Consider the following 230,686-nt stretch of genomic DNA (forward strand, 5'->3'; position numbering starts at 1 on the left):
TCCACGGCCTAACCCAGGCCTTCCTCAAACGGGGTCTGCCCCGGGCTCTGTTGACCGACAATGGAGCTGCCATGCTCGCCGAGGAGACCCGCCAGGGGCTGGCCAGGCTGGCCATTGAGCACAAGACCACTCTACCGTATTCGCCCTACCAGAACGGCAAGCAGGAGGTGCTTTGGGCGCAACTCGAAGGCCGATTCCTGGAGATGGTGCGCTCAGTCGAACCCCTCACACTGGCCTTTCTCAATCAGGCCGCACAAGCGTTCGTCGAGCAGGATTATCATCGCCGGATCCACCGTGAAACCAACCAGTCTCCTCTGGAGCGCCTGCTTGACGGTCCTGGGGTCGGTCGCCAGGCTCCCGATCCCGACGTCTTGCGCCAGGCGTTCTGCCGGCAGGTCAGGCGCAGCCAGCGCCGCAGCGATGCGACGGTCACCGTCGATGCGATCCGTTACGAAGTTCCTGCCCGTTTCCGTCATTTGCCGCACCTGTTGCTGCGCTATCCCGGCTGGGACAAGAGTCGCCTGTGGCTTGTTGATGAACACAGCGGTGTCTTGCTGACCACCCTGCTGCCCCAGGACAAGCAGGCCAACAGTTCCGGTCGCCGTCGAACCCTGACCCCACCATCCGCCGCAACACCCTGTCCCGCTCCGGAACCCGGCATGCCGGCACTACTGAGTCAGTGGCTTGCCGATTATGCCGCCACTGGCTTGCCCCCGGCCTATCTGCCCAAGGAGGAAATCGATGAATGACGCCACCCTCAGAGCGGTCTACGGGCTGAAATACAATCCCTTCCTGCCGACCCTTCCACCTCAGGCATTGTGGAGCCTGCCCGGCGCTGAGGCCTTCGCCCTGCGCCTGGAGACGCTGACCATCCACGGCGGGTTCGCCCTGATCACCGGCGAACCCGGTCAGGGTAAAAGTAAAACCTTACACTGGCTGTCCGAGAAGCTCAGGCAGGTGCCGGATCTGTCCATCGGCGTGATGGAGAGACCACAAAGCTCCATGGCAGACTTCTATCGGGAACTCGGCGACATCTTCGGCGTTCCCTTGAGTCTGGCCAACCGCTATGGGGGCTTCAAGTCGCTGCGCGCCCGTTGGCAGGCTCATTGCGATTCCACTCTGCACCGGGCGGTGTTGCTCATCGACGAGGCACAGGAAGTCTCCAGCCAATGCCTCACCGAACTGCGCTTGCTGCAGAGTTCCCGTTTCGACTCCGAGAGCTTACTGTTTACTGTGCTCTGTGGCGATTCGCGCCTGGGTGACCGCTTTCGCTTACCGGAACTGCTCCCGCTGGGCAGTCGCATCCGCGCACGTTTGCCCCTTGGCCCCCTCGCGCCGGAAACCCTCAAGGAGTATCTTGACTTTGCCCTGACTCAGGCCGGCCATCCGCAACTGATGACACCGGAGTTGATGGAGACTCTGGCCGCCCATGCTGCCGGTAATCTGCGGGTGCTCACCCACATGGCGGCAGAACTGCTGACAACAGCCGCATCTCGTAATCTGCCGCGGCTGGATGAACGTCTCTATCTGGAACTGTTCACGCCGACTCCGAAGGCACGGCGAACGGAAAAGAGGTAATGATGATGAAGAACCTCTGTCTACTGATTATGCTGCTGGTCACTCGCTTGAGGATCAGAAAAGGTGAGCCAACCACCAAAAAAACGTCAACAACACCGCTGCCGGGACAGCTTCTGTTACCGTTTGACGAGACGTCACGACCCGACAACGAACATCACACCTAAACAACGAACAGCCAATCAGCAGCACACAACGCTGCTGATTGGCTGTTCCATCATTTATCTTGGTCAAGCTCCGTCAATTAGCGTGGTCAGTCATCCCTCAATTACCGTGTTTACTCTCACTTAGCGACTCCCTCCTGCCAAAATAACGGACCATGGGGGATTCGAAATTTTGCGCCAATTCATTTCTCAGCAGCGAAATGAAATCGGCAAAGTTTTTATAGCCCAATCGCAACACAAATCTGCCGACGGTCGCATTGCCCACTCCAGCGCCGCTACTGATCGTGGTAATCGTTTCGTAAGCGAGTTGAGGATATTTCTGCTCCAGATACTCCGCGATTTTTGCTTCACTCGGCGTCAGTTTTTCAACGTCTCTTATTCTTTCCAGCAGCGATTTGGATTCCATATTTCACCTTGAGAGTCATTGAACAGAAATGGATCAGTCTTAAATCCTTCAGGGCCTGTATTGCTGACCGAGGCAATCACCTCCCCTGTTGGTTGGTTCATTTTTTCGGTCTCTTTGCTCGCACGATTCTTCCAGAAGACGAGGACTATAAGAGGCTTGTGCAACAAAGAACATCAATGCAGGACGAGCAGATATCTGTTTAATTTTGGAGGGTTAACATTTAGAGAGAACAACTGATTTTCCGCACCTATGATATACAAATCCCTCTCCCATGGGAAGAGATTCCCAGACAAGATTCCCAGAGAAAGACTCGTCCCGCATTTGCATTTCACGCTCAGCAGGTTCTCCCGGAAGGCCGGCTCGCCGGACAACTCATGCCATAGCCGTAACCCGTAGGCAGATTGTGTATACAAAAATATTGACAAAGACGCTAGTTGGTAATATTTTACCAAAAAAACATGGATCTTGGTAGTTTGTTATCATTTATCTGGTTACCGTTCATTCAGAGAGCAACAGCGCGGCGGTCGCAAATTGGCATTGTCGCTCTAACTGTCCGGTGATTTCAAAAATGGACTAACTCGTGCTTCGGTCGAGATCGGTGCTCACATGCACCCCTAATCAAAGGAGAATAACAATGGTAGGGTTCCTGATTGGTTTGCTGGTAACGATCTGCGTCGGTTGGTTGATTATCAAGAAATATCAACCTCATACGGTCCTTCTTCTGGGCGGTTTAACGCTGCTTGGTCTCACGGTTTTAATCGCCCCTGAAACAAGCATTTTATTCAAAGATGCGAAGTCTACCGGCTGGATCGGCTTCGACCTGTTTGACTATGTCAAAAACACCATGTCCTATCGCGCCGCGGGTCTGGGGCTTATCATCATGGCGGCCGGCGGTTTTGCCAAGTACATGGATGAGATCGGGGCAACCAATGCCATGGTTTCCGTCTGTATCAAGCCCCTGCAGTTATTTCACGCTCCCTATGTCGTGCTTGCTCTGGGGTATGTTGTCGGCCAGATTATGAATATATTCATCCCCAGTGCTGCCGGGCTGGCGATGCTGCTTCTGGTCACCTTCTACCCGACGCTGGTGAGATTGGGAGTCAGCAGAAAAGCCGCAGCAGCGATGATCGGCACGACGGCGGTACTGGATCTCGGCCCGGCAAGTGGCGCGTCGAACATGGCAGCCAAAACAGCAGGACTTGATGTTGCGGTCTACTTCGCCTCGTATCAGGTGCCGGTTGCTGTATTTTCCATCATTACCATTTCCGTTCTTACCTATTTTACTGCCCGCTATTTTGATAATAAGGAAGGGCATGTCGCCACCGTAACCGCGTCATCGGCCCCCGAGGGTCAGCAGCTCGAAGCCCCCTCGAAACTTTACGCAATCCTCCCGCTGCTGCCGCTTACGCTGATTCTCATCTTCAGCAAGCTGCTGGTCAGCTCGATTAAATTAGATGTGGTTACCGCGATGATTATCGGCGTGTTTGTCGGCATGCTGTTTGAGGTGATCCGGACCAGAGATTTCAAATCCATCTTCAAGGGAGTTATGGCCTTTTTCGATGGCATGGGGCATATGTTTGCACGTATCGTCTCCCTGATTATCTGTGCGGAAACCTTTGCTGCCGGTCTTAAAACCATAGGGGCTGTCGGTTTCCTGACCACTTCGGCGCAAAATGCAGGGCTGGGCTTCACGATTATGACGTTGCTGTTGTGCGCAATTGTGGCTGCGGTTGCGATTCTGACCGGCTCCGGTAACGCGGCGTTCTTTTCCTTCGGCAATCTCGCTCCCGACATGTCCGCCAAGTTCGGTGCCGAAGCGGTCAGCATGTTGCTGCCGATGCAACTTACCGCCGGTCTGGCGCGCTCCATATCGCCGGTTGCGGGAGTAATCATTGCGGTCAGCGACGCCGGCCAATGTTCACCGATCGACATCGTCAAGAGAACGGCAATCCCGGTATTGGGTGGGATTGTCATTACTCTCCTGGTTAGTGTCTTTTTTGTCTGAAGCGGCGAGGGCAACTAGCGATACCGATGGCGGAAGCGTAGCCGGTCACTCTGGTCACGGGCTACATTCAGTTCCAACAGCCAAATTCCAGGAACGGAGACCGACAACAATGATCAGCCTCAACTCTTGCAAAAATGGTGGATAGCATGACAAATAAAGCATCAAAGAAAAATGAATATCAGGTTTCAAAGGCCGTTCGCGATACCTTTGCTGATCTGGGCGCTAATCCAGAGGTCAATGCCGCGCTTGAGTTCATAAAAGCCGACCATGTCCATACCTTGAACGAGCAGAAGGAAATCTGCGCTATTTCAGCCCCCACATTTGAAGAAAAGTCGCGGGCCGAAGATTACCTGCGACGCTTTAAGGAGTTGGGCCTGGACGAGACTCGGCTCGATGCCATCGGCAATGTCCTAGGCATGCTCAAAGGCTGCGCTGAAGCCCCCAAGCTTGTTGTTGCCGCTCACCTGGATACCGTCTTCCCTGCGGGAACCGATACCAAAGTCGTTGAAAAAGAAGGGATCTTTCATGCGCCCGGCATTGCCGACGACACTCGCGGACTGGCCGAAATTCTCGGTATCATCAGAACCTTGAAACAGAGTCAGATCCAACTTCTGGGCGACATTCTCTTTGTCGGCAATGTCGGTGAAGAAGGCCTGGGTGATCTTAGGGGAACCAAGCAGTTGTTCAATGATTTCAAGGATATCGATGGATTCATTACGATCGATGGTACGGGGGTTGGGTCGATCACCTATCGGGCCACAGGAAGCCACCGTTACCGAGTCACATTCAAGGGCCCCGGAGGTCACAGCTACCTCAATTTCGGGTTACCAAGCGCCATCCATGCCGCCGGCAGAGCGATCGCTCTTTTAGCAGACCTAAGCCCTCCCAAGGATCCGCTCACAACCTTCACCGTTGGGACCATCAACGGAGGCACATCGGTAAATACCATTGCGGCTCAAGCTGAAATGCTTATCGACATCCGTTCCAACGGCAGAGAAGAGTTGCTACAGCTGGGTTCTGATATTTTGTCCATTATCAAAGCTGCTGCCGCTCAGGAAAACACACACTGTAACAGCGATCAATTAACAGTTGACATTGAACTCCTCGGTGATCGACCCGCAGGTTTTCAATCGCCGGACGAACCGATTGTTCAGGCCGCTTATGCGGCAGGAAAACTGCTCGGCATCAATTCACAACTCGGAAACCCAGGCAGCACGGACGCCAACATACCGATCAGTCTCGGCATCCCCGCCATCTCCATTGGCAGGGGAGGAACCTCAGGGAACATTCATACCACAAACGAATGGTTTGATCCGACAGGCGCTTATCTAGGTCCACAGAAAACATTATTAACGATTCTCGCTCTCGTCGGCGTCAAAGGAACCTGTCCTCCTCTACTGAAAAAATCTGCTGCAAACGTTTAAACGCAGCAATCACCCCCTTTGTTCGACTATAATTGCCACCTATAATTGAACATTTATAAAAGAAGAAGCCATGTTTACATTAGATAGATTTAGGGATGATATTCAGTTCCTTGTCAATATCGACAGCGGGACCCATTGCCGAGAAGGTGTCAATAAGCTTGGCCGGTGGTTTGCCGACCGGTTTTCTCGTATAGGATGGGACATTGACTGGTTCGAGCCGGCACCCGAATATGGCAAAAGTTTTTTGGCGTATTCCGGGGACAAGAACGCATTTGATTTATTGATTTTATGCCACCTGGATACCGTGTTCCCGGAAGGCGAAGCGAAAGCGCGGCCGTTTTCAGAAGATCAGGCGCGGATGTACGGTCCCGGCGTGGCGGATATGAAATCCGGATGCCTGTTTACCTGGTACGCTATCAAGGAGCTTCTGGATAAAGGGCAACTGAGCGGCAATGTAGCTGTGTTCTATAACGGCGAACACGAAATCAGCTGCCCGCATATTCGGCCTGTCATCGAAGAGCTTTCGCAGAAGGCAAAAGCGGTCATCTCTGCGGAATCAGCAAGGGTCAACGGGGCATACGTAAAGCAGCGAAAAGGGATCGGCAGATACCGAATCGAGTTCCATGGCAAAGGGGCCCATGCCGGGAACAATCCCTTTGAAGGGGAGTGTGCCATTACCGAGGCGGCCCACTGGACGCTTTTTCTGCGCGAATTCTGCGATCAGGACAAAGGAATCTACGTCAACCCGGGGATTATTTCCGGCGGGATGTCGCAGAACTCGATTCCGCATTTTGCCGAACTGGCGATCGACACCAGATTTGATGCGTTGGAAGAAGGCGAACGCATAGAGCGCCTTATCAGGGAAAAGGCGGAACGGCCGTTCAACCCGCAGATCAAGGTTCAGGTGAAGGGTAAAATCATGCGTCCGCCTATGGTTCCCAACGCCAGAACTGAAGAACTCTGCTCCTCGATTGAAAAGATCGGCGAACGCCACGGAGTAGATGTTCATTGGGCCTTTGCTGGCGGAGGCTCCGATGCCTCTTTTGCCTCGCCTTTCGGCATACCAACCCTTTGTGGACTGGCCGCTGTCGGTGGCAAACTACACAGCAAGGATGAATACCTAGAAAAGAGCGACCTGGAAGAAAGGTACAAGGTGTTTCGGGATATTGTGTTAGAAATTTCTACCAACAATCCTGCTGATATTTGACCTGTTCGTTTCTGGATCTCGAAGTCTAACATGCCCCCTCGGAAAACCGGGATGCTGATATCCTCAATCAGAGGCTGTATTCTTGTCTTCTCTCCGTCATTTAATTTGATGGCGTCTCCATGAGGTGGTCAACAAAACCTTCCTATAACTCCTGCATCATAAGAAACGCCCACGATTTGGTATCCGTAGGCGTTTCGTGTTCTATGGTTGGTGGTAATAAAATCAAGCCTCGCCCAAGAAAATTTGGAACCTTTCCGCTTCGGCACCTTGGGGCCAACATTCCCAAGAAGATCAATTTCTGTCAATTCACCAGCAGGCTAAGCTCTTTGCAGATGCTGATAATCCTGAATCGACTCAAGCTCTTCCTCTTCTACTTGACGGGCTCGGTAGAGATCCCAACGCATTTGCAAATTGAGCCAAAAATCAGCACTCATGCCGAAGAACTTAGCCAGTCGCAAGGCCGTGCTGGGTGTAACTCCACGCTTCTGGTTTACTAATTCATTGACACGCTGGAATGGCACATGGATGGCTGCAGCCAAATCTTTCTGGCTGATCGACATCGGCAACAAGAACTCCTCGCGGAGCATTTCGCCAGGATGAGTTGGTGGCCTGTTGGTTGGAATACGTACCATAATAAACTCCTTAGTGATAATCGGTTATTTCCACCTGTTTCGGCCCGGCATCTGACCAGACAAAGCAGATCCGATATTGATCATTGATTCGGATGCTGTGCTGTCCTTTGCGATCACGGCCTAAAGCTTCAAGTCGGTTGCCTGGTGGAACTCTCAACTCATCCAACATGGTTACCGAATCGACTTGGTCGAGTTTGCGTGTGGCAACCTTCCAAAGCATTCTGGGACAGGATTTTCGGGCCTCCTTGGAGGAAACACCGTTGAAGATGTCTTCAGTCGCTTTATCTTTGAACGAGACAATCATGAAAAAACGGTATCACGGTTGTCATGCTATCGCAAGTTATTTTTGGATTGATGTGGCGCGGTATCAAATGTCGTAAGTTTGGATTGGCAGCCCTGTCCATTACTGCCCGAAAAGTTGTTTCACTAAATCTGGGTGGATTCCATACATTGGAAATAACCTTTTCTCGTATTTACTGGGTTAAAAGAAAACCCCGCCTGGATCGCCGAGCGGGGTTTTTCTGTTCCTTATGGTCGTGATTTAATCTCATAGCCCGCCACTCCACGAATCTATTCCCAGCGACCGTCACGCCGGCGACGCAGTTCGATATCGATCGACTCAACCCGTCCTCGATCACTGATAAATGAACTAAGTAGCAGGCTGACGAGGCTGATAATAAGCGATCCGAGCAGGGCAGAGCCGAATCCGTCTACTAAGAGGCCCCCTGCAACACCCGAAGTCATCAGCAACAATAGAGCATTGATCACAAAAGTAAATAAGCCGAGGGTTAACACATTTATCGGCAGGGTCAGGATTAACAGGATGGGTCGGAAAAATGCGTTGAGAATACCCAGCACCATGGCGGCAATGAGAGCAGAGCCGTAACCATCAACATGAATACCCTCAAAGAGGTGGGCGGCCACCATAATAGCAATAGATAGAATAAGCCACCGAAGTAAAAGTCCCTTCATATGTAAACCACTCCTTCACCACTCTGAAAAATGCATTTAAAGGCGGACTTCCAGATCCATTCTTTCATGCAAAACGCGGATAACGTTGATGCCACCGGCAACCTGTTCGCGGTAAAAAACCACATGCTGACCGGAAGGGAATTTGCGGTACCCAGAACGGATTTCGTCACACCGCTGTCCTTGATTCGGATTTTCAGCCAAAGCATGAAAACATCGGTCCAGCTGAGCAAGGTAGTGACGGCGCTGATCTCGTCCCCAGCGTTCTTGAGTATATCGCCCAATCTCGCGAAGATCCTCAAGCGCCTGCTTTGTTAGCGAAAACATCGGCATTAGCCGGCGATCTCATCGAGTTCACGATTCAGATCTTCCAAAGAGTAATTTGCTGGGCCGCTTTGTTCGCCCTGTATCAAGGCTTTACGTAGAATTTTAAACTTTGTTTCACGCTCTTCAAGCAACCGCAACCCGGCACGAATCGCTTCGCTGGCAGAACCATAGCGGCCGTCCTCAATGGCATGAAAAATAAACTTTTCGTAGTGCTCGCCTAAAGTCACACTGGTATTTTTTCCCATGATGTCCTCCTCTGATGAACTGACGCCATTCTATAATATTTATTGGTATTTTTCCAGATCGCTCATCAGTTCGGGATGGCGATGTCTTCGTTGTCACTAAACTGGATCGCCTCGCTCGATCCGTCGTGGACCTCGCCAATATCGTGCAAAAGTTTGAGGTCAAAAATGTCGATCTGGTGGTGCTGGACCAGGGGATTGACACGACATCGATTTATGGCCGACTCCAATTCAATATTCTTGCCACCATCGGAGAGTTTGAAAGGGAAATTATCCGGGAGCGCTCATACGAGGGCAGAATGCGCGCCCTGGCCAGGGGTGTCAAATTTGGTGCCAGGCCAAAACTTACTGTGAACGAGATATCCCAATGGATCAACGACTATGAAGCTACAGGATGCAGTAAGACAGAGATCGCTGACCACTACGGGATAAGCCGATCATCCGTCTATCGCATCTATTCTGAAAACTGCCAACACATGTCCTGAAATAGTAGCAATGCAGGAATGCCCCGTCCAGCACTCCGGGCGGGGTATTCGTGTTCAAAAAGTGGTCAGTTGTGAGACGGGGGGCTTAGATCTTTTACAATAACCATGTAAAAACCTTGTATGTGTCACGGTTTATCCCTGATGGCTAGTTACACAATCTTTTTTACCCTGGGTTATCAGAAAATCCACACCTGGATGACCAATCGGGGGAACAATATTTAAGATGCCGTGACTTTTATAAAAACCTCAGCAACTACTCTATTCATAATGCGTCCACATGCGCAGCACTTTCACCACTCTTGTCTCTTCCAGAACCTGATAGACAAGTCGATGCTGTATGTTGATTCGACGGGAATATGCTCCAGCCAAATCGCCAACGAGCTTTTCATACGGAGGCGGGGTCTGATATGGATTCTCCGCTAAAACACTAAGTAGTTTTTCGGCTTTCGGCTTCAGTCCTGAAGCCGATAATTTCTTCCCATCCTTTTGGGCCTGCTTGGTAAAAACGATCCGCCAACTCACCAGTCAAGTTCCTCGTCGCACTCATCGACAGGGGTTTTCAGCCCCTCAACGATTGATTCCTTCATTCCCGGCACGGAATGGAGATAGAGTGTTTCCTGAACAGCCCGCCAATCATCTTCAGCGATCAGGACTGCATTGCCGCGCTTACCGGTAATTTGTACAGGTTCATGCGATTCGGAAACTTCATCGAGAAGTTTATAGAGGCTTTTCCTTGCTTCAGTAGCGGTTATAGTAGGCATTTTAGTTCTCCTCTCTGGGGGTACGTAAAAGCGTACGCCAGCTGGAGTTGATAGTCAACTAAAACAGAACTCAACAACCCATTAGTGTTCAGCGCCAACAAAAGAACCACGTTTCTCATAAATCATTTTGGATTGAATGGATGGTGTAAATTTTGTCTAGGTGCGGTCTTCCGACAAACCCTGCTTTGTCAGAAATCCCGTCGGTCGATCCGAGCGGGATTTTGGTGTGTTTATGTCGGCAAGTTATCGATTTGATATTTCCCTTGGCAGTTAGTAATAGTCCTCTTCGAGTTGGTGCCGGACAGCTAAAATAGTGGCCGTCTTACTATCCTCAATTTCAAAAAGAACGACATACCCCTTTGCACCAAAAGAAATGATCATTTCGCGCAATAGAGGATCTTCGGGGGTTGCCTTTCGGCAGGTGAAGGGGAATTCTTGTAGAAATTTGATGCCCTTCTGGATAGAACTTAGGGCCTTTCGTGCAGCATCAATGTCCCGTTCAACAAGAAAACCATAGAGCCGAACAAGATCATCCTTAGCTGTTCGGGTATAGCGAACCCGATAATTCACTTATCCCTCTTTGTCTCTGCCTGGGCAAGCATCCCGCTCAGTTCATTTAAAACATCTTCAGCGGAGCAGTATTCCCCAGTCCGTCGAGACTCGTCTCTTGCAGCAATCCCTCTGGAAATAAATTCCCGGTGAATTTTCCTGTGCTGAATACCGGCCCGTAATGACTTTTCCATAAAGCCGGATAAGGTTTCACCTTCACGTAAGACACTTTCAGCCGCTTGGCGTAATTCGGGCTCAACTCGTAGAGAAGGAATTGTTGCTGATTTCATGACGGACCTCCTTGCGTCGCATTTGCAACTCATTCTAACGGAAATTGATTCTGTGGGCAATGGGATTTAGTGACCGAAAGGTAGAGCTTCAGAAGAAAACGTAAAGCCAAGGGAATCATGAGCGTACCATATCGTGGGTGTTTCTTGCATTGCGCTAGATGTAGCAAGTCTGAAAATAATGGGAATAATGGCTTACGTCAGTCTCTCTCGCGCCATTGAATTCCAAAATTTCTCCTGGAATCTGGAATCGAGTTTTTTAACATGGGTATCTGGTCACCACGCTACAGACTTGCCATTCTCCCGATAAAGTATATACTATGAATATATATTTATGGGAGGTGTTTATGAAAACCGCAAAATTGTTTAAAAATGGCAAAAGCCAAGCAGTCAGACTGCCCAAAGAGTTTCGTTTGGACGGCGAAGAAGTTTACATTAAGCAGACCGGCAACGTCGTTCAGTTGATCCCCATGTCCGGCTCATGGGACTCTTTGTTTTCTAGCCTGGATAAGTTTTCTCCTGACTTTATGGCTGATCGTCAACAACCCCAGCTGGAAAATCGGGAGGATTTTTGATGATCCTGCTCGACACAAACATCTGTATCTACATCATCAAACGCAAACCAGAGGAGGTCCTGCACCATTTCCAGCAATATCATCCGGGCGATATAGGAATTTCATCAATCACCCTGGCTGAGCTTCAATATGGAGTTGCCAAAAGTCAGGCACAGAAGCGCAACGCTGAGGCGTTGTCTGAGTTTCTGATCCCCTTTGAGATTCTTCCCTTCGGTGAATCAGCTACGCAGGCCTACGGGGCGATCCGGACAGTGCTGGAGCAACAGGGAAAAATCATCGGGGCGATGGATTTACTAATCGCTGCACATGCTGTCTCGTTGGATGCTGTTCTAGTGACGAACAACGTGAAGGAATTCAAAAGGGTACCGGATCTCAAAATCGAGAACTGGGTAAACACCAAGACCACCGAATCCTGATTCCAGAATCCCTTACCTCCGCCAAATTCTTACCCTCCACTCAATCAAAGATGATTTATAAGAGACCCTCCTTCCCGTTCATTCGAGTGGCCACGCTCACCCAACTCAGGGAAAAGTCTTTGTTGTGTTGCTCATGACCAAAACCTTTTCTACCTTGAATAATGCAATGGGTGACTGGCGTTAGGCTCTACAGAGAAAGATGTCGCAGACAGCTAATCACCTCATCCAGTTCTTTCCAGGTCGTGGCTCGGCCCAGGCTGAATCGGATCGCCCCCATCCCCTCCCTCACAGGAACACCCATGGCGGCAAGAACGGGGGAAAGGGTCACTGAGCCGGCATGGCAGGCAGAGCCGGTAGAAGCAGCGACCTGCGGCATACGGCCGAGAATCTCGGCCCCTGTACGGCCGGTGAAATTGATGTTGAGGGTGTTGGAGAGCCGCTGCGTCGGGTGTCCGTTGAGGGAGACCTTCGGCCCGAAGGTCTCCTGCAGCTGATCCCAGAAACGATCGCGCAGATCCTTTATCTGTGGCGCATCGATCCAACCGGCGGCTACTTCGCAGGCCGCTCCCAGTGCCACGGCCAGGAGGACGTTTTCCGTTCCGGCCCGCCGCCCTGATTCATGCCCGGCGCCATGGATGAAAGGCTCAATGCATGTCCCTTTGCGAATGTACAAGGCACCGATTCCTTTGGGGGCATAGAGCTTGTGTCCGGCCAGCGACAGAAGATCGACCCCGAGGGTGTCGACCCTGGTGGGAATCTTGCCGACACTCTGAGCCGCATCGGTGTGGCAAAGAACCCCTGCTTCGTGAGCGATGGCGGCGATCTCTGCAATGGGTTGGATCGTGCCGACCTCGTTGTTGGCATGCATTACTGAGATCAGAATCGTACGGGAGGAGATCGCCCGGCGCACATCGTCCGGATCGACACGACCAAATCGATCAACGGGAAGGATGGTAACCTTGGCTCCAAGTCGCTCCAGGAAGCGGCCGGGTGCGAGGGTCGCCGGATGCTCTACCGCTGTAGTGATGATGTGGTCGCCGTGTTCCCGATGGGCAAAAAAGACTCCCTTGAGAGCATGATTATTCGACTCACTACCACCGCTGGTGAAGACGACTTCGGTGGGATCGCAGTCCAGAAGGGCCGCAACCTGCGTCCGCGCGCGTTCCACTGCGTCCTTGGCTGGGATCCCGGCCCAGTGCGGACTGGAGGGGTTGCCGTAGTGCTGGGTCAGAAAGGGGCGCATCGCCTCCAGTGCCTCATGGGCGATGGGGGTGCTGGCGTTGTAGTCGAGATAGATTTGCTTCGTCATGAAATACCTTTCAATTCGACTCAGGCCGAGGGCTCTTCATGGGAGCGGATTGGGTGGTGCAGTTCAGCCACCGCAAGAACCGCCGCAGCCGGAACGTGAACCGCTGTTGGCAGCCTTGAGTTCCGGATCAAAGATCACCAGCGGCGTGGTTCTGACCAGCTGTTGATACCAGAATTGCAACTGCTGTTGTTGCTGGGCCGCTGACAGACCTGGAGCGCTGACATTCAGGGCCAGGTGCTTGCTGATGATCATATCATTTTTGAGTTGCACGGAAAAAGCCGCCAAACTGCCGAATCTCTTGGCCAGCAGTTGGTCAAAGTCGGCATGGTCGGCTTTGATCCTCTCGATTTCGGCAAAGACCTCGTCCTCGTAAACGACGACCTGGCTTTGCTCGGCCGCATTGAGCAGCAGCTCGCGCTGGAGCAGCTCGTTCCACACCTGCTGGCGCAGTTGATTCAGCATTGCGGGGGGCGGCGACTGAGGTATAGATTCCATGCGTTTTTCGAGAACCGCCTGGAATTCTTCGCGGGGCAGTAACCGTTCCCCCACCCGGGCCACGTAACGGTTGGCCAGGCGCTCGTCCTCGGCTTTTAGAGCGCGGTATTCATCGGTACTTAAGGATTCCTGAAGAGTTGCCGGGTAGCCGGCGGCAGTAATCGCGGCGGCGATGGTCGCGGGATCGACCCGTGCGGCATCATACTCGACGTTACTGCGTCCGGTAGTGACGCTGACCTCGACCTTACCAACGCCGTTGACGCCCGCTAGGGCATTTTGAACCCTTCGCACACAGGCTCCGCAGGTCATTTTTTCGACATTGTAGACCGCCAGAGAGACGTCGGCGGCATCAATGGTACGTGGCGTCCAGCCCATTGCGACTACTGCCAACACGGTAAACACTGCTAACGCGGCAAGATAGGTTGTTTTTTGTTTCATGTTGTCTCCTGTTGGCTCGTTTTACCAATTTCCTTACAACGTTAAGCTAACCCTTTAGCTCAGGCACAGATCTGTCTTATTCAGATTGCATAATCCATCGCTTCTTCGTGAACCAGCTGAAATTCACGGAACAGCTCGCGTCGGTAGGCGGCAAAGACGCTGTCGGTGCGATCGCAAGGGCGGGGAAGTTGAATATCAACAATTTTACGGAGACGGCCGGGATATGGGGCCATCAGGATGACTTTGCTGCCAAGATAGATGGCTTCGTCCAGATCATGGGTCACAAAAACGACTGTTGGTTGCTGCTCCTGCCAGATCCGCAGCAGCTCATCCTGCAAGCGCAAACGGGTGAAAGCGTCCAGCGCCGCGAATGGTTCATCCATAAACAGCACTTGTGGCGATGCCGCCAGGGCTCTGGCAATGGCAACACGCTGTTTCATGCCGCCTGAAAGCTGGTGCGGATAGCGTTCGGCACTGTCCTTTAGCCCGACGATTTCAAGGTGATGCAAAGCGGTAGCTTTGGCCTCGGATTTGGCCACCCCTTTGGCTTCAAGGGCGAACATGACATTACCCAGGGCGCTTTTCCAGGGGTAGAGGCCGTAATCCTGAAAAATCATGATCCGTTCAGAATCGGGCTTGGTCACTGGTTTGCCGTCGATGGTGATGGAGCCGCAACTGGGCTGGTCAAATCCGGCCAAAAGATTTATTAATGTCGTCTTGCCGCAGCCGCTCGGTCCGACCAGACAAACAAACTCACTAGCCGCGATATCAAGATCAAGGGGAGATAACGCCGCCATGCGTTCACCATTGGGATTGCGATAATATTTGGCCACCCCGCGCAGCGACATTGTTCCCGATGTCATCTGTTGACCCATATCACACTCCTCCCCAACGCCGTTTAAGTAAATCTTCAAGCTGGCGCATGGCGCGATAGATTGCCAGCCCAAGCAGACCGACCACCAGCATCCCCGCTAGAATCCAGTCGGTACGCAAGAAGTTGCGGGCATCGACAATCAAATAACCAAGCCCCGACTGGGCGCCGAGCATTTCTCCCGCGACCAGGTGAATCCAGGCGGTACCAACAGCAATATGCAAGCCGACCATGATGCCGGGAAAGGCTGCCGGAATGACAACTCGCAGAAATACCATCATTTTGCCGGCGCCGAAATTGGCGGCGACCTTTAGATAGATCGCAGGAATTTGACGCACCGCGTCGATGGTTGCCAGCAGCATGGGGAAAAAAGCCGACAGGAAAATGATAAAAATGGCCGGTGCGTTACCGATACCGAACCAGAGCACCGCCAGCGGGAACCAGGCAATGGGAGAGATTGGACGCAGAACCTGGAGTAACGGATCCATGGCTCGGCGGGCGGTTATATAGCTGCCCAGAAACAGACCAAGAGGGATGGCGATGCTAACGGCCAGCAGATAGGCACTGAAAAATCGATAGAGACTGATGCTGATGTGACTGAATAATACGCCGTCGGTCATCAGCTCACGTAGAGCCCGCAGGACATCCAGCGGTCCAGGCAGCTGTACCGGGGGATAAAACCCTGCGGCAAATTGCCACAAGGAGATGAAACCCAGCAGACCGACCGTCGGCACCAGATGGCTGAAAATCTTTTGAAACCCGATATTCATCTATATTTCTTTGTTTCAAGATATCTGTTCAGCACAGGATCAGGCATTCAGAGCAAAATGCGCATCCAAATACTGATCTAGATCGACCTGCTCCCTGGCGACATTAAATTGCAGCATATAGTTCTGGGTCGCTGCAAAATCAGCTACGGTCGGGGCAAGACTGTCGAAGGTAATGCGCCCTTTCGGGGTCGTGAGCACTGTCTTGATGATCTCCGGACGCTGGCCCAGTAGCCGCACCGACAGTTGTGCCGCTTCATCCGGTTCACTCTGAATAAAGTGAGCCGTCCGGGTCAGTCCGGTGACCAGATCCTGCGCGATCTCCGGCTGATTGATGATGTTTTCTCGCAGATTCAGGACGCAGCAGATATGATCGTTCCAGATATCCTTGGAAAGGGTCAGCACCTTTCCGACCTGCTGTGCTTCGGCCTGAGCACCAAACGGCTCGGCGACGATGAATCCGTCAATACGGCGAGTCGCCAGCGCCATCACCATTTCCGGGGGCGCCATGTCGAGCAATCGGACATCAGAATCGGGGATCAGCCCATTTTCCGTCAGCACCTTGCGCAACAGCAGATTGTGGGTCGAAAAGGGGCTGGGGATGGCAATTGTTTTCCCCTTAAGATCACTAATGCTGTTGATATCATTGCCATTTCTTACGGTGATGACACTGCCGTTGCGATGTCCCAGCAACACCGCCTTGATCGGCGCTCCGTTACGCCGCAGGGTCAAGCCGATGGGGGTCAGCAGAAAAGCTCCATCGACAGCGCCAGCGCGAAGAGCCTCTGCCGCTTCCGGCCAGGAGGAAAATTTGATCGGCTCCAGCTTGATATGCTCGAATCTGTGTTGCTGGGCGGCGATCATCAGCAGATGATCGGTAATGGGTAGATAGCCGATTTTCAGCGTCTGTTTGCCGGTGGCAAACGCTCTGGAAACCCCTCCGGGAAAAGCGCCAAACACCGGAGCTGCGGCCAGCGTTGTCAATCCGACCTTGATAAAGTCGCGTCTTTTCATCAGTTTTCTCCTTTAGCAAAGGTTGTGGCAACAGCTTTCCAGCCGAGTTCACTGCGGCGTTGGTCAAAATCGAGAATAATTCGTTTGGCCAGGGTTGCTGGATCGGGTTCGATGACCATCACCGAACCCAGACTTTCACGGGTCTGTTCGTAGAAGAAACGAGCGACTTTGTCCGAACCACTGACCGGTGGAGAGATACAGTGGTAGGAGTTGATTCCCAGCAGGCGGAAACTTAAGGCGGCACCGACCCCTTTTTCGTTTGACCATTCCGGGCTCGAAAAGGCGAAAGGGGTTTGTTTTAGAGGCTTGCCGCAGGCGTCTGACAAGACCCGAAACAACGCTGATGCCCGGGCATTGTCGAGACACTCTCCCATGTGCCAGACGGGTGGCAATTGATGCTGTTCCAGGACTCCCTGCAAACCTGAACCTGCCTGGCTTAAGCCGTCGGGATGACAGAAGCCGAGCTTGAGCAAGGCATAGGCGGCGCAGCCGTTGGTCAGAACCAGCACGTCGTTGGCGATCAGCTCGCGGGCCACGATGGTAATCGCCTCTTCGTAAACCAGCTTGGGATTGTTACACCCCACCAGATTGACGACCCCTCGAATGTTGCCGTGCTTTAAATGATCAATGAGAACCGGTGCACCGCCAAAGGTTTCAAGAATATTTTCAACAGCGAACCCGACCTCTGCGGCAACCCGCGCCGGCGGAATGAAAACCTTCCCGGACAGCCGTCCAGAAAAACTGTGAATGGCTTTTTCAATGATTTTTGTCGCTATTACGTCAGCCTGATCCAGATTGCTGTGATGATGATCAAACGCCAGGTGCTCGGCACCCGGCAAGCGGGCAGAATCGCTGGTTGTTATCACACGGGTATGAAAGCAGGCGGCAACATCCATAATGCCGGGGAAAACATCTTGCACATCAGCAACCCACAGATCCAGAGCCCCGGTCGCCAAAGCCAGTTCAGCCCCCATAGCGCTGGCTAAAGGCTGAATATCACCAAATTTTGCCAGCGCCGAATGGCCGGAACAGCAGATGCCGTAAAGACGAATACCGGACGCTCCCTGTTGCCGCGCTGCGGCGATCAGATCTTCGTTCCGTGCTGCTTTAACGATAGCGGCTACCAACACCGGTGAATGCCCGTGAACGGCAATATTGACGGAATCTTCTGTGATCGAACCCAGATTGACTTCTACCGTACTGCGCTTGGGCAGGCCATAAAGGCTGTCCATTGCGATACTGGAACCGACCACGCTGCTCCAGGCGAACGCCAGACCGCAACGCAGCATTTGCTGCAGAATATTTTGCCAATCGCCATCAGTTCCAGTGGTGGTGCGGTGAAGGGCCTCGAACACTTCGTGATAGGCACCGATCGGCAGGATATCCAGTTCTTTCCAGACCGCCAGTCGCTCCGGCGGTGCCATCGCTTCCAGGGTACGATGCGGTCCGGGAAGCGTACGACACAGATCCTCCAGCAGAATCATGGCGATTTCGCCAGCCAGTTCCTTAATCTCGCGCCCTTCTACATCCAAACCAAAACTGCGGGCGGCAGCCTGTACCTTTTCCGGCCCTAGGATCGGCAGATCAAGAGAACCGTCAGCAGCTCCTTTAAGAGCAAGCATCACCTCGCGACCCCGTGCGCCATGAGCGGATACCCCGGCAGCGACCCAGCGCAGGATGTTGCGCGCCGCAATCAGATGGGCATCGGCGCCGCAGACTCCGCGCGGACTTTTGGGGGTAATCCGGCACGGCCCCATATGACAGTTCTTGCAGCAGGTTCCATTCAGTCCAAAACCACAATGGGGTTTCTGTGCATCAAAACGATCAAAAGCCGTTTCAAGACCAAGCTTATCCATGCGCTGAATCATCTCCCTGACAGAGGGATCCGGCGTTCGTTTCAACACGGTTTGTTTGTCGGGAAAATTGCGGATGTCATTTTTTCTTGTAGCCATAGGGAATCCTCAGTCGACAGGGACCGTTATTTTCAATAAAGGGAAATGTAATATCATAGACAGGCCGATAGCCTATCTGATCAGTGTTGATCTGTTTAATTTTAGCTTAGCTAATTGGTGGGCTTTATATTGTGTTTTTATATATTTGTCAATCTTAAATGTGGTGTTTATAAATTAATATACACAGTTAAGGATGTGGATATGACCTTTTGGATTTGTTAATTTTTTAAAAAGACAGACAGCCAAATAGACACACATCTTGTCGAGGATGCTATGAGCGTCAATATGCTGAGATTCAAAAACTTTAGGGAATGATTGCTATTTAGGGCGTTTTTCTAGATTGACAAAAACATTGGGTCTCTCGGATAGCAATCAGCCTCTAGGATGAGATGGATATTCCAGGGGATATTAAGTGCGAAGAATAAGCTGGTAGAGAATCCCGCCCGCCGCACTGACGGCCAGTGTAGGAATCAAACCCACCTTGGTACGAAACAGGACGAAAAAAGCAGCCGCTGCAATAATCAGCGCCGGCAGATCTAGGGTATTCAAGGTCGGGATGAGGATACGGATGCCAGGGAAGGTCTGCACCGTCAGATGGCCAAAGAGCGTATTGAAGGAAAACCAGACCGCCAGATTGAGGATGACGCCAACTACCGCCGCCGTTACTGCTGTCAAGGCGGTTTTAAGGGAAAGGTTGCGATTAAACCTTTCTATGTAGGGGGCACCAAGGAAGATCCAGAGAAAGCAGGGCACAAAGGTGACCCAGGTCACGACGACAGAGGCCAATAGCCCCGCCGCCAAAGGAGAAAGCTCGTCGACCAGACGAAAAGCGCCCATAAAGCCGACAAACTGTACGACCTGGATCAAAGGCCCCGGTGTCGTCTCAGCCATGCCCAACCCATCAAGCATCTCCCCTGGTGCCAGCCAGCCGTAATCCTCCACCGCCCGCTGGGCCACATAGACAAGGACGGCGTATGCGCCTCCAAAGGTTACCACCGCCATCTTGCTGAAGAACACGCCTTGCGTCACAAAGAGATGTTCGGTGCCAAACACATAAACCAATAACGCAAGGGGGGCAAACCACAGGGGCAACCAGATGGCCAGCTGCCACAAACAGTGCCATATAATCAAATCCAAGACGCATATCTCGGTCAAAACTTGCTACTTTTGAAAACAGGATCATCAATCCGATTTCCGTTTCCCATAGTAAGATCCTGACTTTTTACAAACCTATTCGGTGCGATTTGTCTCTAGATGAAGGAAGGAATCATTCCTGCGCAACATAAAAAACTGACCCAACCATTTGGACTCTGGTTGGGTCAGTTTGATTACGAATGATGATGGCTAAGAAAAAACGCACCAACTGCCGCGTTGCTGCGTTTATTTCGCTGCTTCGACGTACCTAAGTACGCTTCATTGCTCAACAAACGCGCGCCTTGCATTTGGCGCTTTTTGCTTAGCCAGCTAACCGGATACTTTTTGCGAAAGCATCAATGATGATTTAAAAAAATTCCCGCAAGCTTTCATCTATCCCCATCAGAGTTTCGTACCAAAACTCCTTGGCCGCATCAGCCTTGTCGCGATCAAACTTTTCAAGCCATTCCCCAAGGCGCGGGTCAGGGTCTTTGTCGACTTCTTTTTTGCGCTGCAGAAAACTCAGCAAATAGTCGATATTGGATTCCGATTCCCAGAAAATTGGGCTGTTACGGCTGTTAATCCGACTTGCAAGAACATCAATGGATTGCAGGAACTTATCCTTGCAATTATAGAGCGAGCCCATGATTTCCGGCATCATTTCCTCGGCCCATCCACGGTGAAAGCGGCAGAGGCCCATGTTGTCTATAATCAACTCTTTTTTCATCCGCTCTGCACACATCCGCCCTAAGGCCCGGGGTGGGATGAAGTCGTAGCTGTAGATCATGTAATATTTGCCCATCATCGCCATCGGAGCGAGAACACCGGAGACCCAATACTGATTGGGAACCATCCACCCTCGGCGATTGTGAGCGGTATAGACGAATCGATTATGTAGTGCCGTTCCTTTCGCCCGTGAATGAATACGGCTCCATTTACGCACCCCTTCTCTAAAGTCAATAATACCGCGACGCTCCAGTATAGCGTCGATCAGTTCGCAGCCAAGTTCGGCATTGTGCATCGAATCTTGAACGACATCGAATTCTGTCATTTCCCACTTTGGCAATCGTGTGACGCCGAGTTCTGCGAGGGATAAAAGTTTCCCGTCGAGCAAATCCATCAGCCAAGCCAGAACACCTCCGCTTGAGATGGCGTCAAAACCCATGGCATCACAGTGATGGTTGAGCTTTTCCGCCGCCCGTTGGTCAAAAATACCGCACAACGGCCCCATGGTTTGGTAGGGCTCAAAGTCCTTCTTGTACGTTCCATTCATCTTCTTGCATACAGCGACACAGGGCTCACCACAGGTGGCTTGCTGTTTGTTTTTGATGGTCTCGTCGTTGAACTGTTTGAGGTAGTGATCAACAACCAAATTCTGATGCAGGGAAAGACGTTCATCTTCGCTCCAGGAGTTCGTACGGTAATTGAAGGCCATAATTCGCCCCCCGACTGAGGCGTAATTAACGCCAAATGTTCCGCCAGTGTTGAACTTTTCGTCGAAGCGGTACTTGCTGGTCACCTCCAGATCTTTCTTCATCAACCGCAGATCATACTTGTTCTGAAACCACTCATCGGCCACCTTGCGATCACGGAAGTCTTCGTCAACCAGAGTGCCGCCATAGATAATCGCGACAATGCCGTGATTCTGCACCATCGCGCTACCAAAACCGCCACGACCGGCCCAGGTATCGACATGGCTAATCTCCCCCTTGTTAATTGGAACCGACATAATGCCGCCCATGTCGGTTTCCTGCGCCGACGGTCCGGTCACCAGAATACGCGGATCATTTTCGTAGCGCCCCTTGAACATCTCATAAACCTGGTCAGTGAGCGAGTACACCCCGGTTCTCCCGGAGTTCCAGATATTCTCAATATCGAGCGGAACAATCTCCACCTCAATCTCTTCACCATGAGTACGGTTCAGAAAAAGTACCGAGGGAACCGGAGCCTTGCCCACCAGGCTGAGCATGTTGATCCCCAAATTGTTGAAGACCAACCCTGCCCCTCCCATGGAACTGATATAGTTCCCTTGCCAGCAAGGGGAAAAGCCGGTCAGCATCAGCCGATTCGAACCCGGCAAGATGGAGCCGGCAAAGATGCCAACCCCGAAATTGAGACTGTGATGTTTCTCGGCCAGATGAATGCCGAGGTCAATCGGTCCGAAATATCGATCAAAACTGTATTTTTTTGTCTTGTAAAAACCGGTTGATGAATCGACCAAAAGTACTCTCTGAAACATATTCATGCTTAATCCCTATCCTTTTTCGGTAGCGGCATGCTGCTTCCAGGTATTGTCACCTCAACGCTCTTCCATTCAGAATGCGTGTATGAATATGGTTCTCTATCTATAAAGGCTATCAATTCCCTGCAGCCGTAATCAGTCACGCTGTATGGCTATACCAACGATTCTCTATGATTTGAAGAGAGGTAGAAGAGGTTCTCGCGGCTCGTGGCGTGAGAGTCTGCTGGCCACACTTCAAAGGTCACTGCAATCACTGAGAAGCCTACTTAATGCTTCTATCCATTCACGGGTTACGGAATAAACAAAACGCCAACAATAACCAACCCATCAGGAAAGTCATGCCACCAATAGGTGTCACCATACCAAGAGCACGTACGCCGCTGACAACCATCACATAGAGGCTGCCGGAGAAAAGAACAATCCCGGAAAACAGTAGCCATCCTGAAGCCCGCAACAGACCTGTCTGCGGAAACAGATGTATCAGTACCCCAAGTAAAATCAAACCCAGAGCATGAAACATGTGATACTGCACGCTGGTCTGCCAGGCCGCCAGCATGTCTGGCGAAACTTTACTCTTTAGCCCATGAGCACCAAAAGCTCCGAACGCTACAGCAAGAAAAGCGTTGAGACTCCCCATTACGACAAAAAGCTTCATATCAACTCCTTTATATTGGATACTTTCTCTACAGTATAATCAATTGGGCCAAAAAAGATTAACAATCCATAGTTGCGACCATAAGTACCGCAAATCCCCGCTCGGCGATCCAGGCGGAGATTTCTGATAGTGCAGGATTTCCACAAAAGGACCGTTGACCACCAAATACGCCGTCAAGTTTAATGCAGGACAAAATGTAAACATATCCAGTGCTCAGGGCTGGACCCAGGCTTGCTTGAGCTGGAATTAACCGAAAGCATGATCATGGATGATCCCCAGGGAGCCCAAACCGCCCTGATTGCGCTGAAAAAACTGGGGGTCTCATTAAGTCTGGACGACTTTGGTGCCGGCAGATGACATGGCCCGACTGTTACAGCAAGGCACCTGTTTACATGACCAGGTAGCCGGAGGCTCCGCAGAAAAAAATCATTTTTTTAGAAGAAAATGGGAACCGAAGCCCCTCAGTCAGAAATTTTTAGGATGTCGTCTGGTATGATGGTCAAGAATACCACCACAAAGAGCAAACCCGGAGCAATCCGGGGACGCAAAGCCACGGATCCCCCAGGGACAGCCGGGTTGCCGTAGACCCATTTGCAGATAAGTTTTCAATCGTCTGCTAACGGTTCTTCGTCAAGCACATGACAAGGTGATCTATTGCCTCATTGTCTCCGGGGAATGGTTATTTAAATGAGCAACGCGGCAGCTTGAAAACCGTCCTTGCAGCGTCGTTCTTGATCGGAACACAGGGGGTAACTATGACATCGTATGGCTTCCCGGCACAACTTTCTTTCATCACGGATCTTTTTTTCAACACCCGTTTGCGCCAGGAGTTCGTTGCATCGATCGCCGACACATTGCAGGTATGGACCACTGTTGTGCTTACTGATCACATCGGTGGGAGGGCTTCATGAAGCAACGATTGACAAGACATGCGCTAATCGCAGTGATTCTGTTGGCATTGCTACCGGCAGCGCTGTGGGGCAAAGACATCCCTACTATTCGTGTTGCCGCCTTCAACTATTACCCCGCCATCTTCCTTGATACCGATAATCGGGTTCGAGGATTTTATGTCGATATGCTGGACGAGATTTCGACACGGGAGCAGCTCCGTTTCGAGTATGTGTTCGGCTCATGGAGCGAGGGGTTGGAGCGTTTGCAACAAGGCGAAGTCGATCTGGTTACCAGCGCCGCCTTTACCGAAGAGCGGGCCACCTTCATGGACTTTGGCGAGCAGGTTCTGCTCACCGTCTGGGGAGAACTCTATACCCCCAAGGACGAACAAACTGTCTCGATTACAGGCTTTCAGAATCAACCGGTTGCGGTCATGCGAGGTGATCATAATGCTCGATCCTTCAAGGAGCATCTGGAAAAGTTCGGCATCAGCAGCCGATTTATTGAGTATGCTGATTTCGATGAGGTCTTCGCGGCGGTCAAAGCAAAGAAGGTCCGTGGTGGTGTCGTCAATTCAGTTTTTGGCGATGCCGCTGCGAAACAATATGAGGTGCAATCAAGCGGTATCGCCTTTAAGCCCTTTGATATCTATTTTGCTACCGCCAAGGGACAGAATGCCGGGATACTGAGGTTGCTGGATGATTATCTTTTGCACTGGCGCAACGACAGCGCTTCAGTCTATTACCATGCCCGCCTGAAATGGGGTGCCGGGCAGGAACCGGAAGAAGTCATTCCGGTCTGGGTCCTCAAGCTGGCGGCCGTGGCAGCGCTGGTGATTTTCAGCGGACTGGTGTTTATTGTGCTGCTGCGCCATCAGGTAAATAAGGCAACCCGCGAGTTACAAAAAAGCAACAACATGATTCGCCTGTTGCTTGACTCCACTGCTGAAGGAATTTACGGCCTCGACATTCAGGGCAGCTGTACCTTCTGCAATGCAGCCTGCGTTCAGATCCTGGGTTATGACAATGAAGACCAGCTCATCGGTCGTAACATGCACGACCTGATTCACCATTCCCATGCAGACGGAACGGCAATGCCGGCCGAAGAATGTGATCTGCTAAAAGGTCTGGAACGGAAAGTTCATTGTGACAGTGAAATGTTCTGGCGTGCCGATGACAGCAGTTTCCCCGTCGAGTACTGGTCACATCCTATTCGTCAGGAGGATCAAGTAATCGGCCTGGTGGTCTCCTTTTTGAACATCACCGAACGCAAACGCATTGAGCAGGGTCTCATTGAGCAGAAAAATGCTTATCAAAGTATTTTGTCCGCTTCACATGACGGATTTTTAGCCCTCGACACACAGGGACACATATTGGATGTCAATCCAGCTTACCTGACTTTTTCCGGTTACGATCGGGAGGAATTGTTGAGCCGGCATATTTCTGAAATGGATGTCAACGAAAATGCTGAAGACGCCGCTCTGCACGTTACCAAAGTGATGACGCAGGGGAGCAATTTATTTGAAAGCGTACATCAACGTAAAGACGGTTCGGTCTGGCCGGCAGAAGTCAGTACGACCTACAGTCCGGTGAATGGGGGTCGCTTTTTCACGTTTCTTCGCGACATCACTGAACGCAAGAAGGCACAATGGGCGCTGGAACTGAAAAACCAGGAACTTGAGCAATTTGTTTACAGTGTTTCCCATGATTTAAAAAGTCCCCTGGTTACCGTCAGGACCTATGCAGACATGTTACGACAGGATCTGCAGAGCAAAGATCAGCAACAGATCACCGAAGACCTCAAATATATCGACAAAGCCGCCAATAAGATGCAGCAACTTCTCGACGCCTTGTTGCACTATTCACGCATTGGCAGAGCAGAGACACATGCCCAAACCTTATCGGCCCACCAGTTGGTTGACGACTGCTTAAGCGCCCTGGCAGGCATCCTGGAAAAGCAGCAGATCAAGGTGTCAACCAGTGAACTGCCCCAGCAGTTACATGGCGATTCCCTGCATTTTGAACGAGTCTGGCAGAACCTGATTGAAAACGCTGTCAAATACAGGGGGAATCAGGATCAGCTCCACATCGAAATTGGAACAAAACAACAGGGGCAAGATGTTATTTTTTATGTCCGCGACAACGGGATGGGGATTGCGCCTGAGCACAGCGAGCGCATCTTCAATCTGTTTTCCCAGCTCAATCCGGGGAGCGACGGCAGTGGGCTGGGGCTGGCCCTGGTGAAAAAAATCGTCTCTATCTATCAGGGTCGCATCTGGGTAGAATCGGCAGGAGAGGGGCAAGGCAGCTGCTTTATGTTTACCTTACCCGGGGCGACGGTCAAAACAGCTAGCGCCACATGACAAGCAAAAAACAACCTGATTACTCAGCGGTCAAAGGATGTTGAGCTTTTAATAACAGGTTAACAACCTCGGACGAAATGGAGGGCAATCAGACGATGCCGATATTTGACATGTTTCGTCACTCCTGGCTGGTAGCCGGGCGGATTGCCCTGTTTTACCTGGTTTTTTCACTTATCTGGATATACCTGGGCGATCTGATGCTGTTCCATTTAATTGAGGATACTAACCGCTTGACCCGTTGGCAGACATACAAAGGAGCTTTTTTTGTTGTTTTAAGCTCGACTCTCATCTACGCACTGATACTCCATGCAGTCAAAACACTGAAGCGAGAACAAGCTAAAGCTGAGAAAATTCTTTCTAGTCGCAATACCGCACTTAAGCAACGCAATAGTGCCCTTAAACAGTTTAACTACGCCGTTTCTCATGAGCTGAAGACACCGCTGGTCAGCATTGAGTCCTCTCTGGGGCTGATTCACAGCTCCCTGCCGCAAAATATGGACCCTGAGCTAACCACAGCCATCGGGTATGCCCGTTCCGCCACTCGACAGATGAATAACTTGCTTGAAAGTCTGCTGCTGATGTTCCAACTGGATGCAGCAGACAGGGTCACAGGGGCAACCGCCCTTCGTGCTCTGGTGCAGGATGCCATCGATCAATTAACCAGAGGGGGCAAGCTGAATGGAATCAAGCTGACCATTGCCGATGAAGGCCTGGACTTCTGCGGCGACCGAAACAAGCTGGTGCAGATCTGGCTGCACCTGATCGGTAACGCCGCCAAATACATGGGAGACCAGAAACACCCGGCTATTGCTATCGGGGCTGAGCCAGTTGGTCAGGACATCCGTTTTTTTGTTCGTGACAATGGCAAGGGTATTGAGATGTCTTATCAGGACAAGATTTTTGGTTTATTCGATCGACTTGACAAAACCGCCGACGGCACGGGGTTGGGACTGACCCTGGTAAAACGGATAGTTGAGTATTATGGTGGAACCATCCGGGTTGAATCAGCGGGAGCGGGTCAGGGAAGTTGCTTCTACTTTACCCTGCCGGATGCTCTGATTAATAAGGATAGGACAACATGACAAAGGAGAATAGCAGAGTCATATTACATGCGGAGGACGAACCGGCTCATGCGGCCATCGTTCGGTTGGCACTTCGGCACAATGCTGGTGATGTGCAACTTAGGCAGGTTGAGGATGGCAGGTCGGCACTTGACTATCTCTATCGCCGTGGGCCCTATGAGAATTCGGCCATCTCCCCCAGGCCCGACCTAGTTCTGCTTGATTTGCGGATGCCACATGTCAGTGGGCTTGAAGTTCTCGCCATCGTCAAGAAGGATCCGGAACTGCAGACGATCCCCGTGGTGGTACTGACAACCTCTGATATCGAAGAAGACCGTTCAGAGGCACGCGCCTGTGGGGTGGATGGTTATTTAACCAAGCCGGTCGATTTTGACAAGTTTGTGAGCATGATCAGTGAACTATGTAATACGTGGCTTTAGCGATCAGTTGACAAACACTGAGTCAATCATCGACATATAATGAAAGTATTTTTCTGTCCCATAAACCACCATCAACAGAACACGAAACGCCCACAGATACCAGCTCGTGGGCGTTTGTTATGATGCAGGCCTTGTAAGAATCACTTGCTTCCGCCAAATTCTTAACCTCCACTCAATCAAAGATGATTTATAAGACGCCACCTCCTTCCCGTTCATTCGAGTGGCGCTCATTCAAACCCAACTCAGGGAAAAGTCTGTGTTGTGTTGCTCATGAGTAAAAAACCCCGTCCTCTGAGCGGGGTTTTTTACTCATTTGATTTGGGATTGGTATAGTTCATGCGCTGATACCCTGCTGACCTATGAACATATCAGGCCGGGTTGGGGCCGTTAGAGCCAACAGAGCTGTGACATCAGGAGCAGCCTGCAGACAAAGAGCCTGACGAGAGCTGAAAGTGTAGAAGATTCAACGGTGTCACAAAAAAACAAACCGCCGCGCTTTTTCTCTTGACTCTGGTCTATGGTCAAGGGTTTAGGCTTGAACCAACAAAGAAGACAAATACCACAGACTCACAACTTCGGGAGCAACCACATGCCTCACTCTCTGACCATAGGCAAGCTTTCAAAGCAAGCAGGCATCAGCATTGACAGCATAAGATTTTACGAACGGCAGGGCTTACTCGCCAAACCGGCGCGAACCGAATCCAATTATCGACTCTACCCCCTGGAGGCAGCGAGTCGACTCAGGTTTATAAAAAAAGCGCAGAAACTTGGGTTTTCATTGGGTGAAATCCAGGATCTTCTGGATCTGAGTCATGATCCGTCGGCTTCCAAGGCCGACGTCAAGAAAAAAGCGCAGGGCAAAATCGCAGACATTAAGAGCAAAATTCAGGATCTAAGTCGAATGCTCAAAGCTCTAGAGCAATTGGACGAGAGCTGTGATGGGCATGGTTCGGTAGTCGGATGCCCGATCCTGATCGCATTGGCTGAAGATGACGGCCAGGAGTGTCATCACTAACAACAATTGAGGTAATTTTATGGACGCAACATGGACAAACATTCTCTGGTTCCTGGTCATTGGTGCCCTCTTTTTCATGATGATGCGCAAAGGTGGATGCTGCGGTAGTCATCGCCAAAAAGAACAAAAACAGGAAGTCAAATCAAGCAAAGCCGATCATAAGAAGTACAATTAACGTTGCTTTCTTTTTTGGAAAGCACAGATAAGCCTCATCACTTTTTACACGCAAAAGGAGATCACCATGAAAAGAGTATTGGGTACCACCGTTCTCATCGGTCTATTTCTGGGGGCAACAGTCCTCACCGGCTTTGCCGCCAGCGACCATGAAGCACATCACCCCGGCGGCGAACAAACTGCCGCACCGACGTCCTCCGAGAAAATGATGATGACGCAAGCGGCGAAGAGAGGCCAGATGCCCTGCATGGCTGATTCAGCTTCCGGCTCCACGTCCCAGATGATGGGCATGATGGGTGGCAAGGGGACGGGTGGCATGATGAGCGCCGGCATGTCCGGAATGATGGGTGGAGACGGCAGGCACAGCATGATGCACGGAGGACAAATGGGCATGATGGCGCAAGGCATGGGACATATGTTCTATCTCGACCGTGCTGATGAGCTTGGGCTCTCCGCAGATCAGGTAAGCAAGCTCAAAGCGATTCATGTGGAAGGCCGCAAGGACAACATCCGCAACGCTGCCGAAGCGCACATCGTCCGGCTGGAGTTGGCGGAATTGATCGCCGGCGAAACCTGGACGTTAAAGGACGCGGAGTCGCTCATTCGCAAGGTACAAAATCTTGAAGGCGACATGCAGATCCGTCACTTGCAGGCGCTGAGCGATGCCCGCAAGGTGTTGACCGCCGAACAATTGAAGCAAGCCCGGACAGACGGCGGTACTGATAATCCTGAAAGCCTGTTCCAATAACTTTCCACCGAAAGGTTAGGTGTACATCATGCGCGATCCGGTCTGCGGCATGACCGTAAGTACAGAGAAAAACGCCGGCTCCCATAGCCACGAAGGGACAGAGTATCTGTTTTGCTCCAGCAAGTGTCTGGAAAAATTCGTGGCCGACCCTGACGCCTACCTCCATCCACAGCCGAAGACAAACGACTCGGCGGCGGCGACGCGGGAATATACCTGTCCGATGCACCCCGAAATTGTGCAGCAGGGACCGGGTAGCTGCCCCAAGTGCGGTATGGACCTGGAGCCGATGACCGCGTCGGCCGATACCGATGAAGAGGAAGAAGTGGCGATTCGGAGCTTAAAGCGCAAAACCCTGGTCGCCGGGCTGCTGACCCTGCCGATTATGTTCCTCGCTTTTAACAGCATGATTCCCGGGCTCTCCTTCAATGAGATCATCGCGCCAAAAACCCAGGGATGGCTGGAACTGATCCTGGCGACACCAGTCATTCTGTGGGCGGGCGCCATGTTTTTCACCAGGGGTTGGCGTTCCATCGTCAACCGCAGCCTGAACATGTTCACCCTGATCATGCTGGGTGTCGGTGCGGCCTATGCATACAGCATCGTCGCGGTATTGTTCCCGGAACTCTTCCCGACATCCTTCCGCATCCATGGGGAAGTCGCGTTGTATTTCGAGGCGGCAGCGGTCATCACGACCCTCGTCCTGCTCGGGCAGTGGCTCGAAGCCCGCGCCCGGCGGCAGACCGGCCAAGCCATCCAGAGTCTACTCAACCTCGCAGCCAAGACCGCACATCGAATCAAGGATGACGGCGCTGAGGAGGAAGTGGCGATCGACGCCATTGTCAAGGGCGACCACCTGCGCGTGCGCCCCGGCGAAAAGATTCCCCTCGACGGCGTCATTATTGAGGGAAAAAGCACGATTGATGAATCCATGCTCACCGGCGAGCCGATCCCGGTAAAAAAGGGCAAGGACGACAAGGTCATCGGCGCCACGGTCAACCAGACCGGCAGTTTTGTCATGCGCGCGCAGGCCGTGGGCGAGGAAACCATGCTCGCACGGATCGTGAAAATGGTCGCCGAGGCCCAACGTAGCCGGGCACCCATTCAGAACCTGGTCGACCGGGTCGCGGGCTATTTTGTGCCTGCGGTAGTGCTGATCGCCCTGTTCGCTTTCGGCGTCTGGGCCTCCTTCGGTCCCGCACCGGCCATGGCCTACGCCATCGTCGTGGCCGTTTCGGTGCTGATCATCGCCTGCCCCTGCGCGCTCGGTCTGGCCACCCCCATGTCGATCATGGTCGGGGTTGGCAAGGGAGCTCAAAACGGCATCCTGATCAAAAACGCCGAAGCCTTTGAACGCGCCGAGAAAGTCACGCACCTCATCACCGACAAGACCGGCACCCTCACCGAGGGAAAGCCGTCGGTTGTCGATATTCGCGTGCCGGACGGTGTTAACACCGACGACTTGCTGCGTCTGGCGGCGGCGGTTGAATCTCAGTCCGAGCACCCTCTCGCCCGCGCCGTAGTCGATCAAGCGACGCAAGTGGGCCTTAAACTGCCGGTCATCACTGACTTTAAGAGCACCACCGGAGGTGGCGTCCAGGCCAGGGTCGATGGCAAGATGATTCGCATCGGCAAGCGGACCTTCCTCGAAGTGGACGACATCACCATCCCCGGCAACTTAAGCGAGGAAGCCGAGCGTCTGCAAGGCGAGGCCAAAACGGTGATCTGGACGGCACGCGACGATCAGCTCCTTGGCCTCATCGCCATCGCCGATCCGATCAAGAAAACCTCGAAGGAGGCCATCGCAGCGCTGCACGAAATGGGGATCACGGTCGTCATGTGCACAGGGGATAATCTGCGCACCGCCAACGCCGTAGCCACCGAACTGGGGATAGACGAAGTGCATGCCGAAGTGTCCCCCGAAGACAAACAACGCATCGTCAACGAATTAAAGGCCAAGGGGTATCGCGTTGCCATGGCGGGCGACGGGATCAACGACGCGCCTGCACTGGCCGCTGCCGATGTCGGCATCGCCATGGGCACAGGCACGGACGTTGCCATCGAGAGCGCCGGCCTAACCTTGGTGAAGGGCGACCTGCGCGGTATTGTGGGTGGTTTGCGTCTCAGCCAAGCCGTTATGCGCAATATCCGCCAGAACCTGTTCTTCGCTTTTATCTACAATGCCACCGGCGTTCCCATCGCAGCGGGAGTGCTCTATCCTTTCTTCGGCATCCTGCTCAGCCCGATGATCGCCGGTGCCGCCATGGCCTTCAGTTCCGTTTCAGTGATCACCAACGCCTTACGTCTGCGCAAGTTCACGATATAACGAGACCCTGGACGTTAGAGCGACGACATACAGGAGTTGAGTCATGAATGAGTCGATCAGTCATACTGGGGCATGGGGTATCGCGATGATCGTCATCGTTTTGATATCCTGGTTTTTCTATCGCTATGTTGCGCCGTAGAACTGGCGTGAGTGGGCGAGCGCCGGGGCGGTACAGGCCTTTATCATCGCCCTGTATACGGAGAGGTTCGGCTTCCCGCTCACCAGTTATCTGTGGGTGCGCTTTTTCGGCCTCGACAGTGCATTCGTCAGCACCAGCCTCTGGTCAGTTGCCAAGGGAGCTGTTGATGTTAGACAGCTTGTCGGAGGATGATGTGCAGCTGATCTGTCAAAAAAAAATTCAGCTGTGATGGTGGAGGAGTGAATATGAACGTGCGAGTTCAAGTCGATGATTCAGAGCCGGGTGAAATTCTTCAATGCCGAGAAAGGCCCGGTCTGAATCGGCTCAGCGGACAAGGGGAAAATACCAGTTGAACCGGGCATGTCGCTTCAAAAATGCCATGTAACAACAACGCTTTCGTGACCGCCGTTCACAAAAAATCAGTTGTGTCCGGTTAGAAAATTGCATTTAACCGGACACTACTGAGTCTGTGTTGTACTTGTGTCTGCGCCAGGCGAAAGGCAAGTCGATAATGGTGCCCGGAGTTTCAATCTCGTAGAGCAGGCGCAGGCTCTCGGTGACAACAGTGCGTTGCTGAGCCTTGTTATGCGGTTCACCAACGGGATGGCCGAAGGGCCATTTCAGAAACACCGTGCGAGGAGGTCTGACCTGCTCGGCGTATTCCCGTACGATGGAAATACCGATGGTGGCGATCCCGACTTCTTCAATGACCCGCTGAATCAGTCCCACGGACTGATTGCAGATCCCTCAGCCAGGAGTTAGCAGGACAACATCGACCTTGTCTTCGAGCAGTTTTCGGGCAACCTCCACAGCGGTTTGATGGATCAGGGTATCAATGTGCGGCCCGTCGATATGTCCCATAAAAGAATAGTGGATAGTGGCCAGGCTGCCGAGTTTCTTTTCCTCAACCATTTCCCGCATACGATCCAGCGGCAGGATGATGTTGGGATCCTTATCGGCATCGCTGTGGTCGTAATAGTCATGGGTAATGGTAAAATCGGCGAATAACCGGTTGCCATCAACCGCCCGGTAACTCGGGTCACCATTGGGGTCGTTCATGTCAAAGGGTTGCTGCTCCGGGTGATGAATGCCTGCCGTCGTTACCAACGCCAGCTTAGCCTGGTGCAAGGGAACCTCGGGGCGAACCCAGGGGATATCCCCTGAGTTCGCGCGCGGAATGTAGCTGTCCGTAAATTTTTTTGCCAGGGCCGGAAAGCGGGTTGCCAAACGGGCCAGCAGCTGATTTTTTTGACGGGAAAATAGCATTTATGCTTACCTGTTCCAAAGGCCGGTAGCGGCCGGACTGCGATGTTGAAGGTCCCCATCAAGCGTGCCATCTGCGCTGATGATGGGCAGTGTTGGATTGTTTGCCCATTCAATCCAGGAACCATCATAGTTCTTTATCCGCTCATAGCCAAGGCCCATTAGTACCAGCGTTGCATAAGCAGAGCGGATACCGGTCTGGCAATGGGCGACGATCTCCCGGTCGGGGGTCAGGCCACGTTCATTGAGTAGAGTGATGATCTCGTCGCGACTTTTTAGAACGCTTACCCCATCAACATTCTGCTGTAATTCCGTCCAATCCAGATGAATAGCACCTGGGATATGTCCACCCCGGTTCGCCCTTACCTCAGAGCCCAGAAATTCAGCTGTTCTGCGGGTATCCCAGATAACCGTATAGGGGTGATCTATACGGGTTCTGATGTAGTCCGCTTCTGCCCGCACATCGGGATAGCTTGGCAGTTCAACCACTCTGTACTCCACTGGTTCAGGCTTTGTGCTGGATAAAAGACTGGTCGGATGTCCTTCTTTAGACCATTTCTGATAACCGCCATCCAGAACGTAGGCATTGCGATGACCGTGGTAATGCAGGGTCCAGACCAACCGTGCCGCATAGGGGTTGTTGTCCTCAGCATAAACGATAACCGGAGTGTCCTGAGTGGCCCCCAGACTGCCAAGCAGGATAGCGATGTCGGCAAAGTCCGGCACCAGACTTTTAACCTCATTGCGGGTCGAGAGGAACTGGTCTCGGCTGACATGCTGTGCTCCATCAATATGGCCAAGCCAGTAGAGGGGCGCATGGCGCACATCCAGAACAAGAGCCTGCTCGCGGTTGTCAACCAACCATTCGGTACTGACAAAGTAACGGTCGAGGGAAGCGTGACTGGTGCCGACACTGATGGCCAGTAGTGCAATTACAACAGTAAAAAACCTTTTCATGGGATTGCTCCTTGTTGAGTGTGTATATGGGGTTATACTTTCAGCAAAGTACTGTGTCAACATAAATAATAAAATAATGTTAAACACACCTATCATTGCGGTTAATCTTCAAGCGCGGGGATATTGAACGGAGGGGAAAGGTTGAAGGCAGGCTACTCATATCATCAGACATTCTCAGCCAGTTGAGCCAACATGCATGATTGACGCTGCAAGCGCAGCAAAACCACCTGAATGAACAAGTTGCATCGGCAAACTTTGAGAACAGCCGCTGTGATGTGGTAGCTTTTTTACATATTGGTATTGCTAGAAGGGAGGTGTTTCTATGGCTGAAATTATTCATACATCACAAATCACGAGTACCAGAGACCGAGGGCCACGCTCATTTACATTGAACAGTGCCCAGCAGCCATGAGTGTTACTGGCTGCATCCGGATTGAACATTCCCTTGAACTTGATTTGGAGCAACGAGACAGTGGTGATTGCTTGCGTCAGAAGCTTTTTTAAACTGCCGATGTTCAGGTTTGTGATAGGTGACGTACAGGTCAAATCCAAGTTGCTAAATCAGAAAAAGTGAAAGCCAGTTGCGGGGATTTCTGACAATACCGAAACCTGGCATCGCTCCCTGGATGCTTCTCTTTATTCAAGGACTGATGTTAAAGTCTAATAACTATGGTTTGATGCGAGCCTACAAGCCTAAAAACGGAGCCATCCATGTGCCAATTGCTTGGTATGAACTGTAATGTCCCCACCGATATCTGTTTCTCTTTCAGCGGCTTTCGCAAAAGGGGCGGAGAAACGGATGTCCATCGTGACGGCTGGGGAATTGGATTTTTTGAAGGCAAGGGATCACGGGTTTTCCTTGATCCGGAGCCTTCAGCGCATTCCGTTTTGGCTGAACTGGTACGCAGCTATCCGATTCGATCACTGAACGTGATTGCTCATATCCGCAAAGCAACAGAAGGGGACGTAAGGTTGGAGAACACCCACCCTTTTCTCCGAGAATTGTGGGGGCGTCACTGGCTGTTCGCTCACAACGGTCATCTGCCCGATTTCAGGCCTCCACTAAAAGGGATCATGACTCCGGTGGGAAACACCGACAGCGAGTGGCTGTTCTGCTGGATATTGGAAAAGCTTCGGTGTCAATTCGGCACCAGGACTCCCTCCCGTAATGACCTTTTTTCCGCTCTGCGTAAACTAACTCTCACCTTTGCTGAACACGGCATCAGCAATTTTTTATTATCCAACGGTGACGTCCTGGTTGCCCACTGTTCGACCCATCTCAGCTATATCGTCCGACAGGCGCCGTTTGGGGAAGCACACTTGGCTGATGAAGATATGTCAGTCGATTTTCGCGAACTGACTAAGCCTGCAGATCGTGTTGCAGTCATTACCTCGCTGCCACTGACCGACAACGAAGCCTGGGTTGATATGCGGCCCGGAAGTCTGTGGATGTTCTGCGATGGAAACATCTATGACCAATGCGACACCATTCCCAGCCCGTACAAAACAATGGCGGACCTGGCGACGGCAACAGCAGAGGGTTCCCGATTTTGAATTTGTTAAGTGGCTTGATGCAGATCTGATTTTTGGTGAGCTGTTCAGGAACCCCTGTGAGGTACCAGTAGGTATCACTTATTTTGGCATGTCCAACATAGATCGATAGCGCCAAAATCGCCTGATTATCGGCTATACCCTGCTCGCAAAAGCGCCGTAAGAAGCAAAAAAAGCAGAGAAGGCTGTTTTTTGCGATTTTTCTGCTAGCATTTGATCTGGGTCAATTTTTTATAGCAGGTTTTGCGGCAGTGTTACTCGCAAGCACTATGAATCATCTAGAGCAACTAAGCGCAACAACCTATAACCCGAAAAAAAAGGAGTCCGTCTTATGAGTATGTTCTGTTATCAGTGTCAGGAGACAGCCAAAGGAAGCGGTTGCACCATCGCCGGCGTTTGCGGCAAAAAAGAGGATACCGCCGGTCTGCAGGATCTGCTGGTCTTTACCCTTAAGGGACTGGCGGTTGTCGCCGAGGAAGCCAAAAAGCAGAACAAGCTTGATCCGGCCATCGGACTGTTCATCTGCCAGAGCTTTTTTGCCACTATAACAAATGCCAACTTTGATAATGCCCGCTTCGTTGCCCTGATTAAGGCATCGATCTCCAAGCGCGATGCGTTGAAACTGGCCATCGGCTACAGCAGTGACCTTGATGCGGTCAACTGGAACGGTCCTGAGGGCGATTATGCCGCTAAAGCGGCCGAGGTCAGCGTCTTGTCACAGCCCAACGAAGATGTCCGCTCCCTGCGTGAGCTGCTGATCTATGGCCTCAAAGGGATGGCGGCTTATGCCGATCACGCTGCCGTACTCGGTTTTGAGAAGCCGGAAATCTACGACTTCATGATTTCCGCCCTGGCTACCACCACCCGCGACTTGAGCGTTGACGAGATGGTCGCTCAAGTCCTCAAATGTGGTGAGGTCGCAGTCACCACTATGGCCCTGCTGGATGAGGCCAATACCACCACCTACGGCAATCCGGAAATCACCACGGTGAATCTGGGCGTGCGCAACAACCCCGGTATTCTGATCTCTGGTCATGACCTCAAGGACATGGAAGAGCTGCTCAAGCAGACCGAAGGCAGCGGCGTCGATGTCTACACCCACAGCGAAATGCTGCCGGCCAACTATTATCCCGCCTTCAAGAAATATGATCATTTCGTCGGCAACTACGGTAATGCCTGGTGGTTGCAGGACAAGGAATTCACCTCCTTTAACGGTCCGATCCTGATGACCACCAACTGTATCACCCCGGTCAAAGAGGCCTACAAGGATCGCATCTACACCACCGGTATGGCCGGCTGGCCGGGCGCAACCCATATTGCTGATCGCCCCGAAGGTGGCGTCAAGGATTTTTCGGAGATCATCGCCAAGGCCAAAACCTGTGCCGCTCCGACCGAGATCGAGACCGGCACCATCGTTGGTGGCTTTGCCCATGCCCAGGTCATGGCCCTGGCTGACAAGGTGGTTGACGCCGTCAAGTCCGGCGCCCTCAAACGTTTTGTCGTCATGGCCGGTTGTGACGGTCGTCAGCCTGGTCGTAATTACTTCACGGAAGTCGCAGAAGCGTTGCCGAATGATACCGTCATATTGACCGCCGGTTGTGCCAAGTACCGTTACAACAAGCTCAACCTGGGTGACATCGGTGGCATCCCACGGGTTCTGGATGCCGGTCAGTGCAATGATTCTTACTCCCTGGCTTATATCGCACTGCAACTCAAGGAAGTGTTCGGACTTGAGGATATCAACGATCTGCCAATCTCTTACGATATCGCCTGGTACGAGCAGAAAGCCGTCGTTGTGCTTCTCGCATTGCTCGCGTTGGGAGTAAAGCACATCCGCCTGGGACCGACATTGCCGGCTTTCCTGTCGCCGAACGTCGCCAAGGTGCTGGTGGAAAATTTCGATATCAAACCGACAGGTGATGTCGCCGGCGATGTCGCTGCGATTATGGCCGGCAACTGATCGATACAAAAGCAAGGCTATGCTGGATCCTGAGCTAAGTGCCGGGGCTGACCAGCAGTCAGCAAAAAAAAGGGGGGGGCCGGTGTGTTATACCGGCCCCCCTTTTTTAATAATAACAACCGGGATACGGCGGTCGCTCTGGTTTTTCGGCTCCCTTAAGGGATTGGTGCTGCTCGCTACAGATCGATAATCCTGATCAGATGCGGACTGACCACTGCTCAGCTTCACCAGCCGGAGAAAAACCAGTGGGTCGTAACAACAAGAAACATCTCAGCGGCAAACAATGGATAGTCATCTTGCTTGCCATGACCTTACTGTTGGTGTGGGTCGGTCACCATGTCAGCGATTATTCTGGCCATCGGCCTGCTGGTCGATGACAGCATTGTGGTCCTGGAAAATATCCACCGTTACCTGGAGCAGGGGTTATGTGCAAAGACGGCGGCGATCAAGGGAACCGCAGAGATTCTGGTCCCAAGCAGCGGCGGGACGATCACCACCCTGGCGGTACGGGTCCCGCTGACGCTGTTGGGAGGATTCATCGGCGCCCTGTTCCGCCCCCTGGCCCTGACCCTGATCTTTGCTCTTTCTGCTTCGCTGATTATTTCCCTGACCCTGGTTCCTCCGATTGCCGCCGCCTGGTTACGACCTGACACCGGGCAATCCTGCTATTACTGGTCGCCGCCATTTTCCTGTTGTGGATGGGCGGTAGTGAAATGATGCCCCGTTTTGACTCCGGCAGCTTAACCGGCAGGTTGAAGTTGGTAAGGGCCCCCTCCTGCCGGGCCCCATCTTGAAAATATCCCGTCCGGCAGTCCAGATCAAAAAAAACAACAAAAAATGTCATAATTGATCCCGGTCATGTTTTTGAGCGGTTTTTTCCCTTAGTCTGGCCTCAACAAACAATAAGGAGGTCAGCATGAAGTTGCATCAGGATATTGGGAATCAGGCGATTCAGGACGTCTTAACAGTCCATCCGCAGATTGGCACTATTCTCGAAAAGTTCGATATCGGTTGTGTCACCTGTCGTGTCGGCATCTGCCTGCTCAAGGATGTCGTGACGATTCACGCCCTTGGTGAAGAGGTTGAAGCACAAATCGAACAGGAAATTAATGATTACCTAACACCGGCATAAAAACCCACTTTAAACATCAGGAGAAAAATCATGAAAAATCTTGCATGCGGTTGTCCCGGCAGCCAGGTACGCAGCGTTGAAAAAGCCAGTTCGGCCAATCAGAATAGCGGACGGATCGAGACAGAACTGCGCCAGTGGCCGACCCAGTTACATCTGGTGCCGCCCCATGCCCCCTGGTTGCAGGGCGCTCATCTGCTCATCGCTGCTGATTGTACTCCCTTTGCCTACGCGGAATTCCACCGTGATTTCATCAAGGGGCGGGTACTGGTCAATGCCTGTCCCAAGCTGGATGACACCAGCAACTATGTGAACAAACTGACGGAGATCCTGCAGCAGAACGATATCAAGTCAGTGACCGTTACCATCATGGAGGTTCCCTGCTGTCGCGGTATGGCAATCATGGCGGAACAGGCAGTCAAGGCATCGGGCAAGGATATCCCCCTGGAAATTGCCATTATCGGCGTTGCCGGAGAAAGGGTAGCATAATGAGAACGGACATTACCCAAGTGATGGTTAAAGAGCATCAACTGATTCTGCGGATGATTGCACTACTGGAAAAAAACGTCGCGCTGATGGAGCAAGGACGTTTTCGCAACTGGCAGTTTTTCCTCGATGCGGTCGATTTTATCCGTAACTACGCCGACCGTTTTCATCACGCCAAAGAGGAAGATGTGCTGTTTGTCGCGTTGATCAATAATGGTATGCCGGAAAAACAGTCACCGATTGAGGCCATGCATATTGAGCACGACCAAGGGCGCGCCTTTGTCCGTAACATGGCTGATGCGGCGGAAAAAGCTCTGGCCGGTGAAGCCGGGCAGATAGGAATCATCGCCGAAAATGCTAACGGTTATATTGACCTGCTGCGCGAACATATCGACAAGGAGGACACCGTCCTCTACCCGTTAGCAGAGCGGATTCTGCCGGATGATGTACGGGCACAGATGGTTGACGCGTATCACCGGGCGGAGGAGCAGACGCTGGGACTAGAGGAAAAATATCAGCGTCTGTTGGCGGAGTATGAGCGTCAGGCGGCTGCTTAGCTTTAGAGAAAAATATCCGACTTTTCCTGGGGCGCAACCATTTGACGCTATTGCACTATCGAAGAGGATCTCTCAACAGCTTGGTTTATTGAGCTTTTAAGTCGGAATATTCAAGACATAATAATGCTACCGGCCGGTTGTTTTTATCGGCAGAGCTTTGAGTAACACCGGAATAATCACCAGGGTCAGCAGGGTCGAGGCGAGGATGCCGCCGATAATCACCGTGGCAATGGGGGAAAAACGTTCAGAGCCCACGGCCAATTCAAGGGCTAATGGCAGCATGCCGGCCACGGTAGACAGGGCAGTCATCATGACGGGTCGGAAGCGGGTCGCCACCGCATTCAGGTCAACGCTGATTTCGGCCTGATGGGTGTCCATGGCACCACGGCCGCCGAGATAGCGTGCCCCTTGTTCGTAACCAATGCGGGTGCTGATATTGGTGACGGCCTCTTCGCGTAACAGGGCCTGTTCGATGTCGGCGATGATCGTCTGGGTCTGATCCAGTCTGGTGCCGGGGATCACATCCACCAGTACGCGAAAGCTCAACACCAACGTAAAGACCCAAAAGGGCCTGCGCCAACGGTAACGTCCAAGTTAGCTGCTATTTTTTTCTTTTTCCAACTCGGCAATGCGCTCCTTCAGGGCTTTTTCTCGCGTCCAGGCGTCGGTGACATCACGCATGATCGAAGCAACTCCGGTTGGCTTTCCGCTATCGTCCTTGAGCATGACAATGGAAAAAGCACAGGACAGCTGATGCCCGTCTTTATGCAGGGCCGGCACCGCTAACAGTTTGGTTCCATAAGCACTGACGCCGGTTTTCATCACCTGATGATAGCCTTGCCAATGCCGCACCCGCAGTTTTTCCGGAATGATCAGATCGAGAGACTGCCCCAACGCTTCGGCTTCACTGTAACCAAATACGAGCTCACAACCGCGGTTCCAGAGACGGATGATCCCCTCGTGGTCGGAAAACAGAATCGCGTCGGGTGCCTGTTCTATAATCTTGCGACAAAAGTCAGCAGAAAGTGTCTCTTTCATCCTCTCATCCTTTCTTATGGGTTTTTGATAGAAGCGTAACACGTCACAGCGCGGTTAAAACCACCATCCAGCAACAGGCAAATGACATTGAACCATACCAGGCGCATTCCGGGGTGATGGCCTTGATCTGCTGGCCGCAAGATGAAGGTTCCATACACCGCGCCAGCCAAGGCCCAGCCGCTACCATGAGACCCTGATTCACTGCCACGGGGACGAAAAAGACGGATCCATCATCATCTGAAATGTGCAGGCAATTGTGGGGAGCAAGCATAAACAAAGAGCGGGATCCTTGCTATCGGAAGCCCGCTCTGTTATTCACCCCTTCGCTTAACGAAGGGGTGATTTTATTTCAGATCAAAACGATCCAGATTCATCACCTTGGTCCATGCGGCAACGAAATCCTTGACGAATTTTTCTTTGGCGTCGGCCTGGGCGTAAACTTCTGCCAGGGCACGCAGTTGTGAGTTGGAGCCAAAGACCAGATCGACGCGGGTTCCGGTCCATTTGAGGTCACCGGTTTTACGGTCGCGCCCTTCAAATACATCACCAGCTTCTGCTACCGGCGTCCATACGGTGCTCATATCGATCAGGTTCGTAAAGAAGTCATTACTCAAGGCTCCCGCCTGTTTGGTGAAAACACCATGCTGGGATTGATCGGCATTGGCCCCAAGCAGGCGCAGGCCACCAACCAGGACCGTCATTTCCGGCGCACTCAAGGTTAGTAACTGAGCTTTGTCTACCAGCATCTGCTCGGCAGGCACGGTATAGACGTTTTTCTGGTAGTTGCGGAAACCATCGGCTTCGGGCTCGAGAAAGTGGAAGGATTCGACATCCGTCTGTTCCTGGGTGGCATCAGTACGCCCAGAAGTAAAAGGCACCTCAATATGGTAGCCACCAGCCTTTGCCGCGACCTCAACGCCAACACCTCCGGCCAGTACGATCAGATCTGCAAGGGAAACTTTTTTACCATTTGACTGGGCGCTGTTGAACTCCTGTTGAATCTTTTCCAGGGCGCCCAGCACCTTGGACAACTGCGACGGCTGATTGACCGCCCAGTCCTTTTGCGGTGCCAGACGAACGCGTGCACCATTGGCACCGCCACGTTTGTCAGAGCCACGGAAGGTCGATGCGGAAGCCCAGGCAGCCGAAACCATTTCGGCCACGGAAAGACCGCTAGCGAGGATTTTTGCTTTCAGTGCAGCAATGTCGGCTTCATCGACCAGAGGATGGTCGACGGCGGGAATCGGGTCCTGCCAGATCAGATCCTCCTGTGGCACTTCCGGTCCAAGATAACGTGCCTTGGGGCCCATATCACGGTGGGTCAACTTGAACCAGGCCCGCGCAAAGGCATCAGCAAAGGCTTCCGGGTCCTTGTGAAAACGGCGGGAAATCGGCTCATAAATCGGATCAAAACGCAGGGACAAATCCGCTGTGGTCATCATTGGTCGACGTTTTTTAGACGGGTCGTGGGCGTCCTGAACCATGTTCTCTTCTTTAACGTCCTTGGCCAGCCACTGATAGGCACCCGCAGGACTCTTGACCAGTTCCCATTCATGACCGAAAAGGGTATCAAAATAGCCATTATCCCAGCTGGTGGGGTTGGGCTTCCAGGCGCCCTCAATACCACTGGTGATGGTGTCACCACCCTTACCGGTACCGAACGTACTCTTCCAGCCCAGACCCTGTTCCTCAAGGGGAGCAGCCTCAGGCTCCGGACCAACATGTTTGGGGTCACCGGCACCATGACACTTACCAAAGGTATGCCCACCTGCCGTCAAAGCAACGGTTTCCTCATCGTTCATGCCCATCCGGGCGAAGGTTTCACGCACATCCTTACCCGAAGCCACCGGATCAGGATTGCCGTTTGGACCTTCGGGGTTGACGTAAATCAGGCCCATCTGTACCGCTGCCAGGGGATTTTCCAGCTCACGGTCTCCACTGTAACGCTTGTCACCCAGCCACTCAGCCTCGGAACCCCAATAGATATCCTCTTCCGGTTGCCAGATATCCTCACGACCACCGCCAAAGCCGAAGGTTTTGAAGCCCATTGATTCGAGTGCGCAGTTACCGGCCAGGATTATCAGGTCAGCCCAGGATATCTTGTAACCGTATTTCTGCTTAACCGGCCACAACAGGCGCCGCGCCTTGTCGAGATTGCCGTTATCGGGCCAGCTGTTAATCGGGGCGAAACGCAGGTTACCGGTACCACCGCCGCCACGGCCATCGCCACTGCGGTAACTGCCGGCACTGTGCCAGGCCATGCGAATCATCAGCCCACCGTAGTGCCCCCAGTCAGCCGGCCACCATTCCTGCGAGTCGGTCATCACTGCCACCAGATCTTTTTTTACTGCGGCCAGATCCAGCTTCTTGAATTCTTCGGCATAATTGAAGTCGGTTCCCATGGGATTGGAAGCCGGTGCATGCTGGTGCAGAATCCCCAGATTCAACTGATTAGGCCACCAATCACGATTACTTGGCCCCTGACCTGCTACGGTGCTTCCAACTTTACCGGTAACCGGACACTTTAATTCGGTCATTCGCCTCTCCTTTGTTAGATGGTTTGCTATTGAATATAATGAGTGCTCCCTGTTAAAACCGTTTGCACTGCGAATAACAGCACACACAGATTAAAAGATTGTATCATCTTCCCGATCGATTACACGATCATCGCGAAAAAAACGAATTCATTGACAATCTCAATCCACTTATCAAGAATAATTACGAACTAGGAACATAACTTGAGCCTGACCGCCTGTCAAGGTGGCGGAGAAAAAAAAAGCGGAAAACCCTCTGTGGGGCTCTCCGCTTTCTATCTTGCTAAAGGAGTGTTTTAACGCCTTGACCGATCAGGCAAACCGCTTGATGGCGCGCATTTTCTTGCGCAGTCGGCGCTGGGCTTCCTTCTCTTTGCGCTTCCGTTTAATGCTTGGTTTTTCGTAAAACTTGCGCTGCTTCATTTCACGGAAAAGCCCTTCCTGCTGCAACTTACGCTTCAGGACTTTAATCGCTTTTTCGACGTTGCCGTCGATAACAGTGATTTCCACGAACAATCACCCCACTTTCTTCTCAATCTTTGCAAAAGCTTTGTGCTGGTGCAAGAGGTGGGACTTATACACTCTTAAGCCCGGACAAGTCAAGGAGATTTGCCCGGCTCCTTGACATAGAGAGAAACCCGGATGCCTCCGTGGGAGAAATTCAGCAGCGGGTGAATTTTAAGCTTTTTTATGTGTCCGGCAACCACGGCAGGACACAACAGGGCACATTTCCAGCTCGCGAACACCTCACCACACAAATATTCAATATCACGATAAAATGGCCGTAAATCAGCACTGCCTCCCAGCCTGGCACCATAGGGCGGATTGCCGATCAACAAACCGGTCGTCCCTGACGGCACAAGATCCTGTAGTTTAGCGTGACAGACCTCGATACCGGCACCAAGACCTGCGCGGGCAAGATTGGCATGCGCAGCGGCTATTGCTTTGGGATTATTGTCGACACCTTTAATCGGAGCATAACCACCACGTTCTCCTTTTTTTGCCTCGAGTAGCATCTGATGCCACAGCCGTTCACGGTATTTGGGCCAGAGCATAAAAGCAAAATCGCGACCCGTGCCGGGGGCCTTGTTCGCGGCGATCAGGCCCGCTTCAATCACAAAGGTACCGGAACCGGTCATCATATCGACCAGGGGTGATGAGCCGTCGTAACCACAGGTCAATAAGGCCGCCGCTGCAAGATTCTCACGCAGGGGGGCGGCGCTACGTGCCTGGCGATAACCACGGCGGTGCAGATGCTCACCGGAACTGTCGATAGAAACCTCGACCTGGTCATCATTGACCCGCAACAGGACCATTTGCGTCGGGCCGGAGCCCGCCACCGATGACCCTAGTGCTTTCCTGACGGCCTCCCGGCAGACTTCGACAATGCGCCCGGTGTGTGATAAGCGTGAACGCTGACTGACCGCCCGAATATCGCAGGCCGTCCCCGGTTTGATGTAGCGCCCCCAGGGCAGACGTACCAGCCGCTGATACAGGGTCGGAAAATCGCGGGCCGTCAAGGTCTCCAGACGCACCAGAATACGATTTGCGCTACGCAACCAGAGGTTGGCCAGGTAGATATCACGGACCCCGCCACTAAAACCGACACCACCGGTTACCGGCTCCCGCGGAAGCAAACCCAACCTGACAAGCTCCTGAAAACAGATGGCCTCAAGTCCAGGAGGCGTAACCGCGAAGCAATCTCTTGGTGAATCTTTCATGATCAAACCTTTTGCCTGTTCAGCAACAGAAACTGCTGCACCAATGAATACTGACTGTAACAATCTGCAGCTACTGAAAAAAGAGAAATACGTACTCCCCATGACCTTTTTTATGTAATATGGAGGGACTATCAGCCGTCAGAACCTGGATGAGCAAACGGACATACCGATGAATTTCAAACGTTACTTCAAAACCGATCAACAACTCGTCCTGCAACGTCAGAACGATCCATCATCGGCTACCGGGCGTACTGAGCTGCTGATTGTTTCAGTGGTAGGGGTGGAGGGCAATCAGCTGATCGTCAACTCCCCCTATGGCAGTGAGGTAGTTGAGCATTACGCTATCTCCCCCGAAACGGTTGTAGAAGTCACCACTGACGTCATGGGAATGGGTGCCCGCGTCAGCGGTCGTCTTGAAAAAAAACTCAGCAACAAGCAATTTTCCATTATCCTCAACTATGACATGTCGCTGTTCCAGCGCCGCGTCAAAGAACGCCTCGACTGTGATTTAGGCATTCGTTTCAGTCGCGGCGCCAGGACGTTGCCGGCGATGCGCGCCATCTGGGAAAAAAACCTCACGGTTCTCTATGGCCCGGAAGCGCCGCTGATTTTTCAGGGATTTCGCTCCTGTCGCGTCAATATCAGTGCCGGCGGGATCCGCTTTGCCATGAAACCGGCAGCCAATCAGGGGGATCTGTGCCTGATTCTGGTTCATCTTGATGACAACAAGCCACCGGTCTGCAGCATAGCTGAAGTTGTCTGGAGTTGCATGATCGGCGAAGATGCCGCAACAACCGGCATGCGCTTTATCAATATTCTCAAGGAAGATCAGGATCGCATTGACGCTTTCATTGGAAGAAACAAACAATAGGCTTTTTTAAACCGGACTGATGCAAGGGCTCTTGTTTTGGCAGAACGCCTAAGCTATAAAAGTTTCAACGCCTGATCGATTATTTGAACTGCCTGAATTACCGGACCAACGTGATGTCACATCTCTGTGAAAACGAAGTTTATCGTGCCTGTCGCACCCTCTTCGGACCTGAGCTTCAGGTCAACCGCAGTTTTTTGAGCTATCTCCAACCTTCCGGGGTGCGATCGGCCTATCGTCGCCAGGCCAAAGAACTTCATCCTGACCGTTTTGCTGTTGCCGCCGCAGACATTAGAAAAAAACAACACCACCTGTTTCAGGATCTCAATCAGGCCCACCAAACGATCCAGCATTTTCTCAAGTTGCGGCAAACCAACAAGTCAATCGGGACACCACCGGCTGCCCAGCAGCGGCCAAAGGCCTCACGCGCCAAACCCCAGGGGCGCAACAGCAACCAGCCACATCAGGGACTCCCCCCTTACCCGCTGCAGTTCGGCCTGTTCCTCTATTATCTGGGCATTGTCCCCTTCAAGGAGCTGATTTCAGCCATCACCAGCCAACGCCGCCAACGTCCCCAGATGGGTGACATAGCCAAACGCTGGGGCTGGCTGAACGATTTCCACATCCGTCAGATCATTGCTCACCGTGGCAAACCTTTGCGCTTTGGTGAGAAGGCCGAGCAGCTGGGCCTGCTCACTGCCCAGCAGGTTCGCACCCTGCTCTATTACCAGCGCACGCGCCAGCAGCAATTGGGGGAATATTTTGTTGAACAGGGATTGCTTGACCGCGATACACTTCACGATCTGCTTGGCCAACTAGCCGCACATAATCGCAAATTCCGCAAAGACTACAGTGGGCAATACTATTACTATCACGCCTGATGACGGCCTTGTCCCGGTTTTATTGACACGCATTCGTTGTCGATGAAATAGTCAGTTTTTTTAATCTCCTCACTAAAGGATTTTTTTCATGGGCTTTCTATCTGCCTCTACCAGTATTTGCTATTTCCAGGTCAAAGGCGCCGAAGAACTTCAGGGCAATGATGATCTGATCCGCAGTAAACTTGTCACTGAAGGCTTCCGTTCCATCGAACAATCGGCTGAAGAGCTGGCAACCGGCTGGGTCGCCTTTGATGACGATGACGACAGCGAATTCACCTCCCCCCAGAGCTACCGCCGTGATCAGTACTTCTGTTTCAGCCTGCGTCAGGATCGCCGGCGCGTGCCGGGAGCGCTGCTCAAACGCCACTTTGGCCACCTGTGCGGGCAGTTTCTGGCGGCTCATCCGACCTATCACCGGGTCCCCAAATCCCAGCGTGAACAGTTGCGCGAGCAGGCGCGCGACGTTCTTCTCGCCCGCACTCTGCCGACCCCTTCAGTGACCAATCTGATCTGGGACACCAATCTGCAGCTGATCCGTTTCTGTTCGTTGGGAAAAAACACCCTCGACAGTTTCCAGAGCCTGTTTCACCAAACCTTTCCCGGCCTGCGTCTGCAGCTCCTGCCACCACTGGAGCGAGCCGCACGGGTATTGCCGGAAGAACTGCAGGAATCCCTCGACCAAGCGAACCAGGCCCAAACCGACAGCACCCTTGAACAGATCGAGGCCAATCGTTGGCTGGGCAGCGATTTTTTCTTTTGGCTTTTTTACCGCACCCTTAACTCTGACTCCACCTATGGCATCAACCTGCCCGGTCCGTTACTTGAGCAGCAACCCTTCCATGCTTTTCTCGATAACCGCCTGGTGCTGGTGGGTGGCGGTCAGGAGGGGGTGCAGAAGATTGTGGTGGCCGGACCACAGGATCACTTCCTCGAGGTCAAGGCCGCGCTGAATCAAGGAAAGCAGATTGAAGAGGCAACTATCCATCTACGCCAGGACGAAGAACGCGCCTGGAAACTGACCCTTAAAGGTGAACGTTTTTCTTTCGGGAATTTTCTCACGCCGATGCTGCGCCCGGAAAAAGATCCCGACAGTGATCCGGCAGCAGAGGCAGAAGCCGCCTTTCTGACCAAAATGGCAGCCGTACTGGAAGGTGAGCAAATGTTCGACAGTCTGTTAAAATCATTTCTAAGGACCCGGCTTTCGCCTGACTGGATAGCGGAAGAGACCAGAATTTCCAACTGGCTCAAAGAATAAACCTGTATACTGTATCTGTTGGCAGGGAAAAACCCCAAAAAAACTTGTCGACAAAGGTGTCCAGACCATGAATTTTCGTACCAAACTGCTGCTTTTGCTCCTGACGTTCACCCTGCTCCCCCTGGGACTGAGCTTTCTCGCACAACGCAGCCTGGTGAGTTACTATGGCAACAAGCTGGCTGAGGACACCCATACCCTGATCAACGATAATGCTGTCAATCTGCTGCACGTACTGGTCGATGATTATGGTCGCATCCTCAGTCGTGATCATGCCATGGCGCGCTTTGCCCTGCAGGCCCAGGCTCAGGCGGTGAGACAGGCCTTTGTTGCGCCACAACCCAAATTTCAAACCCCGGTGTACCTGGCCGGAGATTTTGATCATCCGTTCAGACAACCGGCCGATTTAAGTCTGTCACCTCTTCATTTGCGTCGCGATCAGGACGGTTCATTACAGCCAATGGCGGTTTCCTGGAACCATCAGGTCTTCTATCTGTCGGCGGATACCAACCCTGCTGAGGTCGCCGATCAACTCCAGCGGCTGGCCGACATGACCCGAATTTATCGCTCTTTGCAGCAGATCGAGCCGGATCTGTTCCTGTGGCAATACACGGCACTGACCACTGGAGTTCATTCGAGCTATCCCGGCAAGGGGGGATACCCGGAAGACTACGATCCACGCCGGCGCCAATGGTATCAGCAGGCCGTTATCAATGGCGGGACCGTGCAGCAGGTGCTGACCGATGTTACCACCGGTTCGCTGATCCTGACCCTGGCGCAGCCGGTCTATGATGATGAGGGTGAATTGCTCGGAGTCACCGCTCTGGACATCGATTACCGCAAACTTTTCACCGACTGGAACATCCCCGCCCAATGGCATGGGGTCACCAGAAGCATGATCATGCGCCTCAACAGCGACCAGAGCGATCCGACCAGGCAACTTGAGATTCTCCTGACCAATCAGGACAACGCCGTTGCCCGCGACTGGGCGATGCCCTTGACCCCGGAATTCATTGATCTGTCAGACCCGCAGCTTGAACCGGTCGCCCACGATTTACTACAGGGACGCTCTGCCGTCAGAAAGATCGAATATGCCGGCGAAGAGGTACTGTTTGCCTATGGCGTCAGCACCGACGCCTCTCCTTTCCCGCTGGTCATGGTTCCTTATGAACAGGTCATCGCTCCGGCGGCACGAGCCCGCCAGGCGGTTAACCGCCAGATTACCCTCGGGCTCTCGTTCAGCGCCCTGCTGACCCTGGTTGCGGTGCTCGCCGCGTCACTGCTGGCCCTGCGACACGCCCGCCGCGTCACTGATCCGATTACCCAGCTGGCAACCGCAGCGCAGCAACTTACCCAGGGAAATTTTGATGCACGGGTCGATATCCGTACCAACGACGAACTGCAGAATCTCGGAGAAATCTTCAATGGCCTCGGCTGCCGTCTCGAGGAGCGGGAGCAACTCAAACAGTCCCTGGCTCTGGCTAAAGAGATTCAACAACAGTTACTGCCCCACAACACCCCACACTGCAACAACTTTGAACTGATCGGCGTCAGTCGCTACTGTGATGAAACGGGAGGGGACTATTACGATTTCATCTCCCTGAAGGAAGCCGACAATACCACCCTGGGCGTTGTGGTCGGTGATGTTTCAGGGCATGGAATCGGTGCCGCCCTGGTGATGGCCAGCGCCCGCGGCATGCTGCATGCTCTGATTAATCATCACAGCTCCGACCTGCCCGGCCTGGCAGCAGAGGTTAACCGACAGCTGTGTCGTTCTACTGATGATTCAAGCTTTATGACCCTGTTCTTCGGAACCCTTGATCCTGAACAGCGCACCCTCAATTGGGTTTCTGCCGGTCAGGCACCGGTATTTCTCTATCGCGCACAGCCCCCCGGGGGTCAGATTGTAGAACTGCAGAGTTCCGGTATCCCTTTAGGTATCATTGCCGCCGGCGACTACGAGATGGAGCCGGCTATCCATTTTAATCCCGGCGACATTCTGCTGATTGGTACCGACGGCATCTGGGAGACCCATAACTTCGCCGGTGAAATATTCGGCACCAGCCGCTTGTGCGATATTCTGCGGCAATCAGCCGAGCTACCGGTGGACAATATTGCCGAGCGGATTTTTGCTGAACTTGACCAGTTTCGCGGCGATCGCACGGTTGATGATGACCGGACCCTGGTACTGATTAAAGCAACAAGCGCCTTAAACACCAACCAAACCCTCTAATCGGCCAAAGATCTGATGATGAAAAACTCTCACCCTCGGCACCGTACGTCCCTGATCCACCACATGGTGTTGATCACCCTGACCTGCCTGTTGTTCTCTGCACCTGCTGCTGCGCAAGAAACACCAATACCACTACTGCGTTTTCCAACCCAATCGCTGACCGCCGGCCAGAGCGCAAGCCTGTTCGCTTACTACCACAATGAAACCATCGAGATCTTACCCCTTTCCCCTCCACCCTCTCTCATGCTGGAGTTGATCAACCACAGCGGCACGACGCGCCTGCTTGACGCCCATGCCACGACAGAAACACCAATGGTTGAACTGCTGCCCGGCCAATTTTACCGCCTTGAGTACCAGCTGGCTCTGCCGCAGGACCTATCCGCAATCCTCGACGTCCGACTGGCCGAGTACCCCGATGCCATCACCCGTATCAACGTCGAGCCCGCATTGCATCTGGCTGAGGCTGCCAATGCCGGCGATGGTAACGGTTCTGCAACTGTGACCTATCGGTCCCTCAAGGATATGGAATCCCTTTATCAGTCCTACACCGCTGACCTGTTCACTTATGAACCAATCTACTTTCTGGTCGGCAGTGATCCATCCAAGAGCACCTTTCAACTGAGTTTCAAGTACCGTCTGCTCAATCGCAGTGGCACTTTAAGTCAAAAGTATCCGTGGCTCAGTGGCCTATTCTTTGCCTATACCCAGACATCTTTCTGGGACCTGGACTCCGACTCCATCCCTTTTAACGACACCAGCTACAAACCGCAGCTGATGTTTCAGACGGAAAACTTAAGCCGATTGGATGCTATGGCCGGCTTTTTTGTGCGCTCCGGCCTGTCCCATGAATCGAACGGCCGCGATGGCAGCAGTTCGCGCAGCACTAATTACTTTTATCTCAAACCGATGGCGGTTTTTTACCATCAGGCATCACGTCTGGGCATCATGATCAGCCCCAAATTTCTGGTTTATGTCAATAACGAGGATGACACCAACCCCGACCTGCCCGATTACCGCGGCCACGTTGAACTGGAAACCCGCATCGGCCGGGCCCACAGCCTGATGCTGACCACCAACCTGCGCTTTGCCCGCAAGGGCACCTCGGTTCAGACCGACCTGACCTATCCTATCGACCGCCTGATCGGCAACAACCTGAACGTCTATCTGCACCTGCAATACAGCAACAGCTTGGCTGAAAGCCTGGTCGATTATAAAGAACGAAGCGAAGTTTTCCGTTTGGGGCTGTCATTTTTCCGTTGAGCTGCTCCATCCTTTAAGCAAACAGTAAAGGGCTTCGCCATTAGTGGTTGAAGCCCTTTAAGTTAACCTGTCAGCTTTCCTTTGCAACATCAGATATTCAAATACTTGCGGTGCTCCATGTCGGTAATGGTGGTGCGGTGATCTTCCCACTCGGTCATTTTGATGCGCATGTAATTATCGAACAGATCGGCGCCTAACACCTCAGGCATGAAGGTGCTGTTTTCTGCCTCCATCAACGCCGGGAAAAAATCACGCGGAATAAAGCGACGATCCAGCACCTTGGGGCGCTCACCGGTTGGTTTTTTATAGGCACTACCGACATCAGCCGGACCGGCGTCGGCTTTATTTTTAATCCCATCAAGACCGGCAAAAATCAGCACGGCAAACTGCAGATAGACATTGCCGGTGGCATCAGGACAACGTAATTCCATGCGTGTTGCCTTGGGGCTGGTGGCATGGGGCATGCGGATCATCGAACTACGGTTACGCAGCCCCCAACCCCGTACGATGGGGGCCTCCTTGTCGAGGACGTAGGCTTTATAGGAGTTAAAAGTCGCTGCGAAAACAATCGACGCCTCCCGCGCATGGCCAATAACCCCACCGACAAAATTCATCAACAGGGGACTTAAATGATGCTCGCAGTTTTCATCGTAACAAAGACTCTTGCCCTCCAGATCCGTGAAAGAGAGATGGATATGAAAGGCGTTACGGTTAAAGCCGGTAAAGGGCTTGGACATAAAGGTAGCGTGCAGACCATAGTGGGCAGCCACCTCTTTGGTGACGAAATCAAAGAGGATGGTGCGATCGGCTATCGTTAACGGATCACCCGGTTCGAGATTGATCTCATGTTGCGATGAGGTGACTTCGTGATGGGTCTTTTCGTACTTGACGCCGCACGTTCCCAGCACATTGACGATTTCCTGCCTGACGATCTCACCAATATCACCAGGAGAGGAGCCGAAATAACCAAGTTTATCGGTATGGATATCGCTGTGGATTTCATCGCCGTTGAGCAGGAAAAATTCATGCTCGGGCCCCAGCATGAACTGCATCTGATATTCGTTGACCCCCTTTTCTACTGCCCGCTCAAGGGCGTAGCGCGGATCGACACTGGAGCGTGAGCCATCCTGATTAAAAATCTGTCCAACAAAAAAACCGATCTTGCGATCACCAAAGTCAACCAGGCGAAAACTTTCCGGCACCGGCTTTAACATACGGTCACTGTTGTCAACCGTAGCGATCCCGGCAATCGAACTACCGTCGATACCAACACCTTGAGCAATAATGGTGTCAATATCCTGCGGATTGATAGCAAGGTTTTTCGACCGCCCATTGAGGTCGGTGAAAAATATTTTCGTGGTATAAGCCTGCGTTAACTGATCCTTGATCGCACTGATATCTGCGCCGCTCATCGTTTCTTCTCCCATGAAGAATATTACAACCTGATCATCATTGATCCTGTTGGTTGTTCTATCGAGCAAAAAAAACCGGTTGGCGGCAAACATGCCGACAACCGGGCTCAACGGATACGATCTACGCTGGCATATTGGGGATTTTTGTCGTTTCCCCTTTATAGTTGCGCAACGTATACTCTTTGTCGTTTTTGTCGACAATGTAGTAATCAGGCATCAGCGGAATCTTGCCGATATTGGTGGCCAGCACGTACATGGGCTGAGCCAGACCGGTGGTATGACCCCGCAGAGCATCCCGAATCAATTCCGCACCCTTTTCCACCGGGGTGCGGAAATGATCGATTCCCGGTGCCGGCTCGCAGTAGAAAACGTAGTAGGGGCGGATGCGGGTGCGCAGCAGCTTCTGGTGCAGCTCCCGAAACGTCGGCACATCATCGTTGATCCCTTTGAGCAGCACCGCCTGATTGCCGACGTTGATCCCGCAGCTGAGCAGCTCAAAAACAGCGCGCTCGGTTTCTGCGGTAATCTCCTTGGGGTGGTTACACTGGGTATTGATCCAAACCGGCACCTTGTGAAAACCGCCGATGGCTTTTTTTAGACCCTCGGTAATCCGCTGCGGCAAAACGATCGGCAAACGTGAGCCGATACGAATCATCTCGACGTGAGGGATCTCACGCAGAGCGCCAATCAGATAGCTCAGTTTTTCATCGGACAGCAGCAACGGATCGCCACCAGTCACCAGGACATCACGAATTTCCGGGTGCTCACGAATCCACTCCAGACCCTCCTCAACGTCAAACCGCAGTTTCAGGTCCTGATCGACCACCAGTTCTTTACGGAAACAGTGCCGGCAATAGATCCCGCACACTTCCGTCACGGTAAAGGCGATACGATCCTTGTATTGACGGGCGATACTGTCGGGACGCACCTCATCAGTGGCACGATTTTCTTTCCACATCAGGTAATCCTTCATACCGAATTCGTTGACCTGTTCCTTCATGGAAGGGATCACCTGCATACGAATCGGACATGTGGGATCATCTTTATCCATCAAGGACGCGAAATAAGGAGTCGTACCCCAGCGCGTTTTAAGAGTCGTAATGGCGTGGCGTTCATCATCGCTCACATCGATATACTGTTCCAGTTGTTCCAGGGTTCTTACTTCGTTACGAACTTGCTCCATCCATGTTTCTGCCATGTGTTCATCCTCCAGGTCACCTCATTGTGACCACTGTTAGGGGTTAATAAACAACCTTACGCAGTTCCCTACTGTTGTTACTCAAATGACTGTGACCGAATTGAGCGCCTGTACCGCAACAATTTTAGAACCGGTCTCGACATAATGAGCGCGGACAACCTGCTCAATCCGTGTCTTGTCCTGCGCTTTGATGCTGGTAACGATAGCACGGTGACGTTGTTCAATTTCATCGGGCCGATAAAGCATTCCCCAGTGTTTGTAAAACAGAACGTGAAGTTTCATACTCAGGCGGCTGGAATATTCCAGCAGCTGCTGATTATCACTGCGGGCAACCAGAAAATCATGGAACTCACCACCGATATCAACAACCTGTTTATGCTCACCATCTCTGGCTGCCTGCCCCATATCATCAACTAAACGATCAAGGCGTTCCAGCTCCTGGCGGGTAAAGTGTTCGCTGGCCGACATCACAGCATACCCCTCAAGAACCCCCCTGGTGGTATAGCTGTCGATAATCTGCTTGGGGGTCATCACCGGAAGAAAATTACCGATCTGGGGCTTGTAGTCGATCAGTCCGAGGGTCATTAGTTCTTTCAATGCCTCACGGATAGGGGCACGACTGATACCCATCTCCAGCGCCAGCAAACTCTCCTTGAGACGATCACCCGGCTTGAGTTGATCAGCAAGGAGCATCTGATAAATATGATCGATCACCTGATCCTTGTAGGTTTTTTTAACAATCACCATAACACCTCCGTCGTCGAATGTCGACATTAGACACATGCCCAGTTAATGTCAAGTCTTGTATTATGTTAGTTTTGAGATCACTCAGGAGAAAATAAACTGACCAACGGGCCGTAAGGGGGTACGGACGCCTGGTGCAGGTGGCTGGCGAACTGTTTGCGGGAAATCTCGCAGGCGCCAAAACTCAGGAGATGATCGGTGGTCTGCTGGCAATCAATCAATTCAAATTGACGCCGGCGCAGGTGTTCCACCAGATGACAGAGAACAATCTTTGAGGTGTTATCTTTGCGACTGAACATCGATTCACCAAAAAAACAACGACCGATGCAGATCCCGTAGAGTCCGCCAACCAGGTTCTCCCCTTCCCAGCATTCCACCGAATGGGCAAAACCGAGCTGATGTAAACGCTGATAGGCGTTTTTCATCTCGTTGGTAATCCAGGTGCCATGGCCGCCCGGCCCGGCCCGCAGACGCCGACACCAATAGATCACCGCAGCAAAATTTTCGTTAAAACTCAAGCGATAGGGATGCTTGCGCAGCACACGCCGCAGGGAGCGAGAGATGTGAAATTGGTCGGGAAAAAGGACACAGCGCGGATCAGGAGACCACCAGAGGATCGGCTCTCCCGGGTTGTACCAGGGGAAAACCCCCAGACTGTAAGCCAGCAGCAAGCGCTCGGCAGAAAGGTCGCCGCCAATAGCCAGCAACCCTGACTCATGGGCACGATCCACAGGCGGAAACCAGAGCTCGCGATCAAGCAGTACCGGCATGAAAACGGTCAGTGAAAACTGAAGGTAAAGGTACCTCCACGGATACCAACCCGCGCTTCACCACCCTGTTTCAACTCACCAAACAGAATTTTTCCGGCTAACGGGTCGCTCAGCTCTGATTGAATCAGGCGTGCCAGAGGGCGAGCACCAAAGAAGGGATCATAGCCTTGCTTGGCCAGTGCCTTTCGGGCTGCCGGGGAGACCTTCAAGTGCACTTCTCTTTCCGCCAGTTGCGCAGACAACTCGACCAGGAATTTATCAACAACCTGGAGCATCACAGTCTGATCGAGTGGTGAAAAATGGATAACAGCATCCAGACGGTTACGGAACTCCGGGGTAAAGGCTTTTTCCAGAGCAGCTTTGGGAGCCGCGGTAGAGCGATCACCAAAGCCAATGGGGACAACATTCATCTGGCGACTGCCAACATTGCTGGTCATAATCAGAATTACGTTACGAAAATCGGTTTCTTTGCCGTTGTTGTCGGTCAGGGTGCCGTGATCCATGACCTGCAGCAAGATATTGAATAGATCCGGATGGGCCTTTTCGATTTCATCGAGAAGCAGTACCGACCAGGGATTTTTGCCAACAGACTCGGTCAGCAGACCACCTTGATCGAAGCCGACATAACCGGGAGGAGCACCGATGAGTCGAGCGACCGAATGCTTCTCCATATATTCACTCATGTCAAAGCGTAAGAACTTAACCCCTAGTTGACTCGCCAACTGCTTGGCAACTTCGGTTTTACCCACGCCGGTGGGGCCGGTAAAGAGCAGGGATCCAACCGGCTTTTCCGGATGACCGAGGCCGGCACGGGACCGATGAATCGCTCGCACCAACGAATCAATCGCAGGATCCTGACCGAATACTACCCGCTTGAGATCGCGCTCCAGATGACGCAGACGCTGACGGTCGCTGCCACTGATCGATTTGATCGGCACCCGCGCCATCCGCGCCACCACCCGCTCAATCTCGTCAACGCCGACAGGACGATCGGGAGAACCGTCGAGACGGTGTTGGGCCCCAGCCTCGTCAATAACATCGATGGCCTTATCGGGCAGATGACGTTGAGGAAGATGCTTGACCGCCAGTTTGACCGCCGATTCAAGGGCCTCATCGGAATAACTGACCTTATGATACCCTTCGTAGTGGGAACGCAGACCACGCAGAATAGCAATAGTTTCTTCACTGCTTGGTTCATGCAAGTCAATTTTCTGAAAACGCCGTGACAGGGCACGATCCTTGCTGAACAGATTACGGTATTCCTCGTAGGTGGTTGAACCGATGCAGCGCAGTTCGCCGTTGCCCAGCGCAGGTTTCAGAATATTGGACGCATCAAGGGAACCGCCACTGGTCGCGCCGGCACCGACAATCGTATGAATTTCATCAATAAACAGAATCGCCCGCTCGCGCTTCTGCAAGGCACCAACAACCGCCTTGAGACGTTCCTCAAAATCACCCCGGAATTTGGTGCCGGCCAACAAGGCACCCATATCGAGGGTGAAGATCTCACTGTCTTTCAGGAGTTCCGGCACCTCGCCCTGTGAGACCCGCAAGGCCAGACCTTCTACCATGGCGGTTTTACCGACCCCCGGCTCGCCAACAAACAGGGGGTTGTTCTTACGCCTCCGACACAGCACCAGTATCGCCCGCTCGAGCTCTTCGCCACGACCGATGAGCGGGTCAATCTTCCCCTGGCGGGCACGTTGAATCAGGTTGATGGTAAAGGCCTCAAGGGGATCGACCGGCTTTTGTTTCGGCTTTGCCCGTTCCGAAGGAGGCCCTTCTACCGGACGCTCACCCGGTTTGGGATTACTGGTCGCACTGGCCCGTCCATGGGAGATATGATCGAGCAGATCAACCCGCTCAATCCCCTGATTCTGGAGGAAAAAACAGGCGTGGGAATTCTCCTCTTCAAGGATCGCCGCCAGCAGGTCACCCACGCCAACTTCGGTCTGACGGGCGGATTGCATGTGCATCACGGTACGCTGCAGCATCCGTTGCAGCGCCAGGGTCTGGCGCGGCACATCTTCATCTTCAACCCCCTCGGCCAAGTGCTCAAGGTGGGCATCAAAAAAATGCTCCAGCTGGTGTTTGAGCTCATCTGTATCGCCACCGCAGGCAAGCAATATCTGCTGCCCCGCTTCTTCAAACAGCAGGGCATAGAGTACGTGTTCGGTGGTAAGATACTCATGGCGACGGCGCTGAGCTTCACGCACCGCAAGAGTAAAAGCGATCTGGACATCCTGACTGAACATAATACCTGCCGTTTCTAAGCTCGCTGCTTTAGCAAAAAGTAAAACATCTTAAGGGTACATCTTTAAGCGTATCTGTTCAGCACCGGATCGGGAATCCTGTGGCAAGGATAGAGCTGAATCGTCACCTTTAAGCTTCTTCGAGGGAACAGCGTAGTGGAAATCCGGCTTTACGCGCTTTTAACCGCGCCCGGTCAACCTTGCTTTCCGCAATCGAATAAGGAAAGGTTCCACAGTAGCCCACCCCTTGAAAATGAATAGTCAGCATAATCTTTTCCGCCTCGGTAGCTGACTTGTTAAACACCTCCTGCAACACGTCGATGACAAATTCCATCGTGGTGTAGTCATCATTGTGCATCAGCACTTTAAACAACGACGGAGTCTGTGTTTTTTTCTCGGTGGCTACCCGACTCCCGATTTTGTTGCTGGTGTTGGTATCTGCGTTTTCCATGGTCTTTGATTCATTCCTGCGCTGAATATTTTGGTCTATCCTAACATAAAACCATTGCCCCAAACAATCGGGCACAGGTTGAAGAAATCAGCCGATATACAAGTTTCTTGTGGATTGGGTTACCCATTTGCTATTTTACCATCTTCACCGTTGCCATTGTTGTTACCAAGGAGTTTTTTGTGTCAATAATCCAAAGTCCGGAAGCACTGATTGTCCTGATTTTTCTTGCCGGTCTTTTGTGCGGGGGGCTGCTGGGAGTGACACTGACTCTGAGGCGTAGTCAACAACGTCTGACCGATGAGCGTCAGGCCCGGGGAGAAGCACTGCAACGCCTGGCGCGGCTTGAAGCACAACTGGAAGCGGAGAAGAACAGTACGCTGGAGAAGCTGGATCTGCTGGAAGAGATCCGTCAACGCTCAGAGAAAAACTTCCAACATCTATCGAGCCAGGCCCTCGCCGCTAACAACCGTAACTTCCTGGATCTGGCTAAAGCAACCCTGGAGCAACACCAGGGTCAGGCCCGCCAGGAACTGGAACAGCGTCAGAGCGCGATCGACCAACTGGTGCAACCGTTAAAGGAAGCATTGACCCAGGTTAATGGCAAAATCGCCCAACTGGAGCAAGCCCGCAGCGGTGCCTATGCCCGCCTGGATGAACAGGTCAAATCCCTGCTCGGCAGTCAGCTCAAACTCGAAGAGGAAACCGGCAACCTGGTAAAAGCCCTGCGCACCCCCACCGTACGCGGCCGCTGGGGGGAAATTCAGCTGCGCAAGGTCGTCGAAATGGCAGGAATGCTGGATTATTGTGACTTTGTGGAGCAGGAATCTTCCGCTGACGGGCGGGCACGCCCGGACATGATTGTCCGACTCCCCAATAGCCGAAATATCGTTATCGATGCTAAAGCACCACTGATGGCCTATCTTGAGGCGATTGAAGCTAACGATGAAAAAACGCAAGCCCAGGCCATGAACCACCATGCCCGGCATATCCGTAACCACATTATTAAGCTCTCGGGCAAACAATACTGGGATCAGTTTCAGCCGACTCCCGAGTTCGTTGTCCTGTTCCTGCCCGGCGAATCCTTTTTTTCAGCGGCCTTGAGCGTCGATCCCGCCCTGATTGAAGCAGGCGTTGAGCGCAAAGTGCTACTGGCCACCCCGACCACCCTAATTGCCCTGCTGCGCTCGGTTGCGTACGGCTGGCGCGAAGACAAACTGACCGCCAATGCCCTGGCTATCAGCCGTCTGGGACAGGAAATCCACGAGCGGCTGGCGACCATGCACCAGCATTTTGAGCAAATGGGCAAAAGTCTGGATAAAGCCGTCGACAGCTACAATAAAGGGATGGCCTCGCTGGACAGCAGAGTACTGGTTACCGCGAGAAAATTTACCGAATTAGGTGCGGCAAGCAGCAAAGAAATAAACGGAGCGATAGCAGTTGAAAAACGCACCAGAACCCCACTGATGGCGGAAGAGGATGAGGAATATCAACCTGAAAGTCCCGGCACCTCACCAGAAAACGGCGATTAAAATCACCCCGAGGACAACACGATAGATGACAAAGGGCTGCATGCCGATACGGCGGATAAACGCCATAAAGTAGTGAATACACGCAAAGGCGCTGACAGCCGACAACAGCACCCCGAGGAGAAGAGCGTTCCAATCGGGAGTTGCGGCAGAACGGAACAGATCCACAAGTTGCAACCCGCCGGCGAGAAAGATCACCGGAATTGACAGCAGAAACGAGAAACGCGCGGCCGCCTCACGATTCAAGCCGAGCAACAAAGCGGCGGTGATGGTAATTCCCGAGCGCGATGTTCCGGGAAATAAAGCCAGGGCCTGGGCGCAGCCAATCAACAGCATCCCCAGCCAGGTTAAACGGTAGACATCGAACTCGCCGCGACGGCGCCAGTCGGCCCACCCCAACAACAAACCGAACGCAATCAAGCCGACAGCAATCAGCAGCGGCGAACGCAGGTGGACCCCGATAAACCCCTTTAAGGTGATCCCCGCCAGCCCCACCGGGATCGTCGCCAGCAACACCCCCCAGGCCAGCCGTGCTGCGGGGGTCACCGTTCCGGTCACCAGGGAGCGGCTCCACTCTGTCGCCATCTGCATCAGATCATGGCGGAAGTAGATCACCACGGCCAGCAGAGTGCCGGCATGGACAGCAATATCAAAGCCCAACCCCTGATCTTGCCAGGGAGTCAACACCGGCACCAGAATCAGGTGGGCTGAACTGGAAACAGGGAGAAATTCGGTGACCCCCTGCAATACAGCAAGAACAATAATCTGAAGAATATCCACCGTTAGCCCTTCATGTCGCCGGTGTTAAAAATTGACACCGCTCTTCTATCCCTTGATCATCCCACTGTCAACAAAGTAACGCCGGCCAGACCTCATTGCAGCACTCAACATATTGCACAATCATCAAATATCCTCTATGGTTTCAACTATGAGTATCTATCTTGATTGTGCCTCGACCACCCCCGTTGAACCCGCTGTAGCACAGATCGTTCGACGGTTCACAGAAGAAGACTACGGCAACGCCGCCAGTCCCATCCACGACTACGGCTGCTTTGCGCGCATGGCAGTCGACCATGCCCGGGGCCAGATAGCTAAACTGGTCAAAACAAGACGCGATGATGTCATCCTCACCAGCGGCGCCACCGAAGCAAACAATCTGGCCCTTCTCGGTTTGCGTGAGTACGGCCTGAAAACTGGTCGGCGCCACCTGATCTGCAGTGCCATCGAACACAAAGCCGTGCTGGAACCGCTTGAAGCCCTGACCAAAACCGGTTTCGAGCTGACCGTGATCCCGGTCGGCAGCGACGGCCGCATTCTCATCGCCGCACTGCGCAAAGCCCTGCGCCCCGACACCCTGCTGGTGTCAACCATGCAGGTCAACAACGAAACCGGGATGATTCAGCCCTTGGCAGAGATTGCCGAGGTCTTGGCTGACCACTCGGCCTTCTGGCATGTCGATGCCGCCCAGGGGTTCGGTAAGGAACTTGACAGTATCACCCATCCGCGCATTGATCTGATCAGTATCAGCGGCCACAAGATTTACGGTCCGAAAGGGATTGGCGCCCTGATTACCCGCAAGCGCCATAGCGAACCGCCGCCGTTAAAACCCTTGATGTTTGGCGGCGACCAGGAACAGGGGTTGCGACCCGGCACCCTGCCGGTCGCTCTAATTGCCGGCCTGGGTGAAGCGGCCCGCTGTGCCCTGCGGGATCATAGCGAGCGGCTGGAAAAAGTCCGCCATATCCGCGCCCGGGCACTGAGCGCGCTGGCACCGCTGCTGCCGGTAATAAATGGGGATCCGGCATACTGCTTGCCCCACGTTATCAACATCTCCCTGCCGGGCATCCCCTCCGTCACCGCCATTCGCGCCCTGGCAAAAGTCATCGCCATTTCCAGCACCTCCGCCTGCACCAGCCATCATACCGCCCCCAGTCACGTTCTCAATGCCATGGGGTGCAGTGAAGCAGAGTCCTCCTCGGCGCTGCGACTAAGCTGGTGTCACCTGACCGACGATGTAGATTGGGATACGGTAGTTACGACATTGAAGCAGTTACAATATCAAAATCCATTCTAAACCACTCATCAATCGAGAAGAACCCATGGTGACTATTGATTGGGATAAGGCTCAATCGGCAACCCACGCTTGAGCCAACCGGGTCCGGCGGAGCTGCCAACCATCCCTTCGCTGATGTTGTAAACCTGACCGAAGCCACGCGCTACCAGCAAACGCTGAACCTGGGTTGTGCGATTGCCGGTGCGACAGATCAGCGCGATCGGCGCATCTGCGTCGCCATCAACCTGATCAAGGATCTCACTGACAAAACCGTCCACGCCACCCGGATGCACCATATTGACCAGCTTCGCATTTCGGGGGACCCCGGTCTGACGCCACTCCTCCGGGGTACGAATATCAATCAGGGTCACATCTCCGGCCGCTACAAGACGCTGCGCTTCGGGGGCCGTCAGTTCAAGATAATCAGCAGAACGGCTAGTCATCAGCACATAAACACCTGCCCCGGTTAGTACGACCACCACCAGTATCCATAATTTCACCGTCATTTCTCCTTCTTTTTGCGGTTATTTCATATTTTCTGAAAATCATATTTTCCCACTCCCTGGATCAACAGATAGCTGACCGGCTCAGTGCCTGCTGCGCTGACCCGATGCGGGCGCCCAACGCTGATTTCACAACGTTCACCCACGCTGAGGACTGTTGTTTCCTGTGGATCTGCAAGTTCGACTTTCATCTCCCCCTGAAGGCAATACATGGTATCAACCACCTGGGTATGAACGTGCCAGGGAACCTCTGCTCCGACCTCAAGAAACATCTGACGGACGCTGACATCGTCAGTCCGGATAATGGTTTTGTCTTTATAAGCCATTTGCCTCTTCCATTCTTAGGGAAGCCATTTTTACCATGCTACTATTCAACGACATAGGCACAGAGGCCACCCTTGGTACGATTTTGTGAACAAAACCCCGTGAACTATTTCTTCAGCAACAGAATAGCACCGCAGCCATACACCGATCTATTCCCACTTGTCGGGCAGTGGCAAGGGCCTGCTCACATGACATGCCAATGCCCTGATGTCGGTTTTTCGTCAAATATTGTAGCTGTTCAGCAGTCGATAAACTGACTCGCGCGATCAATCAGATAGCGGGCGATACTGCGTGATGGTGGCAGGATCGGCAGTTGATCCAACCGGTACCAATCAGCTGCGCACAGTTCCTTATCCCTCAGTTCGATCTCGCCGCCGGCATAGTCTGCGACAAAACCACACATCAACTGACTCGGAAAAGGCCAGGACTGACTGCCCAGGTAACGGATATTGGTAATACTGATACCGGTTTCCTCAAGAGCCTCGCGCGCCATCGCCTCTTCCAGCGATTCGCCAAACTCGACAAACCCTGCCACCAACCCGTAACGCCCGGTAGCCCAGTCTCCCTTGCGGACCAGCAGCAATTGATCGTCGCGCACAAGCAGACCAATGACACACGGGTGAATACGGGGAAAATGATGGGCACCACACTGCACACAGAATTTACCCCACTCACCGGCCAATCGTTCCATTTTGCCGTCGCAGTTGCCGCAGTAGCGACTGGTCATCTCCCAGTGCAGGATCATCAGACCAAGCCCGCCCAGAGAGGACAGGGACGCCGGCAGGGTTGATTCACTTGCCCGCAGATGATGGGACGTAAGCGTTGCCGGCAGGTCGGCATCTTGCGGGACCGCCACCAGACGACAGGGCTGTTCTTGCCACTGCCCCAGATACAGGCTACTACCCGCCAATGATGAAATCGGACAGTCGCCACCGGGAAGCTGTTCCGGCATCCCCTCCAGAGTGAACAGCCGCATCCCCTGCAGCAGGACCCAGACCCCGTCACCTCCGGGATCTCGATCAGGGGTTGACAGTTCAAAATAACCATCAAGACAGGTACGATTAAATGGCAGGGTTGAAATATCCATGGCGCATAGAGATTGATTCAGCATCAGACCCTCTTGTTCAAGGCATAACGCAGCAGGGCGACCTGCGTTTTGGCATCGGTGATCGCTCCTGCAGTAATCATCGCCAAAGCAGTTTCCAGATCAACCACCAGCGGTTCAATAAACTCATCCGGCTCGAGGGCGGTTTCAGTCTGCTCAAGGTCGGTCGCGACAAAGAGATAAATCTTCTCATCACAAAAGCCGATGCTGCTGTAGATAAAGCCCAGGCTCTCCAGCCCGGCGGCGTGATATCCCACCTCTTCCACCAGTTCACGACGCACACAGCCTGCCGGATCTTCGCCCGGTTCGAGGCGTCCGGCGGGGATTTCACAAATGGTATCACCGATGGAGGGGCGAAACTGGCGGATCAGCAGCAAGCGCCCATCAGCCATCACCGGCAGCACGGCGCAGCCGCCCGGATGACGGAGAAATTCAAAGGTCGATTCGCGCCCGTCGGGCATCCGATGCTGTTCGCGGGTAATATCAAAAATGCGTCCCTGGTAAAGCATCTCCTGTGTCAATCTGGTCATTGATATGTCCTTGGCAAATGGGTTTTGATGAAATCAGATACTTGTTACTGGAGATGATAACCTACAGCTGTTCGAGAAATATCTGCAAGGCACGATGATCACCACGGTAATGACAGGGCCATTTTTTCTCGTTGCGCTCTACCAGCCAGGTATCGACCAGAAAAGTCTGCATGCCAACTGCCGTTGCCGCCAGGTCATGACTGCTGTCGTTGCCGACCATCAGGCAACGCTCGGGCGGCACATTGATCAACGCGGCAATTTCTGCAAAGTACCCGGCCTGAGGCTTGCAGTAACGGCTGTTCTCATAGCTGGTCAGATGACGAAACAAACCCTTATCGAGTTCAGCCCAGGCCATCCGCGCCTCGATCATAAAGCGCGGGAACACCGGATTGGTGGCCAGCACCATGGGGATAGCGCGACGGTGGCAATCGTTGACGATTTGTTGGGCCAGAGGAATCGGGTGAACCAGAGGTTGTAATTCATCAAGATGATGCTCGGCGTAATGCGCAAGGCTCTCCAGCACCAGGGACTCGGCAATGCCCAACTGCTGGTTAAGCAGAGTAAACAAGCGCTGTTCATTACTGACCTGACCATCCCCCTCTTCAGTGATCAACCGGCGAATGGCATCCAGCATCGCGCGGGCAAAACGTCGGGGCTTGATATGGGGAGAACAATAAGCAGCGAGGCGCTCCACATAACGGGGGATAAAGTGCTCCATCTGCACCCGCAACAAGGTGCCATCGAGATCAAACAGAATGGCCTCGATCGGCTCAAGACCCTCTCTTCTTTGCATGATATGCTCCATCAAACCGGTTTTTTTCGCCAACTGGAAAAAACCTTAAGCTGACAAGTTTTTTAACACACTCCAGTCGTTATTCGCTATGCTTTCGGTATCTTTATGGGCATTACAACACTTGACGACAGCCCGCTTGGCAGGCTAAAAGTTAGCTTCCATCAACAAACACACCGGTTTAAACAACAGAACGTACCAACAGATTGGCGCTTTGCCACGCTCAACCACCGGGATATACTGGGGATCAATGGACGCCTTCAGAGCTGAAGTAAAAGAACTTAAAATCGGACAGACCATCCGCGACCTGCGCCAGGTTCGAAGGATGACTCTCCAGGATCTGGCCGTAGCCACGGAGCTTTCCAAACCGCTGTTATCGCAGATCGAAAACGACCAGGTGATCCCGCCGTTGGCAACCCTGCTGCGGATTGCCAAAGCGCTGAATGTCCCATTGCAGAAATTTTTTGAAGAGGAAGACGATACCCGCAAATGCCTGGTGGTTAAAGCTGGAGAAGCCGATCGCATGAGCCGTCGCCCGAGTCACGGCGGCAAGCCACAACCCTATTTCTATCACTCCCTGGCCTACGGTAAACAACACAAGCACATGGAGCCCTTCCTGGTGGAATTTGACCCGAGCCGTACGGAGCAATCACAACCGGTGCGCCATCCCGGAGAAGAATTTTTTTATATCCTGGAAGGTCAGGTGGAATTACAACACGGCAACGACACCTACCTTCTCGAAGCCGGCGATTCGGTCTACTGGGACTCCAACGAACCTCACAGTCTGAAAGCTTTAGGTAACGAAATCGCCCGTGGAATTGCAGTACTCTACACCAAAACCTGATCTGCCAGTGTCCAGGCAAGAGCGCCCTTGAATCGATCGATAAAATTGCAACCGGGATTGTAATAATTTGCCGAACCTGTTATTTGTTGCGACGGTTTTTCACTCCACCCTTTAGCCATTGACTGAGCAACAAGGAGAACTATCATGCAGAATTACCGCTGTGTTGTGTGCAACTACATCTATGATCCGGAAGTTGGCGATCCTGACGGTGGTATTGAGCCGGGGACCGCATTTGAAGATATCCCTGAAGACTGGGTCTGTCCTTTATGCGGAGTCGACAAATCGAACTTTGAGCCGGTCTGATCTGTTTAGATCAGTGACTTGAATTGCTAAAAAGGTTCGGCGTAAGTAGCACCGCCGGGCCTTTTCAGTTTAGGATGGGAAAAGTATACAACTGCTATAGATGAGGTTGCTTTGAAACAGAACGGCATCGCCAAACCGGACTGGTTGAAAGTTACATTCCCGGCCGGTGAAAATTATCGCCGCATCGACCAATACCACCGCCTGCAGGGATTAAATTCCGTTTGCCGCAGCGCTGCCTGTCCCAATCAGGGGGAATGCTGGAACAAGGGCACGGCAACCTTCATGATTTTGGGCAACCGCTGCACCCGCACCTGCTCATTCTGCAACATAGGCGACCATCCAACCGAAGCGCCCGACCCCCGGGAGCCGCAAAAGGTCGCCCAGGCGATCGCAGAACTTCGGCTCAACCATGCCGTTATTACGTCGGTGACCCGTGACGACCTGCCCGACGGTGGTGCCGGCCAGTTTGCCGCCCTGGTACGCGAGATCAAAAAGCGCAGCCCACACTGCACCATTGAGCTACTGATCCCTGATCTGCAAGGGGATAAGGAGGCGCTTGCAACGATTTTGCAGGAAGCTCCGCATATCTTGGGACATAATCTGGAAACCGTACCACGCCTCTATCCCCAGGTACGCCCGGAAGCCGACTACCACCGGTCACTCAATGTTCTGACGCACGTACGCACTCTGGCTCCAACGGTCATCACCAAGTCGGGTCTGATGCTGGGAATGGGAGAAGAATACGCCGAAGTAATCACTGCGCTGCACGATCTGCGTGACCATGGCTGCCGGATTGTCACCCTTGGTCAATATCTGGCACCAACCAGGCAGCATTACCAACTCAAACGTTATGTGACCCCCGCCGAGTTCGATGATCTGGCCGCCTACGGCAGACGCCTGGGTTTTGATCATGTCGAAGCCGGCCCTTTGGTGCGATCGTCCTATCATGCTGAAGAACAGTTTAGCGCCGGAAAGGCACAAACGCATGGATAACTTCACCATCGTTCGGCCGGAACACCTGAATCATCACGGCTACCTGTTTGGCGGGGTCATGCTCAAATGGGTTGATGAAAATGCCTGGTTGGCAGCTTCACGCGACTACCCCGGCTGCAATCTGGTAACCATCGGGATGGCCGCATGTCGATTCAAACATCGGGTTAAAAATGGCTCGATTCTACGCTTCAACATGCATAAGAACAATCAGGGAAGAACCTCGGTAACCTATGATGTCAAGGTATATGCCGACGCCCCTGGAGCCCTGAGCGAAGAAGAAGTCTTCAGTACCGCCATTACTTTTGTGCGCCTCGGTGCAGACGGCGAACCTTGCAAACTGCCGCAGCCGGCATAAATAATCGACAAAAAAAAACCGCGAACCCCATTACAGGGTAAAACGCGGCTTGATTGAACGTTGTGCGACATCGACGACTACGCGGGTCAGGCGGTTACATCCAGATTTAAACCTTTGCCGGTCTGCTCGGCGATTTCTAAACGCTGTTGTTCATTGATTTGCATTTGCTCAGTTTTTTCAGTGGTCTTTGTCAATACGTCAAAACCTGCTTGCGTCTTGTTGTTTGTCATATCCTGATTAACCAAACTTGCTGCGGTACCAATTTCTAACGCCATGGGCTGCTCCTTTCATTCATAAAGCCGGAGTTTACCCTAGCAGAATGGCCCACAGCGAGTCAATGAAATATTTAGGCCCTTTAATCTGACTCAACCTTTTATCCCTTTTGATTCGGTCGTTATTGCGGCAAATGATTGACTGCTTTATACTTGTCCGGATTTGAGCAGATATCAACCGTAATAGTTCACTTTTTTTCCTGCTAATGGTGATTAAACAGATGAGCATCACACACAATGTCAGCCCGGAGTGGCTTGAAACCCAGTATCAGCGCTATCAGGAAGACCCGGCACAGGTACCTGCAGAATGGCGCTCCTTCTTCATGGGATACGAATTCGCCGCCACTCGCGATGCGGCAACCGGCGACAATCGACCGGCGGCAGTGCAGGCTCTGATTCGCCGCTATCGGGAGCTTGGTCATATGTACGCCTGTGTCGATCCGCTGACCCCCTGCTCGCTGGATCACCCTTTTTTACGCCTCTCAGCTTTAGGCCTTACGGATGCGGACCTGAAACGCACTTTTTCTGTTATCGACTTTATTCTCGAGCAGGCGTCCCTAAAGGATATTGTTGATATTCTCCAGCAAACCTACTGCCGCACCCTGGGCATTGAGTTTATGCACATTCCGATTCCGGAAGAGCGCAGCTGGTTGCAAAAGCGGGTCGAAACCAACAGTAACAAACCAGAGGTTCCGCTGGAGAAAAAACTTGCCATTTATCATGCCCTACTCAAGGCCACCAGGTTCGAGAGCTTTCTTCACCGTAAATTTGTTGGCCAGAAACGCTTCTCCCTGGAAGGAGGGGAATCGGTTATTCCCTTGCTTGATCATATTGTTGAGCGTGCGGCGCAAAATTCCATTGAACAGATTGTCATCGGCATGGCCCACCGCGGGCGCCTCAATGTTCTCGCCAACATTTTTGAAAAACCGCTGGAGAACATGTTTGCTGAGTTTGGTGACAACGCCTGCTACCAGATCGTTGGTGAAGGGGATGTCAAATACCACAAGGGTTACACCGCTTACCGCAAAGTAGCCGGCCGTGAAATCCGCATCTCCCTGGCCTCCAACCCCAGCCACCTCGAGGCGGTCAATCCGGTGGTTGAAGGCAAGGCCCGGGCCCGCCAGGATCGCCACCCCAAAGACGGTCGCCGCCATATCATGCCCCTATTGATCCATGGCGATGCCGCCTTTGCCGGTCAGGGAATGGTCACCGAAACCCTCAATCTGTCGCAACTCGATGGGTACAAGACCGGCGGCACTCTCCATCTGGTCATCAACAACCAAATCGGCTTTACCACGGCCCCAACCGATTCTCGCTCAACCATCTATGCCACCGACGTTGCAAAAATGCTCAATGTGCCGATTTTCCACGTCCATGGTGATGATCCCGAAGCGCTGATTCAAGCTGCCAACATCGCCCTTGATTATCGTCAGCGCTACCGCAGGGATGTCGTTATTGAGATGATCTGCTACCGCCGCCACGGTCACAATGAAGGCGACGAGCCCTTTTTCACCCAGCCGCTGATGTACGAAAAAATCCGCAATCATCCACCGACGGCCGAGATATATAAAAACCAGCTGCTCATGGAAGGGGTCAGCGAGGACAAGCTTGACCAGATCAGCACGGCGGTTGACAATCGCCTTGAGGAAGCCTTGGAGCGTCAGGTGTGCGGCCTCCACGAAATCTTCCTTAAGCAGTGGTCACACATCTCCCGCAATTTCAGCTTTGACCGGGTAGCGACCGGGGTAGCCCGGCAGACACTGATTGATCTGAGCAGTCGCCTGACAACCATTCCTGCTGATTTTTCAGCCCACCGTAAAATCAGTGCGCTGCTAAAAAAACGCCATGCCTTAATCACTGAAGACAAAGGGATGGACTGGGGTACGGTCGAAGCCCTGGCCTTTGCCAGTCTGGTTCACGAAAGCACCTCAATCCGGTTGTCGGGTCAGGACTCACGCCGTGGCACCTTTAACCATCGTCATGCGACCCTCTACGATACTAAGGCAGCGGTTAAGTATACGCCTCTGGCCGAAATCGCCAAAAACGCCGGGGCCCGTTTTGACGCGTACAATAGTCTGCTGTCGGAAGCTGCCGTGCTCGGCTTCGATTACGGTTATTCGGTTGAAACCCCCGACGACCTGACTATCTGGGAGGCCCAGTTCGGTGATTTTGCCAACGGTGCCCAGGTGATTATCGACCAGTTTATCGCCAGCAGCCTGGCCAAATGGGATCGCCCCACCGGCATCACCCTGTTTTTACCTCACGGGTACGAAGGGCAAGGTCCGGAACACTCGAGCGCGCGCATCGAGCGCTTTTTACAACTCTGTGCCGACAACAACATGATCATTGCCAACCCCAGTACACCGGCACAACTGTTCCACCTGCTCCGTCGCCAGGCACGTCACCGCTACCGCCGTCCCCTGATCATTTTTACCCCCAAGGCATTGTTGCGGCACCCGGCCTGTGTATCTTATCTGGCTGATCTGGAAACGGGTCATTTTGCCGAAGTACTGCCGGATCCGCAACCGGTCAAAAAATGCCGCCGGGTCCTGTTATGTTCAGGAAAAATCTATTACGAACTGGCTGAGCGCCGGGACGAAGGCAAGCACAAGGATGTTGCCATCGTCCGCATTGAACAGCTCTTCCCCTTACATACTGAGCTGTTGCAGGAGATTCTCAGCACCTATCCGAACAAGGCTGAATATTACTGGGTTCAGGAAGAAATCGCCAACGCCGGTGGCTGGGATCATCTGCGGCCACGTCTGCGGGAGCTTATTGGCAAGGAACCGGTCTATGTCGGGCGCAAACCCTCTGCCAGCACTGCCGTCGGTTCGCATCGAATCCATAAGGAAGAACAGGACCAGATTCTTTTCAATGCCTTTGCAGCCCCAAAATAGAGGTTAAATTATGGAAATCAAGGTACCCCAGGTTGGCGAGTCAATCGTCGAAGCGGAAATTGCTGAATGGCTCAAAAAGGATGGTGACTACGTAGAAAAAGATGACCTGCTGTTAGAACTCGAAACCGAGAAGGTCAATGTTGAACTGAACGCCGAAGCCTCCGGAACGTTGACCATCCTTGCTCAGGATGGCGAGACGGTGAAAATTGGTGCGGTCATTGGACGGATCGATACTTCCGCACAAAAAACGGACAGGGCACAGGATGCGGATAGCGATAAAGAGCCCCAGCAAGAGGAAAAGACCACTGACAAAGAGACCCCTGTGGGTAAGGAAGAGAAAAAAGAGGCTAAAAGCAGCGAAAAGCCGATGAATCCGGCGGTGCCGAAAATTGCTGCTGAACGCGGCATCGATCCCCAGCAAATCAAAGGCAGTGGCCGCGACGGACGGGTTCTGGTTGATGACATTCCGGCCGAGGCCGAGCAGAAAGATCAATCGGAAGAACCGCAAAAACCAGCAGATACAAAGACCCAACCGGCAACCAAACCAGGCGCTGACCGCACCGAGCGAACTGAGCGCGTGGCGATGTCCCGCATTCGCCGCAAGATTGCTGAACACCTGCTCAAAGCTACGCAGGAAACGGCCATGCTCACCACCTTCAACGATGCCGACATGAGCCGGGTGATCGCCCTGCGCACCAGCTACAAAGAGGCTTTCCTGAAAAAGTATGATGTTCCTTTGGGCTTCATGTCATTTTTTGTCAAAGCCTGCGCCGAAGCCCTGAAAAATTATCCAGAAGTTAACGCCAGCATCGATGGCAGCGATATTCTTTACCATCACTATCGCGACATCGGTGTGGCCGTCGGCAGCAAGCGCGGCCTGGTGGTGCCGGTGATTCGCGACGCCGATCACCTCAGGTTTGATGAAATCGAAACCACCATCCGCGATCTAGCCGCCCGTGCTGACAGCGGCAAGCTGAGCCTGGACGAGCTGGAAGGAGGGACCTTCACCATCTCCAACGGCGGTATTTACGGCTCGGTGCTCTCCACGCCCCTGCTTAACCCGCCACAGAGTGCCATCCTCGGCATGCACGCGATCCAGGAGCGTGCGGTGGTACGTGACGGCGAGATCGTCATCCGTCCAATCATGAACCTGGCGCTCAGTTATGATCATCGCATCATTGACGGACAACAGGCGGTGAGCTTTTTAAAACAGGTTAAAACCTACATCGAAGCACCGGAAACATTACTGCTGAAGCTATAATGCGCCACGTCCCCTTAAAACTTACGGGTTAAGGAGTTTAATTATCCATGTCTGATACACATTATGATCTGATCGTTATCGGCGCCGGCCCAGGCGGTTACGTCGCCGCCATCCGTGCCGCACAGTTGGGATTCAACGTCGCTCTGGTGGAAAAGCGCGACACTCTGGGTGGGGTTTGCCTTAATGAAGGATGTATTCCGAGCAAGGCGTTGCTTGAATCAAGTGAACATTTTGCCCGCACCCGTCACGAACTGGCAGAACACGGTGTCGATGTCGGTGAGGTCAAACTGAACCTGAAACAGATGATGACCCGCAAAGAGGAGATCGTCAGCAAGCTGACCGGCGGCATTGCCGGGCTGATGAAAAAAAACAAAATCAAGGTTTATCAGGGGGCGGCCAAACTGTTGCCTAAAGATGGCGATACCTGCCGGGTGACCATCCGGGCGGACAAGGAGCAGGAACTTAGCGCCAAAAGGATCCTGCTCGCCACCGGCAGTGAAGCCATCGAACTGAAGCACCTCCCTTTTGATGGCGATAAAATCATCAACGCCCGTGATGCCCTGAGCCTGACGGACGTACCAAAGCGCCTGCTGGTAGTCGGAGGTGGCGTGATCGGCCTGGAGATGGGCTCGGTCTGGAGTCGCCTCGGCGCCCAGGTCACGGTGGTGGAAATGCTGCCCCAGATTCTGCCGCAAACCGACCCCCAAATCGCTCAAACCCTGCAGCGCAGTTTAAAAAAACAGGGGCTTGACATCCGTCTGAAGACCCGTCTGGATAAAATTGCTGTGGCTGACAAAGAGATTACCGCTACCTTGAATGCTGATGACAAACTGGAAGAGGTCATCTGCGACAAAATCCTGGTCGCCGCTGGGCGCCGCGCTCGTACCGATGACTTGAATCTGGAAGTGGTCGATTTACAACCCAACAAGGCCGGGCAGCTTGATATTGATGAAAATTTCCAAACGACAACACCAGGCATTTATGCCATTGGAGATCTGGTCGCAGGCCCGATGCTGGCCCATAAAGCCAGTGATGAAGGGGTCGTCTTTGCCGAACGTCTGGCGGGTCAGGCGGCAACCATCAACTATCCGGGCATCCCTGCCGTCACCTACACCTGGCCGGAGGTGGCTTCGGTCGGCCATACCGAGGAGCAACTCAAGAACAAGGGGATCACGTTCAACGCCGGCAAATTCTTCTTTAACGCCAATGGCCGTGCCCTGTGCAGCGGCATGAGCGATGGGTTCATCAAGGTCCTGGCCACTCCTGACAGCGGACGGATTCTTGGCGTCCACATTGTCGGACCCCACGCCTCGGAACTGATTGCCCCGGCGGCAACCGTCTATTCCTTTGGCGGCAGCATCCATGATCTGGCCGTTACCTCATTTGCTCATCCAACCCTGTCGGAAACGTTTAAAGAGGCTGCACTGGCCGTTAACAAAGAAGCTATTCATGCCTGATAGAAATCCATGGTAAGACTGCTCTGTTAACCACCAAATGAAAACACCAACTGCACCTGATAAAGGATCAAGCATTGAAATCGTTTAAAAAACTGCTACTTGTCGTCGTACTGATCGCCCTGATCATCGCCGCTATCGCCTATTTTCGTGACACCGCTCCACCCCAGGTTGCTTTGACTCCGGCCAGCGGACCGGTCTCGCCGGCGACCCCCTTAAACCTGTTGGTCGGTGATGAAGGCACAGGACTTAAAGAGGTCGATGTTTATCTGGTCCAGGGAGAGCTGCGTGTTTTGTTAAGTCGCCAGGAGTTTCCAGCGCCACGGGAACAGGAGACCATCGAGCTGAGCCTGGAAGGTCTGCGCCTGCGCGAAGGAGCTTTCACCATCGAAGTCACGGCCACCGATCAAGCCATCTACCGCTTAGGTAAAGGCAACACAGCTCAAGAAGTAGTTGAACTGATCTATGACTCCCGCCCACCGGCAATCTCGGTGATCAGTCGTGCCCACAATTTTACCCGTGGTGGTGCCGGGCTGGTCACCTATTCCCTGGATGAGCCCGTCAAACGCACCGGGATTGTCTTCGGCGAGCACTTCTTCCCGGCGTTTCAACAATCGTCAGGCAGGTATGTCAGTGCTGTGACCTTCCCCTACTATCTGGATCCCAAGGAATTTGTTCCACGGATAGTCGCTGTCGACCTCGCTGACAATGAACGCCAGGCCGGCATTTATTACCGTGCCAACAACCAGCAGTTTCGCCAGCGTCAGATTAACATCAGCGACAGTTTTCTCGACATGACCCTGCCTGAATTTACCCATCAGGTACCAAAGTTCGATACCCCACTGGAGACATTTCTCTACATCAACCAACAGATCCGCAAAGAAAATCGTGCCGCAGTAGCTGCCCTGGCGGCAGAAACTGCCGGCGAGCCGCTATGGGAAGGGGTCTTCCTGCGCCAACCAAGAGCGGCGCCATTGGCGCTTTTTGCCGATCACCGCACCTATTTATATAAAGACAAAGAGATCGACCGCACCGTTCACCTCGGCTATGACCTGGCGTCGATTGCTCAGGATGACATTGTTGCCGCTAACACCGGGAAGGTTGTCTTCAGTGATTTTCTCGGCATCTACGGACTCTGTATCGTCATTGATCACGGCATCGGCATCCAGACCCTCTACGCCCACTTGAGTCAGAGTCAGGTTGAGGTTGGTCAGCAGGTGCGTCGTGGCGACGTCATTGGCCGCAGTGGCGTCACCGGCCTGGCCGGGGGGGATCATCTACATTTTGAAGTTCTGGTTAACGGCATTCCGGTGCAGCCGATCGAGTGGTGGGATGCCAACTGGCAGCACAACAACATCGACAGTAAACTGCAAGTGGAATAATTGTTTTGCCGGCTCTTGCGGCCAGTTTGACTTGCAACAGCGGCTGCTGTGGTAATTTTTCCCCTTTTCTCTGATGCGTTAGAAGGATGATCCGATGAAAAAAACAATGGTAATGGCACTGGTTATACTCCTGTGCGGATTTGCTGGACCGGTTCTGGCACAGGACAAGCAGATCAAGGCAGGCTTCGTCTATGTTGGTCCCGTTGGTGATGCCGGCTGGACCTATGCCCACGACCTCGGCCGACTTGAGATGGAGAAACTCCCCTTTGTCGAGCCCTCTACCTATATCGAGTCGGTTCCCGAAGGGGCTGAATCGGCCCGGGTCATTAACGGCCTCGTCCGACGCGGCCATAATCTGATATTGACGACAAGTTTCGGCTACATGGATGCCACTATCGATGTTGCCAAGCGCAACAAAGATGTGATCTTCATGCATTGTTCGGGCTACAAAACTGCCGAGAATGTCGGCACCTACTTCGGACGCATGTACGAGCCACGTTACCTCTCCGGCATCATCGCCGGTAAGATGACAACCAAAAACATCATCGGCTATGTCGCCGCCTTCCCGATTCCGGAAGTTATCCGCGGCATCAATGCCTTCACCCTCGGTGTTCGCAGCGTTAATCCCGAAGCTCAGGTCCGGGTTGTCTGGACCCAGACCTGGTTTGATCCGGGGGTCGAGCGGGATGCCGCCGACAGCCTGCTGGATGTCGGTGCCGATGTTCTTGCCATGCATCAGGATGCTCCGGCAACCCTGCAGGCCGCTGAAGCTCGTGGCGCCTACGTCATCGGCTACAACAGCGACATGCGCCACTTTGCTCCCAACGCTTTTTTGACCGCGCCGGTCTGGAACTGGGGGGCTCTTTATACCCAATTAGCTGAAGCAGTACATAACGGCACCTGGAAATCGGAACAGATCTGGTGGGGGGTTAAGGACGGCCTTGTGGGTCTGGCCGATATCCATGCCAAGGTTCCTGACGACGTTAAAGCGCTGGTGCAAGAGCGTACCGCAGCTATTGTCGCCGGCACCCTCCATCCCTTCACCGGGCCGTTGAAAGATCGCGATGGTCACCAGGTCCTTGGCGCAGGTGAAACCATGAGCGATGGTGAGATGCTGAGCATGAACTTCTTTGTCGAAGGTGTTCAGGGGACTCTTAGCAAATAAATCGACCTCCTACGACGGCACGCCCGGTAACGGGCGTGCCGATTCTTTATGCCAGAACTGCTGCAAATCCAGAATATTCGAAAAACCTTTCCCGGCGTTGTCGCTCTTGACGATGTCTCCTTTACTGTTGCGCCTGGCGAAATCCACACCCTACTGGGCGAAAACGGCGCCGGCAAGAGCACCCTGATGAATGTCCTGACCGGGTTGTACCATCCTGACTCCGGACACATGCAGCTGGCCGGTGAGCCCGTCCATTTCACCAGTCCCCGTGATTCCCTGTCACGCGGTATCGGCATGGTCCATCAACACTTCATGCTGGTTCCGGCACATAGCGTCTTTGAAAATATTCTTCTCGCTCTGGAGAGGGTTCCCCAGTTCTATAACCGCAAGCACTATCAACAGAAAATGCAGAAACTGATCGACACCTTTGAACTCGATCTTGATCTGGATGCCGACGTGTGGAAGCTATCCATCGGCGCCCAGCAATGGATTGAGTTGATCAAGCTGCTGCTGCGCGATTGTCGTTTGCTGATCCTCGATGAACCGACAGCCGTTCTCACCCCCCAGGAAACCGACCGCCTGTTCAAGGTGCTGCGCCTGTTACAACAACAGGGGAAAAGTATCATCTTTATTTCCCACAAGATGCGTGAGGTCATGGAGATTTCCGACCGGGTGACGATACTGAAAAAAGGGAGCAGCATCGCCACTCTGAAGAGGGCAGAGTTCAATGCTGACATCCTGGCAAGGCTGATGATCGGTCAGGATCGCATCCCCGAGTGGCAAAAGAACCTGCAGATGTCGGAAAAAGTCGTCCTTGATATAAGAAACCTCTCAGTGCGCAATGATCGTGGTCTGGCAGATCTTGATGATTTCAGCCTGCAGCTAAAAGAAGGTGAAATCCTCGGCATTGCCGGGGTCGCCGGCAACGGCCAGAAAGCTCTGGCTGAGGCGCTGACCGGGCTTAAGGAAATAAACAAGGGAAAGATTTTCGCCGGTGATATGGATATGACCCACAGTACTGCCCGCGCCTCTTATATTTCCGGTATTGCCCACATTCCGGAAGACCGTAAAAGCATCGGCATCGCCCCCGATCTCGATGTTGCCGACAATCTGATCATGAAGAGTTTTAAAAATACCCTTTTCCGGCGTGGGGTTTTCCAGAATCGCCGTGCCATTCGCCGCAATGCTGAAGAAAAAGTATCACGCTTTGCGATCAAAGCCGGTCCTGAAGGATCACCGGTACGCTATCTCTCCGGTGGTAATATTCAAAAGGTCATCATTGCCCGGGAACTGTCCGAACAACCACGGGTGCTGGTAGCCCTTTACCCCACCCGCGGTCTGGATATCGGCAGTGCCGAGTATATTCACAAGGTCATTGTCGATGGTGCCGGACGGGGCATGAGCACGATTCTGATCGCCGAAGATTTGGACGAACTGCTCAAACTCAGCGACCGCATTGCCGTGATGTTTCGCGGCAGATTGATCGGCTATGCCGATCCCCGCCAGACCAGCCGCGAAGAGATCGGTCTGATGATGAGCGGCGAACAGCGGGAACAGCCCTGATGAAACTCGTCATTGAACGGCGCGACACCTCATCTGCCCTGCTCCGCTTTAGCGCCCCGATGGTCTCTATCGTGGTCGCCCTGCTGTTTGCCGGAGGGCTGATTCTGGCCGCCGGCATCAACCCCTTAGATGCCTATCGTGAAATCCTTTATGAGGCGGTCGGTTCAACCTACGGTCTCTCTGAAACCCTGGTCAAAGCAACCCCCTTGATCTTTGCCGGACTTGGTGTCAGCCTGGCTTTTCGTATGCAGATCTGGAACATTGGCGCCGAAGGACAGATCTACATGGGGGCGATGGGAGCGACCTGGGTGGCCCTCTTCTCAGGGCTGGAGAATCATTGGCTGCTGATGATCACCATGTTTTGTGCGGCCTTTATCTGTGGTGGTCTCTGGGCCGGGGTTGCCGGCGTGCTGCGCGCCCGCTGGCGGGTCAACGAAGTCATCGTCACCCTGATGATGAACTATATCGCCATTTTATTTGTCAATTATCTTATTTACGGTCCCTGGCGTGATCCACAAGGGTTTAATTTCCCCCTGACTGCCCAGTTCTCCGAGGCAGCCCGTTTCGCCAATTTTTTTGATACCCGGCTTCATAGCGGATTTTTTCTTGCCTTGTTCTGCGCGCTGTTGCTCTATCTGTTGATGGAACGCACCGTCTGGGGCTATCAGATCAAGGTCATCGGCAGCAATCCGCAGGCTGCCCGTTATGCCGGGATGCGCACCGGCGTCGCCATCTTTGCCGTGCTGTTTCTCAGCGGTGCGATTGCCGGAGTGGCCGGCTTAAGTGAAGTGGCCGGCCTTCAGTATCGTCTTCAGCACGGTATCTCATCCGGTTACGGCTATACCGCCATTATTATCGCCTGGCTCGCCCGACGCAGCGCCCTGGGCGTCATCATTGTCTCCTTATTGATGGGGATCCTGCTGGTCGGTGGTGACAGCCTGCAGATGCTGTGGCAGTTGCCTATTGCCTTTGTCTATGCGTTCCAGGGATTGATCCTGTTTTTCCTGCTCGGGTCCGATTTTTTCATCCAGTATCGAGTCAAGCTGATCAAAGGAGCACAAGGTGGTTGAAATTCTGCTTGATGCAACCGTGCGGGCGGGCACCCCGATTCTGTTCGCGACCCTGGGTGCGATCCTGAATGAACGGGCAGGTATTATCAATCTGGGCATAGAAGGATTGATGCTGATCGGTGCCCTGGCCGGTTTTGCCGGCACCTTCTATTCAGGTTCGCCATTGATCGGTATCCTGGCGGCATTTGCTGTCACCTTTGTCGCCGGCAGCATTCATGCGCTGATTACCGTACAACTGCGTGGCAATCAAATCGTCAGCGGGCTGGCTCTAACCATGTTTGGTATCGGGGTCACCGCTCTGTTCGGCCGCGGGATGGTCGGTCTAACCATCGGTGGCCTTGAACGCCTGCCGCTTCCCGGATTGTCCCAGCTACCCATTATCGGTCGTCCTTTTTTTCAGCAGGATCTGCTCATTTACACCAGCTTTGTCCTGGTGTTTCTGCTCTGGTTTTTTCTCTATCGCACCCGTACGGGTCTTGCCTTGCGGACGGTCGGTGAGAATCCGGCGGCAGCCGACACCTGTGGTATCTCGGTCAGTCTGTATCGCTTTTTTGCCGTCACCACCGGCGCCGGCCTGGTAGGTATCGGTGGTGCCTACTTAAGTCTGGCAATGACTCCTATGTGGATTGAAAACATGTCTGCCGGACGCGGCTGGGTCGCCGTCGCCCTGGTGATTTTTTCCGGCTGGTCAAGCGGTAAAGCCATGTTCGGCGCCTATCTGTTCGGTGGAATCACCGCCATGCAGCTGCGTTTTCAGGCCATAGGCACCGACATCAGTACCCATGTCCTGCAGATGCTCCCCTATGTGTTTACTATCCTTGTCCTGGTAGTATCAACCATCCGTCTGCAAAAAGGATCCAGCCAACAACCCCAGGGGCTCGGTTTGCCCTATGATCGTGAGGATCGCAAATGACAGTTGCCCAGGAGTTACTTGAACGTTTTCGCCGGGAAGGCTCAATTCAAGGGGATGTCGTCAAGGTCGACAGTTTTCTCAATCACATGGTTGATCCATTATTGATGGAGAAGATCGGCCAGGATCTGGCTGCACGCTTTGCCAACCAGCAGATTGACAAGATCATCACGGCTGAAAGCAGTGGCATCATGATCGCCCAGGCGGTTGCCACCGCCCTGAAGATTCCGTTCATCTTTGCCAAGAAAAAACGTTCCATCACGATGAAAAAGTTTTACACCGCCAGCAGTTATTCCTTTACCAAGCAGGAAGCGACAACCCTTTACGTTTCCCACGAGGTGTTGCAACCCGGCGAGAAGGTTCTGTTTATCGATGACTTTTTCGCCAAGGGAACAACCCTTAAGGCCCTCTCCGAAATCATCCGCCAGGCACGGGCCGAGCTGGTTGGCTGCGCGGTCATTGTCAACAAGTCAAAACGTGAGGATATCCTGTCGGTTCTTCATCTGGATGAATTGAAGGCGCTGTAACAATCCTGAAGGGTCAAAAGTTCTGCTAACGGTTCGCGCTAAGCGCTGGCGAAGTGAAGGCACGGCCTACTACCTCAATTTGATTTTGTTTTTTGGGGAAGCACCTGGCCCCTTTCCATCCGCTTGATTGCATTGTTAGGGCCTCTCTGCTATTGTGTACGGTACTGCCGTACCGAAATGGAGGTTTTCTATGGATACTGTGAGTGTCAACAAGTTCCGGGACAATTTAAAAAACTTTGTAGAGCAAGTTACTCACCAGCATGTGCCGCTGAAAGTCACTCGCCGAAGTGGTGAGGACTTTGTGATCATTGGCGCGGATGACTGGGAACGCGAGCAAGAAACCCTTTATGTTCTGCAAAACACCAGCCTTATGAAACAAATAGCCGAATCAACTCGGACACATAGCGAGCGTTCTGGGTACCCACCAACGACAGGGGAAACCAATGAGATCCTTGGTGTTTGAGGGTAACACTTGGGCCACCTATGAAGAACTCAGAACAAAAGATAAACCTATCCATAAGGCCCTATGCACCATTTTGAAAGAAATGCTCAGAGGTGATCCTGCTACCGGAACGGGGAAACCTGAAGCTCTTCGACACAACCTTACCGGCTTTTGGTCACGCAGGCTAAGTCAAAAAGATCGGGTTGTTTACAAATACGACGATAAATACCTTTATATTTTTGCAATCGGCGGACATTACGATCAATTGTGAGTCTTAACGGTTTGAGATAAGCGGCGGCGGGCGGGGCCGCGACCCCGCGGTCCTGGTGTTGATCTTCAACAATCACGCATCGAGCAACCGCTTCAACGTGTTACCAAGAATGACGTTATTGACCCCCATCCCCAGATACCCGGTCTGGCCGTAGGTATCATAGTGCGCGACCTGTTCAATCAGGTTTTCAATCTCCTGCTTTCTCGCCCTGAATTGGTCCTGCTGATCGATAATAAACTGCACCTGCTCAGCCAGATAATCAGGCAATTCCTGCTCATCCTGAGCGGTCTTCAGCACCATCTGGAGTTGCGCAAAAATCATTCTTGCCCCTCCTCCAGCCAGCGCAGGGTTCTGGCGATATCCTCGTGGTCATACGCCCACTTGCAGCATCCCGCTTCAGCATAGACATCATACTCGCGCACCTGATCCAGCAGAATTTCCACCAGGTACTCCTTATCTTCATAGTCCGTCGGATTGCATGCCACCTGAAGCACCGGGTCTGCCAACCATTTAGGCAGGTCACCATGGTCGTACTGCTCACGGGTTGCCAGTTCAAGTTCAGCGAAAACTTGGGACATCGTCACACTCCTTTTTTTCGTTGCATTAACAAGGATAGCGATTGTTGTGCGTTCATCATCAGACCAGGGGATATTCTAACATTATTGGCATCATCTGTGCTAACTCCTGCTGTCAAGAACGCTATGACGAAAGGGACAGCCATCGATGTTTCAGCAGAACCAGCTACTATTCCGCGCCCTGCTTGATATCGGCAAAGAACTCGCCGCCATCACTGATATTGATCCCCTCCTGCAGAGAATTCTGGAGGTATCTCAAGAGGTTTTCACCTTTGACAATGCGATCATCCGCCTGCTCAATCCAGCAACCAACACCCTGGAAACGGCCGCCAGCTATGGCTACAGCGAAGATGCGATCTCCCGCCCCATCGGCCTCGGTCAGGGGATCATGGGCAAGGCTGCCAAATTTGGACGCCCCTATCTGATTAATAATATTGCACCTGAGGATGACTACATCCCCGGCATTGACGCTGCCCGTTCGGAAATGGCCGTCCCGTTGATCGCCCGCGATAAGGTCATTGGAGTCTTTAACGTCGAAAGCCGCCAGCCGGACGCCTTTACCGCCCAGGACTGTGACACCCTGACGATCCTGGCCGGTCAGGCGGCTATCGCCATCGACAATGCTCACCTCTACCGCGACCTGTGCCAGGTGTCGCGGGAAAAGGAACAGCTCCACCACCTCAATGAACAGATCCTGACCAGCATCAGTATCGGTCTGTACACGGTTGACCAGCATCTGCGCATTACCTCATGGAATCCCAGTATGACGCGGATGAGCGGCATCAGCGCCGCTGAGGCCGGCGGCAAGTCGTTACTTGAACTGTTCCCGACCCTCGAAGAGGAAGGAATTGCCGAGCGCCTTCGTGATGTTTTAAGCAGCGGAGAGGCCCAGCAGTTGCGCATTGTTCACCGGGGTCAGAGTGGCCAGAACCGTCTGCAGAATCGGTTTTTATCACCCCTGAAAGACGATAACGAAACCGTAGGTGCCGTCATCGTCGTCGAAGATATCACCGAATTCGAGCAACTGCTGGCACAAACTATTCAGTCGGAAAAACTCGTTGAAGTCGGGCGCATGAGTGCAGGTATCGCCCATGAAATTAACAATCCATTAGCGGTCATCAGCTACGCCTGCCAGATACTCGAGGAAACCGAGACCCCTTCGGAACAGGGTCGCGAGCTGCTCGAACGGATCGGCCTGGAGGTAGAGCGTCTTTCCCATCTGACCTCGGAATTGCTGACCTATTCAGGGCGCCAGGAGGATCACCGCGCCCCGACCGATCTCAACCAGACCATCGAGGATGTGCTGATCCTGCTAACCTACGAGATTAAAAAACATCAAGTTGATATCATCAAGAGTTTCAAGGAGTTGCCGCTAGTTGATGTGGATGGCAACAAGTTCAAACAAATATTTATCAACCTTGTTCTCAATGCAATCCAGGCCATGGAACCGCACGGAACAATTCATATCAGCACCCACTCCACATCAGATCAACTGCAGGTCAATATCGCCGATACCGGTCCCGGCATTCCCGATCACCTCAAAGAGCAGATTTTTGAGCCCTTTATTACCCATCGCAAGGATGGCACAGGTACAGGCCTTGGCCTATATCTCTGCCGCAAAATTGTCACTGCCTATCAGGGCAGCTTGACGGTTGACGACAATCTGGGAGGAGGTAGCTGCTTCAAATTGCAGTTACCTCGGTGAACCTCCCTATCTGCTTGCACGTTTTTTGTCCAAGCGCCGGCTCAATGCACAAAAAAAAGGCACTCTTTTCCTAATGCCGGGTATCACAACGGGGCAAACAACAGCCTGAAGAAGTTGGCACAGACCATGCTAAACAACAGACTAGCTCTTCATCAATCAGCATCCTGATGTGGGCTGACCCATCACAACAGCATTATACAATCGGAATAAACTTGAGCAAAGGCGCTCTGCACCCACAAGGATGGGTTCATTGCGCCTTTTATATTTTAACACCGACAAAGAAGAGGTCAGCAGATGAAAAAAGTGGAATGCATTATCAAACCGTTCAAGCTTGAAGACGTCAAGAGCGCAATTTGTGAACGTGGTATCACCGGCATGACCGTTAGTGAGGTTCGTGGCTTTGGTCGCCAGAAGGGACACACCGAACTTTATCGTGGAGCCGAGTACCAGGTTGATTTTATTCCGAAAATTAAACTTGAACTGGTCACCAGCGACGACCGGGTGAGTGAACTGGTTGAAGCAATCAAAACCGCTGCGGGTACCGGACGCATCGGTGATGGCAAAATTTTCGTCAGCAATATAGAGCAATCAATCCGCATCCGTACCGGCGAATCCGGCGAAGAATCTCTTTAATCCTGGACAGACATAAAACCCACCCTATTTCGCGCAAAAAAGGAGAACGAGAATGAAAAAACACCTGATATTACTGGCCGGGCTGGTTCTGCTGCCGAGTCTGGCGCTGGCTGAAGAGGCCCCCATTACCGAGGTCGCCTACATCCTTAACAGCTTTTCCTTTCTGATCAGTGGTGTACTGGTCATGTGGATGGCCGCCGGCTTTTCCATGCTCGAAGCCGGCATGGTGCGCTCCAAAAACGTTGCGACCATCTGCCTGAAAAATATCTCTTTGTACTCTATCGCCGGCATCCTCTATTACCTGATCGGCTACAACCTGATGTACGCCAATGTCGACGGTGGCTTTATCGGTAGCCTTGGCCTTTGGGGGGCAGATGATGCCGCCGCCCTGGGTGGGGATTATTCCGGCGAATATGCCACTGGATCCGACTGGTTTTTCCAGATGGTGTTTGTCGCAACCGCTGCTTCGGTTGTTTCCGGCACCATCGCTGAACGTATTAAGCTCTGGCCTTTCCTGGGTTTTGTTGTCGTCCTGACCGCTGTCATCTACCCGATCCAGGGCGCCTGGAGTTGGGGTGGTGGCTGGCTTGATGAGATGGGCTTTGCCGATTACGCCGGGTCCACCATCGTTCACTCAGTCGGCGGCTGGGCCGCTCTCGCCGGGGCGATGATTCTTGGCGCCAGAACCGGAAAATATGGGAAGGATGGAAGGATCACCCCCCTGCCCGGTTCCAATATGCCCCTGGCAACCCTCGGGACCTTTATCCTGTGGATGGGCTGGTTTGGCTTTAATGGTGGTTCGGTTCTGGCCCTGGGCTCGGCCGACGCCGTCATCGAAATGTCAAATGTCTATCTCAACACCAATCTTGCCGCTGCCGGTGGTCTGGTTGCCGCCATCATCATGCTGCAACTGATCTACAAAAAGGTTGATTTGTCCATGGCCCTGAACGGTGCTCTGGCCGGACTGGTATCGATTACCGCTGAACCTTCAACGCCGTCACCCGGCATGGCGGTGATCATCGGTGCCATCGGTGGCATTCTGGTGATACTAGCTATTCCGCTGCTCGACAAGCTCAAAATCGATGATGTCGTCGGCGCCATCTCGGTTCACCTGGTTTGCGGCATCTGGGGAACCCTGGCGGTACCACTGACCAATTCCGATGCCAGCTTTGTGGTACAGTTTATTGGTATTATCGCTGTGGGTGCCTTTGTGCTGATCGCCAGTGCCCTGGTCTGGCTGGCACTGAAATACAGTGTGGGCATCCGCGTCAGCAAAGAAGTCGAGATGAACGGTTGTGACATGAGTGAACTCGGCATGGAAGCCTATCCGGATTTTCGTGGCGGTTCCTCTGCTGGTTCTTCCGGTGGCTCCTATTAACAACCGCCGAGTGCGTAACGGTATTACAGTAGCTGAACAGTTTCACCCGTAACCCGGACGTGCTGATACCTGCTTCAGGTGCAGCACGTCCGTCCTTGACAAGGATATCCCATGAAAAAAGCCCTGGTCGTTGATGACGAGCCCCTGATACGCCGACAAGTTGCAGAAGCCTTGAGCGACTACGGCTTTGATGAACTTTTTGAAGCGGCCGACGGATCCCAGGCGGTTGCCCTGGCATCAGCCCACCAGCCCCTGTTGATCGTCATGGATGTCACCATGCCGATCATGGATGGCATTACCGCTGCCGCCACTATCAACAGCAACCCCAGCGGCGCCATGGTGCTGTTGACCGGCACAACCGATAACGACACTGTGTCGCGGGCCATTGAGGCCGGGGTCCATCACTATCTGATGAAACCGTTCCGCGCTGACCAACTCAAAATTACCGTCGACATGGCCATCCATCAGTTTATTCAACTGTCTAATCTGCTCGATGAGGTCGCCGCCCTCAAGGAGAGTCTGGAAACCCGCAAGCTGGTCGACCGCGCCAAAGCGCTACTGATCAAAAACGGGATGACGGAACCCCAGGCTCATCGTAAGATCCAGAAACTGGCCATGGATAAGCGCAAAAGTATCGGTCAGGTTGCTGAAGCGATCCTGCTGACGGAGGGATGATCTGAGCGCCCATCGCAGCAGCCATCTCAGCGCCATAAACCTGAGCAATCTGCCCCCCTGGTTGATTGCCTCACACCATTACAACGAGAATCCGCAACGCATTCAGATCCAGGGGACACAAAGTCTCAGCAAGCTGCTGCCACGTCTCGACGGGATTTCCGACCTGCAGATGTGCGGCGCGCTGTTTCACGATTTCATGGATGTCACCTTTCAGCTTCATCAATGGCAACGGGAAGACTCGCCCAATAGCCGCAAAAGTCTCAAAAACAGCTACTTGCGATTTTTGCGCGGCTGGCTCTTTGACAGTAATTCGATTGAGGGGGCGGTCCTTAAGGGGTGGGTAGAATCGCGCCTCGGGCTGCTGCCGACATTCCACCGCACGACCGTCGACGGCATCCATTCAGAAGATTATTTCCGTTATCTGGTCGATCGGATGCGCGGCGCAGCCCGTACCAGTGCCATCCTGTCGCAACTGGATCTACTCTATGAATACGTTCAGTACCTGCTCCACCGCAATGCCCGGACAACACACCAGACCCTCTACCGGGGGATCAATGAATTGGAGGATCACATTATTCTCAAAAAAAACGGCAACTCCTGCCTGATGCGCCTGAACAATCTCAATTCCTTCACCGCCGACTTTGAACGGGCCTGGGAATTCGGTTCCCGGGTATTACAAACAAAAGTCCCCCTGACCAAGATTTTTTTTCTTTCCGGGGTTCTGCCCAGATCCTTGTTCAAAGGGGAAGATGAATATCTGGTCATCGGCGGGGATTACGACGTGAACATTTTGATCGGCGGATGAGCGACAACGAGCAACAGATGATTCTCTCACGCGGGCGCGCAGCGTTTCTCGGGCTGGCCCTGGGCGATGCCCTGGGGGCGACTACCGAGTTCATGCTACCGGCGGAGATCCGGGCTGCTTACCAGATCCACAACCGTATTATCGGTGGCGGTTGGCTTGGCGTTAAGGCCGGGCAGGTCACTGACGATACCGAAATGTCCCTGGCCCTAGGGCGCGCCGTAGTGGATTCCGGCGGTTGGAACCTCCAGCAGATTGCTGATTATTTTGTTGCCTGGATGCGCTCCAAACCGATCGACATCGGGGCTACGGTACGCAAGGGACTTCGCACCTATTTGCACCAGGGCACCCTGGAGATGCCGTTAAATGAGTGGGATGCCGGTAATGGTGCAGCGATGCGCATGTGTCCGGTTGCCCTGGCCAGCTACGGCAGTGACGATCTACTGAAGCGCTACACCCTGGAACAGGCGCACCTGACCCATCATCATCCACTGTCGGATGCCGGTTGCTTGTGTATCGGTCGTATGCTCCATACGGCCCTGGCCGGCGGTGATCGCTTTGCCCTGCACGAACTGACCCGGCAACTGGTGAAACAACATCCGAATTTTCGTTTTAACAACTATAACGGCCAGGCCTCAGGATACATCGTTGACACCTTACGTACCGTTTTCCATTTTTTGTTCACCACCGCTGACTTTGAAGAGTGCCTGGTGGGTGTGGTTAACCAGGGGGGGGACGCGGACACGACCGGAGCCATTGCCGGCATGATCGCCGGAGCCCTTTATGGAGAAGAGAGCCTGCCGCAGGCCTGGCTAAAAAAACTCAATCGTACCGTGCGCACCGATATTGAGCAATTGACACCTCAGTTGCTGGATCTGGCGCCGGCATTTAACCAGACAGACTGATCCTGCTAATCCTACCAAAGGAGAAGATGATGCCCACAAGTAAAGACATACCCTTAAGTGTCGCTGCGACAAAATCCCATTCAACCACCCTGAATCTGCTGATGCACATCAAGCGCGGCCTGCTTCCGGCGACCGAAGAACAGGGACAATGGTTTATCAACGAAACCGACCTGGAAGCCTTTATAGCCGACAACCGCAAGGCCGAGCCCGGTGAACTTGGGATTCACAGCGGCTGCGGTAAAGGATGCGGCAGTTGCGCCGAGGAATAGCGCCATGAATATCTCCATCAGTCCATCAGATTTATTCTATCGCTACCGCCACAAGAAACAGACCAGGGAGCTGCCAAAATTTCAAGGCAAGCCGGATGCGCACCCTTTTGATCGCGACGATCTCTACGAGGTTTTGCCGATGCTCGAAGCCGTCATGAATGAAATTGGCAGCGCCGAAGGACAAGTACTGGAGAAGATCGAAGAAATGATGCTGCTGCAAATGCCCGGCTTTATCCGCACCCGTGAACAGGTCTTTGATTTTCTCGTTGATTTCGCCAGGCAGCGCGGGATGCCATCATGACAACGCCGGACAAGAACACCATAGCGGCGGTTGGCAACAGAGTCACGCTTCATTATATCGGCACCCTCGATAATGGTGCCATCTTTGACAGCCGCGACAGCGATGACCCACTGACCTTTGTGGTGGGTGACGGCACCCTGTTCCCAGCTCTGGAGCAGGAAATTTGCACCATGCACTGTGGCCAGACCAGGAACATCCTGATCCCGGCGAACAAAGCGTACGGTCCGCGCAGCAATGACAATCTGCTCAAGATCGAACGATCACAATTCCCTCCGGATAAGATCCCGGAACCCGGCAAGCTACTGACCATCACCTTTAGCGACGGTGAACAGCGGATCATGCGCATCATGGGATGCGATGACAGCAGCGTGACCCTCGACGCCAATCACCCCCTGGCCGGATGTGATCTGACCTTTGCTTTAACCCTGGTCGCCATAGATCACTAACAACATTCGTCAGCAAACTGCCCAGAAAGTAGGCAGGAAATCAACAATGGCGCCTCATTTCTAAGCAAAAGCGTTCACCTAGAGCGAACATCAAAATAGTTGAAATTTGCTTTTTCGTTCAAAATATCGAAACGTTAGATACGTACCCTATTGACATCAAAAGTTGGCACAACCTGTGCTTATAAGCTGAGCATCACGATGTCAGGCCGCTACATTGCAGTAGCTCGCACCTGACCGGTAAAGAAGCCCGAAGGAATCCACATTAAGTGGTCATCCGTTCGGGCTTTGTTGTTTTTGCGTAACTATTCAGCACTACCCTGGCGCAGGGTCGGGGGTCCGGTGGCAAGGGTGTTTGTCACCATCGACGGCGACAACAAGGGGTCAGGGATGACTCAACGGGAACCAATCGCGTCCCTTGACATAGGATCACCGATCCGGTGCTGAACAGATACGTTTTTTCACACAGCAGCGTTTGTGAGCTGCTCACCTTGTAGAACCGCACGTCACCGTCGACCGCATTTCCTGGCTTCACTTTTTAAATAATCCGGCCTGCCGGCAAGACAGCCACATCAACGAAGATGCCGCCAAGCTGTTTTTTTTGTCCGGACGCCAACCACCGTAACGACGAATAATCGTCAACCCTAAGGAGAAACAATCATGGCTGAAAAAAAGATGAGACAAATTGCAATCTACGGCAAAGGCGGCATCGGCAAATCCACTACTACCCAGAACACGGTTGCCGGGCTCGCCCAATTGGGGAAAAAAGTACTGATCATCGGTTGTGATCCAAAAGCTGATTCTACCCGCCTGATCCTCCATGCTAAAGCCCAGGAAACCGTCATGGATAAAGTCCGTGAACTGGGTACCGTTGAGGATCTGGAGCTGGAGGATGTGCTCAAGATCGGCTACGGCGGCATCAAGTGTGTTGAATCCGGTGGTCCTGAACCCGGTGTCGGTTGTGCCGGACGCGGCGTTATTACTGCTATCAATTTCTGTGAAGAAGAGGGCGCGTACACCCCCGACCTGGATTTTGTCTTTTACGATGTTCTCGGTGACGTGGTCTGTGGTGGTTTCGCCATGCCGATTCGCGAGAACAAAGCCCAGGAGATCTACATTGTTGTTTCCGGTGAAATGATGGCCATGTATGCCGCCAACAATATCTGCAAAGGGATCGTCAAGTATGCCGCCAGCGGCAGCGTGCGCCTCGCCGGGTTGATCTGTAACAGCCGTAACACCGACCGTGAAGCGGACCTGATCGAAGCCCTGGCATCTCGTCTTGGTACCCAGATGATCCACTTTGTTCCGCGTGACAATCAGGTTCAGCGCGCCGAATTGCGGCGCATGACCGTTATTGAATATTCACCGGAGCATCCACAGGCGCAGGAATACCGTGAGTTGGCCCGTAAAATTGATGAAAACACCATGTTCGTAGTTCCGACACCGATTGAGATCGAAGAGCTGGAAGAATTGCTGATGGAATTCGGCATTATGGAAGCGGACGATGAGACGATTGTCGGCGTGGCGGAAAGCGCCTGATCGGCAGGAATGGTTACTGTAGGGGCAGACCTCTGTGTCTGCCCGCCGTTGAGTACCAGTGCGAACACACAGGTTCGCCCCTACGTCGGAACCATGGCAAACAAATAGAAATAGACAGGAGAAATCGTATGGCTGATAAAATAAAAACCATAGACGGCATTACCACCGAGGCCACTGAGGAATTGATCGAAGAAACCCTCGCGGCGATGCCGGAAAAAACACGAAAAAAACGCGCCTTGCACTTAGGTGCCAATGAGCCGACCTCGGCTACCTGTGCGGTAAAATCCAACAAAAAAGTGGTTCCCGGCATCATGAGTCAGCGTGGTTGTGCCTATGCCGGAGCCAAGGGAGTGGTCTGGGGACCAATCCGCGACATGGTCCATGTCTCCCACGGCCCCATCGGCTGCGGGGTCTACAGCTGGGGCACCCGGCGCAACCTGATGCAGGGGATTCCTGGAGTGACCTCCTTCCCTCTGGATTTCACTTCTGACTTCCAGGAGAAAGATATCGTTTACGGCGGTGATAAAAAACTCGAAAAACTGTTACGCGAAGCCGACGAACTGTTCCCGCTGAACAAGGGACTGTCGGTGCTTTCCGAGTGCCCGGTCGGGCTGATTGGAGATGACATCAATGCCGTCACCAAAAAGATGGAACAAGAGCTGGGCAAGTTTGTCGTTCCCTGCAACTGTGAGGGGTTTCGTGGCGTCAGCCAATCCTTGGGCCACCACATCTCCAACGACTCGATCCGCGATCATGTCATCGGCAAACGCGAATTTGCCGAACCTGCCGGGCCCTATGATATTGCTCTGATCGGTGATTACAACATCGGCGGCGATGTCTGGGCCGCCAAGCCGATCCTCGAAGAGATTGGACTCAATGTCAAGAGTGTCTGGACCGGTGATGGTGAAATCGAGAAAATTGCCGCGACCTATCAGGTCAAACTCAATCTGATCCATTGCTACCGCTCGATGAACTACATGTGCAAAGTGATGGAAGAAAAATGGGGAATCCCCTGGTTGGAATACAATTTCTTTGGACCGACCAAGATCGAAAAAAGCCTGCGCGAGATTGCCGAATTCTTTGACGATACCATCAAGGCCAATGTCGAAAAAGTCATCGCGAAGTACCGTCAGCACATGCAGGAGGTTATCGACGAGTATCGACCACGCCTCGAAGGAAAAACCGCCATGCTCTTCGTCGGTGGTTTACGACCACGCCATACCATCGGTGCCTACGAGGATCTGGGTATTCAGATTACCGGCGCCGGTTACGAGTTCGCTCATCAGGACGACTATGACCGCACCAGTCCGGAGATGGCTAAAGGAACGCTGATTTATGACGATGTCTCGGAATTTGAGTTGGAGAAGTTTGTCGAAAAGATGAAGCCCGACCTGGTCGGCAGCGGCATCAAGGAAAAATACGTGTTCCAGAAGGCCGGCATCCCCTTCCGTCAGATGCACAGTTGGGATTACTCCGGTCCCTATCACGGCTACGAAGGATTTAAGATCTTTGCCCGCGATATCGACATGGCGATCAATTCACCGACCTGGAGCCTGGTCAAAGCACCGTTTTGATCATGACGTTGTAGGGGCGTGATCAATCATGCCCTGACTCTATCTTCGGGCGCAATAAATTGCGCCCCTACAGGTCACCATGGATCAACCTCGGGCGCAATGAATTGTGCCCCTACGAAAAATAATATTCGCCGGCTCCCCTGCGAAGTCGACACACAAGGAGCAACATCATGAGCACTACGACCGCCGTCAAGCCGATGACCGAACACTCGGCAGAAGAAATAGAACGGGTTAAAAACTGGATTAACAGTGAGGAATATAAAGAGAAAAACTTTGCCCGCGAAGCCCTGGTGATCAACCCGGCGCATGCCTGTCAACCGCTGGGCGCGCAGATGGTTGCCCATGGATTTGAGGGGTCTCTGCCCTTTATTCACGGTTCGCAAGGCTGCGCTTCCTATTTCCGCAGTACCTTCAGTCGTCACTTTCGTGAACCGGCCAGCGCAACCAGCGATGCCATGACCGAAGACGGTGCGGTCTTCGGTGGCCAGAACAACCTGTTTGAAGGGTTGGAAAACGCCTACGCCCTCTATAAGCCGGCGATCATACCGGTGTTCACCACCTGCATGCCCGAGGTAATTGGTGATGACCTGAACGCCTTTATCACTAATGCCAAGAATAAAGGGCACATTCCGGCGGATCTGCCGACCCCCTACGCCAACACTCCAAGTTTTAACGGCACCCACATCAACGGTTATGACAGCATGCTCAAGGCGATGCTGGAGTATCTGACCGAAGGGAAAAAGAACGAGGCGGGCGCTAACGGCACCCTCAACCTGATTCCCGGCTTTGATGGCAACACCGGCAATCTGCGCGAGTATAAAAAGTACCTTGACGCCATGGCTATCCCTTACACCATGCTCGCCGATATTTCCGATGTCTTTGATTCGGTCTGCGACGGCACCTACCGCATGTACAGTGGCGGCACGCCCCTCGCTGCAGCAGCGGACTCCATCAACGCACAGGCCACCGTGTCGCTGATGAAGTATTCCACCTTAAACACCATGAAATCAGTCGAAGCAAATTTTATCGGTGTCACTAAAACCCTGCCGCTGCCCATGGGAATTCGCAGGACCGATGAGTTTCTGATAGCCCTGAGCGAACTATTCGATAAGCCGATCCCGGCGGAACTCAAAGCCGAACGGGGTCGCGCCGTTGATGCCATGACCGACGCCCATCAGTATATCCATGGCAAAAAATTCGCCGTCGCCGGGGATCCTGATTACCTCCTCGGCATCGTTTCCTTCCTGCTGGAGATGGGGGCCATTCCCTATCACATCCTCTGTTCCCGCTCGAATAAGAAGTTCAAAAAAGAGATGGAGGCCCTGCTCGCCACCTCTCCACTTTACGGCGCTCAGGGAACCGTTTATGTCAACAAGGATTTGTGGCATATGCGCAGCCTGTGCATGACCGATCCGGTTGATGCCATTATCGGTGACACCCATGCCAAATGGGTTGCCCGTGACGCGAAAATTCCTCTGTTCCGGGTCGGTTTCCCGATCATGGACCGGGTCAATCTGCATCGTAGTCCGGTCATTGGTTATCAAGGCGCTGTTAATCTGTTGACCATGATCGTCAATAAATTCCTCGATACGGTAGACGAGACCTGTGAGGATCAGTGGTTCGAGATGATGCGTTAAGGAAAAAAGCGATCTCACGCAAAGCCGCGAAGGCGCAAAGAAGAAATACCCCATGATGAGTTTTTGTCTTTCTTTGCGACTTTGCGCCTTGAGTGTGCACAGGAAACGAGCGTGAGATTGGTTTGCCTATGACCCGAATCAGGCGCTTCGACATTATCGACACCAGAAGAAAGCGAGGATTGCACATGAATGTTGCATTTGCCAGCACCGACAAAATTCACATCGATGAACATTTCGGGCGGGCGGAAGAATTCATGATCTGGAAGGTTGGCCCGGACACGGCAAGCTTCAACGGTATTGTCCAGGTCAGCACTTCCGGCGCTGATGAAGCCGATCGCATCGAATCCCGCTGTGCCGGTCTGGCCGACTGTGCCCTGGTCTATGTCGCGGAGATCGGTGGGCCGGCAGCGGCACGTCTGGTTGCCAAGAAGATTCATCCGATCAAAAGCAAAACCAAAGCTCCAATCAGTGACACCATCGAACAACTCCAGGAAGTGCTGCGCGGCAGCCCACCACCCTGGTTGCGAAAAGCCCTATTAAAAGATGTAGGGGTTTGATTCATCACGCCTTTGGATAAACAACCAGCAATGATCACGTCGGGGGTGTTTGAATGCAGCGGGGACTGTTTGAGGCGATAGCCGAGTTTTTCCCGCAAATGAAAATACCCCCGACGTGATCCCCAAACATCTATCATTGAAACATTTTAAAAAATCACAAGGAGAAATCTCATGGCCTTTATTACCGGAATCACCAAAGGTGGAAGCACCTGGACCCCGACCTTCGTCGAAGGCATCGATCACGACAAGTGCATCGGCTGCGGCCGCTGTTACAAAGCCTGCTCCCGCAAAGTGCTGGCACCGCTGGATATTGAAGACGAAGAAAACTACAGCACCCGCATGGTCATGGAGGTCGTGGCCGAAGACAACTGTATCGGCTGTGCCGCTTGTGGCGTCGCCTGTCCAAAGAAATGTTTCAGTTTTGCCCCAATGGCGGCATAGCAGGAGCTTAAACCCTCGGCTGTACAAGGAGAACATCTGATGCGCATTGCCGTCACATCCAAATCAGGGACCGAGGTTGACCAGCACTTTGGTCACGCCCGACGCTTTCTGATATATGACTACCGCAGCCACAATCCGGAACAAATTAGTGAAGTTGAAGTGGAAAAATACTGTTCCTTCGATCCGGATCACCCGTTTCGCCATCGCCAGTTCGATGCCATTGTCGATGCCATCAAAGGATGTAAGGCTGTCGTCACCGCCCAGATCGGTGAACTGCCCAAAATGGAGTTGGAAAAAATTGGTATTCGTCCGGTCATCGCCTCAGGACCCATCCTTGAGGCCCTGAAGCTTGCCCACGACAGTATCTGCGGCGGTCAGTGCAAAGGCAGCATGCGAACAGGGCAAGATTGTCCGCATTGATAACGTTGATAGTATGATTTGTCAGTGGATCAATCTTATGGCAGCTTTTTTAATTATGCCTAAATTTTAAGCAGTTTTATTGCAGGGCATCACAGTGCATTAATCAAATCGACTGTTTTTATCTGTCTGATGCTTGGCACATAATATGCTAAACAGATAATCATTAATCCATTAAACAAAAGTGGTTACGTTGATGTAGCACTTTTACCCAAGGCACAGTCGCCCCGAAACTCATCATGAGTTCTCGGGGCTTTTTTATCACGGGCCAGGCAACGGCGCTTTCCCTAACCAATTTTCAACCAAGGAGAGACTTATGGCGACCGGTTGCCCGATGATGACAGCTACAAAGATTTCCGACCACCCCTGCTTCGGCGGTGATCACAGCAAAGCCGGGCGTATCCACCTGCCGGTAGCCCCCGGCTGTAATATTAAATGCGGTTTCTGTGAACGCCGCTTTGACTGTGTCAACGAAAGTCGTCCCGGCGTGACCAGTCGGGTACTGACGCCGGAACAAGCGCTGGCGCGCGTGCGCCTGGTCAAAAGACACATGGAGATGAAGGGTGGTGCCGAACTGAAGGTTGTCGGCATCGCCGGCCCCGGTGACCCGTTAGACAATCCCAAAACCTTTAGCGCCTTTGATCTGGTCCGCAAGGAATTCCCGGAGATGAAGCTGTGCCTGTCAACCAACGGTCTGTTGCTGCCGCAGTCGGTGAATAAAATCATCGCTGCCGGGGTGACCAGCCTGACCATCACCATGAATGCCCTTACCCCACAAACCGGGGCAAAAGTCTATGAATGGGTGCGGCATGAGGGCAAAAAGCTTAAGGGAGAAGAAGGCGCGGCCATCCTGTTGCACAATCAGCTGGAGGGGTTACGTCTGGCAACAGCAGCAGGACTGATCGTCAAGATCAACCATGTCTATATCCCCGAGATCAATGACCACGAAACCCTGGAGCTGGCCATCAAGGTGCGCGAACTGGGAGCACAGATGATGAACATCACTCCGGTCATCCCGGTTGGCATGTTCAGGGACGTTATCCCCCCGACGGCACTGACCATGGACATGGTGCGCAACCAGGCCGAGCTCATCCTCTCCCAGGCCCGCCACTGCAAACAATGCCGCGCCGATGCCGCCGGTGTGGTTGGTCAGGATATTGATCTGGAGATGCTGGAGGGGGGGAAATAAAGCGCAGCGGGGCAATTGAGATAACGGTTCACGGTTCACGGTTCACGGTTCACGGTTCACGGTTCACGGTTCACCGTCATTAAAACACAACTCATACTCACTGCACTCACCACAAACCGGACTCTTGCACAACAGCCCCCCCTGCTGTTCACAGATCTGCTTGTAAAAAAACCGCTTCCAGCGCATCCCCTGATGATTGGCGGCAAACAGGGCCGGCAGATGCCGCTTGATCGCCGCACCGAGCTCCGCCCGCTCGAACAATCCCATGGCGACCCAGAGATGGCCGGGCCTGGCAGCACGGGCGGCGAGGATGTGGGCCAGCAGGGTTCCTGATAACCTGTTCGCAGGTTCATGCGCGGCCGGGATAAAGCCCAGCAACAGGCTGACCAGCTCAGGATCCATACTGACGGCCGATGAAACCCTTGAAGCAGAAATATCAGCAGCAACATCAAGGTCAATATCCGGAAAGTAGTTTTGCCACAGGCTGATAAACTGCTGTGAGGTCAAACCGAGAGCAATTTCCGGGGGACACCCATCCTCCTCCATGACGGCCGACAGACAGGCAAGCAGATGACGATCTGCCGCAACCATGTCTTCGGAACAGGCGCTGTCCATCAGTTGGCGGTAGCGCGGATGATCGCTACGGACCCTGGGCCCGGCGTGATCCTGATGCCGGGCTAAATTGCCGGTGACCCGTTCACCTTGACGCTCGCTGCCGGCAACCGCTGCCCGTAGCGCCTCGACGGCCAGATCGGCACAATAAAACCGATCAACCGGAAGGCCACCCAACCGTGCGTTGATAGCTTCACGGCTGATCCGGAGGACCTCGTTCATAGAGGTGTTTTCCGCAAGTTCTGCCGCGGCGGCGCAGGCAGCAATCGTGTAGCCACAACCAAACGCCTGAAATCGCACCATTTCAACCTGGCGTCCGGCAGTCTTGATAAAAAATCGGACAGCGATGCGCGCACCTCGCTCTTCTGCCCCCAGGCCGACTTCACCGATGCCATCGGCGCCGGCCAGCTCTCCGACATGGTGGGGATTGTCGGCATAACGCAGAATCTGTTCGCTATAACCACTCATCGCTGACCGCTATGATGCTGATGCCGGGTAATGACATTGGCCATCTCGCAAAGAAAATAGGCTCCCCCCTCATAAAGACAGTCATGCACCAGTTGATTGCCGAGCTGCTCCCAGTTGGGAAAACCGCGCAGCAGCATCCCCTTCCCCAGGCGATCGGCCAAAGCCTCCACATGGGTACCTCCGATGATCAGATCAAAGTCTGCTGCCGCCAGATCCTCGACATCCCCCAGGTCCCCAACTATCACCCGATCAGCCTTCAGATCATCCAGGGCCGATGAATCGGTGGCGGCGATCACCGCAGCGATTTTCCCTCCCGCCTCGCTGATGATCGCACACAGGGCGGCAAGCATATCCGGCTCTCCGGTCAGGATAAAACGGGTTTTACCCAGAGCGAAATGACAATCGAGCAGGGCATCACGCAGACGATCACGCCAGCGCCCGACCGGCAGTGGCGGTGCATGAAAACCGGTTTCATCAAGAAGGGTCTTAATCAGCTCATCGGTGGCGACCAAGCCTGCCAGATGGGGGAAATGATGGTGGCGTATCTGTGGATTTTTCTTCTGCAATTCATGGGCGCAGGGAATCATCGATGCGCCGACACTGACCACCAGTCCTGCTTGCGCCAGATCACGAATGTGTTCGACGCGGATGCCGCCACTGGAAAGTGCTGCCTGTTTCTCCCCAAGATGGCCATCGAGGGAGCTCGACAGATCCGGTAGGGTCACCACATTGAAACCGAAGGCGGTCATAAAATCAACGATCTTTTCCACCTCAAGGGGCGTCAGACTGACATGGGGGAGTAGCACCAGGCAATTATTGTCGATGCTGTCGGCAGGAGCCGTCAACTGCCTGATCATGGCACTGCAGGCCGCTGACCACCCCTGCTCCAGTCCCCCCTCGTAATCCGGGGTATTGACATAGACCAGCGGCACCTCCATCCGTTTGGCGATACCACTGACGTCATCCCCCTTGGTTTCGGTCAGACCGGTGGTATAAAGCCCGATCAGCTGCGGGGTGACCTTGTTGACGATATTTTTCACCGACTCACTGATGCTGTAATCACCGCCATCGAGGATCGCGGTGACATCGGTAACAGCGGTGGTCTGCAGAGCAATGGGTTCGGCAAAATGACGGGTATAAAACACCTTGGTAAAACTGGCGCACCCCTGGCCGCCATGCATCAGCGGCATACACTGATGCACCCCGAGAAAGGCCAGGGTCGCTCCCATCGGCGCCGACAGTTTGAAGGGGTTAATCTGTAACGACCTGGATGATTTGTGTCTGCTCCGGGTTTTTACCTGTTCCATGGGGCCCTCCTTCCAGCCAGCGAAAAAACCGGGCTTTCCAGCGCATGTCTGAGATCTTCGGCGAGGTTGAGCAGTCCGGCATAAGCACCATAGCTGATTTTTTTCTCCTGATTGACATCGATAAAAGCGATCCCCTTTTTGATTGCCGTATACAAGGAACGCCCCCCGGCCAGGAGGATATGGGCACCCTTTTCATCGATCAACTTCGCCTGTTCGGCACCGGGGTCCATCATCAGCACTCCATGTTCACCGAGATACTCGCGCGCTTTGGCGCGATCATCTTCCGTTGCCTTACGCACTGCTGTCGCCACCACCTCGATGCCAAGATCCTGCAGGGCAGCGGCGATCGACCAGGTTTTGTTGCCGCCGGTATTGAGTACCGCCTTTTTGCCGGCAAATAATTCGCGATAAGGTGCGAGTTGTTCCCCCAGTTTCGCCTCCTCCCTTGCTACCAGTGCCTGGGTGCGCTCGATCAAGGCCGGATCACCCAGGGCATCAGCAATGGCCAGCAATCCGGCCGAGGTGTCACGTTGGCCGTAGAAGGACAGGGAGATCCAGGGAATACCGTACTTATCCTGCATCTTGCGGGTGATGGAAACCAGGGATTTGGCGCAGACGATGACATTGAGTTTGGCCCGATGGGCAGTGCGGATCGCCGCAATCCGCCCATCCCCGCTCAAGGTCGACAGGATGCGGATCCCCAGTTCTTCAAGCAGAGGGGAATACTGCCACATGTCGCCGGTGACGTTATATTCACCGATCAGGTTGATATCGAAGGGGGTTGTCACCTCCGGCTCCAGGGTGCCGATCAGATGGGTCAGGATCGCTTCACCGCCTAAGCGGCTGCCGAGGTTCTTGCTGCCGACAAAGCCGGGGGCATGCACCGGCACACAGGGGATGCCATGGCGGGCGGCGGCCTCGCGACAGGCCTTGTCGATATCGTCACCAATCAGGGCGGTCACGCAGGTAGCATAGACAAACAGGGCCTGGGGATGATAGCGGGTAATGGTCTGATCGATAGCGACGGCCAGTTTTTCTTCGCCACCGAACACCACATCGTTCAGACAGGTATCGGTGGTCAGACCGACCTGGGTCAGATCTCTAGCGGGCCAACTGGTAGGTGTCGCCCGCGTTTCCCAGCTGGCACCGAGGCAGGTGATGGGGCCGTGAACCAGGTGGGCGGCGTCGGCAAAGGGAAACAGGGCAATCTGCGCGCCTTCAAAAGCACAGCCACCAGTGGTCGCACCAGGGATTGGGGCGTTACAGGCCGTTTTTTTAGGCTGATTATGCTCGCAGGCACTTTCTGCCAGCAGTTCTCTGATATGGGGTTTGGTAGCCACGACAGCTCCTTGAATGAGGGTTCAAGTCGCCCCGCCGCACCGTTGAGAGGGGGAAAATGTATTGGTATTGTTTTCGGCAGCAATGCCGAATTATTTATCAGGCACTATTAAATGCAATACTTCTGCCAAAACTGGCGGTTCACCAAGACAGATAAGAGTAGGGGCGTGATTCATCACGCCCGATTGAAATGGTGGCGTTCAAACATCCGGGCGCAATAAATTGCGCCCCTACCTAACACACCCCTTCTGCCCAAAATTTCACCACCCTGCCTCAAGAATCAGCAGAACATCCATTACTTCTTGCCATCAACCCAAGAAATTCCGCTATCCCGAGACAAGGCACACAACTTGCTTTGAAGTAAACGACGCACCATCAACCCGGCGACAAAGACGTCCCTTAACCCGATTCGGGGGTACGCCTATGTCCAGCAAAAAAATCCACATCGCCGACACCACCCTGCGCGACGGCGAACAGACCGCCGGGGTCGTCTTCAGTCCCAGCGAAAAAATCGCCATTGCCACCATGCTCGACCGCATCGGCGTCAGCGAACTGGAATGCGGCATCCCGGCCATGGGCAAGGACGAACAACGCACCATCAAAAAACTCGTCGATCTGAATCTCAATGCCCGCCTGCTGTCATGGAACCGCGCCCTGATTCCCGACATCCAGGCATCCTTGAACTGCGGCATTAGGGCCGTCGATCTCTCCATTTCCGTGTCTGACATTCACATCCGTCACAAACTGCGCTCCAGCCGTGCACAGGTCAAGGAACAATTAAAAACTGCCCTGGACTTCGCCAAACAGCATCAGCTCTATGTCTGTGTCGGCGCTGAAGACGCCGGCCGCGCTGACATGGAGTTTCTGCTGGAACTGGTGGCGATTGCCGCAAACCTTGGTGCTGATCGGTTCCGCTTCTGTGACACCCTGGGGTTGCTCGACCCTTTCACCACTTATGACAAGGTCAGCACCCTGGTCCGTCACAGTTCCATCGATCTGGAAGTTCATACCCACAACGACCTGGGGATGGCGACCGCCAATGCGATTGCCGGCGTCAGAGCAGGAGCGACCTATGTCAGCACCACCGTCAACGGTATCGGCGAACGGGCCGGCAATGCCGCTCTAGAAGAAGTGGTCATGGCACTTAAACTCGCCTGTGAGATCGATCCTGAGATTACGATCACTGATCTGGCTCAGCTCTCACGCTATGTGGCAACCGCCAGTGGCCGACCGGTGCCCCCCTGGAAGGCGGTAGTCGGCGAAAAGGTCTTTTCCCATGAATCGGGGTTGCATGCTGATGGGGTCTTGAAGCATCCGTCTACCTATGAAGGTTTTGATCCGGCAGAGGTCGGACTTAAGCGCCATATCATCGTCGGCAAACATTCAGGTCGCAGCGGCTTAAAACAGCGCCTGCAGGAATTGCAACTGGAACAACCGCAAATCGACTTGAATAAACTGCTGCAGCGCGTCCGCTCTCTCGCCGGACGACGCAAAAGGGCGTTGCTCGATCAGGAATTGATCGAGCTGTGCCGTGCCGGTTAACGTGTCGATGGTCCTTCAACCCTTATCAGCTGCCGATTGGAACCTTTTTTTACGCCTTGCCCGAGGCGAAGGCTGGCTTGTCCCGACCAAAGAGCAACTGCTGTTTCACCATCAGTGGCGCCCTTTTTTCCTGGCTTTGCGTCATTGCGGAACAACCTGCGGCTTCATTTCTGCTGTCAGCTACCACCATAGCGGCTGGATCGGCAATCTGCTCATCGCTCCTGAATTGCGTGGACAAGGTTACGGTAAATATCTGTTTAAAGAGGCGTTAAAGGTTCTGAACCAACCTCCATTGCAACGAATCTGGCTCACTGCCTCGAGGCAGGGGCGGTCCCTGTATCAAGGTTATGGATTCACGCAGGTTGATACGGTGACGCGCTGGAGTGCAACCGGCCGGGGCAAGAATCAACCCCTTACCGCCCTGGCAACGCTGGCATGTCTGATGGCAATTGAACAGGATTGCTGGGGAGAAGATCGCGGTGATCTGATCAGCGCGCTCGCCGCAGACAGCTTTCTGTTACAGCAACCGAACACTCTTGCCATGGTGCAAACCGGAATGGATTTATGGCAGCTTGGCCCCTGGTCCGCCGCAAAAAGTGATCCACGCAGCGCCCGCCTGCTGCTTGACCTGGCGGTGGCCGCAACACCTGTCAACAAGACTCTGTTCGTTGATGCTCTGGATTCTGCCGGACTTGAACTGCTGCTACGGCAGCGAGGTTTTACCCGCCATGGGCAAAACCTGCTGATGTATCAGGGAAAGATGCCCCGCTTGAGGGGAGTGATGGCTTTGGCCAGCTTGGGCAGTATTGGTTGACGATCATTGTCTTGACTAGCGCTATTTACTTTAGTATATAGCGCTAGTCAACCCCAACGTCAGGAAGAAATCCATGAGAGTCAGCGGCAATCTGTTACTGGGTAGCCATCAGCAACTGAATGAAAAACGTATCGAGTTGCTGCGCCGGATCGATCAACTAGGCTCCTTAAGTGCCGCAGCCAAAGCGGTGGGTTTGAGCTACAAGGGCGCCTGGGACGCCATCGACGCTATCAACAACCTGTCCGACCAAGAGCTGGTCTGTCGCGTCAGCGGCGGCCGTGGAGGCGGCGGCAGCACCCTGACAACGGAAGGGAAAAAAATCCTGCAGATGTACGATCTGTTCGCCGACGCCCATGAACGCTTCATGGAAGATCTTTCTCGCCACAGCGAAAACCCGCAGGACGCCTATATTTTTTTACGGAGAATGTCCATGAAAACCAGCGCGCGCAATCAATTCGGGGGGGAAATTATCAGTATCCGCCACGGTTCGGTTAACGATGAAGTGACCCTGAAACTTGGCGGTGGCGACGAAATTACCGCTATTATTACCCGTGACAGCGTGAAAAACATGGAATTGTCTGTCGGCAAAAAAGCCTATGCCCTGATTAAAGCCAGTTCCGTTATCCTGGCCGACGAAAAGCCCCATGGCATCAGCGCCCGTAATATTCTGTCAGGCACCATCGAGCGGATTGTTCTGGGCGGTGTCAATGCCGAAGTGATCCTCGCCCTGCCCGGCCAGACCCGTCTGGCAGCGGTGGTGACGCGTGAGTCGATAAGCAACCTCGAACTGCGTGAAGGCGCACATGCCTGGGCATTTTTCAAGGCATCGAGTGTTATTTTAGGTGTTTAATGTGAGCAGAGGCTAAACACCTCCTGTATTTTTTGTCTATCGGTATATAGACGACTTTATATCGAAGCCTTAATGGAGGACATTGTGAAAAAGATCCTTTTGTTATTTATTCTGCTCTCTCTAACCGTAAGCTGCGCCTGGGCGCAGTCCCTAACCGTTGTTGCCGCCGCCAGCTTGCGCTTTGCCATGGAAGACATGGCCAAAGAGTTTGAGCAGGTGCATCCCGGCAGCAAGATCGAGATTGTTTTCAGTTCCAGCGGTAAAGCCTATGCCCAAATTACCAACGGAGCCCCCTTCGACCTCTTCTTTTCCGCCGACATGCATTATCCGGAACGACTCCATGCCGAAGGGTACGCCATCGACGAAGTCAAACAATATGCCGTCGGTCGCCTGGTCATCTGGCAACGTCGCGGCGGGCCGGTGGATTTAAACAAAGGAATCGCAGGACTGGATCATCCGGTGGTTCAGCGACTTGCCATTGCCAACCCTGAGCTTGCGCCCTACGGTGCGGCGGCCAAAGAAGCCCTGATCGATCAGGACCTATGGGAAAAGCTGACCCCGCGCATGGTCATGGGAGAAAATATCTCCCAGACCGCTCATTTTGCTGCCAGCGGCGCCGCACAAGCCGGCTTGATCGCTTATGCCCTGGCCCTTTCCGATGATATGCAACGCATCGGCGAATTTGCCCTGGTCGATGAATCCATACATACACCCATGCCCCTTGGATTCGTTATTCTAAAAAGCGCGAAGAACATTCCCCTGGCACAAAAGTTCGGCGCCTTCGTTCTCAACCCCGAAGGCAAAGCAGTCCTATCCAGGTATGGGTTCTGACATGAACAGCATTCCCGGAACCATCGCTGCCATTGACACCGATGGCAACCTCTCCCTGGTGGATATTGAGGTGACCTCAGACTTCAGGATGTCGGCGCTGATCGTCGAAACCCCGGAACACTGCCCCTGGCTGAAAACCGGTCATAAGATAAAAATCCTGTTCAAGGAGACGGAGGTTTCCATCGCCCGCAACTTAAGTGGTCAGATCAGTTTACGCAACCGTTTTGCCGCGACCATCACCGACATTCGCAGTGAAGGGATGTTGGCGGAGATCACCCTCGAGAGAGCCGGACACCAGGTAGTTTCCATCATCACCAGTCGTTCAGCACAACGAATGGAGCTGAAAACCGGCGATCAGGTGGAATGGCTGGTCAAGGCCAACGAAGTGTCATTGACTGGAAATTGAAGGAATTTATATGAATCCCGACTTCACCCAAACCATGATCCTCACCTTTCAGGTCGCCGCTATCACCACCATCATTCTGCTGGTGCTGGGGATTCCCTTAAGTTATTGGCTCGCCTATACCAACAATCGCAGCAAGACCGTTGTTGAAACCCTGGTGAGCATGCCCCTGGTGCTGCCACCGACGGTGCTGGGTTTTTATCTACTGGTCTTCTTCAGCCCGGTCAATCCGGTCGGTGGTTTTCTCGACAGCTGGTTCAATCTACGGCTGGTGTTCAGCTTTGAAGGGATCATCGTCGGTTCGGTGCTGTTCAGCCTTCCCTTCATGATCCATCCCCTGCAAAGCGGCTTTGGCGCAGTTCCCGCCACCCTGCGCGAGGCGGCGGCCACCTTGGGGATCTCCCGGGTGAAGACCCTGTTCACCATCCTGCTGCCCAACATGAAACCGGGCATCCTCGCCGGGTGTGTGTTAAGCTTTGCCCACACCGTCGGCGAATTCGGAGTGGTGCTGATGGTCGGCGGCAATATCCCCGGCGTGACCCGCATGGCCTCCATTGCTATCTATGACCGGGTCGAAGCCCTCGACTATGCCACCGCTCACCAGTACGCTTTTGTCCTGTTCGCCATCACCTTTGCCATTCTGCTGCTGGTCTATATGGTCAACCGGCGCTTTGCCCGCATGGAGCTGACATGATTCAAGTCCATGTCAGCAAACGCCTGCACACCGCCGAAGGACCGATGGATCTGGTGTTCAGCGGCACCATTGAGCAGGGGGAATTCATCACCCTGTTCGGCCCCTCCGGTGCGGGCAAAACGACCCTGCTGCGCATGATAGCGGGGCTGACCACCCCCGATAGCGGAACCATCATTGTCGATGGCCAACCCTGGTTCGACTCTGGCCGCCGCATCAATCTGTCGCCGCGCCGGCGCTCCATCGGCATGGTGTTTCAGGATTATGCCCTGTTTCCCAACCTCACCGTTGCCGAAAACATCGGTCTGGCGCTGCCCAGGGAAAAACGCGGTGTCATCGTCGGAGAGTTGCTGGAGGTCGCGGGATTACAGGAGCTGGCCGGGCGCAAGCCGGACAAGCTCTCCGGCGGCCAGCGTCAACGTGTCGCCCTGGCGCGCGCCCTGGCCCTGAAACCCACCATCCTGCTGCTTGACGAACCCCTGTCGGCGCTGGACCTGCAGATGCGCCTCAAACTCCAGGATGAATTGCTGCGTCTGCATCAGCGCTATCAACCCACCACCCTGCTGGTCAGCCACGATCTGAGCGAGGTCTTCCGCCTCAGTCGCCGCGTCTTTGTCCTGGACAGAGGCGAAGTCACCCGCAGCGGCAGCCCGACGGAGGTGTTTTCACAATCAAAGATCAGCAATAAGTTCCGTTTTAATGGTGAGGTGGTACACATCAAACCCAGCGGCGTCGTCTACATCGTCCACGTGCTGGTCGGGCAGGATATTGTTCAGGTCATTGCCAGCGAGCGGGAGATCGCAACCCTGAAGGTCGGCAAACGGGTTCTGATTGCATCCAAAGCATTCAATCCGCTGATCATGCCGTTGGATGAATAGTTCAGAGGGTTATACAAATGCGTACCTTTATCGCGATTGAACTACCCACTGACATTAAACAACACCTCGGCGACATCACCCGGCAACTGCGGCGGAGTGATGTCCATGCCGGCTGGGTCAAACCTGACAACCTGCACCTGACGCTGAAATTTCTCAGAGACATTGATGACTCCCTGTTGCCGCAACTTGCCGAACAGATTGACCAATGTGCAAAGCAGCAGACAGCTTTTCATGCTGACCTGAATGGCCTCGGCTTTTTCCCCTCCCAGAAACGACCACGCATCCTCTACGCCGCCATCCAAGAGCCGCTGCCCTTGATGCGACTGGCGCAGCAACTCGACCAACTCTTAGCCCCTTTGGGCTTCGCTCCGGAACAACGCTTCCACCCCCACATCACCCTCGCCCGCATCAAGAACAGGAAAAATCTTGAAAAACTCCAACAGATGGCTAATGACATTGCACTTCGGCAAACCTTTGCCGTCACTGCTATCAGCCTTTTCAACAGCACTTTATATTCCGACGGAGCGCGCTACCGGGCGCTTCAGCGCTCATTACTGCGAGAACCGGGCCTGTAACCGACGACACATCCCAAAAAACGTCAATAGCACCTTACCTGCCCGGCAATTTTCAGCTACAATTCGGCGCCGATAACATCACATCTGCATCATACCCGGAAAGGTGGTTACAGCAGACATGCCTCTGTTTCAACATCGCAGACTTATTCATACAACAGGTCTGGTCGTTGCTATTGCTCTGTTATTTGGAATCGTCGCCCAGGCAAATGCCTTCATCGATTGTGCTCCCGGGCAGAAGCTCAACCCCCTAACCATGCGCTGTGAAGCAGCGCCCGATTGCCCTGACGATGTTGACGCGAGCACCGATGCTGCCTGCCAGGGAGTCACTGCCAGTCCACTGATTCCTGCCCTGACAACCGAAAGCTTCGGCTGGGGCAATGACCAAAATCCGGCCCTGACAAGCAGTTCAAAAGCAGCCTATGAAATTCTCTATTTCTGGGGCATCGGCTGCCCTTTCTGCGAACGTCTGAGACCACAACTCGAACAGCTTGCCGCAGACTATCCACAGGTTCAACTGCGCGATTTTGAAGTCTATTACGACCGCGCCAATCAGCAGCGCTTTCTCGAAGCCACCAGTAAATACGGCATTGATTCTCACAGTGTTCCCTTAACCCTTATCGGTGAGCGTTACTGGATCGGCTACCGTGAGCATTTTCCCGATGAGATGCGCGGCGAGCTGGAAAAACTTCTTGGCCTGCAGAGCGGTGCCGAAGCAGCCCCAACAACCGCAGCCGACACCATCAGCGTCCCACTGTTCGGCGATATCAACGTCGGCACCATGCCGCTCTTGTTGACAACGGTACTGATCGCCTTTGTCGACGGCTTTAACCCCTGCTCCCTGTGGCTGCTTACCATCCTTTTAGGCATCCTTCTGCATACCCGCTCGCGCCGTAAAATCATCGTTGTCGGACTGGCCTTTTTGCTGACCACCGCCGCCGGCTATGGAGCCTTCATGCTGGGGCTGCTCAATGTCTTTTTGTATGTGGGCTATGTCGTTTGGATCAAGATTGTCGTCGGGCTGTTGGCTCTGACCTTTGCCGTGGTCAACATCAAGGACTATTTCTGGTTTCAACAGGGAGTGAGCTTCACCATCTCCGACAAGCACAAGCCGGGAATTTTCAAACGCATGCGCAACATCATCCATCAGGATATGTCAACTGCCGGCATGGTCGGCGCCACCATCATCATGGCCCTGGGGGTGACCCTGGTGGAACTGCCCTGTACCGCCGGCTTTCCGGTTATCTGGTCCAACATCGCCGCCCAGCAGGGAGTCACCGGCATTGAATTCGCGCTATTGTTTGTGATTTATCTGACCATCTACTTAGGAGTCGAAATTGCCATTCTGGCAACGGCGGTCATCACCCTGAAAAAAAGTGTTTTTGAAGAAAAACACGGGCGCATTCTCAAACTGATCAGCGGTGTCATCATGCTGGTATTGGCCTACGGCATTGTGTTTGCCTACGATACCCTCGGCAGCCTCGGCGGCGTCCTCGGTCTGTTTGGTGCGGCTGCCGTGATCATCGCTATCGTCCTGATCCTCCACCGCATCATTTTGCCACGCTGCGGCATCAGCATTGGCTCAGAAAAGCAGAAGCCACCTTCTCACAAGTAGCTTTACCCATAAAAGAGAGGAGCCAAACATGACTCCATCCGAGCATCTCACCTTCTGCACTGCGCTGATCATCTCCCTGGTTAATGAAGCGCCGCAGAACCACCTCCATGGGTTTGATGAACAAGCCTGGGGCAGTCCGTTAATCGGCGTGGCGGCAGGCAATGATCCCCTGTTTACCCAGTACAAACAGATCATCGGTTCAGTGCACTGGACACCGGCAGAAGCATTTGCCCTGGCCTATCCTGAACAGCCAGTAACAGCGGAAGATTTACGGGTAGTGAGCTGGATTTTACCGCAAACAGAAAGCACCCTGGCAGATCAGCGACGGGAAACGCAACTGCCGGCTCCGCGCTGGATCTACTCGCGTCATTATGGTGAGCTGTTTAATGAATGGTTGCGACGTAAGGTTCGTGATGAATTTATCGACATAGGGCGCAAGGCGACGGCGCCGACCCTGCTACCGGGCTGGGGCTATCGCCAGACACCCCAGGCGGGGCTGTGCTCGAACTGGTCGGAACGCCACGCCGCCTATGCCGCCGGACTTGGAACCTTTGGACTGTCAGATGGCTTTATCAGTGAAGCCGGAAAAGCCATCCGCATCGGTTCGGTGATTGTCGCTGCAGACATTGAGGTCACTCCACGCACCGCTACCTCCCATACCGCCAACTGCCTCTTTTATGCCCGCGGCACCTGTGGTGCCTGCAGCAAACGCTGCCCCGTGGCCGCCATTTCCAAAGCCGGACACGACAAAATCGCCTGTCATAACTACATCCGCCAGGTCACCGCCCCTTACGCCAAACAGCTCAGCGGTCAGGAGGTGACACCCTGTGGGCTGTGTCAGGTGGGTATCCCCTGTGAGCGGCGCAATCCTCTGCGGTAAAATCGGGGACACAAAAAAATTATGAAATAATTGGAATTGTGTCCCCGATTTTACCCCCCCTGCGCAGCGATTCAAAATAGTCACGTTGACGCTGACCGACAAAGTTTTTTTGTAGCAAGGAGTAGATCCTACTGGCCCGTACCTGCAGATCAAGCTGGTTTTGGGCGCGCTGCAACACCTCAGGTTCAGCATCATAGCGGCGCTTGAGGATGGCCTGAATTCTGGAAAAGTTCTGAATCAAAGGGATTGTTCGCAAGGTTCGGCGCTCAGCCAGAAATCTCTCCCCCTGGTCACTGACAGCGAGAAGGTGCAGATAGGCAGGGGAAGCGGCCAGCAGCTGCCGTGCTACTTCAGCTTCAATGCCAAGCAGAACCGCCACTAAAGCACGCTGCACCCGGGTCCGGGTGAGGTGTCGAGCCTTGATATTGCTGATCAACTCTTCCAGCTGAGCTGACTGGTCGGCGGCAGCAATCAGGCGATGTTCGAGTCCCGCTTCAATCCACCAGTAACGGGTCAGATCATTTGCCTGCCGCACTATCTGTGCAGACAGCATCCGAAAATAAACGTCTTCGTCCAACCCCATGCCCTCAGCAAATGTCTCTCTCAAAAGATGAGCGACCGGGTCAGGAACCAGGCGGTCAATGTCGAGACCCTCAAGCAAACACTGACGGATGCCGGTAGCACTGGCAATCCCCTCTTTTGCGTCGAGATCGTGGTAACCGGCACCTATGCGCGTCAGGGTCAGTGGCACGACAGGACTGCCAACTTCACGCAAGGCCCGTAGATAAGCGAGGCCGAGGATATTATTCGGGTGGACAAACATCTCTTGGGTGTCAGCCTCCGGGCAAAGATCCGCCAGCGCTTGCGCCCGGGCCTGGGGAAATGTGACACCGCGACGTAAAGCAGCTGAGGTGCGCTGCTCAATAATGTCATGGGCGTCAGCCAGAAGATCAGCACAGCCCTGTAAGACATTGAGGTTGCCACTTTCGCTGCCGAAACAGCAGGCATCGACTCCCAGGGCGGTGAGCGCCTGAATTCCGCCCCGGGCAAAATCCGGAGCGCTGCTGCAAGCCCAGGGCAGCGGCAATTCAACCACGACATCAACCCCGGCGGCCAGGGCCATCTCCGCGCGCGCCCACTTGTCGATCAGCGCCGGTTCCCCACGCTGGAGAAAAGGACCACTCATCACCGCCACCGCCACTTCAGCATCTGCCAGTTCAAGACTGCGGCGCAGGTGGTACAGGTGGCCGTTGTGGAACGGGTTATATTCGGTGATCAGACCAACAGCACGCATAAATCTTGCTCTCACAGGCACGGAGTGCACCAAAAAATCTTTATCTAAGTATCTGCTTCACTCCAGCTTTGCCAAGCAGAGCGATCGAGATCGTGCAACCAATCTGGATCCTGCAACTTCGCGCAGGATGACACAGACGCAAGTCTCAGGAAAAGTACTAAACTGTCATTCTGCGCGGAGCGAAGCGCAGTCGCAGAATCCATTTCCTGTTTATCTTGGAGAACTTGGTGCCTTGGTGGCTAGAAGGGTTCTGTTTTTGGTCGGCGTTGACAGTTCAATATCAACAAGCCACCAAGACTCCAAGAGCACCAAGAGAGGCGAGAAGCCCCTCCGTCTCTGTGGTTAAAGTTTTACCATAATTTTCTCAGCCACCCGGTTTTCTTCCAGGGTGGTGAGGGTTTTGTAGGCCAGTATTTCAACCCCCGCCGCTGCCGCCTGACGCAACAGGCGTCCGTATTCGGGGTCAACCTTGTCTGCCGGGGAAAAATATCGGGCCTCGCTGCGCTGCACGAGAAAGAAAATGACACTGCGATACCCCTGGCGCAACGCACCCTCCAGTTCGAGCAGATGCTTCTGCCCACGTACCGTTACTGCATCGGGAAAGCAGGCAGTTTCGGCTTCGCAACAGAGGGTGACGTTTTTCACCTCCAACAGCACCTTCTCATCTCCCTTGGTCAACAGAAAATCGATGCGGCTACCACCATAGGGAAATTCGGCGCGCACCTGATAATCACGAAACTCGGGAATCCACCCCTGCTCCAGGGCTTCGGCCACCAGCTGGTTGCTGCGCAGGGTATGGGTATCGACCCAGTCGTGACCGACCTGGATCAGTTCCAGCGTCCAGGGGATGTTACGTTTGGGATTGTTCGCGGCGGAGAACAGTACCGGATAACCGGGGACTGCGCACTGCTGCATACTACCGGTGTTGGGGGTATGGGCGGTAATGATCGTCCCGTCGGGGCGTTCGATGTCGGTCAGAAAACGCTTGTAGCGGCGTAGCAGGGTGCCGGCAAACAGAGGTGCTGGTAGTTTCATGGGACTCTCCGGAGTTGGATTTCCCGTCATCTTAACGGGCTATCTCCTCATTTCACACGTTTCCCAAGGGACAGCTGTTGCGAAGGGGGATAGATCATCGTATATTAGCGCCTTCGATCTGCTGAGCCTGTGCCCTTTACCTGAATCACTACCATTTATCAAACCGCGAGGCCTCCATGACAGACAACCTGATAACACGTACCCCATCCGCCTACGACTATCCGCTGCTGATTAAAAATCTGTTTACTGCCCCGGCGGTCAGCAACCCGCACCAGACCATCGTTTACCGCGACCTGCAGCGTTTCACCTACGCTGATTTCACACAGCGGGTTTGCCGTCTGGCCAATGCCCTGACCGCCATCGGCGTGAAGGCCGGTGACACGGTGGCAGTCATGGACTGGGACTCCCATCGTTATCTTGAATGCTTTTACGCTGTGCCCATGCTTGGTGCGGTGCTGCATACGGTCAACATTCGTCTGTCGGCGGAACAGATCATCTATACCATCGACCATGCTGAAGATGATTACATTCTCGTCAACGAAGAGTTTCTCCCCCTGCTGGAACAGATCAAGGGACGAATTGACACGGTCAAATCTTACATTCTATTGCAGGATGAGCAAAAACAAGTGGAAACCAGCCTGCCCCTGGCCGGAGAATACGAAGTCCTGTTAAATCAAGCAACTGACGGCTTTGATTTTCCCGATTTTGATGAAAACACCAGGGCCACAACATTTTATACCACCGGCACCACCGGTATGCCCAAAGGGGTGTATTTCAGCCACCGCCAGCTGGTATTACACACCCTCGCCGGCATGGCGGCGCTGGGCAGTGTCGCGAGCCAGGGGCGCCTGCATCAGAAAGATGTCTACATGCCGATCACCCCCATGTTTCATGTTCATGCCTGGGGACTACCCTACATCGCCACGGCACTGGGAATCAAACAGGTTTACCCCGGCAAATATCTGCCGGAAATGCTGCTTAAACTGATTGACAGCGAAAAAGTCACCTTCTCCCATTGCGTACCGACCATCCTTCACCTGCTCATGAGCCATCCCCTGTTCAAACAGATTGATCTGAGTGGCTGGAAAGTACTGATCGGCGGTGCGGCTCTACCCAAAGCCATGTGTCAGGCCGCAAGGGCACGGGGAATCGACATCTACTCCGGTTACGGCATGTCGGAAACCTGCCCGGTGCTGACCCTGGCCCATGTTACTACGGAGGAGTTAAGCAGTGAAGAGGACCTGGAGGTCCGCTGCAAAACCGGCCGCCCGCTTCCCCTGGTCGATCTGCGGATTGTTGATGAGCAGATGCAGGATATTCCCGCCGATGGTCAGAGCGTCGGTGAGATTGTCGTCCGCAGTCCATGGCTGACTCAAGGATACTTGAAGGATCAGCGCAATTCGGAAACCCTGTGGCGCGGGAGTTACCTGCATACCGGGGACGTCGCCAACCGCGACCAGCATAACTACATCAAGATTACCGACCGGATCAAGGACGTTATCAAGATTGGCGGAGAGTGGATTTCGTCACTGGAGGTGGAAGATTTTCTCGCTGCTCATCCGGACGTTGTCGAGACAGCGGTCATTGGATTGCCGGACCCGAAATGGGGTGAAAAGCCGGTCGCCCTGGTGGTCAAAAAAGAGGGCACCGGGATCACTGAAAAGGAATTGCTGAACTATATCCGCGGATTTGTCGACAAGGGGCTGATTTCTAAACAGATCGTGTTGCTGAAGATCGAGTTTGTTGCCAGCATCGCCAGGACCAGCGTCGGCAAAACCGACAAAAAACTGCTGCGCGAACAATATCAACAATAGTGACGAAGTTCCCCGCGGGCCACCCAACCCGCGGGGGAAAACCATTAAATCTTCGATACTTCATCCACCGGCACATAATCGAAGCCAAAGGCCTCTGCCACCCCCTTGCAGCAGACCAACCCATTAACCACATTGAAGCCTTCAGCAATGCCCGGATCCTGGCGTGCTACCGATTTCCACCCCTGGTTGGCAATCTTGAGGGCATAGGGCAGCGTGGCGTTGGTCAGGGCCATGGTCGAGGTCAAAGGCACAGCGCCGGGCATATTGGCGACACAGTAGTGGAGAATACCGTCAACCTCGTAGGTGGGATTGCCGTGGGTCGTCGGGCGCGAGGTTTCAAAGCAGCCCCCCTGATCGATGGCAACATCCACCAGCACCGCACCCGGCTTCATCGTCGCAAACATCTCACGCGTCACCAGGCGGGGCGCCTTGGCACCATGGACCAGTACTGCGCCGATAACCGCATCAGCGTTAATCACCAGTTCCCGGATAGTCGCCGGCGAGGACATCATGACGAAGCAGTTGGCCGGCATGGTTTCATCCAGATAACGCAAACGGGTCAGGTCCTTGTCGAGAAGATAAACCTTGGCGCCAAGACCACAAGCCATGCGGGCGGCCTGGCTACCGACCACGCCGGCACCAATCACGACAACGGTTGCCGGCTCAACCCCGGGCACACCACCCATAAGGAGCCCGCGCCCTCCCTGAGCGCGTTCCAGATATTTTGCCACCTGTTGGGCCGCCATGCGCCCGGCGACCTCACTCATGGGGGTCAACAGGGGCAAACCACCCGCAACATCAGTGATGGTCTCGTAGGCGATGCACACGGCTTTGCGCCCCAGCATGGCCCGGGTCAGTTCTTCACTGGCGGCAAAATGAAAATAGGTAAAGACGATCTGACCCTCTCGAATGTGCTGATATTCCTGCGCTTGTGGCTCCTTGACGTGCATCACCATGGCAGCGTGGGCATAAACGTGCGCGGCCTCAGGCACGATTTGCGCACCAGCGCGCTGATAATCCTTATCGGCAAAACCGCTACCGACTCCGGCAGATTGTTCCACCAGAACCTGATGCCCAGCTGCAACCATGACCTCGACGCCCCCCGGTGTCATGCTCACCCGGTTTTCTTCCGCCTTGATTTCTTTGAGTATTCCGATAATCATCGTCACCTCGCTGGTTAAGTTCTGGCGTTACCAGCCGTTCGCTGTGCTCACTTGAGGCACAGAAACCCTGAGAAACCTGGGAACGCATGGCTTTTTATGATTTTCTCAGCGCCTTAAGTGGCTTAAGGGTAAATATCTTTTTTGATCTTGAATCGACAGTTTGAGTGAAGTGAATATCCAGGTAAAGAAAAAAATTTCCGAGGGATTCTGTTGCCACTAAATGAGACAAACTGTGCGTAACACTGATTACTTCCAATGGCGTTTCTGCTAGATTTGTCAAATAGCATACCGCTTTAGTTTTCAATTTCCTTGTTACAGGACAACCCATGAAACGCATCATCCGTTTTCTCTTGCCCCTGCTGATACTCTCAGGTGGCATCGCCATCAGTGCTGCGCTGATTGCCAGTGGTCCGGAGGCAACCCGTCAGCGCCCGCAGATCCCTCCGCCAACGGTTGAAGTCATCACCCTTAAGCCCCAATCTTACCAGGTCCAGGTTGCCAGCCGTGGCACTGTCTCACCCCGCACGGAAAGCACTCTGGTGGCGGAAACAGCCGGGCGGGTGGTTAAGGTAGCGGACAACTTCTACACCGGCGGCTTCTTTGAACAAGGCGATCTGTTGCTGCAAGTGGATGACCGCGATTATCAGAATGCCGTCATTATTGCCCGTGCCGAGGTAGCACAGCGCCAACTGGCGCTGGCCGAAGAGCAGGCGCGCAGCGATCAGGCCCGCCGTGACTGGCAACAGTTTCAGCAACAGAATCCACCGCCACCCCTGGTGGTGCGCACGCCGCAGCTTGAAAACGCCGCCGCAGCCCTGGCTGCGGCCCAAGCACGAATGCGCCAGGCCGAGCTGAACCTTGAGCGCACCCGCATTCTCGCCCCCTACGCCGGACGGATTCTGACCAAGGACGTTGACATCGGGCAATATATCACTACCGGTACACGCCTGGCACGGATCTATGCCAGCGACGCGTTGGAAGTGCGATTACCTCTCTCGGATGAGCAACTGAGCCACCTTACCCTGCCGGAAGAATTTCGTAACCGTCCGGTGGTTCCCGCAACCCGACAGGCAGGCGTCACCTTCAGTGTCCGCATCGGTAGCGACATCTTTACCTGGTCCGGGCGGCTGGTCCGCACCGAAGGCAGTATCGATATCAACAGTCGGCAACTCTTTGTCATTGCCCGGATTGACAACCCTTATCAGCAGACAGCAGACCGGCCCCAATTGAAAATCGGTCAGTTTGTTGAAGCACGCATCTCAGGCAGTCAGCTGGAGGCAGTTTATCGGATTCCCCGGCAAGCCATTCATGGCGAACGTACCGTCCATATCATCACCCCGGAAAACCGGCTGGAACGGCGCGAACTGGATATTGTCTGGCGCGACACCAACTATCTGGTCGCCAGCGGTCCCCTGCGTCCCGGTGAGCAGATTGCCCTGACGCGCCTGCCCTTTGCCGCTGATGGCATCAGCGTCCGCATCACCAATAACAACCAGGATGGACGCAAGGGACAGAACCAATGAACGGGATTATTGCCTGGTTTGCCCGCAATCATGTAGCAGCCAACCTGCTGATGGCATTGATTATCGGCCTGGGCCTGTGGGCGGTCACAGATCGAATTCCGATGGAGGTCTTTCCCGAATTTGAGCGGGACACAGTCATCATTAGTGCCGTCTACCGTGGCGCCACCCCGGCCGAAGTAGAAGAAGCAGTCATTATCCGCATTGAGGAAGCCATCGCCGCCATCAGCGGGATCGACACGATTATTTCCACCGCCAATGAAGGCAGTGGGCAGGTTCGGGTTGATGTCTTAAAAGGGTACAAACCGCGCGAAATCATGGATGATATCCGCAACAAGGTCGATGCCATCAGCACCTTTCCGGAAGAAGTCGAACGACCCACCTACAGTATCCTGGAGTTCCGCCGGGAAGTCATTTCGGTTGTTATCGGCGCCAATCTGCCCGAAGCCGATCTGCGCAAAATCGGTGAAATGGTTCGCGACGACCTGACCGCGCTGCCGGCTATCAGTCTGGCAGACCTGGTCGCGGTCAGACCTTACGAACTCTCGGTTGAGGTCAATCAGCCGACCCTCGAACAATACCAGTTGAGCCTGGAAGATCTGTCCCAGGCAATTCGTCGCCACTCCCTTGACCTGCCGGCCGGAGCCATCAAAACCCGTGGCGGCGAGATCCTGTTGCGCACTATGGGTCAGGCAGCCTCAGCCACAGACTATGCCCGCATCCCCGTGCGCACCACGCCCGCCGGCAGTCAACTACTGCTGGGTGATATTGCGACCATTCACGATGGTTTTGATGAAGATCCACTGGAGGCCGTGCTCAATGGAAAATCTGCGGTCATGATCGAGGTATACCGTACCGGTGAGCAGAATGCCCTGGACGTCGGCCGTGCGGTTCGTGAGTATGTAGCGGAAAAGCGTGAAATTCTGCCGCCGGGAGTTTCCATCGACTACTGGCGTGATCGCTCACGCATTGTCCAGTTGCGGTTAAACACCTTGACCAGCAGTGCGCTGCAGGGGGGCATTCTGATCTTTCTGGCCCTGGCTCTGTTCCTGCGATTTTCAGTCGCTATCTGGGTCTGCATCGGTATTCCGATCAGTTTCTTAGGCGCCCTGGCGCTGATGCCGACCCTTGGCGTGACCCTGAACTCCATGAGCCTTTTTGCTTTTATTCTGGTGCTGGGAATTGTCGTTGATGATGCCATCATTACCGGTGAGAACGTCTACCGGCGACTCAAGGAGGATGGTGAATCGATCGAAGGGATCATCGCCGGAACCCAGGAGGTCGCGGTCCCGGTCACCTTCGGGCTGCTGACAACGATTGTCGCCTTTACTCCGTTACTCTTTATGGAAGGGGTGCGGGGGCCGATCTTCGCCCAGATTCCACTCATTGTTATTCCGGCCCTGGCCTTTTCCTGGGTTGAATCGAAGCTGATTCTGCCGGCCCACCTGAGCAGTGTCCACATCACCAAGCCACCACGGGGAGCCTTGCTGATCTTGCAGAAACTGCAGCAGAAAATTGCCCGGGGGCTGGAGTTGTTCGCCCTGCGGATCTATCAGCCGGTACTCGAGCTCGCAGTCAGACGACGACATCTGACCCTGTCGATCTTCACTGCCGCGATCATCATTATTGTCAGCTTTGTGGTCAGTGGCCGTTACGGTTATACTTTTTTCCCCCGGATTCAAAGTGAGATTGCCCGCGCAACCCTGATCATGCCGGCCGGCACCTCGATCGACCAGACCCGAACCCACATAGAACGCATGGCGCAACATGCCTACGCCCTGCAGGCTAAACATCTGGAGCCGGACGGCAAGAGTTCGGTCATCCGTAACATCCTGGTGAGTACCGGCTGGACCGGTACCGGAAGTCCCGGCATGGGTGGCAAATCGGAACTGGGGCAGGTCACCATGGAAATGGTGCCGCCGGAAGAGCGCCTTAATCAGATCAGCACCAGCGAAGTAGTACAGGAATGGCGTCAACTGATCGGCACCGTTCCCGGGGCCAGGGAACTGACCTACCGGGCGGAAATCGGGCGGGGCGGCAACCCGGTTGATGTCCAGTTGACTGGGGCTGATTTTAACCAGTTGTCTGAAGTTACCGAGCTTCTGAAGCAGCGCTACAGCGAATATCCCGGACTGTTCGACATCCAGGACAGCTTTGACCAGGGCAAGCAGGAGATCCAGCTGCGGCTGCTGCCGGAGGCCAAACTCCTCGGATTAACCACCACTGACCTCGGCCGTCAGGTCAGAGCCGCTTTTTTCGGCAGCGAAGCCCAGCGCATTCAACGGGGGCGCGATGATGTCCGGGTGATGGTTCGTTATCCAAAAGAACAACGTCAGAATCTGGCCAGTTTGGAAACCATGAAAATCCGCACCCAGAGTGGCGTTGAAGTGCCCTTTAATCAGGTCGCGGCCATCGATATGCAGGCCGGTTATTCAAGCATCCGCCGGGTTGACCGTAACCGTGCGGTGAATGTCTCAGCCGATGCCGAAAAGGGGGAGGTTGATACCAACGCCATCGCCGCTGATTTGAGGATCTATCTCGACGAACTACTGCTTGAATATCCCGGTATCCGCTATACCTTCAAGGGGGAACTGGAGGAACAGCGCGAATCAATGGGGAGCCTGATCTACGGGGTTATTTTTGTCCTGTTTGCCATCTATGCCCTGCTCGCCATCCCGTTTCGCTCCTACCTGCAACCGCTACCGGTGATGCTGGTCATCCCTTTTAGTATCGGCGGTGCCATTGTCGGCCACATGATCATGGGGTTTAACTTAAGCTTCATGAGTCTGCTCGGTATTCTGGCGTTGTGCGGGGTGGTAGTAAATAACAGCCTGGTACTGGTCGATTTCATCAATCGCCGCCGCCGTGAAGGGATGCCGATGTTCGAGGCGGTGATGCTCTCCGGCGTCAACCGCTTCCGACCGATCCTGCTGACCTCCCTGACCACCTTTCTCGGGCTGACCCCGCTATTATTTGACACCAGCACCCAGGCGCAGTTTCTGATTCCCATGGCGGTATCCTTAGGCTTCGGCATTCTCTTCAGCACCTTTCTCAGCCTGCTGCTGGTACCGGCAACCTATTTGATTCTTGAAGATATCATCGGATTTTTCAGGGCAGAAAAACGCGTGTAAAAGCTAGAGCCGGGCCCATCCATCAGGAGCTGACGGATGGGCTGGTAGGGAAAATCTGATCACCCCGCCAGGAGGGTCAAGACCTTTTCTTCAACCTGACCCAAAAATTGCTCCAGGCTGCCGTCGTTGCGCAACACCATGGTCCAGCCGGTAAAGTCATCGAGGGAGTTTTCACTGCTATGGGCATTGGCGCCATTGAATCCCGGCCGTTCCACCCGGATCAAGACCCCGCCGTTACGCTGAACCGCCTCAACCTCATTGTGAAAACGTACATCATCAACCAGAATATGCGCCTTCGGATCCGTCAGTTCTAGCAACGCCGCTTCCCACGCCTTGGTCCAGTAATCAGGGTCCTGGGCGCGGCGATATTCGGTTCCCCACCATTGCAAAATGCGCCTGACACTCAGGGTCGTCATCCCCGGATGCTGCTGAATATCGTGATGTTCCGCAACAAAGCCGTCCCACGCCGGACACTGTAGCCTGGCGCTGTGCTCATCGATCTCGAAATGGGTCAGTTTGTCCTGCTGATCGCCGTAGAGTAAAGCCACCTTATCGGCTGCGCCGACCTGGCGCAGAAAGGCTTCCACCTCACACCGCAACATAGTCGCCATCGGCAACACCTGAATTTTATCGCCCAGCTTGGCCTGCAAATGTTTCGCCGCAGTGGTTTTTCCCGAGGCCGCCTTGCCGGCAAATCCAATAATCATGAGCAGAGTCCTTGAAAAAAAGTGATGAATGCAGACTCGTGGAGTCTAGCCATTTCGGGCAAAAAATCAACGGCGTTTATTGCCAATGATTCGAGTTCAAAAAACATTCACCACTGAGGCACAGAGGCACTGGGAAATTTATTAAAATACTTGGTTGCTCTGTGTCTCTGGACCTCAAGTGAGCGCAGTGAACGGGTGGTGAAAAGATTTATTGCCTGGCAGGCAACCGCCAGAGATGAAAAGACTCTGATCGGGACCGGGACTGATGAGCATTTTACTATTAATGTGGAGACGTTTGCGGGGATCTTTTGGAAGAAGTCGGGGAAGGGGTAGCTCCCGAGCTCCTGTTCTCAATCCAAATCGAAATTGCTATCGGGATCGATTCGATAGCAATTTCGCTTATTCTAAGGGATGCGCACCACGGCATAACCCTGCATCTGATAACCGATCACCGACACAAATCCGTTAGCCACGGAGTCGACCTCCGGGAGAATCGAGGCCGGATCGACTCCTGCCATCTTGACCGCATAGAGACAGACCTCAAACTTCACCCCGTCCTGCTTCATCTGCCGGATAGTGGTCTGAAACTGTTCAACCTCAGTACGCACTTCATCGGGAAACCGGGCCAGATTCGTTGAAATCAGATGCACCACTGGGCCATGAAAAACGACGACAATCCTGGGCACAAGTCCAAGATCCCGGACAGTTTGGTCCTCGTATGAATTTTTCACCGCCCAGAATACCCGGTTGGCGACCCCGGGATCACCGGACGTGAACTGGTAGACGGCATTAAAGGCTTTAATCCCTTTAAGGGCTTCGGCGTAACCTGAAGCCCAGGCAGGCACAAGACCCAAAACAAGAAGGATGACGACCCAGAGAACAGCAACACGGTTATGTAGGGATTGGTTTTGGGGTCGACGCATGGCACACACCTTGCCGGCATAACAGGCCGGCGTTAAAAGATTGTTTTCTCATTTTACGCCAGCGACCGGCGTGAAACATGGAGAGACACAAGGCTTTACCACTATTGCACAAAAATTTGCTAAGATAGTCAAAACAACCCCTCACATGATAGCTGATGGAAGGAGAGAGATGATGACCGAATGGAGCTGTGAAAATCCGGAAGAGCATTGTGATCTGCACGCCTGTCAATTGACAGCCAGCACCCGTCACCCTGAAATTGACAAAATGTTTGAAAACCCCCGCTATGCCTGCATCAACTGTGGAGCCAAGGTCCATGATGCAGCCAATGTCTGCAACCCCAAAGAACTCTGACCCACCAGCGGCGGGCAAACTTGCTGATACCAACGAAGTTTGCCCGCTGCGCTGATATCAGTTGCGCCATACCGCGATGCGCTGAACCACCGGATACACCGCCGGGCCGAACTGGTTATAAATGGCGACATCGGCGGCATCGCGGCCATAACCAATCGTCACATAGCCTCCCCGATGAGCGGTCTGGGTTGCATCAAAGGTGTACCAGCGACCACCGACGTACGCTTCAAACCAGGCATGCAGATCCATCGGTTCCAATTCACGCAGATACCCCACCACAAAGCGCGCCGGTATACTGATGCTGCGGCATAGTGCCACCCCGAGATGCGCCAGATCACGGCAAACCCCTGACTGGCGCTGATTAACCTCAACCGCAGAGATCGGCATATCACTGCTACCGGGGAGGTAGCGAATAAAGCGGCGCACCCAGTCCTCGATCGCTGCGACCTGATCATAGCCGGGCTGGGCATTGGTGGTGATTTCCGTTGCCATCTGGCCAAAGCGATCCGACTCGCAGTAACGACTAGGCAACAGGTATTCCAGCACGCCATTGGGAAGATTCTGAATCTCGATAAAGGGCGCACCCACTGCCTGATCGGTAGAATCTGCGGTCTTCACCCGGGCCAGGGTATGGATGGCAAAGTGTCCGGGCGGTGCGATCAAGCGCTGACAGAGGTTCCCATAACCATCGGTGAACTCGAACACGGGCACCTCGGGGTCAAGGCGGTATTCTTCCTTGGCTATCCACTGCTGGGCACCACTGCGTGGCCGCAACATCAGGACAAACGGCGTTGCTACCGCAATGTCAAACTCAAGATCACAACTGACCGTTAACCACATAATCACCCTTTGGTACGCACTTGCCACTGGTGACAAACCGCGTCTGAAAACCACATAAACCCGAGGATCAGCTTTCCAGCTTGGTCCGGAAAAACACCTCGTAGATCGACTCACCAACCTGGTTGATCCGGGTCTGGGTGACATCGAGGTATTCATGCAGGCCGTAATCAAAAATCTCTTCCAACGAGGCAAACTGAAACTCCGCCAGCAATCGCCCCAAGGTCTGCTGTGCCTTGTTGGAATAGGAGTCACTCTGACCGCCGCTGATCTCGTTGAGGGACTTCATTGCTGCTGCGAGTGAGTAATGGACGGCACGCGGGAAGTTGCGGTCAAGCAGCAAAAAGTTGGCGATATTGCGCGGAGCGATGCGGCCATATTGCTTGCGGTACATCTCAAAGGCACTGGCGGAACGCAGCAATGCTCCCCAGAGAATATTGTCATAGGGGCTGCCGACATAATCAACCGACGGCAACAGAATAAAATACTTCACGTCAAGCAACCGGGTGGTTTTGTCAGCACGCTCCAGCATCCGTCCCATGCGGCCAAAATGCCAGCCTTCACCATGGTTCATGGTCGCATCGGTAATGCCGATAAAGGCGTGGCTGGCGTTCATGATCTCAGCAGAAAACTGATGGGGCAGATCCATCACCGTCTCTTCAGATGCAGCGTTGACCATCAGATAAAAGGTGTTGAGCTGCTCCCACATCTCGGAACTGATATATTCACGGATTGAGCGGGCATTTTCCCGCGCTGCGCGCACACAGGAGTAAATAGAGTTGGTATTACGCCGGTCAAAAATCAGAAAGCGGATGGCGTTATCACGGGTTGCCTCCCCGTAGAGCTTTTTGAACAGCTCGTGATCACCGGTGGTATTGATCAACGGCTGCCACTGATCGCTGGCATCCTCGGGGAGATCGAGGGTCATATTGTAGTTGGCGGAAATAAAACGGGCAACATTTTCGGCCCGCTCAATATAGCGGTTAAGCCAATAAATAGAATTCGCAACCCGACTCAGCATGGCGCATCCTCCTGCATCTGATTCTGATCCTGTTCCTTTTTCTGCTCCTGCAACGGGGATTCGGGCGATGGTCCTTCCAGCGAATTGATCACCCAGGTATCTTTACTCCCCCCCCCTTGCGATGAATTGACCACCAGTGAACCTTTCTTCAGCGCTACCCGGGTCAAACCACCAGGCATAACGTAGATATTATCATCGCCGCACAAAATATAGGGGCGCAGATCAACGTGCCGTCCCTCAAAATGATCGCCCATTAACACCGGCACCCGCGACAGCGACAGGGTCGGCTGAGCGATATAGATGCGGGGTTTAGCGATAATCCGCCGGCGGAACTCTTCACGCTCGGCAGCGCTGGCGTGGGGCCCGATCAACATGCCGTACCCACCCGATTCGTTCACCGCCTTGACCACCAGCTTATCGAGATTTTCCAGCACATATTTGCGCTCATCTTCACGCCAGCAGGCGTAGGTCGGCACGTTGTTAATAATCGGGTCTTCCTGCAGATAATATTTGATAATCTCAGGCACATAGGCGTATACCGCCTTGTCATCGGCGACCCCGGATCCGGGAGCATTGGCGAGCGCCACTCGACCCTTACTGTAAGCTGCCATCAAGCCCGGCACACCAAGCATGGAATCGGCACGGAACACCTTGGGGTCGATAAAGTCATCGTCAATGCGCCGGTAAATCACATCGACTCGCTCCAGCCCCTTGGTGGTGCGCATCATCACTTCGCCGCGATGGACAACCAGGTCGCTTCCTTCCACCAGCTGTACGCCCATCTGCTGAGCCAGATAGCTGTGCTCAAAATAGGCAGAGTTATAGATCCCGGGAGTCCAGACCACGCACACCGGCGAGCGCACCCCGGACGGCGCCATCTCCTGCAACATATCGAGCAGACGAATCGGATAATCGGTCACCGGCTGGACACTGCAGGCGTCAAATACCAACGGAAAAGTGCGTTTCATGATCTGACGATTTTCCAGCACGTATGACACCCCGGAAGGACAGCGCAGGTTATCCTCCAGAACATAATATTCACCATCGCCGCCGCGGACCAGATCAGTTCCCGTGACATGACACCAAACCCCGCAGGGGGGATTCAGACCGATACAGGGCTTACGGAAGCCCTCAGCCGAAAGCACCAGATCGGCCGGAACGATGCCATCCTTGAGGACCTTCTGGTCATGATAAACATCATCAATAAACAGATTAAGAGCACGAATCCGTTGCTTCAGACCGATCTCAATATTCTGCCATTCCCGTGCTTGAATGATGCGCGGGACAATATCAAAGGGGAAAATCTTTTCCGTCTGGGCATCGTCACTGTAGACGTTAAAGGTGATCCCCAGGTTCAGTAACGCCTTTTCTGCTGCCTGCTGACGCCGCTGCAATTCTGAATCGGGTAACGCATTGATCCGCTTGACCAACAGATCGGCACCAGGACGTGGTTGCCCGTCGGCATCAAACAACTCATCGTAGAAACCTTCGGTATCATAACCAGTGAAATTCATTGAATCCTCCTTTATTTAAGGGGTCAAAAAAACACCTTCATTGTTACTGGCATCAGGTTCATGGACCCTGCCTCTGTTGTTGCTGATGCATCAACAAGGGTTGATCGGGCTGTCTTGCCACATCAACCGAAACGACCACCTGATGTTTGCCGCCTCCCAGGGCAATACCCTTCAAGGGGGAGACATCAGAAAAATCCCGTCCCCAGGCAACGGTAATATGCTGCTCCAGAGGCTGGTGGTTATTGGTCGGATCAAAGTCAAGCCAGCCATGGCCCGGCAGATAGACGGCAAACCAGGCATGGGAAGCATCGGCACCGATGAGGCGCTCCTGGCCGGGCGGTGGCAGGGTTTCGATATAACCACTGACATAGCGAGCCGCGAGCCCCAGGGAGCGCAGGCAGCCAATGGCTACATGAGCAAAATCCTGACATACGCCACGCCGCTTCTCAATAACTTCCGCCAGTGGCGTGGCGATCGTCGTTGATGTCGGGTCATAAGAAAAATCACGATAAACTCGCTGCATCAGATCCATCGTGGCGGCCAGCAAGGGACGACCCGGAGTCATCGAAACCCGCGCATAATCAGCCAGTGACGGCAATAAAGGGATCAGCGGTGAAGGGTAGCGGTAGGGCATCACCGCGACAATATCGGGAGTGCGCTGGGTACGCAACATCTCGACCACCATCTCCCAGGGGTGTGACTGCTCCGGCTTCTGCAGGTACACCCGCGGGAACACTTCCACATCGCTGACGGCGGTCACGGTCAACATTTCATGGGGCTGTTGAATCGCAAAATGGGTTCTGCGGTTGCCGAAAAAATCGTTGCGCTCATGGATATCTGTCGCTTCAGGGCTGATCTGCAGCACACTGTTGTGACAGCGCTGGTGCTCGGTCTGGCGCACCAGCAGGCAGGTCTCATTACGGCACAGGTTCACCGCTTCGCTGTAATGATAACGGGTGACATGACGAATACGGTATTTCATAGGGCCAATTCCCGCAACGGTGAACCGAATTGCTGCAAGGCAAGGGTCGGGCTGAAGTAAAGCTGGGTCAGACTGTCTGAAAGCTGCTGCAGACGCTTTTTCTGATCTGCCAGAAGGGCTTCCAGCAGCGGATAGGTCCCACTGTCGGAAATCTGTCGGGTCAGGGCTTTATGATCCGTCGCCAGTAATTGCTCCATGGCAGCGGAGATAATCGCTTCATCCTGACCTACCGCCGGTATATTGGCCTCATGGGGCAGTTCACTGATATGCTTTTTCAACTGACGCATCTGACAGGCCAGAGCCCGAGGATAGTTTTCATCCAGCAACAACAGCTCAAGGATCGGCGATAGCTGCATAAACGAGCGGTAACGCCGACGAAAGACCACCAGGCTGTTGCAGCTTGCCAGCACCGTTTCCATGATCCGCGCTTCGGTCGCACTGTCGTAGCAGGGCACCAGGGTCTCATTGAGCAGATCGATCAAATTGAGGGCACGCTCGAGGCGCCGGCCGATATTCAGCAGCTGCCAGGCCGTTTCCCGCGCCATGTTTTCATATGCCAGGCCGCTGAAGGCAGACAACTGGAGCACCAGCTGCTGAACGCTATCATACATCCGACCGCTGCCAATCAATGCCCTGCCGACGCGTGGATTCCATGATTGCATCTGGTCGACCATGCGCCAGGCATCTTCGGGAAGCAGATCGCGCACAGCCACGGCCGAACGTCCCAGGCTGCGTAACGATGAACGCAGACTCCCGGGGCGATCAATATCACGGATCAGCGACAACAACTCCGAGCGCGGATCGTCCAGTTTCGGCTGCGCATCTTTGCCGGTAAAGCCGGGATAGGTCAGGGTGACATGAGTCAACGCCTGGAGCAAATGATTCAGGCTGATTCGATCATCCGGATCACCAAATTCCCTGACTTCACGCAGCTTGACCAGAACAGAGCGCAGCAGGCGCGCGGTCTGCTCGGTGCGCTCGGCATAACGCCCGGCCCAGAACAAATTCTCTGCTGCGCGGCTGGGCAAGGGTGCAAAATGGGGTGAAAGGGCTACATCAGTGGCTGAGCGCAACCACAGGTTGACCTGCTGGTGGGGTTCCAGCGTCAGGACCCAGGTGTCCTTGATACTGCCCGCCCGTTGTCCGGCAACCAGTAGATTGTCACCGGCCGAGGCGACCCGGCTCAAGCCCCCCTGCATCACCAGGTAACTGTCGTTGTAGGCAGTGACATAGAGGCTGACCAGACTCTGGCGGGTGACCAGTTTTTTTCCTTCGAAGGAAGGAAAAGCAACATAATCAACCTGTTCCTGGCCGACAAAGAGGCGCGGGTTGGCACTGATCAGCTCCGACCAGCGCTTGCGCTCAATATCCGTCATCCGTCCCGGTGTTGCCTTCGGCAGATGGGCCAAGGGCTGAATCGGTTTGATAATCAGACGATCAAGATTTTCCAGCACATACTTACATTCACGCGGTTGTCCGCACCACCAGGTCGCAATCGACGGCATTTTCAGATCGGTTCCGAGAAAATAGCGACAGATCCCCGGCAAAAAAGCCTTCAGCGCCGGATTAGCCAGGACACTGCTGCCGATCGGATTGACCATGGCCACATTGCCCCGGCGCACCGCCTGCAGCAGACCGGGCACCCCACCATGACCAAGCAGTTCCAGCGGGTCGCTGGCGTCGTCCGCCAGGCGCGAAAAAATCACATCAACCTGACGCAGGCCATCGACCGATTTTAACCAGACACAACTGTCGCGCACCACCAGATCCCCTCCCTGCACAAGGGGATAACCCAGATAGGAGGCCAGGTAGGCATGTTCGAAGTAATCGGGGTGGGTCGGGCCGGCAGTCAGCACGACAATCCGTGGGTCATCCTGATTGTGCCGAACCAATTGACCAAAACGCTGGCGCACAGCACGAAAAAACTGGGCCAGCCGGTGGACCCTTAAACCTTCAAACAACTGGGGAAAGCTGCGCGTCATGATCACCCTGGTTTCGAGGGAATAGCCGGCCCCGAAAGGCTGGTTAACATGATCATCAACAACCCAGAAATTTCCGTCAGTACCTTTGGCAACGGTGGCAGAATACAGATTCAGTTGCTGTGGTTCGGGAAAATTGCCATCAGCACACGGGTAGAGGAAGCCACTGTGGGGAAATACCAGCTCCGGCGGCAACAAACGATTCTCAATCAGCTTGCGCGGACCATAGATATCCCGCAGAATCAAGTTAAACAACTGGGCGCGCTGGACCAGAGCCTGATCAAGATGGCCCCACTCAGCGACACTGAAAATCAGCGGCAGCGGGTCAAACTGCCAGGCACGGGTATTGTTACTCTGATCAAAGACATTGTGGATGGCTCCATTTTCCCGCAGTAGCCGTTGCGCCTCGCGAAAGCGGGTATGTACGCGTAGCCCCATTTTCTCGAGATTCTGCTGCAGCCGCTGCCAGTGCTCGGAAAAATCCCCGGCCCCCGCTGCATTGACGATTGCCCGGTAACTGTCAGCAACGCCTGGGGTTGAAATAGCTGTTTCAGGTTCACTTATCAAAGTTAAACTCTCATCACATGTGGGTTGTTTAGGGTGTTCATCAGCAACTCTGACTGTGACGGCGCAGATCCAGGGTCAAGGGAAATTCATCATCAATGTCAATCGGTGGTGGCGCCATGGGTCCGGGCACCGATCCGTTCGGGAAGAAACGTCCGAGGGTGCCGAAATCGGCGTGGGGAGCCAGTCGTCCCGGGGTATGTTCGGTCACAGTAAACATGGAGCGACGGCGTGATTCCGCGATCAACGGGTTCAAAGGGAAAACATCATAGCTGCGGCCGCCGGGGTGGGACACATGATAGGAGCAGCCGCCAATGGAGCAACCGTTCCAGGTGTCGATCACATCGAACACCAGCGGGGCATGGGGCTTGATCGTTGGATGCAGCGCCGATGGCGGCTGCCAGGCACGATAGCGAATGCCGGCAACAAATTCATCGCGCCGTCCGGTGCTGCGCAACGGCAGACGCATGCCGTTACAGACAATAACGTAGCGCTCTTCTGTCAGCCCGGTCACGTGCAGCTGCAAGCGCTCCACCGAAGAGTCAACGTAGCGTGAAGTCCCCTGGCTGGTGACTTCTTCACCGAGCACATGCCAGGGTTCGATGGCAAAACGCAATTCCAGCTCGATATTGTCGATCTGCACCGTCCCGTAACGGGGGAACCTGAATTCAAAGAAGGGATCAAACCAGTCAAACTGGAATGGATAGCCGGCACGTTTCAGATCGGCCATCACCTCTTTGACGTCCTGGGCTACAAACCAGGGGAGCAGGAAGCGATCATGCAGTGAGGTGCCCCAACGCACCAGTTTATGAGCATAGGGCTCGCGCCAGAACCAGGCAACCAGAGTGCGCAACAACAGATTCTGGACCAGACTCATGCGGGCATGGGGTGGCATCTCAAAGGCGCGCAACTCAAGGATACCGAGGCGACCAGCCGGCCCATCGGGTGAATAGAGTTTATCAATACAGAATTCAGCGCGATGGGTATTACCGGTCACATCGATCAGCAGATTACGCAGCAACCGATCCACCAGCCAGGGCGCAGCGACCTCCCCTTCCGGCATCTGGGCAAAAGCAATTTCGAGCTCATAAAGGGAATCATCCCGGGCCTCATCGATACGCGGTGCCTGGCTGGTCGGCCCCATGAACATACCGGAAAACAGGTAGGAAAGCCCGGGGTGATGCTGCCAGTAGGTGATCAGGCTGCGCAGCAGATCAGGTCGACGCAACATCGGGCTATCCGCCGGGGTAGCTCCACCCAGGGTGATATGATTGCCGCCACCGGTGCCGGTATGACGACCATCGAGCATGAATTTTTCCGTTCCCAGTCGACACTGGCGGGCCTCTTCGTACAGGCGCGTGGTATTTTCAACAATTTCCTGCCAGCTGTTGGCTGGATGGATATTGACCTCAATGACGCCGGGGTCGGGGGTCACGCTCAAGCGCTCAATGCGCCAGTCGCGCGGGGGTTCATAACCTTCGATCACCACCGGCAATTCCAGCTCTGCCGCCGTCGCCTCAATCACGGCAATCAGATCAAGATACTGCTCAAGAGCCGGCAGGGGAGGCATAAACAGATAGAGACGCCTGTCACGTACTTCAAAACAGATGGCGGTATGAGGAATCTCTTCCAGCTTGAGCTGTTCTTCGCTTTCCACAACCTGTCCGGGTACTTCCGGCGGCCAGGACGACTGGGGAAAATCTCCCAATGGCGGCAATGGCGCAAACTGGCTCTGCTCCATGAACGGCTCCCGTTTCTCCGGAGCAACCCAGGGCAGTGAATCCAGGGGCAGACGCATACCCATAGCGGAGTCACCGGGAATCAGATACATCTGCTCGCGCCGGAAATCCCAGTCAGCACTGATCCAGCGCCCCTCGAGGGGCTCCCAGCGTAGCGGCAATGCGTAGCCGACTGGTTGATCAAGCCCGTGGGTCAACACTTTTGCCAAGGCGCGACGCTCCATGCTGTCTTTCAGGTTGGCCGCTTCAGGATCAAGATTAACCGGGGTGGCGCCTTCTTTCCAGAGCCAGTAGAGCGGGTCTTCGTATCCGGCAACAAGATAATGGTCCTTAACCCCGATACGCTCAGCAACTCGCACGGCAAAGCGCTGTGCCAGGTCCTGGCTCACTGTCCCCGGCTTGCGGATATCGGCGAGCAAATCAGGATTCTTCCAGATCGGTTGCTTGTCCTTGCGCCAGAAGCAGTTATAGGCCCAGCGCGGCAACGGCTCACCGGGGTACCATTTACCCTGGCCATAATGCAACAAACCACCGCTGGTGAAAGCTTCTCGCAGGCGCAGCACCAGATCATGGGCGAGTTTGCGCTTGTGCTCACCATCAGCGTGAGTATTCCACTGGTCGCTCTCCATATCATCGATCGAGACAAAGGTCGGCTCACCACCCATGGTCAAGCGGACATCACCGGCAACCAGATCTTCTTCCACTGTTTGCCCCAAAGCATTGATCAGTTGCCACTGATCATCACTATAGGGCTTGGTCACCCGCGGATCCTCATGGAGGCGATGGACGGTATTACTATATTCAAAGGTGACGTCACAGGGACCGGTTGCTCCGGTCAAAGGTGCGGCGCTGGCCGGATGGGGGGTGCAGGCCAGAGGGATATGCCCTTCGCCGGCCAGCAGACCGGAGGTTGGGTCAAGACCGACCCAGCCGGCACCAGGGATATAAACCTCGGCCCAGGCATGGAGATCGGTAAAATCAGCGTCCGGCCCGGAAGGCCCATCAAGGGATTTTTCATCGGCGCTCAACTGCACCAGGTAGCCACTGACAAAACGTGCAGCCAACCCCAGATGACGTAAAATCTGCACCAGCAACCAGGCGGTATCACGGCAGGAACCAAGAGCCAGGCACAAGGTGGTTTCACAGGTCTGAACACCGGGTTCCATGCGGACCGAATAGGCGATGTCCTGATTTAAGCGACGATTAACCTCCACCAGAAAATCGACGGTGATCATTGGCTCGCGGTCGATTTTTTCCAGCCAGCGTGATAATCGCGGCCCAGCATGAATCTTCTGCAGATAGGGGATCAGCTCGGTGCGTTCCTGGTGGGTATAGGCGAACGGATATTTTTCAGCATATTCCTCAATAAAGAAATCGAAGGGGTTATAGGCGACCATATCGGCGACCACCTCGACCTCAATCGACAGTTCCTTGCTCGGCTCAGGAAACACCAGCCGAGCGAGATAATTGCCAAAGGCATCCTGTTGCCAGTTAATAAAATGCCCTTCCGGCAGGATCTTCAGGGAATAAGCCTGGATCGGGGTACGGCAGTGAGGAGCCGGGCGCAAGCGCAACACGTGGGGATAAATCTGGGTCGGCTGATCAAAGAGATAACGGGTCACATGGTGGCAGGCGATTCGAATCGGCATAAATATGTCCTTACATCTGCAAGTCGCTAAGGGACCAGCATGATCAATAAAAGAAAAAACCGGAAGCGCGGTCTATATTAGTTGAACAGAGCGTCAAAAGCGATTGAAAACCTCAAGGGTCAAGTATTCCTGCATGGCAGGCCGCACCGACAATCCCGGCCTGATTCAGCAAGCTTGCCGGCAGCAGCCGGGCACGGGTCTGCAGGTAGGGAAAAAACTGATCACTGCGCTGACTGACGCCGCCACCGATGATGATCAGATCCGGTGACAACAAACGTTCAACCGCAGCAAAAAATTGATTCAGGCGTCCGCCCCACTCCTGCCAGCTGAGATGCTCCTGGATCCGTATCGATGCCGCTGCGTATTCCTCGGCAATCCCACTTTTTAACGGAAAAGATCCCAACTCGAGGTTGGGAAACAGCTGCTGACGGCAAAAAAGCGCCGAACCGATACCCGTACCCAGAGTCAACACCAGCACCGTTTCATCATGACCCGCTCCGGCACCAAAACGCATTTCAGCGAGACCGGCAGCATCCGCATCATTAAGCACCACGCATTCCCCCGGGATGGCATTGCCAAACAGATCAACGGCATCGATGCCGATCCAGCTGGCATCGATATTGGCTGCTGTACCCACCACCCCCTCGCGCATCACCGCCGGGAAACCAATGCCGACCCGCCCTTGCCAGTCGAGGGCTGACACCAATTGTCCCACCTGGTCAGCGATTGCCCCTGGAGTCGCCGGGCGTGGCGTAGGAAGTTCAAACGGCACCCCCAGCAATGTGCCTTCGTTCACATCAACCAGAGCCGCCTTGATCCAACTACCGCCGATATCAATCCCCAATACCTGCATCAATCTTTCCCCTTGGGACGATCCGTCTTCTCATGTTTGAGAGCACATATGTCTGTTTCGCAATCCTGTCGCCGTCGGGGTAAAAGGTGCCGATAACGGGCGAAAAGCCGATAGCCCCCACGGCTGAGGGAATGGACCCCGGGCAAACCGCAAAACGCCGCCGCCAGGCGCCAGACTGAACCACTGGGAAACGCCTGCCAGATTGCAATAAAAGCATCGATACCGGTAGTAAAGTTGCCGTGACCATCGCGCACATGGAGCTCTGACATGAAGTCACCAAGGGATTTGCCATAGGCATCCGGACGGAAATGATCATCACTGATATCAATAAACGCCAGACGTCCATCCGGATTGTTACGCCGATAGGTTTCCATTTCAGCGCTACAAATCCGACACGAGCCATCAAAAAAAATTTGCAGCGGAAAGGTAATTGCCATATCTTGCCCCGTCGTCAAGGAAAGGTTAGGATAGAAACTCAAGGTCAGGACACCCTCAATGAACACCGATTGAAATTGTCATCATAGCACAAACTCCGCTTTTTACGCAGCTTCAGATTGATGATTAGGCGTGCAGGGCATTCTCGTTTAGGTTTTTAGATGCAGATTAAAGAGGAACAAAATCGGTCGATGTTCAGCAGTGTCGTGGTCATCGCCCTGATCATTTTATTCCATGTTGCCTTAATCGTCGGCTTAATCAGTTCCGTCATCCTGTTTAAGGGAATCTACGACCTGCGCTGGTGGATTCTGGCGATCGGATTATTACTGGTCATTGCCTCCGGCTATTTTTTCTACCGTCGAGCCAAGGCCGGCAAGCGTCGTCTGCGCGACATCATGAATGATCCTGCGTTCCAAAACCGCAGCGTCGAAATCAGCCTGATGGGAGGAATGGCGACCCTGCGCGTCGGTCACCAGGACCACCACCAGCAACCACGTATGATCGATATTGGGCATGACGGTGAGATCAAGCAACTGCCGGCCCCGTCATCCCATCAAATCGCCGAACTGACCGAATTGAACCGTATGCTGGAACAGGGGCTGATCACCAAAGAAGAATTTATGCGGTTAAAACAGGACATCCTCTAGATATCTCGCCGTCTTTTCCTCGATGTTTTTTGGAAGCCTCTCATTTTTCCAGCTTGACAACCTGCCCTTAAGCCTATAATTTTTACACACTATAGTATTCATTCCTTATTAACATTGAGTGTTTATGGAGAAGCCTGGTTTTATGAGTTGTTCGCCGGTTCGCTATCTGACAGGCTCAGCCGCCCTGATCCTGTTGGCAACGCTACTGAGTTCCTGCGCGCCGGCACCTGCCGGGGCGCCCTCTGTCGCTTTAAGCGAACAGCTCCAGCAGATTCGCCGACAACAACAGCAGCAATCGGAGCAACTGCAGCTTTTGAGCCGCCAGATGGTTCTGCTGCAAGAGGTGATGGGCATTGAGGAGATGAAGCTGGACGAGCAGGATCCCGTCGAAGCGCTAATTTTTTCGGCAACACCGCCCACTGATCTTTCCGGCCTGCCGCCGCAGACAGTCCCACAGATTGAACTCAACCCGGCAGTTGCTGCCTACCTTGATGCTTTTTCACATCTTGCCAGTGGTCGCCCCGACAGCGCTGAGCGCGGTTTTGAATTGTTCCTGCGGGAATTTCCTGACCACCAGCATTCCACCAATGCCCGCTATTGGCTGGCACAAGCGCAATCAGGCCAGGGCAAAAACGATCTGGCGACAACAACCCTGCGCCAGATTATTACCGACCCCAGAGCACAGTTCAAAGCTCCGGCAGCACTGATGCAACTGGCAGCCATTTACCGCCGGCAGGGGCTCAACAACCAGGCCGATACTATTGTCGAACAGTTGCGGGCCAGCTATCCCAATAGCCCTGAAGCGCAACTACTGATCCGGAAGGAAGCGTCGCAGACTGACAGTGACCTGAATTCCCGGCAGCGAGGGAACTGATGACACGGACAATCACCCGCAGATTACTCATTCTGATCCTGTTACTGGCTTTTTCTGTGGTCGCCACCTCAGCTTTTGCCCAGCGCGGTGCAATCTATACCGTGAAGAAGGGGGACACTCTCTGGGATCTGTCCCAGCGTTTCATTGAGGATCCTTTCTACTGGCCGAATATCTGGGCAGACAATCCGGAACTTATCACCAACCCCCATCTGATCTTTCCGGGGCAGCAGATCCGCATCCTTGATGGACGACTAGAAATTCTTCCCGCTTACACCCAGCAAGACACAACGCCTACGGTGGAAGAACCGGCCGGCGCGGCGGTCGATGAAATCTTTTCAATAACCGTTGCCACCCGCGGCAATGGCTTTATCCTGGTCGATGAACAGTCCCAGGGGCGGCTGGTTGACGCAACCGACAATCGCGTTCTGCTGACCGAAAACGACATGGTTTTTGTTGCCATGGATGCCGGCACAGTAGCCCGCACCGGCGATTCGTTCGGGCTCTACCAGCGCGGTGACACCGTGGTGCACCCCACCAACCGCAAACAACGGATTGGTACCCTGATGTACAACCTTGGTTCGGTGAAGGTTTCTGAAGTCAGAGGCAAAACCGTTGTCGGCCAGATTGACCGGGCGTTTCGCGAAATCACCCGTGGAGCAGAGCTGTTTTACTATGATCCACCGCGGCGCGACATCGCTCTGCAGCGTGGCACCACCCAGGATACCGGCGTTATTGTGGCTACCCAGGAAGAAAAGGGAACCATCTCCACCGGTGATATCATCTTTGTCGATCTCGGGCGCAACAATGAACTGGCAGTCGGCAACCTGCTCTATATTTCACGCCCTCGCCAGATCACTGATGAAGCGCTCAAAGGGGCGGAACACCTTGACCTGCCGGAAGAAGTTGTTGGTGCCGCCATCGTCACCGAGACCCGAGATACCACAGCAACCGCCCTGATCATCAAGAGTATCGACTCTGCTGCTATCGGCAACAGCATCACAGTAGTGACCGACTAACCGGCTGCGATCAACTACAGAATCATAAAAGAGGATTGAACTTTTTCAATCCTCTTTTGTATCTGTCCAGCACCGGGTCGGGAATCCGACGTCAAGGGACGCTTTTCGTCTTCCATGACCGCTTTTTGTCGCCGTCCATGGCGACAAAAACCCTTACCACAGGTTCCCCAACCCTGCGCGAGGGACTGCAGCTGAATAATGACCCTCTTTTTTTCTTACAACCAGCGCCACCGATCAATCATCTCATCAACGCCAGGGGGGGACAGATGAGACAATCGCAACTCGATTTATTACGACTGCACATGAATCCGGGTATTGGCCGTGCTACCCTGTTTAAGCTTTATCGCCACTTTGGTTGCTTCAGCGCCGCAGTGAAGGCTAGCAGTAGCGCCTGGCAGCAAGCAGGAATCCGGGCGGATTTGCATGCTACCCTGCTCAGTCCCTCGGCCCCGGCCTTGCGCGCGATGCAGGGTAAAATCGCTGCCCAGGACATCAGCATCATCAGCTATTGGGATGATACCTACCCGGCCCTGCTCAAAACCATCTATGATCCTCCGGCAGTACTCTATATTCGCGGCAACCTGCCCGACAGGGATTGCTTTGCCATTGTTGGCTCACGTAAAGCCACACCGGCAGGCCTTGAAGTAGCAAGGGAGCTGGCCGGCAAGCTGGCGGCACAAGGTATCTGTATTGTCAGCGGCATGGCGCGAGGCGTCGACAGTGCGGCCCACCAGGGGGCGGTGGATGTTCAGGGCAACACCATTGCAGTTCTTGGTTGTGGGGTTGACCATATTTACCCGCGCGAAAACACCCGGCTCTATCATCAGATTATCGATCGAGGCGCGGTTATCAGTGAACATCCCCCCGGCACCGGTCCGGTTGCCAGACATTTTCCCGCCCGCAATCGGATGATCAGCGGCCTGGCACGTGGCGTGCTGATTGTTGAGGCTACCGCCGGCAGCGGTTCGCTGATCACCGCTGACTTTGCCCTGGATCAGGGACGTGAAATCTTTGCCACCCCCGGTGCAATCCGTCACCCCAACAGTCAAGGTCCCCATCAGCTGCTCAAGGACGGTGCTCAACTGGTGACCGACAGCAGCGATATTCTTCAGGCGCTCTGGCCGGAACTGCTCACGGCCCGTAAACCGATCCGAGCTTCAATACCGCCAGCTCCTGCTCCTCGACCTCCGGTCAATCTGAATCAGGAGAGCCTGACAGTCTATCAGTTGCTCGGTGAAATCCCCTTGCATCACGACGAAATTGCGCGGAAATGCGCCTTGACTCCCATGAACCTTTCCGCTATTTTACTCGACTTGGAGCTCCGGGGAGAGGCGAAACAGCTGCCCGGAGGTCACTATATCCGTGGTTCCCTGTCAGCCTTTTAGCGGTTTCAGGCATGATTCAGAAAAACCATCCGGAGGTCTTTTGAACGAGCACGTTCTCGAGGTTTCAGACCTGATCATCCACGATGTTTTGAGTCCGGAAGACGCTCCCCTCTGCGCACCAGCACCAGCCGGTCACGCGAAACCGGTGCCCTTATTAAGAGCGACCGGAAGTTCATTGTTCGCCAGGTTTCCAAGGGTTGTGCCACGGCTGCAACCCTTTTTTCTTTCCATCACTGTCGCTACTGCTGGCGGCAACCTATAGAGGATATAAATGGCTCAATCACTGGTCATTGTCGAATCACCGGCTAAAGCTAAAACCATCGAAAAATTTCTCGGCAAGGGATATAAGGTTCTTGCTTCCTACGGCCATGTCCGCGCCCTGCCCAGCAAACAGGGGTCAGTTGACACTGAAAACGATTTCAAACCCAATTACCAGATCCTCCCCGAGAGCAGTAAACACATCGCCGCCCTAAAAAAAGAAGTCGCCAAAAGTTCCGAACTGATCCTCGCGACCGACCTTGACCGCGAGGGAGAAGCCATTGCCTGGCACCTGCTGGAGGCCCTGGGTCTCGATGAAAACGCCAGCAACCCGGTAGTCAAACGGGTTACCTTTAATGAAATCACCCAATCCGCCATCACCGAAGCGATGGCCGCACCCCGCACCATTTCACGTACCATGGTCGACGCCCAGCAGGCGCGCTCGATTCTCGATTATCTGGTCGGCTTTAATCTGTCTCCCTTTCTCTGGAAAAAAATCCGCTACGGCCTCTCTGCCGGCCGCGTTCAGTCTGTTGCCCTGCGCCTGATCTGCGAGCGTGAAGATGACATTGAAGCCTTTGAAGCCCGCGAATACTGGAGTATTGAGGCGATCCTTGCCAATGCTCAAAAAACCACCTTCAGTGCCAAACTCCATGCCCACAACGGCAAGAAACTCGACAAATTCGCCCTCCCTGACCAACAGCAGACCGACACGATCCTCAGCGAACTGGAGCAGGCCCTCTTTGTGGTGGATAAACTCGAGCAGAAGGAGCGCAAACGCAACCCTGCACCGCCTTTCACCACCAGTACCCTGCAGCAAGAGGCCAGTCGCAAGCTCGGTTTCTCTGCCCGCAAAACCATGAGTGTTGCCCAGAAACTATATGAGGGGATCACCGTTGGTGACGGCACCCACGGTCTGATCACTTACATGCGGACCGACTCAGTCGCCCTGTCAGAGACCGCCACCAGCGAAGCACGCTTGTTAATTCAGCAACAGTATGGCGCCGAATACGCATTGGCAAAGCCTCGCTTGTTCCGCAATAAAAGTAAAAACGCGCAGGAAGCTCACGAAGCGGTCCGCCCAACCAGCCTGATGCGGACACCGGCAACCCTCAAGCCCTTCCTTAATTCGGATCAGTTCCGTCTTTATGATCTGATCTGGAAACGTACCCTCGCGTCACAGATGGCGCAGGCGATTTTTGATGCTACTACGGTTGATATCGGTGCCGGCACAGACTACAGCTTCCGCGCCACCGGTCAGATAATTCGCTTCCCCGGCTTTATGACCCTCTATATTGAGGGCACCGATCAGCCGGAGGAAGATCAACAGGAAGGGCTGCTGCCACCCTTGAGCGTGGGGGAACAATTGCATCGGGAACAACTGCTTCCCCAGCAACACTTCACCCAGCCACCGCCGCGCTTTACCGAAGCCAGCCTGGTCAAAAGTCTTGAGGAATACGGCATCGGTCGCCCCTCCACCTACGCCAGTATCATGAATACCCTGGTCACCCGCAAATACGTCCGCCTGGAAAAGCGCACCTTTTTCCCCGAAGACACCGGACGGGTGGTAACCCGACTGCTGACCGAGCACTTCAGTCAGTATGTCGACTATGACTTTACCGCTGCCCTGGAAGAGGAGCTGGACGCCATTTCACGTGGTGAAAAAACCTGGATTCCAGCCATTCGCCAGTTTTGGGAGCCCTTCATCGAACTGCTTAAAATCAAGGAAAAAGAGGTCAGCAAAGCCGATGTGACCACCGAAAAAACCGACAAGATCTGTCCCGAATGTGGCAAGGAGCTGGTCATCAAGCTGGGTCGCGCAGGACGTTTTCTGGCTTGTTCGGGTTTCCCCGACTGTCGCCACACCGAGCCTCTTAGCGGGCAAGCTGAAGAGTCGGAAGAACCGGTTTTTTCCGACGAAAAATGTGACAAGTGTGGTAGTCAGATGCTCATCAAGTCTGGGCGTTTTGGCAAGTTTCTGGCGTGCAGCGCCTACCCGGAATGCAAGAATATTCAGCCCCTGGAAAAGCCCAAATCATTAGGAATCGCCTGTCCGACTTGCGGTGACGGCGAAATGATGGAGAAAAAAAGCCGCTACGGGAAGATATTCTATTCCTGTAATCGCTACCCCAAATGCAAATACGCCCTGTGGAATCCCCCCACCAGCGAGCCCTGCCCCAAATGTGCCTGGCCCCTTACCGAGATCAAAACCACTAAACGTTTTGGGACTGTCCAACGCTGCCCACAACCTGAATGTGGTTGGGAGAAGGTGATTACACCACCCGAGAAGAAGGCGGCAGCACCAAAGGCCACAGCGAAAAAGACAACGGCAAAAAAAGCGCCGGCCAAAAAAAAGACAACGACAAAAGCACCGGCCAAGAAGCCGGTCAGCACCAAAAAAACGGAAGAATAACGGCTATCTGGATAAATGATGAAGATGACTATCATCGGCGCCGGCTTAGCCGGTTGTGAGGCGGCCTGGCAGGCGGTTGCACACGGCATTCATGTTCAGTTGCTGGAAATGAAACCGCTGCATTTTTCTGCGGCCCACGAAAGTGCTGATCTGGCCGAGCTGGTCTGTTCCAACAGCCTGCGCGGCAGCGGCATGAATAATGCCGTCGGCTGCCTCAAAGAAGAAATGCGCCGCTGCGGCTCTCTGATCATTGAAGCTGCCGACGCAACCGCGGTACCGGCTGGGGGTGCCCTGGCCGTCGACCGCGATGCCTTTTCCCGCTATATCACCGATAAAATCACCGCCCATCCGTTGATTGAACTGCAACGAGCCGAGGTCACTGCACTGCCTGACCAGGGAACGACCATCCTGGCCAGCGGCCCCTTGACCTCAGAACGCTTGTCAGCGGCCCTGACTGAGCTGACCGGAAACGCGCATCTGTATTTTTACGATGCGATCGCGCCGATCATTGAAGCTGATTCCATTGATACCAGTGTTGCCTGGCGCGCTTCCCGTTACGGGCGTGGTGGCGACGATTACCTCAACTGTCCTTTGAGCAAAGAGGACTACGACCGTTTTGTTGCGGCGCTCCTTGGCGCTGACAAGGTGGCCGGACGGGAGTTTGAACAACTGACTCACTTCGAGGGATGCATGCCGATCGAAGAGATGGCCGCACGTGGCCATCAAACCCTCTCTTTTGGACCGATGAAGCCGGTCGGTCTACCTGACCCACGGACCGGACGACCGCCGTATGCGGTTATTCAGCTGCGCCAGGACAACCGTCACGCCACCCTCTACAACATGGTGGGCTTTCAGACGCGCCTGACCTATCCGGAACAAAAACGCCTTTTCACCATGATTCCAGGTCTGGGCCAGGCACGCTTTGCGCGGCTCGGCAGTATGCATCGCAATACCTTTATCAATGCCCCGCGCTGCCTGAACCAGACCCTCCAGTTTCAGCATGCTCCGCACATCTATGCCGCCGGCCAGATCACCGGGGTTGAGGGGTATGTTGAATCCGCGGCCTGCGGTTTTCTTGCCGGCCTGTTTGCCGCCTGCCACCTAACCGGCAACAGCGCCCCCATCCCCCCGGAAGAAACTGCCTTCGGAGCCTTGCTGGGTCATCTGGCGAACGCCGACCCCGATAACTTTCAACCGATGAATGTCAACTACGGTCTTTTTCCACCCCTGCAGGGAGGGCGCAGAAAACGCACTGAGCGCCGCCTGGCGATGGCGGAACGCGCCCTCGCAGCACTCCCGGACTGGTGGCAACAGATGCTGATGTTACGATCAACCGCGAAGGCAAGTGACAATGGATGATACCCTGGTCCTCGCATCCGCCTCCCCGCGCCGCAAGGAGCTATTGGCACAGATCGGCCTTGAATTCAGCGTCCGACCCAGCAGCGTTGCAGAAACCATCAAGCCTGCCGAGACACCTGGCGACCTGGTGATCCGCTTGAGCCTGGACAAGGCTCGCGACATTGCCGGGCGGTCCGACATCAGTGCCCGCTGGGTTATTGGCAGCGATACCGTCGTCGTCTGCGACGGGCAAATTCTCGGCAAACCTGCTGACCACCAGGAGGCAGCGGCAATGCTGCGCCAACTCTCCGGCATAAGTCATCAGGTGGTCAGCGGCTATGCGGTCATCGACCGCCGGCAGCAAATCGAACGCACCGAAGCAGTCAGTACCAAGGTTCATTTTCGTCAATTAACAGAAGCGGAAATCGCGCGCTACGTTGCGACTGGGGAGCCAATCGACAAGGCTGGAGCCTACGCTATTCAAGGTATCGCTGCCTGTTTTGTCAGCGGCATTGAAGGCAGCTACACCAATGTCGTCGGCCTGCCGCTCTGCCGCCTGACTCTGGCCCTGAAGGAACTGGGCGTCCCCTTGGTGATCTAAGGCAGCCAGCAAAAAAATCTTTTCACCACCCGCTCGCTTTGCCCGCTCATGCCACAGAGAACCTAGAGAAAACCTGGTTTTTAGTGAATTTCTCGGTGATTCAGTGATATAGTTGTACCTTACGAATCAATAGTTTGAGCTAAGTGATTAGCCAGACTTGTATTTTCTGGAGACCAGCCAATGACTCCTATCCGTGACAACCTCGATCGGATTCACTCCCGCATCGCTGATGCTTGCGCCAAGAGTGGGCGCAACCCTGCCGATGTCCGACTGGTGGCCGTTTCCAAGGTGAAACCGGCGCCAATGATTGACGAAGCCTTTGCGGCCGGCCAGCAGCTCTTTGGTGAAAGCTATGTGCAGGAGCTCCGGGACAAGGAAACCAGCGTTCACGGTCCGGTGGAATGGCACTTTGTCGGCGCGCTGCAGAGCAACAAAGTCAAGTATCTGAGCGGTAAGGTGGCGTTGATTCACTCGGTCGACCGTTTCTCCCTGGCCAAAGAGATCAACCGGCAATGGCAAAAGATTGATGCCGTTGCGCCGATCCTGCTCCAGGTCAACGTTGGCGATGAAAACAGCAAGGCCGGCTGTACCATTGCTGAACTGCCAACGCTCACCAGAAAAATTGCCGCCTTGCCGCATCTTTCGATCCACGGCCTGATGTGCCTTCCCCCCTATTGTGATGACCCGGAACAGGTGCGCCCGTTTTTCCGGCTGCTACGGGAACTTGCCACCAGGATCGAGGACGAGCAGATTCCGGGGGTGAGCATGAAAGAGTTGTCCATGGGAATGAGTGGTGATTTCGAGGTGGCGATCGAAGAGGGGGCAACCCTGGTGCGCATCGGCACCGCTATTTTCGGAGAACGTGACTGATTTGTTGGCAGATCCGCAACCCCAAATTCTGATCTTTGATCTCGACGGGACCCTGATCAATTCTATCCCCGACCTGTTGACCGCCATCAACCTGTTGCGTCAGGAGCTGGAACTCACTGCCTTGACCGCTTCCCAGGTTGCCCGCATGGTTGGAGATGGGGCGACCATGCTGGTCCAGCGAGCCCTGGGCGATGATCTATACGATAAACGCCATCTGGAGCGTTTCCTTGAGATCTATAGCCGGCACCTGCTTGATCAAACCCACTGCTACCCCGGCATCGAAGAACTCTTAATGCGTCACGACCCTCGGCGCATGGCGCTGGTCACCAACAAACCGATCCTCTATACCCGCAGGATTCTCGCAGGACTTGACCTTGCACGATTTTTTGGCGCGGTCATCGGTGGCGATTCTTTTCCCCACAAAAAACCTCACCCCTATCCGCTGCAACAGGCACTGCTCCAGCTTGATGGCCGCCCGCACCAGGCAATGATGATTGGCGATCATCATACCGATCTTTATGCGGCCCGCGATGCCGGTATCGCTACCTGTTTCTGTGCTTACGGTTTTGGGCACTGCGGCGATTACGTCCCCGACTATCAGGTTGCCGATGCCCGGGACCTGCTGACCTTGTTGCCCGGGAAAAGTCATTGACCGATCCCCGCCTGAGCTATCGCGAAATTGCCTGGTTTTTCTTTCCGCTACTGCTCAATGTGCAGCTGATGAGTATCTCCCATACCATTATCAATGGGGCCCTGGCGCGGATGGAAAACTACGTAACCGCTCTGGCCGGCATCTCCGTCGCCATGATTGTCCATCTGTTTATCTCTTCTCCTTCCTATCAGAACCACACCGTCACCATTGCCATGGTGCGCGGACGCAACTCGTTAAAGGGCGTCCTGACATTCATCATTCTGGTAGCGCTCTATGTCACCCTGATGCTCGGATTGATCGCCTTCACCCCGTTCGGTGATCTGGTACTCATCACCCTGCTCGGAACCCCGGTCGATGTGGCTGTTGAGGCGCAAAAAGCCCTGATGATCATGACCCTGCTCCCCTTTTTCACCGGTATGCGGGGCTTCAGTCAGGGCATGTTAATCCGGGCACGACGCACCGGTCTGGTCTCGTTGGCAACCGGCATCCGGGTTGGCGGATTGTTTCTTTTTCTCCTGGTCGGTCGCTACTGGTTTGATGGCGCCCAACTCGGCGCCTTTGCCCTGGTCAGTTGTGTGGTTACCGAAACCCTGGTGATCTCATGGATTGCCTGGCGAGTACACCCGCCCCTGTTGCGCCACGGTGGAGAGAAAAGTACCGCCGATATCCTGCGTTATGCCTTTCCTCTGGCCTACTCGTCTTGCCTGCAACAAACGATTCCCCTGTTGATCAGCGCCATTATCGGTCGTCTGCACGATGGTGCCCTGGCCCTGGCGGCCTTTGGTGTCATCCGCGGATTTCTGTTTCTGCTGGCCGGCCCGATGCGTAATCTACAGCAGACCTACATGACCCTGGTTAAATCAACAAAGGATTACCGCACCCTGGTCTATTTCAGCGGCAGCCTGTCTGCTGTCATGGGGGTGATTATTCTCCTCACCGCAGGCCCTTTCCATCAACTGGTTCTTGGCCGCTTTCTTGGCATTGAGAACGATTTACGCAACTATCTTCGCCTGGCCTTTGCCGCCTGTGCCCTGTTCCCTTTCATGTATGCTGCCAGCAACCTGTTGCGCGGCTGGTTTTCCGGAGCCGAACAAACCCACCAGCTGGGACGCTCAACCCTGATCAAAAGCTGTTTTCTGCTGTTACTCTGGTGGCCTCTGGTCACCTGGCAGCCCCCGATCTCCGGCATAGCGCTTGCGATTGCACTACTGCTTGCTGCTGAAATGCTCGAAGCCGGCTATCTCTACCGACAGCGAAAAAATCAACCCGCAGCCCTTCGTGCTCTTGCCCCTTATTAACCGTCGGCCGTAAAATGGTCGACATGACCATATCTTCAAAAAAACACCCCTGTCCCGACTGCCGCCAGTGTCAATGGTGTAGTGACGAACGGTGTCGGTTGTGCCTGAAATCAGCGGGCCCGCCGCGCTTGTCAATACGTGAACAGATCGCACTGTTCGAGCGTCTGAACCGTCACTGTAATGGCCCGCAGAATGAAGAGGATGAGCCCACATCAACGGGGTGAGATCCTGCCGTCTTCCCTGCATTTTTTTTCATGACAACAACTGTTTGACTGTGCTTAAATGCGCCCTTCCAAAAAATCGTGAAGGAGACCACCTATGTATAACTGTTCCGACCTGAAAAAAGGGTTGAAAATAATGCTCGATGGCGAGCCGCATGTCGTGGCCCAGTATGACTTTACCAAGCCGGGCAAAGGTCAGGCCTTGTACAAGTGTAAATTGCGTAATATGATTACCGGCAGCCTGTTCGACCGCACCTATCGCAGCGGCGAATCCTTCGAACCTGCACACCTGGAAGAACGGGAAATGCAGTATCTGTATCAGGATGATAACGGCTACGTTTTCATGGATAAAAAATCCTACGAACAGATCACTCTGACCGAAGAAACCCTGGCCGATGATAAATATTTTCTCGTCGACAATATGGACGTGGAAATTCTCATGCATGGGGATCGGGGCATCGGCATCAGCCTGCCGAACTTTGTCAACCTGCGCGTTACCCAAACGGATCCATGGGTCAAGGGGGATACCGCTGCCGGCAACAACAAACCGGCCACGGTGGAGACGGGCTATAGCCTCCAGGTCCCCTCTTTTGTCGAAGAAGGCACCCTGATCCAGATTGACACCCGCACCGGAGAATATGCCACCCGCGTCAAGCAGTGATGCTTTTGCAAAAAAATATCCGGTGAGCGAGCTAAGCAAAAAGCGCCACCCGCAAGACGCGTGCTTATTGGGCAATGAGGCGTACTTGCGTACGTCAAAGCAGTGAAATAATCGCGACTGGGCATAATCGGACGCAGCAGTTGGTGCGTTTTTGCGACGCCATCAAGGAACAAAAGTGGAACCTAACTGGCAACTGGCCCGCAAACGTAGCACGATTGAACACCGCGCCCGAATCCTCCACCAGATTCGGGCGTTCTTTATCGATCGTGGCTTTATCGAAGTAGAAACCCCGGCAAGGATTCCCGTCAACGCCCCGGAACTCCATATTGATGCGATCTTAAGCGATGGCTGGTATCTGCAAACTTCGCCGGAACTGTGCATGAAACGATTGCTGGCTGCCGGCTACGATAACATCTTTCAGATCTGTCATTGCTGGCGAGCAGAAGAACGTGGCCCACGCCATCTGCCTGAATACACTATGCTTGAATGGTACCGGCGCAACTGTGACTATCACCAACTGATGCATGATTGCGAGGGCCTCATCCATCACCTGGTAGGCCACAAGACGTTCATCTGGCAAGAACAAGAAATTGATATTTCAACGCCGTGGCCGCGAATAACCGTTGAACAAGCATTTTCGCAACACAGTTCTACTTTGCTATCGCAAATCACCGGCGAAAAAAAATTTTCGGAACTGATCAGCAATGAAATAGAACCTGCTCTCCCCAGAAATAAACCACTGTTTCTTACAGACTACCCCGCCATCCAAGGCTCACTTGCCCGCCCAAAAAGCGATGACTCCGGGTGCGTTGAGCGGGTTGAACTCTATATTGCCGGGCTTGAACTAGCCAACGGCTTTACTGAACTAACCGACGCCACAGAACAACGCCGACGCTTTGAAAAAGAGGAAAAACAACGTCAGTCAACCGGTAAAACGCCATGCCCACTACCGGAGAAATACCTTGAAGAACTGGGAGCTCTTACCAATGCTGCCGGAATTGCCCTCGGTGTTGATCGCCTGATCATGCTGCTCTGTAATAAGCCAACCATCGATGAGGTCGTTTGCTTTACCCCAGAACAACTATAATGCTCGATGAAACTCCCCAGCCGATACACTTGCGACCCGATCAATGCCCACGATTGCCCGTCAGCAACTAAACAAACCAGCCCCTCGGCGCCTGCCCCGCAAGAACGTTTCAATCACTCCAATCCATCTCCATGATCAAGCAATAAACGATTAGAATAGAACGCTATTTTGACAAGATAAACGCTGGTTTTGCACATTTTTTCTGTTGACACGTATATATAACAACGTATTATGACGCGGAATCTCAAAGCCATTATTTCGCATTTTTTAACCTCACTAAAACATAATCGGAAAAGTTCATTCAAATAGAGTTTCTGCTTGCCCCCCTGGGACATTTGAACAACCACTGAATATGTGATCAACCCCGATCACAACTTATAATGAACGAGAGGAGATTTTCTATGGGACACGGACCTGCCGTAAAGCTGGGCAAAGATGACGCTGCCAGCTTTAAAACCAGCCTTGGCGTTAAAATGTTTTTTGGCTACACCTTCTTTTACGTCCTGTTTGTGCTGCTCAATGTCTATTTTCCAAAGAGCATGGAGATCATCATATTTGGACAAACTGCTGCGGTTGTCTGGGGCTTTTCCCTGATTATTCTCGCTTTCATTATGGCCGTTATCTATAACCACTTCTGCACCCAGGCAGAAAAGCGCTACAACAGCTAGGGGAGAGCCAAACCATGATTTATACCCAATCACCACTGGCCATTGGCCTCTTTATCTTCTTTGTCCTCTTCGTCCTGGGTCTGTCCTTTTATCTGGCCCGGCGTACTAGTTCAGCTGAAGGCTATTACGCCGCCGGCGGCAACATCCACTGGATGACTAACGGCATCGCCTTCGCCGGGGACTACCTCTCAGCCGCTTCGTTCCTGGGCATCTGCGGCATGATCGCAACCTCCGGCTACGACGGTTGGATGTACTCTATCGGCTACCTTGGTGGCTGGGTTGTCGCTCTGTTCCTGGTGGCCGAACCGATGAAACGTCTGGGCAAATACACCTTCACGGATGCCCTCGACTCAAAATTCAACTCCAAGTCGATCCAGCTCATGGCAGCCATTTCAACCCTGCTGGTGTCAATCTTTTACCTGATTCCGCAGATGGTTGGTGCCGGTGTTCTGGTTCAGCCCCTGATGGGTCTGCCCCACTGGGTCGGTGTTTGCATCGTCGGTGTTGTCGTTACGTTGATTGTTGCGACTGCCGGCATGGCCTCGACCACCTATGTCCAGTTCTTCAAAGGCGCCATGCTGCTCCTTGTTTCTACCACCCTGGTAGTCATGGTGCTGTTCCGCGGCCTGTCAACCACCCCGGAAAACGATGGCAAGCCCTACCACGATTTCACCACCCTGTATGCTGACAATGCTCTGGTTCTGGAGGACAGCAGCTACCGGGTTATTGCCGGTCTTGACTCAATCTTCGGCAAAGAAGGCTTTGTTAAGCTGGAAAAAAATGGCCGTGAGTCGATCTGGAAACTCCATGCTACCGACAACGGCTACACCCTTGAAGAGACCCTCTTTGCTACGCGACTGAATGATGGGACGCGGCTCTACAACGGTTCACCTGCCGATGATGGCCACTTCTTCCCGGTTGGCCATATCAAGGAACTGATTGTCAATGGTGAAGAGGTTGCAGCGACCGGTCCCGTCGGACCGTTCAGTTTTCTATCAGCCTTAACCGAATCGACCATCGTCCTGTGGGGAACGGCTTATGTTCCCGATGCCGACGGCATCACCACTATCTACTACCAGAAGCCGACCCCAGGATCCCAGATTCTGCGGCCAGGTTTACGTTTTAAAGTCGACAATTCCACCCCGATGGAAAAGTTCAACTTTATCTCTTTAATGCTCGCGCTGTTCTGCGGTACCGCAGCATTACCCCACATTCTGATCCGTTATTACACGGTTCCAAGCCAGGCGGCCGCACGTAAGTCAACCATTGTCGCCATTGCCGGCATCGGCTTCTTCTACCTGCTGACCCTGTTTATGGGGATGGGTGCCATGACCAACGGCGTGATCAATCTGCTCGACAACAATATGTCGGCACCCCTGCTGGCCCTGTCTTTCGGCGTATTTCTCTTTGCCATCATTTCATCGCTGGCCTTTGCTACGGTGCTGGGTACGGTCTCCGGTCTAATTGTCGCATCTTCAGGCGCCATCGCTCACGATCTGCTCGATAATTTTCTCGGGTTAAAAATGAACGATCGGACAAAAGTCCGCGCAGGAAAAATATCGGCGGTCTGTATCGGTGCCATTGCTATCTATCTGGGGATTGTCTTCGAAGGAATGAACGTCTCCTTCCTGGTCGGCTGGGCCTTTGCTGTTGCCGCCTCGGCCAACCTGCCGGCCATTCTGATGCTGCTGTTCTGGAGTAAAACGACAGCTCGTGGGGTTGCCGCGTCAATTACCGTTGGTCTGTTCAGCTCCCTCGGCCTCATTCTGATCTCACCGGACATGTGGTTGCGCTATGGCAAGCTGCCGGCTGATGCTCCGATTCAATTCAACAGCCCGGCACTGATCTCCATTCCCCTGGCGTTTGCTGCTCTGGTTGTGATATCACTTATGACACAAAAAGATGTCAACGTAGGTCATGCAACGGAACTATCCAATAACTGATTGGATCAAACCAAAACAATGTCCTGTGAACGGGCCGCCACTGACAGGGCGGCCCGTTCTTTATGGTGAGCAATATGAATCGATTCCGTGTAACCCTGATTGCAGTCTGCCTGGTTCTTGCCTGGCTGGCCCATAAGGACATCAGTCTGTATCTGCGTAATCCGCAACCGCTGACAATATCAATCGGGGAACTCGAGACGCTGGAAAAAGCCCCGAGAGAATGGCTGGCTGTTTCGGGAGGTTATCCGGATTTTCTTCAAGGTATCAATATGACAGGGAGCATGGAATTTGAGGCATTTCTCGTTCCCCTAACCAGCTCAGCGGATGGTACCAATTACAAAGTGTGGTTTGAAACCAGAGACCCTCAAATCCTTGAGGCCTTATCAACCTATTATTTTCTTCTCGACACAAGAGCCCAGCAGCAACAATTCATCGAAGACAATGCCCACCTTTTTTCCGGCCAGCGGCATGTGACCGGGATGACGGCGGCAGAACTGGTCGCCAATTCTAACCAAAAGAAGCTCATCACCATGCTTGAACAGATGGGTGCCAATGTCACCGGCACCCCGATCTTTATCAGCGAAGACAAAGAGCCTGCTGTTTGGCGCGGCGCTTTATTTGCCCTGGTCGCATTTGCCGGCATGCTGAAATTGACCTGGGACGTTCGAACCAGACCCCAAACGCCGCGGATCTGACTTATTCCTCGCCCTCGTGCGTTCGGCAAACCATGAACCGTCATTCCTGAGAGTAAATCAATCCCGGCACACCACCAAATAATTTGCACACAGACATCAACAAAATAGCCGAACCCTTACAAGTCCGGCTATTCAACCTCTATTCAGATTTATGAAAACGTTCACGATTGACCAGGATTGTCTGATCGACTATCTCTCCACAGGTTGTACATCTCCAAGCATCATAGGATCTTACAAAATTGTAGTAGGTTTCTGCATGCATTCTCCCCTTACATTTGGGACATTTCATCAGTAGGCCCTCCCATGCTCAAATCAAGAATTCGAATTACAAAAAAAACAGCTACATTGTATTCAGCAGAAGTCATGCCAACCTTTCCAGAACCTGCTCTGGCGACCGAAGAATTCTATTTATTTCCAAATTTTTCAATATGTTACAGACTGATATAGATTTTTTCATATTATCTTTACCAAAGCCAGCCCTTAGATGTTCACGCCCAATCCGTCACTTTATTGACGGCAGAGGAGGGATTGACTTCAAGAGATCCGCTATTCTAATGAAAACATCAACTATCTAGAGCCCCATTCTTCTTTTATCTATGGCAATATATGAGGCAGAGTCGCCATTTATTTGACGGGTGTGGCAGAAAGCGTTCACATATTGACGCTTTTAGCTGGAAAGGAACCACATTGTGGCTGATCGGGACAGAAAAATACCCCCGCTATGGGAACGAGGGCACGCTGATGATTATTGCTGATCCTTGTATAGTTTGTAGGTGAACGCATCAGCCAGAGCCTGATAGGACGCCTCAACGACATTGCCGCTCACCCCAACGGTACCCCAGCGACTATCCTTATCACCAGTCTCAACCAACACACGGATCATCGCATCGGTTCCCTGGCTTGATGGGAGCACCCTGACCTTGTAATCAAGCAGCTTGATCTCTGCGAGCTGCGGATAAAAACTGATCAAAGCCTTACGCATCGCCTGGTCAAGGGCATTGACGGGACCATTGCCATCTGCAGCCATGTGTTCTACGCGGCCACCGACCTTAACCTTGATCGTCGCCTCTGATACCGGACACTGATCGCTCTCCCGCAAGGTATCGATCACCCTGAAGGCGGTAATATGGAAATACTGCTTGAGCTTTCCCATCGCCCGCAACATCAGCAGCTCAAACGAGGCTTCCGCACCCTCAAACTGGTACCCCTTATTTTCAAGTTCTTTGATCTGCTCAAGAATTTCAAGGGTTACCGGATCCTTATCATCAATCTTGATACCGCACTCCTGCGCTTTGGCAAGGATATTTGAACGGCCGGACAAATCTGACACCAACACCCGGGTTTTATTACCAACCCGTTCCGGTCGGATATGTTCATAGGTTTCCGGATGACGTTGAATCGCCGACACATGGACTCCGCCCTTGTGGGCAAAGGCCGAGTTACCGACAAAGGCCTGGTGCTTCTGGGGAGTCAGATTGGCCAGTTCGTAAATCGCCCGCGACGTACGCCTCAGATTTTCCAGTTTGCCCTGGTGCAGACATTCCTTATTCATCTTGAGGATCAATGAAGGGATAATTGAACAGAGGTTAGCGTTGCCGCAACGCTCGCCGAAGCCGTTCATTGTCCCCTGGACGTGGATCGCTCCCCCCACAACCGCCATGAGGGAATTGGCAACCGCACATTCGCTGTCGTTGTGGGCATGGATCCCCAGAGGGACATCGATCTCGCGACGGACATGCTCCATGATCATCGGTATTTCATAGGGCAAGGTACCGCCATTGGTATCACACAACACCAGGCAATCAGCGCCGGCCTGAGCCGCAGCCTGGAGGGTTTTCAACGCATATTCGGGGTTGGCCTTGTAACCATCGAAAAAGTGTTCGGCATCATAAATCACCTCGCCCAACCGCTCTTTCAGGTAGGCAAGGGAATCGTTGATCATATCCAGATTTTCTTCAAGGGAAACGCGCAATGCCTCGCGCACATGAAAATCCCAGGTCTTGCCAAAAATCGTCACCACGTCGGGGCGCGCCTCGATCAGCATCTTGATGTTATTGTCCTGATCCGGGGTCATCCGGGCCCGTCGGGTCGAACCAAAGGCGGCAATCTTGCTATGAGACAGGGTTTCTCTCTGGATGGCCTCGAAAAAACCGATATCCTTGGGGTTGGAGCCAGGCCAGCCACCCTCAATATAATCGATCCCCAACGTATCCAGATGTTTGGCGATACGTACCTTATCCTGAACCTGGAACGAGATATCCTCAGCCTGGGTGCCATCCCTTAAGGTGGTATCGTACAGATAAACCCTGTTACTCATGAACAATGACCCTTTCATCCAAAAAACGTAATCAGGCCTCTTGTGCCTGGCGATCGAGACCAAAAGCTTCGTGCAGGATACGTACTGCCAGCTCGGTGTATTTATCGGAAATAACGCAGGACACCTTGATTTCGCTGGTGGAAATCATTTCAATATTGATCCCCTCACGCGCCAGGGTATCAAACATGGTCGTAGCGACGCCCGTGTGAGAACGCATTCCAACGCCGACAATAGATACCTTGGCGATATTGGTGTTATGGCTGACTCCGCGGGCGTTGATGTCCTTTGCCACCCCTTCGATAATCTGCAGCGCTTTTTTACAATCGGTCTTGGGAACGGTAAACGTAATGTCGGTAGCCCCCTGGTGGGAAATATTCTGGATGATCATATCCACGGTAATATTGTTCAGACCTAACGGGCTGAAAATCTGGGAAGCAACCCCGGGTTGATCAGGAACACCAAAAATACTGATTTTTGCTTCGTCTTTATTGAATGTGACACCTGAAACCAATACGGTTTCCATTTCTTGATCCTCCTTCATGACAAGTGTTCCCTGCGAATCATCAAAGCTGGAACGCACATGGACGACGACGTTATATTTCTTGGCAAACTCAACACTGCGAATCTGCAGAATTTTAGCTCCCAGGGATGCCATCTCCAGCATCTCTTCATAGGAGATCTTATCGATCTTGCGGGCTTCGGGCACAATCCGAGGATCAGTGGTATAGACCCCGTCAACATCGGTGTAAATTTCACAGACGTCAGCTTTCAGGGCGGCAGCAACAGCAACCGCGGAGGTATCTGAACCACCACGCCCAAGGGTCGTGATATTGCCATCACTATCGATACCCTGAAAACCTGCGACAACAACAATGGTACCCGCTTGCAAATCTGCGCGGATATTCTTATCACCGATTTCCTCGATACGAGCCCGGGAATACGCCTTATCGGTCAACATCGGAATCTGTGAACCAAGGTAACTTTTGGCCTTGTAACCCATCGACTTCAGACACATGGATAACAACGCGATCGTCACCTGTTCACCGGTTGACACCAGCACATCGTATTCGCGCTCGTCAGGCATGTCAGAGATTTCGTTCGCCAGGGCGACCAGGCGATTGGTCTCCCCGGCCATCGCCGAGACGATAACAATGACCTCATTGCCTTCATCGAAGGTTTTGGCAACCCGGCGAGCGACATTCTGGATACGCTCGACGGTGCCCACTGAAGTTCCACCGTACTTCTGAACGATCAGAGCCATAACAGTTGTTTTCCTCCTTATCAGGAAAAACCGACAATGATTGTCGGTAGATAAATTTTTTCACAAGCATCCTTCATAACAAGAAACCCATGCCCGGTCAAAGCTATTTTTCCATCTCGCACAGTTCAAGCCCCGCTGATCTAAAGTGCGTCAGCATCCGCTGGAGGTGGCCCTGGGAGGTTGCGTCCTGAGCCGAAAAGGTCAAACGACGCTGCCCTGCCGGCATTGTACTAATTTGGATCCAGAGCCCGGCGATAGCCGGATTTTCCAGTTTTTCCGGCCACTCGACCAGAGCAACACCGTCACCAAAGGCGTACTCATCAAAACCGATATCCATCAGGTCTTCAGGACCGGACAATCGGTAGAGATCAAAATGATAGAGATCGATCCGGGCCGGGTAATGATTCATCAGGGTAAAGGTCGGGCTGGTAATCGGGATTCGGGTTGCAACCCCCAATCCCCGCGCGATTCCCCGCGCCAGCACGGTTTTACCGGCACCGAGGTCACCCTGCAACAGCATCAACAGGGGGGCATCAAGACAGCGACCAATCAGCCTGCCGATCTTCAGGGTCTGTTTTTCACTGGCTGAAATCAACGCCCAACCGGGCATCAGTCTTCCATCACCCGGATCAGATCAAGGCGCGCAACAACACCGACCATCTGTTCACCATCCATCACCGGCAGCAGATGGACCTTATGTTTACTCATCAGTCCGGCCAGTTCATTGACAGGTGTATCCGGAGTACAGGTCACGGGATCTTTCTGATAGAGATCACCGACTTTGGTAGCAGTTACGCGATCGACCTCTTCCTTGAATTTTTTTTCGCTGCCCAGAGCAAAGACCCCGTCAAACAAGGTCATCACCGTTGGGATATGGAGGGGTCGCTGGTATTCGATCAGATCGGTCTCGCTGATAATCCCAACCAGTTTCCCCTTGGCATCGAGCACCGGCATATTGCTGTAGCGGGTTTCAATAAATTTTTTCGCCAGATCTTTCAAACTGGTATCAACATTGACCGCCTCAACGGCTGAGGTCATGATGTCCCGGGCTGTTAACATATGGGTACTCCTTGGTTAGGGTTGTGCAAGTTCCTGCCGCACCAGTGGTAGCTTAAGGATTAATTCGCCGGCAGTCATTCCGACGGTTCCCCGATTTTCCGCAACCTGCTCGGCCGCCCGGCCATGCATCCAGGCGGCCAGGCTGGCGGCGGCAAAAGGATCGCACCCTTGCGCCAGTAAGCCACCGATCAAGCCGGTCAGGACATCGCCGCTGCCACCACTGGACAGTCCATTGTTACCGCTGGTATTAATATGGACCCGGCCATCGGGTGCTGCGATAATCGTCCGTGCCCCTTTAAGCAACAAAATAACCCGATGGCGGCGGGCAAAATCACGTGCCAGGTCAAAACGATCGGCTTCGATTGCAGCGACACTCATTCCGACAAGTCGCGCCATTTCACCGGGGTGAGGGGTCAGGATCAGGGGACCGTCCTGCCGCTCAAGCAAGCAGTCAAGCTGGCCGACCAACAGGTTCAAGCCATCGGCATCAATCACCAGGGGCAGATTCAGGGTCGTCACTAGCCGACGCAGCAACTGCCGCAACCCGTCACTCTGACTTAAGCCCGGCCCTAACGCCAGCGCCTGACTGGAAGCCGCCAGTTCAACGATCCGGTCAGCAGCCGCCATCGTTAACAAACCATCCCGATCCGCGAGCGGTACGGTCATGGCTTCTGTCAGCTTGACCTCCAGAATATCATGCACGGATGCCGGCACTGCGACCGTCACCAGGCCACAACCACTGCGTAGTGCGGCGTCACCAGCCAGGGCGGCCGCTCCAGTCTTGCCAGGGGATCCAGCCACCACCAGCAGATGGCCAAAGGTCCCTTTGTGGGCAAAGGCCGGACGTTCCGGCACCAGGGAGCGGGCCACGGCAGCATCGATCATCCGGGCATGGGGCAACAGGTCAGTGGGGCGTTTGGTTGCAGGGATGCCGATGTCAACAACCTCCAGCTCACCAACATACAAGGCCCCGGGGGTGCTGATATGACCGATTTTGGGGTGATCAAAGCTGACGGTGACATCAGCGCGCACAACACAGCCACAGATACGACCGTTGGAAGCATCAACTCCGGAAGGAAGATCAACGGCAATCACACGGGCCGTTGCCTTATTCATCAGGGCGATGGCAACAGCCGGCAAACCCCGGACCTCGGACGCCAGGCCGGTACCAAACAAGGCGTCAACTATCAGGTGCGGCTGCAGCTCGTCAAAGCGTTGAACTAATATTTCCTCATCGCTGATAAAAACAACCCGGCCGCCGCACTGACGCAGGATCTGCAACATAACAGCCGCATCACCGGCGATTTTTTCGGGATCCGCCAGCACCAGGGTGGTTACCTGCCAGCCGTGATCAGCAAGGATTCGCGCGATGACGTAGCCATCACCGCCATTGTTGCCCTTACCGGCAACCACCACAACCGGCCCTGGGAAACATTCCGCGTAACGTTCTTCGATGGACTGGGCACAGGCGCGGCCGGCATTCTCCATCAACACGGCACCGGGTAGCCCCAGGGTGTCGATCGCATAGCGGTCCGCCGCTACCATTTCCGCTGCACTGTAGAGCTGCATCAGGCCTCCAGAATAACCGTTGCTATGGCATAATCGCCATCGTGGGAGTAACTCAACAGGGCCTTGTGTGCGCCACGCTGTGCGAGCATTTCGGCAGCACGTCCGCTAAGAACCAGAGAAGGACAGCCCAGCTCATTGCGCTGGACACACACCTGGTGCCAGGAGAGTCCCTCGCGCATACCGGTTCCTAGGGCCTTAAAAAAAGCCTCCTTGGCGGCAAAGCGTGCGGCCAGAGCCTGAGCCGGATCACGCCGGGCCAGCGCATATTCCCGTTCGCCCGCGCAGAACACGCGCTCTAGTAACGGTGAATTATTATCAACGAACTGACGAAATCGCGCTATCCGAGCCAGATCAACACCAAGACCGACAATCGCCATGGCTAGGGGCGCTTCAGCAAAGCAAGCATCTCCCGGACTGCCCGCTCCATCCCGACCAGGGCGGCACGAGCCACGATACTGTGACCGATATTAAATTCTTCAAAACCGGGCAAAGCGGCGACGGCAGACACGTTACGATAATTGAGGCCATGTCCGGCGCTGGTACGCAGGCCCAGCTTGCGGGCTGCCGCACCGGCCAGTTCGATACGTCGCAACTGCTCCTGGCGCTCTTTTTCCGTGCGCATCTCACAATAGGTGCCGGTATGAATCTCGACCATATCAGCACCAACCCGGTGGCTGGCCTTGATCTGTTCCAGATCCGGTACGACAAACAGACTGACAGCGATACCGGTCTGTTGCAGCAGAGCAATCTTCTGTTTGAGCCCGGCTTTCAGCAGGTTGACGTCAAGGCCACCTTCGGTCGTCAACTCGTGGCGTCCCTCCGGCACCAGGGTGACAATGTCCGGCTGGGTCTTCAGAGCGATAGCCACCATCTCCTCGGTTGCCGCCATCTCCAGATTAAGCCGCACCTTTACCGTTTTGCGCAGGACCTCAACATCGCGATCCTGAATGTGGCGACGATCTTCGCGCAGATGAACGGTAATTCCATGAGCACCCGCCAACTCCGCCAGGACCGCAGCCGCTACCGGATCCGGCTCATCAATTCCCCGCGCCTGACGAATTGTCGCAATATGGTCAACATTGACACTTAACTTCGGCAACTCCTGCCTCCTTGTTTCTGCAATAACAAAAAAAGCCGATCAGACCCCGAGATGTTCACGCACAACCGCGGCCAGTTCCTCGGCGAGTTGATTAATCCGCTCCTGATTTTCCCCTTCTACCATGATCCGGAGTAATGGTTCGGTACCGGAATAACGTACCAGCAGACGCCCTTTACCGTTGACTTCCTGCTCAATCGCATCCATTGCCGCCTTGATCGGTGCGATCTTCCCCAGGACCGCCTTTTTTCTGACTTTGACGTTCACCAGAACCTGCGGCAGAGAGGTCATCACACTTGCCAGTTCCGAAAGGGGTTTGCCGCTGCGTTGCATGATCGCCAGAACCTGCAGGGCCGAAAGAACACCATCACCAGTGGTATTATGATCAAGGAAGATCATGTGCCCTGATTGCTCGCCACCAAGATTGTAGCCGCCTCGAATCATCTCTTCGACAACATAGCGATCACCAACCGCCGTACGCACCACCTTGCCGCCGGCCTGCTTGATCGCGATCTCAAGCCCCATATTGCTCATCACCGTTGCCACCACCGTTTTTTTCTTCAGACTGCCGGTCTTCATCAGCTCGGTGGCGCACAGGGCAAGAATATGATCGCCATCCACCTCCTGGCCCTGTTCGTCAACAAAAATCACCCGATCGGCATCACCATCCAGGGCGATCCCCAGATCAGCCCGATACTCCTTGACTTTAGCTGCCATGACCTCCGGATGCATGGAACCACAACCGTCGTTGATATTCAGTCCATTGGGATCAACCCCGATGGCAATAACCTCTGCACCCAACTCGGTCAATACCGCCGGGGCAACCCGATAGCCGGCGCCATGAGCACAATCAAGAACAATCCGCAAGCCTTGCAAGTCCAGGTCGCGGGGGAAAGAGTTCTTGAGGAAAACCACATAACGACCGATGGCATCGTCAATCCGAAAAGCCTTGCCGACATCCTCGGCAATGGGACGCAAGGCATCGATGCGATGGTTAATGATCAGGTCCTCAATCTGGATCTCCATGTCGTCCGGCAATTTAAAACCGTTACCTGAAAAAAACTTGATGCCGTTATCCTGATATAGATTATGGGAAGCACTGATGACGACCCCGGCATCGGCACGCATGGAGGAGGTAATAAAGGCAATTCCCGGCGTCGGCAGCGGCCCGACCACCAGGACATCAACCCCCATCGAGCAGATCCCGGCAACCATGGCATTTTCCAACATATAGCCGGAAAGCCTGGTGTCCTTACCGATAATAATCCGGTGGCGCCGCCCGGCATCCTGCTTGAACACATAGGCCACAGCACGTCCTAACTGCATCGCCATTTCGGCGGTCATCGGATCAATATTAGCGACACCGCGCACCCCATCGGTGCCAAAAAGTTTTTTTTCCATCGTTATGTGGTCTCCCCTGTCCATCGACTTTTTTCTATTCTATTGGTCCCTGACCATCTTCCGCTGCACTCTCAACAGCGATAATTTCTACCTGGATTTCCGTCGTACTCTCATCCTTGAACCAGCTGAAACGTCCCTGATGTTGCAGCGGGACAATTAATGAGAAGCTGCTGTTGACACCACTCAAATCAACCTCATTCGTAGTAACATTGGTGACGTTCTTGAGCTCACTTTCTGCTCCTTCAATGGCAACCTGATCGGGTATGGCGCGAACCGTTCCGACTCCGAAACCGCCCATAGGGTCTCCGGTAAGAAGGATGTTAATCGGGACCGTTTTCTGCTGAACCCGCTCCAGACGAACATCGACGAACGATGGCGAGAGTCGGGTCACGCGTAAGCCACTGGGCAGGTTGAGACGTTCTTCAAGACGCCGAAAGGAGGTCAGGCCCGGATTAAGACCGGTCAAGTCAACGGTAATACTGATATCATTGGGGCTGACTTTCATCAACAGGGTCCGGGGACCACTGATGCGGACATCCACCATGCTGGGGATCTCGTTAGCGACCATTAATTCCCGGGGCAGATTCTGCAATTCCAGCGGAACCCGGTAATTCACTTCAAGGCGTCGTTCACCCATGATGAAGAACCACAGCATCAGGGCAAAAACCAGTGACAACAGCTTGAGTGTCCAGTTTTCGGTGATCAGCTTGAACATCGTCCTAGCCCTTTTTCTTCAATTTTGATTTGCGCGGTTCAAGCAGGCGGCCAAGAACTTTTTTTAAACTGGTTGCATCAAGATTGCGGGTCATGCCGCCATTGACCGCGACCGAAATCTTACCGGTTTCTTCCGACACCACAATAGCGATGGCATCTGCCAGTTCAGTCAGCCCGATGGCAGCCCGGTGGCGGGTACCTAATTCCGTCGACAGGTTGCTCCCTTGGGTTAAGGGCAGAAAACAGCCCGCCAGACTCACTCGCCCCTGCTGTACCACCAGGGCACCATCATGTAACGGGGAGGTCGGCATAAAAATCGCGCGGATCAGATCACAAGAGATCTGGGCATCCAGAACGGTTCCCGCTTCGAGAATGTCCTTGATCCCGGTTTCGCGTTCGACAACGATCAGCGCTCCAATTTTACGGTTGGCCAGAGCAACACAGGCCTTTACCAGTTCTTCAATCAGCTGGGATTCTTCGTGGTAGGTCGCTCCCCCTAAGAAGGGGTTGCGGCCAACGTGCATCAAGGCGCGCCGGATATCATTCTGGAAAATAACGACGATGACAAGAATAATGGATGACAGGAAGTTGCTTAAAAACCAGTTAAGGGTATGCAGCTCACCAACGCGCGAGCCCATATAGACCGTGAGAACCACCGCCAGCCCGAGAAGCATCTGGACGGCGCGGGTACCCTTGATCAACAGAATGATCCGGTAGATGATGAAAGCCACAATGCAGATGTCGAGAATATCTAGTAATCGGATATTGTGGATGACATCAAACATTTAAACCCCCGCTAGCGGAATCAACAATGATCAGGAAAATGGATTGGTTCAGCACCGGATCTTCGGATGCTATGTCAAGGGACACTTTTCGTCATCCATGACCACTTGTTGTCACATGATCCAAAGGCCCTGCGCAAAGCCATCATTAGGGTAACAATGGGAATTGCTGCTCCCGGATCGCCCAGGCAACCAGAGCTGCCTCACACGCCGGCCGCACGTCATGGACCCGAAACAGCTGGACCCCTTGTGCCACACCAAGGGCAATGGTCGCCAGAGTTCCATAGAGACGCCGGCGCGGATCATCCTGGTGGAGAATCTTGCCGATAAAACTTTTACGCGATGTACCGAGCAGAATCGGACATCCCAACTGATGCAAAGCCGTCAGATGCTTCAACAGTAACAGGTTACCCGCAACATTTTTGGCAAAACCGATGCCGGGATCAACGGCCAACCGTTCGGTAGAGATACCGGCTGACCGAGCCCTGGAAATGCTGCCCTGTAAATACTGAAGAACCTCAATGAGCAGATCCTGATAGTCGGTATCCTTCTGCATCTGCTGCGGAGTCCCGCGAGTATGCATAAGAAAAAGACCGGCGCCGGCGGCGGCGGCCACCGCTGCCATACGGCTATCAAAACTCAGGCCACTGATGTCATTGACAAAGTTTGCACCAGCAGCGAGAGCAGCACCTGCAACCGTGGCTTTGTGGGTGTCAATTGACAAGGGGATAGAGGTGTGGCGTCGCAATCCCTCAATGACCGGAATCACCCGCTCAAGCTCAACTTCTGCGGACACGACCGGTGCCCCTGGCCGGGTACTTTCACCACCGACATCGAGGATGGCAGCCCCCTGCTCAGCCATTTCCAGGCCGCGTTCAATGGCCGCTGAAATCTCAATATAATCACCGCCATCGGAGAACGAATCGGGGGTCACATTGAGAATCGCCATCATGCGAGGTCGGGTCAGATCAAGAACACAGTCTCGTCCAACCAGAACAGTGGCGCGAGGTGACTCATTCACTCTTTTGTCGGTGTGTCCTTATCACTGTCCTGCTTGGCATCATGCTGTTCCGGTGATTGCTGTGGTCGCTCTTCTCCTGCAGGCTGCCGGGGAGGTTCTGACCCTGACGCAACGTCATCCTGCGAGGGCTTCCCTTGTCCTTCGACATCATGATCGTCAGGTTGCGGCGATGGTGTCTGCTCGTCGGTTTTTTCAAAAACAAAACTGTCGGCAGCCTGCTCACTCACCTGTTTTTGCAGGTAATCCGGAAGACCATCCGGGAATACGACAGCATGAATCTCATGGGTGTCAAGAGTTTCCTTTTCAAGCAGGAGTTCGGCCAGAGCCACCAGTCGATGCTGATTTTCCTTCAAAAGCCTGGTCGCTTCAACATAGTTCTCCTTGATAATGCGACGTATCTCATTATCGATATCAAGCGCGGTCGCCTCACTGTAGTTCTTGCCCGTGCTCATGTCGCGGCCAAGGAAGACTTCCCCGTCTTTTTCTCCGAACACAACAGGTCCGATCTTTTCACTCATACCCCATTCACACACCATCTTGCGTGCGATCATGGTGATCCGCTCGAGATCGTTACTGGCGCCGCTGGTCACCGAGTCAAAGGTGATTTCTTCGGCAATCCGGCCACCCAACATAGAACGGATACGGATATTAAGCCCCTTGTTGGTCTCGTTATATTTCTCTTCGGCCGGAAGATACATAGTCACCCCCATGGCGCGTCCGCGGGGGATAATCGACACCTTGTGAACCGGGTCGGAGCCGGGGGTCAGTAATGAGATCAGCGCGTGACCGGCTTCATGGTAAGAGGTAACCTTTTTTTCCTCTTCGGTGATCACCATCGAGCGCCGTTCTGCACCCATCATCACCTTATCTTTGGCTGCCTCAAAATCGACCATGTCGACCTCTGACTTGCCCCCTCGAGCAGCGAGCAACGCAGCCTCATTGACCAGGTTAGCCAGATCGGCACCGGAAAATCCGGGGGTACCCTTGGCCACCAGTCCGAGGTTGACATCTTCCGACATGGGAACTTTGCGTGAGTGGACATGCAGGATCTTCTGCCGTCCCTTGACATCGGGGCGGGGCACCACCACCTGACGATCAAAACGACCGGGACGCAGCAATGCCGGGTCGAGGACATCCGGACGGTTGGTCGCTGCGACCAGGATAACCCCTTCATTAGACTCGAATCCGTCCATTTCGACGAGCAACTGATTCAGGGTCTGTTCACGTTCGTCGTGACCACCACCCAAACCGGCGCCGCGATGCCGTCCTACGGCATCGATTTCATCGATAAAGATAATGCAGGGCGCATTCTTTTTTCCCTGGACAAACAGATCACGAACGCGGCTGGCGCCAACCCCGACAAACATCTCGACAAAATCAGAACCGGAAATAGTAAAGAAGGGAACTCCAGCCTCGCCGGCCACCGAACGCGCCAACAGGGTTTTGCCGGTTCCTGGAGAACCGACCAGCAACACTCCTTTGGGGATCTTGCCGCCAAGCTTGGTGAATTTTTTCGGATCGCGCAGAAACTCGACAATCTCTTCGAGCTCCTGTTTCGCTTCGTCAACCCCGGCGACATCCTTAAAGGTCACCTTACCGGCAGTATCGGTCAGGAGTTTGGCCTTGCTTTTGCCGAAGCTCATGGCCTTGCCACCACCCGATTGCATCTGCCGCATGAAAAAGATCCACACCGCGATCAACAGCAGGATCGGCCCCCATGAGATCAGCAGGGTAAACCAGAAGCCCTGGTCATCAACCGGTTTGGCTTCAATAATAACGCCGCGCCCTTTTAGTTGCGGCAACAGCTCTTCGTCGCGGGGGATGTGGGTCAAAAATTTGCTTCCGTCCTCCAGGGTTCCGGTCAGTTGACCCCCCTGAAAAAGCACGCTGACCACTCGGTTATCTTCAACCGCACTCAGAAACTCGGTATAGTTCATCGGTCTCTGGGTTTCCTGCTTTTGCGTCATCATATTGAAGAGCATGATCATCAACAATGAAATGACCAGCCACAAAGCTAAGTTTTTCTGAAATTGGCTCACGTATCGACCCCCTGTCGGGTAATTAAAAAACAACTTGGACGCTCGACTGCAGCTTCGAGAAAACAGCTGAAACTAGCAGGAAAACCTACCATAAAGAGAATGTACCCACAAGGCTTAATGTCTGCTTTTTCGCCTTATCACAACAACTCAAGCCGCACCGGCCTAACCGAGAGGGGAGTAACAACGCCAAAACCTGATCGCTGCAACCCGGCGACCCACAGCAGGGTTTCCCCCGCAACCACCAGGGGCGTTCGCAGACGCTCTTCTTTCTCGATTTTTAAATCAGAAAACAGCTGCTTTAGCCGCTTGTGACCGGTCATTCCCAGCGGCACAAAACAGTCCCCAGGGCGCCAGGTTCGTACCGTCAGGGGCCGATCAAGCACAGCCTGATCGACATACACCCGGTGGCGGGTTTCTATCTCAACTTGCTCGACCACTGTTGCCACCAGTTTGCGCCCATCAGGCAGAAGAATCTCGCCGGGAATCTGCAGCGCCACATCATAGCGCGGCGGCATCGCTGGGGCAGCAGTGCGCACCCACAAGTGTTCATAGCGACGCGCCACCCAGCAGCCCGGCAAATCAAGCTGGGCCTGACTGCGGGCACCGGTCAGCAGATCATCAATGGCCTGCAGATGAACCGCCTCGATGCCATGCAAATGACCACGAACCTCGAACAATGCCGCGCGCAACAAACGCAAACGCAGGGCGGGATGAAAACCGAGCAACGGCGACCGCTGCAGACGCAAGCCATCGTCGCAGGCGACCCGGATTGACGGGAAATGTGTTTCGATCTGATAACGCCAGAAATCTTCTTCGACCGCAACCTGGCGGCTCAGAACGACCATCCGCTCGGCAAACTGTGGGTTGATATCCTTAAGCCGCGGCACAATCTGGTGACGGATCCGGTTGCGAACAAACAGTGGATCCAGATTGCTGGCATCTTCGCGCCAGGATAAGGATTGCCGACGGGCGTAATCGAGCAATTGCCGGCGACTGCAAAAAAGCAGGGGCCGCCACCAGGGGAGATCAAGTTCTGCCATCCCACTCAGGCCGCTGATACCGGTGCCACGGGTCAGTCGCAACAAAAGGGTTTCGAGTTGATCATCACGATGGTGGCCTAGAGCGATTAACTGGGCACCCGTTTCTGCCGCCACCTGCTCCAGAAGTCGTCGCCGCGCGAGACGGCCGGCCATTTCCAGACTGATTTTTCCCTGCTGTGCCAACTTCGCTACATTACAGGATTCACTGTGGCAGGGAATATTGAGTTGCTGACACAAGGCCTCAACAAAGCGAGCATCGTCATCCGCTTCAGGGCGCATACAATGATTGAGGTGAACAGCGCGAAGGATCAGGCCGCAACGGGCGGCAACCCGCTGCAGCAGATGCAGCAGGACCACTGAATCTACGCCTCCTGACACCGCGACCACAATCGAATCCACCGTATCCGGCAAAGATTTCAGTATTGCTTGTTCGAGACAGGGACCGGTCATCAACAACCCCAGGTGAGCGCTAATAAAAAAAGCCCTTCCAGACGGGAAGGGCTTTTTTTATTGTGGTGGCGGTGCAGAGATTCGAACTCCGGACACTGCGGATATGAGCCGCATGCTCTAACCAACTGAGCTACACCGCCAAATCTATATCATCTCCAACCGTAACCGAAGATTAGTGATTTGGTTGCGGGAGAGGGATTTGAACCCCCGACCTTCGGGTTATGAGCCCGACGAGCTACCAGACTGCTCCATCCCGCGACATGAGCACTGGAAAATAATCTTCGGACCAGCAAATGTCAAGAGAAAAAAGCAGCTCAACACCGACAAGATCAACGGGTGTGACGGGTCACCAACCCCTCAATCTGCTCTTTATCAAGGATAACCTGGCGTGCATCTCCGGCGGTGGCTGAATCGGCAAAAGGTCCGATACGGACCCGATACCAGATCCCGCGTTCACCGAGATCCGCTTCAGCAAGAAACACCGGGTAGCCCTTGTCGAGCAAGCGCTGACGCAAGGAGGCTGCATCCGCAGCTGAGCCAAAAGAGCCGACCTGCACCACATGGCTGCCCTGCGCTGCAACCGGCGGCAAGATCGGATCGGCAGACGCTGGTGCAGCGGCTTTGGATACCTGCTGCTGTGCTGATTGCACCGGCACTGCCTGAGCCAAAGCTTGCGTCACGCTACCCCGCGCAACAATCGGTTGGTCTGCCAGCTCCAGCGGCGGCGTAATGGCTGGCGACCGGGCTTCTTCAGGCGGGGGCTGATTGATACCACTGCCCAAAGGGGAGGAATCACGAACCAGATCATCATAAAAACTCAGCCGGGCATTTTCCACAACCGTGTCAACGAGTGCCCCCTTTTCACCCCCTGGTGGGTCAACCCGGGGCGCAGTGGCAGCCGGCACCGGTGGAGCTGCCGGGACCTGAACGATTCTCACCTCTTCCTGCTGGTCCTTGACTTGCTGCGCAAAGCCACGTTCAGCACCACGTCGCCCAGTGGTTACCCCAAGCACGAAGCTGAGCAACGCAACCAGCAACAACAGCGCCAGAATAATAATGGTCTGACGCTTCTCCAAGCGTCTCTGGGTACGGGTTTTTGTTTCAGTCTGCATCATTTACCCCCTTGTTACGAGTCCCCTTTTTTACATTTTTTCCGGGGCCGACACCCCAAGCAAGCTTAAGGCATTCGCCAGAACAATCCGTACCGCATTAACCAGATACATGCGGGCACTGGTAACCCGCACATCCTCATCCAGCACCCGGTGGCGATTATAGTAGCTATGCAACAATGCCGCCAGATCCTGCAGATAGAAGACCAGACGATGGGGCTCATAATGCAGAGCCGCCCCTTCTACTGCCTCCGGAAAACGTGACAGCTGCCTGATCAGGGCAATCTCATCATCCAAGGTCAAGCGGGAAAAGTCAAACTCTTCCCGACTGGGCGGCGCCATCCCAACCTCGGCAGCATTACGATTGATACTGCAGATCCGCGCGTGGGCGTATTGCACATAATAAACCGGATTATCACTGCTGTTCTGCTTGGCTAACTCGAGATCGAAATCAAGCTGACTGTCGCAGCGCCGCATCAAAAAGAAGAACCGGCAGGCATCTCGTCCAACCTCATCAATAACCTCACGTAAGGTAACAAAATTACCGGAACGTTTTCCCATCACGAAGGGCTGACCGTCGCGCAACAGATTGACCATCTGGATCAAGAGGACCTCAAGGGCCTCGGCCGGCAGGCCAAAACCCTTCAGCATCGCTTTCATGCGCGGGATATAGCCGTGATGATCGGCACCCCAGACATCAATGACCCGGTCAAAACCACGGTCAAATTTTTCCAGGTGGTAAGCGACATCAGAAGCAAAATAGGTGTAGCTACCATCGGACTTGATCAGTACCCGGTTTTTATCATCCCCGAAATCGGTAGTACGCAGCCACAGGGCCTGATCTTCTTCATAGGTCAGCCCCTTTTGCTTGAGGCGCCCAAGCTCCTGCTCAACCATATTACGGTCGTAAAGACTCTGCTCGCTGTACCAGTTATCAAACTCGATACCAAAGGCCCTAAGATCACTGTCAATCCAGGCTAAAATCTGCTCTACGCCGAAACGGGTACAACAGCTGATCGCCTCTTCTTCACTGAGATCAGCAAGTTCACCTTGTTCCTGACGCAGGCGCGCCGCCAGTTCGGTGATATAAGCAGCCTGGTAACCGTCCTCTGGAAAATCAACGACTTCACCCTGTAATTCGCGCAAACGCAGCAGGATCGATCGCCCCAGGGTCTGCACCTGATTGCCGGCATCGTTGATGTAATATTCACGCTGCACCTCAAAGCCGGCCGCCGCCAGGATTGATGCCAACGCATCGCCTACCACCGCCCCGCGGCCATGACCGATATGCAGTGGCCCGGTCGGATTAGCACTGACAAACTCGACCTGAACCTTGATCCCGGAACCTACTTGTGACCGGCCGAAGGCGCCCTGCTCGGCATCGATGCGATGGAGAACAGTCGACCAATAAGCCGCCGCAAGGCGGAAATTAATAAACCCCGGCCCGGCAATGTCGACGGTGTCAAACAGGGCATTCGCACGCAGAGCAGCAACCAGTACCTCAGCAATCTGCCGGGGAGGCGTACCCTCATGGCGAGCCAGCATCAGCGCCAGATTACTCGCGTAATCACCATGTTCCGGATTTTTTGGCACCTCGAGCTGGATTTCAGCAGGATACTCCCCAGAGCTCAGGGTCCCTTGCTGATAACAGTTTTCCAGCGCCTGCTTGAGCGCTGATCGAATATCATTCTTAATCACTTACTGCCTCTTTCTTTAAGTGTTTCGGTCGGGACAAAATAGATCAGTTCCCCCTCGCGCACCATCCCCAGACGGGTGCGGGCAAGCTGCTCCCAGTAGTCCCGGTCATTATTAAGCCGTTCGATCTCCAGGCGCAGTTCCTGCTGTTGGGTCTGCATCTCTCCTAACCGTTGCTGCAGTTCCTGCTGTTGGCGCTGCGCCTGCACGATCCGCAGGACGCCGCGATTACCAAACACGGCATAGGCAGCCAGCAACAGAATAAGCACCAGCAGGGCAAGGGTCAGCAGATTATTCCTGCCGGACAACCCCGATTCACGTCCCGATCCCAAGCATCTCCCCGTTCATTTGAGTCATTATTGTCGCCTGTCACCCAGGGTCTCAAACCAACCGACCAGGGTCAATAACAACAACCATCGATTAACCACCGCCCAGACCACCACTGAAACCACCAACTGAACCGAGTCCAAGCATACTGAAGGTCAACATGAAGGATTGCTCACCATCGGTGCGGTCACGCAAGGTCAGCAACAGGCTCCAGCATTGCCGGCGGTATTCGATGCCGATCCGTTCCTCGAGGCGATCGTTGGTGAAAAAATCGTAGCGTTGCTGATAGGTCAGATAAATCGGCTGCAGAAACCCCAGTCCGAGATTGACCTCACCATAGTCAAGGTCAGTGCGGCGGTCAATATTGTAACTGACCCGCAGATAGTTTTCGGAACGATCGGCAACCTGCCCTTCAACCAGCAACTCTTTAAGTTCGTTGGTGCGTGAATCAACGATCACATCCGTCGCCAGACGCACTTGCGGCACCGGCAAGAGGGTTAGCTGGGCGCGAGCCTCACCGAAACCTTTCGCCGTCTGATCCTTACTCAGATGTTGCAGCAGGGACAAGCGCAGATAAAGCCAGTCGCGGTATTGCCGCTGACCGGTCTCATCGTCCAGGCGCGCCCGCAGGCGCTGCACCAGAGCATACTCAATTCGGTTTTTAGGGGCAATCCGGTCAAAGGAATCAAATCGCGGGATATGCTGTTGATCTTTTTCCGGAATATAATCATAGATGACTTCCGGATTGATGGCATGACGCACCCGTCCGACAGCACCAAAGGGCAGATCGTAGGTGCGTTGCAATGGCGGCGTTGATACCCGGGTAGTGACCTCGAAGAGTCCCGTTTGTTGCGTCGACGATTCCTGGTCAAGATCCCAGTAATAGCGCTGCCGATAGGCCACTGAAGGGTTCACGCTGAGCAGATTAAACAGCCGTGGATTAACGCTCACAACCGGCCGCACCATCAACCGTTGCCCGGACATCCCTTCACGCCGCCAGAAATGGGTATACTCGGAGCCCCACTCATAGGCCAGCGCAGTGTTGCCGATGGCAGTGCGGGCAATATTAAAATTGATCCGTGGCAACAGCTGCAGGGTCGTACGCTGATCGGTCTCAAGATTTTTGGTGTATTGCAATATACTCACCAGGTTCGCACGTCGCCAGTTACGGCTCAAGGAAAAGGTTGACTGCACCTGATCCCGATTATAGTCACCGGCAACCTCACCAAAATCCTTGAAATACTCGTCATCATTGACATATAGGGCGTCAGCCACCATCCGTATCCGACCCGGCAGGGTTCCGCTATGGATCCATTCAAGGGCATAACGCTCTTCGTCGACTCGCACATCATCGACCTCTTGCACGTCGATATGATAGACACGCGCCTCGCCGGCATTGTCACGACCAAAGATATAGCGGTATTCCAGCCCCTTGCCGATCCCCATTTTAGACAGGTAATCGAGATAGAAGGTGGCATCCTGATTGACCCCAAGCACCTGATAATAGGCAGCGCCGTAACTGAATCCACGTTTTTTGGAGTAGCCCGCAGAAGGTATCAACCAGCCTGATTCGCGTTCGGTTTTGGCCGGATAAACCATATAAGGAAAGTACAGCGTGGGGATATCCTTGAGATAAAAAACCATATGGCGGGCACGCGCATACCCCCCCAGGCTCACATCGATTTTACCGGCACCAAACTTCCAGTCCGGCACCGTACCATCACAGGTAGTAAAGGTACCCGATGTTATCCGGTAATCGTCTTCCCCCAGTTGCTCGATGGTGCTGCCGCGAACATGGAGATTTTCCTCCAGCAGATAAAAATAACCCTGGTCAACGCGACCGGTTCCGGCGTCAAGGTTGTAGCAGGCGGTAGATCCGGTCAGGGTTTCCGTCGGTGAAAGAAACTGAACATTACCGCTGGCTTCGACTTCGCCGGTGGCGCGACTCCAGCTCATCTGCTCACTGAGCACCTGAAGTTCACCCTGGTTCAACCTGACATCGCCGCGGGCCTGATAAAGCTCGGCCTCATGATCGTAACTCAGCTCATCGGCTTCGAGATAGACGGGTTCTCCCATGACCACCACGCGACTGCGTGCCTCGACGCCCGGGGCAGAAGAAAGACCAATCAGCAGCAGCAGTATCAGATGGCGAATCAGCATAAAAATTATGTCCAAAAGGTAATACGGATCAACGCATGATCGGAGTGACATCCGTTCGGACCACCAGCTGTTCACGAATGGCGGCAACCAGAAACAAGGATCCGGCAACCACAATCAGCTCATCCGCAGCCCGTGACTGTCTGGCCGCCGCTAAAGCTGCGATCGGTTCAGCAAAAGCCTGCGCCGCAACAGCATGATCAGCGGCGTGCCCACATAAAAGTTCGGTATCCGCAGCATCCTCAACCGGTGGCCGGGTAGCATAGAGCGCTTGACAAAAAGGCAGCAGCAGATGGAGCATCGGCAGCACCTGCTTGTCAGCTTTACAGCCAAAGATCAGATGCACCCTAGCCAGATGTTGCTGCCGCAGATAGTCAGCGAGAATCGCTGCGCCGGCCTGGTTGTGGGCACCATCGAGCAGCAACTGCGGCGACAGCCACTCCAGCCGCCCCGGCCAGCACACCCGTTCGAGTCCGGAACGAACAGCTGAGGGCTCGAGTTCGACTCCGATGTCACGCAAATATCCGGCAGCGGCCGCAGCCAAAGCAAGATTCTGGTGTTGATGCAAACCGGGCAGAATCGGTCGAACAGCCTTCAGTTCAAAGGAGCCGACCTGCACATCAAACTCCTGCGGCCGCGATTGCCAACTGTAATCGCGTCCAGGGAGCAGCAGCCTGCTGCCCAACAACTGCGCACGCTGTGCTAATACCTCCGCCGCTTCCGCGTCCTGACAGGCACTAATCACGGGCACCCCCGACTTGACAATTCCGGCCTTTTCCCTCGCCACCTGGGCCAGGGTTTCACCGAGATGACGGGTATGATCTAGAGCAACCGGGGTGATCAGGCATAGTTCCGGAACAACCGCATTGGTGGCATCCAGGCGTCCCCCCATGCCACATTCCATAATCGCCCAGCTGACACCATGACGTTGAAAAGCGAGCAGCGCCATGGCAGTCGTCACTTCAAAGAAGGTTGCCTGCAGCTGTTCAGCGTGGGGGCGCAACTCCTTGATCAGTGCTACGATCTCATCAAGCTCAAGCTGTCGGGTATCAACCCGGATACGCTCGGTAAATTGATGCAGATGGGGTGAGGTATAGAGACCTGCAGAGATTCCCGCAGCGTGAAAAACAGCGGCCAGGGCGGCGGCGGTTGAACCTTTACCGTTGGTTCCGGCGATGTGCAGGATCCGCAGATGGTGCTGCGGGTTACCAACACGATCCAGCAGCTCGGTGATTGTTTCGAGACCCAGTTTGATGCCGAAAAACCGCAGGGCATACAAGTAGTCAAGGCTGTCGCGATGGTCTGGAAGCATCGCCTGCGATCAACTTCTGGTGAAGATACGCAAAATCTGTGACAAGCTCTTTTTCATTTCCTGGCGTTTAACGATCATATCAACCATACCATGTTCGAGCAGATACTCGGAACGCTGAAACCCCTCCGGCAAGGTCTGGCGGATCGTCTGCTCGATGACCCGGGGTCCGGCAAATCCGATCAGTGCGCGCGGTTCGGCGATATTTAAATCGCCAAGCATGGCAAAACTGGCGGTCACTCCGCCGGTAGTCGGATCGGTCAGCACCGAAATAAACGGAATGCCGGCGGCTTTAAGACGCGCCAGGGCCGCACTGGTTTTTGCCATCTGCATCAACGACAGAATACTCTCCTGCATCCGTGCGCCCCCCGACGAGGAGAAGATCAGCACCGGAGCCTGGGTTTCCAACCCTTTTTCAATGGCCCGGGTAATTTTCTCACCAACCACGGAACCCATACTCCCCCCCATGAAGGAGAAATCGAACACGGCCACCACCACCGGCAGACCATCGAGTTGACCCTCGCCGCAGATGACCGCATCACCGTCACCGGCTTTTTTGACCGCAGCCTTGATCCGCTCCTTGTATTTTTTGGAATCCTTGAAATCGAGAAAATCGACTGAACGCATTTTGGCGTCCATCTCCACAAAAGTTCCGGCATCGATAATCAAATCGATACGTTCCCTGGCCCCGATGCGAAAATGGTAGTCACACTTCGGGCAAACGTTGAAGTTACGTTCAATCTCTTTGCAGTAGATAATTTCCTGGCAGTTTTTACACTTGGTCCAGACCCCTTCAGGGACCTGAACATTTTTTTTCTCCACTGAAGCCGTCAACGACTTTTTCTTACGAAACCAGACCATGCTCAACCTCTTTAGTGGTTCGTGAACCAGCAGATGTCATGCTTTTTAAGCAGCTCCAACACTTAAAATGAATCGTCAAGCGGGAATCACAACCTCTTAATTTGAATTGTTTTTTTTGCAACCCTGCTTCAACGACTCGGTAAAGGCTGCAACCTTGTCCAGCAAAGCCTCATCCGACCCATGCTCGCCGATGATCCTGACCAGGGCACTGCCGACCACGACCGCATCGGCAAATTCAGCCACCGCCTGAACATCGGCAACGGTACTGATCCCGAAACCGACGGCTACCGGCACCGGGGACAGGGTTCTAAGCTCTACCACCACATCGCGAATAGCTGCCGGCGCTACTGCCTGGGTTCCGGTGACCCCGGTCATCGACACATAATAGATATATCCTTCGGCAGCCGCCGCCAGGCGCTTCGTTCGTTCCGGCGGGGTGGTCGGCGCCAGCAGGGTAATCAACGGCAAACCGGCGGCGGCGGTCGCCGGTTTGACTTCATTGGTTTCTTCCGGTGGCAGGTCAACCAGCAACAAACCGTCGACACCGGCTGCCACGGCATCTCGGGCAAAGCGCTCCACCCCATATCGAAAAACCGGGTTGTAATAACCCATCAACACGAGTGGAATCTGCAGTTCACGGCGGGCCTGGGCGACCATGTCCAACACCGTCGTCAGGGTCGTACCGGCTGCGAGGGCGCGTTCCGAAGCCGCCTGAATCGTCGGTCCATCCGCCATCGGATCAGAAAAGGGCACACCCAGTTCGATGATGTCAGCACCGGCGGCCGCGAGGGTTCGAATCAACTCAAGGGTCCGCTGCGGGGAGGGATCTCCGGCCGTGATAAAGGGAATCAGCGCCGCTTCGCCCCGTTTTTTTAATTCCTCAAAGGTATGTTGCAGACGTGACATAACATCCTGGTTCATGAGCAACGTTGGCTAGACCATTAACATTTTTGACAACGACAGATCACCATAGACGATTCTGCGCGCGCGTTTCAATCATTTTTTGTAACTACGGGTTATTACTGCGCGGCGTTCCCGCCGCTACCACCCGGGCCCGAGCCCCCCGGCTTTTTGCTACGCCGTGGTCGACGGCGCTTGCGCGGGTCGACGGGCTTTTCCAGCACCGGTCGCTTTTTTTTCGGCCGCGCGCGTTTATAGGTAAAGCAGAAATCTTCATCCACCGGAACGTCACTGGGGATCTTAAAGCCCAGATAATCTTCAATTTCCGGCAGCACATAGACGGTTTCTTCATCAGCAAAGCTGATCGCCCGCCCGGCTGCGCCCGCCCGCGCGGTACGCCCGATCCGGTGAACGTAATCTTCACGATCCTGAGGCAGGTCATAATTAATAACATGGGTTACCTGATCAACATGAATCCCGCGCGAAGCCACATCGGTAGCAACCAGGTGGGTGATACTGCCAAGCTTGAACTGATCCAGGATCCGCATCCGCTTTTTCTGCGGAATATCCCCGGACAGCACAGCACTGGACAGATCGTTAACCTGCAGCAGGGCATCGAGCTTTTCCGCCTCGATCTTGGTATTGACGAAAATCATCACCCGCTCGGCGTTCTTTTCCTTTTTCAACAACCCGAGCAACAGAGCGAATTTTTCCCGCCGGGTGACATGGTACAGCACCTGCACAATCCCATCCGCGGAAACCTGTTCGGGCGCAATTTCAACCCGCTCGGCCATGTTCATAAACTCATAGGCCAACTCCATCACCTGGGGCGACAGGGTTGCTGAAAAGAGCATGGTCTGGCGTTTTTCAAAGGGGGGCAACTTGCGTAACAGGTAGCGCAGATCCTTGATAAAGCCCATGTCAAACATGCGGTCAGCTTCATCAATCACCAGCGCCTCAACCTGATCAAACGAAAACACTCGCTGCTTGAAGTAATCAATCAGCCGGCCGGGAGTGGCAACGATAATATCGACACCATCGCGCAGGGCCTGGCGCTGCTTTTCGTAATCAACCCCGCCAAAGATCGGCTGGATCTTGATCCCGGTATGGCGCCCGAGCAGCTCGGCATCCTGACAAATCTGCACCACCAGTTCACGGGTAGGTGCCATCACCAGGGCCCGCGGGCTGGAACCGGACGGGCGTGGATTTGCCAGCAACCGGCAAAAAATTGCGATCAGAAAAGCGGCGGTTTTACCGGTACCGGTCTGGGCCTGGGCGGCGATATCTTTGCCCTGCAGAGCTAAGGGTATCGATTGTTGCTGAACCGGGGTTAAATGTTCGAATTCGGCATCCGCAATCCCCTGCAGTAGTGTTGCAGGCAAATCTAATTCGGTAAATCTCATTACAACTCGACTTTCATCGCTTGCGCGACCGTATTGATATCCTTGTCTCCCCGACCCGAGAGACATACAAGGATGATCTGATCTGGGCTCATGGCAGGGGCCATCTTGATCACCTGGGCAATCGCATGGGCACTTTCAAGAGCGGGAATAATCCCTTCGATCTCTGTTAACTTACGAAATGCGGCCAACGCTTCGTCATCCGTCACGGCAACATAGCAGGCGCGCTCAATATCATGGAGATGGGCATGTTCCGGGCCGACACCGGGATAATCGAGGCCGGCAGAAATGGAGTGGGCATGCTGAATCTGACCGTCAGCATCCTGCAGCAGGCTGGTTTTGTTACCATGGAGAACCCCTGGCGAACCGGCGCCGAGGGAAGCCGCATGTTTGCCGGTTTCGATGCCCAGCCCTGCCGCCTCAACCCCCAGCAAGCCGACCTCGGAATCGCCGATAAAGGGATAAAACAGACCGATAGCATTGGAGCCACCGCCGATACAGGCGACCGCAGCATCCGGCAACCGACCCTCGGTAGCCAGGATCTGCTCTTTGGCCTCAGTACCGATAACCGCCTGGAAATCACGTACCATCATCGGGTAGGGATGGGGACCGGCCACCGTCCCGATGACATAAAAGGTATCACGCACATGAGTCACCCAGTGGCGCAATGCATCATTCATGGCGTCCTTCAAGGTTGCTGTGCCGCTGGTGACTCCGGTCACCTTGGCCCCGAGCAGCTTCATGCGAAAGACGTTCAGCGACTGCCGCCGGATATCTTCCGTGCCCATGAAAACTTCGCACTCCATGCCGAACAGGGCCGCTACCGTCGCAGTAGCCACGCCATGCTGGCCGGCCCCGGTTTCAGCAATGACCTTTTTCTTGCCCATGCGCCGCGCCAGCAGAATCTGGCCAACGGTGTTATTGACCTTATGGGCACCGGTATGGTTGAGATCTTCACGCTTGAGGTAGACCTTTGCCCCTCCCAACTCGGCGGTCAGACGCTCGGCAAAGAACAGTGGACTGGGACGACCGACATAGTTTTTCAGATAATAATCGATTTCCTTCTGGAACGCGGGATCGTTGCGCGCCTCGGCGTAGGCGGCCTCCAGTTCAAGGAGAGCCGGCATCAGGGTCTCAGCAACATAACGACCGCCATATTGCCCAAAATGTCCACGTTCGTCAGGATATTCGTAGCTCATGCCATCCTCACCTGTTCAATAAATTGGGCCACCAGGGTCAGGTCTTTGTGCCCCGGTTCCCGCTCAACACCGCTGGAAACGTCAACGGCATAGGGTTTGACCAACTGAATCGCCGTAGCCACATTAGCCGGATTAAGACCACCGGCCAGAATCAGCGGCTTGTTCAGTGTAGCACGACGCACCAGTTGCCAATCAAACTGACGCCCGGATCCACCGTAATGTTCATCACTCCAGGCATCAAGCAATAACGCCGCTACCGGATAGTCATCCAGACGGTTGAGAGAATGCTCATCCCGCACCCGCAGCGCCTTGATGACCGAATAAGGGGGATGAAGATGACAGTCGGCGGCCGTTTCATCACCGTGCAACTGGATCAGCTGCAAGCCGGTCTGCACCATAATCTGATGAATTTTTACCGCCGGCATATTTACAAACAGCCCGACAGTTGCAACAAAAGGCGGCAGAGCAGCGACCATGTCAGCAACCGCTTCCGGTTCTACATAGCGCGGGCTGGCCGGGTGAAACACGAAACCCAGGGCATCGGCGCCGGCCGCCACAGCTCCTTGAGCGTCATCCATATTGGTGATACCGCAAATTTTAACACGGGTAACAGCCATCGCCTAATCCGATCCCAGCAATTCGCGCAATTTCCCGGCAATATCGGCTTCACGCATCAAGGTTTCTCCAATCAGAAAAGCCCGGGCGCCGGCCGCCTGCAGCCGTTCAATGTCTGCGCGCGAGGTGATGCCACTTTCTGCAACCGCCAGCTGGGCTTCCGGCACCAGCGCCGCCAGAGACTCAGTGATCCCCAGATCGGTGCTAAAGGTGCGCAGGTCACGATTATTGATCCCGATCAGATCCACCGGCAGCTTGAGAGCCCGCTGCATTTCAACGACATCGTGGACCTCGAGCAGGGTATCAAGGCGCAAGGCCGTTGCCTGCTGGGCCAGTTCCAGCAGCTGCTCATCGTCAAGAGCCGCAGCGATCAGTAATACCGCGTCGGCACCAGCGAGCCGCGCCTGATACAACTGATAAGGGTCGATAATAAAATCCTTACACAACAGCGGCAGGGACACCTGTTCACGAATCAACCCCAGATAGCGCAGGTGACCATAAAAGTACTGCTGATCGGTCAGCACCGACAAACAGGTGGCGCCAGCGTCCTGATAACCCGCGGCGATAGCCACCGGATCAAAATCAGCGCGGATGATTCCTTTGGATGGCGACCCCTTTTTCACTTCAGCGATGATCGCTGTGCCTCCCGATGCCACCATGGTCCGCAACGCCCGAGCGAAACCACGCGGTATATCCTCCAGGTCACCGATGCGCGCAGCCAAATCCGTAAGGGAACGCTGTGCTTTAGCGGCGGCGACTTCCTTTTGTTTGGTCAATAGAATCCGCTCCAGAATCATGCGTTTGTCATCCTTACCAGGTCAGCCAACACCGCTGCCGCGCGACCGTTGTCGATGGCCTGAGCAGCCATGGTGATGCCGTCGGGAACTATCTCCACCAGTCCGGCCGCCAGCAACGCATAAGCGCTGTTCAATAAGACAATATCCCGTTGCGCGCCAGGCGTTCCGGCCAAAATGGCGCGGACAATCTCGGCATTGCGGGCTGCGTCACCCCCCTGCAGATCAGCAAGGGCACACGAAGCAAAACCGAACTGTTCCGGCGTTATGGAGGACAGCGTCACCCCGCGGCGGTCAATCGCGGCGATCGTCGTCGCACCGGTCAGGGTAATCTCGTCCATGCCGTCACTGCCATGGACCACAAAGCCTTTACGACAACCAAGAGAGAACAGCACCGTGGCCAACTTTTCCACCAGGTCAGCGCGATAAACCCCCAACACCTGACGGTTGGCGCGGGCCGGATTGGTCAGGGGTCCCAGGATATTAAAAATGGTGCGGATACCGATCTCGCGGCGCGGACCGATGGCGTGTTTCATTGCACCATGCAGGGCAGGCGCGAAGAGAAAGCCGACACCGATCTGATCAATACACTGGGCTACCAGCGTCGGGGGCACATCCAGGTTGACTCCGAGATGCTCCAGCACATCAGCGCTGCCACAGGCTGATGATACACTGCGATTACCGTGCTTGGCCACCTTGACCCCGCAGGCGGCAACCACCAGAGCGACGGTTGTCGAAATATTAAAGCTGCGGGTGCCGCTGCCGCCGGTACCGCAGGTATCAAGGATGGTTTCCCGATCCAGGTTGATATCATCCCGGTCAAGATCAAGGGTCGTCTTCACCTCAATCGGCGTCGCATGAGCGCGCATCACCCGCGCGGCACCGACGATTTCCGGAATGGTCTCGCCTTTCATCCGCAGCGCCGTGATAAAAGCCCCGATCTGGGCGGCGGTCGCTTCACCCCCCATGATCATGGTCATCACTTCGATCATCATGTCTTCGGACAGATCCTGTCCTTCGACCAGCATGCCAATCGCCTGTCTGATCATGCGGCTTTCTCCTTGCTGCTGAGGTCGAGGAAGTTGCCCAGCAGGCGTTTCCCTTCGACCGTGAGGATCGATTCAGGATGGAACTGCACCCCCCAAACCGGCAGTTCGGCATGTTCCAGAGCCATGATTTCCCCTTCTGCTGTCCATGCCGTGACCTTGAGAGTTGCCGGAAAATTTTCCCGCCGCGCCAGCAGCGAGTGGTAACGGGTGGCAATAAACGGATTGGACAAACCGCAAAACAAGCCGCTGCCGTCGTGCTCGATGGGACTGGTTTTACCATGCATCAGGCGTCCGGCGCGCACCACCTCGCCACCAAAGGCTTCGGTAATGGCCTGATGGCCAAGGCAGATGCCAAGCATCGGGATCTGTCCGGCAAAACGCGCAATGGCCGCAATAGAGATACCGGCCTGGGCCGGGGTACAGGGGCCGGGGGAAATCACCAGGCGGGCCGGTGCCAAAGCGGCGATCCGGTCCAGACCGATCTTGTCGTTGCGGTAGACCTCAACCTCTTCCCCCAGCTCCATAAAATACTGGACCAGGTTGTAGGTAAAAGAATCATAGTTATCAATCATCAACAGCATGGCATCCGTCCCATTTCACCGACATATTACAACAAACCGCGATTGGCCATTTCTATCGCACGCTTGACCCCGCGTGCCTTATTGAGGGTTTCCTGATATTCCAGCTCCGGATCACTGTCGGCGACCACCCCGGCACCGGCCTGCAGATGCACCTGCCCCTTTTCAATCTGCAGAGTACGGATAGCAATGGCCAGGTCCATATTGCCACTGAACGAAAAGTAGCCGACCGCACCTCCGTAGACCTCCCGGCGAACTGGCTCGAGCTCGTCAATAATCTCCATCGCGCGGATCTTCGGTGACCCGCTCAGGGTGCCGGCGGGAAAAGCAGCACGGAATACGGCAAAGCTGTCGAGCTCCGGCCGCAGTCGCCCGCGCACATTGGAAACAATATGCATGACATGGGAGTAACGTTCGATCACCATCAGCTCGCTGACCTCAACACTGCCGGCCACCGCCACCCGGCCAACGTCATTGCGCCCGAGATCGACCAGCATAATATGCTCCGCCAGCTCTTTCGGGTCCGCCAGCAACTCTCTTTCCAATTCCTGATCCTCTGCCACCGTCCGGCCCCGCGGGCGGGTACCGGCAATCGGGCGCACCTCGACCTGATCACCCTCCTTACGCACCAACACTTCCGGTGAAGCGCCGACCACCAGGGATTCACCAAAACGCAGGAAATACATGTAGGGAGAAGGGTTGATGGTCCGCAAGGCCCGGTAGATATCAAAAGGATCAGACTGCAAGGGGCCACTGAAACGTTGGGACAGAACCACCTGAAAGATGTCGCCGGCGCGGATATACTCCTTGCACTGCTCGACCGCCGCCTTGAAGTCGGCGCGGGTGAAATTCGGCACCAGCTCCGCAACGGCTGACGTGTGGGCGGTCGGCTGGGGATAAACCAGCGGGCGCCGCAGCTGCTCAATCAACTGATCAATCTGTTGTTGCGCAGCGCTGTAGGCCTGCTGTGGGTCATCGCCGTCACGCAGGTGAACATTGAAGACCACCTTCACCTTCTGGCGCATGGTATCGAAGATAATCACCCGGTCGGTGATCATGAAGCAGGCATCCCAGCCACCGATGCTGCGCGGGTTCGAATCAGGCAGATCCTCGATAAAGCGCACCATATCGTAACCAAGATAGCCCACCGCGCCCCCACAGAACAGGGGCAGGCCCTCGACTTCAACCGGGCGGTAGACCGCCATCAGGCTGCGCAGGTAAGCCAGAGGATCGTCGACCGTGCCGGATTCTTCGCGTTTGTTATCAAACAGAATTTCGTAATAATCAGCGCGGCAGCGAAAAACCCGCGCCGGGCCACTCCCCAGAAAAGAATAGCGGGCCCATTTTTCGCCCCCCTCAATCGATTCCAGCAGAAACGCGTTCCGTCCATCGTCTATTTTGCGAAAGGCCGACACCGGGGTTTCCATATCAGCAAGAATCTCACGATATACGGGGATCAGATTGCCCTGCTGAGCCAGGCGGCAAAAGTGGTCTTGGCTGGGGAAGTACATAAAAAATCGATGTCCGAAATGCGCAGGCAGTAATCTCAAAGGATGTGGCTTGAAAGTTTGGGTTTTTACCACCCATGGGCAAAACAAGTCAAGACCGGCGACCTTTTGCTGCGGCCTTAACCCGGCGAGAAAAACCGACACATTCAAGTCAACCACACAAGGCTGTTCCGGACAGAACGCTATTTACCTGGCGACTGGTCCCCTATATGAAAAAAAATACCATTTCATTTTCATCGGTTTTTCGTCACACAAATCCGAAACAGGGTTATATTATAGTGTAAAAAATCACCAATCAGAGCAAAAGAAGAAGGCAAATAGTAAACATTGTTATCAAAAAAATACATACCGAATTAAAAATGATTTTCTTTTATTGTTCAGGACCTTAAATGCTGAAAACTGGGCCAGATCCGGCAAGAAAAAAAGGGGCGTTTTAAAAAAATAAAAAACCATATTGACAAAAATATAACAGCGTATTACTGTTCCCGCCATCAGCCTCCCCAGGTGAGGCAAGAGTTGCCAATGAGAATAATTGACCTATTATTTTATAACCAATCGGTTTCTCTCCGAGGGTGTTTATGTCAGGCAGGGATAAAGATTCTTATAATATCCGCTCCGTAGAAAACGCGTTGCACCTGCTCGAGGCCCTGGCAAGCGACGGAGACCGGTACAGTCTGGCACAACTTAGCGACAGGCTCGATATGACCAAAGCCAGCCTCTTTCGCCTGATGGCGACCTTCGAAAATATGGGCTATGTCGAGCGCGGCGAGCACACCGGCGAGTATCAGCTGGGGATGGGCGCCTTCGAAACCAGCCAGAAGCTCCTGGCGCGCATGCCCTTGCTGCGCCACGCCCGCCCGGTCATGTCCCATCTGGCGCGTCAGTGCGACGAGTCGGTTTATCTGGTTGTACGCCGCGGCCAGGATGCTCTGTTCCTGGAAATGGCCGATAATGATCAGAAGGTCAATGTCGCTCCGTTAACCAGTCATCGCTTTGCCCTTGAACGTTGTGCCCCCGGCAAACTGATGCTGGCCTTCTCCGAGGGCCCACTAGCAGCACCTGAAAATACCACTTCTGACCAATCACAGTACCGTTCACAGCGCTATTGTGTGGACCATAATGGACTCGGTGAAGGCAGCAGCGCCCTGGCCGTTCCCCTGTTTCAGCAAGGGCAAAAACTAGCCGGTTGTCTGACCATCGTTGCTCCAACCTTCAGAATGAACGATCAGCGCATCAACAGCGAGCTCCTGCCGGCCCTCAAGGCTGCCGGCGATATGATTTCGGCACGGCTGGGCTACAATCTTTACAGCCCCAAAGGGCTGACATGAACGCAAAAGAACAAGCACTCAGCCACACCAGGCTGTCAACTCTGTAGTTACCGGATTTCAGATCTGGCATTCACAAAGAAAGGAGGCCGCGAATTCGAGAGTAAATTTTGGGCGAACATCATGATTTTGCTCACGCTTTAACGGTTTCAGGCTGTCACCATCACCATGAATAAAGAGGAGGAAAACAATGGAAGATCAAGGTAAAGCTTACTGGTTCGCAACGTTAAAATTGATTGCGTCTATTCTCGCTGTCTGGGCACTCGTCTCCTACGGTTTCGGGATTCTTTTTGCCTCGGCATTGGACAACATTTCCCTTGGGGGGTACCCCATGGGTTTCTGGTGGTCTCATCAAGGCGCCATGTATGTCTTTATTGCGTTGATTTTCATCTACGCGAAATTACAGGACAACGTCGACAGAAAATTCAACGTTCACGAAGAATAAAGAGGAGGAAACCTAATGAGTCTGCAATTTTTAACCTATCTAGTTGTTGGCGCGACCTTTGCGCTTTATATCGGCATCGCCGTCTGGGCACGTGCCGGCAGCACCGGTGAGTTTTATGTTGCCGGGGGTGGCGTTCACCCGGTTGTTAACGGTATGGCGACAGCAGCCGACTGGATGTCGGCGGCCTCCTTTATCTCTATGGCCGGTCTGATTGCCTACATGGGCTACGGCGGCGGTCTGTTCCTGATGGGCTGGACCGGCGGCTACGTGTTGATGGCAACCGTTCTTGCCCCTTACCTGCGCAAATTCGGACGCTTTACCGTGCCGGCCTTTTTTGCTGATCGCTACTATTCCAAAGCGGCAGCGGCGACAGCCGTTATCTGTCTGCTGGTGGCATCGATCACCTATATTATCGGCCAGATGACCGGTGTTGGTGTTACCTTTGCCCGTTTCCTCGGCGTCACCAATGAAATGGGGATCTACCTCGGTATGGGTATTGTTTTCTGTTACGCGGTGTTCGGTGGCATGAAGGGGATTACCTACACCCAGGTCGCTCAGTACTGCGTGCTGATCTCGGCCTACACCATTCCGGCAATCTTTATCTCCTTCCAGCTCACCGGCGTACCGATTCCCCAGTTAGGTCTTGGTGCTTCTCTGGTGGGTGAAGACATCACCCTGCTGGCCAAGCTGAACCAGGTGGTTACCGAACTCGGTTTCGGTGAATACACTACCGCGCTTCCCGGCAGCAAACTGAACATGTTTGTTTACACCTTCTCGCTGATGATCGGTACGGCCGGTCTGCCCCACGTTATCATCCGCTTCTTCACCGTTCCTACGGTTAAGGATGCACGTCTTTCCGCCGGCTGGGCCCTGGTTTTCATCGGCATTCTTTACACCACCGCCCCGGCTGTTGCCGCCATGGCACGCTACAATCTGCACGCAACCGTCAGCCCTGAAATTTTGTCCGGCGCCCCTCTCGTTGCAGAAGGTGCCGGCCTGCTTCATGCAGATCGACCCGACTGGATGAAACGTTGGGAGGTTACCGGCCTGCTCTCGTGGGAAGACAAAAATAACGATGGTCGTATTCAGTACTACAATGACAATTCGAAGGATCCCAAGTTCGCTGCCGCCGGCTGGCAGGGCAACGAGCTGACGGTTAACCGCGATATTATCGTTCTGGCCAACCCGGAAATCGCCTTGCTGCCCAACTGGGTTATCGCTCTGGTAGCTGCCGGTGGTGTTGCTGCGGCATTGTCGACAGCAGCCGGTCTGCTCCTGGCAATCTCTTCAGCCATTTCCCACGATCTGCTGAAGAAGATCTTTGTTCCTGACATGAGTGAAAAGAACGAGCTTCTGGCCGGTAAACTCTCCATGGCAGCGGCCATCGTTCTGGCCGGCTACCTGGGTCTGAACCCGCCGGGCTTTGCTGCCGGTACCGTTGCGCTGGCCTTTGGTATTGCCGCCTGTTCGATCTTCCCGGCCTTGATGATGGGTATTTTCAACAAGAACATGTGTAAATACGGCGCTATCTCAGGGATGGCAGTCGGTCTGTTTATCACCCTGTTCTACGTATTTGCCCACAAGGGAATTTTCTTCTTCAAGGGAACCGAATACCTCGGTCTGATCGGTGGTGCCAACTCCTTCTTCGGTATCACTCCGGAAGCCTTCGGTGGTATTGGCGCCTGCTTGAACTTCTTGACGGCCTACGTCGTCAGCAAGTTCACTCCGCCGCCGCCTGATCATATCCAGGCAATGGTTGAGAACGTCCGTACCCCGCGCGGCTCCAGTGCTGTCACCGGCGGTGGCGGTCACTAACCCTGAAATCCTGATATTGCCCCTGAGGCAAATCTGATTCCTTGCCCCGTCGGCTTGACAGTCGACGGGGCCTTTTTTTGACCCACCAGACGCTACGGGGTTGTTTATTCTTTTCCCCTCAGGTAAAAACATTTTCCTGATACTGCAACTAATAAATTTTTCTTTTATCGCGGAGCGGATTCATGCAATTAATGTTCGACGCCACTACTGTTATCACCTGGCTGCTGTTTCTGGCAATGTTTCCCCTGTCATTTTTCTGGTTGCGACGCGCCAAGCGCATTCTGGTTGACAAGAATTATTCCGAAGTCGCCCTCAAAGGTGGATTGCCGCCGGAAAATCCGGCGAAATACGCCTTGATTGCCGGCCTGATTAACCTGATCGCCGGCGGCACCGCAGCCTGGGTCATCATCGGCGTCCCCCTCTACATCGCGACCGGTATTACCATCGGGCCCTTCATCGCCTATCAGGACTGGAGTGCTGTCGGTGGTGTAACAATCTGGTCCAAGCTGATGGCCGATTTTATCTTAAGCCGCTATGCTCACCCTTTCCAATTCGGCAAGAAAAAAGACAACTGATCCGGAAACAACACCTCTTTCGCTGTCGGCATCATCTGTGATATTGTCCCAAATCGATACGGGCAAGTTTCTACTCTAGTGGCTTGCCTCTGCGTCTTTATTTCTTGACCGACGAGCTGAACTTCATGGGACTTATCCAATCCTTGCGCGACACCCAGCCTTTTGATCAATTACCCGATGCGGTTTTTCAGCGCATCAGTGAATCAGCAAAGGTGCAGAAATTTCCGGCGCAGATCCACATCTTTAATCAGCACGACGAGCCGACCGGGTACCTCTACGTGATTAAATCCGGCCTGGTGGAGATTGTTGTACTGGCACCGGGCGGGGTTGAAATGACCGTCGACCTTCGCAAGGAGGGCGCTTTTTTTGGCGGCACACCGATCTTCACTGATGGCGGCTATACTGCCGGTGCACGACCGGCGACGGAGACGGAATGCTATCTGATTCCGGGCGATCTGCTTGCTGAAATTGCCGCCAGCTATCCCCACATCACTGACTATTTTAATAAAACTGTCTACTCCCGGGTGCGCAATCTGTATTCGGATATGGTTAACGAGCATGCAAGCAACACCCTGACCCAGGTTGAAGCCTATCCCTTTAAAAAACGTTTATCAGAAATCATGTCCGCTCCGGCAATAACCTGCACCCTGGACACACCAATCCCTGAAATTGCCCGGCAGATGACGGTTCGCGGGATTGGAGCGGTACTGGTATGCGATGCCAACAAACGATTGACCGGCATCGTTACCGAGCGGGACCTGGTGTCCAAGGTGCTGGCCCGGCAGATGGCTAATTGTAAAACCGCCACCGCCGCTGAGGTGATGACCTCCAACCCCCACACCATGAGCCCAGAGACCTTCATGTACGAAGCGACCACCTTCATGATGGCTCATAAAAATAAACATATTCCGATCCTTGATCGCGATACCATTGTCGGTATTGTTACCCTGCAGGATCTGATGAAATATCGCAGTCAGAAATCAATGCTGCTGGTTGGCAATATCAACAAGGCACGCACCATTGAGGATCTGATCATCGCGCGTTCGGAAATCGTTAAGGTGGCACGGGCGCTGATGGGTGAATCCCGTTCCCACGTCGAGACCATAGAGATTATCTCCTATATCCACCACCGCATCATTCGCCGTTGTTATGAAATTGTGCTGGATGATGCAAAACGCCATGGCCTGACCCCCCCGGATATTCGTTTCTGCTTTTTTATCATGGGCAGCGGTGGCCGCAAGGAGATGCTGCTAGGTCCGGATCAGGACAACGGCTTGATTTATGAGGATTTCCCTGACAGCAAAAGCGAGGAAGTAGAGGCCTTCTTTGCGCCCTTCGCTGAAAAGCTGGTCGGTGCCCTGGCACGCATTGGCTATCCGCGCTGTAAGGGCAAGGTCATGGCCAACAACCCGATCTGGCGTGGACGACTTAAAGAATGGAAAAAGCGGATCGCTGACTGGATCAGAGTGCCGGAACCCCAGAAGGTACGTTACTCATCCATTTTTTTCGACTTCATGCCGATTGCCGGAGAAGCGACCCTGTGCCAGGATCTGCGCGATATTGTTCATCGTCATATCAAAGAGCATCCGATTTTCCTCTACCACATGATGGAACTTGATTTTAAGCACAAGGTTCCCTTAAGTCTGATTGGTCGCTTTACCACCAGTCGCGAAAAAGAGCATAAGGGGACCCTCTCGGTCAAAGAAGCCGGCAGTATCTTCATCGTCGACTGTGTTCGTATGTTCCTGCTTGAACAGCAGATCGATGCCACAACCACCAGTGAGCGCATCGACGAACTGGTCAAACTGAAAATCTTCACTTCGGAAACCGCTGAACACATCAAGGCCGCGTTCGAAGCCTTTACCTTTTTGCGTTTACGCAACGAAATTGCCATGATCGATCAAGGCAAGTTTCCCTCACATTTTCTCAACCCCCATGAACTGTCAAAAAATGAGCAGGACCTTCTCAAGGAGGCTTTCCGTGTTGCAGGCAAGTTGCAGGATTCAACCAAACGCCATTTTTCCAGACAGATCAGCTGATAAGGCCGTTTTTTGCACCGCTTGATGCATCACTGCTGCAACTTGATATCCAGTGTCCAGGCCCGGATTCGTTGCTTAAACAGGAAATGATTCTTTACAACGAGGTCCTGTCAAGCTACCATTAGCTCATCTTTATTGAGTGAAACCCCACTCCCTGTTGCCGCCAATGCGATGAGGCCCTATGGACAGAGAGCAGCAACTGCATTCTTACTGGAAAGAGACTCTGAAATACGTCTTTATCCTTTTATCTGTCTGGTTCACCGCCTCCTGCCTGTTTGGCGTGTTACTGGTTGAACAACTCGACCACTTCAATCTCTTCGGTTTTCCCCTGGGCTTCTGGTTCGCCAATCAAGGGTCCCTGCTGATCTTCTGCATCCTGATACTCGTTTACGTTCGCCTGATGAATCATCTCGATCAGAAATACGATGTCTATGAAGACTGATGGCGTCGCAAAAACTCGCCATCTGCGGCGTTGCTGTGATCGTCTCCCCGCTTCGACGTACGCAAGTACGCCTCATTGCTCGACAATGACGCGCCTTGCATTTGCCGCTTTTTGCTTATCCATCTTATTTAGTACTTTCTCCGAAAGTATCAAGACTAAACCCGGCACCGGGCGAAAGGACCTTTCGTCATGAGCATACTGGCCTGGACCTGGGCTCTGGTTTCCGTCACCCTGCTTTTGTACATTGCCATCGCCCTTTATGCCCGCAGCACATCCACCAGCGATTTCTATACCGCTGATCGATCGCTGCACCCGATCATGAATGGCATGGCAACCGGTGCGGACTGGATGTCGGCCGCCTCCTTTCTCTCCATGGCCGGACTCATCTCCTTTATGGGGCGCGACGGCTCCATGTATCTGATGGGCTGGACCGGCGGCTATGTGCTGCTGGCGATGCTGATCGCGCCCTATTTGCGTAAGTATGGGCGCTATACGGTTCCTGAATTTATCGGTGATCGCTACTATTCCCTGTTTGCAAAAATCCTTGCAGTACTCTGTGCCATCCTCATCTCCTTTACCTATATCGCCGGACAGATGCGTGGGGTGGGTATCGTCTTTTCACGCTTTTTAGAAGTACCGATCAATACCGGTGTGGTCATCGGCATGTTCGTGGTTTTTTTCTATGCCGTCATCGGCGGGATGAAAGGCATCACCTACACCCAGGTTGCCCAGTATTGCATCCTGATCATTGCTTACATGATTCCCGCCATCTTTATCTCGATCATGATGACCGGCAATCCGGTCCCTTTCTTCGGGATCGGCAGCACCATCAGTGCCGATGGGGCGGCAATTCTAGGTGATGCCGGCGCCCAGGGCCGCCACCTGCTGGCGGTATTGAATGATCTGCATACTGATCTCGGGTTTGCCGAGTACACCTCCGGCATCCGACCCAAAATTGATGTCCTGTGCGTGGTGATTGCCCTGATGCTTGGCACGGCAGGGTTGCCCCACGTTATCATCCGCTTCTTTACCGTTCCGCGAATCCGCGACGCCCGCTCTTCAGCGGGGTGGGCACTGATTTTTATCGTTCTGTTGTATGCCAGTGCACCAGCGGTGGCAATTTTTGCCCGCACCAACTTCATCGGCAGTATCCACAATGTCCACTACAGCGACGCGCCTGCCTGGTTTAAAAGCGCTGAGTTAAACGGACTGGTTGCCTGGGTCGACAAGAACGGCGATGGTCGCATGCAATATGGGCCCGGCGATGCGATCGTCGGCAAGCCCAAGCAGATCGGCCATCTGGGGGCCTTTGGTCAGCAGACCGTCAAAAATTCAAGAACCGCTAACAGCAACGAAGTGTATATTGATCGCGACATTATCGTTCTGGCTAACCCGGAGATAGCTCAGCTACCTAACTGGGTGGTTGCATTGGTCGCTGCCGGTGCCCTCGCGGCTGCCATGTCGACAGCGGCCGGACTGCTGCTGGTCATTGCCTCAGCCATTTCCCACGACCTGATCAAGGGGGTCCTGATGCCAAGCATCTCTGAAAAGGGGGAGTTGTTGTGGGCTCGCTGTGGTGCTGCCGGAGCGGTTGTTGTCGCCGGACTGTTCGGCATTTTCCCCTTAGGTTTTGTCGCTCAGGTCGTCGCCTTCGCCTTTGGCCTTTCTGCCTCGACCTTTTTTCCGGTTATTCTGATGGGGATTTTCAGCAAGCGGGTCAATGTTTACGGAGCAGTAAGCGGCATGCTGGGAGGAGTATTGTTTACCGCCGCCTATATCGGCTTTTTTACCCTATTCTATCCAGAGTTGAACTCAGCGGATTATTGGTTATTCGGCATCTCGCCCGAAGGGATTGGTGCGATCGGCATGCTGATCAACTTTACCCTGCTGGTTATTGTCTCACGTTTCACCGCGCCGCCGCCGCTGGAGGTCCAGCATCAGGTTGAGAATCTGCGCTATCCGGTTGACCGCGATCGCGGTGAAACGAAAATCGCCAGCAAGACCCGACGCGCCTACTAATAATTTAATGGATAGAGATACAGGAACCCTGGGATACCCGGTTTGTATGAATTTCTGAAGGCCTCTGCGATATAAAATACCCCTGAGAACCATTGTTCATCAGGGGTATTTTACCAACAACAATGCATTTAGACAAAACTACAGTAGGTTCTTCACCGCATTCAGAGCAGCATTATAATCAGGCTCGGCGGTCACTTCAGGCACCAACTCAACGTAAGCAACCTGGTCATCGGCATCGATAACGAAAACGGCGCGTGCCAGCAACTTGAGATCTTTGAGCAGAACGCCGTAATTCAACCCGAATGAACGCTCCTGATAATCGGAAAGGGTCTTGACCTTGTCGATACCGGCATTGCCACACCAGCGCTTCTGCGCGAAGGGCAGATCAACGCTGATGGTATAAACAACGACAGCATCAGGCAATGCCTCAGTATCCTGATTGAACTTGCGGGTCATGGCGTCACACACCGGGGTATCAAGGGATGGCACCACGGTGATCAGGCGGATCTTCCCCGCATCGGTAGCCAATGTTACCGGCTGCAGGCCGTTATCAACAACATGAAAGTCAGGAGCAGCATCACCCACCTTGATTTTCGGTCCCAGCAGGGTGGCAGGATTTCCCTTGAACTCTACGGCCCCGTCACGTTCCAGATCTATACTCATCATTTTTCTCCTTCATTTCTTTTTTGTTGGTTTGAGGGCGTTTGGCGGCACAATCATCACCGGTCGGTGAGACTTGCGCAGAATTTTTTCTGCGACACTGCCAAGAAAAGCGTACTCCAGACGTCCTTTACTGTGGCTTCCGATAACAATCAAATCAGCATCAATACTGTCAGCCATGGTCAGAATCATCGGCACCGGCTCGCCGTGATGGACTTCGACCTTGGGTGGATGGGCAACTTCTTCCTCCAAATATTCGGCTTCTTCAAGAATCAGTTCATGAAGCTGCTTGCGGGTCTGCGCAGCCAGTTCCGCCTCGTTTTCCTTGTTGAATTTTGCCAGTTTGTCAGCCCCCATTGCCAGGGACACCATGTTCATCACCGAGGCGTCAACGGTGGGCATAACGTGTAGGACATATATCTGGGCGTGGAACTTACAACCGAGCTCGAGGGCATAACGGATGACCCGGGCCGAATCTTTGCCCAGATCACGGGCTACCAGGATGTTCTTCATTCTGACTTCCATCGATATATCCTCCTGAGGGCTTTCGGGTAAACTGCTCATATCAACCATCTCAATTATAGCGCAAAAAAAGCTGCCTCAACCAGAAGCCAACTGTTGTTTTTTCCGCCTCCGGAATTGAAGGATTACCACCCCGGCCAAAGCTCCAAGAATGGGAATATACAGTAACTCCTTGGGAGGGCGATCAGTCGGCACCTGAAAATTGAGGATTTCCTGGTCAAAATCGATTCCTGCGCGCGCAGCCGGACTGGCAAAAGCCACCATATCAACAAAAATCCGCCCGTCAATTTCGATGGTTTCTATTCCCAGAGCAGCCAGACGTTCGGCGCCGGTCGTCTCATTGCCGACAGTCAGCATAATTGCTTTGGTATATTCGCGTCCACTCAGGCGTTCACCCTTAAGGGTCAGGCGCAAGGCCTCACCCGACTCCATGTCACCGATCCAGACGGCTAATTCCGACGGCGGTTCTTCCATTAACGGTGGATATAACCGGTCCCAAATAATCCCGGGACGAAACAAGCCGATAGCAATCAGCAGCAGCAACGCCGATTCCCATTTGCGATTACGAGTCAGCATGTACCCCTGGGTGCCCGCCGCAAAACATAGCATAGCTATCAATGCCGTTATAATGACAATGATCAGATGAAACCAGCCGGTCAGCCCGATCAGCAGTAACTGGTTGTTGAAAATAAACATGAAGGGGAGAATGGCCGTCCGCATGTCATAGGTAAACCCCTGAATACCGGTACGGATCGGATCGCCGCCAGAGATCCCGGCAGCAGCGAAGGCCGCCAGACCCACAGGCGGTGTATCATCGGCAAGGATTCCAAAATAAAAAACAAACAGATGCACAGCGATCAGCGGAACAATCAACCCGTTTTGGGCCCCCAGCTCAACAACAACCGGAGCCATCAGGGTCGAGACAACAATATAGTTAGCAGTGGTCGGCAGTCCCATTCCCAGCAGCAGGCTGATAATCGCAGTAAACAACAGCACCAGCATGAGACTGCCACCAGAGATAAACTCAACAAACTCGGTCATGACCAGACCGATCCCGGTCAAGGTCACAGTACCAACAACAATCCCCGCTGCTGCCGTCGCCACACCGATACCGATCATATTGCGGGCACCGGCCACCAAGCCGTTGATCAAATCAGTTGCACCGGTAAAGACTGAATAATTCTCACCTTTGGCTTTGCGGAAATAGCCCTTTAGAGGACGCTGGGTCAATAAAATAAAAATCATCAACATCGTGGCCCAATAGGCCGACAATGCCGGCGACAGACGTTCCACAACCAGGCACCACATAAGAACGACAATCGGCAATAAAAAGTAATAACCAGCTTGCGCGGTTTCTTTTAGAGGTGGCAGCTCCTTGATTTCTGTCGTCAATTCCAGATCCGGCACTTTGCAGGCAAACCACAGCAACAGCAGATACGCAACGAGCAGAATCGCAATGACGATATAAAAAGCACCATCTCCGGCAACGATCTTTATCCAGCCAAGGCCATAATAGGTGACAACAGTAATGACCAGCAGCAGCACAATCGCCGTAGCAAAGGTAAAAATCTTACGCATGAACGAGGTTACTATCGGACGTTTCATCCCCTCGAGCCCCATCTTGCAGGCTTCAATATGAACAATGTAGAACAGCGCGATATACGAAATTACCGCCGGTAAAAACGCATGCTTGATAACCTCGATGTAGCTGATACCGACATACTCCACCATCAGGAAGGCTGCCGCACCCATAACCGGTGGCATCAACTGACCGTTGGTAGAACAAGCCACCTCAATCGCACCAGCCTTTTCTGCCCTGAAACCGACCTTTTTCATTAAGGGAATGGTAAAGGTGCCGGTGGTAACGACATTCGCAATGGAAGAACCGGAACACATGCCGGTCAAACCGGAAGCGACAACCGCTGCCTTGGCCGGCCCTCCGCGAAAATGGCCAAGGGCGGCAAAGGAGGTACGGATAAAATAATTGCCCGCACCGGCTTTTTCGAGCAGGGCACCAAAGAGCACGAACATGAACACCATCCCGGCGGACACACCAAGGGCAACCCCGAACACCCCTTCGGTTCCTAACCAGTAATGAGACATCCCTTTGGCAAAGCTGGCACCTTTATGGGCAATGATGTCGGGCATATATTGCCCACCAAAGGTATAAATAACAAAAATAGTGCCAACAACCATCAAGGGCGGTCCCAAGGCCCGCCGCGTCGCTTCGAGCATCAGCACCATGCCGATGATTGCCACCACCAGATCCATCGTTGTCGGACTACCCGGCCGAATGGACAGTTCCGCATTGAACAGATACAGATAGCCGGCACAAAAAGCTGCAATCAGGGCGATGATCCAGTCCTGCACAGGAATATACTTTGATGGTGAACTTTTTAGAGTGGGGAACGCGGTATAGGCCAGAAACATGGCAAATGCCAGGTGAATAGAGCGCGCCTGGGTATCATTGAGAACAAAAACATTAAAAAGGTAGGGCAGTGGTGAGGCGTACCAAAGCTGAAACAGAGACCAGAACAGCGGAACAAAAAAAAGAATTTTTTTAGGCACTGCCCCGGTCGGGTTACGCGCCCCCCCTTCCGTTTCGGCCATTACCTTTTTGAGTTTATCGTTGAGAGTACTGGTCGCTAACGTGTCACTCATGATCATGCCCCTTCATTCGAACAAGCACCGGATACGTATCCATCAACGCATTCAAATTGATTAACCTAGAGCAACTGTTCAGCACGATCCTTGCACCGGGTCGAGCAGCCTGTGGCAAGGGTTTTTGGTCACCATGGACGGCGACAAAAAGCGGTCATGGATGACGAAAAGCGCCCCTTGATCCTGGCCTGGTGCTGAACAGATACAAATTAGATAGATGGTCCCGGGCTTTCTGCCGGTTTTGAGCAGGCCGCAACGGAAAAAATGCACCGCCGAAGCGGTGCATTTTGTGGGTGTTTATTAAAGTAGACCAGCCTCTTTGTAGTATTTAATAGCGCCAGGATGCAATGGGGCAGAGAGACCATCCTTGACCATCTCTTCTTTTTTCAGATTTTCAAAAGCTGGGTGCAGACGCTTGAAATCGTCAAAATTATCGAACACGGCCTTAACAACATGATAAATCACATCTTCAGGAACCTTGGTGGAAGAAACAAAGTTCGCACCGACACCAAAGGTTGTCGTAGTCTCGCTATTGCCGCGATACATTCCACCCGGGATCGATGCGGCACGATAATAATCGCGCTCGGCAACCAGCTTGTCGATTTCAGGGCCGGTTACGTTAACCAGTACCGAGTCACAAGCAGTCGTTGCTTCCTGAATCGAACCGTTCGGGTGGCCAACGACGTAAACAATGGCGTCAATACGATTATCACACATGGCAGCAGACTGCTCGGCAGGACGCAACTCAGAAGCCAGACGGAAGTCACTAACGGTCCAACCAAGAGCGTCAAGAACAACCTCGGTGGTGCTACGTTGACCGGAACCGGGGTTACCAATATTCACGCGCTTGCCCTTAAGATCCTTGAAGTTGCGCACACCGGAATCAGCACGGGCAACAACAGTGTAAGGCTCGGGATGAATGGCAAATAAAGAACGCAGGTCTTTATTGGGGCCGGCAGCTTCAAAGGTGCTGGTACCGTGATAGGCATGATATTCCCAGTCAGACTGGACAACGCCGAGGTCCAGATCACCGGCGGCAATGGTGTTCAGGTTATAAATTGATCCACCGGTACTTTCAACCGTGCAACGGATACCGTGATCTTTACGATCCTTGTTGACCAGCCGGCAGATCGCACCGCCAGTGGGATAGTAGACACCCGTGACGCCACCGGTACCAATGGTGACAAACTGGTTGGCGACCGCTTCGGGGACAGGAGTCATCCCGATAGCTACGGTCAGGGCGAGGGCATACATAAACAGCTTTTTCATGGTTTTCAGCCTCCTAGATCTATGATTGATGAAAAAAGCCCACCCGATGTGGGCGAAAATATAGATCGAAAGCGCCACTATAACACAATGACCGGCACTGACAGGACATTTGTTGCTTAAAACAGTCTGGTGAGGTGGGGACCGGGCGCATCAGGCAGACACAAAAGTCCTCAAGCAGCAAGCAGTGCCGGAATTATAACCATTAGAAGGACAATAATCAAGGCGTTCAGACAAGTGCACAACGCTTGCACAATAGCCGGAAGTCGGCCCGGCACCCGCCTGACTGAGAGCTAAAAACGCGCATGACCTGGAGTGCGTGGGAAGGGAATAACGTCACGAATGTTTTCCATGCCGGTCAGATACATGAGCAAACGCTCAAAGCCGAGACCGAAACCGGCATGGGGACAACTTCCCCAGCGCCGGATATCCAGATACCAATCCAGGCTGGCGGGTTCAATTCCGTGCGCGATCATGCGCTGTTCCAGCACCTCCAGGCGCTCTTCACGCTGACTGCCGCCGATGATTTCACCGACCCGCGGCACCAGCAGATCCATGGCGGCAACGGTTTTGTTGTCATCATTGCGGCGCATGTAAAAGGCCTTGATCTGCTGCGGGTAGTCGGTAACAAAAATCGGCCCGGCAAACACCTCTTCGGTCAGATAACGCTCATGTTCCGACTGCAGGTCCTGTCCCCAGGCCACCGGAAACTCAAAGGCTCGACCCGACTGCTCCAGCAGTCTGATCGCCTCACTATAGCTCACTCGGTGAAACTGCCCCCCGACAAGCTGTTCGAGGCGATCAATCAGCCCCGGCGCAATACGCTCGTTAAAAAAAGCCAGGTCATCACGGCAATGCTCCAGAGCGTAGGTAACCAGATAGCGGAAGAACGCTTCGGCCACCTCACAGTTCCGCTCCAGGTCGGCAAAGGCCATCTCCGGTTCAATCATCCAGAATTCACTGGCATGACGACTGGTATTGGAATTCTCAGCCCGGAAGGTTGGGCCAAAGGTATAGATATCGGCGAAAGCCATGGCGAACAACTCACCCTGCAGCTGACCACTGACCGTCAACCCGGCCCTGTTGCCGAAAAAGTCCTGTGCCCAATCGATCCGGCCATCAATCATGGGAGGGGTAGCAGGGTTCAGGGTGGTTACCCGGAACATCTCACCGGCGCCTTCGCAATCATTGGTAGTAATAATCGGGGTATGGACATACAAAAAACCCCGCTCCTGAAAAAACTGGTGCACAGCAAACGCCAGGGCACTACGCATGCGAAAGACCGCACCAAAGGTATTGGCCCGCGGACGAAGATGGGCGATGCTGCGCAGATATTCAAAGCTGTGGCGTTTTTTCTGTAACGGATAAGCGGCATCGACCCCACCGAGCAACTCCAACTGGTCGGCCTGCAGCTCCCATGATTGCTCGGCGGCCGGTGATGGCACCAGATTTCCCTGCACAGCAATGCAGGCCCCGGTGCCCAGTGCGGTCAGCGCCGGCGCCTCCAGCAGGGAGGCAGCAACAACGATCTGCAGTGAACCCTGGCAGCTGCCATCATTCAGGGCAATAAAAGCAATATCCTTTCCCCGGCGCACCGACCTGACCCAGCCGCAGACGCGGATCTGCGGTTGTTGCTTTGAACTGTTGAGTAACTCCTTAACTGTGGATCGAGATGTCGACATCTGCATACCAGTCCTTTGGTTCAGTACCACCAGCGAACGACGTGAACGACCAGCGGTCGTTAATCAACAAAGCGTCCGCCACGCGACTCGATAAAAGATCCATATCTTTTATCCACCTTCACTATATGCTCAAGCAGCCAGGTACGCAAAAAATTCAGCAATTCTCGGGCGGCGCTCTCATCCATGGCAGCATGGTCGGTTTTTCGTTTTTCTACTGCAGCAACAAGACGTTGATGCTCCTGCTGATGTTCCTCGAAGCCGGAGAACTGATATTCCTGCATCAGCCTTTCTTCGTGAGCAAAATGCTCCAGCACATAGACATCCAACATCGCAACGACATCGGCATACACTTCATTCCCCCGTTTGTCGCGCACCGCCTCAAACAGGACATTGATCTGCTTAACCAGCTCTTGATGTTCTTTGTCCAGCACCACGATACCGGTTTCATATACCTGTTTCCACTTGATTATCGCCATCTTCACCCTCTGCTAATGCCTGCTAGTTTTCATTAAGCGTCGGCAGGCAAACCTCGAAACTGCTGCCGCTACCTGACTCCGACGATACCGACATAAAACCCCGATGATTCTGGGTAATAATATGATACGCAATCGATAAACCCAGGCCCACCCCCCGACCTACTTCCTGCGTGCTATAAAAAGGATCAAACACCCGGCGACACACCTCAGGGGACATCCCTGTGCCGTTATCTCTGACTTCGAGGCAAACATAACTGCCTTTAGCTTCAAGTCGCAGGGTAATCTGCGGATCAGCATCAACATTCACCAGCGCTTGCGCGGCATTTTTCAACAAAATCAGGATCACCTGTTGAATCTGCCCGGCATCACAGACCACCTCCGGGATAGAATGATAATTACGAACAATGGCGATGCGTTGAAATTTCAGCTGGCGGCGCATGTCATAGTCGCTGACCGCCAGATCCAGGGTTCGTTCGACCAGATCATCCAGAGCATGGCGCGAGAAATCACTGCCCGATGAGCGGCTGAAGGTCTGAATATTTTCAACGATTTTTGCTGCCCGGGTACCGGCTTCGGCAATCGAACCAAACATGATGTCACACTTCTTCTCGTGTAGATAGGCAGCAATGGCCTTCATCGAGGTGCCTAGCTGTTCAGCTGTTTCACAGTTTTTACTGAATTCCGGGGACAAACGTCGCTGAAGAACCTGCACTGTCTGTAAAATCACCGCCAGTGGATTATTCAGCTCGTGGGCAAAGCCGGCCGCTAGTCCGGCAACGGATTCTATCTTTTCTTTCTGAATCAGGATCTGTTCCAACGCTACCTGTTCCGTCACATCATCCATATGAATGACCGCGCCACCGTCCTGGGAACTGGGCAGAGGATAAATCAGGATATTATAGTGCCGCTTCGCTTTGCTCCGGTCCTGCCCATACCCTTCAACCTGTTGCAGGCGAACCGGTTTCTGGCTGGCCAATGCAGTCTGTAACGCGGTCAGGATGGTTTTGTATTTAATCAGCTGGAGGGCATCCTTCAGGGCGATTCCTCTAGCGTGGGAAGAGCTCAATCGGCATTCCTGCTCCGCCCGCCGATTCCAGAGCGTTATCTTCAGCTCCGCATCCACCGCGATCAGAATGGACGGCATGGAATCAATGATGCGCTGAAGAAAGTTTTTCAACTGGTTCAAACTTTCTTCAGTGGTCTTACGCAGGGAAATATCCTGCATGGTTCCTTCGATAAACAGGGGTTCCTTGTTATCACTGTAGACCAGATGATTATTGAGCGCCATCCAGAAGAACTGGCCATCTTTACGCTTTGCCGGCACTTCAAAATCTTTGCTGGCGCCATGGTCATATAGCAGGCGGAGCAACCGCCGACGATCTTGCGGATTGACGTACAACTGGTTTTCAAGATCATCATAATAAGCAAGAGCTTCCGCCTCTGTGGTGTGTCCCAGCATCGCCACCGCAGCCGGATTCAGGGCCAGGAACCGACCATCAAGACTGGCGCGGTAGATCCCTTCGGTAGCGTTGGTGAAAATTTCGCGGTAGCGGCTCTCTGAGTCCCGCACGGAAACGAAGCTCTTTTCAAGGCTGCCCAACATATCGTTGAACACCGACTCGATCTGATCCCATTCGTCGGAACGTTCCAACCGCATAGGGGTCGAGCGATCGCCCTCCTGAAAGGCCCGCAAGCGCTCCCCTACCTGCCCCATCGGCTGTTGCACGTGACGGATAAACAACCAGCGATGACTGCCCAGAACAGCTCCTATCAGGACAAAACAGACGGCCAGCGCACCGGCAAAAACCTGACGCAAGGTAGTGCTGATCTCCTGTCTGGCTGTTCTGACGGCGCCACTGGCTTGCAGATCGAGATCCTGCATCGCAGCCGTGATCCGCTCGGTCAGGAGGTTAAGACGCTGCCCCTGTTCGCTCAGCAGGGCAATGTCACGCTGATGTTGATGGAGCAGATAAGCCATATGGTCAATCCGCCCAAGCAACTCACGTCCGAACAGATTGGCGGGAAAGTCTCTGGCGGAAAACTTACCGGCAATGGCCTTAATCGGTTCAAGTTGGGCAAGGATGGCGCGCTGATCCAAGGGCAGGAAAATCTGCTCGTAGGTGCGATCAACCGACAAAAACATCGTCAAAACTTGCTGAAAACCAACCCGTAACTGGCGCAGCTCGACGAAGGTCTTCATCACCGTATCATCAACAGATCCTGCCATGATCTGCCGCATAAGCCCTTCGCTGTTGAATATCAGCAGGTCATCCAGCCCTTCTTCCTGCCACCGCCGTTGTAAAAAGGTATAGTTTATCCAGTAAGCGCGATGAAGAAAATGTTGATATTCTTCCTGCAGCTGATAGAGCAGATGGCGCTGCTCATGATCCCTGACCTGTCCGGCCAGCTGTTCAATGAACGCTTCCAACGCTCGACCTTCAGTCGCAACCAGGTCCCGATTCCCGTAAAAAGTAGCACGGAACACCCCCAGACGCGCTACCAGCACACCAAAATCAGAACGATTCTGTGAATTATCGAGGGCCTGCTCAAAACGATTCCCGATCAGTTGGTCAACATTGTCCTGCAGGCGTGCCAACAGCAGGAAGACAACGACCGTTGTCAGCAGAAAAATCAGCAGAGAGAAAATCGAAAGGATCCTAAGACGTGAATTAATAGAGGTGAATTTGCTGTGAACAACCACCATAAGAAACCTGTCGTCTTAATACCTAAAAAAGATAAAAGAAGAAAAAAGCACGTAACTGTTCCGCACCGGATCTTCGGATCCTATGTCGAGGGACGCTGTTCGTCATCCATGTCCGCTTTTTGTCGCCGTCCCTGGCGACAAACACCCTTGCCACAGGAGCCCTGACCTTGCACAAGGATCGTGCTGAATAGTTAAGGCACATCGCCAAGCGGAGAAGAGATAATTAGCATGCTCAAACGTTATTTACAAGGATCAAGGCATAAAAATAAGCAGCCCGGGACAAATCGCCACACCTGCATCTTCCGCATGCCGGAACTACCGGAATCTCAAGGTGAAAATTACTTATATTCGCGCGATTTGAGAAACTCGATCCCTTCCCACTGTTCGAGGGTATGCTGTAAACGCCACTCACTGGCGGCCAGATAGGTCAGCTCCCCTTCGGCATCGATAGCCAGATTGTTCTGGTTTTTCTTCTGGAACTCTTCCAGGCGCTTGCGGTCTTTGGCACGAATCCAGCGAGCGGTGGTAAAATCGACACCTTCGTAGACCGCGTTAACATTGTATTCGGCTTTCAAACGCTCCATGGTCACGTCAAACTGGAGAACGCCCACAGCACCCAGGATAAACTCAGCACCATTGACCGGCTTGAACACCTGGACGGCACCTTCTTCGGCCAATTGGATCAAGCCCTTTTGCAACTGTTTGGACTTGAGGGGGTCCTTCAGCCGGACGCGACGAAAGTGCTCCGGCGCGAAGCTGGGTATGCCCGTGAATTTAAGGGGTTCCTTATCGCTGAAGGTGTCACCGATCTTAATCGTGCCATGATTGTGCAGACCGATGATATCCCCGGGAAAAGCCTCTTCCACATGGGCGCGATCCTGGGCCATAAAAATGGTCGCATTGGCCAGGGAAATATCCTTGCCGATCCGGTGGTGGCGCACCTTCATGCCACGGCTGAATTTCCCCGAACAGATCCGCAAAAAAGCAATACGGTCGCGGTGAGCCGGATCCATATTCGCCTGGATTTTAAACACAAACCCGGAAAACTGCTCTTCATCCGGCGCCACCATCCGTTCGGCCGCCGCCCTGATCCCCGGCGGTGGTGCCAGTTCAACAAAGGCATCCAGCATCTCCTGCACACCGAAGTTATTGATGGCGCTACCAAAAAACACCGGCGTCTGGTTAGCACGCAGATACTCATCGCGATCAAAGGGGTTGGCCGCGCCCTGAAGCAATTCAATGTCATCCCGCAATTCCTGCGCCTGGGTACCGAGCAATTGATCAAGTTCGGGACTGTTGATGTCATCAATGCTGATGATGTTGGTCTTGCGGCGGTCTTCGCCGGGGCGAAACAGGTGCAACTCGTTGCGGTAGAGGTTATAGACCCCTTTAAAGCGCTTCCCCATGCCGATCGGCCATGACAATGGCGCACATTCGATCTGCAGCTTTTCCTCGATATCAGCGAGGAGATCAAGGGGGAATTGCCCCTCGCGGTCGAGCTTGTTGATGAAGGTCAGCACCGGGGTATTACGCATCCGGCACACTTCCATCAGTTTTTCGGTCTGGGGCTCGACCCCTTTGGCACTGTCGATGACCATCAGGGCACTGTCCACCGCGGTGAGAACCCGATAGGTATCCTCGGAAAAATCCTGGTGACCGGGGGTATCAAGAAGGTTGATCTCAAAATCACGATAGTCAAACTTCATCACCGAAGAAGAAACAGAAATCCCCCGCTCCTTTTCAATATTCATCCAGTCACTGGTGGCGTGACGATCCGACTTGCGCGCCTTGACGGTTCCGGCCATCTGGATGGCGCCACCAAACAATAACAGCTTTTCGGTCAGGGTGGTTTTACCGGCATCCGGGTGACTGATAATACCGAAGGTGCGGCGTTTGGCTATTTCCTGCTGCAAAGTCATCTGTAATTTCTCCGTTTAAGCAATTAATTACCTTGGTTGCTCACTTCACTCAAGTTATTGATTCGGAATGATAAAGCATTCACCACTGAGGCGCTGAGAAATTCATAAAAATCTGATGTTCTCTGTGACTCTGGCGAGCGCAGCGAACGGGTGGTGAATAGCTTTTGCCCTCACTGGGGACAAGGGCATAAGCTGGTTTTTACGTCCTGTTACTTCGTGATGTTAATTTTGCGCCAGCGCTTGTGCAGCCAGAACCATTGGCCGGGATCGCGGCGGATGGCCTGTTCGATGATGTTCGTCAGATACTGGGTATTTTCAGCCAGTGCGGCCTCACCGTCACCCTCAAGCAGTAGCGGGGGATCGATCCAGACGTCATAGCGATTATCCGGCCGGCGCAGACAAAAGGTCGGCACAATCGGGATCCTGTATTTCATCGCCATATTGGTGATGGCGGTCGTTACGTACGCTTTACGACCAAAAAAATCGACCGGCACCGAACCCGGTGGCGATATATGCTGATCGAGCAACAAACCTATAGCGCGTCCCGATTGCAACGACTTGAGGATCTGCCGGGCACCCTTGCGACTGCTGATAATATCGGCACCGAAGTGGGTGCGAATCCGTTGAAAGTAAGCGTCCGTCAGACGATTTTTTAACGGTTTGGCGATAGTATCAAGCGGCACGCCCAGGGCCGGGAACACGTAGTTTCCCGCCTCCCAAAAACCAAGGTGACCGGTCAGCAGAATAACGCCGCGTCCCAGGTCCTGAGCTTCGCGCAGATGCTCAACGCCACGGATCTCGAAATATTCCTCGGGCGTATCGACAGCAAACAGATCAAGGCGTAGCGAATCGACCGCGGACATCCCCAGCTGTTCAAAGTTGCGCTTTACCAGCGCCGTAATTTGCTGCGGGGACCAGTCTGGAAAAGCCTGGTGCACATTATCTTCCGCCAACTTGCGGCGCGCCGCCAAAAACCAGCGACTTAAACTGCCGAGCCGGCGGCCAAAACGCAATGCCGCCTGGCGCGGCAACGCACGGATCAGCGGCGCAACAGCCAGCAGAGCCGCGTATTCAAGCCGATGTCTGAACAGAACAGGTTTCAGGTTCTTTGCAGGTTTTGCCATTTTTATAGCCATTTCGATAACATGCCGACCGGTGACTATAGCCTATCTTTACTCGCAGAAGAAAGCCTCTTGTCAGCAAAAAGCACCTCTGTTTCTCAGCCCATCGACCAACTGACTCGACAGACACTGAAATTCTTGACCGATCAGGTCGATCCTTTTATGCTGTGCGGCGGTAATTCCCGCCCTCTTTCAAGGAGCAATGACATGGCCGTCCATGAAGTCAACCATCCTCTGGTTAAACACAAACTCGGACTGATGCGCCAGCACGACATCAGCACCAAGGATTTTCGCGAACTCGCCTCCGAGGTTGCCCGACTGCTGACCTACGAGGCGACCAAAGATCTGGAAACCGAAGATGAAACCATTGCCGGCTGGAATGGCCCGGTGACGGTACAGCGGATCAAAGGGAAAAAAATCACCGTGGTGCCGATTCTACGCGCCGGCCTGGGGATGATGGACGGAGTGCTGGATCTGATTCCCAGTGCCAGGGTCAGCGTTGTCGGACTTTATCGCGACGAAGAAACCCTGCAGCCGGTGACCTATTTTGAAAAGTTGACCAGTTCGATGGAGGATCGTACCGCACTGATTCTCGACCCGATGCTGGCCACCGGCGGTTCTCTGGTCGCCTGCGTTGACATGCTCAAAAAAGCCGGTTGCACCAGTATTCGTGGCCTTTTTCTGGTAGCGGTTCCGGAAGGAATCGAGCGCGTCAGCAAGGCGCATCCCGATGTCGACATCTATATCGCCTCCGTCGATGAACGCCTTAACGAAAACGGCTACATTATCCCCGGCCTGGGTGATGCCGGGGATAAAATTTTCGGCACCAAGTAACCACTTTCATCCGCTTCAGGAGACCCAATGAAAAAAGTCCACGCCCCTACTGACTACCACTTTCGCCTGCAGGATGGTCTGCTGGGTGCCCAGATGCTGTTTGTTGCTTTCGGCGCCCTGGTACTGGTTCCGCTGCTGACCGGGCTCGATGCCAATGTCGCCCTGTTTACCGCCGGAGTCGGCACCCTGGTGTTCCAGATCATCACTCGGGGCAAGGTTCCGGTATTCCTGGCTTCCAGCTTTGCCTTTATTGCTCCGATTATTTACGGGGTTGGCCAATGGGGAATTGCCGGAACCATGTGCGGTCTGCTGGCCGCCGGTGGGCTCTATATCGTTTTGAGCATCCTCGTGCGCATTTTCGGTAGCGGCATTCTCCACCGGTTCCTGCCGCCGATTGTGGTCGGGCCGGTCATTATGGTCATCGGCCTGGTCCTTGCTCCGGTAGCCATTCATATGGCCTCGGGGCGGACCGGCGACGGGTCCGCCTGGCTGGTTCCTGAAACCACGGCTTACATCATTGCCGGCATTGCCCTGACGGTGACGGTGCTGGTGTCACTACTGGGGCACGGCATGTTCCGCCTGATCCCCATTCTCTGCGGTATTATCGCCGGCTATGGTGCTTCCCTGCTGTTTGATCTAAGCGGCCTGACTGCGACACTGCATGCCTCTTTTGATCCCGGTGATCTCCCCAACTGGACGGGCCCAGCGCTGATCTCCATGCAGAAGGCGATCGAAGCGCCCTGGCTGGCCATCCCCAATTTCACCATGCCGGTGTGGAATCTGGAAGCCATCCTCTTCATCGTCCCCATCGCCCTGGCGCCGGCCATTGAGCATTTCGGTGATGTCATGGCAATCGGCGGTATCACCGGCAAAGATTATGTCCGGGACCCCGGTATCCAGAACACCCTGCTCGGTGACGGCGTTGCCACCAGCGTTGCCGCACTGCTCGGTGGCCCACCCAACACCACCTACTCCGAAGTTTCCGGCGCCGTTGCCCTGACCCGTTCCTTTAATCCGGCCATCATGACCTGGGCAGCTATTGCGGCTATCATTCTGGCTTTTGTCGGCAAGCTCGGTGGCCTGTTAAGCACCATCCCGGTTCCCGTCATGGGCGGTATCATGGTTCTATTGTTCGGTGCCATCGCCGTTATCGGCATCGGCACGCTGGTCCGAGCCGGCACCGATCTGATGCAACCCCGCAACATGGCCATTGTTGCGATTATCCTGGTCTTCGGCATCGGTGGCATGACCTTCGACCTGGCCATCGTCAAACTCGGCGGCATCGGTTTGGCCGGTATTATTGGCGTCGTGCTCAACCTGATTCTGCCTTACAGCGTCCACGATTAACCCCCATCACGACAAAGCGGCTCCTTACCCACAGGAACCGCTTTGTTCTAGGACAGGGAACGACGGCCATTTTTCTGCCCATCGCTACCAATGAAAATCTCCGATCCGCTCCGGCTGATAAAAAATCTCTTCAATACGCTGGTAACAATATTCTTTGAGCACTGTCAACCATCTTTTCGTTTCAATCCACGCCCCCGCGCGGGGGGCGACGCCGACCGATACCATGTCCTTTATCATCTGTTTTTGTTTCAATCCACGCCCCCGCGCGGGGGGCGACCTCTTGCTGGGCAAAAAAAGGGACCTCACTGAGGTGTTTCAATCCACGCCCCCGCGCGGGGGGCGACCGCATGCTGCTAAGAGCATGATTCTACTTTGTTTTTTTCTTCTTTTTCGCGCACCTGTTTTCTTTGTCGCAAATGCACGTCAATTTTTTCCATTGGTCAGACTTTCTATTTGTTTTTCAAAGACCTGCGTCCGCGCGAACCTGCCGGGAAATCACCCACAGCTTGGGGTTCGCTACAGAATCAATGGCCCTTCCTGATCGACCCCTTCCTTGGCACCAACATGCTCAACCCGCTTTCTCCAGTTTGCCCCGAGAAAATAGAACCTCAGGCTATCCTGATGATGATCGATGACGTCAATCAGTTGTTGGCGCATCTTCGTCCACTGTCCCGGATCGACAATGCATTCAAAAACCGAGTATTGAACCCGCTGACCATGATTCTGACAAATTCTTGCCACCCGGCGCAGTCTCCTCGCTCCCGATTTTTCCATGGTCGACACGTCGTAACTTACCAGCACCATCATGATTCATCTCCACAGAAACGGGGGATACTCATCGAGATCGCCACGTAAAAAACGACTGAGCAATTGGGCTTGGGCAATAACCAGCATTCCGACCGGAACTTTCTCTTGTAAAAAGGGGTGCTCAATCTCTTCCTGTTTACGTTTCTGGTAGGCGACCAACACCTCCTTTCGAGTTTCGTCCGACATTTTCACTGCGCCGGATTCGGTTAGGGTAAAACCCTTCTTTTTCACTTGTCCGAGATTGATCAGTGACAACACCAAACGATCCGCCAGCATGGGACGAAACTCTTCCATTAGGTCCAGAGCCAGGCTTAAGCGCCCCGGTCGATCCCGATGCAAAAAGCCGACTGCGGGGTCAAGCCCGACACTTTCCAGAGCAGATCGTGCATCGTGATAGAGCAGTGAATAAACAAACGACAGCAAGCAATTGACAGGGTCGAGAGGGGGCCTGCGATTGCGCCCGGAAAAAACGAAATCATTCTTATTCGTAACGATCAGGTGATTAAACTGATCAAAATAATCCCTTGCAGTTCGGCCTTCGAGACCACGAACACTATCCAGATCACCCTCCTGCAATAAGCGCTCGGCGTAGCGGGAAAAACTTTTTACTGTCTGTTCAATCCCGGAATTCCCAATTTTATCGCCATGATCACGCAAGGCTCGATGAATACTGGTTCGGGAATTGATCACTTTGCCGAAAACAAACATCCGGGCAAGTTGCGCGGAGTGTTTGTCGCAGTCCGCCCGACGATACTGTTCCCGCCGCAGCAACACATTGCCCGAAACCGACCCCTGAACCCGTGCCAGAAAGCGACCGTATTCGGTCATGAAGCTGACGGAAACATGATTCTCGGCACAATGCCCGAGCAGAAAAGGACTGCACAGCACATTACCGAAACACACAATCGAACCCAGAGTGTGGATCGGCAGGCGCAGTCGGGTTTCACGCTCAACATTAACGACGACGGTTTCCCCTTCTTTATTGAGATAAGCACCCTGGGTGGTGACGTAAAGGGTATTGAGCATTTTTCTCATGGCAGCCCCTCCAGAGCGCGGGCAAGATAGTCCGTAACGGATTGATGTCCCTGACAACTTTTCGGCATGCAGAGTTGCAACAGTGAACATTGCTCACATTTCTGTGAATAGATCGCCTTTGGCGTTATCCCACCGGCAATTAGCTGGTGTGTGTTCTGAATTGTTGCGCTGGTCAGGCCTCTGAGGTTCTTGTCGAGCGCGATCTCCTTGCGCCGGCGTTTCTGCCCGTAGTAGAGGGCACCCTGGGGGATTTCAACCTTCAGCATTTCCTCCAGACAGAGGGCCTGGGCACAGAGTTGCACTTCGTCGCACGAGTCGGCTTTGGGGCGACCGCGTTTATACTCCACTGGCAGCACACTGCCGTTATCATGAAACTCAACCACATCTGCTTGCCCGCTCAAACCGTAATGGGCAGAGCAGATCGACAGGGTACGTACAACCCGCAGTGATCCTGTTCGTTCGCTTTTTCCGCTATCGGCACGTTCATGCAGAACCCTGCCCTCGGCAGTGTAGCGATTTTCCGCCCACAGCTGCTCAATGTGGATCAGGGCGCACTGGCGCGGACAGAACAGGTAGTGCTGAAGGGCGGAAATCATGATGTAGTCGGATTCTGCGTACATATCAGTCTTTACGTAATTGTTTTTGATAATCTCTGTTCAACTGTTCCATCAGCTCCTGTGCCTCCGCCTGCCGACGGTAAGTGTTTTTCGATTTTTCCGTTAGATGACGAGTGCCTTTGATGTCCGTTTCCTGTAACGAAAAGGCCCAACCACCGAGCTGACGCGAAATGCTCCGCGCCAGCGATTTCAGATCTGAAATTTGAGATCTCAGATGATTAAACGCCGCCATGCGTTCAATCACATGGCAGATTGATCGCACTTCACCAGCGGAACCTTTGGCGTAATACAAAAACTGGATCAGCTCCGGGGTTGTGCCGCGTTCGAATCCTTCCGCTATGTTGTTCGACACCGACAGAGAGGCCCGCTGAATCTGGTTGGCAATGTCACCCCGTCCGCGAAAAGCGGAATTTTCCGTCACCTCAAAAACCTTTACGGTCAAGTCCACTCCGGACTTCCAAACCGGTACATCCTCAAAATTTTCGTATTTCATCTTTCCCCTCTCGCCGTTGTGCATAGCGCTGCACAACGGCTATTTCAAATTTGAAATTTCAGATCTCAGAACATTGACAGCAGCCTCTGTGAAATATGCAATCTGAGATCTGAAATCGCCTGTCGCATGTGCGACAGGCGTTACAGTTTCTCGATTATCTCAACCCCCGCCGGGGCCGTGCCGACCGTCACGTCATAATCCTTGAACGACCGCGCTGGACCTTCGGTGCGGTTGTTGCGTTTGATGTCGATCAGGTCGAAGAGTTTGTGCGCGGGGGCGTTGCCGCAGCGTGATCCAAAGCAAAAATCAAAGAAGAAAGAGTTTTGCCGCCACCGGTTGGAACCGTCAGGGAAAAAATCTGCGGTGGTAAATCTGCCTTGATGCGGCATTGTGTCAGGATTTCGTGACGATACTGATTGACCGATGTTGGTGCTGCTCCCTTAACAAGATCGACAAGGTGATCATCCAATTTCTTTTTCAGTTCTGACATCTGGCCCGAGATTACAACTGGTCTGTCAGCATTTTTCTCAGGATCACAGAAAGCCTCGGTATCAAGAAAATCGGCATCAACTAAGCAGGAAAAAATCATCCGGGCAAAAAAAGTCAGGCTGAAACCGACAGGGTCTTTACTGTTTAACCGAAATGGTGGCAAAAGATCCCTCTTATTATCGACAACTGGGATCAACTCGGCATCCTCTGGAACCTTGCCGTATTTGAGGCGGTAGTGAAGCTCCCTTTCCTGCAAACCACCATCCGGCAAACCACCATGGTGTCCGGCAATTATGTAGGAGATTAGCAGCCCGAGACGCCCTCCAAACTCCTGCGCCAATCTTGCCCCGAATGTCGAATGATCGACCCGCTCAGGACTTCCTTCCAAACGTCGCTGGAACGCTGCAGTCGCTTTTCCGGCATCGTGCAACAGACCAGCCATCCGCCCCCACTCCCCAGCGTCAAAGACAGAAGCAAACTCCTCCGCCAATTCCGCCACTCCCAACAGATGCTCTTCCAGCCCCTGCCAGTCCGACTTATCCGGATTATGCCCGGAATGCGCATAATATTTTTCCACCACTCTCTCCTCTGCCCCTCGCCCAACCACCCTACCCCACCCGAGTGTCAATCAAAGTCACACCTCTTAACAAAAACGACAAAAAAACCGCAACGCACCGGCTTTTGTTTCAGCCGGTGCGTTGCGGTTATGGTTGTGGTTCTGTGTGTTCATGCCGCCCCCCTTCGCCAAGAGGGATGTTAACTTTTCGCGGGGGCATAGGCAAGCATAGCTTTATTAAACGGCACCGCCCCTTGCATCATATAGACGCAAAGGGCGGCAATAGCACTCTGAGCAGTTTTCCCTTCAGCCAATCACGACCATAGCAATAAGATAACCGACGATACAGGCGGTGGGGACGGCGATCAGGCCGGGCACCATGAAGCTGTGGTTGAAGTACCATTTGCCGATTTTTGTGGTTCCGGAACTGTCGAAGTTGACGGTAGCGATATCCGACGGATAGTTGGGGATGAAGAAGTAACCGTAGGATGATGGCATAATCGCGATCAGCAGGGCCGGCGGCAGGCCCAGGGACAGACCGACGGGGAGCATCATCCGGCAGGTTGCGGCCTGGCTGTTAACTACGACAGAAACGATGAACATGGCAAAGGCGAAGGTCCAGGGGTGGTTGGTGACAATTTCAGTGATACCGCCCTGAAAGCTGGGCAGGGCAAACTTGAAGTAGGTGTCACTCATCCAGGCGATACCAAAGATGGCGATGGCGGCAACCATACCGGATTTAAATACCACCCCCTCGGGAATCAGCGATGCTTTGGTTTTGGTAACGATCAGAATCAGACCACCGAAAGCCAGCATCATCATCTGAATGATAACGGCCATACCGATCGGTTTATCTCCCACATTGAGAGTACGCAACTCGGGAACCATGGCGACGACAACAATGGAGGCCAGGGCCAAAAGAAAGATCAACACCGCAGTGCGCGCCGAGGTCGGCAGGGTTTCACCGAGGGTTGTCGCGGTGGTTTCTTCAATCCGCTTTTTCCACAAGGGATCTTGCAGACGACGCTGATATTCAGGGTCTTTCTCCAGATCCACACCACGACGCATACTGTAAAGAGACATGAGCAGTACTCCGGCCAGGGTGCCCGGTACCGTGACCATGAGAATCGACAGCAGGGTCAGGTTGGGAACCAGATCGGTCATCTGCGACAGGTAGTAAACAACAGCGGCTGAAATCGGGCTGGCGGTAATGCCCATTTGTGATGCGACCGAGGCTGACGCCATGGGGCGTTCCGGGCGGATGCCATTTTTCAGGGCAACGTCGCCGATGATCGGCATGATGGTATAAACGGCATGGCCGGTACCGAGCATGAAGGTCATGGTGTAGGTAACCAACGGACCCAGGATGGTCACCATTTTCGGTTTGGAACGCAGCAACCGCTCGGCGATCTGCAGCATGTATTTGAGACCTCCGGCCGCTTCCAGAATGGCGGCACAGGTGACCACGGCAATAATGATCAGCATAACGGTAATCGGTGGACTGGTGGGTGGCATTTTAAAGATAAAAACCTGAATGCACAGACCGATGCCGGAAACGACGCCGAGACCGACACCGCCATAGCGGCTGCCGACATAGAGAATCAGCAGCAAGAAAAAAAACTGGATATACAACATGGCAGACTCCTTGAGGAAACAGGTGAACAGTAAGCCGGGAGCAGAAACCCCGGGACCTTGTTGTCACCAGACTAGGAGTCGTTGATCAAACTGTAAATATTGTGGAATTAAAAAGAATTTATTCTTTTGCGGGGATTATGATGATTGTGTTCACGACCAAAATAACAGGTGCCCGTTTAGCGATTGCGCACATAGCGCCGTTCCGGGCGACCGACAACACCGTAGAGCAGGTCGGCAGTTAAATACCCTTCCGTGGTTAAATATTCCAGATAACGGCGCGCGGTGGAGCGACTGGCACCGATGGTCTTACCGACATCTTCGGCACTCAAATCAACTACCCGTGGATCAGCAAAAGCCTGCCGCACCTTGTTCAGGGTTAAGGGGTCGATCCCTTTGGGCACCGGCATGGAACCTGCGTCCGCCGTCACCGGAATCTGCGCATGCAGGAACCGATCAATATCTTTTTGCTCCAGGGAGGACCCACTGTGGGAGGCCAGATGAAGGGTACGGAAATTCCGCAGCGACTCCTGAAACCGCGGAAAAAATACCGGCTTGACAATATAGTCGAACACGCCGCCGCGCAGGGCATTTTGCAGGGTGGCCATTTCGCGCGCGGCGGTAATCAGAATCACATCGCAGGGCTGATCACCGGCACGGATATGGCGCAACAGATCCATGCCGTTGCCTTCAGGGAAGAACAGATCGAGCAGCACCAGATCGGGCTGCAGCACCTCAATCATCTCCAGCGCATCGTCAATCCGCACGGCGATACCGACAACCTCGAACCCCTCCAGCTTAGCGACAAAACGCTGATGCAGATCGGCAATGCGCAGATCATCCTCCACCACCAAAACTCTGATTTTTTCTGCGGTCATCCGTTGGCCCTTTGCTGTTTGGGAATCATCACGGTAAATAAAGCTCCACCAAGCTCCCCCTGGCCGTAGGTAATTTCCCCTTGCAGTCGGGTAACCGCATGCTTGACCAGAGGCAGTCCGGTGCCGCGCCCCGTCCCTTGTTTGGTTGTCACGCCCAGATCAAACAGATTCTCAGCAATGGCAGGAGCAACGCCTACGCCGGAATCTTCCACTTCAATCACCAGGTCGGGTCCCAGATCGGTCAGATACAATCGAACCAGCATCGTCTCGCCTCGCTCGCGCACCGCTTCAAAGGCATTGTTCAGCAGATTTCCAAGGATGGTTACCAGCGCGTCACGATCCAGATGGGAGGGCAGATCAACGAAGGAATTCTGCGGATCAAATTCCATCGTGATCTTCAGCTCGCAGGCGCGGTTGTATTTACCCAGGATCAATCCGGCAATCACCGGATCAGGAACCGCCTCAGCCAGGGTGCGCACCAGTTCCTGATAGCCGCTGGACTCGTTAATCACCAGATCAAGGGCTTCCTGATAGGCTTCGAGCTGGAGCAATCCGGCGATGGTGTGCATCTTGTTGGAATACTCATGGGTCTGGGTGCGCAGCAGTTCGGAATACTCCTGGACGTGGGTGAGTTCCCGGGTCAAACGGTCGAGTTCATCCTTGGGGCGGAAGCTCACCACCATGCCACCATCCACATGCTGCAGTGGAACAATGTTGACCAGCATCACCCGTCCGGCCAGGAGCATCTCCTGATCGAGCACTGGTTTTCCGTCCGCAAGAGCTTGCGCCAGATCGGGGCAGGGACAGACTTCGGCCAGAGGCCCCCCGCGCAGATCATCCATATCGCTACGCTCAAGGTATTTCAGTGCGGCGGCATTGACAAAGGTCAGATATCCACGCCCGTCCACCGCGATAATCCCTTCACGTACCGCTCCGATAATCGCACTGCGCTCCTTGAACAGGGCTCCGATCTCATGGACTTCAAGGCCCATGATGGCTGCCTTCAGGCCACGGGCAATGAGGGTTGCACCAAAGACACCAAACAGCAGGACAATCGCAACATAACCGATAATTTCATTGCGTTGTGACCGGATCTGATCATTGATCTGACTGGTCAGATAACCCACCGCGACAAAACCGATTACGCCCCCATCACCATTTAGGACCGGGACAATTCCTCGTAAGGACGGGCCAAGGGTGCCGACCGCTGCGGAAACGTACGATCGTCCTTCGCTCAGGGCCGGGCCAAGATCTCCCCCAACAAAAGCCCTGCCAATCCGATCCGGCTCCGGGTGGGACAGACGAATTCCCTCGCGGTCACCAACGACGACATATTCCGCTCCGGTAACGGCGCGCAGCTTCTCGGCAAAAAGCTGAACAGATGCCACATCCCGGTTTTTTATCCCCGCTATAACCACCGGGTTTATCGCCACCGACTGGGCAATGTTCAGTGCTTTGCGTCCGAGTTGTTCGCGCAGGGTGCGCTCGGAAAAATCGGAAAACAAGGCTCCGATCAAACTGACCAGCATCATCAGCAGAATCGTCACGAGCAAGCTGAGCTTGACCTGCAGGCGCCGGGGCAAAAGGCGATCAATTAACTGGAACAGTGCATCCATCCGGTGTTTCCGCCCTGTTGGCAACAACTGATTAGTTCGCAAAACCAGTCAACTTGTACAAGCAGTCTCTGGTAGCCGCCGGATCACGATGGACAAAACCCTGCCATCCACAAGCGATGGCACCCTGGATATTTTCTTGTTTGTCATCAATAAACAAGGTGTATGCGGGCTCAAGGGCAAAGCGCTGTTGTGCAGCGTGGTAAATGGTGGCGGCGGGCTTCATGGCGCCGACCTCAAAAGAGGCCAGGCGGTCGTGACAATAGGTATCAAGTGCGTAGGTTGCTGACAGAAAATCCCAGTGGAGCTTGCCAATATTGGAGAGCAGATACACCGGATAATGGTTTTTAAGCTCAGCCGCTAATTCAAGCATTTCAGGTATCGGAGCAAAGAGACCGTTCCAGGCTTGCATCAATTGTTCTTGAGCCAGGGGCCGGGCGAGCAGGCCATTCATCCCGGCGAGAAAATCGTCACAGGCTAAATAGCCGTGTTCGTAGTCATGCAATCCGGCCTGCAGCAAAAAATCTTCCACCCTGGCCGCTTGCAGGCCGTGTTCACGTAACAGGGCAAAGAAATCGACATAGCTGTAATCAATCAGCACCTTGCCCAGATCGAAGACAATATAGTTGACTGGTACCGCTCCTTTCATCATGCTTTTTCCGCTCTGATCCGTCGACATTCAAAATAAAAGCGCTTTTCGTCGGCCTCGCCCATAGAGAAGGTTTTGCGCGGCAGGGCGCCGTCAAGCACAATGGTCCGGAACAAGTCATGTTTGGAGATGGAAGGCAGATAGAATCCGGCGTTGTGCTCTTTGCTGCCGAGTTCGGCCACTTCATGATCTCCATGAATATAGTCAATGCGAACCTGCGGGTTAGTACTTAAATATTCGTCAAGGAAAGCCTGCAAAGAAGCAACCTCAAGGGTGTACTCCGGATCAGCGATATCGCAGGCAAAATAGTGACTCTCCACAACCATCACAAAAGTGTGCTCCCCCTGAATTTCATCGAGGCAGGCTTTGGCTCCTTTCAAATCACTGCAGGAGGAGATGGTCAGAGGCGTGCCGCGCTGGGCAAAAAAAGTCTCCATCTGTTGCTTGAGTCCCTCACCATCAACATCAAATAATACCCGGTGAATTGCTTCGAATTCCAACCCCGGATCATGCACATTGACCAGTTCCACCAGGGCAAAGCGTGCCGGATGATCCATCACCAACTGCGGATCACCAGCCTCTTGTTTGAGCTTTTCCCAGATTGCCTTGGCGGTGGCGAACGAATGATTGCCGTCCCCCATGGCATAGAGCATGACCTCCCCTTCGACATTATAGCGGGTTCGATAGGATGGCGGATCGGCGAGTTTTTCCAGCGCGGCAACAACCTGGTCAAGCAATTCCGGTTGATCAACGCGATACCCCTTCAGCTGCCCACCCTGGCACAGCAGCTCGATATCATAAACCTTCTCCAGCTTCTCCTCGAACAACGGCTCGATCACCGTGCACTGCGGGTCATCGATCAAGACCATGATGTGGGGCAGTTCAATCGGTGCATTTTCCCGTACCCGGATACGTGGCGGCAGCCGTTCAACAATGGTTCCTTCGGTAGCACGAATCAGACTCTTAGAACCTGGGCGATAATCATAACGCTCCAGATCAAGGGCTACCATCAGACCCTTGCGTGAGGGCACGGCAGAAGTACGGCGATCCACCAGGATCAAACCCGGCGGCTGTTCTTCCAGAACCCCTTGCGCCAGATAGCTTTCCATGGTGCGGTTGATCGCCTGGATGCGCTCCTCAACGTCCGCATCTTCAAGGTAGACTTCCGGCAGGGTCAACCGTAAGGTCGAGGGCGCCAGGCCAACCTGCTCGTCCAGATGCCGCCAGTAGTCACGGTCGGAGGTATACTGATCGCAGGCAATCACCGCCCAGCGCTGCATGTCGACCCCTTTTTTCGGTAGCAGAATTTTTGGCACCTGCAAGCCGATATGTTCATAAATCATGATTCGATTCCTTTCCTTCCAACATGATTGAATGATAGGTAGAGCCATTGTAACTAGTTACTACCGTCCTTGCGCAGGATCGAGGTTCCTGTGGCAAGGGTGTTAGTCGCCAGGGACGGCGACAACAAGCGGTCATGGATGACCCGGCGGGAAACAATCGCGTCCCTTGACATAGAATCCCCGAGCCGGTGCTGAACATATACGAACAATCTAACATTTTTACATATTTCAACCACCCTTGAAAACACCTACCGGAGGATTAATTCTTGACATCTTCCCGCTTCAGTCCCTATAACGATCCACAATCGAACGTTTCGCCGGTGCCGCAAGGCTTGTTACTCTACCCTGGGTAGGACAACAACGGGAAGTGAGGTGTAAATCCTCCACGGACCCGCCGCTGTAAGCGAGTTAGATCTTGGACAACAAAGCCACTGGTTTTTTCAACTGGGAAGGCCGTCCGGGGCACCGGCAATCAGCCGGTAACTTGCAAGTCAGAAGACCTGCCGTCGAAACATCCACTTTAATCTCCCCGGGACAGGGAGCGTGGGCAAGCGCGGCTTTAAATTCGGAAACCCGCCCCTGTCTTTGCAGGTGGCGGGTTTTTTATTGCGCCTCTTGCGTTTCCAAAATGGGAAACAGGAGAGAAAAAATGCACATCATGGAAGGGTTTCTCCCGGCTGGTCACGCAATCGGCTGGATCCTGGTGTCGGCTCCCGTTGTTGCCTACGGCGTCTATTCCCTTGGTAAAAAAGTCAAAAAACATCCGGAGTATCGTATGCTCCTCGGCGTTGCAGCGGCCTTTACCTTTATTCTTTCGGCGCTCAAAATTCCATCGGTTAGCGGGAGCAGCTCCCACCCAACCGGAACGGGATTCGGCGCTCTGTTGTTCGGTCCCACGGCAATGGCACCGATTGGACTCGTGGTTCTGCTTTTTCAAGCGCTCTTACTGGCCCATGGTGGCATCACAACGCTGGGTGCCAACGTTTTTTCCATGGCAATTGTCGGGCCCTTTGTTGCCTACGGTGTATTCCGGCTGGCGCGCATGGTCCGTTTACCCTTTGGACTGGCCATATTTCTTGCTACCTGCAGTGCTAACCTGATGACCTATCTCACGACGTCGGCGCAACTGGCACTGGCGTTTCCCGATCCGGCGGGCGGCTTCGTGGCTTCTTTCGTCAAGTTTGCTGCCATTTTCGCTTTCACGCAGCTGCCACTGGCCATCATCGAAGGGTTGCTGTCGGTGTTGATATTTAATGCGCTGGCACGCTTTAACCCACAGGAACTGCGGCAGATGAACCTGCTGCAAGCGCCCGAGGCACAACCATGAAAAAGCACCAGAACCTGCTGTTAATACTGGCAGTCATTCTGCTGGCGCTAGTGCCGCTAGGGGTGGTGCAAACGGATGAGGAGGAGACATTCACCGGTGCAGACGGCGAGGCCATGGTGGTCATTAACCAAATTGCGCCGGACTACGAGCCCTGGTTCAGCCCGTTCTGGGAGCCCCCCAGCGCAGAGGTCGAATCCCTTCTGTTTGCCTTACAGGCCGCTCTTGGCGGCGGCTTCATCGGTTACTATCTGGGCGTCTCCATCACCCGCGTGCGGATGCGTCGTGCATGGCAGCAAGGGCAGCCATGCGCATAGAGCGCTTCAGTCACCAGAGTGCCTGGCGACATGTTGCGCCGAGTGCCAAGGGGATTTTTACCCTGAGCGGTTTGTGCGCGGCCTTTCTGGCTGCCAGCGTGGCGGCTGCCGCCGGCGTAGCGCTGACGTTTGCGTTCCTGACGCTGGCCGTGGCGCGGATTGCATGGCGCTCTTATCTGCTCATTCTCGCTCCGGCGCTGTTTTTTCTGGTATTAAGTGCATTTTCCATCGCCCTGTCCATCACCTGGGGGGAGTCATGGCGTGATGTTTCCTTGTCTTTTCCGGCGGAGCAGCTCAAGCAGGCGACGCTGGTGTGCACCCGCTCCCTCGCCTGCCTTTGCTCCTTGCTGTTTCTGCCGTTGACCACCCCGTTAGGGGATTTGATGGCACTGTTGCGGCGCTTGCGTACCCCTGAGTTGCTGATCGATATCATGGTGCTGGGTTATCGTTCGCTTTTTGTTTTCGCGCAAGTCGTCAGCGCTACCCGTACGGCGCAAATAGCGCGCCTGGGATATATCAACACCCAGCGCGCCCTGCGCTCCCTGGGAATACTGATCGCCCATACCACCCTGCACCTCTGGCAACGGGCGGAACAGTTACATGCCGCTGCTCAAGCACGATCAGGCGAGGGCCCTCTGCGTTTTGCCGATCAGACTTTTCCCCATGCCGGGCGCGACGGCCTGATTGCCCTGCTGGCGGGAGCGAGCCTGAATATCGTCGTGGTGATCGCTGGATGACAGGCGCTATTCTCGAATTTCAGGCGGTACACTACCGCTACCCGGACGGCAGCAAAGGCCTTGATGATTGCACCTTGATGATTGCAGAAGGGGAGCGGACCGCCATCCTGGGGGCTAACGGTGCCGGCAAAACCACCTTATTGCTACATACCAACGGTCTGCTGCGGCCCCAGCAGGGAGAGGTGCGCTATGATGATCGGCTCCTGAGCTACCGCCGCGCTGAACTCATCCGCCTGCGTACCGATATTGGCATGGTGTTCCAGAATCCTGACAGTCAGCTTTTTTCTGCCAGTGTGCGCGAAGATGTTGCTTTCGGGCCCCTTAACCTGGGGCTGTCAGCAGATGAAGTCGGGCACCGGGTTGACCGGGCGCTGGCGGCCGTTCACCTGAACGATTGCGCCCACAAACCGGTGCAGCACCTCAGCTTCGGGCAGAAAAAACGGGTCTGTCTGGCCGGCGTGCTGGCCATGCATCCCCGCGTGCTGATTCTGGATGAACCGATGGCCGGACTCGACCCTGCCATGCAACGTGAATTTCTGAGCCTGCTCGACGAACTCCACGCGAGCGGATTGAGCGTTTTACTGGCGACCCATGATCTCGATTTTGCCTATCAGTGGAGTGATACGATGGTCATTATGGACGCCGGCAAGTGCGTGGCGCGCATTGCGACTGACACCCTGTCGGCGCAGCAGGAGGTGCTTACCCGCTTCGGACTCGGGATTCCCCAGGTGATGCAGGTGTGGAATGCGCTGGGCTCTGCCGAGGATACCCCTCCCCGCAGTGTCGAGGACCTGTGTCGTTATATTGTTGACAACGGATACAAATAATAAAGGAGCCGTGATGTTAAAGACCATCATTGAGACCATAGAACCCGTCAGCGCCGCAATCCGTACCGCCGCCCAGACGCACATCGACAGTCTGGTCAAGCCTCCCGGCAGTCTGGGAAAACTGGAAGAAATTGCTGTGCAGGTGGCCGCCATCAGCGGCACCATCACCCCTGCGCCCCGTAAAAAATGCACGATCGTCATGGCCGCCGATCACGGGGTTGTCGCAGAGGGGATTGCCTGCGCCCCCCAGGAAGTGACCGCTATCCAGTCCATCAATATGCTCAAGAACATCACCGGTATCTGCGTCATCAGCGCCGCTAACGGCGCCGACCTGCGCGTGGTCGATATCGGCATTAAGCCGACCATCTCTCATCCTGGCCTGATCGAACGCAAAATTCGTCCCGGCACCGCCAATTTCGCCAAGGAACCCGCCATGGAGCGCCGCGAAGCGGAGCAGGCCCTGCTGGTCGGTATCGAGATGGTCAAAAGTCTGGTCGCCGAAGGCTATAATCTGATCGGTACCGGCGAAATGGGAATCGGCAACACCAGTTGCAGCAGCGCCGTCTACATGGCCTTTACCGGCGCCCATGCTGATGTCGCCGTCGGCAAGGGTGGCGGCATCAGTGACGAAGCCCTGGCGCGCAAAAAACAGGTGATCAGCGCAGCCCTGGCACTCCACCAGCCCGATCCGAACGATCCGCTGGACGTCCTGGCCAAAGTTGGCGGTCTGGACGTGGCGGGCATGGCCGGTTGCTTTCTGGGTGCCGCTCATTGCAAAGTACCGGTGGTCATCGACGGCTTTATTTCTGCCGCCGCCGCGCTGGTAGCCTATCGCCTCAACCCGCTGGTCAAGGAGTACATGATCCCTTCTCACCTGTCGGCGGAACCCGGCTACGTTCATATCATGCGCGAGCTCGGCCTGGAACCGATGCTGCATCTGAACATGCGTCTGGGTGAAGGCAGCGGTTGCCCGCTGGCCTTCGGCATTATCGATGCTGCACTGGGCATGTTAACCGATATGGCAACCTTCGACGAAGCCATGATCAACGGCGACTATCTGGTGGACATACGATCATGAAGCAGTGCGAACAGGAGACTCTTACAGCCATCGTCCTGGCAGCCTTCGGTACCACCTATCCGGCAACCCTGGAACCGATTCTGGCCATGCTGCACGATGTCAAAGAGCGTTATCCCGACGTTCCTGTCCGCCTGGCTTTCACATCCAACATCATTCGGCGCAAATGGCATGAGCGGGCTGGAGACGCAAACTACCGCCGTGTACATCCGGCCATTCCCAAACAAATTTATACCGTCAAGAACGTGCTGGGCGCCATGGCCGACCTGCAGAATGAGGGCTATCGGCGGATCGTCGTCCAGCCGGCACTGATCGTTGACGGCGAGGAGTACCGTGACCTGGCTGCGTACGTCGAAGCTCTGGGCGCGATCAGAACCAGCAAACCGCAATGGCAGCCCTTCGAAAAAGTCGCCCTCGGCAAACCCCTGCTGGGCGCTTTTGATCATCGCGAGCAGCTCAATGGCCTGGTGCGGGCGCTGAAGCCCGATATCGATGCGGCACGGGCCGTTGATGCCACCCTGGTCTACATGGGTCACGGTAATGAGCACATGGCCCAGGGCGCCTATTACGAACTGGAAATCCTGCTGCGGCGTGCATATGGCATGCCCGTCTGCATCGGCCTGGTGGAAGGGCTGCCCGACGTTGAAACCGTGCGGGAAAAACTGGCCGCCGCCGAAACCCGCAAGGTGCTGTTAAAGCCGCTGATGTACGTAGCCGGGGATCATGCCCGCAATGACATGGCCGGGGACGAGGAGGACTCGTGGCTGACCCTGCTTGAGAAGGATGGCTATCAGGTTACCCCTGTCTTCGAAGGTCTCGGACAGAACCCTGCCGTACGGGCGATTTTTCTGGAGTTACTAAAACAAGCCGCACAGCAAGCGGCCATCGATTTGTGAGATAAGATGAGCGAACTTATTATCGTCGGCGCCGGTTTGGGCGCACAATCCATCACCCTTGCAGGGATCGAAGCGATCCGCCGGGCCGAAGTCGTCCTCTACGACCGCTTGATTCATCCCGCCATCTGCGCGCAGATCAGCTGTGAAGCCTTGGACGTCGGCAAGCGCCCCTACGACGCTCATTGCCGGACCCAGGTCCAGATCAATGCGTTAATTATCGAGCAACTGCAACGGGGCAAGCGCGTCGTCCGCCTCAAAGGGGGTGACACCTCGGTCTTTGCCCGCACCGTGGAGGAAGTAGAAGCCGCCCGCTCCGTCGGTGCCCGCGTCACCCTCATCCCGGGTGTTACCTCGGCCTCATCCCTGGTCGCCAGGGTCCAGGGTGCCCTGACCGATCGCCGCTCTGCGGCAGGAGTGGTCTTTATCACCGGTCACACCAAGGTGGATAACCTGGAAACCAGCTACCGCTGGGACGCCCTGGTAAACCTCGGCTTTACCATCGTCATCTACATGGGAGTCAGAAACATGCCGGTCATTCGAAATCAGTTGCTCAAGCATGGCATGGCAGCCACCACGCCGGTGCTGATCGGTCAGAGTCTGGAAACCGAGCAGGAGCGGATTTTTTCCACCACCCTGGACGAGGTATTGTCCTGTATCGCCGACCGGCAGATCAGTCACCCTGCCACCATCATTATCGGTGAAGTCGCGAAGCTCGCGGAGGTTTAGATGCCTGCCCAAGGTTATGTGCAGATTTACACCGGCAACGGCAAAGGCAAGACTACGGCAGCGCTAGGACTGGCGGTACGCTGCGCCGGAGCCGGAGGGAAAGTCTTCTTTTGTCAGTTCTTGAAAAAGGGGGATTCGTCGGAATGGACCGCCCTGCAGCACTTGCAGGAGCGCATCATCCACCGCGCCTTCGGCACCGGGGAATTCATCCGCAGCACGCCTTCAGCTGAAGATCGGCAGCTTGCAAAGTGCGGCATAGCGGAGGCACAAGCGGCATTGGCATCCGGCGCCTACGACCTGATCGTGCTGGATGAACTGCTCGGCCTCCTGGCCAAAGGACTGGTCAACATTGACGAGATATTTGATCTGCTGCACTTGCGCCCGCCGCGCACCGAACTGCTGCTGACTGGTCGCAACGCCCCGGCTGAACTGGTGGAGAAAGCCGACCTGGTGACGGAAATGTGCGAGATAAAGCACTATTATCAGCAGGGCGTCGCCGCGCGAACAGGAATAGAGAAATAGGGGGTGGGGTTTCTCCACCCTGGAACGCGCGGTTCCCACAAGGAGCACGAAAATGTCATACACAACCCTGATCACCGGCGGCGTCGGCAGCGGCAAAACCCATCATGCCCTTGGCCTGGCGGCTCCAGCGTTGCGCAAGGCATATATCGCCACCGCACCGACCAACCTTGATCCGGAAATGGATCGCAAAATCCGTGTCCACCAGGGAGAACGGGATGCCTCCTACACCACCATTGAGGAACAGCTGCAGCTCGCCGACGCCTATCAGCGCGCCCTGGAGCTTCCCTGCGACACCATCCTCATCGATTGCCTGACCCTCTGGGCGAGCAACCTGGTTTTCACCGCAACAGCAGAAAATGAGCCCCTGGATGAATTTCTGGCGCTGCTTGGCACCTCGACGCGGCGTACCATCATCGTCACCAACGAAGTCTCCCTGGGGGTGATTCCGGCCGATCCCATGACCCGCCGCTACTGCTCCCTGCTGGCACGCATCAACCGCTGCGTCGCTGCGCTGGCCGATGAAGTATTGTTGCTGGTCAGCGGTATTGCCGTCCCCGTCAAGGCACAGCGATGAAGGGCTTTCTCAGCGCTCTGAACTTTCTCACCATTATCCGCCTGGGCTCCGCACCCTTCGACGGCGCCAGGGCAACCGCCGCCTTTGCCTGGGTCGGGCTGCTGATCGGTGCCGGGCTGGCGTTGCTGCACTGGCTCACCCCGGTTACCATCGCGCCTTTTGTCCTGGTGCTCTATCTGGTGGTGATCAGCGGCGCTCTGCATCTGGACGGTCTGTGCGACAGTGCCGACGCCCTCTTCTCCCACCGCGACCGTGAAAAAAAACTGGCTATCATGAAGGATGTCCACGCGGGCACCATGGGGGTGGTGGCGATTGTCCTCGTACTTGGTGCCAAAGGGGTAGCTTTTGCCCATCTCAGCAATATGGCCCTGCTGGTGCTGATTCCGGCACTGTCGCGCTTCGCCATGGCCGTTGCCATGCACCGCCTGCCCTACGCCCGCCAGGACGGGCTGGCCAAACCATTCTTCACCGGTGAACGCTCCGGGCTGATCGTCCCCGGCCTGATCTTGCCGGCGCTGGCCTTTTTTGCGCTCCCCTTCGGGCTGTTTATCGGCATTCTTGGTGTCTATCTGGCGTTTCTTGCCCTGATCCTGTGGTGGTATCGGCGGATGATCGGCGGCGTCACCGGTGACATGCTCGGCGCCCTCTGCGAAGTGTGCGAGGCAGTATTGTTGCTGGCGGCGGTTGTGCTTGGAGGGTAAATTGATCGTGCACCAGCAACATCACGGCGGCAACATCTACCGGGCAGCGGCCATACTGGGTTGCCGCCCCGATGCCATTCGCGATTACAGCTCGAATGTCGCCGACAGCCAGCCGGCAGTTGTCAAAGACCTTGATCTTCCGCGTCTGCTTGGCCGCCTGCCGGAACCCCACAGCCACACCCTGCGGGCGGCCCTGGCTGCTCACTACCAAATTGCGCCTGAAAACATCTGTGTTAGCGCCGGCACCAGCGAGGCCATCGAACGGCTCTGCGCTCTTTTTGCCGGCAAGCGGGTCACTATTTTTACGCCGACCTACAGTGACTACCAGCACTTTGCCCACGCCGCTGCTCTTGACATCACATCGGTTGTCGCGCCCGCGCCCGATTATGCCTTTACCCTGGACGATATGTGCATCGACAGCGAACTCTGTTTTCTGTGCCAACCCAACAACCCCACCGGCACGAGCGTGGCGCGCACCGACCTTGTCGCGCTGATCGCCCGGCATCCCGCCACCCTGTTTGTCGTCGACGAATCCTATCTGCCATTTCACCTTGAGGAAGAATCCCTCAGTTTGACAACCCAGCTCAGCGCAAATTTGCTGGTGTTGCGCTCCTTCTCCAAGATTCACGGCCTGCCGGGGCTGCGACTGGGGTTCACCCTGAGCGGCAACCGGGAATTAACGGCGGAGCTGGAGCAGCGCTGCTCCCCCTGGAACGTCAACTGTCCGGCTCAGGAGCTCGGACTGCGGCTGATCGATATCGACAACCGGCCGATGGCACAACGCATTGCCGCCCAGCGACGACAGCTGCTCAGTGAGCTGGACAGCTTCCCCTGGCTGCAGACCCTGCCGTCAACGGTAAATTTCATCCTCTGCCGGCTGCAGGGACGACGGGCAGCGGAACTATTCGAGCATTGCCTGGCGCGCCGGGTGTTGATCCGTGACTGCGGCAACTTCGAAGGACTTGTCGGCGAGCACATCCGCTTCAGCATAAAAAACGATATGACACCGCTGCTGACCGCCTTTCGGGAACTGGCATGACAACCTTCATCGCCCTCAACCTGTTGTGCGTGTTTGTCGCCCTGCTGCTTGATCATGTCATTGGCGATCCGCGTACCTCCTGGCACCCGGTCTGCCTGCTGGGACGTCTGAACCGCCGGCTGGAACACCGGCTATATCCCCTTGGCTTCAGCGGCGGCGCGCTGCTGACATTACTGTCGACAACGGTCGCCGTCGCCACGACCCTGATTCTACTGTGGGCGGCAATCCGCATCCATGTTGCCCTCTATCTTGTTGTCAATACGCTGATTATCTTTTTTGCTGTCAGTGCCCGCTCCATGGTGCAACATGCCCTGGCGGTTCACGCCCCGCTGGTTACCGGTGACCTTGAGGGTGCCCGCCGGGCGCTGGCCATGATCGTCAGCCGCGATACCGCCGGCATGGATCAGGCAATGGTGATTCGCTCCACCGTCGAATCAGTAGCGGAAAACTTTACCGACGGCGTGTTGTCGCCGGTTGTGTTTGCCGCACTAGGCGGCGCGGCCGGGGCGATGCTGTTCAAGGCCGTCAGCACGCTGGATTCAATGGTCGGCTATCGCAATGTGCGCTACGAGCAGTTCGGCAAATTTGCCGCCCGTGCCGATGATGTCCTCAACTTCATTCCGGCGCGACTGGCTCTGGTGCTGATTCCTGCCGCGGCGTTCGGCAGTCGCCTGAACCCGGGCAATGCCTGGCGTATCGGTCGCCGTTTCCGCCTGGCCCACGCCAGTCCCAATTCAGCCCATAGCATGGCCGCCTTTGCCGGCGCCCTTGACACCAGCCTCGGCGGCGCAGCGACCTATTTCGGCATCCGCAAGGAGAAGCCCTGTATCGGTGACGGAGCCCGGATCGACGAAACGGCACTGATCACCGACGCCACCGGACTGTTCACCAGAACAACCGCTCTGCTGGCTCTGTGCGCCGCAATCCTGTACCTCACCCTGCTCATTGTAATGAGGTACCCATGCGCATAGCGGCCCCTTCCTTTATTATTCCGGCAGAACGTCTGGCGAATGTGCAATATGTGCGTGGCCTGGTGGAGGAAATCGAGCTGCTCTATTTTTGCAGCCGGCAGCCGGAAGACTTGCCCGACGAGCAGGAAGTGACCCAACTGGCGCTGGAGCCGCTGCGCTATAACGTCCACCTGCCTTACGACCGCGACCTGACCCTGGTGGCATCATGGTCGACGCTGCAAACCTTCGTCGATCGGTTGCGACCGCTTGGAGCGCAGACACATACCCTCCACCTGCAACCACAGCGCGAATTTTTTCGTCAGCTGGAGACTTTTGCCGCCTCAAATGCAGGGATCATCAGTGTCGAAAACAGTGGTGACGACGCCCAACTGTTTGACCAGGCGGCAGCCTTACCCGTCGATTTTTGTGTCGATGTCGGTCACATGATTCATTTTAGGCAGGATGTGGAGGCGGTTCTGTCCAGGCACCGGGAGCAGATCACCCTGCTCCATCTGCACGGCAGCGACGGCCGGCGCGACCATCGCAGTCTCAAATGGATCGACCCGGGCCTGCTGCGGACCATCAAACAATTTGCTCTGGAAAAAGAGCTGACCATCTGTCTGGAGATTTTTCAGGAAGCGGGACTACGCGAATCAATCGCTCTGTTGCGCGACCTCTGATGGGGGAAACAGGGCGTCACCCCTCTTTCGGCTTTCCCTGGACAATGGCGGTGGACAGATAACCGGCAGCTTCCGGCGGCACCTGGGTCAGCAGGTCGTACACCTGCTCGTCGCGCAGGCTGATACGCTGAAACAACCAGGCCTGCGCCAGGTCGGCCTGACGCACGAACGCACACAGGGCGGGGAGTCGCTTATGCACCTTCATCAGCACAACCGAGGTGAAGCGCTCAAGCAAGGCGGAGAGTTCAGCCACTGATTCAGGCATTTCGATGACACAGAAGGAGCCATCCTTTTCGCACAGGGGCAAGCTCCGGGCGTTGGCGGCCGCCGAAAAGGCCGAAATTCCCGGCACCATCTGCGTGACGATCCCCTGCTCCAGCAGCTTGTCACGCAGATAGTTAAAGGTGCTGTAAACCGGGGTATCACCAATGGTCACGTAGCAGATGCGCTTTCCTTCATTGGCCCAGCGAGCCATTTCACCCGCCAGTGCGCTGTAGCGGATATCCAGATCAGCCCTGTTGCCGGTCATGGGAAAGTGATACATATGGATTTTTTCGGCGGGAACATAGTGGGCGACGATATCGGCGGCGATACTGCGCCCGGTCACATCGGACTGGGGCACGACCACGAGATCGGCCTGTTGCATGGCACGTACGGCTTTCATGGTGACCAGTTCCGGGTCACCGGGACCCAGACCGACACCGCAGATCATTGTTGACGTCATTGGCTAGCACCTCATGTCAATAGGAGTGAAAAAGGTTTTGCAGAATACCCCAAACAAACGCAAAGTGCCATCTATCATGTTTCAGGGCACCGGATCGGGCGTGGGCAAGAGTCTGATCACGGCCGGCTTCTGCCGTCTACTGCAGCAACGCGGGGTGCGGGTGGCGCCCTTTAAGTCTCAGAACATGGCCCTGAATGCCGGGGTGACCGCCGATGGGCTGGAGATGGGGCGTGCCCAGATTCTTCAGGCTGAGGCAGCGTGCCTGGCGCCCGACGTGCGCATGAATCCGATCCTCCTCAAACCCCAGGGGCAATCCCGCTCGCAACTGGTGCGCCTGGGGCGCGTGACGGGAACATACAGTGCCCGCGAATATTACACCCTCTCCAGTGAAAATCTTGCTATCGCCAGCGCTGCCTACGATTCCCTGAGCAGCGAATATGACTTCATGGTTCTGGAGGGAGCGGGGAGCCCGGCGGAAATCAATCTGCAGGGCACCGATATCGTCAACATGCGGATGGCACAATACGCCGGGTCACGGGTATTTGTGGTGGGGGACATCGATCGGGGCGGTGTTTTTGCCTGGCTCAAGGGCACCTACGACCTGGTGCCCGACGCTGCCAGATCGCTGATCCACGGTTTTCTCATCAACAAGTTCCGGGGCGATGTCAGCCTGCTGCAACCGGGAATCGAGATGTTTGCCGACCTGGTGCCGGTGCCGATACAGGGAGTGATCCCCTGGCTGCGCCTGAGCCTGGAAGAAGAGGATTCTCAGGATCTGGCGTCGGACACCGACAAGGGGGATGCCTCGTTGCGCGTTGGGGTGGTGCGACTGCCCCATATCAGCAACTTCTCCGACTTTGCCCCCTTAAAAGCCATGACGCAGGTACGCCTTACCTATCTGCACCATCCGGCGGAACTGGCGGAGTGCGATCTGATTATCCTGCCCGGCAGCAAGCACAGCCTCCACGATCTGGATTTCCTGCAGCGCTCAGGGTTTGCTACTTCCTTGCAGGCGCTGGCAGGACGCGTCCCCATCATGGGCATCTGCGGTGGTTTGCAGATGCTGGGTGAGCGTCTGGAAGATCCCCATGGCGTTGAGGGGGAACCGGGAGCCGCCGAGGGACTCGGACTGCTCCCCCTCACTACCGTCATGGGGAATGGGAAAACGCTGCGTAAAGGGGTGTGGTGCGGCGCAGGGCAGTGGAGTGGACAGATGATCAGCGGCTACGAAATGCATGTCGGCCGCACATCGGTCGGCTCCGGCGTCGAGCAGCTGAGCGTTGACAACCTGTGCCTGTGGGATCGCCGCAAGAGAGTTTTTGGAACCTATCTCCACGGTTTTTTTGAAACGACAACCAACCTGGCGGCGCTGGGAAAACTTCTTCATCTGCCCCTGCAAGCCGTAGACTACCGGATAGAAAAAGAACGACAATTGGATCTGCTGGCCAAAACCCTGGAAGAACACTGCGACATTGACGCCATGTTGGAAGGACTGCTGTGAAACTCGTCTACTATCCCTTTTTGATCCATATCAGCGGCAAACGGCTGCTCTTTGTCGGCGGCGGCAAGGTGGCCGCCCGCAAGATCGGTGCCCTGCTGCCCATGGAGCCAGCTATCCGGGTGATCGCCCCGCGCATCGACGACGAGCTACGCGCCCTGGCCGCCGCCGGAACCATTGAAACCATTGAGCGCGAAGCCCGTGAGGATGATCTCAATCACTGCGATTATGCTTTTTTGTGTACCGACAAGCGCGAGCGCAACGCTGCCTTGGCGGCGTGGGCCAAAGAACTGCGCGTGCCGGTCAATGTGGCCGACGACCCTTGGCTGTGCGACTTCCACCTGCCCGCCGTGCATATGGACGAAGACGCCGGGCTGGTGATCTCCGTCTCCACCCAGGGGAAAAGTCCCTCCCTGGCGCGACGACTGCGAGATCGTATCGGCGAACTCCTGGACAAAGGGGGTTTGCCGTGAAAGGTGTGTTGATTGGAGCCGAGCGCAGCGGCTCCGGCAAAACCACCATCACTACCGGCATTGCCCGCGCCCTGAGCCGTCAGGGACTGCGGGTGGCGCCCTTCAAGTGCGGCCCCGATTACATCGACAGCCGCCATCTGGCTCGGGCCGCCGGCAACCCGGTGGAAAATCTGGATTCCGTCCTGCTCGGCGATGCGACTCTGGGTCAGATCTTCGCCCGGAGTTGCCAAGGTTGTGACATGGCTCTGGTGGAAGGAGTGATGGGCCTTTTTGACGGCATTGAACCACGCCGTTTTGGTGGCAGCTCCTATGACGTGGCCGTGCAACTGGGGCTACCCGTGGTGGCAGTACTGAACGCTGCCTCCTGTTCCTACACCATCGCCGCCCTGCTGCGGGGGTTACAGAGCCTTTGCCGATCCACGCCTCTGGAGGGAGTCATCATCAATCAGCTGGCGTCAAGCAACCATGAACGGCTGATCCGCAGCGCTCTGGAGCAGCATACCGACATCCCACTACTTGGCTGCGTACCCCGTCAGGCACAGCCCCTGGCACCCACCCGGCACCTGGGGATCGCCACGTCGGCCGAAATGGATGAAAGCTACTATGAAGCCTGCGCTGACCTGGTAGAGCAACATATCGACCTGACGGCGCTGGCTGCCATCGACCTGACCATCCCCCCGGCAAGCCGGTGCGAAGAAACCATGCCGGAAAGGTCACGCATCTGCGCTGTAGCGCGTGACCAGGCCTTCAGCTTTTACTACGAGGCCAACCTGCGAGAGATAGAGCGCCGCGGGTACGCTTTGCGTTTCTTTTCCCCCTTGGCCGGGGAAACCGTTCCCGACGCCGACTTTATCTACATCGGCGGCGGCTACCCCGAACTGTACGCCGAAGCCCTATCCACCCGCCAGGAACTACACCAGTGGCTGCGCCGCCACAGCGCCGCCGGACGTCCCCTGCTGGCGGAATGCGGCGGCATGATGCTGTTGACACAAGGCATTGTTGACGGTGAAGGCCGACACCACCCGATGACCGGAATTTTTGACGCTCGCTGCCATATGACCGGCAAACGACAAGCTCTGGGATATGTTCAGATCCAGGAGCCAGCCGCCCTGACCGGGCTGGTAGGACACGAATTTCGCTACTCCACCCTGGAGGACGTCAATGAGCCCTACGTCTTTTCCCTGGAGAAAGTGACCAATGGCGCGCGCAGCCACGACGGCTTCAGCAAGGGAAAAACCCTGGCGGGCTATGTACACTTTCACTTTTTATCCCAACCCTCGCTGCTGGACTGGTTGCTGGAGCGATAAATATTGGCAGATAATGCGTAACTGTTCAGCATCTTGAGAAACAACTCAGCAATGAGCCTGCAATTGGTATGTTTGAACGCTGCGGAAATTTGTTTGAGCGAAGCGAGTTCATTTTCGCAAGTGAAAATATGCCAATTGATAGGCTCTCGCTACGAAGCTGAATAGTTACGATAATCGCATCCACCAAAAAACATAGAACATGGAGCATGCAATGGACAAAGGCCTACAGATAGAGCAAGACAGTTTCGCCATCATCGACTCTGCAACCGACCTCAGCCGCTTTAACAGCGCTGAGCAAGTCATCGCCCGCAAACTGATTCACACCACCGGCGATACGGAATTCGCCGAGTTGACCTGCATCCTGTCCGGCGCTATAGAGGCTGGTGTCGCGGCCCTGCGTCGTGGTGCACCCATCATCTGTGATGTGGAAATGGTGCGGGTCGGGATTACCCGCCGCTACCTGCAGAGCTATGGCAATCAGGTGCACTGCTTCATCAGCCAGCCGGACGTGCTGACCCGCGCCGCTGCCGACAACCTGACCCGCGCCGAAACCGCCATGCTCTACGCCGCCGAACGCTACCCCGACGCCATCTTCGCCATCGGCAACGCCCCCACCGCGCTCTTGAAACTGCTGGAACTCACCGCCACCGGCAGAATGCAGCCCGCCTTTGTTGCCGGACTGCCGGTGGGGTTCGTCAAGGCCGAAGAATCCAAGGATCTGCTGCGCCAAACCACTATCCCCCACGTCACCAATCGCGGTCCCAAGGGCGGCAGTCCCTGCGCCGCCACAGTGATCAACGGGCTGCTGGTGGTGCTGAATGATCTCTTGTCAGCTGAATAATCCCGGCATATCCACCATTCCCCATTAACCACCAGCAAATCTGACTTCAGGAATGAATCGATCATGGATAAAATCAAATCCCATCTGCAAGCCGAAGACGTATTTTCTGCCAAAGAAAAAAAAGGCCTGTTCAAGGCGATTTTCAGCCGCAGGGATGTGCGCGGTCAATTCAAACCGGATGACGTACCTGATGAGGTATTGGGCCGGATTCTGAACGCCGCCCATCATGCTCCGTCGGTGGGCTTCATGCAGCCGTGGAATTTTGTCGTCATCAAAGATCCCGACATCAAACAGTCGGTATACAATGACTTCGCGCAAGCGAACCGCGAAGCGGCAGAGATGTTTGAACCGCTTCGCCGCAGTGCCTATCAGGGATTCAAGTTGGAAGGTATTCGTGAAGCGCCGATCAATATCTGCGTTACCTGTGATCGTGAGCGCACTGGGCCGGTGGTAATCGGTCGCACGCATGTGGAAACGATGGATCTCTACAGCTGCGTCTGTGCCGTCCAGAATCTGTGGCTGGCGGCGCGGGCTGAAAATATCGGTGTCGGCTGGGTCAGCATCCTGCATGAGCAACGCCTCAAGGAGATCCTGGATATCCCGGCAAGGATCGTCCCCGTCGCCTATTTATGCCTTGGCTATACCGATTTCTTTTTTAACAAACCCGAACTGGAAGCAGCCGGTTGGCAACCCCGCCTGCCGCTGGAACAGCTTGTTTTTACTGATCGCTGGGGACAGTCTATCGATCCGGCAGGGGGAGGATTTGCTTGACGCGGCAAAGGGAGGGGCATAGGTTGTGATTTGTTTAACGATATTGTTATCAGTTATCAGGGCGAGATTCCTTTGAAACTGAAGAATTCGATCACCGTGCGAATGACAATCGCCACAGCGGCTCTTCTTGTGGCGGTGCTCGCAGTTGTCAATGTGTGGCGCGATACCGGCGTGGTGGCACGATGGCAAGCGGAACTGCAATCCAAATCGGCGTTGACGGCCAACCTTGTCCTCCGCAGTTTCGAAGCGGTCGATCCGGACAAGTTCCCGGTTCACCAGGACTACCTGGCGCGGAATCTTGTCGAGCTTCCAGATATCCATGACATTCTGGTCGTCGCAGCCAACGGGCGGGTCGCTTTTTCTCATCACCCGGAGGAGATCGGAAAGCTCTTCGACCCGACGACTGAGCAGGTATGCGGAGGTTGCCACACGGCGGGTGGAATCCACTCTGAAAGCCGAGAGTACACATCGAGGAATGGTCAGCCGATTTATCACGAGGGCTTTCCGATCACGAACGGGAGCGCATGCCGACGTTGCCACGATTCGCGCCAGGAGATCCTTGGGATGCTGCTCATGTCCCTCGAACTCACCCCCTTCTATGCTGAACTCACTCGCCGGCATATCTCCTTCGTCTGGTTGGCGGTGGCAGTGGTGCTCGCTTCTCTTTTGTCCTTCTGGGGGCTCTTCCGAGTGCTGGTTCGCCAGCCGCTGGCGCGCCTCGAGTCGGACATCCGGAGTCTGGAAGGGGGCGACTTCCAACATCTTCACGGGCCGCGGGGGGAAAACGAGATTGCGATCCTTCACGCCTCATTCATCACTATGGCCGGTCGGCTGCGCGAAGCCCGTGCAGAACTCGAAAATCGGGTACGTGAGGGAACGCAAAGGATCGATTCCCTGAGTGGTGAACTCGACCTGGTCTACTCGAATCTCATGCATTTGGAACACCTCTCGGCCATGGGGACCGTCTCGGTCGAAATCGCGCACGAGATTCGGACGCCCTTGAACGCCATGGCCTTGCACCTGCAGCTGCTGGGGCGCAGTCTACAGCGCGGTGGCGGTGATGACGAAGAGATTGGCGAACTGTTCGGCGACATGAACCGGGAGGTGCAGCGGATCGTGGAGACGCTGAATCAATTTATGGCGCGCGTTCGGCGACCCATGCCAAAGCCGGATCCCGAGCCGCTCGGACCGGTCGTCGAATCTGCGATTTTTCTGATGGGGGCCGAAGCCAGGCACGCGGGGGTGGTAATCGAGAAGCAAATCGCGCCAGAGGTTCGTTTGCTTCCCGCCCACGCAAACCACATCCGCCAGATCCTGACCAATCTCGTAAGTAACGCCGTGAAGGTCACTCCGCACGGAGGTCGTGTGCGCGTCCGGGCCTTTCTTGACTCGGAACGGG

The 230,686-nt window shown here is 54.1% G+C and carries 221 protein-coding genes, 2 tRNA genes, 1 pseudogene and 2 riboswitches (1 of these 226 cut by a window edge); of the genes and pseudogenes, 117 read left to right on the forward strand and 107 right to left on the reverse strand.

Annotation, left to right across the window (positions count from 1 at the left end; all coding sequences use genetic code 11):
* A pseudogene (locus tag ICT70_RS02980) lies at positions 1-749 on the forward strand (DDE-type integrase/transposase/recombinase); the annotation flags it as partial.
* On the forward strand, positions 742-1,578 hold the full coding sequence (locus ICT70_RS02985; protein WP_191153909.1) for an ExeA family protein: 837 nt from the start codon (positions 742-744) through the stop codon (positions 1,576-1,578). The pseudogene ICT70_RS02980 and the gene ICT70_RS02985, both read left to right, overlap by 8 nt.
* A gap of 261 nt (positions 1,579-1,839) precedes the next feature.
* On the opposite strand, the gene ICT70_RS02990 is transcribed toward ICT70_RS02985, so the two are convergent.
* Positions 1,840-2,145, reverse strand: coding sequence for a MurR/RpiR family transcriptional regulator (locus ICT70_RS02990; protein ID WP_191153910.1), 306 nt, complete (start codon positions 2,143-2,145; stop codon positions 1,840-1,842).
* Positions 2,146-2,779: 634 nt separating this feature from the next.
* Here ICT70_RS02990 and dcuC point away from each other — a divergent pair.
* The 3 genes from dcuC to ICT70_RS03005 all read left to right on the forward strand — a co-directional run bounded on the left by dcuC (position 2,780) and on the right by ICT70_RS03005 (position 6,781).
* The gene (gene dcuC / locus ICT70_RS02995; protein WP_191153911.1) at positions 2,780-4,150 is read left to right on the forward strand and encodes a C4-dicarboxylate transporter DcuC; all 1,371 of its coding nucleotides are present in this window, start codon (positions 2,780-2,782) and stop codon (positions 4,148-4,150) included.
* Between the two features lie 146 nt (positions 4,151-4,296).
* The gene (locus tag ICT70_RS03000) at positions 4,297-5,574 is read left to right on the forward strand and encodes a M20/M25/M40 family metallo-hydrolase (protein WP_191153912.1); all 1,278 of its coding nucleotides are present in this window, start codon (positions 4,297-4,299) and stop codon (positions 5,572-5,574) included.
* Positions 5,575-5,644: 70 nt separating this feature from the next.
* Positions 5,645-6,781: a M20 family metallopeptidase gene (locus ICT70_RS03005; protein ID WP_191153913.1), complete on the forward strand. Its 1,137-nt coding sequence runs from the start codon at positions 5,645-5,647 to the stop codon at positions 6,779-6,781.
* 317 nt (positions 6,782-7,098) lie between these two features.
* On the opposite strand, the gene ICT70_RS03010 is transcribed toward ICT70_RS03005, so the two are convergent.
* The 5 genes from ICT70_RS03010 to ICT70_RS03030 all read right to left on the reverse strand — a co-directional run bounded on the left by ICT70_RS03010 (position 7,099) and on the right by ICT70_RS03030 (position 8,954).
* Positions 7,099-7,413, reverse strand: a complete 315-nt coding sequence (locus tag ICT70_RS03010; protein WP_191153914.1) for a HigA family addiction module antitoxin — start codon at positions 7,411-7,413, stop codon at positions 7,099-7,101.
* Between the two features lie 10 nt (positions 7,414-7,423).
* Positions 7,424-7,717, reverse strand: coding sequence for a type II toxin-antitoxin system RelE/ParE family toxin (locus ICT70_RS03015; protein WP_191153915.1), 294 nt, complete (start codon positions 7,715-7,717; stop codon positions 7,424-7,426).
* 266 nt (positions 7,718-7,983) lie between these two features.
* The gene (locus tag ICT70_RS03020; protein WP_191153916.1) at positions 7,984-8,385 is read right to left on the reverse strand and encodes a phage holin family protein; all 402 of its coding nucleotides are present in this window, start codon (positions 8,383-8,385) and stop codon (positions 7,984-7,986) included.
* 36 nt (positions 8,386-8,421) lie between these two features.
* Positions 8,422-8,715 (reverse strand): type II toxin-antitoxin system RelE/ParE family toxin, encoded by a 294-nt coding sequence (locus ICT70_RS03025; RefSeq protein ID WP_191153917.1) that lies wholly within the window; start codon positions 8,713-8,715, stop codon positions 8,422-8,424.
* Positions 8,715-8,954: a type II toxin-antitoxin system ParD family antitoxin gene (locus tag ICT70_RS03030; RefSeq protein ID WP_191153918.1), complete on the reverse strand. Its 240-nt coding sequence runs from the start codon at positions 8,952-8,954 to the stop codon at positions 8,715-8,717. The genes ICT70_RS03025 and ICT70_RS03030 overlap by 1 nt, the downstream gene beginning before the upstream one ends.
* Positions 8,955-9,001: 47 nt before the next feature.
* Here ICT70_RS03030 and ICT70_RS03035 point away from each other — a divergent pair, with 47 nt between their 5' ends.
* Entirely contained in the window at positions 9,002-9,436 is a 435-nt protein-coding gene (locus ICT70_RS03035; RefSeq protein WP_337906642.1) for a recombinase family protein, read from the forward strand.
* A gap of 258 nt (positions 9,437-9,694) precedes the next feature.
* Here ICT70_RS03035 and ICT70_RS03040 read toward each other — a convergent pair whose 3' ends face one another.
* From ICT70_RS03040 to ICT70_RS03055, 4 genes are all read right to left on the reverse strand, one after another.
* Positions 9,695-9,958, reverse strand: coding sequence for a Txe/YoeB family addiction module toxin (locus ICT70_RS03040; protein WP_191153919.1), 264 nt, complete (start codon positions 9,956-9,958; stop codon positions 9,695-9,697).
* Positions 9,955-10,197, reverse strand: coding sequence for a type II toxin-antitoxin system Phd/YefM family antitoxin (locus tag ICT70_RS03045; RefSeq protein WP_191153920.1), 243 nt, complete (start codon positions 10,195-10,197; stop codon positions 9,955-9,957). Before ICT70_RS03045 ends, ICT70_RS03040 begins: the two co-directional genes overlap by 4 nt.
* A gap of 270 nt (positions 10,198-10,467) precedes the next feature.
* The gene (locus ICT70_RS03050; RefSeq protein ID WP_191153921.1) at positions 10,468-10,767 is read right to left on the reverse strand and encodes a type II toxin-antitoxin system RelE/ParE family toxin; all 300 of its coding nucleotides are present in this window, start codon (positions 10,765-10,767) and stop codon (positions 10,468-10,470) included.
* On the reverse strand, positions 10,764-11,036 hold the full coding sequence (locus ICT70_RS03055; RefSeq protein WP_191153922.1) for a YlcI/YnfO family protein: 273 nt from the start codon (positions 11,034-11,036) through the stop codon (positions 10,764-10,766). The genes ICT70_RS03050 and ICT70_RS03055 overlap by 4 nt, the downstream gene beginning before the upstream one ends.
* 344 nt (positions 11,037-11,380) lie before the next feature.
* On the opposite strand from ICT70_RS03055, the gene vapB reads away from it, so the two are divergent.
* Positions 11,381-11,608 carry a type II toxin-antitoxin system antitoxin VapB gene (gene vapB, locus ICT70_RS03060; protein ID WP_191153923.1) on the forward strand — a complete coding sequence of 76 codons (228 nt, stop codon included), beginning with the start codon at positions 11,381-11,383 and terminating at the stop codon, positions 11,606-11,608.
* Positions 11,608-12,024 (forward strand): type II toxin-antitoxin system tRNA(fMet)-specific endonuclease VapC, encoded by a 417-nt coding sequence (gene vapC, locus ICT70_RS03065; protein WP_224746782.1) that lies wholly within the window; start codon positions 11,608-11,610, stop codon positions 12,022-12,024. Before vapB ends, vapC begins: the two co-directional genes overlap by 1 nt.
* 187 nt (positions 12,025-12,211) lie before the next feature.
* Here the strand turns inward: vapC and ICT70_RS03070 are convergent, their stop codons facing one another.
* The 9 genes from ICT70_RS03070 to ICT70_RS03110 form a co-directional block, all read right to left on the reverse strand.
* Positions 12,212-13,333 carry a cysteine desulfurase family protein gene (locus ICT70_RS03070; protein ID WP_191153925.1) on the reverse strand — a complete coding sequence of 374 codons (1,122 nt, stop codon included), beginning with the start codon at positions 13,331-13,333 and terminating at the stop codon, positions 12,212-12,214.
* A gap of 63 nt (positions 13,334-13,396) precedes the next feature.
* Positions 13,397-14,266, reverse strand: coding sequence for a cation transporter (locus tag ICT70_RS03075; protein WP_191153926.1), 870 nt, complete (start codon positions 14,264-14,266; stop codon positions 13,397-13,399).
* 80 nt (positions 14,267-14,346) lie between these two features.
* Positions 14,347-15,141: an ABC transporter ATP-binding protein gene (locus ICT70_RS03080; RefSeq protein WP_224746783.1), complete on the reverse strand. Its 795-nt coding sequence runs from the start codon at positions 15,139-15,141 to the stop codon at positions 14,347-14,349.
* 1 nt (position 15,142) lies between these two features.
* Positions 15,143-15,907: an ABC transporter permease gene (locus ICT70_RS03085; protein ID WP_191153927.1), complete on the reverse strand. Its 765-nt coding sequence runs from the start codon at positions 15,905-15,907 to the stop codon at positions 15,143-15,145.
* Positions 15,908-15,946: 39 nt separating this feature from the next.
* Positions 15,947-16,918: an ABC transporter substrate-binding protein gene (locus ICT70_RS03090; RefSeq protein WP_191153928.1), complete on the reverse strand. Its 972-nt coding sequence runs from the start codon at positions 16,916-16,918 to the stop codon at positions 15,947-15,949.
* A complete protein-coding gene (cooS, locus tag ICT70_RS03095; RefSeq protein WP_191153929.1) occupies positions 16,918-18,870 on the reverse strand; it encodes an anaerobic carbon-monoxide dehydrogenase catalytic subunit in 1,953 nt (650 codons plus the stop codon). Before cooS ends, ICT70_RS03090 begins: the two co-directional genes overlap by 1 nt.
* Before the next feature lie 408 nt (positions 18,871-19,278).
* Entirely contained in the window at positions 19,279-20,007 is a 729-nt protein-coding gene (locus ICT70_RS03100) for a chromate transporter (RefSeq protein WP_224746784.1), read from the reverse strand.
* A 364-nt stretch (positions 20,008-20,371) separates the two neighbouring features.
* Complete coding sequence (locus tag ICT70_RS03105) at positions 20,372-22,249, reverse strand: aldehyde ferredoxin oxidoreductase C-terminal domain-containing protein (protein WP_191153931.1); 1,878 nt, start codon at positions 22,247-22,249, stop codon at positions 20,372-20,374.
* Between the two features lie 280 nt (positions 22,250-22,529).
* A complete protein-coding gene (locus ICT70_RS03110; protein ID WP_191153932.1) occupies positions 22,530-22,901 on the reverse strand; it encodes a DUF423 domain-containing protein in 372 nt (123 codons plus the stop codon).
* A 219-nt stretch (positions 22,902-23,120) separates the two neighbouring features.
* Between ICT70_RS03110 and ICT70_RS03115 the strand changes: the two genes are divergently transcribed.
* From ICT70_RS03115 to ICT70_RS03145, 7 genes are all read left to right on the forward strand, one after another.
* On the forward strand, positions 23,121-23,258 hold the full coding sequence (locus ICT70_RS03115) for an EAL domain-containing protein (RefSeq protein WP_224746801.1): 138 nt from the start codon (positions 23,121-23,123) through the stop codon (positions 23,256-23,258).
* 152 nt (positions 23,259-23,410) lie between these two features.
* Positions 23,411-23,485, forward strand: a riboswitch (cyclic di-GMP riboswitch).
* 323 nt (positions 23,486-23,808) lie between these two features.
* A complete protein-coding gene (locus ICT70_RS03120; protein WP_191153933.1) occupies positions 23,809-26,154 on the forward strand; it encodes a PAS domain S-box protein in 2,346 nt (781 codons plus the stop codon).
* 95 nt (positions 26,155-26,249) lie between these two features.
* Positions 26,250-27,236, forward strand: coding sequence for a sensor histidine kinase (locus ICT70_RS03125; RefSeq protein WP_191153934.1), 987 nt, complete (start codon positions 26,250-26,252; stop codon positions 27,234-27,236).
* Complete coding sequence (locus tag ICT70_RS03130) at positions 27,233-27,655, forward strand: response regulator (RefSeq protein ID WP_191153935.1); 423 nt, start codon at positions 27,233-27,235, stop codon at positions 27,653-27,655. The genes ICT70_RS03125 and ICT70_RS03130 overlap by 4 nt, the downstream gene beginning before the upstream one ends.
* 589 nt (positions 27,656-28,244) lie before the next feature.
* The gene (locus ICT70_RS03135) at positions 28,245-28,670 is read left to right on the forward strand and encodes a heavy metal-responsive transcriptional regulator (protein ID WP_191153936.1); all 426 of its coding nucleotides are present in this window, start codon (positions 28,245-28,247) and stop codon (positions 28,668-28,670) included.
* Positions 28,671-28,911: 241 nt separating this feature from the next.
* Positions 28,912-29,592: a hypothetical protein gene (locus ICT70_RS03140; protein WP_191153937.1), complete on the forward strand. Its 681-nt coding sequence runs from the start codon at positions 28,912-28,914 to the stop codon at positions 29,590-29,592.
* 28 nt (positions 29,593-29,620) lie between these two features.
* A complete protein-coding gene (locus ICT70_RS03145) occupies positions 29,621-31,915 on the forward strand; it encodes a heavy metal translocating P-type ATPase (protein ID WP_191153938.1) in 2,295 nt (764 codons plus the stop codon).
* Positions 31,916-32,501: 586 nt separating this feature from the next.
* Here the strand turns inward: ICT70_RS03145 and ICT70_RS03150 are convergent.
* The 3 genes from ICT70_RS03150 to ICT70_RS03160 are packed head-to-tail and all read right to left on the reverse strand — an operon-like array spanning position 32,502 to position 34,274.
* On the reverse strand, positions 32,502-32,783 hold the full coding sequence (locus ICT70_RS03150; RefSeq protein WP_191153939.1) for a hypothetical protein: 282 nt from the start codon (positions 32,781-32,783) through the stop codon (positions 32,502-32,504).
* A gap of 18 nt (positions 32,784-32,801) precedes the next feature.
* On the reverse strand, positions 32,802-33,320 hold the full coding sequence (locus ICT70_RS03155; protein WP_191153940.1) for a glycine/sarcosine/betaine reductase selenoprotein B family protein: 519 nt from the start codon (positions 33,318-33,320) through the stop codon (positions 32,802-32,804).
* 6 nt (positions 33,321-33,326) lie between these two features.
* Positions 33,327-34,274, reverse strand: coding sequence for a sulfurtransferase (locus ICT70_RS03160; RefSeq protein WP_191153941.1), 948 nt, complete (start codon positions 34,272-34,274; stop codon positions 33,327-33,329).
* 711 nt (positions 34,275-34,985) lie between these two features.
* Here ICT70_RS03160 and ICT70_RS03165 point away from each other — a divergent pair.
* The 6 genes from ICT70_RS03165 to ICT70_RS03190 all read left to right on the forward strand — a co-directional run bounded on the left by ICT70_RS03165 (position 34,986) and on the right by ICT70_RS03190 (position 39,957).
* Positions 34,986-35,828 carry a class II glutamine amidotransferase gene (locus tag ICT70_RS03165; protein ID WP_191153942.1) on the forward strand — a complete coding sequence of 281 codons (843 nt, stop codon included), beginning with the start codon at positions 34,986-34,988 and terminating at the stop codon, positions 35,826-35,828.
* Positions 35,829-36,156: 328 nt separating this feature from the next.
* The gene (hcp, locus tag ICT70_RS03170) at positions 36,157-37,785 is read left to right on the forward strand and encodes a hydroxylamine reductase (RefSeq protein WP_224746785.1); all 1,629 of its coding nucleotides are present in this window, start codon (positions 36,157-36,159) and stop codon (positions 37,783-37,785) included.
* A 336-nt stretch (positions 37,786-38,121) separates the two neighbouring features.
* Positions 38,122-38,502: an efflux RND transporter permease subunit gene (locus tag ICT70_RS03175; protein WP_224746786.1), complete on the forward strand. Its 381-nt coding sequence runs from the start codon at positions 38,122-38,124 to the stop codon at positions 38,500-38,502.
* Between the two features lie 199 nt (positions 38,503-38,701).
* Positions 38,702-38,917: a hypothetical protein gene (locus tag ICT70_RS03180; RefSeq protein WP_191153943.1), complete on the forward strand. Its 216-nt coding sequence runs from the start codon at positions 38,702-38,704 to the stop codon at positions 38,915-38,917.
* Positions 38,918-38,947: 30 nt separating this feature from the next.
* Positions 38,948-39,403, forward strand: a complete 456-nt coding sequence (locus ICT70_RS03185; protein ID WP_191153944.1) for an iron-sulfur cluster-binding oxidoreductase — start codon at positions 38,948-38,950, stop codon at positions 39,401-39,403.
* Complete coding sequence (locus ICT70_RS03190) at positions 39,403-39,957, forward strand: hemerythrin domain-containing protein (RefSeq protein WP_191153945.1); 555 nt, start codon at positions 39,403-39,405, stop codon at positions 39,955-39,957. The genes ICT70_RS03185 and ICT70_RS03190 overlap by 1 nt, the downstream gene beginning before the upstream one ends.
* A 126-nt stretch (positions 39,958-40,083) precedes the next feature.
* Here ICT70_RS03190 and ICT70_RS14855 read toward each other — a convergent pair whose 3' ends face one another.
* The 5 genes from ICT70_RS14855 to ICT70_RS03215 form a co-directional block, all read right to left on the reverse strand.
* The gene (locus ICT70_RS14855; protein WP_337906593.1) at positions 40,084-40,506 is read right to left on the reverse strand and encodes an efflux RND transporter permease subunit; all 423 of its coding nucleotides are present in this window, start codon (positions 40,504-40,506) and stop codon (positions 40,084-40,086) included.
* A 45-nt stretch (positions 40,507-40,551) separates the two neighbouring features.
* The gene (locus ICT70_RS03200; protein WP_191153946.1) at positions 40,552-40,995 is read right to left on the reverse strand and encodes a PAS domain-containing protein; all 444 of its coding nucleotides are present in this window, start codon (positions 40,993-40,995) and stop codon (positions 40,552-40,554) included.
* Positions 40,996-41,339: 344 nt separating this feature from the next.
* Positions 41,340-43,532: a catalase/peroxidase HPI gene (katG, locus tag ICT70_RS03205; protein WP_191153947.1), complete on the reverse strand. Its 2,193-nt coding sequence runs from the start codon at positions 43,530-43,532 to the stop codon at positions 41,340-41,342.
* Positions 43,533-43,841: 309 nt separating this feature from the next.
* A complete protein-coding gene (rpsU, locus tag ICT70_RS03210; RefSeq protein WP_191153948.1) occupies positions 43,842-44,039 on the reverse strand; it encodes a 30S ribosomal protein S21 in 198 nt (65 codons plus the stop codon).
* An 89-nt stretch (positions 44,040-44,128) separates the two neighbouring features.
* Positions 44,129-45,352 carry a THUMP domain-containing class I SAM-dependent RNA methyltransferase gene (locus tag ICT70_RS03215; protein ID WP_420488572.1) on the reverse strand — a complete coding sequence of 408 codons (1,224 nt, stop codon included), beginning with the start codon at positions 45,350-45,352 and terminating at the stop codon, positions 44,129-44,131.
* Between the two features lie 67 nt (positions 45,353-45,419).
* On the opposite strand from ICT70_RS03215, the gene ICT70_RS03220 reads away from it, so the two are divergent.
* The 5 genes from ICT70_RS03220 to ICT70_RS03240 all read left to right on the forward strand — a co-directional run bounded on the left by ICT70_RS03220 (position 45,420) and on the right by ICT70_RS03240 (position 51,744).
* Positions 45,420-46,121: a PilZ domain-containing protein gene (locus tag ICT70_RS03220; RefSeq protein ID WP_191153950.1), complete on the forward strand. Its 702-nt coding sequence runs from the start codon at positions 45,420-45,422 to the stop codon at positions 46,119-46,121.
* Positions 46,122-46,234: 113 nt separating this feature from the next.
* On the forward strand, positions 46,235-46,999 hold the full coding sequence (locus ICT70_RS03225) for a J domain-containing protein (protein ID WP_191153951.1): 765 nt from the start codon (positions 46,235-46,237) through the stop codon (positions 46,997-46,999).
* Positions 47,000-47,087: 88 nt separating this feature from the next.
* Positions 47,088-48,254, forward strand: a complete 1,167-nt coding sequence (gene rdgC, locus ICT70_RS03230) for a recombination-associated protein RdgC (protein WP_191153952.1) — start codon at positions 47,088-47,090, stop codon at positions 48,252-48,254.
* A 67-nt stretch (positions 48,255-48,321) separates the two neighbouring features.
* A complete protein-coding gene (locus ICT70_RS03235; protein WP_191153953.1) occupies positions 48,322-50,484 on the forward strand; it encodes a SpoIIE family protein phosphatase in 2,163 nt (720 codons plus the stop codon).
* Positions 50,485-50,499: 15 nt separating this feature from the next.
* Entirely contained in the window at positions 50,500-51,744 is a 1,245-nt protein-coding gene (locus ICT70_RS03240; RefSeq protein ID WP_191153954.1) for a phospholipase A, read from the forward strand.
* A gap of 89 nt (positions 51,745-51,833) precedes the next feature.
* Here the strand turns inward: ICT70_RS03240 and ICT70_RS03245 are convergent, their stop codons facing one another.
* The 6 genes from ICT70_RS03245 to ICT70_RS03270 all read right to left on the reverse strand — a co-directional run bounded on the left by ICT70_RS03245 (position 51,834) and on the right by ICT70_RS03270 (position 58,571).
* Entirely contained in the window at positions 51,834-53,156 is a 1,323-nt protein-coding gene (locus ICT70_RS03245) for a glutamine synthetase family protein (protein WP_191153955.1), read from the reverse strand.
* A 121-nt stretch (positions 53,157-53,277) separates the two neighbouring features.
* Positions 53,278-54,354: a KamA family radical SAM protein gene (locus ICT70_RS03250; protein WP_191153956.1), complete on the reverse strand. Its 1,077-nt coding sequence runs from the start codon at positions 54,352-54,354 to the stop codon at positions 53,278-53,280.
* A gap of 81 nt (positions 54,355-54,435) precedes the next feature.
* Positions 54,436-55,101, reverse strand: a complete 666-nt coding sequence (locus ICT70_RS03255) for a GntR family transcriptional regulator (protein WP_191153957.1) — start codon at positions 55,099-55,101, stop codon at positions 54,436-54,438.
* Positions 55,102-55,178: 77 nt separating this feature from the next.
* Entirely contained in the window at positions 55,179-55,868 is a 690-nt protein-coding gene (aat, locus tag ICT70_RS03260; RefSeq protein ID WP_191153958.1) for a leucyl/phenylalanyl-tRNA--protein transferase, read from the reverse strand.
* An 8-nt stretch (positions 55,869-55,876) separates the two neighbouring features.
* On the reverse strand, positions 55,877-58,123 hold the full coding sequence (gene clpA / locus ICT70_RS03265) for an ATP-dependent Clp protease ATP-binding subunit ClpA (protein WP_191153959.1): 2,247 nt from the start codon (positions 58,121-58,123) through the stop codon (positions 55,877-55,879).
* 127 nt (positions 58,124-58,250) lie between these two features.
* Positions 58,251-58,571, reverse strand: coding sequence for an ATP-dependent Clp protease adaptor ClpS (locus ICT70_RS03270; RefSeq protein WP_191153960.1), 321 nt, complete (start codon positions 58,569-58,571; stop codon positions 58,251-58,253).
* Positions 58,572-58,750: 179 nt separating this feature from the next.
* Here ICT70_RS03270 and ICT70_RS03275 point away from each other — a divergent pair, with 179 nt between their 5' ends.
* Complete coding sequence (locus tag ICT70_RS03275) at positions 58,751-60,100, forward strand: DNA recombination protein RmuC (protein WP_337906597.1); 1,350 nt, start codon at positions 58,751-58,753, stop codon at positions 60,098-60,100.
* Here the strand turns inward: ICT70_RS03275 and ICT70_RS03280 are convergent.
* Complete coding sequence (locus ICT70_RS03280; protein ID WP_191153961.1) at positions 60,080-60,877, reverse strand: undecaprenyl-diphosphate phosphatase; 798 nt, start codon at positions 60,875-60,877, stop codon at positions 60,080-60,082. The genes ICT70_RS03275 and ICT70_RS03280 overlap by 21 nt on opposite strands.
* Positions 60,878-61,025: 148 nt before the next feature.
* Here ICT70_RS03280 and ICT70_RS03285 point away from each other — a divergent pair, with 148 nt between their 5' ends.
* Positions 61,026-62,171: a cysteine desulfurase family protein gene (locus ICT70_RS03285; RefSeq protein WP_191153962.1), complete on the forward strand. Its 1,146-nt coding sequence runs from the start codon at positions 61,026-61,028 to the stop codon at positions 62,169-62,171.
* 32 nt (positions 62,172-62,203) lie between these two features.
* Here the strand turns inward: ICT70_RS03285 and ICT70_RS03290 are convergent, their stop codons facing one another.
* The 5 genes from ICT70_RS03290 to ICT70_RS03310 form a co-directional block, all read right to left on the reverse strand.
* Positions 62,204-62,650 (reverse strand): rhodanese-like domain-containing protein, encoded by a 447-nt coding sequence (locus ICT70_RS03290; RefSeq protein ID WP_337906599.1) that lies wholly within the window; start codon positions 62,648-62,650, stop codon positions 62,204-62,206.
* Between the two features lie 29 nt (positions 62,651-62,679).
* A complete protein-coding gene (locus ICT70_RS03295; protein ID WP_191153964.1) occupies positions 62,680-62,979 on the reverse strand; it encodes a cupin domain-containing protein in 300 nt (99 codons plus the stop codon).
* A 236-nt stretch (positions 62,980-63,215) separates the two neighbouring features.
* The gene (nudC, locus tag ICT70_RS03300; RefSeq protein WP_191153965.1) at positions 63,216-64,088 is read right to left on the reverse strand and encodes an NAD(+) diphosphatase; all 873 of its coding nucleotides are present in this window, start codon (positions 64,086-64,088) and stop codon (positions 63,216-63,218) included.
* A complete protein-coding gene (locus tag ICT70_RS03305) occupies positions 64,088-64,612 on the reverse strand; it encodes an NUDIX domain-containing protein (RefSeq protein ID WP_191153966.1) in 525 nt (174 codons plus the stop codon). The genes nudC and ICT70_RS03305 overlap by 1 nt, the downstream gene beginning before the upstream one ends.
* A 61-nt stretch (positions 64,613-64,673) precedes the next feature.
* Positions 64,674-65,405, reverse strand: a complete 732-nt coding sequence (locus ICT70_RS03310; protein WP_191153967.1) for an HAD family hydrolase — start codon at positions 65,403-65,405, stop codon at positions 64,674-64,676.
* A gap of 247 nt (positions 65,406-65,652) precedes the next feature.
* Between ICT70_RS03310 and ICT70_RS03315 the strand changes: the two genes are divergently transcribed.
* From ICT70_RS03315 to ICT70_RS03330, 4 genes are all read left to right on the forward strand, one after another.
* The gene (locus ICT70_RS03315; protein ID WP_191153968.1) at positions 65,653-66,246 is read left to right on the forward strand and encodes a helix-turn-helix domain-containing protein; all 594 of its coding nucleotides are present in this window, start codon (positions 65,653-65,655) and stop codon (positions 66,244-66,246) included.
* Positions 66,247-66,390: 144 nt separating this feature from the next.
* Positions 66,391-66,549, forward strand: coding sequence for a rubredoxin (gene rd, locus ICT70_RS03320; RefSeq protein ID WP_191153969.1), 159 nt, complete (start codon positions 66,391-66,393; stop codon positions 66,547-66,549).
* Positions 66,550-66,660: 111 nt separating this feature from the next.
* Positions 66,661-67,542, forward strand: coding sequence for a lipoyl synthase (gene lipA / locus ICT70_RS03325; protein WP_191153970.1), 882 nt, complete (start codon positions 66,661-66,663; stop codon positions 67,540-67,542).
* A complete protein-coding gene (locus ICT70_RS03330) occupies positions 67,535-67,897 on the forward strand; it encodes an acyl-CoA thioesterase (RefSeq protein ID WP_191153971.1) in 363 nt (120 codons plus the stop codon). The genes lipA and ICT70_RS03330 overlap by 8 nt, the downstream gene beginning before the upstream one ends.
* 86 nt (positions 67,898-67,983) lie before the next feature.
* Here ICT70_RS03330 and ICT70_RS03335 read toward each other — a convergent pair whose 3' ends face one another.
* Positions 67,984-68,172, reverse strand: a complete 189-nt coding sequence (locus ICT70_RS03335) for a hypothetical protein (RefSeq protein ID WP_191153972.1) — start codon at positions 68,170-68,172, stop codon at positions 67,984-67,986.
* Positions 68,173-68,390: 218 nt separating this feature from the next.
* On the opposite strand from ICT70_RS03335, the gene ICT70_RS03340 reads away from it, so the two are divergent.
* The 11 genes from ICT70_RS03340 (at position 68,391) to ICT70_RS03390 (ending at position 81,111) form a co-directional block, all read left to right on the forward strand.
* Positions 68,391-71,066: a 2-oxoglutarate dehydrogenase E1 component gene (locus ICT70_RS03340; RefSeq protein ID WP_191153973.1), complete on the forward strand. Its 2,676-nt coding sequence runs from the start codon at positions 68,391-68,393 to the stop codon at positions 71,064-71,066.
* 10 nt (positions 71,067-71,076) lie between these two features.
* Positions 71,077-72,327: a 2-oxoglutarate dehydrogenase complex dihydrolipoyllysine-residue succinyltransferase gene (odhB, locus tag ICT70_RS03345; RefSeq protein ID WP_191153974.1), complete on the forward strand. Its 1,251-nt coding sequence runs from the start codon at positions 71,077-71,079 to the stop codon at positions 72,325-72,327.
* A 47-nt stretch (positions 72,328-72,374) separates the two neighbouring features.
* The gene (lpdA, locus tag ICT70_RS03350) at positions 72,375-73,784 is read left to right on the forward strand and encodes a dihydrolipoyl dehydrogenase (protein WP_191153975.1); all 1,410 of its coding nucleotides are present in this window, start codon (positions 72,375-72,377) and stop codon (positions 73,782-73,784) included.
* Positions 73,785-73,858: 74 nt separating this feature from the next.
* Positions 73,859-75,163, forward strand: coding sequence for a M23 family metallopeptidase (locus tag ICT70_RS03355; protein WP_191153976.1), 1,305 nt, complete (start codon positions 73,859-73,861; stop codon positions 75,161-75,163).
* A 94-nt stretch (positions 75,164-75,257) separates the two neighbouring features.
* Positions 75,258-76,328: a BMP family ABC transporter substrate-binding protein gene (locus tag ICT70_RS03360; RefSeq protein WP_191153977.1), complete on the forward strand. Its 1,071-nt coding sequence runs from the start codon at positions 75,258-75,260 to the stop codon at positions 76,326-76,328.
* A gap of 48 nt (positions 76,329-76,376) precedes the next feature.
* Entirely contained in the window at positions 76,377-77,891 is a 1,515-nt protein-coding gene (locus tag ICT70_RS03365; protein ID WP_191153978.1) for an ABC transporter ATP-binding protein, read from the forward strand.
* Positions 77,891-78,961 (forward strand): ABC transporter permease, encoded by a 1,071-nt coding sequence (locus tag ICT70_RS03370; protein WP_191153979.1) that lies wholly within the window; start codon positions 77,891-77,893, stop codon positions 78,959-78,961. The genes ICT70_RS03365 and ICT70_RS03370 overlap by 1 nt, the downstream gene beginning before the upstream one ends.
* Positions 78,954-79,874 carry an ABC transporter permease subunit gene (locus ICT70_RS03375; RefSeq protein WP_191153980.1) on the forward strand — a complete coding sequence of 307 codons (921 nt, stop codon included), beginning with the start codon at positions 78,954-78,956 and terminating at the stop codon, positions 79,872-79,874. Before ICT70_RS03370 ends, ICT70_RS03375 begins: the two co-directional genes overlap by 8 nt.
* On the forward strand, positions 79,871-80,398 hold the full coding sequence (xpt, locus tag ICT70_RS03380) for a xanthine phosphoribosyltransferase (protein WP_191153981.1): 528 nt from the start codon (positions 79,871-79,873) through the stop codon (positions 80,396-80,398). Before ICT70_RS03375 ends, xpt begins: the two co-directional genes overlap by 4 nt.
* Before the next feature lie 190 nt (positions 80,399-80,588).
* Positions 80,589-80,861 carry a type II toxin-antitoxin system Phd/YefM family antitoxin gene (locus ICT70_RS03385; RefSeq protein ID WP_191153982.1) on the forward strand — a complete coding sequence of 91 codons (273 nt, stop codon included), beginning with the start codon at positions 80,589-80,591 and terminating at the stop codon, positions 80,859-80,861.
* The gene (locus ICT70_RS03390) at positions 80,842-81,111 is read left to right on the forward strand and encodes a Txe/YoeB family addiction module toxin (RefSeq protein ID WP_191153983.1); all 270 of its coding nucleotides are present in this window, start codon (positions 80,842-80,844) and stop codon (positions 81,109-81,111) included. Before ICT70_RS03385 ends, ICT70_RS03390 begins: the two co-directional genes overlap by 20 nt.
* A gap of 72 nt (positions 81,112-81,183) precedes the next feature.
* Here ICT70_RS03390 and ICT70_RS03395 read toward each other — a convergent pair whose 3' ends face one another.
* Together ICT70_RS03395 and ICT70_RS03400 are read right to left on the reverse strand one after the other, a co-directional pair.
* On the reverse strand, positions 81,184-81,432 hold the full coding sequence (locus ICT70_RS03395) for a GSU3529 family protein (protein ID WP_191153984.1): 249 nt from the start codon (positions 81,430-81,432) through the stop codon (positions 81,184-81,186).
* Positions 81,429-81,689, reverse strand: coding sequence for a GSU3529 family protein (locus tag ICT70_RS03400; protein WP_191153985.1), 261 nt, complete (start codon positions 81,687-81,689; stop codon positions 81,429-81,431). The genes ICT70_RS03395 and ICT70_RS03400 overlap by 4 nt, the downstream gene beginning before the upstream one ends.
* A 145-nt stretch (positions 81,690-81,834) precedes the next feature.
* On the opposite strand from ICT70_RS03400, the gene ICT70_RS03405 reads away from it, so the two are divergent.
* The 16 genes from ICT70_RS03405 (at position 81,835) to ICT70_RS03480 (ending at position 96,151) form a co-directional block, all read left to right on the forward strand.
* The gene (locus ICT70_RS03405) at positions 81,835-83,391 is read left to right on the forward strand and encodes an ATP-binding protein (protein ID WP_191153986.1); all 1,557 of its coding nucleotides are present in this window, start codon (positions 81,835-81,837) and stop codon (positions 83,389-83,391) included.
* Positions 83,392-83,685: 294 nt separating this feature from the next.
* Positions 83,686-84,024, forward strand: a complete 339-nt coding sequence (locus ICT70_RS03410) for a P-II family nitrogen regulator (RefSeq protein WP_191153987.1) — start codon at positions 83,686-83,688, stop codon at positions 84,022-84,024.
* A gap of 52 nt (positions 84,025-84,076) precedes the next feature.
* Positions 84,077-85,402 carry an ammonium transporter gene (gene amt, locus ICT70_RS03415; protein ID WP_191153988.1) on the forward strand — a complete coding sequence of 442 codons (1,326 nt, stop codon included), beginning with the start codon at positions 84,077-84,079 and terminating at the stop codon, positions 85,400-85,402.
* Positions 85,403-85,513: 111 nt separating this feature from the next.
* Positions 85,514-86,077, forward strand: coding sequence for an ANTAR domain-containing response regulator (locus ICT70_RS03420; protein WP_191153989.1), 564 nt, complete (start codon positions 85,514-85,516; stop codon positions 86,075-86,077).
* Positions 86,078-86,117: 40 nt separating this feature from the next.
* Entirely contained in the window at positions 86,118-86,882 is a 765-nt protein-coding gene (locus tag ICT70_RS03425; RefSeq protein ID WP_337906645.1) for an NAD(+)--dinitrogen-reductase ADP-D-ribosyltransferase, read from the forward strand.
* On the forward strand, positions 86,879-87,784 hold the full coding sequence (gene draG, locus ICT70_RS03430; protein WP_191153990.1) for an ADP-ribosyl-[dinitrogen reductase] hydrolase: 906 nt from the start codon (positions 86,879-86,881) through the stop codon (positions 87,782-87,784). The genes ICT70_RS03425 and draG overlap by 4 nt, the downstream gene beginning before the upstream one ends.
* 29 nt (positions 87,785-87,813) lie before the next feature.
* Positions 87,814-88,053 (forward strand): helix-turn-helix domain-containing protein, encoded by a 240-nt coding sequence (locus ICT70_RS03435; RefSeq protein ID WP_224746788.1) that lies wholly within the window; start codon positions 87,814-87,816, stop codon positions 88,051-88,053.
* A gap of 4 nt (positions 88,054-88,057) precedes the next feature.
* The gene (locus ICT70_RS03440) at positions 88,058-88,354 is read left to right on the forward strand and encodes a hypothetical protein (RefSeq protein ID WP_191153992.1); all 297 of its coding nucleotides are present in this window, start codon (positions 88,058-88,060) and stop codon (positions 88,352-88,354) included.
* The gene (locus ICT70_RS03445; protein WP_191153993.1) at positions 88,351-88,800 is read left to right on the forward strand and encodes an FKBP-type peptidyl-prolyl cis-trans isomerase; all 450 of its coding nucleotides are present in this window, start codon (positions 88,351-88,353) and stop codon (positions 88,798-88,800) included. The genes ICT70_RS03440 and ICT70_RS03445 overlap by 4 nt, the downstream gene beginning before the upstream one ends.
* A 672-nt stretch (positions 88,801-89,472) precedes the next feature.
* Positions 89,473-90,336: a nitrogenase iron protein gene (gene nifH / locus ICT70_RS03450; protein WP_191154144.1), complete on the forward strand. Its 864-nt coding sequence runs from the start codon at positions 89,473-89,475 to the stop codon at positions 90,334-90,336.
* Between the two features lie 128 nt (positions 90,337-90,464).
* Positions 90,465-91,910, forward strand: a complete 1,446-nt coding sequence (nifD, locus tag ICT70_RS03455; RefSeq protein WP_191153994.1) for a nitrogenase molybdenum-iron protein alpha chain — start codon at positions 90,465-90,467, stop codon at positions 91,908-91,910.
* A gap of 170 nt (positions 91,911-92,080) precedes the next feature.
* Entirely contained in the window at positions 92,081-93,547 is a 1,467-nt protein-coding gene (gene nifK / locus ICT70_RS03460) for a nitrogenase molybdenum-iron protein subunit beta (protein WP_191153995.1), read from the forward strand.
* A gap of 185 nt (positions 93,548-93,732) precedes the next feature.
* On the forward strand, positions 93,733-94,104 hold the full coding sequence (gene nifX, locus ICT70_RS03465; protein WP_191153996.1) for a nitrogen fixation protein NifX: 372 nt from the start codon (positions 93,733-93,735) through the stop codon (positions 94,102-94,104).
* A gap of 171 nt (positions 94,105-94,275) precedes the next feature.
* On the forward strand, positions 94,276-94,545 hold the full coding sequence (gene fdxB / locus ICT70_RS03470) for a ferredoxin III, nif-specific (protein WP_191153997.1): 270 nt from the start codon (positions 94,276-94,278) through the stop codon (positions 94,543-94,545).
* Between the two features lie 39 nt (positions 94,546-94,584).
* Positions 94,585-94,965 (forward strand): NifB/NifX family molybdenum-iron cluster-binding protein, encoded by a 381-nt coding sequence (locus ICT70_RS03475; protein ID WP_191153998.1) that lies wholly within the window; start codon positions 94,585-94,587, stop codon positions 94,963-94,965.
* Positions 94,966-95,278: 313 nt separating this feature from the next.
* Positions 95,279-96,151, forward strand: coding sequence for a radical SAM protein (locus ICT70_RS03480; RefSeq protein ID WP_191153999.1), 873 nt, complete (start codon positions 95,279-95,281; stop codon positions 96,149-96,151).
* A gap of 63 nt (positions 96,152-96,214) precedes the next feature.
* Here the strand turns inward: ICT70_RS03480 and ICT70_RS03485 are convergent, their stop codons facing one another.
* Genes ICT70_RS03485 through nifE form a run of 3 tightly spaced genes read right to left on the reverse strand, consistent with a single transcriptional unit; the run spans position 96,215 to position 99,878 of the window.
* Positions 96,215-97,231, reverse strand: coding sequence for a nitrogen fixation protein NifQ (locus ICT70_RS03485; RefSeq protein ID WP_191154000.1), 1,017 nt, complete (start codon positions 97,229-97,231; stop codon positions 96,215-96,217).
* The gene (gene nifN / locus ICT70_RS03490) at positions 97,228-98,538 is read right to left on the reverse strand and encodes a nitrogenase iron-molybdenum cofactor biosynthesis protein NifN (protein WP_191154001.1); all 1,311 of its coding nucleotides are present in this window, start codon (positions 98,536-98,538) and stop codon (positions 97,228-97,230) included. The genes ICT70_RS03485 and nifN overlap by 4 nt, the downstream gene beginning before the upstream one ends.
* Positions 98,526-99,878 carry a nitrogenase iron-molybdenum cofactor biosynthesis protein NifE gene (gene nifE / locus ICT70_RS03495; RefSeq protein WP_191154002.1) on the reverse strand — a complete coding sequence of 451 codons (1,353 nt, stop codon included), beginning with the start codon at positions 99,876-99,878 and terminating at the stop codon, positions 98,526-98,528. Before nifE ends, nifN begins: the two co-directional genes overlap by 13 nt.
* 421 nt (positions 99,879-100,299) lie before the next feature.
* On the opposite strand from nifE, the gene nifV reads away from it, so the two are divergent.
* The 10 genes from nifV to ICT70_RS03545 all read left to right on the forward strand — a co-directional run bounded on the left by nifV (position 100,300) and on the right by ICT70_RS03545 (position 108,952).
* Positions 100,300-101,418, forward strand: a complete 1,119-nt coding sequence (gene nifV / locus ICT70_RS03500; RefSeq protein ID WP_191154003.1) for a homocitrate synthase — start codon at positions 100,300-100,302, stop codon at positions 101,416-101,418.
* A 7-nt stretch (positions 101,419-101,425) separates the two neighbouring features.
* Entirely contained in the window at positions 101,426-102,232 is an 807-nt protein-coding gene (locus ICT70_RS03505) for a GNAT family N-acetyltransferase (RefSeq protein ID WP_191154004.1), read from the forward strand.
* 73 nt (positions 102,233-102,305) lie between these two features.
* Positions 102,306-103,082, forward strand: coding sequence for a TOBE domain-containing protein (locus tag ICT70_RS03510; protein WP_191154005.1), 777 nt, complete (start codon positions 102,306-102,308; stop codon positions 103,080-103,082).
* Positions 103,083-103,166: 84 nt separating this feature from the next.
* Complete coding sequence (gene modA, locus ICT70_RS03515) at positions 103,167-103,913, forward strand: molybdate ABC transporter substrate-binding protein (RefSeq protein WP_191154006.1); 747 nt, start codon at positions 103,167-103,169, stop codon at positions 103,911-103,913.
* 1 nt (position 103,914) lies between these two features.
* Positions 103,915-104,319 carry a TOBE domain-containing protein gene (locus ICT70_RS03520; RefSeq protein ID WP_191154007.1) on the forward strand — a complete coding sequence of 135 codons (405 nt, stop codon included), beginning with the start codon at positions 103,915-103,917 and terminating at the stop codon, positions 104,317-104,319.
* Between the two features lie 10 nt (positions 104,320-104,329).
* Entirely contained in the window at positions 104,330-105,010 is a 681-nt protein-coding gene (gene modB, locus ICT70_RS03525) for a molybdate ABC transporter permease subunit (protein WP_191154008.1), read from the forward strand.
* Positions 105,007-105,885, forward strand: coding sequence for an ABC transporter ATP-binding protein (locus ICT70_RS03530; protein WP_191154009.1), 879 nt, complete (start codon positions 105,007-105,009; stop codon positions 105,883-105,885). The genes modB and ICT70_RS03530 overlap by 4 nt, the downstream gene beginning before the upstream one ends.
* Before the next feature lie 17 nt (positions 105,886-105,902).
* Positions 105,903-106,460, forward strand: a complete 558-nt coding sequence (gene thpR / locus ICT70_RS03535; protein ID WP_191154010.1) for an RNA 2',3'-cyclic phosphodiesterase — start codon at positions 105,903-105,905, stop codon at positions 106,458-106,460.
* Between the two features lie 118 nt (positions 106,461-106,578).
* Positions 106,579-108,072: a thioredoxin/cytochrome c biogenesis CcdA family protein gene (locus tag ICT70_RS03540; RefSeq protein ID WP_191154011.1), complete on the forward strand. Its 1,494-nt coding sequence runs from the start codon at positions 106,579-106,581 to the stop codon at positions 108,070-108,072.
* Between the two features lie 28 nt (positions 108,073-108,100).
* The gene (locus ICT70_RS03545) at positions 108,101-108,952 is read left to right on the forward strand and encodes a 4Fe-4S ferredoxin (RefSeq protein ID WP_191154012.1); all 852 of its coding nucleotides are present in this window, start codon (positions 108,101-108,103) and stop codon (positions 108,950-108,952) included.
* Positions 108,953-108,971: 19 nt separating this feature from the next.
* Here ICT70_RS03545 and ICT70_RS03550 read toward each other — a convergent pair whose 3' ends face one another.
* Together ICT70_RS03550 and sfsA are read right to left on the reverse strand one after the other, a co-directional pair.
* On the reverse strand, positions 108,972-110,246 hold the full coding sequence (locus tag ICT70_RS03550; RefSeq protein ID WP_191154013.1) for a tRNA(Met) cytidine acetate ligase: 1,275 nt from the start codon (positions 110,244-110,246) through the stop codon (positions 108,972-108,974).
* A 342-nt stretch (positions 110,247-110,588) separates the two neighbouring features.
* Entirely contained in the window at positions 110,589-111,281 is a 693-nt protein-coding gene (gene sfsA / locus ICT70_RS03555; protein ID WP_191154014.1) for a DNA/RNA nuclease SfsA, read from the reverse strand.
* 176 nt (positions 111,282-111,457) lie between these two features.
* Here sfsA and ICT70_RS03560 point away from each other — a divergent pair, with 176 nt between their 5' ends.
* Positions 111,458-113,095, forward strand: a complete 1,638-nt coding sequence (locus ICT70_RS03560; RefSeq protein WP_191154015.1) for a fatty acid--CoA ligase — start codon at positions 111,458-111,460, stop codon at positions 113,093-113,095.
* A 44-nt stretch (positions 113,096-113,139) separates the two neighbouring features.
* On the opposite strand, the gene ald is transcribed toward ICT70_RS03560, so the two are convergent.
* Positions 113,140-114,258: an alanine dehydrogenase gene (gene ald, locus ICT70_RS03565; RefSeq protein WP_191154016.1), complete on the reverse strand. Its 1,119-nt coding sequence runs from the start codon at positions 114,256-114,258 to the stop codon at positions 113,140-113,142.
* A 326-nt stretch (positions 114,259-114,584) separates the two neighbouring features.
* Between ald and ICT70_RS03570 the strand changes: the two genes are divergently transcribed.
* Both ICT70_RS03570 and ICT70_RS03575 read left to right on the forward strand, forming a co-directional pair.
* Entirely contained in the window at positions 114,585-115,781 is a 1,197-nt protein-coding gene (locus tag ICT70_RS03570; RefSeq protein WP_191154017.1) for an efflux RND transporter periplasmic adaptor subunit, read from the forward strand.
* The gene (locus tag ICT70_RS03575) at positions 115,778-118,909 is read left to right on the forward strand and encodes an efflux RND transporter permease subunit (RefSeq protein ID WP_224746790.1); all 3,132 of its coding nucleotides are present in this window, start codon (positions 115,778-115,780) and stop codon (positions 118,907-118,909) included. Before ICT70_RS03570 ends, ICT70_RS03575 begins: the two co-directional genes overlap by 4 nt.
* 59 nt (positions 118,910-118,968) lie before the next feature.
* Here the strand turns inward: ICT70_RS03575 and ICT70_RS03580 are convergent, their stop codons facing one another.
* Together ICT70_RS03580 and ICT70_RS03585 are read right to left on the reverse strand one after the other, a co-directional pair.
* Positions 118,969-119,616 carry a deoxynucleotide monophosphate kinase family protein gene (locus tag ICT70_RS03580; RefSeq protein ID WP_191154018.1) on the reverse strand — a complete coding sequence of 216 codons (648 nt, stop codon included), beginning with the start codon at positions 119,614-119,616 and terminating at the stop codon, positions 118,969-118,971.
* 404 nt (positions 119,617-120,020) lie between these two features.
* Positions 120,021-120,539, reverse strand: coding sequence for a DsrE family protein (locus tag ICT70_RS03585; RefSeq protein ID WP_191154019.1), 519 nt, complete (start codon positions 120,537-120,539; stop codon positions 120,021-120,023).
* 169 nt (positions 120,540-120,708) lie between these two features.
* Between ICT70_RS03585 and ICT70_RS03590 the strand changes: the two genes are divergently transcribed.
* Positions 120,709-120,891, forward strand: coding sequence for a hypothetical protein (locus ICT70_RS03590; protein WP_224746791.1), 183 nt, complete (start codon positions 120,709-120,711; stop codon positions 120,889-120,891).
* Positions 120,892-120,948: 57 nt separating this feature from the next.
* Here ICT70_RS03590 and ICT70_RS03595 read toward each other — a convergent pair whose 3' ends face one another.
* The 8 genes from ICT70_RS03595 to ICT70_RS03630 all read right to left on the reverse strand — a co-directional run bounded on the left by ICT70_RS03595 (position 120,949) and on the right by ICT70_RS03630 (position 132,466).
* Complete coding sequence (locus ICT70_RS03595) at positions 120,949-121,731, reverse strand: transglutaminase-like domain-containing protein (protein WP_191154020.1); 783 nt, start codon at positions 121,729-121,731, stop codon at positions 120,949-120,951.
* Positions 121,732-121,798: 67 nt separating this feature from the next.
* Positions 121,799-122,749 carry an alpha-E domain-containing protein gene (locus ICT70_RS03600; protein WP_191154021.1) on the reverse strand — a complete coding sequence of 317 codons (951 nt, stop codon included), beginning with the start codon at positions 122,747-122,749 and terminating at the stop codon, positions 121,799-121,801.
* The gene (locus tag ICT70_RS03605; protein ID WP_191154022.1) at positions 122,743-124,263 is read right to left on the reverse strand and encodes a circularly permuted type 2 ATP-grasp protein; all 1,521 of its coding nucleotides are present in this window, start codon (positions 124,261-124,263) and stop codon (positions 122,743-122,745) included. Before ICT70_RS03605 ends, ICT70_RS03600 begins: the two co-directional genes overlap by 7 nt.
* Positions 124,264-124,321: 58 nt before the next feature.
* Positions 124,322-125,245: a transglutaminase family protein gene (locus ICT70_RS03610; RefSeq protein WP_191154023.1), complete on the reverse strand. Its 924-nt coding sequence runs from the start codon at positions 125,243-125,245 to the stop codon at positions 124,322-124,324.
* Complete coding sequence (locus ICT70_RS03615; RefSeq protein WP_191154024.1) at positions 125,242-127,791, reverse strand: circularly permuted type 2 ATP-grasp protein; 2,550 nt, start codon at positions 127,789-127,791, stop codon at positions 125,242-125,244. The genes ICT70_RS03610 and ICT70_RS03615 overlap by 4 nt, the downstream gene beginning before the upstream one ends.
* 40 nt (positions 127,792-127,831) lie before the next feature.
* Positions 127,832-131,176, reverse strand: coding sequence for a transglutaminase family protein (locus tag ICT70_RS03620; RefSeq protein ID WP_191154025.1), 3,345 nt, complete (start codon positions 131,174-131,176; stop codon positions 127,832-127,834).
* A gap of 112 nt (positions 131,177-131,288) precedes the next feature.
* Positions 131,289-132,029 (reverse strand): polyphosphate--glucose phosphotransferase, encoded by a 741-nt coding sequence (ppgK, locus tag ICT70_RS03625; protein ID WP_191154147.1) that lies wholly within the window; start codon positions 132,027-132,029, stop codon positions 131,289-131,291.
* Positions 132,029-132,466, reverse strand: a complete 438-nt coding sequence (locus tag ICT70_RS03630; protein WP_191154026.1) for a thiol-disulfide oxidoreductase DCC family protein — start codon at positions 132,464-132,466, stop codon at positions 132,029-132,031. The genes ppgK and ICT70_RS03630 overlap by 1 nt, the downstream gene beginning before the upstream one ends.
* A gap of 159 nt (positions 132,467-132,625) precedes the next feature.
* Here ICT70_RS03630 and ICT70_RS03635 point away from each other — a divergent pair, with 159 nt between their 5' ends.
* The 15 genes from ICT70_RS03635 to ICT70_RS03705 all read left to right on the forward strand — a co-directional run bounded on the left by ICT70_RS03635 (position 132,626) and on the right by ICT70_RS03705 (position 149,091).
* A complete protein-coding gene (locus ICT70_RS03635; protein WP_191154027.1) occupies positions 132,626-133,111 on the forward strand; it encodes an SHOCT domain-containing protein in 486 nt (161 codons plus the stop codon).
* A 124-nt stretch (positions 133,112-133,235) separates the two neighbouring features.
* The gene (locus ICT70_RS03640) at positions 133,236-133,985 is read left to right on the forward strand and encodes a tetratricopeptide repeat protein (protein WP_191154028.1); all 750 of its coding nucleotides are present in this window, start codon (positions 133,236-133,238) and stop codon (positions 133,983-133,985) included.
* Complete coding sequence (locus ICT70_RS03645; protein ID WP_191154029.1) at positions 133,985-135,001, forward strand: LysM peptidoglycan-binding domain-containing protein; 1,017 nt, start codon at positions 133,985-133,987, stop codon at positions 134,999-135,001. Before ICT70_RS03640 ends, ICT70_RS03645 begins: the two co-directional genes overlap by 1 nt.
* Positions 135,002-135,267: 266 nt before the next feature.
* A complete protein-coding gene (gene dprA / locus ICT70_RS03650) occupies positions 135,268-136,386 on the forward strand; it encodes a DNA-processing protein DprA (protein WP_191154030.1) in 1,119 nt (372 codons plus the stop codon).
* A 271-nt stretch (positions 136,387-136,657) separates the two neighbouring features.
* Entirely contained in the window at positions 136,658-139,057 is a 2,400-nt protein-coding gene (gene topA, locus ICT70_RS03655) for a type I DNA topoisomerase (RefSeq protein ID WP_191154031.1), read from the forward strand.
* 15 nt (positions 139,058-139,072) lie between these two features.
* Positions 139,073-140,416: a methylenetetrahydrofolate--tRNA-(uracil(54)-C(5))-methyltransferase (FADH(2)-oxidizing) TrmFO gene (gene trmFO / locus ICT70_RS03660; RefSeq protein WP_337906620.1), complete on the forward strand. Its 1,344-nt coding sequence runs from the start codon at positions 139,073-139,075 to the stop codon at positions 140,414-140,416.
* The gene (locus ICT70_RS03665) at positions 140,409-140,996 is read left to right on the forward strand and encodes a Maf family protein (RefSeq protein ID WP_191154032.1); all 588 of its coding nucleotides are present in this window, start codon (positions 140,409-140,411) and stop codon (positions 140,994-140,996) included. The genes trmFO and ICT70_RS03665 overlap by 8 nt, the downstream gene beginning before the upstream one ends.
* A 180-nt stretch (positions 140,997-141,176) precedes the next feature.
* Positions 141,177-141,866 carry a YggS family pyridoxal phosphate-dependent enzyme gene (locus tag ICT70_RS03670; protein WP_191154033.1) on the forward strand — a complete coding sequence of 230 codons (690 nt, stop codon included), beginning with the start codon at positions 141,177-141,179 and terminating at the stop codon, positions 141,864-141,866.
* Positions 141,859-142,518, forward strand: a complete 660-nt coding sequence (locus ICT70_RS03675) for an HAD family hydrolase (protein ID WP_337906621.1) — start codon at positions 141,859-141,861, stop codon at positions 142,516-142,518. Before ICT70_RS03670 ends, ICT70_RS03675 begins: the two co-directional genes overlap by 8 nt.
* The gene (locus tag ICT70_RS03680) at positions 142,515-143,816 is read left to right on the forward strand and encodes a hypothetical protein (protein ID WP_191154034.1); all 1,302 of its coding nucleotides are present in this window, start codon (positions 142,515-142,517) and stop codon (positions 143,814-143,816) included. The genes ICT70_RS03675 and ICT70_RS03680 overlap by 4 nt, the downstream gene beginning before the upstream one ends.
* Positions 143,817-144,134: 318 nt before the next feature.
* Positions 144,135-144,698 carry an elongation factor P gene (gene efp, locus ICT70_RS03685; protein WP_191154035.1) on the forward strand — a complete coding sequence of 188 codons (564 nt, stop codon included), beginning with the start codon at positions 144,135-144,137 and terminating at the stop codon, positions 144,696-144,698.
* A gap of 175 nt (positions 144,699-144,873) precedes the next feature.
* Positions 144,874-145,785, forward strand: coding sequence for an EF-P lysine aminoacylase EpmA (epmA, locus tag ICT70_RS03690; protein WP_191154036.1), 912 nt, complete (start codon positions 144,874-144,876; stop codon positions 145,783-145,785).
* Positions 145,786-146,186: 401 nt separating this feature from the next.
* On the forward strand, positions 146,187-146,453 hold the full coding sequence (locus ICT70_RS03695) for a DUF485 domain-containing protein (RefSeq protein WP_191154037.1): 267 nt from the start codon (positions 146,187-146,189) through the stop codon (positions 146,451-146,453).
* Positions 146,454-146,467: 14 nt separating this feature from the next.
* A complete protein-coding gene (locus tag ICT70_RS03700) occupies positions 146,468-148,396 on the forward strand; it encodes a sodium/solute symporter (protein ID WP_191154038.1) in 1,929 nt (642 codons plus the stop codon).
* A gap of 74 nt (positions 148,397-148,470) precedes the next feature.
* Positions 148,471-149,091 (forward strand): hypothetical protein, encoded by a 621-nt coding sequence (locus tag ICT70_RS03705; RefSeq protein WP_191154039.1) that lies wholly within the window; start codon positions 148,471-148,473, stop codon positions 149,089-149,091.
* Positions 149,092-149,836: 745 nt separating this feature from the next.
* Here the strand turns inward: ICT70_RS03705 and cimA are convergent.
* From cimA to trpE, 29 genes are all read right to left on the reverse strand, one after another.
* Complete coding sequence (gene cimA / locus ICT70_RS03710) at positions 149,837-151,408, reverse strand: citramalate synthase (protein WP_191154040.1); 1,572 nt, start codon at positions 151,406-151,408, stop codon at positions 149,837-149,839.
* 31 nt (positions 151,409-151,439) lie between these two features.
* The gene (locus ICT70_RS03715; RefSeq protein WP_191154041.1) at positions 151,440-152,669 is read right to left on the reverse strand and encodes an aspartate kinase; all 1,230 of its coding nucleotides are present in this window, start codon (positions 152,667-152,669) and stop codon (positions 151,440-151,442) included.
* 103 nt (positions 152,670-152,772) lie between these two features.
* Entirely contained in the window at positions 152,773-153,279 is a 507-nt protein-coding gene (gene tsaE, locus ICT70_RS03720) for a tRNA (adenosine(37)-N6)-threonylcarbamoyltransferase complex ATPase subunit type 1 TsaE (protein ID WP_191154042.1), read from the reverse strand.
* Positions 153,279-153,728 (reverse strand): CBS domain-containing protein, encoded by a 450-nt coding sequence (locus ICT70_RS03725; RefSeq protein ID WP_191154043.1) that lies wholly within the window; start codon positions 153,726-153,728, stop codon positions 153,279-153,281. The genes tsaE and ICT70_RS03725 overlap by 1 nt, the downstream gene beginning before the upstream one ends.
* Positions 153,729-153,743: 15 nt before the next feature.
* Positions 153,744-155,297 (reverse strand): NAD(P)H-hydrate dehydratase, encoded by a 1,554-nt coding sequence (locus ICT70_RS03730; protein WP_191154044.1) that lies wholly within the window; start codon positions 155,295-155,297, stop codon positions 153,744-153,746.
* Positions 155,297-155,674 (reverse strand): holo-ACP synthase, encoded by a 378-nt coding sequence (locus tag ICT70_RS03735; protein WP_191154045.1) that lies wholly within the window; start codon positions 155,672-155,674, stop codon positions 155,297-155,299. Before ICT70_RS03735 ends, ICT70_RS03730 begins: the two co-directional genes overlap by 1 nt.
* Before the next feature lie 2 nt (positions 155,675-155,676).
* Entirely contained in the window at positions 155,677-156,396 is a 720-nt protein-coding gene (locus ICT70_RS03740) for a pyridoxine 5'-phosphate synthase (protein ID WP_191154046.1), read from the reverse strand.
* Between the two features lie 39 nt (positions 156,397-156,435).
* A complete protein-coding gene (gene glmM / locus ICT70_RS03745; RefSeq protein WP_191154047.1) occupies positions 156,436-157,794 on the reverse strand; it encodes a phosphoglucosamine mutase in 1,359 nt (452 codons plus the stop codon).
* A gap of 34 nt (positions 157,795-157,828) precedes the next feature.
* On the reverse strand, positions 157,829-158,509 hold the full coding sequence (locus ICT70_RS03750) for a CdaR family protein (RefSeq protein ID WP_191154048.1): 681 nt from the start codon (positions 158,507-158,509) through the stop codon (positions 157,829-157,831).
* Between the two features lie 4 nt (positions 158,510-158,513).
* Positions 158,514-159,293, reverse strand: coding sequence for a diadenylate cyclase CdaA (gene cdaA, locus ICT70_RS03755; protein WP_191154049.1), 780 nt, complete (start codon positions 159,291-159,293; stop codon positions 158,514-158,516).
* A 145-nt stretch (positions 159,294-159,438) separates the two neighbouring features.
* Entirely contained in the window at positions 159,439-160,311 is an 873-nt protein-coding gene (gene folP, locus ICT70_RS03760; protein ID WP_337906630.1) for a dihydropteroate synthase, read from the reverse strand.
* Positions 160,308-162,350: an ATP-dependent zinc metalloprotease FtsH gene (gene ftsH, locus ICT70_RS03765; RefSeq protein ID WP_337906631.1), complete on the reverse strand. Its 2,043-nt coding sequence runs from the start codon at positions 162,348-162,350 to the stop codon at positions 160,308-160,310. The genes folP and ftsH overlap by 4 nt, the downstream gene beginning before the upstream one ends.
* A 137-nt stretch (positions 162,351-162,487) precedes the next feature.
* Complete coding sequence (gene tilS / locus ICT70_RS03770; protein ID WP_191154050.1) at positions 162,488-163,840, reverse strand: tRNA lysidine(34) synthetase TilS; 1,353 nt, start codon at positions 163,838-163,840, stop codon at positions 162,488-162,490.
* 63 nt (positions 163,841-163,903) lie between these two features.
* Positions 163,904-163,980, reverse strand: a tRNA-Met gene (locus tag ICT70_RS03775).
* A gap of 41 nt (positions 163,981-164,021) precedes the next feature.
* Positions 164,022-164,098, reverse strand: a tRNA-Met gene (locus ICT70_RS03780).
* Between the two features lie 71 nt (positions 164,099-164,169).
* Positions 164,170-164,955: an SPOR domain-containing protein gene (locus tag ICT70_RS03785; protein ID WP_191154051.1), complete on the reverse strand. Its 786-nt coding sequence runs from the start codon at positions 164,953-164,955 to the stop codon at positions 164,170-164,172.
* A 27-nt stretch (positions 164,956-164,982) separates the two neighbouring features.
* Positions 164,983-166,647 carry an arginine--tRNA ligase gene (gene argS / locus ICT70_RS03790; RefSeq protein WP_337906632.1) on the reverse strand — a complete coding sequence of 555 codons (1,665 nt, stop codon included), beginning with the start codon at positions 166,645-166,647 and terminating at the stop codon, positions 164,983-164,985.
* Positions 166,644-166,976, reverse strand: coding sequence for an FtsB family cell division protein (locus tag ICT70_RS03795; RefSeq protein ID WP_191154052.1), 333 nt, complete (start codon positions 166,974-166,976; stop codon positions 166,644-166,646). The genes argS and ICT70_RS03795 overlap by 4 nt, the downstream gene beginning before the upstream one ends.
* Positions 166,977-167,064: 88 nt before the next feature.
* Complete coding sequence (locus ICT70_RS03800) at positions 167,065-169,131, reverse strand: LPS-assembly protein LptD (RefSeq protein ID WP_191154053.1); 2,067 nt, start codon at positions 169,129-169,131, stop codon at positions 167,065-167,067.
* 28 nt (positions 169,132-169,159) lie between these two features.
* Positions 169,160-170,440 (reverse strand): bifunctional folylpolyglutamate synthase/dihydrofolate synthase, encoded by a 1,281-nt coding sequence (locus tag ICT70_RS03805; protein WP_191154054.1) that lies wholly within the window; start codon positions 170,438-170,440, stop codon positions 169,160-169,162.
* Positions 170,441-170,449: 9 nt separating this feature from the next.
* Positions 170,450-171,298, reverse strand: a complete 849-nt coding sequence (accD, locus tag ICT70_RS03810; RefSeq protein ID WP_191154055.1) for an acetyl-CoA carboxylase, carboxyltransferase subunit beta — start codon at positions 171,296-171,298, stop codon at positions 170,450-170,452.
* A 96-nt stretch (positions 171,299-171,394) separates the two neighbouring features.
* The gene (gene trpA, locus ICT70_RS03815) at positions 171,395-172,204 is read right to left on the reverse strand and encodes a tryptophan synthase subunit alpha (protein WP_191154056.1); all 810 of its coding nucleotides are present in this window, start codon (positions 172,202-172,204) and stop codon (positions 171,395-171,397) included.
* Positions 172,205-172,317: 113 nt separating this feature from the next.
* Entirely contained in the window at positions 172,318-173,601 is a 1,284-nt protein-coding gene (locus ICT70_RS03820) for a DEAD/DEAH box helicase (protein WP_191154057.1), read from the reverse strand.
* Positions 173,601-174,797 (reverse strand): tryptophan synthase subunit beta, encoded by a 1,197-nt coding sequence (trpB, locus tag ICT70_RS03825; RefSeq protein WP_191154058.1) that lies wholly within the window; start codon positions 174,795-174,797, stop codon positions 173,601-173,603. The genes ICT70_RS03820 and trpB overlap by 1 nt, the downstream gene beginning before the upstream one ends.
* A complete protein-coding gene (locus ICT70_RS03830) occupies positions 174,794-175,414 on the reverse strand; it encodes a phosphoribosylanthranilate isomerase (RefSeq protein ID WP_191154059.1) in 621 nt (206 codons plus the stop codon). Before ICT70_RS03830 ends, trpB begins: the two co-directional genes overlap by 4 nt.
* Positions 175,415-175,417: 3 nt before the next feature.
* On the reverse strand, positions 175,418-176,209 hold the full coding sequence (gene trpC / locus ICT70_RS03835; RefSeq protein ID WP_191154060.1) for an indole-3-glycerol phosphate synthase TrpC: 792 nt from the start codon (positions 176,207-176,209) through the stop codon (positions 175,418-175,420).
* A complete protein-coding gene (trpD, locus tag ICT70_RS03840; RefSeq protein WP_191154061.1) occupies positions 176,206-177,255 on the reverse strand; it encodes an anthranilate phosphoribosyltransferase in 1,050 nt (349 codons plus the stop codon). Before trpD ends, trpC begins: the two co-directional genes overlap by 4 nt.
* Entirely contained in the window at positions 177,252-177,836 is a 585-nt protein-coding gene (locus tag ICT70_RS03845) for an anthranilate synthase component II (protein WP_191154062.1), read from the reverse strand. The genes trpD and ICT70_RS03845 overlap by 4 nt, the downstream gene beginning before the upstream one ends.
* A 26-nt stretch (positions 177,837-177,862) precedes the next feature.
* On the reverse strand, positions 177,863-179,344 hold the full coding sequence (gene trpE / locus ICT70_RS03850) for an anthranilate synthase component I (RefSeq protein ID WP_191154063.1): 1,482 nt from the start codon (positions 179,342-179,344) through the stop codon (positions 177,863-177,865).
* 49 nt (positions 179,345-179,393) lie between these two features.
* Between trpE and ICT70_RS03855 the strand changes: the two genes are divergently transcribed.
* The 8 genes from ICT70_RS03855 (at position 179,394) to ICT70_RS03890 (ending at position 188,001) form a co-directional block, all read left to right on the forward strand.
* Positions 179,394-179,786 carry a hypothetical protein gene (locus ICT70_RS03855; protein ID WP_191154064.1) on the forward strand — a complete coding sequence of 131 codons (393 nt, stop codon included), beginning with the start codon at positions 179,394-179,396 and terminating at the stop codon, positions 179,784-179,786.
* Between the two features lie 133 nt (positions 179,787-179,919).
* The gene (locus ICT70_RS03860; protein ID WP_191154065.1) at positions 179,920-180,669 is read left to right on the forward strand and encodes an IclR family transcriptional regulator; all 750 of its coding nucleotides are present in this window, start codon (positions 179,920-179,922) and stop codon (positions 180,667-180,669) included.
* A gap of 187 nt (positions 180,670-180,856) precedes the next feature.
* Positions 180,857-181,111 carry a DUF4212 domain-containing protein gene (locus ICT70_RS03865; protein WP_191154066.1) on the forward strand — a complete coding sequence of 85 codons (255 nt, stop codon included), beginning with the start codon at positions 180,857-180,859 and terminating at the stop codon, positions 181,109-181,111.
* A gap of 15 nt (positions 181,112-181,126) precedes the next feature.
* Entirely contained in the window at positions 181,127-182,926 is a 1,800-nt protein-coding gene (locus ICT70_RS03870) for a sodium:solute symporter family protein (RefSeq protein WP_191154067.1), read from the forward strand.
* Positions 182,927-183,108: 182 nt separating this feature from the next.
* Entirely contained in the window at positions 183,109-183,501 is a 393-nt protein-coding gene (locus tag ICT70_RS03875) for a hypothetical protein (protein WP_191154068.1), read from the forward strand.
* 125 nt (positions 183,502-183,626) lie between these two features.
* Positions 183,627-185,540: a DUF294 nucleotidyltransferase-like domain-containing protein gene (locus ICT70_RS03880; protein ID WP_191154069.1), complete on the forward strand. Its 1,914-nt coding sequence runs from the start codon at positions 183,627-183,629 to the stop codon at positions 185,538-185,540.
* A 181-nt stretch (positions 185,541-185,721) separates the two neighbouring features.
* Positions 185,722-185,982 (forward strand): DUF4212 domain-containing protein, encoded by a 261-nt coding sequence (locus tag ICT70_RS03885; protein WP_191154070.1) that lies wholly within the window; start codon positions 185,722-185,724, stop codon positions 185,980-185,982.
* A gap of 189 nt (positions 185,983-186,171) precedes the next feature.
* On the forward strand, positions 186,172-188,001 hold the full coding sequence (locus tag ICT70_RS03890; protein ID WP_191154071.1) for a sodium:solute symporter family protein: 1,830 nt from the start codon (positions 186,172-186,174) through the stop codon (positions 187,999-188,001).
* A 138-nt stretch (positions 188,002-188,139) separates the two neighbouring features.
* Here ICT70_RS03890 and tpx read toward each other — a convergent pair whose 3' ends face one another.
* The 9 genes from tpx to ICT70_RS03935 form a co-directional block, all read right to left on the reverse strand.
* A complete protein-coding gene (gene tpx / locus ICT70_RS03895) occupies positions 188,140-188,664 on the reverse strand; it encodes a thiol peroxidase (RefSeq protein ID WP_337906635.1) in 525 nt (174 codons plus the stop codon).
* A 12-nt stretch (positions 188,665-188,676) separates the two neighbouring features.
* On the reverse strand, positions 188,677-189,186 hold the full coding sequence (locus ICT70_RS03900) for a universal stress protein (protein ID WP_191154073.1): 510 nt from the start codon (positions 189,184-189,186) through the stop codon (positions 188,677-188,679).
* Between the two features lie 75 nt (positions 189,187-189,261).
* Positions 189,262-191,844 (reverse strand): TRAP transporter permease, encoded by a 2,583-nt coding sequence (locus ICT70_RS03905; protein ID WP_191154074.1) that lies wholly within the window; start codon positions 191,842-191,844, stop codon positions 189,262-189,264.
* Positions 191,845-192,144: 300 nt separating this feature from the next.
* A complete protein-coding gene (locus tag ICT70_RS03910) occupies positions 192,145-193,113 on the reverse strand; it encodes a TAXI family TRAP transporter solute-binding subunit (protein WP_191154075.1) in 969 nt (322 codons plus the stop codon).
* 290 nt (positions 193,114-193,403) lie between these two features.
* Complete coding sequence (asnS, locus tag ICT70_RS03915) at positions 193,404-194,792, reverse strand: asparagine--tRNA ligase (protein WP_191154076.1); 1,389 nt, start codon at positions 194,790-194,792, stop codon at positions 193,404-193,406.
* Between the two features lie 59 nt (positions 194,793-194,851).
* Complete coding sequence (locus ICT70_RS03920; protein ID WP_191154077.1) at positions 194,852-195,268, reverse strand: bacteriohemerythrin; 417 nt, start codon at positions 195,266-195,268, stop codon at positions 194,852-194,854.
* A gap of 22 nt (positions 195,269-195,290) precedes the next feature.
* Complete coding sequence (locus tag ICT70_RS03925) at positions 195,291-197,972, reverse strand: ATP-binding protein (RefSeq protein ID WP_191154078.1); 2,682 nt, start codon at positions 197,970-197,972, stop codon at positions 195,291-195,293.
* A 338-nt stretch (positions 197,973-198,310) separates the two neighbouring features.
* On the reverse strand, positions 198,311-199,891 hold the full coding sequence (locus tag ICT70_RS03930) for a peptide chain release factor 3 (protein WP_191154079.1): 1,581 nt from the start codon (positions 199,889-199,891) through the stop codon (positions 198,311-198,313).
* 209 nt (positions 199,892-200,100) lie between these two features.
* On the reverse strand, positions 200,101-201,015 hold the full coding sequence (locus ICT70_RS03935) for a lysophospholipid acyltransferase family protein (RefSeq protein WP_191154080.1): 915 nt from the start codon (positions 201,013-201,015) through the stop codon (positions 200,101-200,103).
* Positions 201,016-201,219: 204 nt separating this feature from the next.
* On the opposite strand from ICT70_RS03935, the gene upp reads away from it, so the two are divergent.
* A complete protein-coding gene (gene upp / locus ICT70_RS03940) occupies positions 201,220-201,846 on the forward strand; it encodes a uracil phosphoribosyltransferase (RefSeq protein ID WP_191154081.1) in 627 nt (208 codons plus the stop codon).
* Positions 201,847-201,873: 27 nt separating this feature from the next.
* Positions 201,874-203,193 carry a uracil-xanthine permease family protein gene (locus tag ICT70_RS03945; RefSeq protein WP_191154082.1) on the forward strand — a complete coding sequence of 440 codons (1,320 nt, stop codon included), beginning with the start codon at positions 201,874-201,876 and terminating at the stop codon, positions 203,191-203,193.
* Positions 203,194-203,709: 516 nt separating this feature from the next.
* Here the strand turns inward: ICT70_RS03945 and cas2 are convergent.
* The 10 genes from cas2 to ICT70_RS04000 all read right to left on the reverse strand — a co-directional run bounded on the left by cas2 (position 203,710) and on the right by ICT70_RS04000 (position 213,305).
* Positions 203,710-204,000 (reverse strand): CRISPR-associated endonuclease Cas2, encoded by a 291-nt coding sequence (gene cas2 / locus ICT70_RS03955; protein WP_191154084.1) that lies wholly within the window; start codon positions 203,998-204,000, stop codon positions 203,710-203,712.
* Positions 204,001-204,003: 3 nt separating this feature from the next.
* Positions 204,004-205,035, reverse strand: a complete 1,032-nt coding sequence (gene cas1c / locus ICT70_RS03960; RefSeq protein WP_191154085.1) for a type I-C CRISPR-associated endonuclease Cas1c — start codon at positions 205,033-205,035, stop codon at positions 204,004-204,006.
* Positions 205,032-205,655 carry a CRISPR-associated protein Cas4 gene (gene cas4, locus ICT70_RS03965; RefSeq protein WP_191154086.1) on the reverse strand — a complete coding sequence of 208 codons (624 nt, stop codon included), beginning with the start codon at positions 205,653-205,655 and terminating at the stop codon, positions 205,032-205,034. Before cas4 ends, cas1c begins: the two co-directional genes overlap by 4 nt.
* Before the next feature lies 1 nt (position 205,656).
* On the reverse strand, positions 205,657-206,145 hold the full coding sequence (locus tag ICT70_RS03970; RefSeq protein WP_191154087.1) for a four helix bundle protein: 489 nt from the start codon (positions 206,143-206,145) through the stop codon (positions 205,657-205,659).
* A 250-nt stretch (positions 206,146-206,395) separates the two neighbouring features.
* On the reverse strand, positions 206,396-207,211 hold the full coding sequence (locus tag ICT70_RS03975; RefSeq protein WP_191154088.1) for a CRISPR-associated endonuclease Cas3'': 816 nt from the start codon (positions 207,209-207,211) through the stop codon (positions 206,396-206,398).
* A gap of 285 nt (positions 207,212-207,496) precedes the next feature.
* Entirely contained in the window at positions 207,497-208,825 is a 1,329-nt protein-coding gene (locus tag ICT70_RS03980) for an anaerobic C4-dicarboxylate transporter (RefSeq protein WP_191154089.1), read from the reverse strand.
* A gap of 176 nt (positions 208,826-209,001) precedes the next feature.
* Positions 209,002-209,700, reverse strand: coding sequence for a response regulator (locus ICT70_RS03985; RefSeq protein ID WP_191154090.1), 699 nt, complete (start codon positions 209,698-209,700; stop codon positions 209,002-209,004).
* Complete coding sequence (locus tag ICT70_RS03990) at positions 209,697-211,316, reverse strand: ATP-binding protein (RefSeq protein WP_191154091.1); 1,620 nt, start codon at positions 211,314-211,316, stop codon at positions 209,697-209,699. The genes ICT70_RS03985 and ICT70_RS03990 overlap by 4 nt, the downstream gene beginning before the upstream one ends.
* Before the next feature lie 31 nt (positions 211,317-211,347).
* Positions 211,348-211,965 (reverse strand): HAD family hydrolase, encoded by a 618-nt coding sequence (locus tag ICT70_RS03995; RefSeq protein ID WP_191154092.1) that lies wholly within the window; start codon positions 211,963-211,965, stop codon positions 211,348-211,350.
* Positions 211,962-213,305 (reverse strand): DUF1015 domain-containing protein, encoded by a 1,344-nt coding sequence (locus ICT70_RS04000; RefSeq protein ID WP_191154093.1) that lies wholly within the window; start codon positions 213,303-213,305, stop codon positions 211,962-211,964. The genes ICT70_RS03995 and ICT70_RS04000 overlap by 4 nt, the downstream gene beginning before the upstream one ends.
* Before the next feature lie 301 nt (positions 213,306-213,606).
* Positions 213,607-213,827: riboswitch (cobalamin riboswitch) on the forward strand.
* Positions 213,828-213,954: 127 nt separating this feature from the next.
* Here ICT70_RS04000 and ICT70_RS04005 point away from each other — a divergent pair.
* Genes ICT70_RS04005 through cbiR form a run of 13 tightly spaced genes read left to right on the forward strand, consistent with a single transcriptional unit; the run spans position 213,955 to position 223,673 of the window.
* Positions 213,955-214,632 (forward strand): energy-coupling factor ABC transporter permease, encoded by a 678-nt coding sequence (locus ICT70_RS04005; protein WP_191154094.1) that lies wholly within the window; start codon positions 213,955-213,957, stop codon positions 214,630-214,632.
* A complete protein-coding gene (locus ICT70_RS04010) occupies positions 214,629-214,946 on the forward strand; it encodes an energy-coupling factor ABC transporter substrate-binding protein (RefSeq protein ID WP_191154095.1) in 318 nt (105 codons plus the stop codon). The genes ICT70_RS04005 and ICT70_RS04010 overlap by 4 nt, the downstream gene beginning before the upstream one ends.
* A complete protein-coding gene (gene cbiQ, locus ICT70_RS04015) occupies positions 214,919-215,683 on the forward strand; it encodes a cobalt ECF transporter T component CbiQ (protein WP_224746795.1) in 765 nt (254 codons plus the stop codon). The genes ICT70_RS04010 and cbiQ overlap by 28 nt, the downstream gene beginning before the upstream one ends.
* Complete coding sequence (locus ICT70_RS04020) at positions 215,680-216,510, forward strand: energy-coupling factor ABC transporter ATP-binding protein (protein ID WP_191154096.1); 831 nt, start codon at positions 215,680-215,682, stop codon at positions 216,508-216,510. Before cbiQ ends, ICT70_RS04020 begins: the two co-directional genes overlap by 4 nt.
* A gap of 13 nt (positions 216,511-216,523) precedes the next feature.
* Positions 216,524-217,588, forward strand: coding sequence for a nicotinate-nucleotide--dimethylbenzimidazole phosphoribosyltransferase (gene cobT, locus ICT70_RS04025; protein ID WP_191154097.1), 1,065 nt, complete (start codon positions 216,524-216,526; stop codon positions 217,586-217,588).
* Positions 217,585-218,481 carry a sirohydrochlorin cobaltochelatase gene (locus tag ICT70_RS04030; protein WP_191154098.1) on the forward strand — a complete coding sequence of 299 codons (897 nt, stop codon included), beginning with the start codon at positions 217,585-217,587 and terminating at the stop codon, positions 218,479-218,481. Before cobT ends, ICT70_RS04030 begins: the two co-directional genes overlap by 4 nt.
* Before the next feature lie 6 nt (positions 218,482-218,487).
* Positions 218,488-219,207, forward strand: coding sequence for a uroporphyrinogen-III C-methyltransferase (gene cobA, locus ICT70_RS04035; protein ID WP_191154099.1), 720 nt, complete (start codon positions 218,488-218,490; stop codon positions 219,205-219,207).
* Positions 219,208-219,729: a cob(I)yrinic acid a,c-diamide adenosyltransferase gene (locus tag ICT70_RS04040; RefSeq protein WP_191154100.1), complete on the forward strand. Its 522-nt coding sequence runs from the start codon at positions 219,208-219,210 to the stop codon at positions 219,727-219,729.
* 52 nt (positions 219,730-219,781) lie between these two features.
* Positions 219,782-220,303: a bifunctional adenosylcobinamide kinase/adenosylcobinamide-phosphate guanylyltransferase gene (locus tag ICT70_RS04045; RefSeq protein ID WP_191154101.1), complete on the forward strand. Its 522-nt coding sequence runs from the start codon at positions 219,782-219,784 to the stop codon at positions 220,301-220,303.
* Positions 220,300-221,004: an adenosylcobinamide-GDP ribazoletransferase gene (gene cobS, locus ICT70_RS04050; protein ID WP_191154102.1), complete on the forward strand. Its 705-nt coding sequence runs from the start codon at positions 220,300-220,302 to the stop codon at positions 221,002-221,004. The genes ICT70_RS04045 and cobS overlap by 4 nt, the downstream gene beginning before the upstream one ends.
* Before the next feature lie 7 nt (positions 221,005-221,011).
* Positions 221,012-222,043 (forward strand): pyridoxal phosphate-dependent aminotransferase, encoded by a 1,032-nt coding sequence (locus ICT70_RS04055; protein WP_337906646.1) that lies wholly within the window; start codon positions 221,012-221,014, stop codon positions 222,041-222,043.
* A complete protein-coding gene (cbiB, locus tag ICT70_RS04060; protein WP_191154104.1) occupies positions 222,040-223,014 on the forward strand; it encodes an adenosylcobinamide-phosphate synthase CbiB in 975 nt (324 codons plus the stop codon). The genes ICT70_RS04055 and cbiB overlap by 4 nt, the downstream gene beginning before the upstream one ends.
* The gene (gene cbiR, locus ICT70_RS04065) at positions 223,005-223,673 is read left to right on the forward strand and encodes a cobamide remodeling phosphodiesterase CbiR (RefSeq protein ID WP_191154105.1); all 669 of its coding nucleotides are present in this window, start codon (positions 223,005-223,007) and stop codon (positions 223,671-223,673) included. The genes cbiB and cbiR overlap by 10 nt, the downstream gene beginning before the upstream one ends.
* 16 nt (positions 223,674-223,689) lie before the next feature.
* On the opposite strand, the gene cobI is transcribed toward cbiR, so the two are convergent.
* The gene (cobI, locus tag ICT70_RS04070; protein WP_224746796.1) at positions 223,690-224,397 is read right to left on the reverse strand and encodes a precorrin-2 C(20)-methyltransferase; all 708 of its coding nucleotides are present in this window, start codon (positions 224,395-224,397) and stop codon (positions 223,690-223,692) included.
* A 37-nt stretch (positions 224,398-224,434) separates the two neighbouring features.
* Here cobI and ICT70_RS04075 point away from each other — a divergent pair, with 37 nt between their 5' ends.
* The 6 genes from ICT70_RS04075 to ICT70_RS04100 all read left to right on the forward strand — a co-directional run.
* Complete coding sequence (locus ICT70_RS04075) at positions 224,435-225,898, forward strand: cobyric acid synthase (protein WP_224746797.1); 1,464 nt, start codon at positions 224,435-224,437, stop codon at positions 225,896-225,898.
* On the forward strand, positions 225,895-226,368 hold the full coding sequence (locus tag ICT70_RS04080) for an NAD(P)-dependent oxidoreductase (protein WP_191154107.1): 474 nt from the start codon (positions 225,895-225,897) through the stop codon (positions 226,366-226,368). Before ICT70_RS04075 ends, ICT70_RS04080 begins: the two co-directional genes overlap by 4 nt.
* Positions 226,365-227,675 carry a cobyrinic acid a,c-diamide synthase CobB gene (locus tag ICT70_RS04085; RefSeq protein ID WP_191154108.1) on the forward strand — a complete coding sequence of 437 codons (1,311 nt, stop codon included), beginning with the start codon at positions 226,365-226,367 and terminating at the stop codon, positions 227,673-227,675. Before ICT70_RS04080 ends, ICT70_RS04085 begins: the two co-directional genes overlap by 4 nt.
* A gap of 211 nt (positions 227,676-227,886) precedes the next feature.
* On the forward strand, positions 227,887-228,516 hold the full coding sequence (locus ICT70_RS04090) for a precorrin-8X methylmutase (protein WP_191154109.1): 630 nt from the start codon (positions 227,887-227,889) through the stop codon (positions 228,514-228,516).
* A gap of 63 nt (positions 228,517-228,579) precedes the next feature.
* Positions 228,580-229,287, forward strand: a complete 708-nt coding sequence (gene bluB, locus ICT70_RS04095) for a 5,6-dimethylbenzimidazole synthase (protein WP_191154110.1) — start codon at positions 228,580-228,582, stop codon at positions 229,285-229,287.
* A 30-nt stretch (positions 229,288-229,317) separates the two neighbouring features.
* On the forward strand, positions 229,318-230,686 hold the 5' portion of the coding sequence (locus ICT70_RS04100; RefSeq protein WP_191154111.1) for a sensor histidine kinase. Its footprint extends 239 nt past the window's final position; 1,369 of the gene's 1,608 nt are visible here — the first part of the coding sequence; its start codon is at positions 229,318-229,320; its stop codon lies beyond the right edge, outside the window.

Origin of the sequence: Pelovirga terrestris, assembly GCF_014773365.1 — a bacterium.
Lineage (GTDB): Bacteria > Desulfobacterota > Desulfuromonadia > Desulfuromonadales > Geopsychrobacteraceae > Pelovirga > Pelovirga terrestris.

Bases quoted from the DNA above. Each gene is read 5' to 3' on its own strand.
- ICT70_RS03055 (WP_191153922.1), bottom strand. From the start codon at position 11,036: ATGAAATCAGCAACAATTCCTTCTCTACGAGTTGAGCCCGAATTACGC.
- ICT70_RS03865 (WP_191154066.1), top strand. From the start codon at position 180,857: ATGGAAGATCAAGGTAAAGCTTACTGGTTCGCAACGTTAAAATTGATT.
- ICT70_RS03330 (WP_191153971.1), top strand. From the start codon at position 67,535: ATGGATAACTTCACCATCGTTCGGCCGGAACACCTGAATCATCACGGC.
- ICT70_RS03665 (WP_191154032.1), top strand. From the start codon at position 140,409: ATGGATGATACCCTGGTCCTCGCATCCGCCTCCCCGCGCCGCAAGGAG.
- ICT70_RS03385 (WP_191153982.1), top strand. From the start codon at position 80,589: ATGGATACTGTGAGTGTCAACAAGTTCCGGGACAATTTAAAAAACTTT.
- fdxB (WP_191153997.1), top strand. From the start codon at position 94,276: ATGGCCTTTATTACCGGAATCACCAAAGGTGGAAGCACCTGGACCCCG.
- ICT70_RS03575 (WP_224746790.1), top strand. From the start codon at position 115,778: ATGAACGGGATTATTGCCTGGTTTGCCCGCAATCATGTAGCAGCCAAC.
- ICT70_RS03315 (WP_191153968.1), top strand. From the start codon at position 65,653: ATGGACGCCTTCAGAGCTGAAGTAAAAGAACTTAAAATCGGACAGACC.
- trpB (WP_191154058.1), bottom strand. From the start codon at position 174,797: ATGAGCTACGAATATCCTGACGAACGTGGACATTTTGGGCAATATGGC.
- ICT70_RS03900 (WP_191154073.1), bottom strand. From the start codon at position 189,186: ATGGAAGTCAGAATGAAGAACATCCTGGTAGCCCGTGATCTGGGCAAA.
- ICT70_RS03480 (WP_191153999.1), top strand. From the start codon at position 95,279: ATGGCGACCGGTTGCCCGATGATGACAGCTACAAAGATTTCCGACCAC.
- ICT70_RS03200 (WP_191153946.1), bottom strand. From the start codon at position 40,995: ATGAAAGAGACACTTTCTGCTGACTTTTGTCGCAAGATTATAGAACAG.
- xpt (WP_191153981.1), top strand. From the start codon at position 79,871: ATGACAGTTGCCCAGGAGTTACTTGAACGTTTTCGCCGGGAAGGCTCA.
- cbiQ (WP_224746795.1), top strand. From the start codon at position 214,919: ATGGCAGCAAGGGCAGCCATGCGCATAGAGCGCTTCAGTCACCAGAGT.
- ICT70_RS03140 (WP_191153937.1), top strand. From the start codon at position 28,912: ATGAAAAGAGTATTGGGTACCACCGTTCTCATCGGTCTATTTCTGGGG.
- ICT70_RS03180 (WP_191153943.1), top strand. From the start codon at position 38,702: ATGAAGTTGCATCAGGATATTGGGAATCAGGCGATTCAGGACGTCTTA.
- ICT70_RS03220 (WP_191153950.1), top strand. From the start codon at position 45,420: ATGAATTTCAAACGTTACTTCAAAACCGATCAACAACTCGTCCTGCAA.
- ICT70_RS03305 (WP_191153966.1), bottom strand. From the start codon at position 64,612: ATGACCAGATTGACACAGGAGATGCTTTACCAGGGACGCATTTTTGAT.
- cas2 (WP_191154084.1), bottom strand. From the start codon at position 204,000: ATGATGGTGCTGGTAAGTTACGACGTGTCGACCATGGAAAAATCGGGA.
- ICT70_RS03420 (WP_191153989.1), top strand. From the start codon at position 85,514: ATGAAAAAAGCCCTGGTCGTTGATGACGAGCCCCTGATACGCCGACAA.
- modB (WP_191154008.1), top strand. From the start codon at position 104,330: ATGAATCCCGACTTCACCCAAACCATGATCCTCACCTTTCAGGTCGCC.
- ICT70_RS03870 (WP_191154067.1), top strand. From the start codon at position 181,127: ATGAGTCTGCAATTTTTAACCTATCTAGTTGTTGGCGCGACCTTTGCG.
- odhB (WP_191153974.1), top strand. From the start codon at position 71,077: ATGGAAATCAAGGTACCCCAGGTTGGCGAGTCAATCGTCGAAGCGGAA.
- ICT70_RS03130 (WP_191153935.1), top strand. From the start codon at position 27,233: ATGACAAAGGAGAATAGCAGAGTCATATTACATGCGGAGGACGAACCG.
- ICT70_RS03015 (WP_191153915.1), bottom strand. From the start codon at position 7,717: ATGATTGTCTCGTTCAAAGATAAAGCGACTGAAGACATCTTCAACGGT.
- ICT70_RS03370 (WP_191153979.1), top strand. From the start codon at position 77,891: ATGAAACTCGTCATTGAACGGCGCGACACCTCATCTGCCCTGCTCCGC.
- vapC (WP_224746782.1), top strand. From the start codon at position 11,608: ATGATCCTGCTCGACACAAACATCTGTATCTACATCATCAAACGCAAA.
- ICT70_RS03285 (WP_191153962.1), top strand. From the start codon at position 61,026: ATGAGTATCTATCTTGATTGTGCCTCGACCACCCCCGTTGAACCCGCT.
- ICT70_RS03830 (WP_191154059.1), bottom strand. From the start codon at position 175,414: ATGGCTGTTACCCGTGTTAAAATTTGCGGTATCACCAATATGGATGAC.
- ICT70_RS03860 (WP_191154065.1), top strand. From the start codon at position 179,920: ATGTCAGGCAGGGATAAAGATTCTTATAATATCCGCTCCGTAGAAAAC.
- ICT70_RS03595 (WP_191154020.1), bottom strand. From the start codon at position 121,731: ATGTGGTTAACGGTCAGTTGTGATCTTGAGTTTGACATTGCGGTAGCA.
- ICT70_RS03365 (WP_191153978.1), top strand. From the start codon at position 76,377: ATGCCAGAACTGCTGCAAATCCAGAATATTCGAAAAACCTTTCCCGGC.
- ICT70_RS03135 (WP_191153936.1), top strand. From the start codon at position 28,245: ATGCCTCACTCTCTGACCATAGGCAAGCTTTCAAAGCAAGCAGGCATC.
- ICT70_RS03080 (WP_224746783.1), bottom strand. From the start codon at position 15,141: ATGGGTCAACAGATGACATCGGGAACAATGTCGCTGCGCGGGGTGGCC.
- ICT70_RS03255 (WP_191153957.1), bottom strand. From the start codon at position 55,101: ATGGTGATTGTTAAAAAAACCTACAAGGATCAGGTGATCGATCATATT.
- ICT70_RS03570 (WP_191154017.1), top strand. From the start codon at position 114,585: ATGAAACGCATCATCCGTTTTCTCTTGCCCCTGCTGATACTCTCAGGT.
- ICT70_RS03560 (WP_191154015.1), top strand. From the start codon at position 111,458: ATGACAGACAACCTGATAACACGTACCCCATCCGCCTACGACTATCCG.
- ICT70_RS03635 (WP_191154027.1), top strand. From the start codon at position 132,626: ATGCAGATTAAAGAGGAACAAAATCGGTCGATGTTCAGCAGTGTCGTG.
- trpE (WP_191154063.1), bottom strand. From the start codon at position 179,344: ATGTACTTCCCCAGCCAAGACCACTTTTGCCGCCTGGCTCAGCAGGGC.
- ICT70_RS03910 (WP_191154075.1), bottom strand. From the start codon at position 193,113: ATGAAAAAGCTGTTTATGTATGCCCTCGCCCTGACCGTAGCTATCGGG.
- ICT70_RS03725 (WP_191154043.1), bottom strand. From the start codon at position 153,728: ATGTTAACAGCCCGGGACATCATGACCTCAGCCGTTGAGGCGGTCAAT.
- ICT70_RS03670 (WP_191154033.1), top strand. From the start codon at position 141,177: ATGACTCCTATCCGTGACAACCTCGATCGGATTCACTCCCGCATCGCT.
- ICT70_RS03110 (WP_191153932.1), bottom strand. From the start codon at position 22,901: ATGAAGCTTTTTGTCGTAATGGGGAGTCTCAACGCTTTTCTTGCTGTA.
- ICT70_RS03530 (WP_191154009.1), top strand. From the start codon at position 105,007: ATGATTCAAGTCCATGTCAGCAAACGCCTGCACACCGCCGAAGGACCG.
- topA (WP_191154031.1), top strand. From the start codon at position 136,658: ATGGCTCAATCACTGGTCATTGTCGAATCACCGGCTAAAGCTAAAACC.
- glmM (WP_191154047.1), bottom strand. From the start codon at position 157,794: ATGGAAAAAAAACTTTTTGGCACCGATGGGGTGCGCGGTGTCGCTAAT.
- nifD (WP_191153994.1), top strand. From the start codon at position 90,465: ATGGCTGATAAAATAAAAACCATAGACGGCATTACCACCGAGGCCACT.
- sfsA (WP_191154014.1), bottom strand. From the start codon at position 111,281: ATGAAACTACCAGCACCTCTGTTTGCCGGCACCCTGCTACGCCGCTAC.
- ald (WP_191154016.1), bottom strand. From the start codon at position 114,258: ATGATTATCGGAATACTCAAAGAAATCAAGGCGGAAGAAAACCGGGTG.
- ICT70_RS03120 (WP_191153933.1), top strand. From the start codon at position 23,809: ATGAAGCAACGATTGACAAGACATGCGCTAATCGCAGTGATTCTGTTG.
- nifH (WP_191154144.1), top strand. From the start codon at position 89,473: ATGAGACAAATTGCAATCTACGGCAAAGGCGGCATCGGCAAATCCACT.
- nudC (WP_191153965.1), bottom strand. From the start codon at position 64,088: ATGCTGAATCAATCTCTATGCGCCATGGATATTTCAACCCTGCCATTT.
- ICT70_RS03045 (WP_191153920.1), bottom strand. From the start codon at position 10,197: ATGCCTACTATAACCGCTACTGAAGCAAGGAAAAGCCTCTATAAACTT.
- ICT70_RS03160 (WP_191153941.1), bottom strand. From the start codon at position 34,274: ATGAAAAGGTTTTTTACTGTTGTAATTGCACTACTGGCCATCAGTGTC.
- upp (WP_191154081.1), top strand. From the start codon at position 201,220: ATGGCCGTCCATGAAGTCAACCATCCTCTGGTTAAACACAAACTCGGA.
- ICT70_RS03585 (WP_191154019.1), bottom strand. From the start codon at position 120,539: ATGCGTCGACCCCAAAACCAATCCCTACATAACCGTGTTGCTGTTCTC.
- ICT70_RS03590 (WP_224746791.1), top strand. From the start codon at position 120,709: ATGATGACCGAATGGAGCTGTGAAAATCCGGAAGAGCATTGTGATCTG.
- cobT (WP_191154097.1), top strand. From the start codon at position 216,524: ATGTTAAAGACCATCATTGAGACCATAGAACCCGTCAGCGCCGCAATC.
- ICT70_RS03505 (WP_191154004.1), top strand. From the start codon at position 101,426: ATGGTCCTTCAACCCTTATCAGCTGCCGATTGGAACCTTTTTTTACGC.
- hcp (WP_224746785.1), top strand. From the start codon at position 36,157: ATGAGTATGTTCTGTTATCAGTGTCAGGAGACAGCCAAAGGAAGCGGT.
- vapB (WP_191153923.1), top strand. From the start codon at position 11,381: ATGAAAACCGCAAAATTGTTTAAAAATGGCAAAAGCCAAGCAGTCAGA.
- ICT70_RS03235 (WP_191153953.1), top strand. From the start codon at position 48,322: ATGAATTTTCGTACCAAACTGCTGCTTTTGCTCCTGACGTTCACCCTG.
- ICT70_RS03785 (WP_191154051.1), bottom strand. From the start codon at position 164,955: ATGATGCAGACTGAAACAAAAACCCGTACCCAGAGACGCTTGGAGAAG.
- ICT70_RS03085 (WP_191153927.1), bottom strand. From the start codon at position 15,907: ATGAATATCGGGTTTCAAAAGATTTTCAGCCATCTGGTGCCGACGGTC.
- tilS (WP_191154050.1), bottom strand. From the start codon at position 163,840: ATGACCGGTCCCTGTCTCGAACAAGCAATACTGAAATCTTTGCCGGAT.
- lpdA (WP_191153975.1), top strand. From the start codon at position 72,375: ATGTCTGATACACATTATGATCTGATCGTTATCGGCGCCGGCCCAGGC.
- ICT70_RS03175 (WP_224746786.1), top strand. From the start codon at position 38,122: ATGTCAGCGATTATTCTGGCCATCGGCCTGCTGGTCGATGACAGCATT.
- cdaA (WP_191154049.1), bottom strand. From the start codon at position 159,293: ATGTTTGATGTCATCCACAATATCCGATTACTAGATATTCTCGACATC.
- ICT70_RS03405 (WP_191153986.1), top strand. From the start codon at position 81,835: ATGTTTCAGCAGAACCAGCTACTATTCCGCGCCCTGCTTGATATCGGC.
- ICT70_RS03270 (WP_191153960.1), bottom strand. From the start codon at position 58,571: ATGGAAAACGCAGATACCAACACCAGCAACAAAATCGGGAGTCGGGTA.
- ICT70_RS03025 (WP_191153917.1), bottom strand. From the start codon at position 8,715: ATGCCGATGTTTTCGCTAACAAAGCAGGCGCTTGAGGATCTTCGCGAG.
- ICT70_RS03970 (WP_191154087.1), bottom strand. From the start codon at position 206,145: ATGAAATACGAAAATTTTGAGGATGTACCGGTTTGGAAGTCCGGAGTG.
- ICT70_RS03250 (WP_191153956.1), bottom strand. From the start codon at position 54,354: ATGGCAGAAACATGGATGGAGCAAGTTCGTAACGAAGTAAGAACCCTG.
- draG (WP_191153990.1), top strand. From the start codon at position 86,879: ATGAGCGACAACGAGCAACAGATGATTCTCTCACGCGGGCGCGCAGCG.
- ICT70_RS03890 (WP_191154071.1), top strand. From the start codon at position 186,172: ATGAGCATACTGGCCTGGACCTGGGCTCTGGTTTCCGTCACCCTGCTT.
- ICT70_RS03985 (WP_191154090.1), bottom strand. From the start codon at position 209,700: ATGACCGCAGAAAAAATCAGAGTTTTGGTGGTGGAGGATGATCTGCGC.
- ICT70_RS03640 (WP_191154028.1), top strand. From the start codon at position 133,236: ATGGAGAAGCCTGGTTTTATGAGTTGTTCGCCGGTTCGCTATCTGACA.
- ICT70_RS03730 (WP_191154044.1), bottom strand. From the start codon at position 155,297: ATGCAGCTCTACAGTGCAGCGGAAATGGTAGCGGCGGACCGCTATGCG.
- ICT70_RS03980 (WP_191154089.1), bottom strand. From the start codon at position 208,825: ATGTTGTATATCCAGTTTTTTTTCTTGCTGCTGATTCTCTATGTCGGC.
- ICT70_RS03225 (WP_191153951.1), top strand. From the start codon at position 46,235: ATGTCACATCTCTGTGAAAACGAAGTTTATCGTGCCTGTCGCACCCTC.
- ICT70_RS04005 (WP_191154094.1), top strand. From the start codon at position 213,955: ATGCACATCATGGAAGGGTTTCTCCCGGCTGGTCACGCAATCGGCTGG.
- cas4 (WP_191154086.1), bottom strand. From the start codon at position 205,655: ATGTACGCAGAATCCGACTACATCATGATTTCCGCCCTTCAGCACTAC.
- ICT70_RS03125 (WP_191153934.1), top strand. From the start codon at position 26,250: ATGCCGATATTTGACATGTTTCGTCACTCCTGGCTGGTAGCCGGGCGG.
- nifV (WP_191154003.1), top strand. From the start codon at position 100,300: ATGTCCAGCAAAAAAATCCACATCGCCGACACCACCCTGCGCGACGGC.
- ICT70_RS03920 (WP_191154077.1), bottom strand. From the start codon at position 195,268: ATGGCGATAATCAAGTGGAAACAGGTATATGAAACCGGTATCGTGGTG.
- ICT70_RS03695 (WP_191154037.1), top strand. From the start codon at position 146,187: ATGGGACACGGACCTGCCGTAAAGCTGGGCAAAGATGACGCTGCCAGC.
- ICT70_RS03400 (WP_191153985.1), bottom strand. From the start codon at position 81,689: ATGTCCCAAGTTTTCGCTGAACTTGAACTGGCAACCCGTGAGCAGTAC.
- ICT70_RS03885 (WP_191154070.1), top strand. From the start codon at position 185,722: ATGGACAGAGAGCAGCAACTGCATTCTTACTGGAAAGAGACTCTGAAA.
- ICT70_RS03340 (WP_191153973.1), top strand. From the start codon at position 68,391: ATGAGCATCACACACAATGTCAGCCCGGAGTGGCTTGAAACCCAGTAT.
- bluB (WP_191154110.1), top strand. From the start codon at position 228,580: ATGGATAAAATCAAATCCCATCTGCAAGCCGAAGACGTATTTTCTGCC.
- rd (WP_191153969.1), top strand. From the start codon at position 66,391: ATGCAGAATTACCGCTGTGTTGTGTGCAACTACATCTATGATCCGGAA.
- tpx (WP_337906635.1), bottom strand. From the start codon at position 188,664: ATGAGTATAGATCTGGAACGTGACGGGGCCGTAGAGTTCAAGGGAAAT.
- accD (WP_191154055.1), bottom strand. From the start codon at position 171,298: ATGGTCTGGTTTCGTAAGAAAAAGTCGTTGACGGCTTCAGTGGAGAAA.
- trpA (WP_191154056.1), bottom strand. From the start codon at position 172,204: ATGTCACGTCTGCAACATACCTTTGAGGAATTAAAAAAACGGGGCGAA.
- ICT70_RS04030 (WP_191154098.1), top strand. From the start codon at position 217,585: ATGAAGCAGTGCGAACAGGAGACTCTTACAGCCATCGTCCTGGCAGCC.
- ICT70_RS03540 (WP_191154011.1), top strand. From the start codon at position 106,579: ATGCCTCTGTTTCAACATCGCAGACTTATTCATACAACAGGTCTGGTC.
- ICT70_RS04045 (WP_191154101.1), top strand. From the start codon at position 219,782: ATGTCATACACAACCCTGATCACCGGCGGCGTCGGCAGCGGCAAAACC.
- ICT70_RS03880 (WP_191154069.1), top strand. From the start codon at position 183,627: ATGGGACTTATCCAATCCTTGCGCGACACCCAGCCTTTTGATCAATTA.
- ICT70_RS03155 (WP_191153940.1), bottom strand. From the start codon at position 33,320: ATGCTATTTTCCCGTCAAAAAAATCAGCTGCTGGCCCGTTTGGCAACC.
- cobI (WP_224746796.1), bottom strand. From the start codon at position 224,397: ATGACGTCAACAATGATCTGCGGTGTCGGTCTGGGTCCCGGTGACCCG.
- ICT70_RS03750 (WP_191154048.1), bottom strand. From the start codon at position 158,509: ATGTTCAAGCTGATCACCGAAAACTGGACACTCAAGCTGTTGTCACTG.
- ICT70_RS03240 (WP_191153954.1), top strand. From the start codon at position 50,500: ATGATGAAAAACTCTCACCCTCGGCACCGTACGTCCCTGATCCACCAC.
- aat (WP_191153958.1), bottom strand. From the start codon at position 55,868: ATGCCGGTACTGCTTGATCGCGAGCTCTGGTTTCCGCCTGTGGATCGT.
- ICT70_RS04010 (WP_191154095.1), top strand. From the start codon at position 214,629: ATGAAAAAGCACCAGAACCTGCTGTTAATACTGGCAGTCATTCTGCTG.
- cobA (WP_191154099.1), top strand. From the start codon at position 218,488: ATGAGCGAACTTATTATCGTCGGCGCCGGTTTGGGCGCACAATCCATC.
- ICT70_RS03645 (WP_191154029.1), top strand. From the start codon at position 133,985: ATGACACGGACAATCACCCGCAGATTACTCATTCTGATCCTGTTACTG.
- ICT70_RS03310 (WP_191153967.1), bottom strand. From the start codon at position 65,405: ATGCAAAGAAGAGAGGGTCTTGAGCCGATCGAGGCCATTCTGTTTGAT.
- ICT70_RS03185 (WP_191153944.1), top strand. From the start codon at position 38,948: ATGAAAAATCTTGCATGCGGTTGTCCCGGCAGCCAGGTACGCAGCGTT.
- ICT70_RS03030 (WP_191153918.1), bottom strand. From the start codon at position 8,954: ATGGGAAAAAATACCAGTGTGACTTTAGGCGAGCACTACGAAAAGTTT.
- ICT70_RS03295 (WP_191153964.1), bottom strand. From the start codon at position 62,979: ATGGCTTATAAAGACAAAACCATTATCCGGACTGACGATGTCAGCGTC.
- cooS (WP_191153929.1), bottom strand. From the start codon at position 18,870: ATGGCTACAAGAAAAAATGACATCCGCAATTTTCCCGACAAACAAACC.
- ICT70_RS03360 (WP_191153977.1), top strand. From the start codon at position 75,258: ATGAAAAAAACAATGGTAATGGCACTGGTTATACTCCTGTGCGGATTT.
- ICT70_RS03600 (WP_191154021.1), bottom strand. From the start codon at position 122,749: ATGCTGAGTCGGGTTGCGAATTCTATTTATTGGCTTAACCGCTATATT.
- ICT70_RS03410 (WP_191153987.1), top strand. From the start codon at position 83,686: ATGAAAAAAGTGGAATGCATTATCAAACCGTTCAAGCTTGAAGACGTC.
- katG (WP_191153947.1), bottom strand. From the start codon at position 43,532: ATGACCGAATTAAAGTGTCCGGTTACCGGTAAAGTTGGAAGCACCGTA.
- ICT70_RS03925 (WP_191154078.1), bottom strand. From the start codon at position 197,972: ATGGTGGTTGTTCACAGCAAATTCACCTCTATTAATTCACGTCTTAGG.
- ICT70_RS03020 (WP_191153916.1), bottom strand. From the start codon at position 8,385: ATGAAGGGACTTTTACTTCGGTGGCTTATTCTATCTATTGCTATTATG.
- ICT70_RS04090 (WP_191154109.1), top strand. From the start codon at position 227,887: ATGGACAAAGGCCTACAGATAGAGCAAGACAGTTTCGCCATCATCGAC.
- ICT70_RS03630 (WP_191154026.1), bottom strand. From the start codon at position 132,466: ATGGCAATTACCTTTCCGCTGCAAATTTTTTTTGATGGCTCGTGTCGG.
- ICT70_RS03335 (WP_191153972.1), bottom strand. From the start codon at position 68,172: ATGGCGTTAGAAATTGGTACCGCAGCAAGTTTGGTTAATCAGGATATG.
- ICT70_RS03620 (WP_191154025.1), bottom strand. From the start codon at position 131,176: ATGCCGATTCGAATCGCCTGCCACCATGTGACCCGTTATCTCTTTGAT.
- ICT70_RS03075 (WP_191153926.1), bottom strand. From the start codon at position 14,266: ATGAAACAAAAAACAACCTATCTTGCCGCGTTAGCAGTGTTTACCGTG.
- ICT70_RS03245 (WP_191153955.1), bottom strand. From the start codon at position 53,156: ATGAGCGGCGCAGATATCAGTGCGATCAAGGATCAGTTAACGCAGGCT.
- ICT70_RS03550 (WP_191154013.1), bottom strand. From the start codon at position 110,246: ATGCGTGCTGTTGGTCTGATCACCGAATATAACCCGTTCCACAACGGC.
- ICT70_RS03190 (WP_191153945.1), top strand. From the start codon at position 39,403: ATGAGAACGGACATTACCCAAGTGATGGTTAAAGAGCATCAACTGATT.
- ICT70_RS03700 (WP_191154038.1), top strand. From the start codon at position 146,468: ATGATTTATACCCAATCACCACTGGCCATTGGCCTCTTTATCTTCTTT.
- ICT70_RS03090 (WP_191153928.1), bottom strand. From the start codon at position 16,918: ATGAAAAGACGCGACTTTATCAAGGTCGGATTGACAACGCTGGCCGCA.
- cas1c (WP_191154085.1), bottom strand. From the start codon at position 205,035: ATGAGAAAAATGCTCAATACCCTTTACGTCACCACCCAGGGTGCTTAT.
- ICT70_RS03930 (WP_191154079.1), bottom strand. From the start codon at position 199,891: ATGACTTTGCAGCAGGAAATAGCCAAACGCCGCACCTTCGGTATTATC.
- ICT70_RS02985 (WP_191153909.1), top strand. From the start codon at position 742: ATGAATGACGCCACCCTCAGAGCGGTCTACGGGCTGAAATACAATCCC.
- ICT70_RS03010 (WP_191153914.1), bottom strand. From the start codon at position 7,413: ATGGTACGTATTCCAACCAACAGGCCACCAACTCATCCTGGCGAAATG.
- dprA (WP_191154030.1), top strand. From the start codon at position 135,268: ATGAGACAATCGCAACTCGATTTATTACGACTGCACATGAATCCGGGT.
- ICT70_RS03435 (WP_224746788.1), top strand. From the start codon at position 87,814: ATGCCCACAAGTAAAGACATACCCTTAAGTGTCGCTGCGACAAAATCC.
- cbiB (WP_191154104.1), top strand. From the start codon at position 222,040: ATGACAACCTTCATCGCCCTCAACCTGTTGTGCGTGTTTGTCGCCCTG.
- ICT70_RS03390 (WP_191153983.1), top strand. From the start codon at position 80,842: ATGAGATCCTTGGTGTTTGAGGGTAACACTTGGGCCACCTATGAAGAA.
- ICT70_RS03475 (WP_191153998.1), top strand. From the start codon at position 94,585: ATGCGCATTGCCGTCACATCCAAATCAGGGACCGAGGTTGACCAGCAC.
- ICT70_RS02990 (WP_191153910.1), bottom strand. From the start codon at position 2,145: ATGGAATCCAAATCGCTGCTGGAAAGAATAAGAGACGTTGAAAAACTG.
- ICT70_RS03715 (WP_191154041.1), bottom strand. From the start codon at position 152,669: ATGGCTCTGATCGTTCAGAAGTACGGTGGAACTTCAGTGGGCACCGTC.
- ppgK (WP_191154147.1), bottom strand. From the start codon at position 132,029: ATGCAGGTATTGGGGATTGATATCGGCGGTAGTTGGATCAAGGCGGCT.
- ICT70_RS03945 (WP_191154082.1), top strand. From the start codon at position 201,874: ATGAAAAAAGTCCACGCCCCTACTGACTACCACTTTCGCCTGCAGGAT.
- ICT70_RS04040 (WP_191154100.1), top strand. From the start codon at position 219,208: ATGCCTGCCCAAGGTTATGTGCAGATTTACACCGGCAACGGCAAAGGC.
- ICT70_RS03580 (WP_191154018.1), bottom strand. From the start codon at position 119,616: ATGATTATTGGATTTGCCGGCAAGGCGGCCTCGGGAAAAACCACTGCG.
- ICT70_RS03805 (WP_191154054.1), bottom strand. From the start codon at position 170,440: ATGCTTCCAGACCATCGCGACAGCCTTGACTACTTGTATGCCCTGCGG.
- cbiR (WP_191154105.1), top strand. From the start codon at position 223,005: ATGCGCATAGCGGCCCCTTCCTTTATTATTCCGGCAGAACGTCTGGCG.
- ICT70_RS03995 (WP_191154092.1), bottom strand. From the start codon at position 211,965: ATGATGAAAGGAGCGGTACCAGTCAACTATATTGTCTTCGATCTGGGC.
- ICT70_RS03545 (WP_191154012.1), top strand. From the start codon at position 108,101: ATGACTCCATCCGAGCATCTCACCTTCTGCACTGCGCTGATCATCTCC.
- ICT70_RS03845 (WP_191154062.1), bottom strand. From the start codon at position 177,836: ATGCTGTTGATGATTGATAACTATGATTCTTTTACCTACAACCTGGTC.
- ICT70_RS03935 (WP_191154080.1), bottom strand. From the start codon at position 201,015: ATGGCAAAACCTGCAAAGAACCTGAAACCTGTTCTGTTCAGACATCGG.
- ICT70_RS03165 (WP_191153942.1), top strand. From the start codon at position 34,986: ATGTGCCAATTGCTTGGTATGAACTGTAATGTCCCCACCGATATCTGT.
- nifK (WP_191153995.1), top strand. From the start codon at position 92,081: ATGAGCACTACGACCGCCGTCAAGCCGATGACCGAACACTCGGCAGAA.
- ICT70_RS03820 (WP_191154057.1), bottom strand. From the start codon at position 173,601: ATGAGATTTACCGAATTAGATTTGCCTGCAACACTACTGCAGGGGATT.
- trpC (WP_191154060.1), bottom strand. From the start codon at position 176,209: ATGATTCTGGAGCGGATTCTATTGACCAAACAAAAGGAAGTCGCCGCC.
- ICT70_RS03485 (WP_191154000.1), bottom strand. From the start codon at position 97,231: ATGAGTGGTTATAGCGAACAGATTCTGCGTTATGCCGACAATCCCCAC.
- nifX (WP_191153996.1), top strand. From the start codon at position 93,733: ATGAATGTTGCATTTGCCAGCACCGACAAAATTCACATCGATGAACAT.
- ICT70_RS03145 (WP_191153938.1), top strand. From the start codon at position 29,621: ATGCGCGATCCGGTCTGCGGCATGACCGTAAGTACAGAGAAAAACGCC.
- ICT70_RS04000 (WP_191154093.1), bottom strand. From the start codon at position 213,305: ATGATTTATGAACATATCGGCTTGCAGGTGCCAAAAATTCTGCTACCG.
- asnS (WP_191154076.1), bottom strand. From the start codon at position 194,792: ATGTCGACATCTCGATCCACAGTTAAGGAGTTACTCAACAGTTCAAAG.
- trpD (WP_191154061.1), bottom strand. From the start codon at position 177,255: ATGATCAGACAGGCGATTGGCATGCTGGTCGAAGGACAGGATCTGTCC.
- ICT70_RS03105 (WP_191153931.1), bottom strand. From the start codon at position 22,249: ATGAATATGTTTCAGAGAGTACTTTTGGTCGATTCATCAACCGGTTTT.
- ICT70_RS03070 (WP_191153925.1), bottom strand. From the start codon at position 13,333: ATGACGAAGCAAATCTATCTCGACTACAACGCCAGCACCCCCATCGCC.
- trmFO (WP_337906620.1), top strand. From the start codon at position 139,073: ATGATGAAGATGACTATCATCGGCGCCGGCTTAGCCGGTTGTGAGGCG.
- ICT70_RS03520 (WP_191154007.1), top strand. From the start codon at position 103,915: ATGAACAGCATTCCCGGAACCATCGCTGCCATTGACACCGATGGCAAC.
- clpA (WP_191153959.1), bottom strand. From the start codon at position 58,123: ATGTTCAGTCAGGATGTCCAGATCGCTTTTACTCTTGCGGTGCGTGAA.
- ICT70_RS03735 (WP_191154045.1), bottom strand. From the start codon at position 155,674: ATGGCGATTGTCGGTCTTGGTGTTGATCTGGCTCGGATAGCGCGATTT.
- ICT70_RS03000 (WP_191153912.1), top strand. From the start codon at position 4,297: ATGACAAATAAAGCATCAAAGAAAAATGAATATCAGGTTTCAAAGGCC.
- ICT70_RS03905 (WP_191154074.1), bottom strand. From the start codon at position 191,844: ATGAGTGACACGTTAGCGACCAGTACTCTCAACGATAAACTCAAAAAG.
- ICT70_RS03990 (WP_191154091.1), bottom strand. From the start codon at position 211,316: ATGGATGCACTGTTCCAGTTAATTGATCGCCTTTTGCCCCGGCGCCTG.
- ICT70_RS03395 (WP_191153984.1), bottom strand. From the start codon at position 81,432: ATGATTTTTGCGCAACTCCAGATGGTGCTGAAGACCGCTCAGGATGAG.
- ICT70_RS03605 (WP_191154022.1), bottom strand. From the start codon at position 124,263: ATGAATTTCACTGGTTATGATACCGAAGGTTTCTACGATGAGTTGTTT.
- ICT70_RS03445 (WP_191153993.1), top strand. From the start codon at position 88,351: ATGACAACGCCGGACAAGAACACCATAGCGGCGGTTGGCAACAGAGTC.
- thpR (WP_191154010.1), top strand. From the start codon at position 105,903: ATGCGTACCTTTATCGCGATTGAACTACCCACTGACATTAAACAACAC.
- tsaE (WP_191154042.1), bottom strand. From the start codon at position 153,279: ATGCCCGGTTGGGCGTTGATTTCAGCCAGTGAAAAACAGACCCTGAAG.
- dcuC (WP_191153911.1), top strand. From the start codon at position 2,780: ATGGTAGGGTTCCTGATTGGTTTGCTGGTAACGATCTGCGTCGGTTGG.
- ICT70_RS03215 (WP_420488572.1), bottom strand. From the start codon at position 45,352: ATGGGGAGTACGTATTTCTCTTTTTTCAGTAGCTGCAGATTGTTACAG.
- ICT70_RS03800 (WP_191154053.1), bottom strand. From the start codon at position 169,131: ATGCTGATTCGCCATCTGATACTGCTGCTGCTGATTGGTCTTTCTTCT.
- rdgC (WP_191153952.1), top strand. From the start codon at position 47,088: ATGGGCTTTCTATCTGCCTCTACCAGTATTTGCTATTTCCAGGTCAAA.
- cobS (WP_191154102.1), top strand. From the start codon at position 220,300: ATGAAGGGCTTTCTCAGCGCTCTGAACTTTCTCACCATTATCCGCCTG.
- ICT70_RS03440 (WP_191153992.1), top strand. From the start codon at position 88,058: ATGAATATCTCCATCAGTCCATCAGATTTATTCTATCGCTACCGCCAC.
- amt (WP_191153988.1), top strand. From the start codon at position 84,077: ATGAAAAAACACCTGATATTACTGGCCGGGCTGGTTCTGCTGCCGAGT.
- cimA (WP_191154040.1), bottom strand. From the start codon at position 151,408: ATGAGTAACAGGGTTTATCTGTACGATACCACCTTAAGGGATGGCACC.
- efp (WP_191154035.1), top strand. From the start codon at position 144,135: ATGTATAACTGTTCCGACCTGAAAAAAGGGTTGAAAATAATGCTCGAT.
- ICT70_RS03705 (WP_191154039.1), top strand. From the start codon at position 148,471: ATGAATCGATTCCGTGTAACCCTGATTGCAGTCTGCCTGGTTCTTGCC.
- ICT70_RS03875 (WP_191154068.1), top strand. From the start codon at position 183,109: ATGCAATTAATGTTCGACGCCACTACTGTTATCACCTGGCTGCTGTTT.
- ICT70_RS04020 (WP_191154096.1), top strand. From the start codon at position 215,680: ATGACAGGCGCTATTCTCGAATTTCAGGCGGTACACTACCGCTACCCG.
- nifN (WP_191154001.1), bottom strand. From the start codon at position 98,538: ATGGAACAGGTAAAAACCCGGAGCAGACACAAATCATCCAGGTCGTTA.
- ICT70_RS03005 (WP_191153913.1), top strand. From the start codon at position 5,645: ATGTTTACATTAGATAGATTTAGGGATGATATTCAGTTCCTTGTCAAT.
- ICT70_RS03510 (WP_191154005.1), top strand. From the start codon at position 102,306: ATGAGAGTCAGCGGCAATCTGTTACTGGGTAGCCATCAGCAACTGAAT.
- ICT70_RS03610 (WP_191154023.1), bottom strand. From the start codon at position 125,245: ATGAAATACCGTATTCGTCATGTCACCCGTTATCATTACAGCGAAGCG.